At 72.1% G+C, this 230686-nt stretch carries 183 protein-coding genes, 1 tRNA gene, 3 pseudogenes and 1 riboswitch (1 of these 188 running past the window's edge); of the genes and pseudogenes, 103 read left to right on the plus strand and 84 right to left on the minus strand.

Going from position 1 to position 230686, the window contains the following annotated elements:
* Positions 1-13 precede the first annotated feature (13 nt).
* Positions 14-1486, plus strand: coding sequence for a family 43 glycosylhydrolase (locus tag ACN27G_RS07450; RefSeq protein WP_421492043.1), 1473 nt, complete (start codon positions 14-16; stop codon positions 1484-1486).
* A 238-nt stretch (positions 1487-1724) separates the two neighbouring features.
* Positions 1725-3110, plus strand: coding sequence for an FAD-dependent oxidoreductase (locus tag ACN27G_RS07455; protein ID WP_421492044.1), 1386 nt, complete (start codon positions 1725-1727; stop codon positions 3108-3110).
* Positions 3111-3161: 51 nt separating this feature from the next.
* On the opposite strand, the gene ACN27G_RS07460 is transcribed toward ACN27G_RS07455, so the two are convergent.
* Positions 3162-3752: a TetR/AcrR family transcriptional regulator C-terminal domain-containing protein gene (locus tag ACN27G_RS07460; protein WP_421492045.1), complete on the minus strand. Its 591-nt coding sequence runs from the start codon at positions 3750-3752 to the stop codon at positions 3162-3164.
* Between the two features lie 70 nt (positions 3753-3822).
* Between ACN27G_RS07460 and ACN27G_RS07465 the strand changes: the two genes are divergently transcribed.
* The gene (locus tag ACN27G_RS07465; RefSeq protein WP_421492046.1) at positions 3823-5058 is read left to right on the plus strand and encodes a beta-ketoacyl-[acyl-carrier-protein] synthase family protein; all 1236 of its coding nucleotides are present in this window, start codon (positions 3823-3825) and stop codon (positions 5056-5058) included.
* A gap of 111 nt (positions 5059-5169) precedes the next feature.
* Here ACN27G_RS07465 and ACN27G_RS07470 read toward each other — a convergent pair whose 3' ends face one another.
* A complete protein-coding gene (locus ACN27G_RS07470; RefSeq protein ID WP_421492047.1) occupies positions 5170-6168 on the minus strand; it encodes an SEC-C metal-binding domain-containing protein in 999 nt (332 codons plus the stop codon).
* A gap of 203 nt (positions 6169-6371) precedes the next feature.
* Between ACN27G_RS07470 and ACN27G_RS07475 the strand changes: the two genes are divergently transcribed.
* The 3 genes from ACN27G_RS07475 (at position 6372) to ACN27G_RS07485 (ending at position 14374) form a co-directional block, all read left to right on the plus strand.
* The gene (locus ACN27G_RS07475) at positions 6372-9659 is read left to right on the plus strand and encodes a family 78 glycoside hydrolase catalytic domain (protein WP_421492048.1); all 3288 of its coding nucleotides are present in this window, start codon (positions 6372-6374) and stop codon (positions 9657-9659) included.
* Between the two features lie 119 nt (positions 9660-9778).
* Positions 9779-12670, plus strand: coding sequence for a family 78 glycoside hydrolase catalytic domain (locus ACN27G_RS07480; RefSeq protein ID WP_421492049.1), 2892 nt, complete (start codon positions 9779-9781; stop codon positions 12668-12670).
* 144 nt (positions 12671-12814) lie between these two features.
* Positions 12815-14374 carry an MFS transporter gene (locus ACN27G_RS07485; protein ID WP_421492050.1) on the plus strand — a complete coding sequence of 520 codons (1560 nt, stop codon included), beginning with the start codon at positions 12815-12817 and terminating at the stop codon, positions 14372-14374.
* Between the two features lie 338 nt (positions 14375-14712).
* Here the strand turns inward: ACN27G_RS07485 and ACN27G_RS07490 are convergent, their stop codons facing one another.
* Entirely contained in the window at positions 14713-15783 is a 1071-nt protein-coding gene (locus tag ACN27G_RS07490; RefSeq protein ID WP_421492051.1) for a TetR/AcrR family transcriptional regulator, read from the minus strand.
* A gap of 164 nt (positions 15784-15947) precedes the next feature.
* Between ACN27G_RS07490 and ACN27G_RS07495 the strand changes: the two genes are divergently transcribed.
* The 5 genes from ACN27G_RS07495 (at position 15948) to rhaS (ending at position 22620) form a co-directional block, all read left to right on the plus strand.
* A complete protein-coding gene (locus tag ACN27G_RS07495) occupies positions 15948-17153 on the plus strand; it encodes a cytochrome P450 family protein (RefSeq protein WP_421492052.1) in 1206 nt (401 codons plus the stop codon).
* A gap of 677 nt (positions 17154-17830) precedes the next feature.
* Positions 17831-19405 (plus strand): sugar ABC transporter ATP-binding protein, encoded by a 1575-nt coding sequence (locus ACN27G_RS07500; RefSeq protein ID WP_421492053.1) that lies wholly within the window; start codon positions 17831-17833, stop codon positions 19403-19405.
* Positions 19402-20466: an ABC transporter permease gene (locus ACN27G_RS07505; RefSeq protein WP_421492054.1), complete on the plus strand. Its 1065-nt coding sequence runs from the start codon at positions 19402-19404 to the stop codon at positions 20464-20466. Before ACN27G_RS07500 ends, ACN27G_RS07505 begins: the two co-directional genes overlap by 4 nt.
* A complete protein-coding gene (locus ACN27G_RS07510) occupies positions 20456-21484 on the plus strand; it encodes an ABC transporter permease (RefSeq protein ID WP_421492055.1) in 1029 nt (342 codons plus the stop codon). Before ACN27G_RS07505 ends, ACN27G_RS07510 begins: the two co-directional genes overlap by 11 nt.
* A gap of 74 nt (positions 21485-21558) precedes the next feature.
* Positions 21559-22620: a rhamnose ABC transporter substrate-binding protein gene (gene rhaS, locus ACN27G_RS07515; RefSeq protein WP_421492056.1), complete on the plus strand. Its 1062-nt coding sequence runs from the start codon at positions 21559-21561 to the stop codon at positions 22618-22620.
* A gap of 230 nt (positions 22621-22850) precedes the next feature.
* Here the strand turns inward: rhaS and ACN27G_RS07520 are convergent, their stop codons facing one another.
* The gene (locus ACN27G_RS07520) at positions 22851-24167 is read right to left on the minus strand and encodes an aldehyde dehydrogenase family protein (RefSeq protein ID WP_421492057.1); all 1317 of its coding nucleotides are present in this window, start codon (positions 24165-24167) and stop codon (positions 22851-22853) included.
* 190 nt (positions 24168-24357) lie between these two features.
* On the opposite strand from ACN27G_RS07520, the gene ACN27G_RS07525 reads away from it, so the two are divergent.
* A complete protein-coding gene (locus ACN27G_RS07525; RefSeq protein WP_421492058.1) occupies positions 24358-25203 on the plus strand; it encodes a hypothetical protein in 846 nt (281 codons plus the stop codon).
* A 63-nt stretch (positions 25204-25266) separates the two neighbouring features.
* Here the strand turns inward: ACN27G_RS07525 and ACN27G_RS07530 are convergent, their stop codons facing one another.
* Positions 25267-25803, minus strand: a complete 537-nt coding sequence (locus ACN27G_RS07530; RefSeq protein WP_421492059.1) for a hypothetical protein — start codon at positions 25801-25803, stop codon at positions 25267-25269.
* 175 nt (positions 25804-25978) lie between these two features.
* Between ACN27G_RS07530 and ACN27G_RS07535 the strand changes: the two genes are divergently transcribed.
* On the plus strand, positions 25979-26527 hold the full coding sequence (locus ACN27G_RS07535; RefSeq protein WP_421492060.1) for an RNA polymerase sigma factor: 549 nt from the start codon (positions 25979-25981) through the stop codon (positions 26525-26527).
* Between the two features lie 468 nt (positions 26528-26995).
* Positions 26996-27205 (plus strand): hypothetical protein, encoded by a 210-nt coding sequence (locus tag ACN27G_RS07540; RefSeq protein ID WP_421492061.1) that lies wholly within the window; start codon positions 26996-26998, stop codon positions 27203-27205.
* Between the two features lie 29 nt (positions 27206-27234).
* On the opposite strand, the gene ACN27G_RS07545 is transcribed toward ACN27G_RS07540, so the two are convergent.
* The 3 genes from ACN27G_RS07545 to ACN27G_RS07555 all read right to left on the minus strand — a co-directional run bounded on the left by ACN27G_RS07545 (position 27235) and on the right by ACN27G_RS07555 (position 30679).
* Positions 27235-28737 carry a serine/threonine-protein kinase gene (locus ACN27G_RS07545; RefSeq protein ID WP_421492062.1) on the minus strand — a complete coding sequence of 501 codons (1503 nt, stop codon included), beginning with the start codon at positions 28735-28737 and terminating at the stop codon, positions 27235-27237.
* A gap of 179 nt (positions 28738-28916) precedes the next feature.
* Positions 28917-29501: a hypothetical protein gene (locus tag ACN27G_RS07550; protein WP_421492063.1), complete on the minus strand. Its 585-nt coding sequence runs from the start codon at positions 29499-29501 to the stop codon at positions 28917-28919.
* 125 nt (positions 29502-29626) lie between these two features.
* The gene (locus ACN27G_RS07555; protein WP_421492064.1) at positions 29627-30679 is read right to left on the minus strand and encodes an LLM class flavin-dependent oxidoreductase; all 1053 of its coding nucleotides are present in this window, start codon (positions 30677-30679) and stop codon (positions 29627-29629) included.
* Between the two features lie 371 nt (positions 30680-31050).
* Between ACN27G_RS07555 and ACN27G_RS07560 the strand changes: the two genes are divergently transcribed.
* Entirely contained in the window at positions 31051-32316 is a 1266-nt protein-coding gene (locus ACN27G_RS07560) for a hypothetical protein (protein WP_421492065.1), read from the plus strand.
* Positions 32317-32407: 91 nt separating this feature from the next.
* Here ACN27G_RS07560 and ACN27G_RS07565 read toward each other — a convergent pair whose 3' ends face one another.
* The 8 genes from ACN27G_RS07565 to ACN27G_RS07600 all read right to left on the minus strand — a co-directional run bounded on the left by ACN27G_RS07565 (position 32408) and on the right by ACN27G_RS07600 (position 42027).
* Positions 32408-35029, minus strand: coding sequence for an NPCBM/NEW2 domain-containing protein (locus ACN27G_RS07565; protein WP_421492066.1), 2622 nt, complete (start codon positions 35027-35029; stop codon positions 32408-32410).
* Positions 35030-35239: 210 nt separating this feature from the next.
* Positions 35240-36451, minus strand: a complete 1212-nt coding sequence (locus ACN27G_RS07570; protein ID WP_421492067.1) for a low temperature requirement protein A — start codon at positions 36449-36451, stop codon at positions 35240-35242.
* Between the two features lie 32 nt (positions 36452-36483).
* On the minus strand, positions 36484-37056 hold the full coding sequence (locus ACN27G_RS07575; protein WP_421492068.1) for a gluconokinase: 573 nt from the start codon (positions 37054-37056) through the stop codon (positions 36484-36486).
* Entirely contained in the window at positions 37046-38275 is a 1230-nt protein-coding gene (manD, locus tag ACN27G_RS07580; RefSeq protein WP_421492069.1) for a D-mannonate dehydratase ManD, read from the minus strand. Before manD ends, ACN27G_RS07575 begins: the two co-directional genes overlap by 11 nt.
* 450 nt (positions 38276-38725) lie before the next feature.
* Positions 38726-39061 carry a CBU_0592 family membrane protein gene (locus ACN27G_RS07585; RefSeq protein WP_421492070.1) on the minus strand — a complete coding sequence of 112 codons (336 nt, stop codon included), beginning with the start codon at positions 39059-39061 and terminating at the stop codon, positions 38726-38728.
* A gap of 138 nt (positions 39062-39199) precedes the next feature.
* Positions 39200-40360 carry a magnesium and cobalt transport protein CorA gene (locus tag ACN27G_RS07590; protein WP_421492071.1) on the minus strand — a complete coding sequence of 387 codons (1161 nt, stop codon included), beginning with the start codon at positions 40358-40360 and terminating at the stop codon, positions 39200-39202.
* A gap of 301 nt (positions 40361-40661) precedes the next feature.
* Entirely contained in the window at positions 40662-40937 is a 276-nt protein-coding gene (locus ACN27G_RS07595; RefSeq protein WP_421492072.1) for a ubiquitin-like small modifier protein 1, read from the minus strand.
* A 4-nt stretch (positions 40938-40941) separates the two neighbouring features.
* The gene (locus ACN27G_RS07600) at positions 40942-42027 is read right to left on the minus strand and encodes a WD40/YVTN/BNR-like repeat-containing protein (RefSeq protein WP_421492073.1); all 1086 of its coding nucleotides are present in this window, start codon (positions 42025-42027) and stop codon (positions 40942-40944) included.
* A gap of 181 nt (positions 42028-42208) precedes the next feature.
* Here ACN27G_RS07600 and ACN27G_RS07605 point away from each other — a divergent pair, with 181 nt between their 5' ends.
* The 3 genes from ACN27G_RS07605 (at position 42209) to ACN27G_RS07615 (ending at position 46152) form a co-directional block, all read left to right on the plus strand.
* The gene (locus ACN27G_RS07605) at positions 42209-43801 is read left to right on the plus strand and encodes a glycosyltransferase 87 family protein (protein ID WP_421492074.1); all 1593 of its coding nucleotides are present in this window, start codon (positions 42209-42211) and stop codon (positions 43799-43801) included.
* A gap of 134 nt (positions 43802-43935) precedes the next feature.
* Complete coding sequence (locus ACN27G_RS07610) at positions 43936-45690, plus strand: sulfatase (protein ID WP_421492075.1); 1755 nt, start codon at positions 43936-43938, stop codon at positions 45688-45690.
* A gap of 84 nt (positions 45691-45774) precedes the next feature.
* Entirely contained in the window at positions 45775-46152 is a 378-nt protein-coding gene (locus ACN27G_RS07615; RefSeq protein ID WP_421492076.1) for a VOC family protein, read from the plus strand.
* Positions 46153-46174: 22 nt separating this feature from the next.
* On the opposite strand, the gene ACN27G_RS07620 is transcribed toward ACN27G_RS07615, so the two are convergent.
* On the minus strand, positions 46175-46639 hold the full coding sequence (locus ACN27G_RS07620) for a PPOX class F420-dependent oxidoreductase (RefSeq protein ID WP_421492077.1): 465 nt from the start codon (positions 46637-46639) through the stop codon (positions 46175-46177).
* Positions 46640-46833: 194 nt separating this feature from the next.
* Here ACN27G_RS07620 and ACN27G_RS07625 point away from each other — a divergent pair, with 194 nt between their 5' ends.
* Both ACN27G_RS07625 and ACN27G_RS07630 read left to right on the plus strand, forming a co-directional pair.
* A complete protein-coding gene (locus ACN27G_RS07625; RefSeq protein WP_421492078.1) occupies positions 46834-48087 on the plus strand; it encodes an FAD-dependent oxidoreductase in 1254 nt (417 codons plus the stop codon).
* Positions 48088-48229: 142 nt separating this feature from the next.
* Positions 48230-48907 (plus strand): hypothetical protein, encoded by a 678-nt coding sequence (locus ACN27G_RS07630; protein WP_421492079.1) that lies wholly within the window; start codon positions 48230-48232, stop codon positions 48905-48907.
* Between the two features lie 53 nt (positions 48908-48960).
* Here the strand turns inward: ACN27G_RS07630 and ACN27G_RS07635 are convergent, their stop codons facing one another.
* On the minus strand, positions 48961-51402 hold the full coding sequence (locus tag ACN27G_RS07635) for an ATP-binding protein (protein WP_421492080.1): 2442 nt from the start codon (positions 51400-51402) through the stop codon (positions 48961-48963).
* A gap of 244 nt (positions 51403-51646) precedes the next feature.
* Here ACN27G_RS07635 and ACN27G_RS07640 point away from each other — a divergent pair, with 244 nt between their 5' ends.
* The 4 genes from ACN27G_RS07640 (at position 51647) to ACN27G_RS07655 (ending at position 58986) form a co-directional block, all read left to right on the plus strand.
* Entirely contained in the window at positions 51647-52438 is a 792-nt protein-coding gene (locus ACN27G_RS07640; RefSeq protein ID WP_421492081.1) for a hypothetical protein, read from the plus strand.
* A 123-nt stretch (positions 52439-52561) separates the two neighbouring features.
* On the plus strand, positions 52562-53524 hold the full coding sequence (locus tag ACN27G_RS07645) for an ADP-ribosylglycohydrolase family protein (RefSeq protein WP_421492082.1): 963 nt from the start codon (positions 52562-52564) through the stop codon (positions 53522-53524).
* Between the two features lie 368 nt (positions 53525-53892).
* The gene (fxsT, locus tag ACN27G_RS07650) at positions 53893-57306 is read left to right on the plus strand and encodes an FxSxx-COOH system tetratricopeptide repeat protein (RefSeq protein WP_421492083.1); all 3414 of its coding nucleotides are present in this window, start codon (positions 53893-53895) and stop codon (positions 57304-57306) included.
* Between the two features lie 456 nt (positions 57307-57762).
* The gene (locus ACN27G_RS07655) at positions 57763-58986 is read left to right on the plus strand and encodes an effector-associated domain 2-containing protein (RefSeq protein ID WP_421492084.1); all 1224 of its coding nucleotides are present in this window, start codon (positions 57763-57765) and stop codon (positions 58984-58986) included.
* On the opposite strand, the gene ACN27G_RS07660 is transcribed toward ACN27G_RS07655, so the two are convergent.
* Both ACN27G_RS07660 and ACN27G_RS07665 read right to left on the minus strand, forming a co-directional pair.
* On the minus strand, positions 58975-60906 hold the full coding sequence (locus ACN27G_RS07660; RefSeq protein ID WP_421492085.1) for an HEXXH motif domain-containing protein: 1932 nt from the start codon (positions 60904-60906) through the stop codon (positions 58975-58977). The genes ACN27G_RS07655 and ACN27G_RS07660 overlap by 12 nt on opposite strands.
* A 94-nt stretch (positions 60907-61000) precedes the next feature.
* On the minus strand, positions 61001-64615 hold the full coding sequence (locus ACN27G_RS07665) for a discoidin domain-containing protein (protein WP_421492086.1): 3615 nt from the start codon (positions 64613-64615) through the stop codon (positions 61001-61003).
* A gap of 811 nt (positions 64616-65426) precedes the next feature.
* Between ACN27G_RS07665 and ACN27G_RS07670 the strand changes: the two genes are divergently transcribed.
* Positions 65427-66044, plus strand: coding sequence for a disulfide bond formation protein DsbA (locus ACN27G_RS07670; RefSeq protein ID WP_421497264.1), 618 nt, complete (start codon positions 65427-65429; stop codon positions 66042-66044).
* A gap of 12 nt (positions 66045-66056) precedes the next feature.
* Here ACN27G_RS07670 and ACN27G_RS07675 read toward each other — a convergent pair whose 3' ends face one another.
* The 6 genes from ACN27G_RS07675 to ACN27G_RS07700 all read right to left on the minus strand — a co-directional run bounded on the left by ACN27G_RS07675 (position 66057) and on the right by ACN27G_RS07700 (position 74207).
* Positions 66057-66488: a hypothetical protein gene (locus tag ACN27G_RS07675; protein WP_421492087.1), complete on the minus strand. Its 432-nt coding sequence runs from the start codon at positions 66486-66488 to the stop codon at positions 66057-66059.
* A 38-nt stretch (positions 66489-66526) separates the two neighbouring features.
* The gene (locus ACN27G_RS07680; RefSeq protein WP_421492088.1) at positions 66527-67927 is read right to left on the minus strand and encodes a DUF6745 domain-containing protein; all 1401 of its coding nucleotides are present in this window, start codon (positions 67925-67927) and stop codon (positions 66527-66529) included.
* Between the two features lie 766 nt (positions 67928-68693).
* Positions 68694-71039: a phosphoketolase family protein gene (locus tag ACN27G_RS07685; protein ID WP_421497265.1), complete on the minus strand. Its 2346-nt coding sequence runs from the start codon at positions 71037-71039 to the stop codon at positions 68694-68696.
* A 3-nt stretch (positions 71040-71042) separates the two neighbouring features.
* A complete protein-coding gene (locus ACN27G_RS07690) occupies positions 71043-71888 on the minus strand; it encodes a universal stress protein (protein ID WP_421492089.1) in 846 nt (281 codons plus the stop codon).
* Positions 71889-72031: 143 nt separating this feature from the next.
* Positions 72032-72919, minus strand: coding sequence for a PP2C family protein-serine/threonine phosphatase (locus ACN27G_RS07695; RefSeq protein ID WP_421492090.1), 888 nt, complete (start codon positions 72917-72919; stop codon positions 72032-72034).
* A 145-nt stretch (positions 72920-73064) separates the two neighbouring features.
* Complete coding sequence (locus tag ACN27G_RS07700; RefSeq protein WP_421492091.1) at positions 73065-74207, minus strand: epoxide hydrolase family protein; 1143 nt, start codon at positions 74205-74207, stop codon at positions 73065-73067.
* Between the two features lie 60 nt (positions 74208-74267).
* Here ACN27G_RS07700 and ACN27G_RS07705 point away from each other — a divergent pair, with 60 nt between their 5' ends.
* The 4 genes from ACN27G_RS07705 (at position 74268) to ACN27G_RS07720 (ending at position 76946) form a co-directional block, all read left to right on the plus strand.
* Positions 74268-74816, plus strand: coding sequence for a CGNR zinc finger domain-containing protein (locus ACN27G_RS07705; RefSeq protein ID WP_421492092.1), 549 nt, complete (start codon positions 74268-74270; stop codon positions 74814-74816).
* Between the two features lie 68 nt (positions 74817-74884).
* Positions 74885-75376, plus strand: a complete 492-nt coding sequence (locus ACN27G_RS07710; RefSeq protein ID WP_421492093.1) for a nucleotidyltransferase domain-containing protein — start codon at positions 74885-74887, stop codon at positions 75374-75376.
* Between the two features lie 99 nt (positions 75377-75475).
* Entirely contained in the window at positions 75476-76702 is a 1227-nt protein-coding gene (locus ACN27G_RS07715) for an ISAs1 family transposase (protein ID WP_421491150.1), read from the plus strand.
* Between the two features lie 13 nt (positions 76703-76715).
* The gene (locus tag ACN27G_RS07720; protein WP_421490718.1) at positions 76716-76946 is read left to right on the plus strand and encodes a hypothetical protein; all 231 of its coding nucleotides are present in this window, start codon (positions 76716-76718) and stop codon (positions 76944-76946) included.
* 548 nt (positions 76947-77494) lie between these two features.
* Here the strand turns inward: ACN27G_RS07720 and ACN27G_RS07725 are convergent.
* The 6 genes from ACN27G_RS07725 to ACN27G_RS07750 form a co-directional block, all read right to left on the minus strand.
* On the minus strand, positions 77495-77836 hold the full coding sequence (locus ACN27G_RS07725) for a hypothetical protein (protein WP_421490717.1): 342 nt from the start codon (positions 77834-77836) through the stop codon (positions 77495-77497).
* 50 nt (positions 77837-77886) lie between these two features.
* Complete coding sequence (locus ACN27G_RS07730) at positions 77887-78219, minus strand: hypothetical protein (RefSeq protein ID WP_130463598.1); 333 nt, start codon at positions 78217-78219, stop codon at positions 77887-77889.
* A gap of 404 nt (positions 78220-78623) precedes the next feature.
* On the minus strand, positions 78624-79640 hold the full coding sequence (locus ACN27G_RS07735; RefSeq protein WP_421490716.1) for a TniQ family protein: 1017 nt from the start codon (positions 79638-79640) through the stop codon (positions 78624-78626).
* A gap of 2 nt (positions 79641-79642) precedes the next feature.
* Positions 79643-80731: an ATP-binding protein gene (locus ACN27G_RS07740; RefSeq protein ID WP_421490715.1), complete on the minus strand. Its 1089-nt coding sequence runs from the start codon at positions 80729-80731 to the stop codon at positions 79643-79645.
* Positions 80728-82788, minus strand: a complete 2061-nt coding sequence (locus ACN27G_RS07745; RefSeq protein WP_421490714.1) for a Mu transposase C-terminal domain-containing protein — start codon at positions 82786-82788, stop codon at positions 80728-80730. The genes ACN27G_RS07740 and ACN27G_RS07745 overlap by 4 nt, the downstream gene beginning before the upstream one ends.
* The gene (locus tag ACN27G_RS07750) at positions 82785-83492 is read right to left on the minus strand and encodes a TnsA-like heteromeric transposase endonuclease subunit (RefSeq protein WP_421490713.1); all 708 of its coding nucleotides are present in this window, start codon (positions 83490-83492) and stop codon (positions 82785-82787) included. The genes ACN27G_RS07745 and ACN27G_RS07750 overlap by 4 nt, the downstream gene beginning before the upstream one ends.
* A gap of 250 nt (positions 83493-83742) precedes the next feature.
* Between ACN27G_RS07750 and ACN27G_RS07755 the strand changes: the two genes are divergently transcribed.
* Complete coding sequence (locus tag ACN27G_RS07755) at positions 83743-83979, plus strand: helix-turn-helix domain-containing protein (protein WP_421492094.1); 237 nt, start codon at positions 83743-83745, stop codon at positions 83977-83979.
* Positions 83979-84563, plus strand: a complete 585-nt coding sequence (locus ACN27G_RS07760; RefSeq protein ID WP_421492095.1) for a Clp protease N-terminal domain-containing protein — start codon at positions 83979-83981, stop codon at positions 84561-84563. Before ACN27G_RS07755 ends, ACN27G_RS07760 begins: the two co-directional genes overlap by 1 nt.
* Before the next feature lie 94 nt (positions 84564-84657).
* Here the strand turns inward: ACN27G_RS07760 and ACN27G_RS07765 are convergent, their stop codons facing one another.
* Positions 84658-85170: a DinB family protein gene (locus ACN27G_RS07765; RefSeq protein WP_421492096.1), complete on the minus strand. Its 513-nt coding sequence runs from the start codon at positions 85168-85170 to the stop codon at positions 84658-84660.
* A 188-nt stretch (positions 85171-85358) separates the two neighbouring features.
* On the opposite strand from ACN27G_RS07765, the gene ACN27G_RS07770 reads away from it, so the two are divergent.
* The 4 genes from ACN27G_RS07770 to ACN27G_RS07785 all read left to right on the plus strand — a co-directional run bounded on the left by ACN27G_RS07770 (position 85359) and on the right by ACN27G_RS07785 (position 90289).
* Positions 85359-86348: a diacylglycerol/lipid kinase family protein gene (locus ACN27G_RS07770; protein ID WP_421497266.1), complete on the plus strand. Its 990-nt coding sequence runs from the start codon at positions 85359-85361 to the stop codon at positions 86346-86348.
* Between the two features lie 350 nt (positions 86349-86698).
* Positions 86699-87823, plus strand: a complete 1125-nt coding sequence (locus ACN27G_RS07775; protein ID WP_421492097.1) for a YihY/virulence factor BrkB family protein — start codon at positions 86699-86701, stop codon at positions 87821-87823.
* A 59-nt stretch (positions 87824-87882) separates the two neighbouring features.
* Positions 87883-89394, plus strand: a complete 1512-nt coding sequence (locus ACN27G_RS07780) for a phosphatase PAP2 family protein (RefSeq protein ID WP_421492098.1) — start codon at positions 87883-87885, stop codon at positions 89392-89394.
* 37 nt (positions 89395-89431) lie between these two features.
* Positions 89432-90289: an endonuclease/exonuclease/phosphatase family protein gene (locus ACN27G_RS07785; protein WP_421492099.1), complete on the plus strand. Its 858-nt coding sequence runs from the start codon at positions 89432-89434 to the stop codon at positions 90287-90289.
* 11 nt (positions 90290-90300) lie between these two features.
* Here ACN27G_RS07785 and ACN27G_RS07790 read toward each other — a convergent pair whose 3' ends face one another.
* From ACN27G_RS07790 to ACN27G_RS07800, 3 genes are all read right to left on the minus strand, one after another.
* Positions 90301-90948: a response regulator gene (locus tag ACN27G_RS07790; protein ID WP_421492100.1), complete on the minus strand. Its 648-nt coding sequence runs from the start codon at positions 90946-90948 to the stop codon at positions 90301-90303.
* A 109-nt stretch (positions 90949-91057) separates the two neighbouring features.
* Complete coding sequence (locus tag ACN27G_RS07795; RefSeq protein ID WP_421492101.1) at positions 91058-93352, minus strand: histidine kinase; 2295 nt, start codon at positions 93350-93352, stop codon at positions 91058-91060.
* Between the two features lie 27 nt (positions 93353-93379).
* Positions 93380-93877, minus strand: coding sequence for a hypothetical protein (locus ACN27G_RS07800; RefSeq protein ID WP_421492102.1), 498 nt, complete (start codon positions 93875-93877; stop codon positions 93380-93382).
* Between the two features lie 306 nt (positions 93878-94183).
* On the opposite strand from ACN27G_RS07800, the gene ACN27G_RS07805 reads away from it, so the two are divergent.
* The gene (locus tag ACN27G_RS07805) at positions 94184-98041 is read left to right on the plus strand and encodes a protein kinase domain-containing protein (RefSeq protein ID WP_421492103.1); all 3858 of its coding nucleotides are present in this window, start codon (positions 94184-94186) and stop codon (positions 98039-98041) included.
* A 101-nt stretch (positions 98042-98142) separates the two neighbouring features.
* On the opposite strand, the gene ACN27G_RS07810 is transcribed toward ACN27G_RS07805, so the two are convergent.
* From ACN27G_RS07810 to ACN27G_RS07820, 3 genes are all read right to left on the minus strand, one after another.
* Positions 98143-101415: a BTAD domain-containing putative transcriptional regulator gene (locus tag ACN27G_RS07810; protein WP_421492104.1), complete on the minus strand. Its 3273-nt coding sequence runs from the start codon at positions 101413-101415 to the stop codon at positions 98143-98145.
* Between the two features lie 198 nt (positions 101416-101613).
* Complete coding sequence (locus tag ACN27G_RS07815; RefSeq protein WP_421492105.1) at positions 101614-101736, minus strand: hypothetical protein; 123 nt, start codon at positions 101734-101736, stop codon at positions 101614-101616.
* Positions 101737-101741: 5 nt separating this feature from the next.
* Positions 101742-102704 (minus strand): TIGR03557 family F420-dependent LLM class oxidoreductase, encoded by a 963-nt coding sequence (locus ACN27G_RS07820; protein ID WP_421492106.1) that lies wholly within the window; start codon positions 102702-102704, stop codon positions 101742-101744.
* Between the two features lie 253 nt (positions 102705-102957).
* Between ACN27G_RS07820 and ACN27G_RS07825 the strand changes: the two genes are divergently transcribed.
* Together ACN27G_RS07825 and ACN27G_RS07830 are read left to right on the plus strand one after the other, a co-directional pair.
* Positions 102958-104442: a M1 family metallopeptidase gene (locus tag ACN27G_RS07825; protein ID WP_421492107.1), complete on the plus strand. Its 1485-nt coding sequence runs from the start codon at positions 102958-102960 to the stop codon at positions 104440-104442.
* 192 nt (positions 104443-104634) lie between these two features.
* The gene (locus ACN27G_RS07830; RefSeq protein WP_421490711.1) at positions 104635-106068 is read left to right on the plus strand and encodes a cellulase family glycosylhydrolase; all 1434 of its coding nucleotides are present in this window, start codon (positions 104635-104637) and stop codon (positions 106066-106068) included.
* 129 nt (positions 106069-106197) lie between these two features.
* Here the strand turns inward: ACN27G_RS07830 and ACN27G_RS07835 are convergent, their stop codons facing one another.
* Positions 106198-107088 (minus strand): LLM class flavin-dependent oxidoreductase, encoded by an 891-nt coding sequence (locus ACN27G_RS07835; RefSeq protein WP_421490710.1) that lies wholly within the window; start codon positions 107086-107088, stop codon positions 106198-106200.
* 201 nt (positions 107089-107289) lie between these two features.
* Between ACN27G_RS07835 and ACN27G_RS07840 the strand changes: the two genes are divergently transcribed.
* A complete protein-coding gene (locus ACN27G_RS07840; RefSeq protein WP_421490709.1) occupies positions 107290-108228 on the plus strand; it encodes a sporulation protein in 939 nt (312 codons plus the stop codon).
* A gap of 172 nt (positions 108229-108400) precedes the next feature.
* Here the strand turns inward: ACN27G_RS07840 and ACN27G_RS07845 are convergent, their stop codons facing one another.
* Positions 108401-108790 (minus strand): hypothetical protein, encoded by a 390-nt coding sequence (locus tag ACN27G_RS07845; protein ID WP_421490708.1) that lies wholly within the window; start codon positions 108788-108790, stop codon positions 108401-108403.
* Between the two features lie 408 nt (positions 108791-109198).
* On the opposite strand from ACN27G_RS07845, the gene ACN27G_RS07850 reads away from it, so the two are divergent.
* On the plus strand, positions 109199-109600 hold the full coding sequence (locus ACN27G_RS07850) for a hypothetical protein (RefSeq protein ID WP_421490721.1): 402 nt from the start codon (positions 109199-109201) through the stop codon (positions 109598-109600).
* 21 nt (positions 109601-109621) lie between these two features.
* Here ACN27G_RS07850 and ACN27G_RS07855 read toward each other — a convergent pair whose 3' ends face one another.
* Together ACN27G_RS07855 and ACN27G_RS07860 are read right to left on the minus strand one after the other, a co-directional pair.
* The gene (locus tag ACN27G_RS07855) at positions 109622-111838 is read right to left on the minus strand and encodes a HelD family protein (RefSeq protein ID WP_421490720.1); all 2217 of its coding nucleotides are present in this window, start codon (positions 111836-111838) and stop codon (positions 109622-109624) included.
* A gap of 454 nt (positions 111839-112292) precedes the next feature.
* A complete protein-coding gene (locus tag ACN27G_RS07860) occupies positions 112293-113384 on the minus strand; it encodes a LolA family protein (protein WP_421492108.1) in 1092 nt (363 codons plus the stop codon).
* Positions 113385-113500: 116 nt separating this feature from the next.
* Here ACN27G_RS07860 and ACN27G_RS07865 point away from each other — a divergent pair, with 116 nt between their 5' ends.
* Both ACN27G_RS07865 and ACN27G_RS07870 read left to right on the plus strand, forming a co-directional pair.
* Positions 113501-114157, plus strand: coding sequence for a response regulator transcription factor (locus ACN27G_RS07865; RefSeq protein ID WP_421492109.1), 657 nt, complete (start codon positions 113501-113503; stop codon positions 114155-114157).
* A complete protein-coding gene (locus ACN27G_RS07870) occupies positions 114154-115875 on the plus strand; it encodes a sensor histidine kinase (protein WP_421492110.1) in 1722 nt (573 codons plus the stop codon). Before ACN27G_RS07865 ends, ACN27G_RS07870 begins: the two co-directional genes overlap by 4 nt.
* Here the strand turns inward: ACN27G_RS07870 and ACN27G_RS07875 are convergent.
* Entirely contained in the window at positions 115800-117797 is a 1998-nt protein-coding gene (locus ACN27G_RS07875) for a tetratricopeptide repeat protein (protein ID WP_421492111.1), read from the minus strand. The two genes, ACN27G_RS07870 and ACN27G_RS07875, sit on opposite strands and share 76 nt — an antisense overlap.
* A 99-nt stretch (positions 117798-117896) precedes the next feature.
* Here ACN27G_RS07875 and ACN27G_RS07880 point away from each other — a divergent pair, with 99 nt between their 5' ends.
* Complete coding sequence (locus ACN27G_RS07880) at positions 117897-118418, plus strand: VOC family protein (RefSeq protein ID WP_421492112.1); 522 nt, start codon at positions 117897-117899, stop codon at positions 118416-118418.
* Positions 118419-118524: 106 nt separating this feature from the next.
* Entirely contained in the window at positions 118525-119556 is a 1032-nt protein-coding gene (locus ACN27G_RS07885) for a hypothetical protein (protein ID WP_421492113.1), read from the plus strand.
* 87 nt (positions 119557-119643) lie between these two features.
* Here ACN27G_RS07885 and ACN27G_RS07890 read toward each other — a convergent pair whose 3' ends face one another.
* Together ACN27G_RS07890 and ACN27G_RS07895 are read right to left on the minus strand one after the other, a co-directional pair.
* Positions 119644-119823: a DUF4236 domain-containing protein gene (locus ACN27G_RS07890; protein ID WP_421492114.1), complete on the minus strand. Its 180-nt coding sequence runs from the start codon at positions 119821-119823 to the stop codon at positions 119644-119646.
* Positions 119824-120011: 188 nt separating this feature from the next.
* Positions 120012-121169, minus strand: a complete 1158-nt coding sequence (locus ACN27G_RS07895; RefSeq protein WP_421492115.1) for a helix-turn-helix domain-containing protein — start codon at positions 121167-121169, stop codon at positions 120012-120014.
* A gap of 213 nt (positions 121170-121382) precedes the next feature.
* Between ACN27G_RS07895 and ACN27G_RS07900 the strand changes: the two genes are divergently transcribed.
* Positions 121383-123554: a glycoside hydrolase family 44 protein gene (locus ACN27G_RS07900; protein ID WP_421492116.1), complete on the plus strand. Its 2172-nt coding sequence runs from the start codon at positions 121383-121385 to the stop codon at positions 123552-123554.
* Positions 123555-123763: 209 nt separating this feature from the next.
* Positions 123764-124540 carry an SDR family oxidoreductase gene (locus ACN27G_RS07905; RefSeq protein WP_421492117.1) on the plus strand — a complete coding sequence of 259 codons (777 nt, stop codon included), beginning with the start codon at positions 123764-123766 and terminating at the stop codon, positions 124538-124540.
* Positions 124541-124669: 129 nt separating this feature from the next.
* On the opposite strand, the gene ACN27G_RS07910 is transcribed toward ACN27G_RS07905, so the two are convergent.
* Positions 124670-125101, minus strand: coding sequence for an SsgA family sporulation/cell division regulator (locus ACN27G_RS07910; RefSeq protein ID WP_101365276.1), 432 nt, complete (start codon positions 125099-125101; stop codon positions 124670-124672).
* A gap of 296 nt (positions 125102-125397) precedes the next feature.
* Here ACN27G_RS07910 and ACN27G_RS07915 point away from each other — a divergent pair, with 296 nt between their 5' ends.
* Together ACN27G_RS07915 and ACN27G_RS07920 are read left to right on the plus strand one after the other, a co-directional pair.
* Entirely contained in the window at positions 125398-125994 is a 597-nt protein-coding gene (locus ACN27G_RS07915) for a TIGR02611 family protein (protein WP_421492118.1), read from the plus strand.
* Positions 125995-126044: 50 nt separating this feature from the next.
* Positions 126045-126119 (plus strand) — tRNA-Val (locus ACN27G_RS07920).
* A gap of 211 nt (positions 126120-126330) precedes the next feature.
* Here the strand turns inward: ACN27G_RS07920 and ACN27G_RS07925 are convergent.
* A complete protein-coding gene (locus tag ACN27G_RS07925; RefSeq protein ID WP_421492119.1) occupies positions 126331-127080 on the minus strand; it encodes a hypothetical protein in 750 nt (249 codons plus the stop codon).
* A 431-nt stretch (positions 127081-127511) separates the two neighbouring features.
* On the opposite strand from ACN27G_RS07925, the gene ACN27G_RS07930 reads away from it, so the two are divergent.
* Both ACN27G_RS07930 and ACN27G_RS07935 read left to right on the plus strand, forming a co-directional pair.
* Complete coding sequence (locus ACN27G_RS07930; protein WP_421492120.1) at positions 127512-128027, plus strand: GbsR/MarR family transcriptional regulator; 516 nt, start codon at positions 127512-127514, stop codon at positions 128025-128027.
* A gap of 5 nt (positions 128028-128032) precedes the next feature.
* On the plus strand, positions 128033-128929 hold the full coding sequence (locus tag ACN27G_RS07935; RefSeq protein ID WP_421497267.1) for a class I SAM-dependent methyltransferase: 897 nt from the start codon (positions 128033-128035) through the stop codon (positions 128927-128929).
* Positions 128930-129309: 380 nt separating this feature from the next.
* Here ACN27G_RS07935 and ACN27G_RS07940 read toward each other — a convergent pair whose 3' ends face one another.
* Together ACN27G_RS07940 and ACN27G_RS07945 are read right to left on the minus strand one after the other, a co-directional pair.
* Positions 129310-129993, minus strand: coding sequence for a hypothetical protein (locus tag ACN27G_RS07940; protein WP_421492121.1), 684 nt, complete (start codon positions 129991-129993; stop codon positions 129310-129312).
* A gap of 37 nt (positions 129994-130030) precedes the next feature.
* Positions 130031-131572: a DUF4389 domain-containing protein gene (locus tag ACN27G_RS07945; protein WP_421492122.1), complete on the minus strand. Its 1542-nt coding sequence runs from the start codon at positions 131570-131572 to the stop codon at positions 130031-130033.
* 450 nt (positions 131573-132022) lie between these two features.
* Between ACN27G_RS07945 and ACN27G_RS07950 the strand changes: the two genes are divergently transcribed.
* A complete protein-coding gene (locus tag ACN27G_RS07950; RefSeq protein WP_421492123.1) occupies positions 132023-132664 on the plus strand; it encodes a class I SAM-dependent methyltransferase in 642 nt (213 codons plus the stop codon).
* 31 nt (positions 132665-132695) lie between these two features.
* Here the strand turns inward: ACN27G_RS07950 and ACN27G_RS07955 are convergent, their stop codons facing one another.
* The 3 genes from ACN27G_RS07955 to ACN27G_RS07965 form a co-directional block, all read right to left on the minus strand.
* Positions 132696-133196, minus strand: a complete 501-nt coding sequence (locus ACN27G_RS07955) for a hypothetical protein (RefSeq protein WP_421492124.1) — start codon at positions 133194-133196, stop codon at positions 132696-132698.
* The gene (locus tag ACN27G_RS07960; protein WP_421492125.1) at positions 133193-134032 is read right to left on the minus strand and encodes a LuxR C-terminal-related transcriptional regulator; all 840 of its coding nucleotides are present in this window, start codon (positions 134030-134032) and stop codon (positions 133193-133195) included. The genes ACN27G_RS07955 and ACN27G_RS07960 overlap by 4 nt, the downstream gene beginning before the upstream one ends.
* Before the next feature lie 409 nt (positions 134033-134441).
* Positions 134442-135158 carry a GntR family transcriptional regulator gene (locus tag ACN27G_RS07965; RefSeq protein WP_421492126.1) on the minus strand — a complete coding sequence of 239 codons (717 nt, stop codon included), beginning with the start codon at positions 135156-135158 and terminating at the stop codon, positions 134442-134444.
* A gap of 168 nt (positions 135159-135326) precedes the next feature.
* Here ACN27G_RS07965 and ACN27G_RS07970 point away from each other — a divergent pair, with 168 nt between their 5' ends.
* The 21 genes from ACN27G_RS07970 to ACN27G_RS08070 all read left to right on the plus strand — a co-directional run bounded on the left by ACN27G_RS07970 (position 135327) and on the right by ACN27G_RS08070 (position 168815).
* Positions 135327-136169 (plus strand): alpha/beta fold hydrolase, encoded by an 843-nt coding sequence (locus ACN27G_RS07970; RefSeq protein ID WP_421492127.1) that lies wholly within the window; start codon positions 135327-135329, stop codon positions 136167-136169.
* 141 nt (positions 136170-136310) lie between these two features.
* Positions 136311-139544 carry a type 2 lanthipeptide synthetase LanM family protein gene (locus tag ACN27G_RS07975; protein ID WP_421492128.1) on the plus strand — a complete coding sequence of 1078 codons (3234 nt, stop codon included), beginning with the start codon at positions 136311-136313 and terminating at the stop codon, positions 139542-139544.
* A 69-nt stretch (positions 139545-139613) separates the two neighbouring features.
* Positions 139614-139889: a hypothetical protein gene (locus ACN27G_RS07980; protein ID WP_421492129.1), complete on the plus strand. Its 276-nt coding sequence runs from the start codon at positions 139614-139616 to the stop codon at positions 139887-139889.
* 84 nt (positions 139890-139973) lie between these two features.
* The gene (locus tag ACN27G_RS07985; protein WP_421492130.1) at positions 139974-142886 is read left to right on the plus strand and encodes an ATP-binding protein; all 2913 of its coding nucleotides are present in this window, start codon (positions 139974-139976) and stop codon (positions 142884-142886) included.
* A 166-nt stretch (positions 142887-143052) separates the two neighbouring features.
* The gene (locus ACN27G_RS07990) at positions 143053-143193 is read left to right on the plus strand and encodes a hypothetical protein (RefSeq protein ID WP_421492131.1); all 141 of its coding nucleotides are present in this window, start codon (positions 143053-143055) and stop codon (positions 143191-143193) included.
* Positions 143194-143413: 220 nt separating this feature from the next.
* Complete coding sequence (locus ACN27G_RS07995) at positions 143414-145459, plus strand: BTAD domain-containing putative transcriptional regulator (RefSeq protein WP_421492132.1); 2046 nt, start codon at positions 143414-143416, stop codon at positions 145457-145459.
* Between the two features lie 150 nt (positions 145460-145609).
* The gene (locus ACN27G_RS08000; RefSeq protein ID WP_421492133.1) at positions 145610-145756 is read left to right on the plus strand and encodes a hypothetical protein; all 147 of its coding nucleotides are present in this window, start codon (positions 145610-145612) and stop codon (positions 145754-145756) included.
* A gap of 280 nt (positions 145757-146036) precedes the next feature.
* Positions 146037-147422, plus strand: a complete 1386-nt coding sequence (locus ACN27G_RS08005) for an MFS transporter (protein WP_421492134.1) — start codon at positions 146037-146039, stop codon at positions 147420-147422.
* 10 nt (positions 147423-147432) lie between these two features.
* On the plus strand, positions 147433-149988 hold the full coding sequence (lanKC, locus tag ACN27G_RS08010) for a class III lanthionine synthetase LanKC (protein WP_421492135.1): 2556 nt from the start codon (positions 147433-147435) through the stop codon (positions 149986-149988).
* Between the two features lie 51 nt (positions 149989-150039).
* A complete protein-coding gene (locus tag ACN27G_RS08015; protein ID WP_421492136.1) occupies positions 150040-151281 on the plus strand; it encodes a radical SAM protein in 1242 nt (413 codons plus the stop codon).
* Positions 151281-151958 carry an iron-containing redox enzyme family protein gene (locus tag ACN27G_RS08020; RefSeq protein WP_421492137.1) on the plus strand — a complete coding sequence of 226 codons (678 nt, stop codon included), beginning with the start codon at positions 151281-151283 and terminating at the stop codon, positions 151956-151958. Before ACN27G_RS08015 ends, ACN27G_RS08020 begins: the two co-directional genes overlap by 1 nt.
* Complete coding sequence (locus ACN27G_RS08025; RefSeq protein WP_421492138.1) at positions 151955-152155, plus strand: aroma-sacti cluster domain-containing protein; 201 nt, start codon at positions 151955-151957, stop codon at positions 152153-152155. Before ACN27G_RS08020 ends, ACN27G_RS08025 begins: the two co-directional genes overlap by 4 nt.
* 42 nt (positions 152156-152197) lie before the next feature.
* The gene (locus ACN27G_RS08030) at positions 152198-155419 is read left to right on the plus strand and encodes an adenylate/guanylate cyclase domain-containing protein (protein WP_421492139.1); all 3222 of its coding nucleotides are present in this window, start codon (positions 152198-152200) and stop codon (positions 155417-155419) included.
* Positions 155420-155433: 14 nt separating this feature from the next.
* Entirely contained in the window at positions 155434-156294 is an 861-nt protein-coding gene (locus ACN27G_RS08035; protein ID WP_421492140.1) for a S8 family peptidase, read from the plus strand.
* On the plus strand, positions 156287-156901 hold the full coding sequence (locus ACN27G_RS08040; RefSeq protein WP_421492141.1) for a GAF domain-containing protein: 615 nt from the start codon (positions 156287-156289) through the stop codon (positions 156899-156901). Before ACN27G_RS08035 ends, ACN27G_RS08040 begins: the two co-directional genes overlap by 8 nt.
* A gap of 196 nt (positions 156902-157097) precedes the next feature.
* Positions 157098-158117: an SDR family oxidoreductase gene (locus ACN27G_RS08045; RefSeq protein ID WP_421497268.1), complete on the plus strand. Its 1020-nt coding sequence runs from the start codon at positions 157098-157100 to the stop codon at positions 158115-158117.
* Positions 158118-158336: 219 nt separating this feature from the next.
* Positions 158337-160457, plus strand: a complete 2121-nt coding sequence (locus tag ACN27G_RS08050; protein WP_421497269.1) for a DNA gyrase/topoisomerase IV subunit B — start codon at positions 158337-158339, stop codon at positions 160455-160457.
* A 77-nt stretch (positions 160458-160534) separates the two neighbouring features.
* A complete protein-coding gene (locus ACN27G_RS08055) occupies positions 160535-163060 on the plus strand; it encodes a DNA gyrase/topoisomerase IV subunit A (RefSeq protein WP_421492142.1) in 2526 nt (841 codons plus the stop codon).
* A gap of 282 nt (positions 163061-163342) precedes the next feature.
* Positions 163343-165859, plus strand: coding sequence for an alkaline phosphatase D family protein (locus tag ACN27G_RS08060; protein ID WP_421492143.1), 2517 nt, complete (start codon positions 163343-163345; stop codon positions 165857-165859).
* Positions 165860-166047: 188 nt separating this feature from the next.
* Positions 166048-167736: an SLC13 family permease gene (locus ACN27G_RS08065; RefSeq protein WP_421492144.1), complete on the plus strand. Its 1689-nt coding sequence runs from the start codon at positions 166048-166050 to the stop codon at positions 167734-167736.
* 26 nt (positions 167737-167762) lie between these two features.
* On the plus strand, positions 167763-168815 hold the full coding sequence (locus ACN27G_RS08070) for a tartrate dehydrogenase (protein ID WP_421497270.1): 1053 nt from the start codon (positions 167763-167765) through the stop codon (positions 168813-168815).
* 335 nt (positions 168816-169150) lie between these two features.
* On the opposite strand, the gene ACN27G_RS08075 is transcribed toward ACN27G_RS08070, so the two are convergent.
* Positions 169151-169438 carry a flavin reductase gene (locus ACN27G_RS08075; RefSeq protein WP_421492145.1) on the minus strand — a complete coding sequence of 96 codons (288 nt, stop codon included), beginning with the start codon at positions 169436-169438 and terminating at the stop codon, positions 169151-169153.
* A 3-nt stretch (positions 169439-169441) separates the two neighbouring features.
* Positions 169442-169798: a hypothetical protein gene (locus tag ACN27G_RS08080; RefSeq protein ID WP_421492146.1), complete on the minus strand. Its 357-nt coding sequence runs from the start codon at positions 169796-169798 to the stop codon at positions 169442-169444.
* Positions 169799-170069: 271 nt separating this feature from the next.
* On the opposite strand from ACN27G_RS08080, the gene ACN27G_RS08085 reads away from it, so the two are divergent.
* Positions 170070-170858 (plus strand): helix-turn-helix domain-containing protein, encoded by a 789-nt coding sequence (locus ACN27G_RS08085; protein WP_421492147.1) that lies wholly within the window; start codon positions 170070-170072, stop codon positions 170856-170858.
* Positions 170845-171036 carry a DUF397 domain-containing protein gene (locus ACN27G_RS08090; RefSeq protein ID WP_421492148.1) on the plus strand — a complete coding sequence of 64 codons (192 nt, stop codon included), beginning with the start codon at positions 170845-170847 and terminating at the stop codon, positions 171034-171036. The genes ACN27G_RS08085 and ACN27G_RS08090 overlap by 14 nt, the downstream gene beginning before the upstream one ends.
* Before the next feature lie 152 nt (positions 171037-171188).
* On the opposite strand, the gene ACN27G_RS08095 is transcribed toward ACN27G_RS08090, so the two are convergent.
* Entirely contained in the window at positions 171189-171671 is a 483-nt protein-coding gene (locus tag ACN27G_RS08095) for an aminoacyl-tRNA deacylase (RefSeq protein ID WP_421492149.1), read from the minus strand.
* 196 nt (positions 171672-171867) lie between these two features.
* Between ACN27G_RS08095 and ACN27G_RS08100 the strand changes: the two genes are divergently transcribed.
* Complete coding sequence (locus ACN27G_RS08100; protein WP_421492150.1) at positions 171868-173469, plus strand: flavin monoamine oxidase family protein; 1602 nt, start codon at positions 171868-171870, stop codon at positions 173467-173469.
* 22 nt (positions 173470-173491) lie between these two features.
* Here ACN27G_RS08100 and mdlC read toward each other — a convergent pair whose 3' ends face one another.
* On the minus strand, positions 173492-175096 hold the full coding sequence (mdlC, locus tag ACN27G_RS08105; protein ID WP_421492151.1) for a benzoylformate decarboxylase: 1605 nt from the start codon (positions 175094-175096) through the stop codon (positions 173492-173494).
* Positions 175097-175353: 257 nt separating this feature from the next.
* Positions 175354-175495, plus strand: a riboswitch (cyclic di-AMP (ydaO/yuaA leader).
* A gap of 482 nt (positions 175496-175977) precedes the next feature.
* On the opposite strand from mdlC, the gene ACN27G_RS08110 reads away from it, so the two are divergent.
* On the plus strand, positions 175978-176892 hold the full coding sequence (locus ACN27G_RS08110) for a C39 family peptidase (RefSeq protein ID WP_421492152.1): 915 nt from the start codon (positions 175978-175980) through the stop codon (positions 176890-176892).
* Positions 176893-177033: 141 nt separating this feature from the next.
* Here the strand turns inward: ACN27G_RS08110 and ACN27G_RS08115 are convergent, their stop codons facing one another.
* The 6 genes from ACN27G_RS08115 to ACN27G_RS08140 form a co-directional block, all read right to left on the minus strand.
* Positions 177034-177621, minus strand: a complete 588-nt coding sequence (locus tag ACN27G_RS08115) for a hypothetical protein (protein WP_421492153.1) — start codon at positions 177619-177621, stop codon at positions 177034-177036.
* Positions 177622-177760: 139 nt separating this feature from the next.
* A complete protein-coding gene (locus tag ACN27G_RS08120; RefSeq protein ID WP_421492154.1) occupies positions 177761-178534 on the minus strand; it encodes a GNAT family N-acetyltransferase in 774 nt (257 codons plus the stop codon).
* A gap of 61 nt (positions 178535-178595) precedes the next feature.
* Positions 178596-180296, minus strand: a complete 1701-nt coding sequence (locus ACN27G_RS08125; protein ID WP_421492155.1) for a CDP-glycerol glycerophosphotransferase family protein — start codon at positions 180294-180296, stop codon at positions 178596-178598.
* Positions 180269-181825, minus strand: coding sequence for an SDR family NAD(P)-dependent oxidoreductase (locus ACN27G_RS08130; protein ID WP_421492156.1), 1557 nt, complete (start codon positions 181823-181825; stop codon positions 180269-180271). The genes ACN27G_RS08125 and ACN27G_RS08130 overlap by 28 nt, the downstream gene beginning before the upstream one ends.
* 167 nt (positions 181826-181992) lie before the next feature.
* Positions 181993-182805: an ABC transporter ATP-binding protein gene (locus tag ACN27G_RS08135; RefSeq protein ID WP_421497271.1), complete on the minus strand. Its 813-nt coding sequence runs from the start codon at positions 182803-182805 to the stop codon at positions 181993-181995.
* 4 nt (positions 182806-182809) lie between these two features.
* On the minus strand, positions 182810-183706 hold the full coding sequence (locus tag ACN27G_RS08140) for an ABC transporter permease (protein ID WP_421492157.1): 897 nt from the start codon (positions 183704-183706) through the stop codon (positions 182810-182812).
* Between the two features lie 154 nt (positions 183707-183860).
* Here ACN27G_RS08140 and ACN27G_RS08145 point away from each other — a divergent pair, with 154 nt between their 5' ends.
* The 5 genes from ACN27G_RS08145 (at position 183861) to ACN27G_RS08165 (ending at position 190215) form a co-directional block, all read left to right on the plus strand.
* A complete protein-coding gene (locus ACN27G_RS08145) occupies positions 183861-184595 on the plus strand; it encodes a TetR/AcrR family transcriptional regulator (RefSeq protein ID WP_421492158.1) in 735 nt (244 codons plus the stop codon).
* A gap of 178 nt (positions 184596-184773) precedes the next feature.
* Positions 184774-185883, plus strand: coding sequence for a DegT/DnrJ/EryC1/StrS family aminotransferase (locus tag ACN27G_RS08150; protein WP_421492159.1), 1110 nt, complete (start codon positions 184774-184776; stop codon positions 185881-185883).
* A gap of 11 nt (positions 185884-185894) precedes the next feature.
* Positions 185895-186923: a Gfo/Idh/MocA family protein gene (locus ACN27G_RS08155; protein ID WP_421492160.1), complete on the plus strand. Its 1029-nt coding sequence runs from the start codon at positions 185895-185897 to the stop codon at positions 186921-186923.
* A 25-nt stretch (positions 186924-186948) separates the two neighbouring features.
* Positions 186949-188562, plus strand: a complete 1614-nt coding sequence (locus ACN27G_RS08160) for a glycosyltransferase family 4 protein (protein ID WP_421492161.1) — start codon at positions 186949-186951, stop codon at positions 188560-188562.
* 126 nt (positions 188563-188688) lie between these two features.
* On the plus strand, positions 188689-190215 hold the full coding sequence (locus ACN27G_RS08165) for a N,N-dimethylformamidase beta subunit family domain-containing protein (RefSeq protein ID WP_421492162.1): 1527 nt from the start codon (positions 188689-188691) through the stop codon (positions 190213-190215).
* 48 nt (positions 190216-190263) lie between these two features.
* Here ACN27G_RS08165 and ACN27G_RS08170 read toward each other — a convergent pair whose 3' ends face one another.
* From ACN27G_RS08170 to wecB, 3 genes are all read right to left on the minus strand, one after another.
* On the minus strand, positions 190264-192399 hold the full coding sequence (locus ACN27G_RS08170) for a glycosyltransferase family 1 protein (RefSeq protein WP_421492163.1): 2136 nt from the start codon (positions 192397-192399) through the stop codon (positions 190264-190266).
* A gap of 5 nt (positions 192400-192404) precedes the next feature.
* On the minus strand, positions 192405-193850 hold the full coding sequence (locus tag ACN27G_RS08175) for a glycosyltransferase (protein ID WP_421492164.1): 1446 nt from the start codon (positions 193848-193850) through the stop codon (positions 192405-192407).
* Between the two features lie 109 nt (positions 193851-193959).
* Positions 193960-195048, minus strand: a complete 1089-nt coding sequence (wecB, locus tag ACN27G_RS08180; protein ID WP_421492165.1) for a non-hydrolyzing UDP-N-acetylglucosamine 2-epimerase — start codon at positions 195046-195048, stop codon at positions 193960-193962.
* A 427-nt stretch (positions 195049-195475) separates the two neighbouring features.
* On the opposite strand from wecB, the gene ACN27G_RS08185 reads away from it, so the two are divergent.
* From ACN27G_RS08185 to ACN27G_RS08195, 3 genes are all read left to right on the plus strand, one after another.
* Complete coding sequence (locus ACN27G_RS08185; RefSeq protein ID WP_421492166.1) at positions 195476-197188, plus strand: glycosyltransferase; 1713 nt, start codon at positions 195476-195478, stop codon at positions 197186-197188.
* Positions 197189-197279: 91 nt separating this feature from the next.
* On the plus strand, positions 197280-198830 hold the full coding sequence (locus ACN27G_RS08190) for a glycosyltransferase (RefSeq protein WP_421492167.1): 1551 nt from the start codon (positions 197280-197282) through the stop codon (positions 198828-198830).
* A 166-nt stretch (positions 198831-198996) separates the two neighbouring features.
* On the plus strand, positions 198997-200253 hold the full coding sequence (locus tag ACN27G_RS08195; protein WP_421492168.1) for a nucleotide sugar dehydrogenase: 1257 nt from the start codon (positions 198997-198999) through the stop codon (positions 200251-200253).
* A gap of 15 nt (positions 200254-200268) precedes the next feature.
* On the opposite strand, the gene ACN27G_RS08200 is transcribed toward ACN27G_RS08195, so the two are convergent.
* On the minus strand, positions 200269-201417 hold the full coding sequence (locus ACN27G_RS08200) for a hypothetical protein (protein WP_421492169.1): 1149 nt from the start codon (positions 201415-201417) through the stop codon (positions 200269-200271).
* 325 nt (positions 201418-201742) lie between these two features.
* Between ACN27G_RS08200 and ACN27G_RS08205 the strand changes: the two genes are divergently transcribed.
* Genes ACN27G_RS08205 through ACN27G_RS08215 form a run of 3 tightly spaced genes read left to right on the plus strand, consistent with a single transcriptional unit; the run spans position 201743 to position 206222 of the window.
* Positions 201743-203359: a glycosyltransferase family 4 protein gene (locus ACN27G_RS08205; RefSeq protein ID WP_421497272.1), complete on the plus strand. Its 1617-nt coding sequence runs from the start codon at positions 201743-201745 to the stop codon at positions 203357-203359.
* Positions 203356-204933 (plus strand): glycosyltransferase family 2 protein, encoded by a 1578-nt coding sequence (locus ACN27G_RS08210; protein ID WP_421492170.1) that lies wholly within the window; start codon positions 203356-203358, stop codon positions 204931-204933. The genes ACN27G_RS08205 and ACN27G_RS08210 overlap by 4 nt, the downstream gene beginning before the upstream one ends.
* A 5-nt stretch (positions 204934-204938) precedes the next feature.
* Positions 204939-206222, plus strand: coding sequence for a nucleotide sugar dehydrogenase (locus ACN27G_RS08215; protein WP_421492171.1), 1284 nt, complete (start codon positions 204939-204941; stop codon positions 206220-206222).
* Positions 206223-206297: 75 nt separating this feature from the next.
* Here the strand turns inward: ACN27G_RS08215 and ACN27G_RS08220 are convergent, their stop codons facing one another.
* Both ACN27G_RS08220 and ACN27G_RS08225 read right to left on the minus strand, forming a co-directional pair.
* Positions 206298-206867: an acyltransferase gene (locus ACN27G_RS08220; protein WP_421492172.1), complete on the minus strand. Its 570-nt coding sequence runs from the start codon at positions 206865-206867 to the stop codon at positions 206298-206300.
* A gap of 34 nt (positions 206868-206901) precedes the next feature.
* On the minus strand, positions 206902-208551 hold the full coding sequence (locus ACN27G_RS08225) for a hypothetical protein (protein WP_421492173.1): 1650 nt from the start codon (positions 208549-208551) through the stop codon (positions 206902-206904).
* A gap of 180 nt (positions 208552-208731) precedes the next feature.
* On the opposite strand from ACN27G_RS08225, the gene ACN27G_RS08230 reads away from it, so the two are divergent.
* A complete protein-coding gene (locus tag ACN27G_RS08230; RefSeq protein ID WP_421492174.1) occupies positions 208732-209787 on the plus strand; it encodes an App1 family protein in 1056 nt (351 codons plus the stop codon).
* A gap of 73 nt (positions 209788-209860) precedes the next feature.
* Here ACN27G_RS08230 and ACN27G_RS08235 read toward each other — a convergent pair whose 3' ends face one another.
* Positions 209861-210238 (minus strand): ArsR/SmtB family transcription factor, encoded by a 378-nt coding sequence (locus tag ACN27G_RS08235; RefSeq protein ID WP_421492175.1) that lies wholly within the window; start codon positions 210236-210238, stop codon positions 209861-209863.
* Between the two features lie 96 nt (positions 210239-210334).
* Here ACN27G_RS08235 and ACN27G_RS08240 point away from each other — a divergent pair, with 96 nt between their 5' ends.
* Entirely contained in the window at positions 210335-211186 is an 852-nt protein-coding gene (locus tag ACN27G_RS08240; RefSeq protein WP_421492176.1) for a PhzF family phenazine biosynthesis protein, read from the plus strand.
* 133 nt (positions 211187-211319) lie between these two features.
* Here ACN27G_RS08240 and ACN27G_RS08245 read toward each other — a convergent pair whose 3' ends face one another.
* Positions 211320-211496: a DUF3072 domain-containing protein gene (locus ACN27G_RS08245; protein WP_421492177.1), complete on the minus strand. Its 177-nt coding sequence runs from the start codon at positions 211494-211496 to the stop codon at positions 211320-211322.
* A pseudogene (locus tag ACN27G_RS08250) lies at positions 211462-211572 on the minus strand (hypothetical protein); the annotation flags it as partial. The gene ACN27G_RS08245 and the pseudogene ACN27G_RS08250, both read right to left, overlap by 35 nt.
* Here ACN27G_RS08250 and ACN27G_RS08255 point away from each other — a divergent pair.
* Positions 211523-212032, plus strand: a complete 510-nt coding sequence (locus tag ACN27G_RS08255) for a PQQ-dependent sugar dehydrogenase (protein ID WP_421492178.1) — start codon at positions 211523-211525, stop codon at positions 212030-212032. The pseudogene ACN27G_RS08250 and the gene ACN27G_RS08255 sit on opposite strands and share 50 nt — an antisense overlap.
* 38 nt (positions 212033-212070) lie before the next feature.
* The gene (locus ACN27G_RS08260) at positions 212071-212661 is read left to right on the plus strand and encodes a DinB family protein (RefSeq protein ID WP_421492179.1); all 591 of its coding nucleotides are present in this window, start codon (positions 212071-212073) and stop codon (positions 212659-212661) included.
* A gap of 66 nt (positions 212662-212727) precedes the next feature.
* Here ACN27G_RS08260 and ACN27G_RS08265 read toward each other — a convergent pair whose 3' ends face one another.
* Positions 212728-213225, minus strand: coding sequence for a DinB family protein (locus ACN27G_RS08265; protein ID WP_421492180.1), 498 nt, complete (start codon positions 213223-213225; stop codon positions 212728-212730).
* A 41-nt stretch (positions 213226-213266) separates the two neighbouring features.
* Here ACN27G_RS08265 and ACN27G_RS08270 point away from each other — a divergent pair, with 41 nt between their 5' ends.
* A complete protein-coding gene (locus ACN27G_RS08270) occupies positions 213267-213692 on the plus strand; it encodes a VOC family protein (RefSeq protein ID WP_421492181.1) in 426 nt (141 codons plus the stop codon).
* 62 nt (positions 213693-213754) lie between these two features.
* On the plus strand, positions 213755-213907 hold the full coding sequence (locus tag ACN27G_RS08275) for a histidine phosphatase family protein (RefSeq protein ID WP_421497273.1): 153 nt from the start codon (positions 213755-213757) through the stop codon (positions 213905-213907).
* Between the two features lie 64 nt (positions 213908-213971).
* Here ACN27G_RS08275 and ACN27G_RS08280 read toward each other — a convergent pair.
* Positions 213972-214085 (minus strand): annotated as a pseudogene (locus ACN27G_RS08280) (hypothetical protein); the annotation flags it as partial.
* 135 nt (positions 214086-214220) lie between these two features.
* Complete coding sequence (locus ACN27G_RS08285) at positions 214221-214541, minus strand: hypothetical protein (protein ID WP_421492182.1); 321 nt, start codon at positions 214539-214541, stop codon at positions 214221-214223.
* On the opposite strand from ACN27G_RS08285, the gene ACN27G_RS08290 reads away from it, so the two are divergent.
* Together ACN27G_RS08290 and ACN27G_RS08295 are read left to right on the plus strand one after the other, a co-directional pair.
* Positions 214531-214701: a hypothetical protein gene (locus ACN27G_RS08290; RefSeq protein WP_421492183.1), complete on the plus strand. Its 171-nt coding sequence runs from the start codon at positions 214531-214533 to the stop codon at positions 214699-214701. The two genes, ACN27G_RS08285 and ACN27G_RS08290, sit on opposite strands and share 11 nt — an antisense overlap.
* A 302-nt stretch (positions 214702-215003) precedes the next feature.
* The gene (locus ACN27G_RS08295) at positions 215004-215717 is read left to right on the plus strand and encodes a hypothetical protein (RefSeq protein ID WP_421492184.1); all 714 of its coding nucleotides are present in this window, start codon (positions 215004-215006) and stop codon (positions 215715-215717) included.
* On the opposite strand, the gene ACN27G_RS08300 is transcribed toward ACN27G_RS08295, so the two are convergent.
* Complete coding sequence (locus ACN27G_RS08300; RefSeq protein ID WP_421492185.1) at positions 215650-216216, minus strand: hypothetical protein; 567 nt, start codon at positions 216214-216216, stop codon at positions 215650-215652. The genes ACN27G_RS08295 and ACN27G_RS08300 overlap by 68 nt on opposite strands.
* Positions 216217-216401: 185 nt before the next feature.
* Here ACN27G_RS08300 and ACN27G_RS08305 point away from each other — a divergent pair, with 185 nt between their 5' ends.
* On the plus strand, positions 216402-217547 hold the full coding sequence (locus ACN27G_RS08305; RefSeq protein WP_421492186.1) for an IS701 family transposase: 1146 nt from the start codon (positions 216402-216404) through the stop codon (positions 217545-217547).
* Positions 217548-217801: 254 nt separating this feature from the next.
* Here the strand turns inward: ACN27G_RS08305 and ACN27G_RS08310 are convergent, their stop codons facing one another.
* From ACN27G_RS08310 to ACN27G_RS08320, 3 genes are all read right to left on the minus strand, one after another.
* Positions 217802-218992, minus strand: a complete 1191-nt coding sequence (locus ACN27G_RS08310; protein ID WP_421492187.1) for an ISAs1 family transposase — start codon at positions 218990-218992, stop codon at positions 217802-217804.
* 373 nt (positions 218993-219365) lie between these two features.
* Positions 219366-219692: a hypothetical protein gene (locus ACN27G_RS08315; RefSeq protein WP_421492188.1), complete on the minus strand. Its 327-nt coding sequence runs from the start codon at positions 219690-219692 to the stop codon at positions 219366-219368.
* A 182-nt stretch (positions 219693-219874) separates the two neighbouring features.
* Positions 219875-220345: an ester cyclase gene (locus tag ACN27G_RS08320; RefSeq protein ID WP_421492189.1), complete on the minus strand. Its 471-nt coding sequence runs from the start codon at positions 220343-220345 to the stop codon at positions 219875-219877.
* 176 nt (positions 220346-220521) lie between these two features.
* On the opposite strand from ACN27G_RS08320, the gene ACN27G_RS08325 reads away from it, so the two are divergent.
* Positions 220522-221148 carry a TetR/AcrR family transcriptional regulator gene (locus ACN27G_RS08325; RefSeq protein ID WP_421492190.1) on the plus strand — a complete coding sequence of 209 codons (627 nt, stop codon included), beginning with the start codon at positions 220522-220524 and terminating at the stop codon, positions 221146-221148.
* A gap of 199 nt (positions 221149-221347) precedes the next feature.
* Here ACN27G_RS08325 and ACN27G_RS08330 read toward each other — a convergent pair whose 3' ends face one another.
* Positions 221348-222178 carry an endonuclease/exonuclease/phosphatase family protein gene (locus ACN27G_RS08330; protein WP_421492191.1) on the minus strand — a complete coding sequence of 277 codons (831 nt, stop codon included), beginning with the start codon at positions 222176-222178 and terminating at the stop codon, positions 221348-221350.
* A 647-nt stretch (positions 222179-222825) separates the two neighbouring features.
* On the opposite strand from ACN27G_RS08330, the gene ACN27G_RS08335 reads away from it, so the two are divergent.
* From ACN27G_RS08335 to ACN27G_RS08360, 6 genes are read left to right on the plus strand one after another with little or no spacing between them, the layout of a single operon-like run.
* On the plus strand, positions 222826-223992 hold the full coding sequence (locus ACN27G_RS08335; RefSeq protein ID WP_421492192.1) for a glycosyltransferase: 1167 nt from the start codon (positions 222826-222828) through the stop codon (positions 223990-223992).
* Positions 223989-225308 (plus strand): aromatic ring-hydroxylating oxygenase subunit alpha, encoded by a 1320-nt coding sequence (locus tag ACN27G_RS08340; RefSeq protein WP_421492193.1) that lies wholly within the window; start codon positions 223989-223991, stop codon positions 225306-225308. Before ACN27G_RS08335 ends, ACN27G_RS08340 begins: the two co-directional genes overlap by 4 nt.
* Positions 225305-225817 (plus strand): aromatic-ring-hydroxylating dioxygenase subunit beta, encoded by a 513-nt coding sequence (locus ACN27G_RS08345; RefSeq protein WP_421492194.1) that lies wholly within the window; start codon positions 225305-225307, stop codon positions 225815-225817. Before ACN27G_RS08340 ends, ACN27G_RS08345 begins: the two co-directional genes overlap by 4 nt.
* Positions 225814-227058 (plus strand): MFS transporter, encoded by a 1245-nt coding sequence (locus ACN27G_RS08350; protein WP_421492195.1) that lies wholly within the window; start codon positions 225814-225816, stop codon positions 227056-227058. Before ACN27G_RS08345 ends, ACN27G_RS08350 begins: the two co-directional genes overlap by 4 nt.
* Entirely contained in the window at positions 227055-227447 is a 393-nt protein-coding gene (locus tag ACN27G_RS08355) for a carboxymuconolactone decarboxylase family protein (protein ID WP_421492196.1), read from the plus strand. Before ACN27G_RS08350 ends, ACN27G_RS08355 begins: the two co-directional genes overlap by 4 nt.
* Positions 227437-227970, plus strand: a complete 534-nt coding sequence (locus ACN27G_RS08360; RefSeq protein ID WP_421492197.1) for a hypothetical protein — start codon at positions 227437-227439, stop codon at positions 227968-227970. Before ACN27G_RS08355 ends, ACN27G_RS08360 begins: the two co-directional genes overlap by 11 nt.
* Here ACN27G_RS08360 and ACN27G_RS08365 read toward each other — a convergent pair.
* The 4 genes and pseudogenes from ACN27G_RS08365 to ACN27G_RS08380 all read right to left on the minus strand — a co-directional run.
* Positions 227913-228569 (minus strand): flavodoxin family protein, encoded by a 657-nt coding sequence (locus ACN27G_RS08365; protein ID WP_421492198.1) that lies wholly within the window; start codon positions 228567-228569, stop codon positions 227913-227915. The genes ACN27G_RS08360 and ACN27G_RS08365 overlap by 58 nt on opposite strands.
* Positions 228570-228715: 146 nt before the next feature.
* Positions 228716-228847 (minus strand): annotated as a pseudogene (locus ACN27G_RS08370) (PEP-utilizing enzyme); the annotation flags it as partial.
* 3 nt (positions 228848-228850) lie between these two features.
* Positions 228851-229303: a DUF5980 family protein gene (locus tag ACN27G_RS08375; protein ID WP_421492199.1), complete on the minus strand. Its 453-nt coding sequence runs from the start codon at positions 229301-229303 to the stop codon at positions 228851-228853.
* A gap of 260 nt (positions 229304-229563) precedes the next feature.
* A protein-coding gene (locus tag ACN27G_RS08380) for an ATP-binding protein (protein WP_421492200.1) crosses the window boundary here: on the minus strand, positions 229564-230686 show its final stretch. 1499 nt of this gene lie beyond the right edge of the window; 1123 of the gene's 2622 nt are visible here — the last part of the coding sequence; the start codon falls outside the window, past its right edge; its stop codon occupies positions 229564-229566.

Consider the following 230686-nt stretch of genomic DNA (forward strand, 5'->3'; position numbering starts at 1 on the left):
AAGGTTGCTGGTCATGACGCCGAAGTGCCGCAGCGGATCTCCGCGACGACGGACGGCGACGCCGTTGCTCGTCGTGCTGGCGATGGTGCTGGCGCTGCTCGCCGGGGTGCCGGTCGGTACGCCGGCCGCCGCCGCCCCGGCGGTGAACTACACCAACCCGCTGGCCAACCAGCGCGCCGACCCGCACATCTTCAAGCACACCGACGGCTACTACTACTTCACCGCGACCGTCCCGCAGTACGACCGGATCGTGCTCCGCCGCGCCACCACCCTGCAGGGGCTGGCCAGCGCCGCCGAGACGACGATCTGGCGCCGGCACACCAGCGGGGAGATGGCGGCGCACATCTGGGCGCCTGAGATCCACTTCATCAACGGCCGCTGGTACGTCTACTTCGCCGCCGGCCGCTCCGACGACGTCTGGCGGATCCGGATGTACGTGCTGGAGAACGCCGGCGCCAACCCGCTGACCGGCTCGTGGACCGAACGCGGCCGGATCAGCACCCCCTGGGACACCTTCTCGCTGGACGCCTCCACCTTCGTCGCCAACGGCGTCCGCTATCTGGTCTGGGCGCAGTCCGAGCCGGGGACCAACACCAACTCCAATCTCTACCTCGCCCGGATGGGTGCCAACCCGTGGCAGATCACCGGCACCGTGACCCGGCTGACGGTGCCGACGTACGACTGGGAGACCCGGGGTTACCGGGTGGCCGAGGGGCCGGCGGTGATCCAGCGCAACGGCCGGATCTTCCTGACGTACTCGGCCAGCGCCACCGACGCCAACTACTGCGTGGGCCTGCTGACCGCGTCGGCGGGCGCGAACCTGCTCTCCGCCTCCGCCTGGACCAAGAGTTCCACCCCGGTTTTCGCCAGCAACGCGGCGACCAGCCAGTACGGCCCCGGGCACAACTCCTTCACCGTCTCCGAGGACGGCCAGAGCGACATCCTCGTCTACCACGACCGAAGCTACCGGGACATCAACGGCGACCCGCTGAACGACCCCAACCGGCGTACCCGGATCCAGAAGGTGTACTGGAACGCCGACGGCACCCCCAACTTCGGCATTCCGGTGCCGGACGGCGCCACTCCGGTCCGGCTCCGCCCGCAGGATCTCGGCAGTTCCTACCTGCGGCACTACGACTACCGGGCGCGGGTCGAGGCGAACGTGTCGCCGCTGGCCGACTCGCAGTTCCGGATCGTCTCCGGTCTCGCCGGCTCCGGCTCGGTGTCGCTCGAGTCGACGAACTTCCCCGGCTACTACCTCCGGCACCGCAACTACGAGGTCTTCGTGGAGCGTGACGACGGCTCGGCGCAGTTCCGCGCGGACGCGAGCTTCACCCGCCGGGCCGGCCTGGCCAGCAGCTCCGGGATCTCGCTGGAGGCGGGGAACTTCGCCGGCAGGTACCTCCGGCACCGGTCCGGGCTGGTCTACGTCGAGCCGGTGAGCAGCAGCGCCGAACAGGCATCCGCCACCTTCCACCTGGAATGACGTCCGTGCGCCCCCGGCGAGGCTCCGTCCACCTCGCGAGCGGTCGCAGATGCGCCGTAGCGGCGGCGCGGGTCCGCCGTAGCGGTGACCCGAGTGCGCCGTAGCGGCGGCGCGGGTCCGCCGTCGAGGTCCGCCGACGAGGTTGCGCACCGTGCCGGAGAGTCGTGATGCCGACTCTCCGGCACGTCGTCGTTGAGGGTTTGCGCTGGTGAGGGCCGATCTCGGTAAGGATGGAGGTATGTCATCGCCGCTGTCAAAGCCCCGTTCCGCCGTGGTCATCGGTGGGAGCTTCGCCGGTCTCTGCATCGCGCGTACCCTCGCCGACCATGTCGAGCAGGTGACCGTACTCGACCGGGACCGCTTTCCGGACGGACCGCGACTGCGTACCGGCATCCCCCAGGCGCGGCACCTGCATGTGTTGATCACCTCCGGGCAGCGGGCCCTGGACCGGCTCTTCCCCGGCCTGATGGCCGAGTTGTACGACCGGGGTGCCGTCCCGGTCGCCGCGCCGACCGACCTGCTGTCGCTGAGTCCGAATGGGTGGCGGGAGCGCTTCCCGGCCACCCACACCCTGGTCGGCGCGAGCCGGGAACTGCTGGACTGGACCATTCGGCAGCGACTGTCGTCGGATCCCCGGATCAGGTTCCTCGCCGCTCGGGAGGTGGTCGGGCTGCTCCCCGGCGACGACGGTGCGTCGATCGTCGGGGTGGAGTTCCGGGTCCGCAACGGCGGGTCCGGGACCCTCCGGTGCGTCGCCGACCTGGTCGTCGACGCCAGTGGACGGGGCTCCCGTACGCCGGACTGGCTGGCGGCGCTCGGCTACGGGCGCCCGGAGGAGACCCGGATCGACGCCGGGCTCGGCTATGCGAGCCGGCGGTACCGGTTGGCTCCGGGCGTCGCCGACGGCTGGAAGAACATCATGGTGATGCCGAAGCCGCCGCGGATCACCCGCGCCGGTGTGCTCTATCCGATCGAGAATGGCCGCTGGATGGTCACCCTCGGCGGCTTCGGCGCCGAGACGCCGCCCACCGACGAGGCGGGCTTCCTGGAGTTCACCCGGAGCCTGCGCAGTCCGTTGATCTACGAGGCGATCCGGGACGCCGAGCCGGACGGGCCGATCCACGGCTTCCGGCGGACCGCCAACCACCGGCGGCACTACGAGACGATGCCGCGCTGGCCGGAGGGTTTCCTGGTGGTCGGGGACGCGGCCTGCGCCTTCAACCCCGTCTACGGCCAGGGCATGAGTGTCGCCGCGCAGACCGCGGTGGTGCTCCGCGACCATCTCCGGACCCACCGGGGGCGGTTCGGGCGGGCCGCCCAGGTCGCCGTGGCCGGGTGCAGTGCCACCGCCTGGACCATCGCCACCGGCACGGACCTGCGCTTCACCGCCGCCGGTACGGTCCGGCCGGGGCGCCGTGGCCGGCTCTCGCACTGGTACTTCGACCGGGCCTCCGACGTGGCCGACCGGGACCCGTACGTGTTGCGGGTGCTGACCGACGTGCAGCACCTCGTCCGGCCGCCGGCGGCCCTGGCGCACCCGAGGGTGGCGCTGCGGGTGCTCCGTGGCCCGACGCGCCCGCCACTGTCGGCCCCGCCGGTAACTCCGCTGTCGTCACGCCGGTAGCCCCCGCTGCCGGCCCCACCGGTCAATTCGGATCGCGGCCCAGCCCACCGGTCAATTCGGATCGGTCGGTGCGCGGACGGTGAGCACGCCGGCCAGGTCGATGTCGTCGGCGCGACCGTCGAAACCGGACTCCGAGATCAACCGGGCACCGAGGACGGTGCTCCAGAACGTGCGGGCCTCCACGTCGGCAGGGCGGTCGATCACCCAGCCGTGTCGGTCGAGGATCGCGGCGAGGTAGCTCTGTGCCTTGCGGAAGAGCACCGCGAGGCTCTGCTCGGCCACCGGCCGCAGCTCGCGGCGACGCCGGGTGATCGACATCGCCTGCACCGCGATGGGCACCGCCGGCAGCGTCAGCGCGCTGCGGGCCAGCGCCGTACGGAACGCCGCCGGGGTGTGCCGGCGCTGGCCGACCGGCTCCAACCGCTCGGCGTCCCGGAGCAGCAGCATGAAGGCGGCGTGCACGAACAGGCCGTCCTTGGAGCCGAAATAGTAGGTGATCTGGTGCGGGTGGGCCGAGGCGGCGGCGGCGATCTCGGCCACGCTGACGGCGTCGAAGCCGCGCTCGGCGAAGAGGGCGGCGGCATGTTCGAGGATCTGCGCGCGGGTACGCCGGCCACGGGCCCTGGGCGGCTCGGTGGACATCTCATAGTTGTATGCGATACAACTTGCGGAGGACAAGGGGACGCACCGCGGACACGACGAGGAGATCAGCATGAGCGGCCGGGACGTCGTCGTCACCGGACTCGGCGCCACCACCCCGCTCGGCGGGGATGTCGACGCTCTCTGGCAGGGGATGCTCGCCGGCCGCTCCGGCGTACGCCGCGTCGACGACATGATGGCCTCCTTCCCACACACCGAGGATCTGCCGACGAAGATCGCCGCCCCGATGGCCGTCCCGCCGGACTCGGCGCTGCCCCGGGTGCAGGCCCGCCGGATGGACCGCTGCCAGCAGGCCGCGCTGGTCGCCGCGCAGCAGGCGTGGTCCGACGCGGGCGGGCCGGAGGTCGATCCGTCGCGCCTCGCCGTGGTGATCGGCACCGGAATCGGCGGCGTCTCGACGCTGCTGGCCCAGGACGACCTGCTGGAGCAGAAAGGACCCGCCCGGATCTCCCCGCTCACCGTGCCGATGCTGATGCCGAACGGCCCGGCGGCCTGGGTCAGCCTGGAGTACGAGGCCCGGGCCGGCGTCTACACCACGGTCTCCGCCTGCGCCTCGGGCGCCGAGGCCCTGGCACTGGCCGTCCGGCTGATCCGCTCCGGCGAGGCCGACGTCGTGATCGCCGGTGGCGCGGAGGCGGCCATCGCGCCGCTGACCATCGCCGGCTTCGCCCAGGCGCGCACGCTGTCGAAGCGCAACGACGAGCCGGAACGGGCCTCCCGCCCCTTCGACGTCGACCGGGACGGCTTCGTGCTCGGCGAGGGGGCCGGGGTGATGATCCTGGAGCGGGCGGATTTCGCGGCGGCGCGGGGCGCGCGGCTGATCGGGCGGCTGGCCGGCTACGGCATCACCGCCGACGCCCACCACATCACCGGTCCGGACCCGAGCGGCGCCGGACAGATCCGGGCGATCCGGAACGCCGTGGCCGACGCCGGGCTGGAACCGGCCGACATCGGGCACGTCAACTGCCACGCCACGTCCACCGTGGTCGGCGACGTCGGCGAGGCGAGCGCGATCCGGCAGGCGCTCGGTGCCGAGGTCGTGCTGACCGCGCCGAAGTCCAGCCTCGGTCACCTGGTCGGCGCGGCCGGCGCGGTGGAGGGCATCCTCACGCTGCTCTCGGTCACCAACGGCGTCATCCCGCCCACCCTGAACCTCGACCACAAGGCCCCGGAGGTGGAGTTGGACGTCGTCAGCGGCGCGCCACGTGAGCAGCGGATGGAAGCGGCGCTCTGCAACTCGTTCGGCTTCGGCGGGCAGAACGTCTCGCTGCTCTTCACCGCCAACTGACCCGCCCGCCCGCCGGCCCGGCCGGAGGTGCTGTGCTGGCCCCGGCCGCTTCCCGGTGCTCGGCGGGCCCGTCCCACACCGGTCGGTCGTGCAGCACCGAACGGGCCGCCGTCACCCTCGGGCACGCGGCAGGCAGCACTTCTTGTACTTGAGGCCCGACCCGCACCAGCATGCCTCGTTCCGCTCCGGCGGCCAGGGGAGCTGCGCCCCTCGTCCGGCCAGCTCGGCCGCGTAGCCGGCCCTGGCCGACGTCCCGGCGGGATCCGCACCGGTCCGTTCGGCGTGCCCGGCCAGCCCCTCGAGCCCGCCGCGCAGCGGGCCGATCCCGACCCGGCCCGAGTCCGCCAACCGGACCAGTTCCCGCTGGATCCGGGCCCGATGCTCGTCCCAGTCCCGCCCGTACGCCTCGACCGAGCCGGGCCAGCGCGCCAGCAGCGCCCCGAACTCCCCGCGGGGCAGGAAGAGCCGCTCCACCGGCTCCGGCTCGGTCGTCGTGGTGGCGGTGCGGAACAGTTCGTTCTCCAGCCGGTCGGCCAGGTTGTCGTTCTGGTCGTGCGGCAGGGCGAGCTCGCGGCGTACCCGGTGTCGCTGTTGCAGCAGGAAGAAGAGCAGTCCGGCCGCCTCCCGCGCGGTCGGCTCGGCGGTGCGGCCGCGGAGTGCGGTCTCCACCGCCTCGGTGAGCCACTGCTCGGCGAGGTCGGTCCGGCCACCGGCCTCCAGCGCGGCGCTGAGGTAGGCGGCGGCGTCCGGCTGCGAGTCGAGCAGCGGGCGCAGCGCGGTGAGTTCGGCGAGCGCCTCGTCGGACCGGCCGGTGCGGAACAGGATCCGCGCGTGCAGGGCCCGGGCGAAACCGGCGTCCGGCTCGGTGCTCTCCGCGTACGCCCGCACGGCGCGGTCCGCGTACCGCAGCGCGGCGTCGAGCCTCGCCCTGGTCTCGGCGATCTCGGCGGCCAGGGTCAGCGCCCGGCCGGTGTCCGCCGGGTCGGCGAGCCGCCCCTGCTCGACGGCTTCGGCCAGCTCGGCGGCGATGCCCAGCGGGTCGGCCGTGCCGAGTGCGGACTGCCGCAGCTCGGTCAGATCTGCGCTGGTGAGAACGTCTTTCGTCGGCACGGCTTCACGGTACTGCGGCGAACCGGCCCGACCGGCCCGCTCCGGAAGTAACCCGCCTCACGTGGCTCCTGCGACCGGCCGCGCCGGAGCGCCGCAACGGCACGGCTGCCGGGGAGCCTGGCCGGATCCGGCCAGTCCGGCGTCTTCCGCTGGAGCGGCCGGCGGCGTTAACCTGCCTGAAACGATTCAGGCAGGAGGGCAGGGTGTACCAGCCCAGCGCCGACCAGAGCCCTGACCAGAGCGCCGAGCGCGGCGCTGCACCGACCTCGGGGGTGTCGCGCCGAGGGCTGCTCGGCACCGGCGGGGCCCTCGCCGTCGGCACCACCGTCTCCGGAACAACGCTCGGCGCCACCGTCGCGTCCGGAGCCGCACCCGGTGCCGCCGTCACCACCGCCGCCGGAGCCACCGGTCCCACCGGCCCGTCCGCCCCGACGGGGCTGCTGACCTCCCTGTTGGACGATCCACTCGGGATCGACGACGACCGTCCCCGGCTGAGCTGGATCGTGCCGGCGCTCGGCCGCGCGCCCCGGCAGTACGCCTACCAGGTGCAGGTCGCGCACGCGGCGCCGGAACTGTCCCGCCGGGGCGGGGTGGTCTGGGACAGCGGCCGGGTCGTCACCGCCGACTCCACCGCCGTGCCGTACGCCGGCCCCGCGCTGCGTCCCGGATCGGTCTACCACTGGCGGGTGCGTACCTGGGCGGACCCGGGACGGGTCTCGGCGTGGTCCGCGCCGCAGCGGGTGGTCACCGCCGCCGGGGACACCTGGGCCGCCGAGCCGATCTGGGCCCCCGACGGCACGCTCCGACTCGGCGACGGCATCTTCGAGGTCTCGGTCACCATCACCTCGGTCGCCGCCAGCCTCTGGTTCCGGGCCCAGGACACCGCCAACAACTACCTCTGGCAGCTCCGGGCCGGCACGCCCGGCGTGCTCCGTACGCACGTGCAGCGCAACGGCGGCTACACCGTGCTGGCGGACAGGCCGCTGCCCGAGCCCGTACCGGTGGGGACCCCGCTGCGGCTGCGGGTCGACCTCGCCGGCCCCACCATCCGGACCTACCTCGGGGACGTGCTCGTCGACACCACCGTGGACGGTACGTACACCGCCGGCAGCATCGGATTCCGTAACGGCAGCACCGAGGCGCAGCGGTTCCACTCCGCCACCTTCACCGACCCGGCCGGCGTGGTGCTGGTCGACGAGGACTTTTCGACCGGACCGGGGGTGTTCGCACCCGGCGGCGGCACCGTCAGCGACGGCGACCTGCTCCTCGACCGGGGCCGGTCGGTGCTGGCGACGCTCGGCGAGAGCAACGACTGGGCGCTGCTGCGTACCGAGGTGGTGCTGCCGGCAAAGCCGGTCGCCGCCGGCTACGTCCACGCGACCGGTCAGTCGCCCGAGCCGGCCCGGCAGTACGTCTACCAGCTCCGGGTCAACGACGAGTTCGCCGGTGTCGGCCCGGTCCGGGCGATGGCGGGGGAGGCCCGCTACGCCACCCACGACGTGACCCGGCTGCTGCGGCCCGGCCGCCGCAACGCGCTCGCCGCGCTCTGCTACTCCGCCCGGGAGCGCGGCTTTCTCGCCCAGCTCGTCGTGGTCTACGCCGACGGCACCCGGCAGGTCTTCGGCACCGGCGAGGGCTGGCGCGCCCGCCGGGCCGGGCCGTGGCGACCACCGGCGGGCTTCACCGGCGGCGGCTACTACCATGCGCCGCAGGAACATCTCGACGCCCGGCGGGAGCCGGTCGGCTGGACCCGGGCCGGCTTCGACGACTCCGGCTGGCAGCCGGCGGTCGCCGCCCCGCTGGCCCGACCGCTGGAGCCGGCCCGGGTCGGCAACCTCGGATACCGATACCGGCGCCCGGTCGAGGTGCACCGGCTCGAACCGGGGCGCTGGCTCTTCGACCTGGGCCGGGAGGTGGTCGGCGGGCTCCGGCTCTCCGTCGCCGGCACCGCCGGGCAGACCGTCGAGGTCCGGCTCGGCGAGGAACGCACCGAGGCCGGTGCCCGGTACGAGCTGCGGGCCGGACAGACCTATCGGGAGGTCTGGACCCTGCGGGACGGCTGGCAGCGGCTCGAACACTGGGGCTACCGGGCGTTCCGCTGGGTCGAGCTGGTCGCCGACCCGGCGCTGGAGCTGTCCCGGGCGGTCGAGGCGGCCGTGCTGACCCTGCCCTGGCGGAACGGGGACGCGGCGTTCGAAAGCTCCGACCCCGATCTGGACCGGGTCTGGGCGATGTGCCGGTACTCGATCGAGGCGACCCGGCAGGACCTCTACCAGGACACCCCGACCCGGGAACGCGGCCCGTACGAGGGCGACGCGATCGTCAACCAGCTCTCCGAGTACGCCACCCAGCGGTCGTACGCGCTGGCCCGGTACTCCACCTCCTACCTGGCCCGGCGTCCCACCTGGCCGGCCGAATACCGGTTGCAGACCGTGCTCACCGCCTGGCAGGACTACCTGGCCACCGGTGACCCGTCGCAGCTGGCCGCCGACTACGACCTCTTCGTCGACCGGCAGCTCGACGAGGCGCTGAACCCGGCCGGCCTGGTGGAGAAGGACCCGGGGAGTTCCAGCCAGCCCAACGCCGACCTGGTCGACTGGCCGGCGAGCAACCGCGACGGGTACGTCTTCACCAGGGTCAACACCGTGGTCAACGCCTGGCAGTACGCCGCCTTCGAGACGCTGGGCCGGATCGCCGGGGTCCTCGACCGTCCCGCCGACCGGCAGCGCTACGCCGAGCTGGCCGCCCGGCTGCGGGCCGCGCTCAACGCCCAGCTGCTCGACCCGGACGTCGGCGCCTACCGGGACGGGATCGGCACCGACCACCGGGCGCAGCACGCCACCGCGTTCCCGCTCGCGCTCGGCGTCGCGGAGGAGCGGCACGTCCGGGCGCTGGGGGAGTGGCTGGCCGCCGGTGGCATGCGGGTCAGCGTCTACGGCGCGCAGTTCCTGCTGGAGGCGCTCTACCGGGCCGGCCTGGCCGATGCCGCCCACGCGCTGCTGACCAGCCGGGAGCGGTCCTCCTGGCTGCACATGATCGACGACCTCGGCGCGACGATCGTGATGGAGGCGTGGGACCCGTCGATCAAGCCGAACACCACCTTCTCGCACGCCTGGGGCTCGGCGCCGGCCAACATCGTGCCCCGGTTCGTCGCCGGGGTACGACCGCTCGCCCCCGGCGCCCGCGAGCTGCTCGTCGCCCCACAGCCCGGCCCGCTGCGCTGGCTGCGCGCGACCGTTCCGACGGTACGCGGACCGGTCCGGGTGCGGCTCGACCGGCGCCCCGGTAGACCACATCTGGCCGTCACGCTGCCGCCGAACGTGGCCGGGCGGATCGAGCTCGACCTCGCCGGGTTCGGCGTCACCGACGCCCGGCGGCTGCGGGTGCGCTCCGACGGGCGGGCACCGGAGCGGGAGGTGGCCGCCGGCCGGCTCGTGCTCACCCGGGTCGAGCCCGGCACGACCGTACTCACCTGGCCGGACCGGCGCTGACCAACTCACCCGGCCGGACCGGCGCCGATCGACTCACCCGGCCGACCGGCGCCGATCGGTCGCCGCCCGGCACACCCGCGACGGTCCCACCACCCTCCACCACCACGAAGGAGCTCCACATGGCACGACGACGACACGCCCGGCTGGGCGTCGCCCTGCTGGTCACCGCCGCACTCCTGCCGGGAAGTGTGCTCGCCGGTGCGCCGGCGGCGACGGCGACCCGGGGACCCGGGCCGGGCGCGCCGGGCGGGGGATCCGGGCCGGGCGCGCCGGGCGGGGGATCCGGGCCGGGCGCGCCGGGCGGGGGATCCGGGCCGGGCGCGCCGGGCGGGGGGCATGCGCCGGACGCGCCGACCGGGCTGACGGTGGACGACCGGGCACGGCCGCTGAACGTCGAGGGGCCGCCCCGGTTCGGCTGGCTGCCCCGGGATCGCGACCCGGGCGAGGTGCAGACCGCATACCGGTTGACGGTCTCGACCGCCGGCGGCAGGCACGTCTGGGACTCCGGCAAGGTCCGCTCCGCCGCGCAGTCCTACGTGCCGTACGCCGGCCCCGCGCTGGCGTCCGGTGCGGCGTACCGGTGGACCGTCCGGACCTGGGACCGGAGCGACCGGAGCTCGCCGCCGGCCGGCGGCAGCTTCGAGACCGGCATCTCCGACGCCGAGTGGGAGGGGGCGAGCTGGATCCGCCGGGTCACCGGGGACGCCGACGACTACACGCTGGCCCGCACCGAGGTGTCGATCGGGCGCAGCCGGGTGGTCCGCGCCCGCGCCTACACCGCCGCCGACCACACCTACGAGCTCCACCTGAACGGCCGGCGGGCCGACCGGGGCACCTCGTTCGGCTACCCCGGCGAGGACTACTACCAGGCCGCCGACGTCACCGACCTGGTCAGGGCGGGCAGGCCGCTGGCGATCGGCATCCGCTACCACTGGTACGGCAGCGGCCAGGGCCGCCCCGCCGGTGCTCCCGGCATACTGATGAAGCTGGTGGTCGAGCACGCCGACGGCACCCGGCGGGTCGTCGTCACCGACGGGTCGTGGCGGGTCGCCCGGGACGGACTCTTCCCGGCCGGCTCCGGCCGGCGCAACGGCGAGGGCGACCGGATCGAGCGCCAGGACGCCCGCGCCGGGATCGTCGGCTGGAGCACGCCCGGGTACGACGACTCGACCGCGCCGTGGGCACCGGCGGTGGTCGTCGGGGCGCACCCGACGGTGGAACACCCGCGCCTGATCGGCCAGGAGACCCGGCTCGCCGAGCGGACCGTCGCACCGGTCGCGCTGACCACCGCCGCCGACGGCACGGTGGTCGCCGACTTCGGCGTCGTCGTCCCGGCCCGCCCGGCGGTACGGTTCGACGCCGGTGTCGCCGGCCGGACCGTCCCGATCCGGGCCGGCTACAACCTGAACCCGACCACCGGCCGGGTCGAGACCTCCACCCTGCTCTCCCAGGGCACCGACATGAGCTTCCCCTACACCCAGAAGGAGGGCAGGCAGGAGTTCCGGGCCTTCACCCACCTCGGCTTCCGCTACCTGGAGATCCCGGACGCGGGCGAGCGGATCGACCGGCGCGACGTCTCGGCGGTGCTGGTGCACACCGACACCCCGACCGGCCGGGAGGCCAGCTTCCGCAGCTCCGACCGCACTCTGGACAGGGTGTGGGAGATGCTGAAGCGGTCGGCGATCTATTCGGTGCAGGAGGCGTTCGTCGACACGCCGACCCGGGAGAAGGGCCAGTTCCTCGGCGACGCGGCCGACATCTCGTACGCCACCATGGGCGGCTTCGCCGAGCGCGACGCCACCCAGCAGGCGATCCGGGAGTTCCTCCGCTCGGCGGAGCGCTTCTGGAGCACGGGCGACGACCTGGGGCGCTACAACGCGGTCTATCCGAACGGCGACGGCAAGCGGGACATCCCCGACTACTCGTTGATGTTCGTGGACTGGGTCTGGCGCTACTACTCCGAGACCGGGGACGCCGGGCTGCTCGCCGAGGCGTACCCGTCGATCCGGAACACCGCCGACTACGTGCTGCGGCACATCCCGGCCGACGGTCCGACCGCCGGCCTGGTGACCCGGCTCTCCGGCGGCAGCGGCGCCTACCAGTACGGCATCGTGGACTGGCCGGAGCCGGGCCGGTTCGGCTACGACATGAGCGCCGCCGCCCGGACCACCATCAACGCCCAGGGCGTGGACGTGCTGCGTACCGCGGCCGAGACGGCGGAGGCACTGGGCCGGCCGGCCGGGGAGGCGGCCGGTTACCGGGCCCGGGCGCAGGCGCTGGTCGAGACGATGAACGCCACGCTGCGCCGCCCCGACGGCGTCTACGTCGACGGCCTCTCCGCCACCGGCGAGCAGAGCACGCACGCGGGCCAGCACAGCACCTCGTACGCGATCGCGCACGGGGTGGCGCCGGAGGCCGACCATCGGGCGCTGGCCGGATACCTGGCGTCGCTCGGCATGAGGCAGGGGCCGATGACGGCGCACTGGCTGCTCGCCGCGCTCGGTGCGGCGGGCCGGACGGACGCCGTGCTCGACCTGCTGACCGACCCGGACGATCTGGGCTGGGCGAACATCCTCGCCCAGGGCGGCACCTTCACCTGGGAGGCGTGGACCCTCGACCCGGGCACCAATTTCAGCCAGTCGCACGGCTGGGGCGCGCAGGCGCTTGTCGACGTCCAGGAGACCCTGCTCGGGGTCCGCACCGCGACCCCGGGTGCCGGTCGGGTCGACGTCGTGCCCCCGGCGAGCGGCCTGGCGTACGCCGCCGGGACGGTGCACACCCAGCGGGGTCCGGTGGCCGTGCAGTGGCGGCGCAGCGGCGCCGGGCTGCGGGTGGAGCTGGACGTGCCGGTCAACGTGACGGCCCGGGTCGCGCTGCCGGTGGCGCCGGGCAGGGCGTACCGGGCGTCGGGGCCGAGCCGGGCGACCTTCGTCGGCATCGAGGACGGCCGGGCGATCTTCGAGGTCGGCTCCGGCCGGTCGAGCTTCGTCCCGACCGGGCGGAGTCACTGATCGACTCCTGCCGTCGTGGCCCGGCCCCGCCTCGTGTGCGGTCGGGCCACCGTGGTGTGCGGGTCGGCCTGCCGGGCCGGAGTGTCGCACCTGACCCGTAAATTCCTGGACGTCAACCTCGCGTGAGATCCTAGGGTCAGGTCCATGAGCACAATCCGGGGAGACCGGAAGACCTTCTACCAGTTGCTGGTCAACACCCTGCTGGTGTCGGTGATCAACTTCACCGTCTGGTTCGCGATCACCTTCTACGTCTACCTCCAGACCCGCTCGGTCTTCGCCACCGGCGTGGTCTCCGGGATCTTCCTGGTGCTGACGGCGCTGACCGGCATCTGGTTCGGCAGCCTGGTCGACCACCATTCCAAGAAGACGATGATGCAGGCGTCGGCGGCCGTGTCGCTGACGCTCTACGCGGTGGCGCTGGTCGTCTACCGGGTCACCCCGGAAGAGTCGTTCACCGACCCGGCGAGCGTCCCGCTCTGGGTGATGATCGTCCTGCTGATGTTCGGGGTGATCGCGGGCAACATCCGGACGATCGCGCTGCCGACCCTGGTCACCGTGCTGATCGAGGAGGAGACCAGGGACCGGGCCAACGGGCTGGTCGGCACCACATCGGGGGTCACCTTCCTGGTGACGTCGGTGATCAGCGGTGTCCTGGTGGCGATCGGCGGGATGCTCTGGGTGCTGGTCCTGGCCCTGGTGGTGCTGGCCGTCGCCCTGGCGCACCTGGCCCTCGTGCCGGTGCCACACCGTCCGGCGGCACCGGCCGTCGGGGCGACGCCCGCCGCCCCCGCACCGGTCGCCGCCGCGTCAGCACTGACCGGTGAGTCTTCGCTGACCGGGGAGCCGCCGCGCGCCACGGGTCCGGCGGTCGACGCCGAGCCGGCCGTGCCGGCGAAGCGCACGGTGGACCTGCGGGGCACCATCCGGGTGATCCGCGAGGTGCCGGGACTGACCGCCCTGATCCTCTTCTCGACCTTCAACAACTTCCTCGGCGGCATCTTCATGGCGCTGATGGATGCCTACGGGCTGTCGCTGGTCTCGGTGCAGACCTGGGGCCTGCTCTGGGGGCTGTTGAGCACGGGCTTCATCGTCGGCGGGCTGCTCATCGCCCGGACCGGTCTGAGCAGTAACCCTGTCCGGCTGCTGTTGCTTGTCAACATGGTGCTCTGGACCGTCACGCTGCTCTTCCCGCTACAGTCCTCGATCGTCCTGCTCACCGCCGGGATGTACGTCTACATGCTGGTCGTGCCGTACGCGGAGGCCGCCGAGCAGACGATCCTGCAGAAGGTGGTGCCGTACGAGCGGCAGGGCCGGGTCTTCGGCTTCGCGCAGAGCGTCGAGCAGGCGGCCTCGCCACTGACCGCCTTCCTGATCTCCCCGATCGCGCAGTTCTTCTTCATCCCGTTCATGACGGACGGGGCGGGTGCCCGGCTGATCGGCGGCTGGTTCGGCACCGGCGCCGACCGCGGGCTCGCACTGGTCTTCGTGCTGACCGGCATCGTCGGCATGATCGCCACCGCGCTGGCGCTGCGCAGCCGCCCCTACCGGCGGCTGAGCCGGCGGTACGCGGCGGGATCGCCGGACACCCCGGATCATCCGGACGCGGGCTCGGATTCACACGCGGCCTCGGATCCGGACACGGCCTCGGATCCGGATCCGGGCTCGGGCTCGGGGGAGCTGAGCCCGTCCGGCGCGGCCCGGTAGCGCGCCGCGCGTCGGGACCGTGCGCCGGAGTCGAGCGTCGGGACCGTGCGCCGGAGTCGAGCGTCGGGACCGTGCGCCGGAGTCGAGCGTCGGGACCGTGCGCCGGAGTCGAGCGTCGGGACCGTGCGCCGGAGTCGAGCGTCGGGACCGTGCGCCGGAGTCGAGCGTCGGGACCGTGCGCCGGGGCCGAACGCCGGGGCCGGACGTGGCCTGCGGACGATGCTGCGGTTCCGCCGGACCGTGCGAGCCGACCACTCCGCCACACAGGCCGACCACCGGCGACCGTCCGGAAGATGGACCGGTGTCCGTGGCGGTGGTGTAGGAGCTCCGACACCTGATCAGCCGACGGCGACCGCGTGGCAGGCGCCATAGCCGTCGGCCCTGGCGACGATCCGGCCGGCCTCGACGCGTACGGCACTCTCGGTGGCGTCGCTGCACGCCGCCACCCCGGCGGTCGCGGCGAGGGAACCCGACTCGTCGTACACGACCTGGAGGCGGGGCCAGGCGGCCGCCGGGACAGCGGCGCGGAGACAGCCGCGCAGCTCGGTGAGGGTGAGTCGGGCCAGCGGGCCGAGTTCGCCGGGCTCGCCGGTGACCAGGACGACGGTCACCCCGGCGCCGGCGGGTGCGGCCCGGCGTGCCTCCTCCACGGCGGTCAGCCGGTGCAGGCCGAGGATCGCGACGACACCGTCGCCGCCCAACTCTGCCGGTTCGTTCCGGAGGATGTCGGTGGCGGGCGGCGCGGCCCAGGACTCGTCGGCCGGGCGCGCGGGGGAGACGTAGGGCAGGTGCGGCGGCGCCCATTCGTCGTCGAGATCCAGTTCGGCGAGCTCTTCGCAGGCACGGACGATCGCGAACGGCTCGCCGAAACCCGGCGCGGCGGCGGCGAGCTGGCTCGCGCCGTGCAGGGTCGTCAGGGCGGTCTCGGCGGCCCGGACCATCCGGGCGGCCGGTGGCCGGCCCGACGGCAGTCGCTCAAGCGCCAGGCCGAGCACGATCGCGCTCAGCCCGGCGAGTTGGGCGTACGGGCGGCTGGTCCGCTCGTCGGCCAGGATCTCGGGAAGGAGGTCGCGGCCGAGCCGGGACGCGCTGCGTCGGTCCTCCGTCGCCAGTGGAAGCCGGGCCAGCCAGGCCCGCGCGACGTCGGCCAGCACCCCGCCGGCCGTGCGGGCGGTCGGTGGGTACGCCGGCTCCTCCGCCGCCTCGGCGGCCTGGGCCAGCACGGCGAAGTAGAGGGCCCGCTTGCTCGGAAAGTTGGAGTAGACGGCACCCCGGGTCAGGTCTGCGCGCTCGGCGATCTGGTCGATCTTGGCGTTCCGGAAGCCGCGTTCGGTGAACTCGGCGCGGGCTGCGGCCAGCACTCGGCCGCGGTTCTGCTCCTGCATCTCCACCCTGTTGCGCCGGGCCATCGTTCCGTCGTCACCCTTACCTCGTCAGCCGTGCCGTGCCGTGTCGCCGTCGTCGCCACCGTCTTCGTCCCCGGTCGGGCGTTGCCCGAGCGGCTCCGGCAGGATACCGTCAGCATCCAGATGATATGAACATCTGACTTGAACATCTGAATCGAGGATAGAGCATGCCAGAGATTCCGGAGATCCACCTCGCCGACTCCGCCACGCTCGCCGACCCGTTCACCGCCTACGGGAGGGCGCGGGAGTGCGCTCCGCTTGCCCGCCTGATCGTCCCCGGGCTCGGGACCATGTGGGCCGTGACGAGGTACGCCGAGGCGAAGGCGCTGCTCACCGATCGCCGGTTCGAGTTGACCGCGTCGAGCTATCTGCAGCTCCAGGTGCCGGAGCACTGCCTGAAATTCCTGCGCACCATGCAGGAGATGGAGGGAGCCGAGCACGCCCGGTTGCGCCGGCTTGTCTCGCCCGCGTTCACGGCGCGGCGGGCCGCCGAGTTCCGGCCGAGAATCGACGTCATCGTCGACAGGCTGCTCGACGAGGTGACCCGGGAGAGCGACGGAGGCGTGCTCGACCTGCTGCGCGGTTTCGCCGGGCCGCTGCCGATGGAGGTGATCTGCGAACTGGTCGGCATCCCGCCGGAGGACCGCGGAAGGTGGCGCGGGTATGGTGCCGCGGTCGCGGCCGGCCACGGCCCGGACTTCGTCGCGGCCATCCCGGCGATCGTGGGTGATGCCGCGGCCGCGGTCGCCAAGCGGACCGGGCAACCGGGCGACGACCTGCTCTCCGAGCTGATCGGCATTCGGGCCGAGGACTCGGACCGGCTCAGCGACACGGAACTGGTCACCCTGGTCTGGCATCTCGTTCTCACCGGACAGACCCCGACGGTCCTGGTCGCCAATGCCGTCGAGGCGCTGCTCCGGCACCCCGACCAGCTCGCGACGCTGCGTGCCGACCCGGGTCTGCTGCCGGACGCCGTCGAGGAGTTGACCCGCTGGTGCGGCCCGCAACTGCTGACCCTGCCGCGCTACGCCCGCGAGGATGCGGAAATTGCCGGTGTGCCGATCGGCAGGGGCGAACCGGTCACCGCGGCGCTGGCCGCCGTCAACCGGGATCCCCGGGTGTTCACCGAGCCGGACCGCCTCGACCTGCGTCGCCCGCCGGGGCAGCCGACACACCTCGGCTACGGGCACGGGCCGCACTTCTGCCTCGGGGCGGCGCTGGCCCGGGTGCAGACCGAGATCGCGCTCGGCGCCGTGCTGCGCCGGTTTCCCGTACTGGCACTGACCGATGGCGGGGCGCGACGCGCACCGGACCCGGGTGCCTGGCGGCTTGCCGAACTGCGGCTGACGCTGCCGGCCCGCCCGGACTCCTGACCCGTTTCCACATGCGCCCGCTTCCCACACCGCTGCTTGCGCGGACCGACCATCACAGGCAGGCCTCCGGCTCCGCGACCTGTACACCAGAGGCGTAACCAAGCACTGATAACGCCTCTGGTGTACAGGTGAGTGGGAGAGGGCCGCCGAGATGGGAGCGGCGGGGTGGGTGCGGTGGGGGTGCGGTGGGGGTGCGGTGCGGTGCGGTGGGGGGTGGGTGCGGTGGGGGTGCGGTGCGGTGGGGGTGCGGTGGGGTGGGGGGTGCGGTGCGGTGGGGGTGGTGGGCGGGGGGTTGCGGATGCGGGAAGGCGGGACCGGGTGCGTGCGTCGTCGTCCTCTGTTCGGGGTCGCGTCGACTGAATCGTGTCAACGGACGCCGCCCGGGTCGGGCGGCGGAGGGTGGCCGGGTGCGGGGGGTCGGCGGCGCTTCGGCGTGTGTCGCGACCGGATGGCCGGGGCGGGACGTAAGTGGGATGGATCCGGTCCGGGTGACCACGGGCGGAAGAGCCCTGCCCAGAGCGGGTTTGTGACTAGGAAAGGGCTTACTGGGGGGTAACGATTCGGTAACCGCCGCGAAACTCTTGACCGGCCCGGAAGGCTGCCTCTAGCGTCTTCACCACACCTTCTGAAACGTTTCACGAGTGGGGGACCCGATGCCGGAGCGCGCGGACCAGGGTGTGGCACGACTGGTCCTGGCCGGCGTACGGAAGTCGTTCGGGGCGGTGCACGCACTTGTCGACGGGCGCCTCGACCTGCGGGCCGGCGAGGTGCACGCACTGGTCGGAGAGAACGGCGCGGGCAAGTCCACCCTGGTGAAGATCCTGGCCGGCGTGCACGCCCCGGACACCGGAGTGCTCACGATGGACGGCGCGCCGCTGATCCTGAACGGACCGGCCGACGCCAGGGCGGCCGGAATCGCCGTCATCTACCAGGAACCCACGCTCTTCCCGGACCTGTCGGTGGCGGAGAACATCTTCATGGGCCGGCAACCGCTGCGCGGCCTGCGCCGGATCGACAGCACATCGATGCGTCGGCGCACGGCGGAACTCTTCGCGCGGCTCGGCGTACCGCTGGATCCGGACCGACCGGCGCGCGGGCTCTCCATCGCCGACCAGCAGCTCGTGGAGATCGCCAAGGCGCTTTCCTTCGAGGCCCGGGTGCTGGTGATGGACGAGCCCACGGCGGCGCTCTCCGGCGTGGAGGTGGAGCGGCTCTTCGCGGTCGTCCGGTCGCTGCGCGAGGCCGGCGCGGCGATCCTGTTCATCTCGCACCGGTTCGACGAGGTCTTCGCGCTCAGCCAGCGGGTCACCGTGATGCGGGACGGTCGCTGGGTCTCCACCGATCCGACCGACGACCTGGACGTGGCCCAGGTCGTACGCCGGATGGTCGGCCGGGAGGTGGCACAGCTCTATCCGAAGCAGGAGACCGAGACCGGTGAGGTGATCCTCCGGGTGCGCGGCCTGACCCGGCGCGGCGTCTTCGCCGACGTCGGCTTCGAGGTGCGCCGGGGCGAGATCGTGGCCCTCGCCGGCCTGGTCGGAGCCGGTCGCAGCGAGGTGGTCCGGGCCGTCTTCGGCATCGACCCGTACGACGAGGGCGAGGTGCTGGTCGACGGCGTACGGCTGCCCGGGCGCCGGCCGGCGGCGGCGATGGCGGCCGGCGTGGCGCTGGTGCCGGAGGACCGCCGCCAGCAGGGGCTGGTGATGGAGCTGTCGATCGAGCGGAACGCCACGCTGACCCGGCGCTGGCCGCTGGCCCGGTTCGGCCTGCTCGGCCCGGGCGCGGAACGCAGCGCCGCGCAGACCTGGACCGAGCGGTTGCGGGTGAAGGCGGCGCGGCTCGCCGACCCCGTCTCCACGCTCTCCGGCGGCAACCAGCAGAAGGTGGTGCTGGCGAAGTGGCTCTCCACCACCCCCAAGGTGCTGATCGTCGACGAACCGACGCGGGGGATCGACGTCGGCACCAAGGCCGAGGTGCACCGGTTGATGTCGCAGCTCGCCGCCGACGGCGTCGCGGTCCTGATGGTCTCCAGCGAGCTGCCCGAGGTGCTGGGTATGGCCGACCGGGTGCTGGTGATGCACGAGGGGCGGCTGGTCAGCGAGATCTCCCGGAGCGCGGCGACCGAGGAGTCCGTCATGCTCGCCGCGACCGGTGCCGCCGCTGGCGGTGCCGCGGGGGTCGGTGCCGCCGCTGGCAGTGTTGACGGGGTCGGTGCCACCGGAGTCGGCGGCGGCCAGGGAGGACAGTTGTGACGACCACGATCCGTCCGGAGTCGGCGTCGGATGCGGACGCCGGGGCCGGGGCCTCGGGCGGCAGGGCCGGGACCAGGCTCGGCCACCGGCTCTTCGTGGCCCGTGAGGTCGGAATCGGGCTGGCGCTGCTCCTGCTGATCGGGATCACCACGGCGGTGAACCCCCGTTTCCTCTCCGGACAGGGCCGGCGGGATCTGCTGCTCGGCGCGACCATCCTGGTGGTGCTGGCGGTCGGCCAGGCCATTGTGATCATCACCCGCAACGTCGACCTCTCGGTCGGCTCGGTACTCGGGCTGGCCGCCTTCGCCACCGGGAAGCTCTTCCTGGCCATGCCGGACGCGCCGATCGCGCTGGCGATCCTGGCCGGCATCGGGGTCGGCCTGCTCTGCGGCGCGGTGAACGGGGCGCTGATCGCGGTGGCCCGGGTGCCGGCCCTGGTGGTCACCCTCGGCACCCTCTACGTCTTCCGGGGCATCGACTACTCCTGGGCGGCCGGCCAGCAGATCAACGCCGCCGACATGCCCGACGGCTTCAAGAGCATGGGCAGCGCCGACCTGCTCGGTTTCCCGCTGCTCGCCCTCTTCGCGCTCGCCGTGCTGCTGGTCGCCGGCTTCTACCTGCGGTCGTACCGCAGCGGCCGGGAACTGTACGCGATCGGTTCCGACCCGGCGGCGGCCCGGCTCTCCGGCATCCCGGTGGGTCGGCGGGTCTTCGGGGCCCTGGTCGTCAGCGGTGGGCTGGCCGGCCTGGCCGGGGTGCTCTACGCGGCCCGGTTCGGCACCCTCGACGCCGCCGCCGGCAGCGGGATCGAGCTCAGCGTGGTCGCCGCGGTGGTGGTCGGCGGAGTCGCGATCTTCGGCGGCAGCGGTTCGGTCTACGGGGCGGCGCTCGGCGCCGTCCTGCTGAGCACCATCGGCAGCGCCCTGCCGGTGCTCCGGGTCAACCCCTTCTGGCAGCAGGCGGTCGTCGGGGCCCTGATCCTGGCCGCGATCGGATTGGACCGGGCACTCGCCGCGCGGGTGGCCCGACGGCTACGAGGAAGGAGGGCCCGTGGCGCCTGAGAGGACGGGCCGGCCGGCCCGCTGGCTTTCCGCCTTCGGCACCTGGGACGTCCTGGTCGTCGTCGTGCTGGTCCTGGTCGTGGTCGGGGCGTCGGCGCTCGTCGAGGGGTTCGCCACCGCCCGGTTCTGGGGCTTCCTGCTGCTGGACATCGTCCCGATCGCGCTGATCGCCCTGCCGATGACACTGATAGTGATCACGGGGGAGATCGACCTGTCGGTGGCGAGCATGCTCGGCCTCTCCAGCGCCGTGCTGGGCCAGCTCTGGGTGACCGGGGTGCCGCTGGCCCTGGCCGTACCGCTGGTGGTGCTGCTCGGTGCCGTGCTGGGCGCGGTGAACGGGCTCTTCGTCGCCGGGTTCGGCCTGCCGTCGCTGGCGGTGACGATCGGCACCCTCGCGCTCTACCGGGGCCTCGCCTACGTGGTGCTCGGCGACCGGGCGGTCGCGGACTTCCCGATCGGCTGGACAGGCAACTCGATCGAGGCGCTGCCCGGCACGACGGTGCCCTGGGTGGTGGTGCCGCTCGCCGTCCTCGCGATCGGGTTCGGGGTGCTGCTGCACGCCACCCCGGTCGGGCGGGGCCTCTACGCGATGGGCAACAACGAGCAGGCGGCGACCTTCGCCGGCATCGCGGTGGCCCGGACCAAATTCTGGCTGTACGTCGGCACCGGCGCGATCGCCGCCCTCGCCGGCGTCTTCTGGACCATGCGGTACGCCAGCGCCCGCGCCGACAACGGGAGCGGGCTCGAACTGGCGGTGGTGGCGGCGGTGCTGCTCGGCGGCGTCTCCATCTTCGGCGGGCGGGGGACGCTTGTCGGCGTGCTGGCCGGCGTACTGCTGCTGACCACCCTGCGCAACGCCCTGCAACTGGCCGACGTGCCGGCCGACACCCTGACCGTGGTCACCGGAACCCTGCTGATCGTCTCCGTCGTCGGGCCGAACGCGGCCGGCATGCTCCGGGCGCGGATGCGCCGCCGACGACCCACCGCACCGCCGGTGGCGGGCGCCGAAGGCGCCTGACCACTTTCCAACCCTGTAACCACCCCTTTTCACCGGCCCGAATGTGGGCAGCGCGATGTGAGGAAGGACCGGTCATGACCGTTCTGCGATCCAGAGGCGTACGGATGGGCGCCGCCGTGGCGACCCTGGCGGCGTTGGTGCTCGCCGCCGGCTGTGCGAGTGACGACGACGGCACCCCGTCCGGCGGTTCGTCCGCCGGTGGCGGCGACTCGATCAAGGAGGGGTTGAGCGTCGCCTTCCTGCCCAAGCAGGTGAACAACCCGTACTTCACCGTCTCCGACAACGGCGGCAAGGCGGCGGTGGAGGAGTTCAAGGGCGAGTACAAGGAGGTCGGCCCCTCGGAGGCGAGCGCCTCCTCACAGGTCAGCTACCTCAACACACTGACCCAGCAGGGCAGTGACGTCATCGTCGTGTCGGCGAACGACCCGAACGCGATCTGCGGGGCGGTCAACCAGGCGCGGCAGGGCGGTGCCAAGGTGGTCACCTTCGACTCCGACACCAACCCGGACTGCCGGGACCTCTTCGTCAACCAGGTGACCGGGCAGGGCATCGCGGAGAACCAGGTCAAGCTGATCTCGGAGGCGATCGGCGGTCAGGGCAAGATCGCGGTCCTCTCGGCGACCGCGAACGCGACCAACCAGAACGCCTGGATCGAGCTGATGAAGACCGAGCTGCAGAAGCCGGAGTACAGCGGGATCGAGCTGGTCGCCACCGTCTACGGCGACGACAAGGACGAGAAGTCGTTCCAGGAGACCCAGGGGCTGCTCTCCGCACACCCCGACCTGAAGGGGATCATCTCGCCGACCACCGTCGGCGTCGCCGCGGCGGCCCGGTACCTCTCCGGATCGCAGTACAAGGGCAAGGTGGCGCTGACCGGCCTGGGCACCCCGAACCAGATGCGGGAGTTCGTCAAGAACGGCACGGTGCAGAGCTTCGCGCTGTGGAACCCGGCCGACCTCGGCTACCTGGCCGCGTACGCCGGGGCCGCCCTCGCCTCCGGCATGATCACCGGCAAGGAGGGTGAGACCTTCACCGCCGGCAAGCTGGGTGAGTACACGATCGGCGCCGACGGCGTCGTGGTGCTCGGCCCGCCGACCGTCTTCGACGCGGGCAACATCGACCAGTTCGACTTCTAGCCCCTCTCCCCGGCGCCGCCGGCCGTCGGTCCGCGGCGCCGGGGGCCGACGGCGTCGGGGCGGGACACTCCGTGGTGAGGAAGGGACCGTACCGACCGCGCACCGGGATCGGCTGGACGACGAGGAACTGGACGGAGCGGAGCTGGCCCTGCTACGCCTGCTCGCCAGGGGACTGCTCTGAGGCCGACCGCTCGTCCGGGCCGAGACCGGTCAGCCGGGCAGGCGTCGGGTCAGCCCGGCAGGGCGCCGGGCTGGTCGGCCGGGGTGACCACGTACTGCCGCAGGTAGAGATCCTGGAAGGTGACCGGCCCACGCGGACCCGGCACGTGGTCCACGTTGATCCCGGTCTCCGGCACCCCGTGCAGCTTGAAGCCGTCCAGGAGACGGGTGGAGGCGTTCCAGAAGACTCCGGTGCCGACAGCGGTGGCGATGAACCGCTCGGCGGCGACCCGGTCCTCCGTGACGACCGTCGCGGCGAGTCCCGAGGTCTCGGTGTTGGCGATCGCCACCGCCTCGGCCAGGTCGGCCACCTCGGCGATGGTCACGGTCGCCTCACGGCCGCTGTCCAGCGCCCACTCGTAGCCGACCGGATGGTCGTAGGGCGGGAGCGAGGCGCGCACGCCCAGCTCGACCATTGCCGACTCGAAGCGCGGCACCGCCTCCCCGGCGACGTCCCGGTGGACCAGCAGCAGGTTGACCCGGTTGCAGACGCCGAGCCGGTCCAGGCCGGCGACGAGTAGCCGGGTCGCCAGCGCCAGGTCGGCGGCGGCATCGACGTAGAGGACCCCGCCGCCGTCGGCGTGTGCGAGCGTACGCACGCCGTGTCGGGCCGCCTCGGCGCCCAACGAGCGGGTGGCGTCACCACTGCCCCTGAGGATGACCAGCGGAATGAGGTCGGTCTGCCGGACCAGGGCGACCGCGCTGGCCCGGCTCGCGTCCGGCAGCAGTTGGATCACGTCCGGATCGAGGCCGACGTCGCGCAGCCCGGGGACGATGGCGTGCCGGTGGAGGGCCTCGGCCGAATTGAGCGCGGCAGAGCCGGTACGCAGCACTCCGGCGTTGCGGGACTTCACCAGCTGGGAGGCGACGTCGACGGTCACGTTCGGGCGGGCCTCGAAGTTCGCCCCGATCACGCCGACCGGCCGGCGCCGCTCGGAGAGGAGCAGCCCGCCCGGCAGCGGCCGCAGCGGCGTCTCCCGGGCCGGGAACGGCGCCTCGGCGAGCAGCCGGAGCTGGTCGGCCATGCCCTTCAGTCGTGCCGTGTCCAGGCGGAGCCGGTCCTGGAGGGCCGGGCTCATCCCGGCGGCGCCGGCCGCCTCGACGTCCCGCTGGTTGGCGGCGAGGATCCGGCTCTCGGCGGCGACCAGGTGCTCGGCCATCGCCCGCAGCGCGGCGTCGACGACCTGGTCGGGGGCCTCGGCCAGTCCGGCCGATGCCGCCCGGGCCCGCCGGCCACACTCGGCGACCAGTGCCTGGACCCGGTCGTCTGCCTGGACCCGGTCGTCCGCACCACCCGGTGCCTCGCCGGTCGCTTCGCTCGACACCATCGTCCGGTCCCCTTCGCCGTCCTCGTCCGCCGCCACGCGCTCCGTGCGCTGATGACAGCCACCGAGTCTGACACGTTTGTTCAACGAGAGAGCAATGGTGTCCGCTATTCAGGACCCACCCGCCCGGCCCCGGCCGGCCGGTCCAAGCCCTGCGGGGGTACAAGATCGGCGTACGGATAGGGTCCCCGCCATGTCGAAGAACCTGGTGCGGGTCGTCTTCATCGACGCCGACACCGGAGCGCGGATCGGCCGTACCGAGTTACCCCTCGGGCAACTGCCGGAGTCGTTCCAGCCGGCGACCACCCTGGAACTGGCCGACGCCACCTGGGCCGTCGAACGGGCCGAGCCGCCGACGGCGGCCCAGTTCGCCGCGACCGGCACCCTCACCCTGACGCTGCGCCGCATCGAGTCCGTTCCGGCCGACGACATCCTGTACTCGCTGCCGACGCTCTGCGCCACCCTGCCGGCGGTTGCCGCCGCACCGGCCGGCGCCGACCGCCTCGAACTGCACGAGGACGACTGGCGGCAGGTGGAACTGGTCAGCGCCGACCTCGGCGACGAGGTCCATGCGGAGTTGCGGACGGTACGCCGGAGCTTCGAGGAGCACGCCCGACGTGACGGGCAGGGCCGGATCCACGGGTTCCAGGGCATCCACGTCCGGACCCGCCCGGTCCGGCCGCTGTCCAGGCCGGTCTCCCGGAACCGGCTGTTGAACCTGCTGCCGCCGGACGTCCGCGACCTCGGCGGGATCGGCTTCCGCGGCCAGCGGGGGATCGTGCCCAGTTCCTTCGCGGTGGCGGTGGGCCGGGTGCGGCTCTACGGCCTCGCCGACGGCGACTCGGTCGCCGTGCTGGCCGTGAAGGCCGAACCCGACCCGGCGCCGCAGCCGGCGCCGCAGCCGGGTCTGGTCAGCGGGCTGGAGCGGGCGATGCAGGAGGCCGACCTGCTGCTCGTCGACTGGTGCCGGGTCGCCGTGGTGGGACCGGGATCGGTCGGTGACTACCTGGCGGCGGTCGGCGCCACCGGCCGGGAGTGAGCCGTCGGCCGGGAGTGGGCCGTCGGCCGGGAGTGGGCCGTCGGCCGGGAGTGGGTGGTCCGGTCAGCTCCACCGTGACACCCCGGCCGGACCGTCGGATGCGGCGTCGGGCGGAAGGGTGCCGGGCGCGGAGCCGGTAGCGCCGGATCCGGCCGGTCGGTGCACGGTGACGTCCCGGGCCCGACGGGCCCATGGCCGTACCCGGGCGGTGACCACGTCGCCGAGGCGACAGCGGCCGGCGATCTCCTCGGGCAGCACCCAGGCGCGGGTCCGGCCCGACCGGCCGTCGTCGATCACCAGGTGGTGGTTCACCGGTACGTAGGTCCGGCCGCTTCCCTCCACCACCCTGCGCTGCCAGAGATGGCCCCGCGCGGCGAGGTCGAGCAGGGCGGCCCGGGCGGCGTCCGGGGTGAACCGCCACCGGTTGGCGAGCAGGCCGACCACGGCGGGTGACTCCGGACCGGGCGGATCCGCCGTCGGCGCACCCGGCGTGATCCTCGCCGGACGGGTGGCGAGCCGGGCGATCCAGTAGGTGGCGATCCAGACGGCGAGGCCGACCGCCGGCAGACCGGCCTCGACCGCCAGGTCGGCGGCGCTCACGGGTATCACCCTTCCGTTCCGGACGGACCTGCGGGCAGCTGGCGGTCGCCACGTTGATGTTGCGAGATGGCGTCGAGGCGGCCCATCATCCGTCCGGCCGGACCGGCTTCCGGTTCCTCGCCGCGACCGGACCGAGCAGATCCGACGCTGGACGCGGCTACCTAGACTCGGCTTCGTGTCCCCCGGAGTCACCGACCTCGACGCGCTGGCCCGGGCCGCCGCCGACGGTGACCGGGATGCCCTGGACCGCCTTCTCGTCGCGGTACGCCCTGACGTGTTGCGGATGTCCGCGCGCTTCCTGCCGAACCGGGAAGATGCCGAGGAGGCGTGCCAGGACACCCTGCTCGCGGTTGCCAGGGGGATAACCAGGTTCGACGGCCGGTCGGCGTTCCGGACCTGGTTGCACCGGGTCACCGCCAACCGCGCCCGTTCGACGTACGCGGCACTGCGCCGGCGGTTCGAGGCCGAGGCACGCCACGAGCCGATGCCGGAACTACCCGATCCACGCCGTACCAGCGTGGTCGCCGGAACCCGGTTGGACCTGCTCGACGCGCTGGACGCGATCGGCCCCGAACTCGCCGAGTCGGTCGCGCTGCGAGACGTCCTGGGCCTGTCCTACCGGGAGATCTCGGTGCTGTTGGACCTTCCCGAGGGCACCGTCAAGTCGCGGCTCCACCAGGGGCGGCGGCAGTTGCGCGAGCGGCTCACCGAGACAGGGGCGTGACAGGTGCGCCGCCCGCCGTGGTGCCGCCTGTCGATGCGCCGCCCGCTGACCCGGCGAGCCCTCCGAGCAGAATTCTCCGGTGCGACCGGCCCGGTTCCGGGCCCCGGCGGGTCCGTCCGTGGTGGCCGCCGCACCGGGCCGGGCGTGCTGGGCCTGCTCGTGGCCCCGATGCTGGTGGTGGCCGGATGCGGTCCGCCGCCGGTCGCGCCACTGCCCGGAGAGTGGCCGAGCCGTACGCCTCCCGGCAGCGCCACCGGTGGCCCGGCGGCCGGCGGCCCGTCGACCGGTGTTCCGTCCCGGGCGGATGCCGGGCGACCCGCGGCCAGTCCTGCCGGCGTTCCGCCCGCAACCGGCACACCCCGCCGTCCCCGTGGCAGTACGCCGCCCCGGACCTCTCCCACCGTCGAACTCTCCCCGGCCTGCCTCCCGGCCGTCATCTACACAGTGGACGGCTCGGACAGTGCGGCCATGCCCAGGGCACTCTGTCTGACGGTGGCCGCGATCCTGCGGGTGCAGAACGTCGGGCCGGGAACCGTGACGGCGGTACCGGCGGAGAAGGTCGCCCGGCACTGGGAGGGTGGCGTGGTCGACTGCCGGATGCTGAGCCCGGGCACCGTCACGGTCGAGGTGGCAGGCGAGCAGGGCAGCCACACGATCACCGTGCTGGTGGTCGAGTGACCGGCGGGTTGACCGCGACGGTGGGCGCGTCAGGGGCGCAGCCGTACTCCGGCAAGTAGCGTGTCGACGAAGTCCGTCGATGCGTCCGCCGGGGGCGCGACCTGCACGTACACCAGGCCGGCCCCGCCCGGGGCGATCCCGGCGGCCTCGACGATCACCGGTTTGCCGGTGCGGCAGGCGGTGAACCCGGCGACGTACCAGTCGACGGTGCCACGCCGGACGCTCCGCACCGGCGCCGCGACGCACCCGGCGTGCGGATGCTCGGCGACGTACCCGGCCGGATCGTGCCGCTCGGCCAGGCTGTGCGACAGCCCGACGAAGGCCCCGGGCACCCCGGGATCCGTCGGCCAGCGTTCCGGGTCCGGCGACATCACCAGCGCCGGCTCCAGGGCGCCGTCCGGACCACGCTGGCCGATCCAGCCCGACCCCGTGGCACGCCAGCCCTCGGGTAGGGCGACGGTGATCCGGCCGCTCGAGTCCGTGCCGATCCGGCTGTGCCGATCCGGCCAGCCCGGGCCGAGCGTGACGAACGCCACCCCCGCGAGCGCGGCGGCCCCCAGCGACACGGCGACTCCGCGCAGTACGAGGGCTCTGCGCGGGACAGCGCCCCTGCGCGGTACGGCGGTTCTCCACACCGCGACGGCCCGGAGCGGCCGGTGCTGGTGCGGGTGTGTCGTGCGGCGGTCCGTCGGTGCGGCCGATCCGCCGCCGGTCGCCAGGTCGAGTGCGGCGGCGAAGGCGCTCGCGTCCGGATAGCGCTCCGCCGGTGACGGTGCCGTCGCCCGGCGGAGCACGCCCGCGACCGCCGGAGGTACGCCGGCCCGCAGCGGCGGCGGCACCGGGGCATCGGCGGTCTCCACCGGATCGCGGACGCAGAGCAGCGTCGCGCCGAGGCGGCCGAGCCCGAACACGTCGGTCCGGGCGTCGACGAGCGCAGCCGGGGAGTCCTGCTCGGGAGCCATGTATCCGGGAGTACCGGCCCGGGCGGTCAGCCCCGAGGCCGCCGCGAGCGCCTTGGCGAGCCCGAGGTCGGCGATCAGGACCGACTCGGCAGGTCCGGCCGGACCGGAGCCGGCACCGGCCGGTGCGCCGCCGGGCGGTACCGGCCGGAACAGCACGTTGCCCGGGGTCAGATCCCGGTGCACGACGCCGCTCGCGTGCAGCACGCCCACCCCGGCGGCGATCTCGCGCAGTACCCGGAGAGCCTGCGCGACCGGCATCGGGCCGGCGGCGAGGCGGTCCCGCAGGCTCCCTCCCTCCGCCCAGGCCATCACCAGGTACGGCCGGCCGTCCGCCAACTCGCCGACCGAGTGGATCCGGACGAGACGTTCGTGGTCGAGTCGCCACAGCAGGCGGCCCTCGTCCAGGAAGCGTTCCCGGACCCGCAGGTCGTGAGACCAGTTCTCGGCCAGCACCTTGATCGCCACCCGGACGTCGAGGGCCGGGTGGTGCGCCAGCCAGACGGTCGCGAACGAACCGAAGCCCAGCAGCCGCTCGACCTGGTAGGGCCCGATCCGCCGGGGCGGATTCACGGGACCGTCCGGTGGCGGTCGCGGGTCACCAGGCGAGAACCGCTGGTCACCCGGCCAGGATAACGCCGGACTTCCAGCCGAGTGGACCGCTCGGATGCGGTCGGGACGGTCGGGGGCGGACAGCGGTGTACCGCCGCGACGCTCCACATCCGAGCGGCTCCGGGCTCATCGGGCCGGCGTCAGCACTGGTCGTCACCGCCGATGAAGGAGGCGAGCACCCGATCCCGCTCACCGCTGGAAACCTGGTGCACGTACTCGCTGGAGAAGCCCTCGAAGAAGGCGATGATCCGGTCGCCGCCGCCCGGCACCACGTACGCGCGCAACGTCCACTTGCCGTACTCGACGGCGCCGCGCGGGCCGTACCGCCTCTCCAGCTCGGCCAGCGTCATCCCGACCCGTCCACCGGAGCGGCTCCGGATCGCCGGATCGGTGGTGATGACCTGCACCAGACGGTTGCCCTCGAACGTGAAGAGCAGGCTGCCGGCGTACCGGCCGGTGGCCCCCGCGTAGTAGTAACCGGCGCAGGTCTGCGCCTCCTCGACGTTGGTCACCAGGCCCGCGGCGACCAGTCCGGTCCGGGTCGAGATCCCGATCCGGTAGGGGCCGATGCCGTCGGCGGTGAGCACGGGCCGGGTCACGGCCGCTCGGGCCGGCCCGGTCGTGGGTGCCGCGGCGGCCCCGGTCGGCACGACCGGGACGAGGACGAGGAGTCCGGCGAGCAGGAGACCCGGGCCGGCAACGCGACGTCGTGTTGATCTGTGCATGGTGGACCTCCGGTCTGACTGGTGTTGTCATCCGGTTGGTCCCTGCGGCGGCATGATTTGTTCGGCCCGTCGCTGCCGGAAACCCGACAGGCGGCACCATGGGACGCGAGGGCGGCGCCCCGGTGTCAGGGGGTCGTGGTGGTCTCCGCCGCGAGCAGTTCCCGGACCCGGGGGACCACGTCGGTGGCGTACCGCTCGATCGTCTCCAGCAGGTGTTCGTGTGGCAGGGTGCCGGCCGAGTACTTCAGGTCGATGCGTTGCACCCCGAGGACCCGGACCGTGCGGGCGACCTTGCGGGCGACGGTCTCGGCCGAGCCGACGTGCCAGGCCCCGTTGGAGATGTCGTTGTCGAAGCGCTGCCGGGTCATCGGCGGCCAGCCGCGCTCGGCGCCGATCCGGTTGAGCATTGCCCGGGCGTGCGGCCAGAGCAGGTCGGCCGCCTCCTGGTCGGTGTCGGCCACGAAGCCGGGCACGTGCACCGCCACCGGCAGCGGTTCCCGGTTGAACTCGGCGAGGGCGCGCTGGTAGAGCTGGACGTACGGGGCGAACCGGGCCGGTTCTCCGCCGATCACGGCCAGCACCAGCGGGAAGCCGAGCCGGGCGGCCCGGACCACCGACTCCGGGCTTCCGCCGACGCCGATCCAGGTGCGGATCCCGCCGGAGCCGGTCTTCGGATAGACGTGCTGCTTGGTCAGGGGCGCCCGCACCGTGCCCTGCCAGGTGACCGCGTCCTCGGTGAGCAGTTCCGCCATCAGCTCGGCCTTCTCCTCGAAGAGCCGGTCGTAGTCGGCCAGGTTGTAGCCGAAGAGCGGGAACGACTCGGTGAACGAGCCGCGACCGAGGATGATCTCGGCGCGGCCCCGGGCCAGGGCGTCCAGGGTGGCGAACCGCTCGTAGACGCGTACCGGATCGTCGGAGCTCAGCACGGTGACCGCCGTGCCGAGCCGGATCCGCTCGGTCCGGGCGGCGATCGCGGCCAGCACGATCTCCGGGGACGAGACCGCGTAGTCGTCCCGGTGGTGTTCGCCGAGCCCGAAGGCGTCGATGCCGAGCCGGTCGGCCAGCACGGCCTCCTCGACCAGGTTGCGGATCACCTGGGCGTACGGCACCTTGTCGCCGTCGGGGCCGACGGTGACGTCGCCGAAGCTGTCCAGACCGAACTCCACGGCGGTCGCCATCTCGTCCTCCTTCACCGGTCGCCGGTCGGGTCAGTCCGACCGGCTCTCCGGGCCGTGCAACGGCGATGCGGACGACCGCATTCCCGCCTGGGGGCGTGCGAAACGCGACCTACGGCCGTGACGTCGGCCATGGTGACCGCAGCACCGCCAGGGCGAAGCCGTCCCAACCAACCCCCGGAGCCCGCCGTCTGCAGCACCAGTCGAACGACGCGGCCCAGCGGTCCGGCACGCCGCACGCCGGCACGCCGGAAGTGCGCGGCGAGGACGTCGGCCGGGATCGGTGCCATTCGTTGACCCCTGGTCGGCTGCGTGATCAAATTCGCGGACGCACGAACGTCGATATTCCGAACCACACATCCTGGGGGTCGAAGATGTACCGGTTCCGTCGACCCGCGCTCGCCGCGGCGCTGGCGCTCAGCCTCGCCTCGGCCGGCACGCTCGCGGGCATCGCCACCGCTCCGGGTACGGCCACGGCGGCGCTGCCGACCGCCGCGGTCGCGCTCGGGGACAGTTTCGTCAGCGGGGAGGGAGCCGGCGGCTACCAGCCCGTGGTGGACGTGGGCGGCACCGCGCAGGGCTTCCCCGGCTGGTCCGCGCCGAACAGCAACGCGTTCTTCTGCCACCGGTCGGCGAACGCCTCGCTGCACCGGGCGAGCCTGCCCGGCATCCAGGCCCGGTTCAACCTGGCCTGTTCCGGCGGGCAGCCCTACGACATCGCCAACGCCTCGGCCGGCCGGACCAAGGGGCGGACGGTCGCCGCGCAGCTCGACCAGCTCCGGGCGGTGGCGCAGACCCACGACATCGACCTGGTGCTGCTCGGGCTCGGCTCCAACAACAGCTCGTTCACCTTCGGCGACGTCGCCTCCGACTGCGCCAACCGGTTCATCGCGGACGCCTGGACCGGCTGGTGGGAGTTCTGGGCCTACCTCGGCGGCCCGGTCGAGCAGGCGCCCTGTGCCGGCAACGACCTCGGCACGCCGGCCGAGTTCGCGGCGGCGACCGCCGAGACCACCGCCGCGGTACGGCAACTGCTCACCACCCTCGACCAGGTCGACGCGGACGGGCAGCACCGGATCGTCTTCCAGGACTACACCAACCCGCTTCCGTTCGACTTCGAGGCCCGGTTCCACGAGGAGGACAACCGCGACGACAGCCGGGACAAGTTCCGGGCGCTGGGCGCCGAGCGGTACGCGGCCGGCTGCCCGGTGCACCGCGCCAGCCTGGCCGCCGGTCACCTCTTCTCCACCGGACTCGGCACCCTGGTCCAGTCGGTGCACGGCACCATGCGCGGCGAGTTCCCCGGCGACGACCTGGTCTATCTGAACGTGCAGCGCGCGTTCGACGGCGCCCGGCTCTGCGAGACCGGCTCCAGCCCGACCGGTGCGCTGGCCACCCCGATCCGGTTGCAGGACGGGCCGACCGGTGTCCCGGTGACCAGCCTCTCCGGCTACGACAAGATCGCCATCCAGCGGATCGCCAACGCCTGTGTCACGTACTTCCAGACCTGCCAGGAGTCGTGGCACCCGAATGCCGCCGGGCACGCGGTGCTCGGGCAGTGCCTCAGCGGCGCGGCGGTCACCCCGAACCGGGCGGTCGCCTGCGTACGCTCCGGCAGTGGAGCGATCACCGTGAGCTGAACCACCTCCGCCCACACCACGGGTCGAGTCCGCACCGGCGTCGGGATCCCGGTGCGGACTCGACCTTCCCACGGTCGGTCCTGCCGGGCCGTTACTCGGGATACTCCGCCCGGACGTTGTCCACGTGCACCTCACCGCCGCCGTTGAGGAAGATCCAGACCGCCCGTACCTGGGAGAGGTCCAGGGTCACCCCGGTCGGACAGCTCAGGTCCGACACCTCCTCGGTGACGGTCCGGCTGGCGTTCGGGTTGATCCAGGTCCAGAGCCCGCCCTGGCACCAGGCGAAGTCGGGGCCGACCTGTACGGCGATCTCGCCGACCGTGCCGATCCCGCCGGCCCGTACGTCGAAGCGCAGCCGGTCCGCCCCGGTCAGGTCCAGCGGTTCGGCGAAGGTCCGGCCGAACCAGTTTCCGTCCTTCGGGGTCGATACGGTCAGCCCGTAGCGTCCCTCGGTGTGGAAGGTGCCGGACTGCGCCACGGTGCCGCCGGAGCCCGGGTTGGCGACGGTGAACTCCTCGGTGCCGGACTCGAACGAGTAGATGGTGCGCTCCGTGGGCAGTACCGGATCGTCCGGCCCGGCGTCGCCGCAGCTCAGGATCGGCGCGGCCCAGTCGGCGTGCGCGGCGGCGCCGCCGTCGCCGCCGGTGGTGACCAGGCGTAGCCAGAGCGCCCCGGTCAGGTCGGCGGTCAGGGTGACCGGGGCCGAGCCCGGGCTGACCGGGCCGCTGCTCGCCACCGCCGTGTCGTCGACGTAGACGGTGAAGGTGACCGGTGCCGTACCGCTGCTCGACTCGTCGTCGATCCCGACGTCGGTGACCAGCCGGGTGCAGGCGCCGCCGAGCAGGTAGACGAGTTCGCTGGGTGCGGTGGTGCCGAGTCCCCGGGGGTAGACGCGGCCACCGATGCTGATCAGGTTGCCGTCGTTGTCGGCGCCGCCGCCGTTGCTCTGGTCCGTCTCCACCGGACCCTCGCGGTTGCCGGTGCTGACCGGAGCGATCGTGCTCAGGTGGCGCCGGCCCGGCCCGGGTGGGGTGATCACCACCGAGACGACCGTGCTCGCCGTGCTGGTCGTACGCTGCCGCGGGCCCCATCGGTAGTCGGCGGTGACGACGATCGGATAGCGACCGGCGGGCGTCCGCTCGGGCACCCGGACCGTCCAGGTGGTCTCCAGCGTGGCGTTGCTGCCCAGGCTGCGCCGCCGGGTGTCGCCGGTGGCGTCGACCGTCCAGCCCTCGGGGGCCGAGACCGTGACCCGCACGTCGCGCAGGGCGCCGACGCCCCGGTTGGTGACCGTGCCGACCAGGGTGCCGTCGCCGAGCCCGTCGGGGATCAGGTTGCCGAGCGTGCCGCCGACGGCGACCTGGGGAGGCACCGCCGCCGGGTCGGCCAGCGGTCGTACCCGGTAGACCACCGTGCCGTGCGCCGGCACGCCGGCCGAGATCACCGACCTCGCCTGGGTGACCTGCCCGGTCCAGACGTCCCGCAGCCGGTACGCCCCTGCCCGGCGCAGCCCGGTCTCCCGGACCGGGACGCTGACCGTGGCCAACGCGTCGGTCGAGTTGTAGAGCGCGATCGCCCGGTCGCCGCCGGCCAGCGGCTTGTCCAGCACCATCAGCCCGTCCTGGTCGGAGACGACGGCGCCCTGCACGCCGAGCCGGTCCTGGTCGATCGCGATGACCTCCCGGTTGCCGAGGATCGCCAGCGTCTCGGGGGTGGCGGTGCGCAGGTCGGTGCCGATCAGCAGCGGCGCCGCCATCATCGCCCACATGCTCATGTGGGTGCGGTACTCGACACCGGTCATACCGCCGTTGCCGATCTCCAGCATGTCCGGGTCGTTCCAGTTGCCCGGCCCGGCGTACGGGGCCAGCGGTGCGTTCTGCGCGATGATCGATCGGAGGCTGGCCCAGTTGTCGCTGATGTCACCGGTCGTCCGCCACAGGTCTCCGACGTCGGCGGCCCAGGTCCAGGGCTGGGACTGGCCCCACTCGCAGATGGCGTAGACGATCGGTCGCCCGGTGGCGTCGAGCGCCTCGCGCATCGCGGTGTAGCGCCGGACGAAGTCCTGCTGCGACCCGTCGCCCTGGTTGTTGCAGTTGTCGTATTTCAGGTAGTCGACGCCCCAGTCGGCCCAGGTCTGGGCGTCGACCAGCTCGTGCCCGAGGCTGCCGGGGTATCCGGCGCAGGTGGCGGTGCCGGCGTCGCCGTAGATGCCCAGCTTCAGGCCCCTGCCGTGCACGTGGTCGGCGAGGCCGGCGATCCCGTTCGGGAACTTCACCGGGTCCGGCACCAGCCGGCCGTCCGGACCGCGTTCACGCAGCGACCAGCAGTCGTCGATGTTGACGTACTCGTAGCCGGCGTCGGCGAGCCCGGAGGAGACGAGGATGTCCGCCGTCTCCTTGATCAGGGTCTCGTTGACGTCGCAGCCGAAGGCGTTCCAGTTGTTGAAGCCCATCGGCGGGGTGGGGGCGAGCGTCCGGAGCGCGGATCCGGTCGCCGTGGCGGCGATCGGACGCTCGGGTGCGGTGGCGGCGATCGGACGCTCGGGTGCGGGTGCGGGTGCGGGTGCGGGTGCGGCGGCGTGCGGCTGTTTCGGCGCCGGTGCGGCCGGGGCGGCGCCGGCGTGCGCGGCGCCGGTTGTGGTGGCGGTGGCGGAGATCAGCAGGGACGGGATCAGGGCCAGGACGGCCAGGGTTCGGGACCTGGCTGCGTGCATCGCACAGCACCTCCGGAGGCGGCGACCGCCGACCGGGCGGTCGCGTCGGGAAAGTGGTGTGGACTGACGGCCGCCAGGGGCACGGGTGGTGTCCCGGACGGTGGCCGTCGGTGCGCGCGACTCTGGGCCCGTACCGTGGTGGATCCACAATGCGCCAAACGGTAAGCGCTTTCTCGGATGCCCGTCAATAACGTTCGCCAGTAACGCTCGTCAATATTTTCGCTCGCGCCTGCCGAGCGTACGGGCGGTGTCCGAGACGGCCACCCCGAGCAGGACCGAGACGGTGTAGCCGGCCAGGGCCATCGGGGGGAGCGACAGGAAGGCCGGCGCCGCGCCGACCAGCAGCACCAGCCAGCCCAGGCGGGCCCAGGCGATCCGGCCGAAGACCTGGTATGCGAAGACGATGCGGCCGAGCAGAAAGAGGGTCGGCCCGCCGATGACCACGGCGACCAGGCCGAACCCGGCCCGGGCACGGGAATGGCTGACCAGCATCTCGAAACCGGCAGCGCTGGAGACGATCCCGGCCACCATGACCAGATGGGTGTACGGCGCCCAGCGGGTCGCCCGGGCCGGCCGCTCGCTGATCGCCACCTGCAGGAGCGAGCCCGCCCGTTGCACGTAGATCTGCCAGAACAGCAGCATGGTGACGAACGCCAGCAGCAGCATCCCCATCCGGGTGACGGTGAGGTCGCTCCGGTTGATGAGCAGCAGCGGCACCAGGATGATGTCGCCGAGCGCGAGGATCACGAACTGCTGGTAACGCTCGCCGAGATGCACGCTGGCCTTCTCGTACTGGTGCAGGGGCACCCGGCCGAGCCGGGGAGTCGGATACCGCAGCGCGGCGGCGACGTAGTCGATCAGCAGGGCGACGCCCCAGAGCACGATCCTGGCCGAGTTCGGCAGGAACGCGCCGGCCAGCCAGAGCGCCCCGGAGAGGGTGAACCAGCAGAGGATCCTGGCCGCCCGGATCTGGGCCTGATGACCCCGGAGGAGCGCGACCAGCACGACGCCGCGTACCACGTGGATGGCGGTGTACATCCCGGCGAAGACCCAGCCGAGCGATGCGAAGGCGAGCGGGATCGTCGCCGTCATCACGATACTGCCGAGCATCCCCCAGGCCACGATGACCTGGATCTTGGGTTCGTCCGGGTTGTAGAAGTCGGTGAGCAGGGCGGTGATCGACCAGATCCACCAGACCGCCATCAGCAACACCAGCACCCGCGCCGCCCCGGTCCAGGTCGCCTGCTGGGCGAGCCGCGTGGAGAGGAGCGCCAGCGCCGCGACGTAGACCACGTCGAACAGCAGTTCGAGCAGGGTCGCCCGGGTCGGTGCGTCCGGGTGGCGCAACAGCCTGCGGGTCTCGTCGCTCGGCATCGAGCTGCCACGCCGCCACTCGCCGTTCGCCCCGCTGCCTTCGCCCACCCATATCCGAACGATCGGCGGGCGGGTAGGACTTAGTCCGCGACGATCCGGTTCAGGTCGAGGCCGTCGACCGCGGCGGTGACCAGATCCTCCGGGGTCGCGGCGACGTCGAGGGTGAGGACGTGCTCGTCCGCCCCCGGTGGTTCGAGGGTGGCGAGCTGCGAGTCGAGCAGGCTGGCCGGCATGTAGTGCCCGGTCCGCCGCGACATCCGTTCCCGGATCACCTCGGCCGACCCGTGCAGGAACACGAACTCGACGCTCGGCGGCCCCTGCCGGAGCACGTCCCGGTAGGAGCGCTTCAGCGCCGAGCAGGCCAGGACGGTGGAGACTCCCTCGGCGGCCCGGCCGGCCATCCAGCTCGCCAGCTCGCGCAGCCAGGGCCAGCGGTGTGCGTCCTCCAGCGGCACCCCGTCGCGCATCAGCGCCACGTTCGACTCCGGATGGAACTCGTCCGCCTCGGCGAAGAGCAGCCCGGTCGCCGCGCTGATCCCGACGGCGACGGTGGTCTTGCCCGATCCCGAGACCCCCATCACCACCACGTGCCGGGTCGCCGTGCCGGGGACCGGAACGTCCCCGGACGACCCGGTGCCGGCCTCACCAGTCATGGACGGTGCCGTCCTGCAACCGGTTGAACGGCAGGTACGCCGGCTGGTACGGGAACCGGGCCGCCGCCTCCTCGTCCAGCTCGACGCCGAGCCCCGGCCGCTCACCCGGGTGCAGGTAGCCGTCGGTGAAGGTGAAGGACTGTCGGAACACCTCGTCGGTCAGCGGACCGTGCCGCATGTACTCCTGGATGCCGAAGTTGTGGATCGCCAGGTCCAGGTGGAGCGCGGCGGCCATCCCGACCGGGGAGATGTCGGTCGGCCCGTGTATCCCGGACTTGATCTGGTACTGCGCGGCGAAGTCGAGCAGCTTGCGCATCGCGGTGATCCCGCCGGTGTGCGTGACGGCGGAGCGCACGTAGTCGATGAGCTGCTCGCGGATCAGCGTCTGGTAGTCCCAGACGGTGTTGAAGACCTCGCCGATCGCCAGCGGGGTGATGGTGTGCCGCCGGACCAGCCGCAGCGCCTCCTGGTTCTCCGCCGGGGTGCAGTCCTCCAGCCAGAACAGGTCGTACGGCTCCAGCGCCTTGCCCAGCCTGGCTGCCTGGATCGGGGTCATCCGGTGGTGCCCGTCGTGCAGCAGCGGCAGTTCGGGGCCGAACTCGCCCCGTACGGCCTCGAAGACGGTCGGCAGGTGCCGCAGGTAGGAGCGGGTGTCCCAGTCCTCCTCGGCGGGGAGCGGGGCGCGCTGTGCCGGCTCGTAGTCGTAGCGCGTGCCGCCCGCGCTCGGCTGGGTGGCGACGCCGTAGACCGCGTCGATTCCCGGGACCGAGGTCTGCACCCGGATCGACCGGAAGCCGAGCTCGAGGTGGTGCCGGATCGAGTCGAAGAGCTCGGGGACGTCCCGGCCGGAGGCGTGCCCGTACGCCATGATGCCGGTCCGGGACGCGCCGCCGAGGAGCTGGTAGAGCGGCATCCCGGCGGCCTTCGCCTTGATGTCCCAGAGCGCGACGTCGACGGCGGCGATCGCGGCCATGGTGACCGGCCCACGCCGCCAGTACGCCGACCGGTAGAGGAACTGCCAGGTGTCCTCGATCCGGTGCGGGTCCCGCCCGATCAACAGTGGCACGACGTGGTCGGCCAGGTAGGAGGCGACGGAGAGCTCGCGTCCGTTGAGGGTGCCGTCGCCGAGCCCGGTGATCCCCTCGTCGGTGGTGATCTTGAGCGTGACGAAGTTGCGGTCCGGACTGGTGACGTTCACGTCGGCGGCGACGATCTTCACGACTTGCCTTTCTGCGCTGCAGTGCAGGGTCACGCGGGAGGTTCGGCCAGCGCGAGCGGCCCGAGCGGGCAGTGCGGCGCGAGCTGTACGTCGTACACCTCGGCCGGTGCGGCGATTTTACGGACCCCGGTGATCCGCCGACATGCACCGGGGTCCGGTTGGTTGGGCGGGCGACCCGACTATCACCTGAGGCCGCACGATCCGCACGGGCAGGCGCCGCAACTGCACGCCGACGTGGCCCGGGCGATCCAGCGGCACGATGCCGCGAAAGCAGCGCCGGATCGGCCGGAGCCCTTCCCGGCCGCCGGAACGGTCGGAGCCCGCTCCGCCCGCCGGAAGGGTCGGCCCGACGGGCGGGACGGCCTCCTTCGGCCCTCGTGCCGCCTTCAGCCCATCGTGCCGCCTCGGCGGGTTTGCGGGCAGCCGGGTCGCGGCGGCGTTCCCGGGGTCTCACGGGTGTAAACCGGTGCCTTCCGCCTCGTGCCCGTGCCGCCGTTCCCGGCCGTGCCGCCGTTCCCGGCCGTGCCGCCGTTCCCGGCCGTGCCGCCGTTCCCGGCCGTGCCGCCGGGCCAGCGACACGGTGGAGATGACCGCCCAGCTCGCCTCCAGCAGCAGGAAGCCCCACGACCGGTGCAGCAGCGCGATCGCCGCCAGTACGGCCGAACCGGCGACGTTCATCAGCAGATAGCGGGCGGAGTGCGGGGAGAATCGGCGGGTCTGGGCGGCGGCGAAGGCCGAGAGGACCAGCAGCGAACCGACGATCTCGATCAGGTCGACAGGTGTCATGATCTCTGCGCGCCGTCTTTGCGGGGCCGGGTACGGCAGCGCTCTCGTCCGGGGCGGTCGCGGAGGGGCGCCGCCTGACAATCGAGGATAGCCGGCCGGCGCCGGGTGCTCCCCGCCCGGTCCGGGCCCTGGACCAGGTCAGAGCCAGTCGCGGCGCTTGAAGACCACGAAGAGCGTGGTGCAGACCACCAGCATCAGGAAGAGCGCGAACGGATAGCCGAAGACCCAGTGCAGCTCGGGTATGTGGTCGAAGTTCATCCCGTACACCGTGCCGATCACGGTCGGTGCGAAGAGGATCGCGGCCCAGGCGGAGATCCGCTTGATCTCCTCGTTCTGGGTGTAGCTGGCCACGGTGAGGTTCTTGACCTCCTCGTTCTGCGACTGCGAGACCAGCGTGGCGTTCAAAGTGAGGATGTCCGCCAGGATCTGCCGGAACTCGCTCACCCGCTCGGAGGCGGTGGTCGCGTGGTCGGCCACGTCGCCCAGGTAACGCCGCAGCTCCTCGTCGGTGCCGTACTTCTCGAAGCCGGCGGTGAGCCCCTGGAGGATGTCCAGCAGCGGCCGGGTGGCCCGCTGGAACTCGATCACCTCCCGGGAGAGCTCGTAGATCCGGCGGCTCACCCGGGGATCGCCGCCGAAGACCTCGGTCTCAATTTCGTCGATGTCGTTCTGCAGCCCGCCGACCACCGGGGCGTACCCGTCCACGACGCTGTCCAGGATCGCGTAGAGCACCGCCTCCGGGCCGCGCCGCAGCAGGTCGGGGTCGTTCTCCATCCGGCGCCGTACGGCGGTCAGGTCGGGTGCCTGGCCGTGCCGTACGGTCAGCACGAAGTTCGCCCCGACGAAGACGTGCACCTCACCGAAGTCCACCTCTTCGGCCTCGTCCAGGTAGCGGGCCGCCCGGAGCACCACGAAGAGGGTGTCGCCGTAGCGTTCGAGCTTGGGGCGCTGGTGCGCGACGATGGCGTCCTCGATCGCCAGCTCGTGCAGCCCGAACTCCTCGGCCACGGTGAGCAGCTGCGCCTCGGTCGGGCGGTACAGCCCGATCCAGGCCATCGTCCCGGGCTGCTCCCGCAGCCGTTGACAGGTCTCCGCGAGGTTCGGCGGGCCGTCGATCCGGTGCCCGTCCCGGTAGATCGCGGAGGTGACGACGCTCTCCTCCACCGGCGCGGGCCCGCTGCCGGGCTCGCCCGCCCGGGGATCCATCGACAACTCGGGCGGCGACTGCGGATACCGGTCCTGGGAGCGGCGCAGGGCCCGCTTCGCCGGACGCAGGGCACGCGAACGCCAGTCGGACACGGGCAGCCTCCACAGCGACGACGACATGCGACAGGTGCGGGGGACCGACACGTGCGGGAACCCCACGGAAGAGTGGATCACGTCCCGGTCCACCACCTGCCCGGGCCGCCGTCCCGTCCCACGCCCGCCCCTGGCGAGGACGACAGCGGCAGGCGGAGGACGACAGAGCCCTCGGCCGAGGGACGGCGGAGCACCGGCCGACGGCACGGGAACGTCGACCAACCCCACGGTAGGCGGAGCGGCGGGCGTTCGCACCCCGAGTCGCGGACAACGCTCGGTCCGGCCCGGGTGGTGCGGGTGGTCAGCCGCCGGCGACGGAGGGGATGACCTGGACCTCCGCCCGGTCGCGTACGGCGGTGTCGAGGCCGCCGGTCTGCCGGCAGTCCTCGCCGTCGACGTAGACGTTGACGTATCGCCGCAGCTCGCCCTGCTCGTCCCGGATCCGCCGGGCCAACCGGGGCCACCGGGTGGAGACCTCGTCGAGCACGGCCCGCAGCGTGCCCGCCGCTCCGACGTCCAACCGGCCGGCACCGGACGTCTCGGCCCGCAGCGCGGCGGGCACCAGGAGGGTGACCACCGGCTCAGACCCGCGCGGCGCGGACGCAGAGCACGTCGGGCAGGTGGGCGGTGACCAGCGACCAGGAGTCCCCGTCGTCACGACTGGCGTAGACCTCGCCCGAGCGGGTGCCGAAATAGACGCCGGCCGGCTCGGCGTCGTCGACGCACATCGCGTCGCGCAGCACCGCCGGATAGAAGGGCCCGGTCGGCAGCCCGGCGCTCAGCGGCTGCCAGGTGTCGCCAGCGTCGGTCGAGCGGAAGACCCGGCAGCGCCGGTCCACCGGGAAGCGCTCCGCGTCCGCGACCAGCGGGAAGGTGTAGACGGTGCCGCCGCGGTGCGGATGGGCGACGATCGGGAAGCCGAAGTCGCTCGGCAGGCCGTCGGCGATCGACTGCCAGCTCACCCCGCCGTCCTTGGAGCGGTAGACGCCGTGGTGGTTCTGCGCGTAGAGCTGGTCGGGATCGGCCGCGTCGCGGGCGATCTTGTGCACGCACTGTCCGAACTCGGGCCACTGGTCGGGCTGGAAGTAGGCGCGGATGCCGGTGTTCTGCGGCTGCCAACTCGCGCCGGCGTCGCCGCTGCGGTAGACCCCGCCGGTCGACATGGCGACCAGGATCTGCGCCGGATCGTCCGGGTGCGGCAGCACGCTGTGGATCGCCTGCCCGCCGAACCCGGCACCCCACTGCCCGCGGTGCGGGTGGTCCCAGAGCGACCGGACCAACTCGTAGCGGATGCCGCCGTCGACCGACCGGAACAGGGCGGACGGCTGGCTGCCCGCGTAGACCACGTCGGGCTCGGCGGCCGGGCCGGGGGCGAGTTGCCAGACCCGCTCCAGGCTCGCCCCGGCGCCGGCCGGGAAGGCGACCGGCGGCTCCGCCGGCTCCTGCCAGGAGACGCCGAGATCGTCGCTGGTGGCGACGCTGGGGCCGAAGTGCGAGCTGGTCACTCCGGCGAGCAGCCGGGGCGTCGACCGCCGCCTGTCGACGGCGACCGCGTAGACCCCGGTCATCGGAAAGTGTGGGCCGCCGACCTGCCAACTCCTGCGTCCGTCGCTGCTGGTGGCGAGGAAGAGGCCCTTGGCGGTGCCGATCGCCAACAAGGCTGTCATGATCATCTCTCCGGTGGGCAGAGGTGTGCCGTCGTCGTCCGGCGGCCAGTATGCCGAGGGGCACCGACAGAAGCCGCCCGACCGGGGCCGGTGACAGCGCAGTGGTGGGGGAATTGTCGGCCGGAGCGGCCGGCTCGCCCGACTGTCCCGTCTCGCGCGATGCGCGATCTAGACTCACGCCGTGCGCGATCGAGGGGTGGCAGCGGCAGTCTGGATCGTCTTCGGCGTCATCGCGGTCGTCTCGTCGGTGCTCGTCTGGCACCGGCCCGACTGGGATCGCCTGTCGGACCTGCACATCTACCACGGGGCCGTCCGCCACCTCCATGCCGGCCAACCGCTCTACGACTTCGTCGCCGAGAACGGCGGGCCGTTCACGTACCCGCCCTTCGCCGCCCTGGTCCTCTCGCCGATCGGGCTGCTGCCCGAGGGCGTCGTCCAACTGTGCTGGCTCGTCCTGACCTGTGCGGCGATCGCCGCCATCGCGGTCGCGGCGGGTCGCGCCGTACCGCCGACCCGCCACCCGCGACCGGTCGTGGCGGCGGCGATCGCCTGCGCGCTGATGATCTCCGCGCCGGCGCAGAGCAACCTCCGCTTCGGTCAGGTCAGCGTCTTCATCGTGCTGCTGGCCCTGGTCGACGGGATGGGGCTCACCCCGGCCCGGTACCGGGGCGTGCTGGTCGGGGTCGCCGCCGCGATCAAGCTGACCCCGCTGCTGTTCGTGCTCTTCTTCCTGGTCTCCGGCCGCTGGCGGGACGCCGGCCGGGCCGTCGCCACCTTCGTCGCCTGCGGCCTGGTCGGCGCGGTCGTGCTACCGGCGGAGAGCTGGACCTTCTGGACCGGGACCTTCCTCAACACCTCCCGGATCGGCAACCTCGCCTCGCTGGGCAACCAGTCCCTGCACGGCATGCTGCTGCGGGCCGGTGTCGCCGGAGAGACCTTTCCGCTGCTCTGGGCCGGCCTCGTGCTGGTCGTCTGCGGCATAGCGCTGCTGCGCGCGCGGCAGATGGCGCTCTCCGGGCAGTGGGCACACGCGGCCGTGCTGGTCGGCTGCGCCACGGTGGCCGCCTCCCCGGTCTCCTGGACACACCACCAGATCTGGCCGGTGCTGGCCGCGATGCTCCTGATCGGGGCGTACGGGGTGGCCCGCCGGGTGGCCGGTGTCGCGCTGCTGGTCGTGATGGTGCTGTCGCTGGGGGCACTGCTCAGCCAGGTCTCGATGACGCCGGGACTCCAGTTCCTCTTCGAGAACTCCCGCGCCCTCGCCACCATCACGGTCTGCCTGGCCGGGGTCGGCGGGGTCACGGTCGCGACGGTCGCCGCCGGTCGGCGTACGCCGGCAGCCCGGGGCTGGCTGCGGGTGGCCGGCGCGGCGGTGGGCGCGGTCGCCTTCTTCGCCGTACAGCCGCTGCCGGCGGGGGCCGATCCCACCTTCAAGGCGTACTCGATGGCCGACGTGCACAACCCGCGCTACTTCTTCGTCTGCCGCAGCATGGCGGAGTGCGCGGCGTACGGCGCGGGCGCGCCCATCACCTTCGGGGTCACCGCCGAGAAGACCAAGGTACGGGTGAACGGGGTGACCGACGCCCGGGTGGCCCGGCTGGAGTACCAGTCGGCGCCGGGTGGTGCCGGCCGGAGCATCCCGCTGCTGGAGGTCTATCCGGGGCAGTGGCTCTTCTCGTTCCGCTCCGCCAACCTGGCGCACGGGCGGCTGACCGCGTACGGCCCGGACGGCCACCCGATCGCCGTCTACCGCGAGGAACTCGCCGTCCGGTGAGGTCGGGTTCGGGTCAGCCGGGTCTGTTACCGTGGCCCGCGGCTCACGACGGTGGCGTGGGCCGGTCATCCAGTGGCGAGCGGGCGTCACCGACTTCGCAGGGAAGGGCTTTTCGGTTGTCGGTTTTCACGCGCTTGCGGCGGCCGTCGGGTGACGCTCCGTCGACCACGGACTCCGCGTCGACCACGGACTCCGCGTCGACCACGGACTCCGCGTCGACCACGGACTCCGCGTCGACCTCCACCGACCCGGAGGCCGCAGCCTCGGCGCCGGACGGCGGCGGCCGGCGTGGCCGGGTCCGGAGCGTCGCGGCCTGGCTGACCAGCGTCCTGGCGCTGCTGCTGATCGCCTTCGCCCTGCTCGCGCCCAACCAGCTCAGCCTCTTCACCCCGTGGGCGTTCCTGCGGCTGCCGGTCGAGGCGCTCTTCGTGGTCGCGCTGGTGCTCGTCCTGCCGGCCTGGGGGCGTCGGGCCGTGGCCGTGCCGGTCGGGTTGCTCCTCGGCCTGCTGGCCATCGTGAAGGTCATCGACATGGGGTTCTTCGCGGTGCTGGCCCGGCCCTTCAACCCGGTCTTCGACTGGATCTCGTTCGAGGCCGGCACGGATTTTGTCGAGGAGTCGTACGGCCGGACCGGCGCCGTCGTCGCGGTGGTCGTGGCCGCGCTGCTCGCCGTGGGGCTGCTCGTGCTGATGACACTCGCCGTGCTGCGCCTGACCCGGCTGGTGGTCCGGCACCGCCGGGCGGCCACGCACACCGTCGCGGTGCTCGGGGCCGCCTGTGTCGTCTGCGCGGTCCTCGGGGTGCAGGTCGTGCCGGAGGTGCCGGTCAGCACCCTGACCTACGAGCGGGTGCAGCAGGTGCGCGCGGCCCTGCGTGACCACGAGGTCTTCGCCGCCGAGGCCCGGATCGACGCGTTCCGCGACGTCCCGGGCGAGCAGTTGCTGACCGGCCTGCGCGGCAGGGACGTGGTCGTCGCCTTCGTCGAGAGCTACGGCCGGTCCGCGGTGGACGACCCCTTCTTCGCCCCGCAGGTCGGCGCCACCCTCGACGACGGCTACACCCGGCTCCGCGCGGCCGGCTACGCGGCCCGCAGCGGCTGGCTCACCTCACCGACCACCGGCGGCGGGAGCTGGCTGGCCCACGCCACCCTGCTCTCCGGCCTCTGGATCGACAACCAGTTCCGCTACACCCATCTCGTCGCCACCGACCGGATGACCCTCAACCGCGCCTTCCAGCGGGCCGACTGGCGGACGGTCGGGGTGATGCCGGGCGTCACCCAGAGCTGGCCGGAGGGGAACTTCTTCGGCTACGACGAGGTGCACGCCTCGAAGGAGCTCGGCTACCGTGGCCCGCAGTTCAGTTGGGCCCAGATGCCGGACCAGTACACGCTCTCCATCTTCGAGCAGCGCGAGCACGCCGGGGAGGACCACCCGCCGGTGATGGCGACGATCCCGCTGGTGTCCAGCCACGCACCCTGGAACCCGCTGCCGGAGCTCGTCGACTGGGAGGAGCTGGGCGACGGGTCGATCTTCGGCCCGATGGCCCGCACCGGTGACTCGCCGGGCGACGGTTGGCAGGACAACACCTGGGTGCGTACCCAGTACGGGCGTGCCGTCCAGTACTCGTTGAACAGCATCGTCTCCTACCTGGAGCGGTACGGCGACGACCGGATGGTCTTCGTCTACCTCGGCGACCACCAGCCCGCGCCGCTGGTCACGGGTGAGAACGCCAGCCACGACGTCCCGATCACCATCGTCGCCGGGGACCCGGCCGTGCTGGACCGGATCTCCGGCTGGGGCTGGCAGGAGGGCCTGAAGCCCGGCCCGCAGACCCCGGTCTGGCGGATGAGCGACTTCCGGGACCGTTTTCTGACCGCCTTCGGGTCGTAGCGTTCCCGACCGCCTTCGGGTCGTAGCGGTCCTCGGGCCGTAGCGATCGTCTCGACAGGTCGACATCGTCTGGAGGACCGGCACATGCCCGACAGCCCCGCGCTGACGCTGACCACCGTCAACCTGAGCGCGTCCGACCCGGGAGCGCTCGCCCGCTTCTACGAGCGCCTGCTCGGCTGGCCGATCATCGAGGAGGAGCCGGACTGGGTGGTGCTGCGCAACCCGTCGGGCGGGGTGGGGCTGGCCGTGCAGACCGAGCCGGGATACGCCCGGCCGAGCTGGCCGGCCCGCCCCGGCGACCAGCAGATGATGGTGCACCTGGAGATCCGGGTCGACGACCTGGCGAGCGCCGCCGCGCATGCCGTGGCGTGTGGCGCCACCCGCGCCGAGTACCAGCCGCAGGACGACGTCCTCGTGCATCTCGACCCGGACGGCCACCCCTTCTGCCTCTACCTCGGCTAGTCTGCCGGCCGCACGTCCGCCGTCAGTCGGCGAGGCGGGCGGGGAAGCCGCCGGTGGCCACCGGACCCCAGCTGTCGATCGTGACCCGGATCAGCGACTTGCCCTGCTGGCGCATGGCCTCGCGGTACTCGTCCCAGTCCGGGTGTTCGCCGGAGATGCAGCGGAAGTATTCGACAAGCGGCTCCAGCGCGGCCGGCAGGTCGAGCACCTCGGCGGTGCCGTCGAGGTGGACCCACGGACCGTTCCAGTCGTCGGAGAGGACACAGACCGACACCCGGGGGTCCCGTCGGGCGTTGGTGGCCTTCGCCCGCTCGGGATAGGTCGAGATGACGATCCGGCCGTCGGCGTCGACTCCGCAGGTGACCGGAGAGGACTGCGGCCGGCCGTCCGGACGGGTGGTGATCAGGACGGCGCGGTGCCGGGCACGGAGGAAGTCGAGGAGTTCGGCCCGGTCGACCCGGTTGTTCGTGGCGATGGTGCGACTCATTGCCCGTTTCTATCAGCGTCGCCCGGTGCGGGGCATCGGCGGGGGTGTGGGCGGAAGCGGGCGCGGTGCGGACGGTTGCGGTCGTCGCCGCCCCGCGAGTACGGTGGAAACATAATTCACCGCTTGTTGAAATCGCGTGTCGCCACATGCCCGTCACCGGAAATGCCCGTCCCTTCTGAAGTCAGGTGGTCACGGTGCCCGAACGCACGACCTGTGTCGTCATCGGCGGCGGGCCGGCCGGGATGGTCGTCGGCCTGCTGCTCGCCCGCGCCGGCGTCGACGTGACGGTCCTGGAGAAACACGGCGACTTCCTCCGTGACTTCCGGGGCGACACCGTCCATCCGTCCACCCTGCGACTCCTGGACGAGTTGGGTCTGGGGGAGCGGTTCGCCGCCCTGCCGCAGAGCCGGCTGGACGAGGTCGCCTTCCCGCTGCCCGACGGCCGGCAGATCGTCATCGCCGACTTCCGCCGGCTGAAGGTCCGCCATCCGTACATCGCGATGGTGCCGCAGTGGGATCTGCTCAACCTGCTCGCCGAGGCGGGGGCCGACGAGCCCACCTTCACGCTGCGGATGCGGGCCGAGGTGACCGAGCTGATCCGGGCGGAGGGCCGGGTCCGGGGCGTGCGTTACCGGACGGCGGACGGCACGACGGCCGAGCTGCACGCCGACCTGACCGTGGCCTGCGACGGCCGCTGGTCGCTCGCCCGGGACCAGGCCGAGCTGCCGGTGCGGGAGTTTCCGGTGCCGATCGACGCCTGGTGGTTCCGGCTGCCGCGCGAGCCGGACGACGAGCCGGCCGGCCTCACCCCCCGGGCCGCCCAGGGCCGGTTCGCGGTGGTCATCCCCCGGGAGGGCTACCTCCAGATCGCCTACATCGCCCGGAAGGGCGTCGACGCACGGCTGCGGGCCGAGGGGGTCGAGCAGTTCCGGCGGAACGTCGCCGAGCTGGCGCCCGACTTCGCCGGCCGGGTCGACGCGATCGCCTCGATGGACGAGGTCAAGCATCTCGACGTACGCCTGAACCGGCTCGACCGCTGGCACGCCGCCGGGCTGCTCTGTCTCGGCGACGCGGCGCACGCGATGTCTCCGGTCGGCGGGGTCGGGATCAACCTCGCCATCCAGGACGCGGTCGCCGCCGCGACGCTGCTCGCCGAGCCGCTCCGGCGCGGCGCGGTCACCGAGGCCGACCTGGCCGCCGTCCGCTCCCGACGGCTGCTGCCGACCATCCTGGTGCAGCGGTTGCAGCACTTCCTGCACCGGAACCTGGTCGCCCCGATCGTCGAGGGGCGGCGGGCCGGGCCGCCCCGGCCGGTGCTGGCCGTGCTACGGCGCATTCCGGCCGTCTCGCTCGGCCCGGCCTACCTGATCGGCGTCGGCGTGCGCCCCGAGCACGCGCCACCGTTCGCCCGGCGGCCCCCGACGGCCATGAACGGCGGGGACGAGTAGCCCGACGGCCGTGGGCGGCGGGGACGAGTAGCCCGACGGCCGTGGGCGGCGGGGACGAGTAGCCCGACCGGTGTGGACTTGTCCCACTTTCCGGTCTGGATTTGGCGCCATCGAGCGATGGCACTACGGTCAAGGCCGGCTGATGCCGCGAAATGGGGCCAACACGACCGACGGGATCACCGTGACACTCCTCAACCTCCGGCGTACCCGATCCGGCCTCGCACTCGCGGTGGCCTGCGCGATGCTCCTGCCGCTCTCGGCCGGCTGCGCGGGTCGTGGCGTCGACCATCCACAGTGGGCTGATGGCGTTCCGGCCACCGATGCCTCGTCGGACCTGCCCACCCCGACCGAAGCGACCCCGACACCGACCCCCACGCCCGAGCCCACGGTGGCCCGCACCACCCGGCCGCCGACCAGGGCCGCGCCGACCCGCCGCGCCCGCACCATCGCCGACCGGACGACGGTGACGGCGCGGGTGAGTGGCGGCTTCGGCCAGTCGCAGAACTTCAGCGGCCTGCACCAGGAGGGCTGTGGCAACCCCAGTTTCGGGCTGGTGCAGATCGGGGTGGGCGCGGGCGACAACGTCTCGTCGGTGTCGTTCCGCTATCAGGTGAACACCCCGGTGCGCTTCAACGGCAGTGGCTCCGCCCGGAGCATCGGCAACGGTGGGGAGAGCTGGCTGGCCATGCTGGGACCGTTCCGGGCCGAGCCCCGCAACGCGGCGGGCGGCACCATCGCCGTCACCGCGACGGCGACGTTCGAGGACGGCTCGACCCGGACGGCCCGGACCAGCACCCCACTCAAGGCCTGCCGGCGCTGATCCTCGACCGGCCTCCCACACGCGGGCCGCCGGGGGTGGTCCCGGGAGCCGTGTCAGCTCGACACCCTTGTCGCGGTGTCCACCGCCAAATCCGGGCGGAGCCGGGCGCGCACCTGGTCGGCGTCGGGATGCCCGAGGTGGTGGAGGATGTCCAGCGTCTCCTCCCAGGCGCTACGGGCCGCCCCGCCGTCTCCGGCCGCCGCGTAGGTGTCGCCGAGCCGGGTCAGCGTCCCCGCCTCGTAGTAGTGGTCACCGCGCCGGCGGAACAGATCCAGCGCCCGCAGGTAGCAGTCGACGGCACGCCGGTGTTCGCCGAGACGGTGGTAGGCGTAGCCGAGGGTGTCCCAGGCATCGGCGGCGCCCTGCGGGTTCCCGGCCTCGTCGTGCCGGTCGAGCGCCTGCTCGCCGTACTCGATGGCTCTGCGGTACTGCCCGATCTGGGTGTGCTTCCAGGCGGTGTTGTTCAGGGCCAGCGCCTGCCCGACCCGGTGTCCGGCGGCCCGGTACAGGTGCAGCGCGCGCCGGTCGTGGTCGAGTGCCTCGCCGTAGCTGCCCAGCCGGACCAGCAGGCTGCCCAGGCCGAGGTGGATGGCGGCGCTTCCGGCCCGGTCACCCAGGCCGGCGAAGTGTTCGAGCGCCTGGTGCAGGTGGGCCAGCGCCTCGTCGTGCCGGCCCAGCATCGCGCAGGCGAGACCGAGATGGTGATGCAGGTGCGCCTGGCCCGGCAGGTCGGCCTGCCGGCGGGCGGCGACCAGCCCGGTGCGGAGGCTGGTCAGCCAGTCGTACCAGTGTCCGCGACGCTGGAGGAAGTCCGACACGCTCCAGGCGAGCTGCCAGGTGTGGTGGCCGAGGCCGGCGTCGGCGGCACAGCGGACGGCATCGGTCAGCACGGCGTGCTCCGCGGCGAGCCAGGCGAGCGCCGCCGGGATCCCGGCCGGGGCGTCGACGACCGCTCCGGTACCGGCCGGCACCAGGTCGACCGGCCCGCGGTGCGGGTACAACAGCCGGACGGCCGCGTACGCGGTGTGCAGGTAGTGGTCGAGCAGGCGTCGTACGGCGTCGTCGCGTTCGACGGCCGGTTCCACCTGCTGGGCGAGTTCGGCGGCGTAGGCGCGCAACAGGTCGTGCAGCGCGTACCGGCCCGGTGCCGGTGTGCCCACCATGTGCCGCTGGTGGAGCTCGGCGAGGGCCAGGCTCGCCTGCCGGACGGGGATGCCGGCGAGGCTCGCCGCCGCGACGGTGCTGATCTCCCGCCCGACGGGCAGCCCGAGCAGCCGGAACAACCGGCCGGCCGGCGGGCTGAGGGTCCGGTACGACCAGGAGAAGACCGCCCGCAGATCCTCGTCCGGTTCGCCGCTGTCCAGCAGGTCCAACCTGCTGGCGGCCCGGTGCAGCTGGGCGGCGATCCGGTCGAGCGGCACCGCCGGCTGCGTCACCGCGTGCGCGGCCACGATGGAGAGCGCGAGTGGCAACCGGTCGCACGCGGCGACGATCTTCTCCGCCGCACCCGGCGCGGCCGCGACCCGCTCCGCTCCGACGCGGCCGGCGAGCAGGTCCCGCGACTCGGTCCCGGAGAGCAGCCCCAACGTGATCGGGTGGGCCTGCTCGGTCGCGACCAGGCTGGTGAGCCGGTTGCGGCTGGTGACCACGACGAGGCAGCCCGGCGCGCCGGGCAGTAGCGGGCGCACCTGGTCCGCGTCACGGGCGTTGTCCAGCACGACGAGGAGCCGCCGGCCCGCCACCAGGCTGCGGAAGAGCGCGATCTGGCTGGTCAGCCTCGCCGGCACGTGCTGCGCCGGAACGTCGAAGGCGTCCAGGAAGCCGCCGACCGCCTCGGCGGGGTCCATCGCCGGGGCCGCCGGGTCGAAGCCGCGCAGGTTGACGTACAACTGCCCGTCGGGGAAACGGTCGGCTACCCGGTGCGCCCAGGCGACCGCCAGGGTCGTCTTGCCGACCCCCGCCGTGCCGTCGATGATCGCGATCACGGTCGTGGCCCCGGGCGCCGTCGAGAGGTCCGTCAGGCTCGTCAGCGCCCGCAGTTCGGCCGACCGGCCGGCGAGGTTCCGTACCGCCGGCGGCAGTTGCCGGGGCACCACTGCCGGGCCACGCCCGGGCGGGCCGGGCGGGGCGACGCCCGCCCGGCCCGGTGCAGGCGTCGCGGCACGCCCGCCGGCCCGCCGCTGCTCCTGCCGGAAGGCGTGCTCCAACACGGTGTAGCGCGGCCGCCAGAACTCCTCCACGCCCATCCGCAGCGACAGGTTCGACAGCGTGCCATGCTCCCGGGCGTACGTCTGGATGCAGTCGATCAGGCTCCGCACCACGTCCCAGGCCGGCGGCTGCCGGATCCGTCCGTTCAGGATCGCACCCACCTGGCTCTTGCCGAGGCGCACCTGCGCACCGAGGGTACGCAGGCCGGGGCCGCCCGCCTGCTGCCAGGTCAGCCGCAGATCGGCACAGAGCTCCTGCAGCATCGCCCGGGACACGTCCCCCTGCACCAGCTTCTCCCTCCCCGCACCGGCTTCCCCTCCCCGCACCGGCGGTCCGCCGATCCGGTCCGCCGCCGTCCGCCGGCGAAGAGCGCTGTCCGGCGCTGTCCGGTGCGGCGGCCGAGGCCGGCGCCGACGACCAGCACGGTCCGGCGCCCCCGCCGGATCTGTCCGTCATGGAACACCGTGGATACCCGGGCGGACAAGGGTGTTGGTGCCCAGGCTGGGCACCGGTGGAGAGACAGGAGGTCCGATGCGGAAGAAACTGCTGCGGGTGGTGGCCGCCGCGCTCATGGCGATCGTCGTCACGTTGCCCGGAGGCGCCCGTCCGGCGCAGGCGTTCAACCCGGCCGTTATCGCGCAGTATCTGGAACTGGCGAGCAAGGCGTACTCGCTGATCAAGGACGTCCTCGGCGGCGGTGGATCCGACGAGGCGATCAAGGACGCGGTCCGCCAGATCCTCGCCGCGATCGAGGCGTCCAAGACCCAGATCCTGTCGCACATCGACGCGATCGCCACCGCCGACGCGCGGGCCTGCGCCCGGCACCACGTCATCGAGTTCGCCGACATCGAGCGCTTCAGCCCCGAGACGCTGCAAGGGTGGGCACAGGACGCCACCGGCTGCGTGACCAGGATCGACAGCCTGATCGAGGTGGTCGGCGACAAGGCGCAGGCGGACCTGCTCGGCCTGGCGCTCAACACGGCCGGTCCGATCGCCCTGGCGGCCCGGGCCAGGGCCGGATTCAGCACCGACGGGCTGCTCGGCACGCTGCGGCACGCCAACGGCACCGTCATACCGAAGCTCGAACCGCAGTGCACGTTCACCCCGCTCTGGGGCGACGCGTCACCGGGCTGGGGACCGGTCGAGGTGAACGTGCGATGCACCTCGTACCCCGGCGCCAGCACTACCGGCTTCATCATCGTCCAGGGACAACGGGGCAGACCGCTCTCGATCCCCTACAGCGCGTACGCCCACATCGTGGACGTGGCGAGCAACCAGACCAGCCGGGCGGTGGCACTCACCGTCCTGCCGCTGCTCCAGTAGCGGCGACCCCCTGACCCATCCACGACGGGTCCGCCGCCTGCCGGGCGGCGGACCCGTCGCCCTCCGGACCGGTTCCGGGCGCGGCCGTGGCCGGGCCGTGCCGGGTGGGGCATGATCGAGGCGATGTCCTTCGTCCTGCACGAGCCGGCCCGGCTCGACCTCTGCTACGACAGCCTGCACGGGCTCTCCGTCGGTGACGCGCTCGGTGCCCAGTTCTTCATGGTCGGCCGGTCGCTCGACGAGCTGGTGGCGGGTCGGCCGCCGGCCGGCCCGTGGGAGTGGACCGACGACACCCACATGGCGTGCTCGGTGGTTGCCGAACTCGGCGCGCACGGCGAGATCGGGCAGGACCGGCTCGCCGCCGCGTTCGCGGAGCGCTGCGAACCGTACCGGGGCTACGGGGCGGGTGCGGTGGTGATCCTGCACGAGATCCGGGACGGCGTGCCGTGGCGGGACGCGGCCGGGGCCGCGTTCGGCGGAGAGGGCTCCTGCGGCAACGGCGCCGCGATGCGGGTCGCTCCGCTCGGTGCCTACCACGCCGATCGGCCGCGCCACGCCGCCGAGCAGGCGATCCGGTCCGCCGAGGTGACGCACGCCCACCCCGAGGGGATCGCCGGGGCGATCCTGGTCGCGGTCGCCGCCGCGTACGCGGCACAGGCCCGGCTCGACGGGGTACGCCCCTCCGCCCGCACCCTCGTCGACCGGCTGGAGCCGTATCTGGTGGACGGGCAGGTGCGCCGGGGGGTCGAGCGGGCCCGCCGGATGCTCACCGGCACGGGGGTGAGCGTCGCGGAGGCGGCGTACGAACTGGGCAACGGTTCCCGGGTGACCGCCCAGGACACCGTCCCGTTCGCGCTCTGGGTCGCCGCTACCCGGCTGGCCGACTATCCGGCCGCGATCACCGCCTGCGTGTCCGTCGGTGGGGACGTCGACACCACCGGGGCGATCGTCGGCGGCGTGGTCGGTGCGTACACCGGGCTCGGTGACCGGCCCGACGTGGCCGGCGTGCCGGCGGCATGGCTGGCCGCCCGCGAGCCGTTGCCGGACTGGGCCGGACGGGCGGCGGAGCCGGCCGGCGAGCCCTGACCGGGCCCGGTTGTCCAAAGCAGCCATGTTTGGGATCGGCCTGTCCAGCGGGGAAGGCGCGCGTCACGTATGGCGTCTGCGCCAGGGCACGAGCAGCCGTAGTACGGGCCGTTCCGAGACCTGGGCGAGCGGCGGGAGCGAGTCGAATCCGTAACCAGAGGCTGGCCTCGTCTTTTGTGGCCTGGTTCAGTTCGAGCGGGTGGTGCTGGCGGCGATCTCTGGACCTTTGCATGCCCTACCCCTAAGCTCCATGCCACAGGAGGTGCGTGCACATACTCGATGCGCTCGGTCAATTGCCCTGGACCTTTGCGTCGGTGCATCATGGGCTATCCGGTCCGGCTGTTCCGAGCAGTTGATGGGGGAAGAGCGTGGCTCAGGGTGCGATCAAGAAGGATCCGGCAACGGAGCTGCGAGGTGCCCTGGTAGCCGCGCTGATCGACGTGCAATTCATGAATGCGCTTCCCGACCGGCGGTTACTCATAAATCTTGTCAGGCGCGACGTCACCTACTTCCCGGACATCGAGGAACGCCCCGACGCTCGGCTGCATGTGGTCGACATCGTGTTGGCCTGCCTGGGCAATCGAGGCGGCCTCCGAGCTTTGGTGACCGCGCTGTCGACCATGGCTCCCGATGCCCCCGCCACGAAACGCGTCATCCAGTTGATCGAATCGGCTGCGTTGCTGAATCTGTTGTCGGACAGCGATGTCAAACGCGTGCACGACTTGCTGCGCAGGGCGGAGGAGGGGCGTGCCGAGACGGGCTGGTGGCGTCCGGCTCTGGACCCCTCCCTCCTGCAACTGCCGGAGACGGTCAGCAGCCTACCGGTGGCATTCGACTACCTCGCCGGCCAGTCGCACGGGCAGCAACGTGTGCCGACGGCCCTGCTTCTGGTCAATGACGTCGCGGTGCAGCTCGACGGTCCGATCGCGGTAGAGTTGTCGAGCTGGGCCGAGGGACAGGCCGAACGGCTGGAAGTGCTCGACGAATTCCACCTGCTCCGGCAACCGTTCGACGGCCATGCCGAGTCGGATGGGCCGGTAGCATCATACGCTGCGGCGCCGGCCGGTCTGTCGCCGTCGCACTGCGAGGACGAGGCTGTCGAGACCGCAGCGGGACTCCTTGATACGGGCAATATTGATACAATCCGCACGAACAGTCCGGACGAATCGGTCGGGCTGGCACAGATTGGATCGACCGACGTCGCCGACCTGTCCGTGTCATTCGAGAGCGACGTGAGCCTACTGCGAGGAGATCCGATGCCTCCCGTCGCCCCGACACAGCGGGCCACAGTCCAGCTCCCGCAGGTCTGGGGCGACGTGCCACAACGGAATCCCAACTTCACCGGCCGGAAGGCTCTGCTCGAACATCTGCACGATGAGTTGCAGACGTCGCGTGAGACTGCGGTGCTGCCGCAGGCACTGCACGGTATGGGTGGCGTAGGTAAGTCACAGGTCGCCATCGAATACGTGCATCAGCACAGCGGTGATTACGATCTGATCTGGTGGGTCCCCTCCGAACAGGAGGGCCAGATTCTCGCGTCTCTCACCAAACTCGCGCAGCGACTGGATCTCGACGTGAGTCCTGAGGCGAACAGCGCGGTGCCCGCCGTACGTGAGGCGTTGAGTACTGGTCAGGTGCCGTACGAGAGATGGCTGCTCGTCTTCGACAACGCGGAGACGCCGAACGAGGTGCAGCGATACTTCCCCACGGGTGGGGCGGGAAAGATCCTCGTCACCTCTCGCGACCTTGACTGGGCGCGGGTGAGCCGGGCGATCGAGGTCGACGTGTTCACCCGCGAGGAGAGTCAGGCGTTTCTGCGGAGGCGTAACCCTGAGTTGTCGGACGCCGACGCGGACCGGCTCGCGGAGGCGCTTGGAGATCTGCCACTCGCCATCGAGCAGGCCGCGGCCTGGCGGGCGGCGACCGGAATGCCGGTGGACGACTACCTCGCGCTGCTCAAGGAGAAGCGCCTCGAGTTGCTTGACGCTTCCCCATCACCCGACTACAAGCGGTCCGTCGCGGCGGCCTGGAAACTGTCACTGGAAAAGCTGAACGACGTCAACGAAGGCGCATTCCAGCTTCTGCAGGTATGTGCGTTCTTCGCCCCCGAGCCGATCTCACGCGACCTCTTCGCGGGCTCACCGACAGCTCCCATCACGTCCGCGCTCGACGCAACCCTGAGTGACAAGTTTCGGCTCAGCCGGGCGATCCGCGACATCCACCGCTACGCACTCGCCAAGATCGATCATAGCCGGAACACGTTGCAGATTCACCGGCTGATTCAGGCCGTACTGGTCGGTGGCATGGACGACGACGAGAGGCAACTAATGCGCCGGGGTGCGCACACGCTGCTGGCGAACGGCAACCCCAACAATCCGAGCCGTCGTGATCAATGGCAGAACTATCAAGCAATTCGGCCACACATCACTGTTTCCAGAGCCGTGGAGTCGAGTGATCCGCGAGTCCAGGAGCTCGTCTTCGGTCTGGTGCAGTTCCTCTACCACTGGGGCGATCACGCCGGCAGTGAGCAGTTGGCCGAAGAAGCGCACGGGTTGTGGAAGCGTAATCGCGGTGAGACGGACCCGGAGACACTCCGGCTGGCCAAGTGGCTCGGCTGGATGCGTTGGATCAACGGGAAATATCACGAGGCGCGAGATCTGAACCGGCGCAATCTCGAGTTGTATCGCCAGACGCTTGGCGACGAAGACGAGGGCACCATCGACGCCATGTACATGGTGTCGATCGACCTCCGGACCAGCGGAGAGTTCGTCAAGGCCAGAGAGCTGGACGAGCGAGCGCTCTCGGTCGCCCGTCGGGAGTTCGGCGAGGACGACCCGGCGACGCTCGTCTGTGCGAACAGCCTCGCCGTGAGTTTGCGGCTCACCGGCGAGTTCAAGCGCGCCGCCGAGGTCGACAGGGACACCGCAGATCGCAGGGCGACCGTCCTGGGGCCGGACGACGAAGCTACCCTGAACACTCTCAACGGACTGTTTATCGACATGCGTGAGTCGGGGGCGTACCTCGAGGCTCGTCGGCGGCAGGAGGGGCTGTACTCCAGACACCTGGCCGTGTTTGGTCCGGACGCTCCGGCCACGCTCCGCGCCGCCCGTACGCTGGCGGTGGCCCGTCGCAAGGCTGGCGACCATTCCCGCGCACGCACGCTCGCCGAGGAGACTCTCGAGAAGTATCGCCGCCGTTACGACGACGATTACCCGGACACCATTGCGACGGCGGTGAACTATGCCATCGATCTGCGACACGCGGGCGATCTGACCCCCGCCCTCGAGTTGGGTGAGGTAACCCTGCAGCGTTATAACCGGATGTTCGGTGCACGCCACTCCTACACACTTTCCGCCCAGACGAACCTTGCAATCGTGCTACGCCTGCAAGGCGAGGTCGAGGCCGCGTACCAACAGAACAGAGAGGCATTGGAGCTGCTTCGGGTCACGCTGGGAAATGACCATCCGGTCACGTTGACGTGTGCCACGAACCTCGCCAGCGACATTTACGCCCTCGGTGGCGCGCAAGAGGCCTACGAATGCGACACGGACACCCTCGCCAGGTCCGAACGGGTCCTCGGGGTCGAACATCCATCCACCCTCGCCTGCAGTGTCAACCTGGCGTTGGACCTGCGCGCGTTGGCGCGGGCCGCTGAGGCGGACAAGATCCTTGCCGATACCATGGCCAGGCTCAGGCGGGGGTTGGGTGAGCGTCACCCTGCGACCCTAAATGGAATTCAGAGTGTGCGGGCCGACTGCGACGTCGATCCCATGCCGTTGTGACAGATCGGGGCCCCGTCGGACCTGGTGATCCACACCCTTCTGGCCAGTTTCTGCCGGAAGGAGCGAGGCCGAGGGGTGCCGATTAGTCCACCCGCCCGGGAGGACCGCTGCCACCGATGTTGCTGCGCGGGCGCTCGACCTGCCGCATTACCCGTCGGAGCGGGCCCGCGAGTAGCTCCTTCTCATATCCAGCCAATGCGGCGAGGGAGCCATCGCCGAGGTCGACCAGTTCCGTCTCGATGTCGGGGGTGAGGGATTTATCCACTCGCCGTTCCTTCCTTCTGACAGAGGCCGCATGATCGCCAGTTGGCTGGGGTAGCGGTCGTCGGTGGCGGGAGCTGATCACCTCGGCCGGGCGGTTTCATCAGTTTCCCACATGCCGGGTCCACGCCAGTCGCCGCAGGCGCCCTGTTTTTTTGGAGGATCCGGTGGGATGCTGGTTTTGGAGGCCGCCTCATGTCGAGATCTTCTGACCCGCCCGGCGACGTCGGTGTCGGCATAGTGACGGCGTTACCCCTGGAATGCGCCGCGGTGCGGCTGATGGTCAACGGGCTGGATGATCTTGAAGTGCCCGGCGACCTCAACCACTATCGGGTCGGAACGCTGCCCAGTAGGGATTCCGAACACCCGCACCGAGTTGTCGTCGCCGTTCAGGCCGAGGACGGCACCCGTAACGCGGCGGCGATCTGTACCGACATGGCCCGTAGCTTCCCCGGCCTCGCGGTGTTCGTGATGTGCGGAATAGCCGGTGGCGTGCCGGCGCCCCATCAACCCGATCGACACGTGCGACTCGGCGATGTCGTGGTGGCAACCAGGGGCGTGGTCGACTACGACCACGTCCGGACCGTCGATGGCGCCGAAACGGTCCGTCGGCCGGTACAGCGCCCGTCAACGACATTGCTGCGAGCGGACCGGGAGTTGCAGATCAAGGAGTTGACCGGCGAACAGCCATTGCGCGGACTGCTGGACAGGACGGAGATTCGCGGATCGATGTTCAGCCGGCCTGGCCGGAGCGCCGGTCGAGGTTCTCCCGACATACCGGTTGACCCGCACCTGGACACGGCCGGAGGAAGGACGGACGGGTCACCTCGGGTGCACCGTGGCGCGATTGGTAGCGCCGATCGGCTACTGCGCGACGCGGCTCGCCGGGACGCCTTGGCGCTGAAGCATTCGATCCGGGCGGTCGAGATGGAGGGCTCGGGAATCGCGGTCGCTGCCGACCTGAACGAGCGGCAGTGGTTCATGGTTCGTGGCGTGGCCGACCACTGTGACGATCGGACGAAGACCGACGCCTGGCATCCGTACGCGGCACTTGTTGCCGCGGCGTACGTCCGGGCACTGCTTTCCGAGGCGTTGCCGTTCGGCGCGCAGCGCCATCATCGGGGCGGCTGGACGCCGACCGACCTCCAGTTGATCGTCGACGCTCTGCTGGAGGTTCCTGCCATCCGCGACGACTACCAGCGACGAGCCATCATCGCCCTCTTGCCGGCGCACATTCGGAACGCGGTGCCCGACAGCGTGCGCGGCCGACTGCATGTGATCGGGATCGTGCAAACCTGTGAGTACTTCCCGGACGGTCGGAGCGCACTCCTCGACGCGCTCCGGCTGACCCTCGGGCCGGACGACCCGGAGTTCCAGCGGGTCGGTTCGGTCGTGTTGCGTCACTGGTCAGGCCGTTAGCGTCGCAGTGGCATGTTCCATCCATGCGGTCAGATCGATCGGATCCGGTGCGGCTCCCGCTTCGACGGCCTCAAGGTACACGGCGCGGACGAGTTCCGGATGGCGTAGCAGGACGGAGCCGGGGCCGACGCCGAGGTCGGTGAGGCCGAGCCCGGCCCAGGCCCGCAGGTCGTCGGCGTCCGCCGCGATCCGGGTCCGGTAGCCGTCTCGGGCACGGGCGTCGTCGCCCTGCAGGAGCGCGACATCTGCCTCGGACAGCCCACAGGCACGGAGTCGGGGACCGAGCGTGAGCGAATCACCTGCGACGTACCGCCGGGCCAGCGCAAGCAATCCCTGCGACCAGCGGACCTGTTTGTGCGGGATGAGATCTGGTCGGTAGGAGTCGACATGGATGACGCGATCGTCCGACCACGCCCGCGCCAGCCGTCGGACGTCGTCACGTGACGGATGCAGATGACGAATCCGCCACCCTGCGCGATGATCGGCGGCGACGAGCTCGGCAGCCCGCACGGCTCGTGCGGGCAATGGTTCGCCCAGCCAGGGCTCGATCCGGTTGATCAGACCCCGGAGGAGCCGCTCTCCCCAGGGCGTCAGGCCGCCGGACTGCCGGGCGCCAACCAGCGCCTCGCGTACCTGCGCACGTGCGTAGGCGTACTCCAGGTCGGCGATCTGTCGCTCCGTACCGAGACAGTTCAGCCGTCGGGCGCGCCAGAACCTCGTAATGCCAACAAACGCGTAGACACCCTGCAGCAGGCCGCTCAGCGGCCGTGGGTCGTCGCGCCAGGGCGCGTAACATGTCTGGTCGTCCGGCTCGTGGCTGAGGGCGAGCAGATGCATGAGGCCGCCGAGTTTGATGTGCTGGAATTCGTGGACCAGCGAGACGGCGAGGGCCAACTCATCCGGTGGTGTCGATACCAGGACGAGGCCGAACGCCTCACCGGTCGACGCGCTACGCGTCTCGGCGTGGTCGTCTCCGGGCAGCGGCACGACGGAGACCAGACCGGCGGCGATCGCTTCGACGTCTTCCCGGTGCTGCGTGCAGAGGATCCGCCAGGCACCGGCCAGGAGATCCGACCAACGCGCGACGGCCGTAGCATCGAGCCGATCCGGCGCGACCGGGTCGGCGAGTTCGCGGTACGGGTCGATGTCGTCGAGCACGATGCGCAGTCCGGGATCGGAGCCTATCGTCAGCCGCCGCAGGTTCCACCATCCAGGGATGGCCTCCTCGATCGCGGAGACCCGGACAGTCGGCCCCTCGCCGCGGGCACCGATCCGGATGGTGCCGTCGGCGCATTCCGCCACCACCTGGCCCCAACCGGTCCGCTCGGAAAGTACCGCCATCCCGAGCGAGGGCAGCATCACGCGACCGGTGCGCACCGGAAGCCGGGTACGCCAGTGCAGGCCGGCTCGGGCGGCGGCCACCAGCGCCACCGAGTGCAGCGCGCCGAAGTCGATCCAGATCGGCGCTTGCGTCTCCGCGCCGCCCCGATGGCGGCGCAGCGCGTACGCGGCCCAGTTGCCGATCTGCGGCTGCAGTAGCAACTCGGTGAGCTCGGCCGGCGCTGCCTGTTCGGCACGGACCAGCACCTCCAGGGCGGTGTCGGCCGTCGGTAACGGACCCAGCAGCCGCGGCTCGGCGCGGGCCGCCTCGACGACCGCGTGCAACAGGAGAAGGCGTCGGCTGCGCTGGGTCTGCCACAGTTGCCGGACCAGGTCGGGTCCGCCGCCGCCGGCGCAGAGCGCGTCGAGATGTCTGCGGGACAGGCGATGGTGCGGGAGGCTCGGTTGCGGCTCGACAGGATCCACCACTGACTCGCTCCTCGCTTCGTCCTGCGTAGACAGCGCTGTCACGTCCATGGCCCGTGCAGGAGACTGTACCGCCGTCACCAGTGGGGCGGTACATCGAGCATCGACGATCAAATAGTGGCCTGGTGGAACTTCGGCAACGTCTCACCGAAGGGAGTGTGGGGTGCTCCGGAGGCGGTTGCTCCCGGAACACCCCACACCGCTCGGACTATGGGTTGACGGTGATGGTGAAGGTGGACGTGGTGTTGCGGATGTTCTGGTAGTTGTTGCTCATCCGCAGGTTGTTGAAGGTCGCCGACCCACGCGCCGGGCCCTGACCCGCCTCGGGCATCTCGTTGGCCCAGATGCCGAAGCCGGACCTGGCGTCGTACGCGTCACCGCTGCGCTGCGCACCGGTGATCGAGACGTTGGTGAATATCGTGTCGGTGACCGGGAACTGCGGCTGACCGCCAACATAGTTGGTCTGGAACATGATGCCGTGATAGGTCGGGTCGACGATGTCGACGTCACTGACCCGGATCCCGCGCATCTCCTTCGACGCGGAGAAGACCCATATTCCGGGGAATGTCTGCGCGCCCCAGAAGTGGCCGCCGGACCGGACGATCGAGGCGTTCTCCACCCGGGTCAGGCCCGGCCCGAACCCGACGAACGGATAGCCGAAGTCGAGCGAGCTGATGGTGATCCCGGAGTAGACGAGCTGGTCGGCGATGTACATGTTGCGGAAGACGTTGTCCTGCCCGCCGTAGACCGCGACGCCCGCGGCCCGCCAGGTCAGCGTCGCCGTCAGGTTCTCGAAGACGTTGCCGGTGTTGGCCCCGCCGCCCGAGTCGGTCGCCGAGAAGAGTGCGAAGGCGTCGTCGCCGTTGCCGCGTCCCTCGACGTTGCTGACCAGGTTGTTGGTGCTGCCGTTTGTCATGTTCACCGCGTCGGCGAAGGTGTTCCGGATCCGCGAGTTCTTGATCGTGATGTTGCTGACGTGCACACCCCAGAACATGCAGACGGTGTGCTCGACCCACACGTTGTCGAAGGTCAGGTTGGAGACGTTCATCAGCTCGCCCCAGACCTTGCCGGGACCGTCGATCCGCTCGACGTAGTTGCCGAAGAAGGCGAGGTGCTCGAAGGTCGAGCCGTTCGCCGAACTCTCCACCTGGAAGCCGGCGTTGGTGTTCGAGCCGGTCTGCGGGGTCTGGAAGCGGGTGTACCACATGCCCGCGCCGACCACCCGGACCGCCTTGCCGTAGACGTTGAACTTGTTCGACGTGCTGTAGGTGCCGGGCGGCAGGTAGACGCCGATCAGGGTGCCGGTGGTGTCCATCCGGACCCGGTCCAGGGCGTTCTGCACGTCCTGGTGACCAGTGCCGGCCGGCGTGGTGTAGCGGGCCGGGTCCGGGTTCGCCCTCGGCGAGACCTGCTCCAGGTTGATGAAGTCGATCGCGTACGTGGTGTTGTTGGCCGGGTCCTTCTGGAGCCGGATCCGGCTGCCGGCCGGGACCGACGAGTTGAGCATCACGTTCGCCTCGTCGTAGATGTGCCGGGGGCCGCCGGAGCCGGGCGAGTTGTTCGGGCTCGCCTCGGCGCCGTAGAGCCAGGCGTACCGGCTGGTCAGGTCGATCGCCTTGTGGAAGCTGCCGTTGACGTAGATGTTCAGCGACGAGCTGGCCCCGCCGCCACCGGGGGCGTCCGGCATCGAGAAGCGGGTCACCAGGGTGTTGGTCGGGGCCCGGGTGGTCCACTCGACGTAGGCGCCGTTGCCGTTCAGCGTCACCGCGCGTCGGCCGGACGCCTCGCCGGCGAGGTCGCCGACGGTCCGGTTCGGCCCGACGATCGCCGCGCCGCCGCCGAGTACGCCGTCCTCGGCCTCGTACATCTCGTACGGCATGTTGGCGCCGCGCCCGACGAAGAACGGGGTGTCGCTGATGTTGTTCTCCTGTTTCACCGGCAGCTCGTTGCCGTCGGCGGCGAGCACGGTCCGGACGGTGTAGCGGCCGTTCGCCGCGGTCCAGGTGCCGAGGTTGACCGGTGCGGTGCCGGCCCCGGCCGCGATGGTGCCGGAGTAGGAGCCGGTCAGGGTCCGCACCGCCGTGCCGCTGGCGTTGAGCACGGTCAGCGTGATCCCGTGCGCGCCACCGGCCGAGGCGGTGGTGCCCTGGTTGCGGATCGCCACCGAGAAGGTGACGGTCTGGCCGTTGGCCGGGGTGCTCGGCGACCAGCTCGGCGTCGCCACCAGGTCCGAGCTGGCGACGGGGGAGACCGTCAGCGCGGACGGGTTGGTGAAGCTGTTGTTGGTCTCGCTCTGCTCGACCACCGTGTTGGACTCGTCGACCCTGGCGGTCAACTGGTACGTGCCGGCGTTGCGTGCTCCGGCGTTCGCGGTGACCGTACTGCTGGCGTCGGCGGCGAGCCCGCCGACGGCGGCGGTGCCGACGAGCGTCGTACCCAGGTAGAAGTTGACGTTCGTGGCGCCCGACGCGGCGGTGCCGGCGTTGCGGACCGTGGCCGAGACGGTGATCGCGGTGGTCTCGACCGGGTTGGCCGGGCTCCAGGTGGCGGCGGTGACGGTCAGGTCCGGGTTCGGTGCCGGCACCCCGAAGACCTGGAACTCGGCGACCTGGCCGGCCGGGGCTCCGCTGTTGGCGGTGATGGCGAGCCGGACGTCGGCGACGTTGCCGCTGACCGGGATGGTGACGCTGTTGCCGCTGGCCGGGTCGAAGGTGTAGGAGGTCGCCGCCGCGAGGGAGGTGAAGGACGAGCCGCTCTGCTCGCGGCCGAGCACCTGGATGGTCTGGCTGCGCGGGCCCCAGACCGGGTCCGGGTTCAGCCGCACCACCACCGAGCTGACCGTCGCGTTCGCACCGAGCTGCACGGTGAGCACGCTCGGGTACGCCCCGCCGGCCCCCTCCCAGTACGTCGCCACGTTGTCGTCGTTGGCGTTGGTGGCGACGAAGGTGTGCACGGTCGACGAGGCGGTGATCGGCTTGCCGACCGCCAGGTTGGTGCCGGCCGGCGGGTTGCCGGTGCCGGTGCGGGTCACGGTGTTGCTGTTCCCCGACACGTTCCCGGCGGCGTCCCGGGCCCGCACGTGGTAGGAGACCGTCGCGCTGGCCGGCTGGTTGTCGGTGTACGTCAACACGTTGCCGACGTTGGCCCGCAGCGCGCCGTTGGCGTAGACGTCGTAGCCCACGACCCCGACGTTGTCGCTGGCGGCGTTCCAGGTCAGTCGGATCTGCCCGCTCGCCGGCTGGGTGTAGGCCAGGTTGGTCGGCGCGGTCGGGGCCTGGGTGTCCGGGCCGCCGGTCGGGCCGTGCACCTCCAGCTCGGAGAGCTGGCCGGCCGGCCAGCCCGTGTTGGCGGTGATGTGCAGCCGCAGGTATCGGGTGGTGGTGGCCGGCAGGTTGACGGTGACGGTGTTGCCGCTGGCCGGGTTGAAGGTGTAGCCGGCGGCGGCGACGAGGGTGCTGAAGCTCGTGCCGTTGCTGCTGTTCTGCACGGAGAGGGTCTGGGTCCGGGTGCCCCAGCCGGTGGGGAGCTTGAGCACGAGCCGGTTCACGGCGACGGCCGAGCCCAGGTCGGCTTGGATCCACTGTGGAAATGCGTTGTTCGCGCTCTCCCAGTAGCTGGCCTGGTTGCCGTCGCCCGCGTTGCCCACCGGATACTCCGGATGCGAGCTGCTGGCGCTCAGGCTGGCGGCGACCGCGATCTGGGGCGCGGGCCCGTCGTCCGGGCGGGCGGCGGCCGGGGTCGGGAAGAGCGATCCGGCGGCCACGAGTAGCCCGGTGGCGAGCGTCGCCGCGACCAGGCGCGGTAGTGGTGGTAGCTGTCTCATCTGCGGTGTCCTTGGCGCTCGTCGGAACCGACTTGGAGGTGTTGCGAGCGGCCGGGCCTGGTCGGCGGCTGACCCGGCTGCCGCCCGCCGCCGAAGGCGAGCGGTGGCGCCGTCCGTCCGCCCGCCCACCGCCGCCGCGACCCCGCCGAGGGCCGATCCCCGAGGCAGCCGGGGAAGGAGCACAGAGAACGCCGGTCCAGAAATTCCGGGAACCAGGAAGCTATCTAGCAACTGATCACCGGAAACTTGCGTGGTGTCGTCGTAATGTTGCAGACATGCTACGTCGCCGTCAACACCTGCCGCCCGATCAGTCTGGGTCGATGCGGGTGGACGGGCGAGATTTATCCGGACCGATCGTTATTTGCGTAGAGCGGCGCGCGCGGCGAAGGGTGGGCCAGCCCTCTCGGGGGCGTCCCTGCCGGCGGCGGCACCGGCAGAGTGGTGGTGATCAACCACGGCATGGGGGTTTCGTGCGGTACGGACTGCTGGGCCAGAGTGGACCGCGGGTTTCCGAGCGCCGCCATCGTCGAGATCGCGCAGCCCTCGACGGCTCCGATCAGCGACACGCGACCGGCCCTGCCTGACCGCCCGCACCCTGCTCCCGCTGGACTACGTGGCGGACCCGGTCGGGCTGGCGGTCTACCTCGCCGGGCTGATGCAGGAGGCAATGGCCGACCTGCACCGGCTCCATCCGCATCCCGGCCCCGATCCGAAGGCGATGCATCAGCGGTTCCTGGGCTGGGCGGCACCCCGGCTGCGAATCGCCCGGGACCGCCTCCGACTAGGCTCGGAGGAGACGGGGGAGGAGCCGATGGCGGCGGAGACGACGATCGCGGACTTCTGGTTCGACCCCTCCTGCCCGTACACCTGGACCACCTCGCGCTGGCTGCTGGAGGTGGCGAAGGTCCGCCCGGTCGAGCCGCGCTGGCACCTGATGAGCCTGTCGCTGCTCAACGAGGGACGGGACGACGATCCGGAGGGCGACCCCGAGGGCTACCTCTGGGTGCCGGTGCGGATCTGCGCGGCGGTGCGCCAGCAGCACGGCCCGGAGGCGATGGCCCGGCTCTACACGGCGATGTGGACCACCGCCCGGGGCGGCGGCGACTGGCTGGGCGACCTGCACGCCGCGCTGGCCGCCGCCGACCTGCCGGCCGAGCTGGTCGAGGCCGGCACCTCCTCGGCGTACGACGACGTGGTGCGCGCCTCGGACGCCGAGGCGATCGGGCTGGTCGGTGAGCACGTCGGCACCCCGATCATCGCGGCGACCGGCGTCGACGGTGCCCGGATCGCCTTCTCCGGTCCGGTGATCTCCCGCATCCTCACTGGTGAACCGGCCGGCCGGCTCTGGGACGGCGCGATCCTGGTGGCCGGTGTCCCGGGCTTCCACGAGTTGAAGGGGCGCCCGCACGCCGAGCCGCAGCTCCGCTGACCGAAGCGATCGTCAGTCGACGACGAGGCGGATCCTGGGCGCGTCGGGAGTCAGTTCACGTTTGCGGTTGATCCGATACCGGCCGGGTCCGATACCGTTGGCGCCGTGCTCGTCGGTATGGATGAGCTGTGCGCTCTGTCCGGCCGGCACCTCCAGGTAGCCGATGGTCAGGCCCGGCCGAGAGGCGGGAGCGAAGCGCACGCCGGCCGAGTCGAATCCACGGTGTAACCAGTGGGTGTTGCCGGTCGCCTCGCCTCTGACGACTTGGATGCCGTCGGCGGGAACCGGCCGCCAGGAGAGGCCCGGTTCGAGGTCGTGCAGCGGGATCACCATGAGGTCGCCCTGGGCCTGCGGGCCGGAGAGGATGGGCACTTCGGCGTCGGCGACCAGGTGGTCGGGGACACTGGCACCGACCATCGCCAGCGCGGTGCGATAGGTGTGCATCAGGCTCTCTCTCCTGCTCGCAGGGGTGTCGTCGTGATTCAGGTGCGGCGTCGCATCCTGCGGTAGACGTCCGGGTCGCAGCCGTACTGCCAGGCGGCGGCCTCGACCGGATCGTCGAACGTGGCAGGGACGGTTTCGGCGTAGCGCGGCAGGGCTCCGGAGCGATCCGGGCTGCCGTTGGTCATGAGCAGTACCCGGATGTTGCCGAACTGGCTGCGTGGGTCGTCGTAGAGGGCGAGTTCGTGCGGGTGGTTGCCCGGGTCCGGAGCGGTGGCCACCAGCCGCCACCCGGCCTCGTCGATGTAGGTCGCCCACCCTTTGCGTTCGATCGCGGCGCGACGGACCTCGGTGTTGGGGTGTCGGTGGATGGTCTCCACGTCCCGGCCGGATTCGACGAGGTCGGCGGGTACCCGGGTGCCGTGCCAGAAGTACAGTGCGTATCCGTCACGCCAGCGCACGGCCGGGCCGTCGGAGCGGTGCAGCCGAATCGCGGCGGTCGGTCCCGACGCGCCGACCGATTCCGCGTGTATCTCGACCGGCGGCTCGCTGATCACGACGAACCGGCGGTGTGGCCACCAGGACCACGCACGTCCCGCCGCCGCGACCCCGGACATCGTCGCCAACCGCCGCGCCCCCAGCCAGCCCGAGCCATGTTCGGCCAGCCACGACGCGTACCCCACCAGCAGGGTCCCGCGATCGAACGGATCAACCGCGAAGCGGAGCTGGGCTTCCTGGAAAGCCTGCCGGCGGGCCGGCGACGGGTCTGCCCCGGCCGAGGTCAGCTCCGCGATCACGGCCTCGTCCATACCGCCGATCGAGGCAACCTGGTCGGCGATCTGCCGGTCGAAGGCGTCACGCCAGGCGGCGGCATCCGCACAACTCGGTCGGCGGTCACGGCCGTCACTGTCGACGTTGCCGCGGATGGCCGCGTCGACAGCCGAATCGAACCGGCTGGCCAGGGTCGCCGCATCCTCCACGACGTCCCCGCTCCAATGCCGGTGAAGGCGAAGCGGAAGTCCCAGGTAGCCGAGCCGGCGCACCACAGCGGGGCTGGTCCAGACGGCCGACACGGCCGCACCGATGCGATCCCAGGCTCGGTCCACGACTGTCGGCCTGCCGTTCCAGTCGACCGGTTTCCAGAGCGCACCGCCGACCGCCGTGCCCAGCACCGGCCATCCGACGGCGAGGACGATCACCGTGGCCCGCATCTCGCCGGATGACGCCGGTCCGTCGGCGACCAGCGAGCCGACACTGATGCCGAACGCACCGAGCAGCGGAATGCGGAAGAAGTCGAACCAGAACCCGTCGCGGTCGGGATCGGGATCGGGATCGAGGTAGCAGATCAGGGTGTAGAACGCGGCGGCGAGTTCGGCGGCCAGGAGGCCGTACCACTGACCGTGCGTCGGCGGCCCACCCGGCACGAACCAACACACAGCCACCAATCCCGCCCCGAAGACTGCGGTGGCCAATGCCAACCCGAGGCCCCGGACGACGCCAGGCGTCAACATTTGTACGATTTTCAGAAACCTGGCCCGCATCAGGGCGGTCACCCCGGTGAACCCACACGCGAGGACCGCGGCGAGACGCGAGCCGGCCAGGGGGGAGGAGACCCACAGCACCCGGCCATGCCAGCGCAGGCCGGCTGCCGCGTAGCAGCGGCGGATGCCGTCGACGACAGCTTCCCGATCGGAATCGGTGAGTGGCGTGTTGTCCGGGCCGCGAGCAGCCCACGCCTCCCGGAAACGCAGCAGATCTTTCCGCTGGTCTCCAGGCTGTGGGAGTGCTGACGTCGGCGTACCGTCCACATCTGTCAGTATCCACAGGCCCGCCACGCCAGCCGCGGACCCGCCGGGTCGATGGCACCGGTCCGGCTCAGAACAGCAGACCGAACAGGCCGGCCACGACCAGGTACATCGACATCGGTAGCGCCATCACCAGCAGCACGGCTGATCTGACCACGGCCCACCGGATGTCGGCGCGCCCCCGGTGCCGGTCGTCTTCCGGATTGAGGCCGGCGGAGTGGAGGACGTGCGGCGGTGCACGAAGATCCGCTCCTGGGCGTCCCGGGCCAGTACGAAGGCGGCGCGGTGCCGCAGCCTGCGCGCGTACGCCTCGGTGCGCGGCGGGCGGTACCCGCTCGGCACGGTGCCGCCGGAGCCCAGGTCGACATCAGGTACGTCGCCAGGGACCGCCGGTGCGGCGTTCTCAGCCCGACCAGCGCCACTCGGCGACCATCGGGTGGTCCTCGCCGTACCGTCGGGTGTGGTCGCGGCACTCCTGCCGGGCGTCGGTCATCGCCTGCCGCAGGTGCGCCGCCCGGACGGCCAGCCCCGGCACCCGGTCGATCACGTCCATGACCAGGTGGAACCGGTCGAGGTCGTTCAGCATGACCATGTCGAACGGCGTCGTCGTGGTGCCCTCCTCCTGATAACCCCGCACGTGCAGGTCGGCGTGGTTCGCGCGGCGGTAGGTGAGGCGGTGGATCAGCGACGGATAGCCGTGGTAGGCGAAGATCACCGGCCGGTCCCGGGCGAAGACGGTGTCGAACTCGTGGTCGGTCAGCCCGTGCGGGTGGACGCTGGCGGGTTGCAGCCGCATCAGGTCGACGACGTTTACCACCCGGACCCTGAGCTCGGGCAGGTGCCGGCGGAGCAGGTCGGCGGCGGCGAGCGTCTCCAGCGTCGGCACGTCGCCGGCACAGCCGAGCACCACGTCGGGTTCGGTGCCGTCGTCCGTGCTGGCCCAGTCCCAGATCCCCAGGCCGCGCCGGCAGTGCAGGTCGGCCTGGTCGATCGAGAGCCAGTTCGGGGCGGGCTGCTTGCCGGCGACGACGACGTTGACGTAGTGCCGGCTGCGCAGGCAGTGGTCCATGGTGCAGAGCAGGGTGTTGCCGTCCGGCGGCAGGTAGACCCGGACGATCTCCGCCTTCTTGTTGGCGACGTGGTCGATGAAGCCCGGGTCCTGGTGCGAGAAGCCGTTGTGGTCCTGCCGCCAGACATGGCTGGAGAGCAGGTAGTTGAGCGAGGCGACCGGGCGGCGCCACGGGATGCCCCGGGTCACCTTGAGCCACTTGGCGTGCTGGTTCACCATCGAGTCGACGATGTGGATGAACGCCTCGTAGCTGGTGAAGACGCCGTGCCGGCCGGTCAGCAGGTAGCCCTCCAGCCAGCCCTGGCAGAGGTGTTCGGAGAGCACCTCCATGACCCGGCCGCCGGGGGAGAGGTGTTCGTCGCCGGGCTCGGTCCGGCCGAGGAAGGTCCGGTCGGTGGCCTCGAAGACCGCCGAGAGCCCGTTCGAGTCCACCTCGTCCGGGCCGAAGAGCCGGAACCGGTCCGGGTTGGCCGCGATCACGTCCCGGAGCCAGCCGCCCAGGGTCCTGGTCGCCCCGCCCTGCGGGCTGCCGGGCCGCTCCACCGGCACGGCATGGTCGCGGACGTCGGGCAGGACCAGGTCGCGGAGCATGACGCCGCCGTTGGTGTGCGGGTTGGCGCTCATCCGCCGGTCGCCGCGCGGCGCCAGCCCGGCCAGGGACGCGACCGGCGCGCCGGTCGCGTCGAAGAGCTCCTCCGGCCGGTACGACCGCAGCCAGCGCTCCAACTGCGCCAGGTGACCGGGGTCGGAGCGTACCTCCGCCAGCGGAACCTGGTGCGCGCGGAAGGTCCCGGCGACCCGCTCGCCGTCGACCTCGTCCGGGCCGGTCCAGCCCTTCGGGGTGCGCAGCACCAGCACCGGCCAGCGTGGCCGCTCGACCGGCGCGCCGCGCCGGGCCCGGCGCTGGATCTCGGTGATCTCGTCGAGCGCCCGGTCCAGGGTGGTCGCCAGCTCCCGGTGTATCCGGGCGGGCTCCTCCCCGGCCACCAGATACGGCTGGTAGCCGTAGCCGCGCAGCATGGCGAGGAGGTCGTCCTGCGGCATCCGGGCCAGCACGGTCGGGTTGGCGATCTTGTAGCCGTTGAGGTGCAGGATCGGCAGCACCGCGCCGTCCCGGGACGGATCGAGGAAGGCGTTGGAGAGCCAGCTCGCCGCCAGCGGGCCGGTCTCCGCCTCGCCGTCGCCGATCACGCAGGCCACCAGCAGGTCGGGGTTGTCGAACGCGGCACCGTGGGCGTGCGCGAGCGCGTAGCCCAGCTCGCCGCCCTCGTGGATCGAGCCCGGCACCTCCGCCGCGACGTGACTCGGCATCCCGCCCGGGAAGGAGAACTGCCGGAACAGCCGCGTCATCCCGGCCTCGTCCCGGCCCACCGACGGGTACAACTCGGTGAAGGTCCCCTCCAGCCAGGTGTTCGCGATGATGGCCGGGGCGCCGTGTCCGGGCCCGGTCACCAGCATCGCGTCCAGGTCGCGGGCCATGATCAGCCGGTTCAGGTGTACGTAGACCAGGTTCAGCCCCGGGTCCGTCCCCCAGTGCCCGAGTAGCCGGGGCTTGACGTGCTCCGGCGCCAGCGGCTCGCGCAGCAGCGGGTTGGCCAGCAGGTAGATCTGCCCGGCGCTGAGATAGTTGGCCGCGCGCCAGTAGGCGTCGATCCGGCCCAGTTCCTCGTCGGTCGGTATGGTTCACTCCTGCACGTAGAGGCCGTGCGCGCCGCGTACCACGATCACCGGGGTCGGGGCGTGGTAGAGCATCGCCTGGCTCACCGCGCCGAGCATGCCGCGCCACGGCTCGTCGCCACGGGCGCTGACCACCACGAGCTCGGCCCGGCGCGTCTCCTGCACCAGCGCGGACTCGGGGTCGCCGAGCCGCACCTGCTGGTCGACCCGGACCGACGGGTACTTCCGCTGCCACGGCGCCACCGCCTCGGCCAGCTGCTCGACGATCTCGGGTGGCGGGCCGCCGGTCGCGCCGTCCGGATCGCAGACCTGCACCACGACCAGGTCGGTCCGGTGCCGGGAGGCGGTGTCGAAGGCGTAGTCGAGGGCGGTCAGCGAGCTGGCCGAGCCGTCCACTCCGACCAGTACCGGGCCGCTGGAGGGGGGCGTCTCCCGGGCCACCAGCACGCTGCACCCGGCGCGGGCGGCGAGCTGCACGGAGGTGGCTTCGGAGTCGGCCGGTACGTCGGGATCCAGGGCCAGCCCGCCGTCGCCGATCACCAGCAGCGCGGCCGAACCCGACTCACGGAGCAGGGTGGTGATCACCGGTCCCTCGATGAGTGCCGTGCTGACCTTGATCTCGGGCTGGACGCGTCTGGCGGTGCCGAGGGCCCGCTCCAGCAACTCCTCGGCGGGCCGGCGCGGCTCCTCCGGCATCGGTTCCGACGGGTTCGCCGCCCAGTTGAAGGCGTGCACGATGCGCAGCGCGCGGGTGTGCAGGGCCGCTTCCCGGGCCGCCAGTCGGACGGCGCTCAGGCTGAGCCGGGAGTCGTCGACCCCGACCACGACCAGTGCACCGGACGGGGCGTTCACCGCCGCCCCGCGGTCACCTCGGCCACCGGCCCGGCACCGGACGGCTGGCGTATCCTCCGCACCTACCGAGCGTAACCGGGCATCGCGGTGCAGGTGACCGGAACGGGGTAGTCCGGTACGGCGGCCGCACAGTGGATGGTCGGTCAGCGCCCGACCCGGAGTACGACGACCGTGGCGTTGTCCCGGCCGCCCGCGACGAGCGTGTCGGCGAGGATTCCCCGGACCATCTCCGCGAGCCCGGCGCCCGTGCCGAGGCGGCCTGCCAGCCGCTGGTAGTCGAGTTGCTCGGCGACCCCGTCCGTGCAGAGGCAGTAGACGTCGCCCGGGCGGAGCGTGACGTGCAGCAGGTCCGGCTCGGGCATGCCCGGGTGACCCACGTAGCGGGTGAGCTGGTAGCGGGCGGCGGCCGCCTCCGGGGAGTCCGCCGGATACCAGCCGTAGACGGCGCCGAGCCAGGCGGCGGTGTGGTCGACGGTGAGCAGTTCGAGCAGGCCGTCCCGGAGCCGGTAGGCGCGCGAGTCGCCGATCTGCACGATCCAGGCGGGAAGCGGGGCGGCGGGCTCCCCCGACCGGACCGGCGCGTCGCTGCCGGATGGCGACCGGGCGATCGGTGCGCCGTGCCGGGCCCCCGCTTGCGGTGCCGGTGGGGTGGCGACCAGGCCGGTGAAGGTGCAGCCGGTCAGTTCGTGCAGGTCGGCGGCTGCCGTCCGGACCGCGAGTTGGGTCTCGGCCATCGCCGCGCGAAGCTGCTCGGGCCCGATGTCGGGGGCTGCGGCCCGTACCCCGGCGACCATCGTCTCCATCGCGGTGCCGCCGGCGATGCTGCTGCCGCGCCCCTCGCCCATCCCGTCGGCCACCGCGACGAAGGGCAGCACCGGATCGAGGTGCAGCACGTCGAAGTTGGCCGAGTAGCGCTTTCCCACCCGGCTGCCGCCGGCGGCCTCCAGGCGATGGCCGGCGAGCGGATAGCTACGGACGACGTCGCCCTCGGCGGGCATCCGGTCCGGACCCGTCACAGGGCTACGGTGCATGGCGGCGACGTTAGCAGGGTTTAGCTACCGACCTGGGCGGTATATGCGAATCACCGCAAAACGGCGCTCTCGTCCCGAATCCCTACCTTCGACGCCGCCCACTCCGGAGCAGTCCGGCACGCGCAGCGCAGGTCGCGTCTTGCCGTCAACGCAGGTCGCGGAAAAAGGCGGTGATGTCGGTGGCGAGCAGTTCCGGTTCCTCGTGTGCGGCGAAGTGGCCGCCGCGGGGCATCGGGGTGTAGCGGGTGAGCCGGTAGGTGCGCTCCACCCAGCGGCGCGGTGGGCGTGTCAGGTCGTGCGGGAAGACGGCGATGCCGGTCGGCACCTCCACCCGCCGCCAGGAGTCCCGGCCGAAGCGGTGATACTCGGCGTAGGGCCGGAACGAGGTGGCGATCGTGTTGGTGAACCAGTAGATGCTGGCCTGGGTGAGGATCTCGTCGTCGGTGAACGCGGCGGACAGGTCGCCGCCGCAGTCGCTCCACGCCCGGTATTTCTCGACGATCCAGGCGAGCAGGCCGGCCGGGGAGTCGCTGAGCCCGTGGGCGAGCGTAGCGGGTCTGGTCTGCTGCTGGTGCTCGTAGCCGCCCTCCTCCGCGTGCCACTGTGCCAGCTGTGCGAGGTGGGCCCGCTCGTCGTCGCCGAGTGGTTCGTCCGGGGCGACCGGTGGGTTCATCGCGGCCAGCAGGTGCAGGCCAACCACACTCTCCGGGTGCGCGGCGGCCAGCCGGCTGCTCACTCCGGCGCCGAGATCACCGCCGTGCGCGCCGTATCGCTGGTATCCGAGGATGTCGTGCATCAGCGTGTGCCACAGCTCGTGGGTGGGCGGCTCGGCGGGCCATCCTGGTCGGGGTTCGGAGAAGGCGAATCCGGGCAGCGACGGGATCACGACGTCGAAGGAGTCAGCCGGGTCGCCGCCGTACCGGCTGGGGTTGGCCAGCCGGTCGCCGAGCCGGGTCAGCTCCAGGAAGGTGCTGGGCCAGCCGTGGGTGAGCAGGATCGGCATCGGCCGGCCGCCTTCGCCGCGTAGCCGTACCAGGTGTATCCGGGCGCCGCCGACCGGCACGGTGAACTGTGGCACGGCATTGACGGCGGCCTCCTGGATGCGCCAGTCGAAGCGGTCGGCCCAGTAGCGCAACAGCCGGGCCATGGTTTCCGGCTCGGTGCCGGCCGTCCAGCCCGGTGCCGGGATCGGCGTGGGCCATCGGGTGTGGCGCAGTCGCCGTCGCAGGTCCTCCAGTTCTGGCTCGCTGACGTGCAGGGTGAAGGGTTCCAGCTCGGTTCTAGACACCAGTGAACGTTAACAGTGGTGTCGCCGATGTCAACACCGGCTTGTGGATATGGTGGTGTCGTGACAGAGCGCCAGCAGGTGTCCGAGGAGATGCGCGTGATCGAGGAGTTCCTGAACACCGTCGATGAGCGCACGTTCCGCCGGCACGGCACCGCGCACGCCGGCGGCGACCGGCTCGTCTCACCCGCCGCGCTCTCGGAGTGGCTGTCCGGACACGGCCTGCTGCCGTCCGGCACGCGGCTGGGTTCGGCCGAGTTGGTCGAGGCCGTGCGGTTACGTACCGCGCTGCGCCGGTTCCTGCTGTCGGCGGCGCCGGAACGCGGGACCGCGGCGGTCTTCGCCGATTTTCCGCTACATCTCGTCCCGGGAGCGGAGGGGGCGCTCCGGCTGGCCGCGACAGGCACGGCCGGGTTGGCGCCGATCGTCGAGGCCGTCGCCGCCGCCGTGGTGGACGGCTCGTGGGCCCGGTTGCGGATCTGCGCTGCGCCCGACTGCCGTTGGGTCTTCTACGACCTCTCCCGTGGTGGCGGCGGGCGCTGGTGCTCGATGGCGGTCTGCGGTAACCGCGCCAAGACCCGCAGCTACCGGCAGCGGCAACGGACGACCTGAATGTGGTGGCTGGCGCGATCCGCGTAATTGGATTGCGCCGGACGAGGATGCGGGCCAAGGCTTACACGATGGTTGATCGGTCTGTTCCGGAAGCGGCGGTCCCGGTGCCGGAGCCTGTCAGGTTCGTGTGCGACCTGCTCATCGGTTTCGGCTCTCCGTGGTTCCTCTGCGGTGGGTGGGCCGTCGATGCCAGGCTCGGGCGGCAGACGCGCGATCATTGGGATGTCGACATTGCCGTGCTTCATCGTGACCAGCGCGCCATCTTCGAACACTTTCCGGGCTGGGCACTGGTTGGGCACGATCGGCACGTGCCGGACGACACCGCCGAGCCGTGGAACGGTCGACACCTTGACCTGCCTGCCCATGTTCATGTCCCGAAGCTCGGAAGCCCGCTTGCGACCTCGACGGCGGTGACCCACCCGGACTTCGAGTTCGAGTTCCTGCTCAACGAGGGCTCCGACGGCCACTGCGTTCTCAATCGTGAGCTGGACGTCGCCGTCCCGCTGGACCGCTGCATCCGACCGTCTTCCTGGGGCGCACGGCCGTTTCATGATCGATAGTGGCGTTGAGTGACGATGCCCGCGTTGGCGTGTCGGATATGGACGAAGCTCCGTTGAGTCCAGGTCTTTCCACAGATCTGGTTCAAACGGAGCTTCGTCGTGCCGCAGTCTGCCACCCTCATCGCCGATCCGTCGCCCGTGCCGCTGCCCGAGGACGTCTCGTTCACGCCTTCGTGTCACGGTCTGCTCGATCTGCTGCTCGCCGTCGGCGACGGCCGGTCCGACCAGGGCCGTGATCATCCGGTCGCGGTCGTGCTCGCGCTGGTCGCGGCGGCCACGGTCGCCGGCCTGAAGGGCTACACCGCTATCAGCGGCTGGGTCGCCGACGTGCCTGCTGAGATCCTCGACAGCCTGTATACGCGGGTCGAAGCCCGCCCCGGTGCACGACCGTCACGCTCGACACTGTGGCGGGTATGCACCGACACCGACGGCGATGTCCTGGACGCGGTGATCGCCGAATGGACCACCGCCCAGCGCACCGGCACCGGCACCGGCACCGGCGAACAGGATTCCACCAGCAGCGATACACCGGCACAGATCCGTCTGGACGGCAAGACCGTACGCGGCGCCGTCGACGCCGACGGCGAGCAACTGCATCTGCTGTCCGCCCTGGCCGGATCGCCCGGCCCGGACCCGGCCGCCGTCATCATCGCCCAGGCCCCGACCGACGGCGCCAAGACCCGCGAACCAGAGACCGCCCGCGCCTTGCTGGAGACCCTCGATTTGCGCGACGCGACCGTCACCGCCGACGCCCTGCATACCGTCAAGGCCACCGCCGAGCTCATCCACCAGCAAGGCGGCCACTTCGTGCTACCGGTCAAAGAGAACCGGCCCGCGCTGTTCGATGCTCTCAACGTCCTGCCCTGGGCCGACACGCCGATCGGTTACGAGAGCACGGAAACGGGGCACGGCCGTACCACCCGCCGCACCATCCGGGTCCTGCCCGCCCCGCCCGGCCTGCCGTTCCCCCACGTCAGCCAGGTCTGGCTTATCGAACGCTACGTCACCACCGGCGACGGCAAGCAGTCCGCCGCCGCGCAACTCGGTGTCACCAGCCACCCCGCCGAGGCCGCCGGCCCGACCGAGATCGCCGCGTTCAACCGCGGCCAGTGGACCATCGAATCCCTGCACTTCATCCGCGATACCTGCTACCGCGAGGACCACTCCCGCGTGCGCACCCGCTCCGGCCCACGCGTCCTCGCCTCGCTACGCAACCTCGCCATCAACGCCCTACGCCTGGCCGGCCGCACTGATATCACCGAAGCCACCCGCTGGGCCAACCGCGACATGACCAGGCCATTCACCATCCTCGGCCTCACCGGATGATGTTGAAACGGCCGTGTCCTGGGGCGTGCCCACGGCCGCCGCAGAGGTTGTCCTGTTCTTCAAGGCCGGCGGAGATCTGAGCGTCAGGGATATGCGGACAACGGAAAGGCTGTTCCGGGATCGCGACGAGCAGGACTTCTTCGCCCTCCTGCCCACGCTTTCCGAAGGTCAGTGCTTGTGGCTGCGAGAGTCACTCGGGAAGATCCGGCCCGAGCATCCGTGGCTGGTTCACCTCGACTCCTGAGACTGGTACGCGCCCGGGTGAATCAGTCTCGACGGGCAGGATTGGTGGATCTTGGTGCCCCGAGTCGGCGTGGGCGTAGCAGCCGGTGGCGTTCATGCCGGGCAGACCAGGCGGTCCCGTCGTCCGCGCAGACCAGTGTAGGTTCTCAGCGAAGGTGATCCGGGGCAGCGCGCTGACCAGCAGCGGATCAGATTTGGTGAGAAGCGCTACGGTGTCTTCTTCTCACCGAAACTGATCTCTTTGCTACGTAGCCGCCGGTTGGTTTGTGGGCGGACAGGCGGTCGGCAACGCCTGCCAGTGCTGCGAGGTATGACGCCATAACCGCATCGACGGGTAGCCTGAAACGTAGCGTCCACGAGGGCTTCGAGAGCGGGGGTGACGATGGACTTCCCCACGCTGCTGAGATCCGCCTTTGGCCTGTTGATACCCGCTGCACTGCTGCTGGCGGCGTTATGGGCGTTTGGTGCGATCCGGCGCAGGCTTACCGCGAGGCGGAACCGACAGACCAGGGGCGGTGGACTCGACTGAGCCCACCGCCCCTGGATCCGTCAACGCTGGGCGTCGATCAGCCCCTGACGTGCGACAACAGCTGCGTCAGTGGTGATGAGTAGCCCGACATCCGACCAGATTACGAGCGGTACGTAGCCCAAGGCTTCGGCGAGCTTGTTGATCCAGGCGAGGCAATCCTCGATCGACTGCGTCGAGACGGCTAGATCAGTGGCGATCGTGTGGGTGGCAACCGGCTGGCCGGCCCGCTCGGCGAGATAGCGCACGAGGCCCTGGCCGTTGCTGTCGACCTTGCGGAGCAAGGCGCGAGCGTCGAACGCGACGTCGGGCCTGCCCGTGATCCACTCACGGGTCGGGTCGTTGGCGGGGTTCTCGTCGATCATCACCACTCCAGGGCTACCCATGCCTCCACGGCGGTGGCCGCTGCCGGCGGTTAGGCGGTGCAGGTGTCGGTCGCGCGACCGATGTAGGCATCATCCGAGTTGTAGTAGGCGGTCACCCACAACATGAAGGTACCGCTGAGCAGACTTGCATGGTCCCCGGTCGGAGTGCTCCATGATCCGCTCGACGACGCGTAGGGCCAGTTCTCGGTGGTCTTCCACCACTGGCCGTTGATGAACAGGTCGCGGTAGATGTGCAACTGCCTGTTGGGTTGGGCGTCCACGCCCCACCCCTTGTCCTGAACGTACCTCGTCGGAAGGATGTGGCAGGCGATGTCGGCGTAGACGATGGGGGCGAGTGCCTGTGGCTGGCTTGCCTTGGCCATGGCGAGTCTCGCAAGGGCTCCGCGCTCGTCCGTCCGGAAGAGATCGGGCGACAGCGAGGAAGCTGCCGACACTCCGCTGGGCCGAGCTGCGGCTGGTGAGGCTGCGGCGGCCAGGAGGGTGGCGACGATAAGTAAGATCGCGCTTCCCTGGTGCCCAACGCGTCGGATCACTCTCTGCACTTGTGGGCCTCCTTACTGTGGCATCAGTTCGGCCCGATGCTTCCAATGGGGAACCGGCAGACGGAACCCAAAAGTCGCATCCACGACTGTAGATATACGAAGAGTTTCCAAATTTGCCCAACTCGCCTGGGGCGAACGGAATCACGCACCCATGGCGGGAGGGCGTGACGTCGCCGTCAACCAGCAAGATGAACATCGTTTGTGACTGGTGGTGCCGTGGTTACTTAGCGGGCGCCCTGGTTGGGTGACCGGGTTGAGCCTTGGGCCAGGGTTCGGTAGATCGTTCGGTCTGGTTCGTTGATGTTGCGCCAGAACCAGGCGGGCATGTCCGTTGTGCCGGCCCAGCGAGACAGCGGGTGGGCGGGGCGGAGCAATTGCTCGGGCGCCGGGTGTTCGAGGCAGCGCGCGGCGGCGAGGAGGAACTGCATGGCTGAGGGGGCGTCGCGGTCCCCGCTTGGGGTGAGCAGCAGTTCGGGGATCGAGGTGAACAGGCCGGTGAGCGCGACGATTTCCGGGTATCGGATGACAGTGTCGGGAACGTCCGGGAGGTGCTCGGCTCGGGCGCTCCAGCGGGCACTGATCTGCTCTGGCTTGTCCCTGTAAAATCCGGCCCGGCCTCGTCCCCAGAAGCGAGTGATGCCGGCGGCTGCGGCGAACGCCTCGCCGATGGTGTCTCGGTGGCGGCGGCGAAGGATCTTGTAGCGGTGCGCAGCGGTGACGATCTCGGGTGTCGCCCCGAGGGGCTGTTCGTTGCCACGGTCGGACCGGTAGTGGTAGGGCACCAACGTGCGGCGGTGCTGGATGCAGACGGGTGGCTGGCCCGGTTCGAGCTGGATGATGGACGGGACGCGGATTCCGCGGCGGGCCGTGCAGTGGGAGCAGGGGCGTAGCAGGGTGGGATCGGTGCCGCCCAGCGGTATCCAGTCGCGCAGCGGCTCCGGCCCCGGTCTTTTGAGAGTGCGGGTGGAGATGGCGGCCAGCAGGACGGTTTCGGGATAGCCGCTGAGGATGGCCAGCCGCGCGAGCGCCGGCCGGTTGAGCGCGAGGTCGTGCGTGTGGAACGGGCCGATGTGACCGGCGTGGTCGGTGGCGATGTGGCGGATCAGCAGAGGGCGGTCGACGCGGTTGGCGTTGGCGAGCCGTCGCAGGTAGGAGATCATGAGTTCGCGCGGCATCGGCCGGACTCGGATCGGCAACGGGCGCAGGCGGCGTTGCCAGTAGGGGTCGCGCGGGTCGAGCACGGTCAGGCGGCTCCGCTGCCGGCCGTGTGTGCGGGCGTCCGGCGTGGCCGGGCCGCTGAAGCGGTGGCACCCGGCCGGGGATGTTCGGCGGCGTGGTCGAGGACGACCCGGTCCAGGGCGGCCTTGGTGATGCGTTCGGTGCCGTCGAAGATGGCCTCGATTGCGGCGTCGCGGATCAGGTGGGACAAGCTGCCGATCATGCCGCTGGTTCGTTCGTGCAGGTAGCCGGCGAGACGTAGCAGCGAACCGGTGCGGTGCTGGTGCAGGCGTAGCGCGTGTTCGAGGGCGCTGACCAGCGCGGCCCACTGCTCGCGCTGGGTGCGGGTGCCGTAGGCGAACGCCGTGGTGGCGATCGAGGCGAAACGGCCGGCGATCTGCCGGCCACGGACGCCAGAGAATAGACCGGCGTGTTCGACGTCGATGCCGGCGTAGACGAACGTGGCCGGGAGCCGCTCGGCCAGGTATTTGAGCTGGTCGGAGGCTTCCGCGCCGACCCGGGTGGCCAGGTTGAGGTTGTGTATCTCGTCGACGAGCACGAGGTCGGTGCCGAGCTGGGAGAGCACGTCGCAGACGGCGTTGGTGATGTTGACCTGGTTGAGGTTGCGGGGCAGGGGCAGGCCGAGGAACCGGGCGAACTCGGCGGCGAGGACCTTCGGAGTGGCAGCTGGCGGGACGGTGACGTAGACGACCGGCAGGAACGGGCCGGGCGCGGTGCGCCGACGCCGGGCCAGCAGTTCGTGGTGCTTGCCGAGCTGCTTGATAGCGGTGCTCTTGCCGGTGCCGGAGTCGCCGGTGACGACCAAGCCCCGCCGTGCGGTGTCGGTGCCGCGGTTGAGCAACACGAGTCGCCGGCCGGTGTTGACGATCTGGTCAACGGTCGGGGTGGCCACGATGATGAGCCGGGCGTGGTGGGCGATACGGGCATCGTCGTAGGCGTCCCGCTCGGCCGGGGTGAGTGCGGCCAGCCGGGCAGCCGCCAGCACCTCCATCCGGGAAGGCTGCTGCTCGATGAACGCCGCCCAGCCTTCCTTCGTGGTGGGCGGTTCGTGGGCCGGCGGATCGACCAGGTCTGCCGCCGGGGTGCGGGTCACCGGTAGCGCCGTTCGTCGCCGGGCTCGAACACCCCGAACGGGATCACCTTCGCCAGCGGCACGTCCCGGTCCTCCTCTTCGACGTCGGCAGGTTCTTCCGGGTCGGCCAGCGGGGTGGACGGGATCGGCCGGGACGCGGCGCGGGTCCGGGCGGCCACCCGCTGATGGCGGGCGTCGCCGCCGGGGCCGGCGCCGGCCCGGGTGAGGAGGTCGTCCAGGGCGCGGGCAACGGCGGTCTCGTCGGTGTCGTCGCCACCGCGGCCGGCGACGATCTGCCGGGCGGCCCGCCAGGTGAAGTCGGCGAACGGCTGCCCGACCATCGGCAGGTGGGTCCAGGCGGCCGTGATCCAGCCGCCGCCCTGGTGATCCCGGACGAATACGTGCGACAGGTCGTAGGGGTCGTAGTGGACCTCCCACAGCTTGCCCTTGCCGACCACGCCAGAGGACTCGTGCCGGTAACGGCCCAGATCAGGACTGTCGTAGTGTCGGTAGTCGATCTGGATGCCGTGATCGCCGATGGTGCGCCACGCGACCGGCAGCAGCTCCAGGTAGTCGGTGCCGGTCAGCGGCAGGGTGACGTACCCGGCCGCCGCGATCGCGGCGGCGAACATCTCGTTGGGCGACAGCACCCGGCCACCGGCATCCGGGTCACGTAGTCCCTCGTGCGGGCGGGGCTGCCACCCAGCGACGATCCACTCGTCGAGTAACTCCTGAAGCTGGGGCAGTGACCACACCGCCTCGGTGGCCGCCGCCGTGCCCCGCCGAGTGACGTTCGGCCCGACGTAGCCGGCCACGTGCTGGCAGAACAGGGTGCGGATCGAGCCGAACGTGCGCTCGACGTGGCCCTTGTCGGTCGGGGTGCCCGGCCGGGCCGGCTCGACGGAGATCCCGAGCCGGGCGCAGGCCCGCACGAACGTCTCGGAGACGAACACCGCACCTCGATCGGTGACGATGGTCTCCGGGACGATGACCGGCCGGGCGGCGGCGTGCTCCAGCCGCGCGTCCAGGTCCAGCAGCCGCCGGTGGGGGATGCGCGAGCGGGCCATCGCCAGCGCGTCCGCCCAGCCGGGCCGCATCGGCTCCGGGACCAACATCTTGGCCAGCAGCAGCGCCGCGTCGACGGCCTTGGTGCCCTTCGGGCGCAGCACCGCCGCGCAGATCGAGCGAGTCGCGACGTCCAGCACGACGGTCAACTCCACCCGGCCGGTCACCCCGTCGTCCAGCAGCGCCATCACGTCCAGCGGGGACGTGTCGATCTGCACCAACTCGCCTGGGCGGACCGCGACGGCGCGGGTGAACGGCCGCGCTGGCCGATTCGCCAGGCTGCGGCGGGTGGTCGCCTCGCCGAAGGTATGCCGGCCGGCATCCATCACGGCGACCAGGCGGTAGAACGTCGCCGTCGACGGCATCGGCACCACACCTGACCCGTGCTCGACGGCCAGCAAATGTTCCACCCGGCGCCGCAGCCGTGACCGGGTGCCGGTCGACTCCCCGGTCTCGGCCGCCATCACAGCCTCAACCGCCGCGACCACCCGGTCGTCGACCCGACCGTAGGAGGACGCCGGGCGGGTGGCCCGGTGGTCGACCAGGCCCCACAGGCCTTCGGACCGGTAGCGCAGCCGCATCCGCTTGACCGTGACCGCGCTGGTCGGCTGCCCCGCCGCGGTCAGCTCGGCCGCCTTGGCCGCCTCCCGCTCCGCCAACGTGTACCGGGCCGGGTCGTAGGGCTCGCGCGGCCGGACACCTGCCGGCGCGTCCGGCGGCAACCCGGTCTGCACCTCCACGACGTGCCGCTCCCACTGTCGGGCACGCTCCAGCACCGTCGCCGGCAGCGCGTCGACCAGCCCGACCGGATCCAGCCGGGCCGGCGCCGGACCGGCTTCCAACAGCTCGAAGCCCGGCGACGCCAGCACATGTGCCAACAGCAACACCTGGGCATCGCCGACCTCATCGACCAGGCGTACCCGCACACCCTGCAAGCCGCCGACCGTCCACGATCGACCGTCAAACTGCAACCGGTCGCCGACCCCCAGCACCGCCCGCCCGGCGCCGCTCACCGGGCCGCCGCCGACACAATCGACAGCTCCGACAGCGGCACCGCAAGATCGGTACTCAGCCGGCCGCACCACAGCAGGTGGAACACCGTCGGCAGACTGGCCAGCGGGTCACCCAACCGTGCCGCGCCGTCCATCAACGGCGTCGGCTCCGCGAACACCGCCGGAGCGGCAGCGGCGACCGCCGGGCGCAGGCAGCGCGGATACCGATACCCGGCCAGCCATCGGACGTTCGCCATCACCACCGGATCCGGCTCGTGCACCAGCCGATACTCCCAACCAGCCTCGGCGCAGGCCCGGCCGGTCGTCTCGAACGCCGCCGCGTCACGCGGGCGTACCCGCGCGGCCGGGCGGACATCGATCACCACACCGGTGCCGTCGACCAGCCGTACGAAGAAGTCCGGCGCGTGCGAGCGCCGCCGGCCCGCGTGGTCCCACGACAGCCAGAATGGCTGCGACGCCATCGCCACCACCGAGGGGTCGAAGTCCAGGAGCGTCAGATGATCCCGCTCCAACCACGACTCGAAGCCCACATGCCCGCCGATCGTCGCCGCCCACCACAGGCCCGTGTTGTTGCGCTGCCCCCGATACGCGGGGAACGACCGAACCGGCGGCACCAACTCGAACGCCACCCCGGCCACCGCGCCCAGGTCCTCCCGCTGCTCCCGCCCGTCCGGGCCGACGTACCCGACCACAAACCCGGACAACGAGGCAGGCGCCGAACCCCGCAGAGCCACCAGACCGCCCAAACCCGACCGCCTCCCCTGATCCAGATCCGCCCAAAGGCTAGCGACGACCCGGACGGCCGCACGCAGCCGGGCGGATCAAGTTCCGTGAGAACGGATCAGATACGGATCAGATCCAGTGAGAACGGATCAACTTTCGTGAGAACCCACAGCCACCATCTCGTTGTCAACTGGAGTTGACAAGAGCATGCTGTCAACCTATGTTGACAGCATGAGTCAGGCAACGGATCTGGCGGCGGCGGCCGGTAGCACCGACCCGCGGGTCGGGCTGCGCGCGGTGGTGGCGTTGCGCCGGTTGTTGGAGCGCCTGGAGGTCGTCCAGGTCGACAACGCCCGGCGGCAGGGCTGGTCATGGCAGGAGATCGCCGACGCACTCGAGGTCAGCAGGCAGGGAGTCCACAAGAAGCACGCCGGCCGGGCGTCGGCGCGTACCCAGGGAGGGCAGTGATGTTCGAGCGGTTCACGGTGCAGGCCCGGGAGGTGGTCCGTGGGGCGGTGGCGGCACGGGAGCGGCTGGGACACCGCACGGTCGGCACCGAGCACCTGCTGTTCGCCCTGGTCGACGAGAAGACGAGCTCGGTCGCCGGGCTGCTCCACGAGGCCGGCGTGAACACCGATCGGGTGGCCGAGGCGATCGACCGGAAGGTCGGGCGCGGCACCGAGGAGCTCGGCGACCGCGACGCGGAGGCGCTCCTGTCGATCGGCATCGACCTGGCGGCGGTCCGGTCCAAGCTCGAGGAGTCGTTCGGCGAGGGTGCGCTGGAGGGGCCGCCGTCGCGGCCGTCCCGGCGCTGGCCCTTCCGCGGCTGGGAACTCTCCAACCGCTTCTCCGCGCGGGCGAAGAAGGTGCTGGAGTTGGCCCTGCGCGAGGCGGTCAACCTGCGGCACCGGGAGATCGGCGCCGAGCACATCCTGCTCGGCCTGATCCGGGAGGGCGACGGGCTGGCCGCGCTGGTGCTGACCGAGGCCGGGGTGGACCTCGTCGAGCTGCGCCGCCGGACCCTGCGCTCCTTCCGCGACAGGGCGGCCTGAGACACCGGTCGGCTCGGGGCGGGATCCCGCCGGTGAGGGCTCAGCCTGTCGGTGGGGCTCAGCCTGTCGGTGGGGCTCAGTCGGTAGGTGAGGCTCAGTCGGCTGGCCGGGCGGCGTCGAGCTGCTCGCGGAGGATGTCGGCGTGCCCGGCGTGCCGGGCGGTCTCCTCGATCATGTGGGCGTAGATCCAGCGCAGCGATACCCCGCCCAGCCGGGGATGCGGCACCGAGTCGTCGAGGGCCGACCGGGCGGCGACGCGGCGCGACTCCTCGCACGCCTCGGCGTACTCGGTGAGCAGCCGCTCGACGGTGTCGTCGGGGCCGAGGGCCCAGCTCGGGTCGCCGCCGTCGACCCAACCGGCGATGTCGGCGGGCTCCCGCGACGCCAGCCGGCGCTGGAACCAGCTCCGCTCCACCGCCGACAGGTGCTTGAGCAGCCCGCCGAGGGTGGTCAGCGACGGCACCAGCCGGCGTCGGGCACCCTCCTCCGACACCCCGGCGATCCTCTCGGCGACCTCCCGCCGCTGGCAGTCGAGGAACGCCTCCCACACCGCCCGCTCGCCGCCGGTGGAGACCGCTTCCTCGGGTGCCAACGGCGGATCGACCATGTGACTGTCGGGCCCTTCTCGGCTGCGGGTCGGGGAGGTTCACTGTAGTGGCCGCCGGCGGCCGGTCGCCGGTCTGCGCCGAATGCGTCGCCGGTCTGCGCGACACGTCACGTCCGTCCGGCTCGCCGCCGGCGGCAAGCTGCTGCACACTGGCGGCCGTGAAGGCGCGAGAGGGACGTACCCAGGGTGTGACGGCCGTGCACCGGACGGGCGGTGCCGGCGGTCCGCGGTCGGCGGTGGTGGTCAACCCGGCCAAGCAGCCCGACCTCGACGGGCTGCGCCGGACCGTCACCGAGGTGCTGGCCGCGGCGGGCTGGCCGGAACCGGAGTGGTTCACCACGACGGTGGACGATCCGGGCCAGGGCCAGGCGCGGGCGGCGATCGCGGCCGGCGCCGAGGTGATCTTCGTCTGCGGCGGCGACGGCACCGTGATGTCCTGCGTCGGTGCCCTGGTCGACACCGACGTGGCGATGGCCATCCTCCCCTCGGGCACCGGCAACCTGCTCGCCGCCAATCTGGGACTCTCCGACGACCTGGTCGCCGGCATCGAGGTCGCCGTGGAACGGGGCCGGCGACGCATCGACGTCGGCACCTGCGGCGACCAGTGCTTCGTGGTGATGGCCGGGATGGGCTTCGACGCCCAGATGCTCTCCGACACCTCCGAGACGACGAAGGCCCGGGTCGGCTGGCCGGCATACGTGATGGGGGCGCTGCGGCACCTGCGGGACCGGCCGATGCGGGTGTCGATCCGGATCGACGACGACCCGCCCCTGCGGCGCCGGGCCCGGACGGTCCTGGTGGCCAACGTCGGGCGCCTGCAGGGTGGCGTACGGCTGCTCGCCGACGCCGAGCCGGACGATGGCTGTCTGGATGTCGCGGTGCTCACGCCACGGACCCTCAACCACTGGCTCTCCCTCGGCTGGGCGGTGCTGCGAGGCCGTCGGCGGGTGCCCAGGATGGAGGTGCTGCGCGGCCGGCGCGTGATCATCACCAGCAACCGGGCCCAACCACGCGAACTGGACGGCGACCTCATTTCCCCCGGCCGCTCGCTGAAGGTGTCGGTACGCCCGCAGGCGCTCTGGCTCTGCGTACCGCAGCCGCAGACCGAACCCGACCTGTCGGTGGACGCCGACGCGGCAGGGGAGCGGGGCGAGCGCCGGGTCGAGGAAGCACGGTGAGTGCGAGGAGTGAGCCGGGGTTGCGAGCCCCGCAGTCACGAACTGGGGCGGCACGGTGAGTGCGAGGAGTGAGCCGGGGTTGCGAGCCCCGCAGTCACGAACTGGGGCGGCACGGTGAGTGCGAGGAGTGAGCCGGGGTTGCGAGCCCCGCAGTCACGAACTGGGGCGGCACGGTGAGTGCGAGGAGTGAGCCGGGGTTGCGAGCCCCGCAGTCACGAACTGGGGCGGCACGGTGAGTGCGAGGAGTGAGCCGGGGTTGCGAGCCCCGCAGTCACGAACTGGGGCGGCACGGTGAGTGCGAGGAGTGAGCCGGGGTTGCGAGCCCCGCAGTCACGAACTGGGGAAGTACCGTGAGCAGTACCCGGCTGGTCCCCGAGACGCGGTGCATGGCGGACGAGGAGCTCTCCGCCGACGACGCCTGGCACGCCCTGCGCCGGTACGGCGGCTGGCACCTGGTCCGGGACGCCTTCATCCGGTTCCGGTACGGCGACGCGTTCAGCCACGCCCGGGCGCTCGCCCTGCAGCTCTGCCTGGCCGTGGTGCCGTTCCTGATCGCGCTGGCCGGTCTGATCAGCGACCTCGGGGCGGACGAGGGCGGCCTGGTGGTCGCCGACACGGTGATCGCGCTGACGCCGGGCGCCAGCGACGGGGTGGTCACGGAGCTGCTGGTCGACTCGGAGCAGACCGAGGACGCCGGTGAGCTGGCGCTGGCCCTCGGCCTGCTCACCGGGCTGGTCGCGCTGACGACGACGATGGCCCAGGTGGAACGCGGGGCCAACCGGATCTACGGTGTGGAGCGGGACCGGCCGGCGTTCGCGAAGTACGTCCGCGCCGCCGTGCTGGCGCTCACCGCCGGGGCGCCGGCGCTGGCCGGCTTCTTCATCCTGGTCGGCGGCGGCGAGCTGGGTCGCTCGATGGAGCGGCACTACGACTGGTGGGGGCCGTCGGCTCACCTCGCCTGGGACCTGGTCCGGTGGCCGCTGAGCCTCGGGCTGACCGTCTTCGCCGTGGCGGTGCTGTTCCGGCACGCGCCGCGCCGCCGGCAACCCGGCCTGTCCTGGCTGCTGTTCGGGGCAGGATTCAGCATCGCGCTGTGGTGGCTCGCGAGCGTGCTGCTCGCCGGCTACGTCTCCTACAGCGACGCGTTCGGCGCCACCTACGGCGCGCTGACCGGGATGATGGCCCTGCTGCTCTGGGCCAACCTCACCGGGATCGCGCTCTTCGGCGGCCTCGCCTTCGCCGCCCAGTTGGAGGCGCTGCGCCTCGGCGACCACGAGCCGGCCGAGCCGGACCGGTGGGATTCCGACCGTGACCGGGCCGGGCCGGACGGGCGGGACCCCGACCGCATGCCGGGGCGGGACGAGATGACCGACGTCGATCCGGCGGCGGAGCTCGGCCGGACCGTGCCCGCGCCCTGGCCGGTCGGCGAGCGGGTGACCGGTGCCGTCGGCGCGGGGGAGCCGCACGACGCCTGACGGGTGTAGGCCCTCCGCACGGCGGGTACCGGGCTGGCCAGGACGAAGGGAGTTCTGGCGTGGCCACGGTCAGCGAGGTCTTGCGGCGCCCCATCGGACACTTCGCCGAGCGGAGCCTGGCCGGCTGGGCCCTGGTCACCGGCGCCGGCGTCGGGTTCGGCGTGCTGTTGCTGCTGGTCCGCCTCCGTTGGGAGCCGCTGCACACCGTCGACCACGAGACGGCGGCCTGGTTCAACCGGGTGGTCTCGGCAAACGGCGACCTGGTCACCGTGCTCCGGGCGGTCAGCTCGCTCGGCGGTCGGCCGATCATGTTCTGGCTGGTCACCATCGCCGTGGTGGGCCTGCTGATCCGCCGGCAGGGCCGGCTCGCCGTCTTTCTCATCGTCGCCGGCGTCGGCGCCCTGCTGCTCGACCCCTCGCTCAAGGAACTGGTGGGCCGGCTCCGCCCGGTGGTCGACATCCCGGTCGCCTCGGCACCCGGCAACAGCTTCCCGAGCGGGCACGCGCTGGGGTCGATCGTCGCCTACGGCGCACTGCTGCTGGTCTTCCTGCCCGCGATGCGGCCCCGCTGGCACCGGCTGGCCGTCGCCGTCGTGATCGCGGTCGTGCTGGCGGTCGGGCTGACCCGGATCGCGCTGGGCGTGCACTACGTCTCGGACGTCGTCGCCGGCTGGCTGCTCGGGCTCGCCTGGCTGGGCGTCACCGCGTACGCCTTCCGGCTGTGGCGCCGCGAGCGGGGCCGCCCGGTCCGGCCGCTCGCCGCCGGTCTGGAGCCGGAGGCGGGACGGGAGATCGCACCGGCACCGGCCGAGGAACACGTGCTGCCGCACCCCCGGGCGGCCGTCGCCGAGGTGCTCACCGGCTGGGTGCTGGTCTTCGGGTCGCTGTACGCCTTCGGCATGCTGGTCAGCTACCACGTCGACGGCACGTTCGTCGAGACGCTCGACCGGGAGGTGCCGGCATGGTTCGCCGCGCACCGCACCGACACGCTCGACCAGGTCAGTCATCTCGCCAGCATGGCCGGCAACACCCACGCGATCCTGCTGGTCTCGCTCGTCTTCTGCCCGCTGGCCCTGGCCTTCTGGCGGCGCTGGCGACCGGTGCTCTTCGTCGCCCTGGCCATGTTCGGCGAGCTGAGTCTCTTCCTCGCGTCGGCGCACGCGGTGGGCCGGCCCCGTCCCGAGGTCCCGCACCTCGACGGCCCGCTGCCGACCTCGTCCTTCCCCTCCGGGCACATCGCGGCGACCATGTGTCTCTGGGTGGCGATCGCCCTACTGGTGATGCCGCGTACCGACCGCTGGTGGCGCTGGCTGACCGTGGCGCTCGCCGTCGTCATGCCGCTGGTCGTCGCCACCTCCCGGATCTACCGCGGGATGCACCATCCCAGTGACTTCGTCGGGGCCATGCTGCTCACCGCGCTCTGGATCGGCCTGCTCTGGCTGGTGGTACGCCCCAACGAGGAGTTGACCGAGCGCACCGGGGAAACCGCCCCCGCCGACCGCCACCCGCGGGCTCCGGCCGAGCTGTCCGACCTCGACGACGAGCTGGTCCGGACGGTCCGGCGGGACTGACCCGTCGATGCGGAACGGGGGCCGTGGCATGCGGGCGATGACGTACAACATCAAGAACGGCGGGTGGGACGGCGCCGATCCGGCCCGGCTCGACCGGCTGCTCCGGGTCGTCGCCGAGCAGCGGCCGGACGTGCTGGCCTTGCAGGAACTCCGGGGCTTCCGCCGGGACCGCCGCCGGCTGGACGAGGTCGCGCGGCGGCTCGGGATGCGGGCCCATCTGGCCGGAGGGTGGTTCGGGCAGCCGGTGGCGATCCTGGTGCGGCCGCCGGTCGAGGTCGAGACGGCGGCACCGGTCCGCCGGCCGTTCCACCACGGGGCGCAGCGGGTCGTGCTCGGGACCGATCGGGGGCCGCTGACCGTGCTGGGCACGCACCTGCATCCGTACTCCGGGCGGCGCCGGCTGCGCGAGGCCGGCTGGCTGGTCGGCGCGGCCGGCCGGGGCGGGCCGGACCGCAGGCGGCTGCCGGACCGGCTGGTGCTGCTGATGGGCGACCTGAACTCGCTCGATCCGGGCGGCCGGCACGCCGAGCGGGTCGCCCGGCTGCCAGCGGCGTACCGGGGCAGGCACCTGCTGCCGGACGGCAGGACGGTGGACACCCGGGCGATCGCCGCGCTGCACCGGGCGGGATTCGTGGACCTGTTCCGGTCGGTGGGGGAGGGCGGTTCGGGAGCCGGGGAGCGGGCGGCGGGACAGCCGGGTGGCGAGCCACCGAAGACCGTGCCGACCAGCGGCGGTGGTGGGGTGGAGTTCACCGACATGCGGCTCGACTACCTCTTCGGCACGCCGCCGCTCGCCCGGCTGGCCCACGAACCGAGGGTGGTCACCGGAGGAGCGGCGGAGACGGCGTCGGACCACTACCCGCTGGTCGCCGACCTCGATCTGCGGCCGCGGTGACCGGCTGCCTCTCAGGTGCCGAGCCCGACGTCGCGGGCGAGCAGGGCCGCCTGCACCCGGTCCGCGACGCCGAGCTTCGCGAAGATCGCGGAGAGCTGGTTGCGTACGGTTTTCTCGCTGAGCCCGAAGTGCCGGGCGATCTTCGCGTTGGTGTCGCCGAAGGCGAGCCGGCCGAGGATGTCCCGCTCCCTGGAGGTGAGCTGGTTGAACGGGGCGGGCAGCTCGGCCGGGCCGCGGTTGAGCGCGGTGAGCACCGACGGGCCGATCCCCGGCCCGAGCACCACACCACCCTGGGCGACGGTACGCAGGGCGTCGATGACGGCGTCCGGGTCGGTGTCCTTCAACACGTAGCCGCGGGCTCCGGCCCGCAGTGCCCGGGCCACGATCTCCTCGTCGTTCGCCATCGTCAGCATCAGCACCTTGGTCTCCGGGCGCGAGTGGATGATGCGTGCGGTGGCGTCGACGCCGTCACCGTCCGGCAGCGTCACGTCCATCGCGATCACCTCGATCCGCTCGCCGACCGCGGTGCTGACCGCCTCGGCACAGGTGGCGGCCTCGAAGACCTCACTCACCCAGGGCTCGCCCTCCAGCATGGTGCGCAGCCCACGACGCACCACCGGGTGGTCGTCGACGATGAGGATCCGTCCACCGTGCACCATGCTCGTCGCCGCCTCTGCACGAACGCCGCGTTCTCCGGCGATGGCAGCGGCTCCGGCAGAGAGCTGGAACCACGCGACCGCCCGTCCATCGCGGGTTCAGCCTAGCGGGCTAGCCGACCCGGTCCGCGCCGCTGTCCGGTGTCGGGCGGTCGACGGTCGGCGAGGTGCTGCCGGCGGGCCGTGTCACTCCGCCGTGCGGCTGTGTCACTCCGCCGTGCGGCTGTGTCACCCTGCCACGCGGCTGTGGCAGCTCCGACTCCGGGTCGGCTCCGGCGGATCGGTGGGCCACCCCCCAGCGGCCGTCCGGGCCGCCGGAGTTGGAATCGGTCCCCGTGTCGCCGCCCGTGCGGTCGGCGGCGGGACGCTCCGTGCCGGGTGGGTCGGTGACCGCCCGGTCGAGAGTAGCCGGACGGTCGTGCGGTGGGGTGCCGGTCGCCGGGTCGGGCGTGGCCGGCTGGAACGGCAGACGCACCCGGATGGACGTACCGTGCGGATCCGTCGGGGTGATGTCGAATTCGCCGCCGAGTTCGGTGGCACGCTCCCGCATCGAGTCGAGGCCGACGCCGCCCGGCCGGCGCGGGCCGAGGCCCACGCCGTCGTCGATGATCTCCACCGTCATCGCCCGGTCCCGGCGCACCTTCACCTGGCAGGTGCTGGCCTGCGAGTGCCGCGTCACGTTGTTCAGCGCCTCCGCGACGATCCGGTACGCCGCCACCTCGATCGCCGCCGGTAGCCCCTGGAGGTTGCCGTCCACCTGCAACCGGACCGACAGGTTCTGGCTGTCGAACCGGGTGCACTCGTTGCGCAGTGCCGCGGCGAGTCCGCGGTCGAGCGCCGGTGGCCGGAGCTGGTCGACGAGCTGGCGCACCTCGGCGGTGCAGGTCTGCAGGTCCGCCGCGAGCGCGTCGAGGATGCGGAGGGTCCGGGGCTGGCCGGCGACCAGCTTGTGCGCCGCCCGGACCTGCATGGCCATGCCGGCCAGGGTCGGACCGAGACCGTCGTGCAGGTCGCGACGGAGTCGCCGGCGTTCCTCCTCGCGTGCGGTGATCAGCCGCTCCCGGGACTCCTGGAGGTCGTGGATGAGCCGCACGGCGTCGGCGGCCACCGCCGCGTGCAGCGCCAGGTCGTTCAGCAGACGCCGCTCGACCGGGGTGAACCGGCTCGTCACGCTCCGGTTCGCCACCAGCAGCCGGCCGACCCGTTCCCCCCGGGTGACCATGTCGAACGCCTCGACGGGGGTGCTCGCGGTGCCGTGCGCGGCGAGCACCCGGGGTCCCTCCCGCCCCTCGACCTCGACCGCCACGTGTGGCACCCGCAGCGACCGGGCGATGGTGCCGGTCAGCAGCGGCAGCACCGCGCCCGGCTCGACGGTGCGGCCGAGCAGGTCGCCGAGGCGCGCTATCACCTGGTACGGGTCGTCCCGGTCGCCGTAGAGCAGCCGGTTGACCCCCCGCTGCACCCGACCCCGGGCCGGTTCGAAGGCGACCGCGATCAGCCCGGTCGCCACCAGCGAGGCGTTCGAGGTGCTGCCCGACATCACCAGGTCACGCAGCAGGGCGATGAGCCCGACGAAGGCGGCGATGACCAGCAGGCTCATCACCAGCCAGACGATGGTGCGGTTGATGACCTGGTCCAGCCCGTAGAGCCGGTAGCGCAGCACGGCGACGGCCATCCCGACCGGCAGGGCCACCACCACGATCACCCAGGCACCCGTGAGGTCGATGGTGTCGAGCACCAGTCCGAGCAGCAGCAGGATCCCGGCCGCGAGCAGGCAGGCCAACTGGGCGCGGCTCTCACCGTCGGAGCGGCGCCAGCGCAGGATCAGCGAGACGAGCACGCCGACCAGGCCGACCAGGGTGACCCCGATGGCGAGTATCGCGACCAGGACGAGCGTCCGGGCTCGCGGGGTCGGCGCCGGCTCCGCGGCGCTGACCAGACTGTAGGGGTCGTCGAGGGCGGCGATCGCGTAGGCGAGGGCGGCGACGGCGGTGGCGGTGATGATCAGCACGGCGAGCGGTCGCCATCGCCGGGACGGCAGCCTCCCGTCCGGAAACACCAGCAGGGCAAGGATGATCAGTCCGTACGCCGGCCACCAGGCCCACTGGCTCAGCCACGCCATGGGCAGCCAGTTCGCCCAGCTCGCCGCGAGCAGGCCCACGCTCGCCGCCCCCCCGGCGGCGAGCATGAGCCGACCCACGAGGTGCCCCGGCACCCCGACCAGGATGAGGCTGCCCATGGCGGTGAACCCGACGGCGATAACTGCCGCCATTCCGGTTAGTACGACCGTCGAGTTGCCTGCGTTGACGACCTGTCCGGTCACCATCAGCGCGGCGACAACCACCGCCGTGGCCAGTACGCCGATGCGGCGTACTGACCATCGGCTGGTGCGTTCGGTGGATTCCACCCTTTGACCCCTGCCCGATCGAGCTTGTCAGTGTGTCCAGCCGGCGGCGTGCAGCGAGTTGTGGAACCAGCTGCCCGGCGTCATCAGCCTGATGCCGCCCGAGGGCGCGTCGCCCCCCGGGAAGTGCGCGGCGTCGTCGGCCAGGGTGCCACCGCCGAGCTGCGGCAGCGACTCGATCGCCGCTTCCGGAGTCAGCCCGGAGTCGGCGACGATCTCCGGGTGCCGGCGGATGTAGTCGCCGACATGCTGGACGACAGCCTGCAGCCGCCCCTGGATCAGCTCGGGCTCGGGATCGTCGAGCGTGGGTACCAATCCCTCCAGTTCCCAGGCGTGGCTGAACACCGGAGCGAGCCGGCGGCCCGCCTTGTCGAAGAACTCCAGGCCGCCCTGAGCCTTGGCGCCGATGTCCTTCTCGCCCAGCATCTCGGCCACACTGCCGTAGGCGTGCGCGAAGCTGTTGTCGCTGGCGATGACGATCGGTTCGATCTCCGTACCCGGAACCGGGCGAATCGGCTTAGCGGTCATGACACTCCCCTCGTAATCCAATCTCGACGGTTCAGGCGCTGGTGGCGACGGTTTCCTCCCGCAGCCTAGGCCCGGTCTTCGACGGGGCGCGGGATCCTCCGTCGGCAACGCATCATGTCCCGTCCGGCGTCCCGGAAGCCCGGGACCGGTGTCCCAGTCCACTCGGGAAAATCCGTCACGTCTGCCTACGGTCCGGTACCCGACCGGATTCCGGACGGCTACCCGACCGGCGGAGGAGGTTCGGCGTCTGTTCCGGGTCGGCGGAGCGTCCGCCCGCGTGCCCTGCGGGCGCTCGATATCCGCTCGATGCCCGGACGATACGCCGTGGCGGCACTCTCGTCGGCGGTGCCGGTCGCCACTCACCACGGCCGGCAGTTCACCAACCGCCAGATGGGGAGACGCATGACGCCCGAGTCATCGGTCATCGCGAGCCGGACCTCCGGCCGCGTCGTGCCGCCGCGCGGGCAGTTCCATGTCCCGGCGGCCGACGCGGCGCGCTCCGGGCGGCGCGAGCCGGCCGACCTCGTCACTCCCCTGCTGGACCGGCTCTGCCTCGCGGGCTGGACCGTCCGGCAGCGGGGCGGACGCACCCTGGTCGCCCCGGCGGTGCCGGTCAACCGGGTGCAGGGGTGGAAGCTGCACGTGTCGGCAACGCCACGGAACGCGGCGGAGGTCCTTGCCGCCTGCGTGCCGGTACTGGTCGAGACCACTACCGCGTTCGGCTTCGTCGCCACCGCGGCGGGCCTCGCGGCACTGAACGGCCCACGGGCGTCGCGGGCAGGGTCCGGGAAGTTCCTGACCGGGTACCCGGCGAGCGACGAGATGTTCCGGGAGCTGGCGAAGCGGCTCGACGAGGCGACGGTGGGGATGGTGGGGCCGGCCGTCCTCTCGGACCGGCCGTACCGGTTGGGCGGGGTGGTGCATTACCGGTACGGCGCCTTCTCCGGCATCGGGGTGCTGGACAACGACGGGCGGTACCGGCGTTGTCTGGTCGATCCGGACGGCCACCTGGTCGAGGACCGGTGCGAGCCGGGGGCCCCGCCCCCGGCCTGGGTCGAACCACCGTTCGGCCCGCTGCCGGAGCGGTCGGAGCCGGCGCAGTTCATGGCGGCGGTCGGTCCGACCGGACTGAGCGGACTGAGCGGACTGAGCGGACTGAGCGGGCTGAGCGGGCTGAGCGGGCTGAGCGGACTGAGCGTGGGGAGCGGTCTGGGCGGGCTGAGCGGTCCAGGCGGGCTGAGTGGCTCCGGTGGGGTGGCCGTGCCCGATGGGGTGACCCTGCATGGCGGGGTGGCCATGCGTGGTGGGGTGACCGTGCCAGGTCGGTCGGTCGCGCCGATGCAGGTCTTGGGGACGTCCGCCGCCGATCCGGTCGCCGGGTCGACGGGGACGGCCGGGTCCGCGGGGGGCGGACCGGGGGGCCCGGCCGGGCCGGGGGGACCTGATCGGCCGGGGGGCTCGGCCGATCCAGGGGGCCCGGCCGGGTCGGGGGGACCTGCGGGACCGGGGGGTACCGCAGGTTCGAGGGGCCGGGTGGGATCGGGGGGTACGGCCGGGTCGGGGGGCCTGGCAGGTCCGGCGGGGGCGGTCGGGTCAACGGGGGCGGTCGGGTCGACAGTGTCGTGGGGGCCTGTCGACCCGACCGGACCCGCCGGGGTCCTGATCGGTGGCAGGTACGCGGTGAGCGGTGCCATCCGGCAGGCGAACAAGGGCGGCGTCTACCGGGCACGTGACCTGCGTACCGGCGTCGCGGTGCTGATCAAGGAGGCGCGACCGTACGTCGGCGCCGACGCCCATGACCGGGATGTTCGCGACCTGCTCGGGCACGAGGCACGGGTGCTGCGGCACCTGCTTCCGCTCGGCGTCACGCCCCGGCCGTTGCGCGAGTTCGTACACGGTGACCACCGGTTCCTCGTCGAGGAACTGCTGCCGGGCCGTCCACTCCACGCCGATGCCCCCGCCCCGGACCCCGTGACGGCCGGTCGCGATCGACCGGCCTGGTACGACATTCTGGACCGGCTGGCCCGACTGCTCCGGTCGGTACATTCCGTCGGGGTGGTGCTCCGGGACCTGGCGCCGGAGAACGTGCTGCTGTTGCCGGACGGGGAACTCCGGCTGGTCGACCTGGAGCTGGCGGCGCTGCGCACCGGTGGACCGGACGACTGGTCCTGTCTCGACATCCGGTGTTCCGGCTCGGCCGGGTTCGTCGCTCCCGAGCAGTGGCGGGACGTGCCGCCGGATCCGACGGCCGACCTGTTCAGCCTCGGCGTGGTGGCGCTGTGGCTGGCCGGACGGGTCTCTCCGGCCGGCCTCGAAGGGCCGCCGGTACGGCCACCGGAGGAGTGGGTGGGTGAACTGCTGGAACCGTTCCTCGGTGGACTGCCCGTGCCGGCGCCGTTGCACCGGATCGCCACCGGTCTGCTGCGTTCGGAGCCGGCCGCCCGGATCGGCCTGGACGAGGTGATCACGCTCTGCGCCGAGGCGTCCCGCCAGGCGAGCGCGTCCCGCCAGGCGAGCGCGTCTGGACAGGTGGGCGGGTCTGGACAGGTGGGCGCGTCTGGACAGGTGGGCGCGTCTGGACAGGATGCGGCACAGGGCACCGACTCCGACCCCGGGACCGGCGGCGGCCGAGGTGACTCCGACTCCGGGCCCGGGCCGGTGGCCCCTCCGGAGGCGCGGGCACTGCCGGAGCCGGCCTGGCGAGGGCTGGTCGAGGAGCTCGTGGCCCGGCTCGGTGCGGCACCCGAGCCGGGCCACGCCTTCGCGCCTGGCGGCCGGCCCGATGCCGGCGCGGTCCGCCGTACGCCCCTGATCGGCAACGGCCGGTATGCCCGGCACGGCCGTGTTGGCCGCCAGCCGTACCGGCCGATCTGGCGGCCGACCGGGCCGGACCGGCAGGTTGATCCCGACCGTGACTGCGCCGGCGTCGCCCGCTCGGTAGGGGCGCTGACCCGCCTGCTGGTAGCCGAGAAGCAGCTCGATGTCGCCGCCGCGGCGACCGGCCGCCGGCCCGGGCGCCCCGGCGGAACGGCACGGGTGCTGGAAGTCCTGCTGGACCGGCTGCTGTACTCCGTCGACCGGGACCAGCAGCGGCTGCCCGGACTCTCCGCCGGCTGCGCCGCAGCCGTCTGGGCGCTCTGTGACGCCGGGCGGCTGCTCGGCCGGCCGTACCTCCTGGACCGGGCCGTGGAGCTGGCACTCCGGTTGCCGGTGCGCTGGCCGGACCCGGGGCTCGGGCACGGTGTCGCGGGCCTCGGCACCGGGCTGTTGCACCTGTGGCAGCAGACCTACCTACCGGCGCTGCGGGACAGGGTGACGGCGGCCGCCGGGCACCTGCTCGACACCGTCGACCCGGGCGGCGAGATGCTGTGGACGGTCGATCCCTCGTTCGAGTCCGTACGCGCCGGTCAGCGCTCGTACGACCTCGGGCACGGCACCGCCGGGATCGGTGGGTTCCTGCTCGCCGCCGGACAGTTGCTCGGCCGGAGGGATCTGACCGCCGCCGCCGTACGCTGCGCGGAGACCCTCCTGGACGCGGCCCGGTACGTCGACGACGCCGCTCGCTGGCCACACCCGCGCTCCGACGCCGCGCCGCAGTGGCCAGCCCGCTCGGACGACCCGGCCGGGATCGGCTCCTTCCTCTGCCGCGCGTACCTGCACACCGGCGACGTCCGGTACCGGGATGCCGCGGTGGCTGCGGCCCGGACGGTGACTCGCGGCGGGTGGAGCCGGTACAGCGGCCCCGGTCCGGCGGACGAGGTCTGGCGGGACGGATACGGGCCCGGTGACGGCGCGGGACCGGCCGGTGACGGCGAGTTTCTGCTCGACCTCGTCCGCGCCACCGGCGACCCCAGGTACGCCGGCTGGGCCGAGGCGGTCGCCGCGAGGTACTGGGCGACCGGTGGGGCCGGCACGAGCACCTCGGCGACGGTGCTGTCCCGGTCGATGCTCACGGGCGGGCGGTGGGCCCGGTCGGAACCGTCGTGGGACGGCCCGGAACCGTCGTGGGACGGGTCGGCACCGTCGTTCACCGGTGTTCCCGATCCGGCCGGGCAACTGGCGTTCCTGGTCCGGCTGCGCGTCGGTGGCCCCCGGCTCTTCCACCCCGATCCGGAGCGCCTGCCGGTCCAGCCGGGTGCCGGTCCGGGCGGCCGGTCGCTGTAGACCGATTCCCGGGACTGGACTGAACCCATCCAGGCCCGAACCGCCACTCAGGAGCTACGACACGCACGAACCTGCTGGTGGTCGTCGGGAAGGTCGTTCGGTTACGGCGGCTGCCGGGCTGCTGAGAGGACCTCCGCTGGTTGTCCGGCCGTCAGGGCCTGCGGTCCCAGAGCCTGCGGTCCGAGAGCCTGCGGTCCGAGAGCCTGTGCTCCCAGGGCACGGGGTCCCAGGGCCTGCGGTGCTCGCGGGGCCGGCACAGGGCGCGGCGTGGGATGGCCGCCACCCGTCCGGCGCGCTGGCGCCTCCGGCTGGTCGCTGGGACAGCGACTCGGAACCACGCGCGGTGCGACGCCGATCCGCCGGACGATGCCCCGCAGGGTCCCTCCCATCCTCGGCGGCGCGGACCCGTCGGTCCCGCGCCGGGCAACGTCGCGCTCACCGGGCGGATTGGTGCGGGCCCCGGCGGCCGGCGCGGGCCGTGCACCCGCCAGTTCCAGAGGCGTCCCGGTCGAGGCGGCCGTCCGGGCTGGCGCGGCGCAGGTCCCGGCTGGCTCGATGCGCGCCCCGACCGGCTCGGTGCGCAGGTTGGCCGGATTGGCCGGGGCCGCCGCCGGACCGCCGCTCCGGGGCTGGCCGGCCAGCCACCCGACCGTCGCACAGGCCGCGGCCCGGTCCGGATCGTCCAGCTCGTCGAAGAGCCGCCGGGCGTTACGGGCCGCCGTCCAGGCAGCCGCCGTCTCGGCCCCGGAGAGCAGCAGGAGGGCGTTGCTGAGCGAGAGCAGAGCCTGCGGGAGTCCGGCGCCGCTCCGGCCGTGGCCGGCGGCGCCACGGCCGGTGGCCGACCGGTCGGGCACGGCCGCGCGCCCGTGTTCGAGGGCACGCTGCCACAGTTCGACCAGCCCACGCAGGTACAGGAAGTTCGTCGGCGCCACGGCGAGCCGCCAGGCCAGTTCGGTGTCGCCGACCCGGGCGGCCTGGCCGGCGGCACCGACCACCAGGTGCCGTTCGGCGGTGAGCCAACCGAGCGGGTCCGCGTCGACGGCGTGCAGGACGTCGGTGTCCGGCCCGTACCCCGGCGGCAGGCCGAGTGCGCCCGCCGGAAAGAGCTGTTCGGGCAGTTGCCTGTCGGCCCGCAGCGCCAGGTCGAGCAGCCACCAGTACGCCCGCCGGTGCGCGGTCGCCCGCAGCGGCGGCGGATCGTCGGAGTCGACCCGCTCCCGCGCGTAGAGCCGGACCAGCTCGGGCACCCGGTATCGGGGCAGTCCGGTGCGGCGGTCCGGCACGGGATGCACGAGTCCGGCCTCCACCAGGTCGGCGAGGGCCCGTTCGGCGATGCTCCGGTCGCTGTCCAGCAGCGGGACGGCCAGCCAGCCGGGGAACTCGGCCACCGGCAGCGTGCCGACACGCCGGAGCAGGGTCGCCGGAGCAGGGTTGAGCCCCAGGTACGTGTGAAGCAGCCCTCGCCGTACGTCCCGATCGCCGTCGGCGAGCCGGTCCAGCCGGTGCACCCCGTCGGACAGCCGCTCGACGGTCTGTGCCAGCGACCGGTCCGCTCCTGTCGCGAGCCGGTTTCCGGCGACCCGGATCGCCAGCGGGAGCCGGTCGCAGAGCTGCACCACCCGGTGCGCGGCCGGAAGGTCGCCGGCCACCCCTTCGGGCGCGATGGCGTCCAGCAGCCGTACCGCCGGCTCGACCGGCAACACGTCGAGCGCGACCAGGTGGGCGCCGTCCAGACCGGCGAGCGGACGCCGCGCGGTGACCAACGCCGCCGAGGCTGCTCCGGTGGGCAGCAGCGGTCGTACCTGGGCTGCCTCGACCGCACCGTCGAGCAGCACCAGGAGCCGCCGTCCCGCCACCATCGACCGGTACAGGTCGCGCCGCTCGGTGCGCCCGCTCGGAACCGCTCCCTCGGCTACCCCGAGGGCGGTCAGAAAGGCACCGAGCACGTCGTGCGGATCCACCGGTACCCCGTCTCCGGCGACGAGGTCGGCGTAGAGGCAGCCGTCCGGATGAGTCCTGTCGAGGTCCCGGCCGGCCCGGATCGCCAGCGTGGTCTTGCCGATTCCGGGCCGACCGTGCACGACCACCACGGCCGGCCCGGACCGGTCGGCGTCGCTGTCGAGGAGGCACCGGATCCGGGACAGTTCCGGCTCCCGCCCGACGAAGTCCGCTACCGCGGGCGGCAGTTGCCGGGGCGTCGCCGGAAGATCCGTGGCCGGTTGCGCGGCCGTGGTGTCCTGGCCGCTCGGGCGACGGCGGGCCGGGCCACCCGGTTGCCCACCGGGGCGCCGGGGAATCCCGCCCGGTCGGCGCTGCGGCCGGCCCGCCATCCGACGGCGGGCGGGTGGGCCGCCCGGTCGCCGCCCCGGCCGATTCGACTCGGCGCCTCCGGAACGCGGCTCCGCGTCTGCGGGCCGGGGCTCGGCGCCTCCGGGACGCGGCTCGGCGTGTGCCGGTCGGGGCTCGGCACCTCCGGGCTGCGATCCGGCATCTCCCGGCTGCGATCCGGCGCCGTCCGGCCGGGATTCGGTGTCATCCGCGCGGTGGCGGAGCGTCACCGTCGGTGGGTGGACTGCCGCCGGTGCGTCGAGTGCTGCCGGTGCGTCGAGCGCTGCCGCCGGTGCGTCGAGCGCCGGATCGCGGTTGAGGATCCGGCGGTGCAGCGCAGCGAGCCTCGGACCCGGCTCGATGCCGACCTCGTCGGCCAACCGCTGCCGGAAGCCCTGGTAGCTCGCCAGCGCCTCGGTCACCCGACCGCACCGGTAGAGCGCGAGCACCAGCCTCTCGCGGAACCGCTCGTTGAACGGGTCGCCGCTGATCAGCCCTACCAGTTCGGTGACCAGGTCGGCGTGCCGGCCGAGGGCGAGTTCCAGGTCGATGCAGCGGGCCTGGATCGCGGCCCGCCGCTCGGCGAGCAGGGTCGCGGCCGTCCCGACCAGCCCCTCGCCCATTCCGGCCAGCGCGGGTCCCCGCCACAGCCCGAGCGCGGACCTGAACGACGCGACGGCTTCGGCGGGCCGGCCGGCGGCGACCGCCCGCTCCGCCTCGACGACGTGCTGTTCGAACAGGAGCGCGTCGACCTCGCCGGCCGTCACGACGAGCCGGTAGCCGGCCGTCTCGGTGAACACCACCGGCCGGGGCGCACCGGCCCGGAGGAGCAGTCGACGCAGCTGGGACACGACGATGGAGAGCTGTGAGCGGGCCGTCGACGGGGCGTGCCAGCCCCACACCGCCTCGATCAGGCGGTCGGTCGGCACCGTCCGGTTCGCCTCCAGGAGCAGGGTCGCGAGCAGGGTCGACACCCGCGCGCTCCGGATCCGAAGTGGAGCACCGGCAACCTCGACCGACAGGGGACCCAGGATCTCGAACCGCATACTCGTCTCCGTCGCGTCGCCGCGCGACAGCCGTACGACTGCCTGAGGCCGAGCCTGGTCGAGCCGCCGGGGCGGAGCCAGGGACAGCTGACCCGGGCGGCCGGGAGGATCGCCCGAAACGCCGGGCGACCGCCGGCAGCGCCGGGCGACGGAACGGGCCCGGGGTGCGGAACGGCTCACGGACGGCCGGGTTGACGCTCAGCGGAAGGCCAGGTTGACCAGTACGGTCAGCGCGATCGAGCCGAGTATCGAGATCAGGATCATCAGCAGGCAGCCCGGCCCACCGCCGAGCGGGCGGACGTCGACCCGACCGATCCGCATCGTGATCAGAGCTCGCGGAGCCGGGGGAGCAGTTCGCGTTCGGCCCAGTCCAGGAACACCGGCTGGCTGTCGACTCCGACCTGTATGACCGCCACGTCGGTGAAGCCGGCGTCGACGTACTTCTGGAACGCCGCGACGTGTGCCTCCAGGTCCGGTCCACAGGGCACGGTCTGCTCGATGTCCTCGGGTCGGACGGTCTCGGTGGCGCTGACGAAGGACTCCGGGCCGGGCAGTTCCGCCTTGACCGACCAGTTCAGGGTGGCCCACCGCCACTGGTCGTGCACCGTCTTGCGGCAGTCGTCCGCGTCCGGGCCGTAGCAGATCGCCGCCTGTCCGTACCGCGGCTTGCCGGCGCCGCCGCGCTCGTCGTACATCTTGACCACGCTCGCGTCCGGGTTGTCGACGACGAGCGCGTCGGCGTACTCGGTGACGAGGTCGACCGAGTGCGGCCCGGAGGCCGCCAGGGCGATCGGGACCGGCGTGGCCGGCCGGTCCCAGAGGTACGCCTCGGGCACCTCGAAGTGGTTGCCCGAGTAGGAGAGGTTGTCCCCGTCGAGCAGTGGGCGGATGATCTGCAGTGCCTCCTCCAGCATCTCGTGTCGCTGGTGGACGTAGGGCCAGGCACCCACGACGTGCTCGTTGAGATTCTCCCCGGCCCCGAGCGAGAGGGTGAACCGGCCGTCGGACATGACCCCGATCGTCGCCGCCTTCTGCGCCACCACGGCCGGGTGGTAGCGGCGGATGGGGCAGGTCACAAAGGTCATCAACTTCACCCGCGAGGTGGCGTGGGCGACCGCGCCAAGCACCGACCAGGCGTACGGCGAGTGGCCCTGCGAGGCCAGCCAGGGGTAGTAGTGGTCGGAGATGACCAGATAGTCGAAGCCGGCCTGCTCTGCGCGGATCGCCTGGTCGACCAGTTCCTTGGGTCCGGTCTGTTCACACATCAGCGTGTAGCCCACCCCGACCATGCCGACCTCCTCCGTCGTCCGGTTTCCGTTGTCTACCCCGCCTGGCGACCCTCAACCCGGTCCCCAATACAGTGATGTCCTTGACTATCTGTCAACTGTGGCGGTAGGTTCTCTTAACCGGTTAAGGATCACCGGTGTTTCATCCTTGTGGTGGGGATGACGGCGCCCGTGGCGGTCGTTCACGCGCTGCCCGGGCGTCGCCCTCCGTCCGGTCCTTCCGCCCGGGTCGGCGGCCGTATTACCGTGACCGACCATGGCGATCTCTCGACGGCTCGGCGCCGTACTCGTGGCGGCGACCGTCACGGTCACCATCGGTGCGGCTCCCGCGACGGCCGGCACCGGCCGGGCGCAGGATCCGACCGGTGCCGGCGGCCACGGCGGTGTCGGAGGTGGCGGCGCGGGTCACGGGGGTGTCGGCGGGGGTCACGGGGGTGCCGGCGCGCCCGGCGCACCGGGCGTCGGTGACGGTTACTTCCCGGCCGCCGGCAACGGCGGCTACGACGCCCTCCACTACGGTCTCGAGATCCGGTACGAGCCGACCACCCGGGCCTTCGCCGGGGTCGCCACGATCAGTGCCCGGGCCACCGACCGGCTCTCCCGGTTCAACCTGGACCTGCGCGGCTTCGAGGTGCGCTCGGTGACCGTCGACGGGCGTCCCGCACGCTACGACCGGGACGGCCAGGAGTTGCGGATCACACCGAGGTACGGCCTGCGCCGGGGCGAGCGGTTCACGGTGGTGGTCCGGTACGACGGCACCACCGGCCGGCCGACCGACATCGAGGGCGCCCTCTACGGCTGGGTCTCCACCCCGGACGGCTCGTTCGTGGCGAACGAGCCGGAGGGCGCCTCCACCTGGTACCCGGTCAACGACCACCCCACCGACAAGGCCAGCTACGACTTCCGGATCACGGTGCCGGCCGGCAGGACGGCGGTCGCCAACGGCGAACTGGTGGGCCGGTGGACCAGTCGCGGCTGGACGACCTTCGCCTGGCGGGCCCGCGACCCGATGGCCAGCTACCTCTCGACCGCCTCGGTCGGCGACTACGACCTGCGCCGCAGCACCGGGCCGCGCGGCCTGCCCATCATCGACGCCGTCGACCGGGACCTCGGCCCGGAGGCCGCCGACGGGCTGGCCCGGACGGCCGAGATGATCGAGTACTTCACCGAGCTCTTCGGCCGCTACCCGTTCACGTCCTACGGCGCGATCGTCGACGACGACACCGACGCCGGCTACGCCCTGGAAACGCAGACCCGGCCGATCTACTCCGGTCCACCCCGCGAGTCCACCGTGGCGCACGAGCTCGCCCACCAGTGGTACGGCAACAGCGTCAGTCCGGTGCGCTGGCAGGAGATCTGGCTGAACGAGGGCTTCGCCAGCTACGCCGAGTGGCTGTGGGAGGAGCACACCGGCGGGCGTACCGCGCAGGCGCGGTTCGACACGAACTACGCCCGGCCGGAGACGGCCGGCTTCTGGAACCCGCCGCCGGGTGACCCGGGGGCCGACAACCTCTTCGCCGGCTCGGTCTACATCAAGGGTGCGATGACGCTGCACGCGCTGCGTACGACGATCGGCGACCGGGCGTTCTTCACCCTGCTCCGCACCTGGTACGCGGCGAACCGCGACGACACGGCGAGCACGGCCGACTTCGTCCGGCTCGCCGAGAAGATCAGCCGGCGCCAACTCGACGCGTTCTTCCGGACCTGGCTCTACACGCCGGGCAAGCCGGCCGCCTGGTGACGGCGCGTGAGTGGTCCCCGCCGGGGTCGGTGCCGGGGGTGGGGCCGGAGGAGACTACTTAACCGGTTGCGTTGGCCGATCCATCGGCCTACCCTGATCCGTGCGTCCCAGGGAGTCGGGCGGTAACCGTCGGGCTGCGGTCACCGATCCCTTGCTTCTGCCCCCGTTCGGGGCTTCTCCCTGAGGTAGGTCATGAGAAGACGAATCTACGCCGCCGGATCGGCGCTGCTCGCGCTGCTGGTCTCCGCCGTCGTCACGCTCGTCGTGGCAGCTTCGCCGGCCCAGGCGGCCGCCGGGTTCACGGTCAGCGGCGGGCGGCTGCTCGACGCCAACGGCAACCAGTTCATCATGCGCGGCGTCAGCCACCCGCACGCCTGGTACGCCAGCCAAACCGGTTCATTCGCGAACATCAAGTCACTCGGCGCCAACACGGTGCGGGTGGTGCTGAGCAGTGGCGCCCGGTGGACCCAGAACAGCGCCAGCGACGTCGCCAACGTCATCTCGCTCTGCAAGGCGAACCGGCTGATCTGCGTCCTGGAGGTGCACGACACCACCGGGTACGGCGAAGAGGGTGCCGCGATCACCCTGGACCAGGCGGTGAGCTACTGGATCAGCATCCAGGGCGCGCTGACCGGCCAGGAGAACTACGTCATCCTCAACATCGGCAACGAGCCGTTCGGCAACAACGAGAGCGTCAGCGCCACCTGGCCGGCGGCGACCCGCAATGCGATCACCCGGCTGCGCAACGCCGGCTTCGACCACACCATCATGGTCGACGCGCCGATGTGGGGCCAGGACTGGCGCTTCATCATGCGGGACAACGCGCAGTCGGTCTTCAACTCCGACCCGGACCGGAACACGGTCTTCTCGATCCACATGTACGGCGTCTTCGACACCGCCGCCGAGATCACCGACTACCTCGGCCGGTTCCGCAGCGCCAACCTGCCGATCGTGGTGGGCGAGTTCGGCCACGACCACTCGGACGGCAACCCGGACGAGGACACCATCATGTCGTACACCCAGCAGAACGGGATCGGCTACATCGGCTGGTCGTGGAGTGGCAACGGCGGTGGCGTCGAGTACCTCGACATGGTGACCAACTTCAACGTCAACCAGCTCACCTCCTGGGGGCAGCGGATCTTCAACGGCGCCAACGGGATCCGCCAGACCGCCCGGGAGGCGACCGTCTACGGCGGAGTGAACCCGCCGACGACGCGGCCCCCGACGACTCCGCCGACGACGCGGCCCCCGACGACTCCGCCGACGACGCGGCCCCCGACCACCCCGCCGACGACCCGGCCGCCGACGACTCCGCCGCCCGGCGCCCGGGGCTGCACCGCCAGCTACGCCGTCAGCGGCCAGTGGCAGGGCGGCTTCCAGGGTGAGGTCCGGGTCACCGCCGGCAGCGCGGCGATCAGCGGCTGGACCGTGACCTGGAGCTACGCCAACGGGCAGCAGATCAACCAGGCATGGAACGCCACGGTCAGCAGCAGCGGGTCGAACGTGACCGCCCGGAACGTCTCCTACAACGGCAACCTCGGTGCCGGAGCCAGCACGGCGTTCGGGTTCCTCGGAACGTGGAACGGCACCAACAGCTCCCCGGCACTGACCTGCACCGGCAGTTGACCCCGGCAACCGTGCCGGCCGGCTGACTCCCGCCACACCGGCAGGCCGGACCTGCGCCCGGTGGCCGGGCCCGCCCACGCGGGTCCGGCCGCCGGGCTCCGGACGATCAGACGCCGTCCTGCCGCGGAATCAGACGCCGTCCTGCCGCAGCCGGGGCAGCAGCTCGGTGGCGACCTCCGCGAGCACCGCCTCGCTGCCGGCGTACCAGCTCGACTCGCGCGGCCAGTGCGTCACGACATCGGTGAAGCCGAGCGCGGCGGCGCGGGCGACGGCCTCGGCGAAGTACTCGACGCTGGAGAGCGAGAAGACCGGCGCGGAGTCGAGCGAGAGATAGCGGTCGAGGGTGCCGGGATCGCGGCCCTCGGCGGAGAGGGCCTTGTCCATCCGGGCCGCCAGCCCGGCCACCGAGCGCCACCACGCGTCGAGGTCGTCGCCGTCCGGGATGCCGGTGGTCACCCAACCGCGGCCGTACCGGGCGGCGAGCCGCAGCGAACGTGGCCCGTTCGCGGCGACCACGAACGGCACCCGGGGTGCCTGCACGCAGCCCGGGGTGCTCCGGGCGTCGACCGCCGCGTAGTGGTCCCCGCGCCAGGTGACGCGCTCCTGCCGGAGCAGCAGGTCCAGCAGCTCGGTGAACTCGGTGAACCGGTCCGCCCGTCGCCGGGGCGACAGCGCCTCGCCGCCGAGGACGGCCGAGTCGAACCCGGCCCCGCCGGCGCCGATCCCGAGCAGCACCCGGCCGGCCGTGACATCGTCCAGCGCGGTGATCTGGCGGGCGAAGTGCACCGGATGCCGGAAGTTGGGCGACGCGACGAGGGTGCCCAACCTGATCCGCGAGGTGACCATCCCGGCCGCGGTCAGGGTCCCCATCGCGTCGAACCACGGGCCGTCGACGAGGTCCCGCCACCCCAGGTGGTCGTAGGTCCAGGCGTGGTCGAACCCCCACTCCTCCGCCTGCCGCCACCGGCGCTCGGCCTCGGACCAGCGGCGGTCGGGAAGGATGACGATGCCGATGCGCATGATCGTCAGCCTAGTCCGGCAGATCACCCCGGCGCCGGGGCAGCGCCGCAGCGGCGCGGATCACCCGAATCGGTGACGGGCCAATGCTCTCAGCCACCTCACAGCTACGGTTAATAGGGTCACCGGAGTGGCGTGCGGATCCATCGTGGAAGATGCACGCCGGACACCACGGCAACGTCCGCCGTAAACAGGAGTATCTCTATGGTCTTCAAGAAGATGTTGAGCGCCCTCGGCGTCGGCGGTCCGAGCGTCGACACCGTGCTGGCCAATCCGAACACCCGGCCCGGCCTGGTGCTCGACGGGCAGGTCAATCTGCGCGGCGGAGATGCGGCGGCCGACATCGAGCAGGTCACCGTCGCGCTGGTCACCCGGGTCGAGATGGAGGGTGGTGACAGCGAGTACGCCGGCACCATGGAGTTCTACCGGCTGCCGGTGAGCGGTGCGATGCGGCTGGAAGCCAAGCAGGAGCTCACGATCCCGTTCCAGCTCCCGGTCCCCTGGGAGACCCCGATCACCGACGTCTACGGTCAGCGCCTGCGCGGGATGACGATGGGCCTGCGTACCGAGCTGGCGGTGGCCCGGGCGGTGGACAAGGGCGACCTGGACGCCATCGCCGTGCACCCGCTGCCGGTGCACGAGAAGATCCTGGAGGCGTTCGCCCAGCTCGGCTTCCAGTTCAAGAGCGCGGACCTGGAACGCGGGCACATCTACGGCGTGCAGCAGACGCTGCCGTTCTACCAGGAGATCGAGTTCTACGCGGCCCCGCAGTACGCGCACGCGATCCGCGAGGTCGAACTCACCTTCGTCACCAACCAGCACGGCGTGGACGTCATCATCGAGTGCGACAAGCGCGGCGGGATGTTCAGCGGCGGGCACGACACGGTCGGCCGGTACACGGCCGAGCACGTCGGCGTCGAGCAGGTCGACTGGCGGCAGCGGGTCGAGGGCTGGCTGGCGCAGACGGTGGAGAGCTACGGCCGGTACGCCGCGCAGCACCACGGGCACCCCGGCAAGCAGGGGCACCACGGCGGGCACGGCATGGGTGGCATGGTCGCCGGTGCCGCGCTCGGGCTGGCCGGGGGCATGATCGCCGGCGAGATGCTGGAGGACGCCTTCGAGGGCGACTTCGGCGAGGAGTGAGCCTCGGGGAAGGCGAGGCACGTCCCCGCGGCCACGCCCGTCCCGGCGGAGACGACAGAGAAGGGTCGCGGTCCCCGCCGCTTCCGGCGGGGACCGCGACCCCCGTGGCAAGGTCACCACTGCTCTGGACCTCGACCGGGCCCTGCTCCGGGGCGGGCGCGGCCGAGCGTCGTCACCGTCTTCCGTGTCGCCAGGCGTTGCCCAGCTTCGCCAGACCACGGCTACCCAGGTAGGCGATGGTCATCAGGGTGATGAAGAACCAGGCCTGCTGTGCCCGGAACGGGTCGACGCCGGCGGCGTCCCTACCGACCAGGTCCGCGGCCAGCAGCGTGAAGCCGACCGCCGCCAGATAGATGTAGAACTCGGTGCTCAGCCAGGCGGGCTTGGTCTCGTTACCGGGATTCCGCCGTACCGGCTCGTCCATCCGGCGCTGCATCTCCGCCAACGTCTGCTGTATCTGCTGGTTGGAGATGTTCTGGGCACCCATCTCCCGGGTCGGTGCCGACTGCATGTCCGTCACCTGCTGGCCCATCGGCTGCCTGGACGGGGTCTGCGTACTCATCTTTTCCTCCTCGGATTCGATGAGATCTCTTCCGACCGCCCCCGGTCACGGCGCGCTGCCGCACCGGCGGCACCCGCTGGCTACCCGACCCGATGACCCACAAACGCCGCCCCCACGACCCTCGCCGCGCCTGCCACGACCCGCAGTCGTGCGCGACGGAGACGTCGTCACCTGTACGTCAGAGGCGTTATGTCGGCGGGATAACGCCTCTGACGTACAGGTGACCGGTCGCAAGCGGATGGGCGGCGTCGGATGGGCGCGCAGGCGGGGCAGCTTGACAGCGCCGTAGCAGGAGGGGCCGGGGCGCGGTCGGATTCCCTGCCGGCATCCGGGGTGCGGCCGGTGGTGTTTGCCGACCCGGGCACCGGGGACACCCCGGACGACGACGAGTCGGGCGAGGTGATGGACGTGCGCGCCGAGGACGGACGGCGGAAGTCGGCACGGCGGACCGAGGACCGGATCGGGCCCGGGAAGTACGGTCCCGGCGCGGTCGACGAGGTCACCCTGCCGGTGGACGAGGGGCGCGAGGCGCACGAACGCGACATCGAGGACCCGGCGGACCGGGCGCGGGACGCGGACGTGCTGCGGGACGGTGGCCCGACCCGGAACCGGGGGGTGAGCACCACCACCGGAACCGGACGGCGCGCCGGCCCGGCGAACGCACGCCGGCAACCCCGCCGGCCGGGCGGAAAGGTCGCACCGACCACCACCGGGGACGCGACCACCGGCGGGATCAACCCGTCGGCCGCGGGGTCGACAAGTGACGCGTCCGGACAGGCACGCCAGATAGGCAACTTCACCGACACGTAGCGCCGCCCGCGACCCCGCTCGTCAGTCGGTGCGGAGGATGCCCAACCGTTGGGTGGCGCGGGTGAGCGCGACGTAGAGGTCGTTGCGCCCGCGCGGTGACTCCGCGACGATCCGGTCCGGATCGACCACCAGCACCGAGTCGAACTCCAGCCCCTTCGCCTGGGCGACGGTCAGCAGCACCACCGGGCTCTCCAGCGCCGGGTCGTCGCCGAGTGCCACCTCGGGCTCCGCCTCGGTGGCCGCCCGGCCCAGCTCGTCGACGAGCCCGGCCGGCACGATCACGCCGAGCCGGCCGGCGCCGACCGCCGCGGCCCCGCCGCGGATCGCCTCGACGAGCCGCCCGGCCAGCTCACCGGTGCCGACCCGCAGGTCCCACGGCTGGACGCCGGTGTCGCGTACGGCGCGGGGCGGGGTGAGCATCGGGTCGATCTCCGCCAGCACCTTGGCGGCGACCGCCAGGATCTCCGACGGCGTACGGTAGCTCACCGTCAACTCCTCCAGCCGCCACCGCTCGCCGACGTACGGCTCCAGCACCGGCGACCAGGAGGAGGCGCCGGCCAGCGACCCGGTCTGGGCCACGTCCCCGACGATGGTCATCGACCGGCTGGGGCAGCGGCGCATCAGCAGCCGCCACGCCATCGGGGAGAGCTCCTGCGCCTCGTCCACGATCACATGCCCGAAGGCCCAGCTCCGGTCCGCCGCCGCCCGCTCGGCCGTGGTCAACTGCTCCCCGTCGGCCTGCCGCTCGGCCAGCCGGTCGGCGACGAGCAGGTCGGTGACGCGCAGGAACTCGTCCTCCTCGTCCTCGAAGTCGACCGACCTGGAACCGGCGGCGATCTCGAGGACGCCCTCGGCGTACTCGATCTCGGCCCGGCGCTGCCGTTCGGCGCGGGCCTGCGCCGCACGGTCGTCCTCACCGAGCAGTTCCGCCGCCTCGTCCAGCAGCGGTATGTCGGCCGGGCTCCAGCCGCCGCGCGGCTCGCGCCGCAGCGCCGCCCGTTCGGCCGCACCGAGATTCGTCGCCGCGACCGCGAGCCGCCGCTCGGAGGCGAAGAGCCCGGCCACCACCTGCTGCGGGGTGAGCACCGGCCAGAGCCAGTCCAGCACCGCCCGCACCTCCGGCTCGGTCCGCAGCTCGCGCCGGAACTCGGCGAGGTCGGCCTCGTCGAGCAGGTTCTCCCCGCCCAGCGGGTCGGCGCCGAGCCGCTGGGCGAGCTGGTCGGCGAGGGCGTGGACGATCTCGATGTCGAAGAGCGGCCGGGCGAGGTTGTGCGGCCGGCCCGAGCGGCGTACCCGCTCCCGGGCGGCGGCGACGGTGGCGGGCTCCAGCAGCAGGGTGTCCCGCTCGATGTTGATCTCGATCGGCTCGTCCGGCACCCGCTGCCGGTCCCGTACGGCGGCGGCCAGCACCTCGACCATGTCGAGCCGGCCCTTCAGCTCGGCCAGCCCGGCCGGCTCGGAGCGGGTCGCGGTGACCCCCGGGAAGAGTTCACCGGCGGTACGCAGCAGCACGCCGGTCTCGGCGAGCGTCGGCAGCACCTGCGAGATGTAGCGCAGGAACGTCGCGTTCGGACCGACGAGCAGCACACCACGGGTGGAGAGGATCTGCCGGTGCGTGTAGAGCAGGTACGCGGCCCGGTGCAGCGCCACCGCCGTCTTGCCGGTGCCCGGCCCGCCCTGCACCACCAGTACGCCGTCCAGGTCGGCCCGGATCACCTGGTCCTGCTCGGCCTGGATGGTCTGGACGATGTCCGTCATCCGGCCGGTACGGCTGGCGTTGACCGCGGCGAGCAGCGCCGCCTCGCCGGTCAGCCCGCCCTGGTCGCCGGCCTCCCCGGCGTCGCTCAGGTCGAGCACCTCGTCGTCGAGGCCGACCACCTCGCGGTCCCGGGTCCGGATGTGCCGCCGTCGGCGTACGCCGTCCGGCGCGGCGGCGGTGGCGAGATAGAACGGCCGGGCCGCCGGGGTGCGCCAGTCCAGCAGCACCGGCTCGTGTTCGCCGCTGTCGTCGAAGAGGCCGATCCGGCCGACGTAGAACCGGGTGCCGTCGTCGAGGTCGAGCCGGCCGAAGCAGAGGCCCTGCTCCACCGCGCCGAGCCGGTCGACCTGGTCGGCATACATCCGGACCGTGCCGTCGCGTTGCGAGCGTTCCTGCTGGGTGCCGCCGACGTTGCGCAGCGCGTCGCGGAGCCGCCGGCCGGCCTGGGCGCGCAGGTCGTCGAGGCGCCCGTAGAGCATGGAGACGTACCGCTGTTCGCCGGGGATGGCGTCGACCGACTCGCCGAGACTCTGGCGGCGCTCGCCGCCGAGACTCCGGTCGCGCGAAACACCGGATTGTTTTGACAAACCGTCTCCCCATTGCTATTCTCAGCGCAGAACGGCATTTCGCCGTTCTTTTTTGTTTCCCTGAACTGAGAAACGATAGCGCGTTTCCGCGCCGGCAACCATCGGGCGCGCCGCCGCTCAGATCGGTCAGACTCGATTGCGGGGAGATGGGCGGGACGCTGTCGGCTGGGTGACACGAGTCCGGGGTGACACGAGTCCGGGGTGACACGAGTCCGGGGTGACACGAGTCCGGGCGTAATTGTCCGGGGCGACACGGTCGCGTCCGGCCGGGCGTGCCGGCCGGACGCGACGCTCACCCTGCGACCCTGTCCTGCGCCCTGTCAGCCGCGGATCTGGCCGCCACCGTTCATCTGGTGCTCTGCGCGACCTCGTAGAGGCGTTCCGGTGTCACCGGGCCGACCAGTACCCGGCCGTCGTCGGTGAGCAGGGCGGTGAAGAGACTGCCGCTGAGGATCCGGCCCGCACCCCACTCGCCGCTCACCTCGGGCAGGCCGCCCAGCAGGCCGCGTGCCAGATCGGCGCCGGTGTCACCGGTCTCCGGCCCGGGGGTGGCGGCGAGCTGCGGGACCTTCGCCACCAGTACGCTCAGCCATCCGCTGCCGACCACCGTCGGCCGTTCCAGTTCCGCCGGCAGCGCCGGCCGGCCCGCCGGGTGGGAGTCCTCGGCCTCGGTCACCACCGTGCCGGGCGGCGGATTGAAAACGAACTGGGCCGGGTCGGGACGTGCGAAGTCGACCTGGGTGAACGCCACCTCGAAGGCCGGCTTGCTGGTGCTCCGGGGCACCACCTGGAAGCGCAGCGGCACGTGCTCGGCGGCGTCGATCGCGATGGTGATCTGGCCCACCAGCGAGGCCGATTCGCGGGGTTCGAGCACCAGCTCGTACGCGTCCCGGCCGGCGACCGTGGCGGAGCGGCCGACGCTGACCCGGGTACTCGGCGCGACCGCCGCCAGGGCCTGCTCGGCGGCCTCCTGCGGCGTCGTCGGGAGCTGACCGGTCGGACGGGACGAGCCGTCCAGCGTGCGGTGCTCGGCCTGCTCCGCCTGGCTGTCCCAGACCCAGACATCTCTGCCGTTGCGGATGACGTCGGTCTCACCGAGGGTGCCGAGCAGCGCGACCCGGGTCTGGTCCGGGCCGGCGTGCCAGACCCGCAGCGTGTGCGTGCCCGAGACCAGCGAGGCGAGTTCGGCGTTGCCCTGGCCGCCGAGCCCCGGCAGGCTCGGCAGCCCGAGATCGGCCCGCTTGATCACGGTGCCGGAGAGGCCGTCCAGGTGGGCGGTCTGCAGGTCGACGAGGAGCTGGGCGGCGCTGCGCTCGGGCAGGTTCGGCGCGGCGGCCGAGGCAAAGGTGCCGATCGCCGCACCCCCGCCCAGAATCGCCAGGGCGGCCCCACTCGGGACCAGCCACCGCAACGCGGGCCGGGTCTGGAAGATAGACATGTTCGTACCTCCTGGCATCCATCCTGCGCCCCACCCACTGTGAAACCCCTGAGAAGTGCTGTGGGCTCACTCAGCCGGGTGTGGTTGCGGGCGGTGGGGGATGGCACGCTTGTCCGGTGCGGTTGCTGGTGGTGGAGGACGAGGCACGGCTGGCCACGGCCCTGCAGCGCGGCCTGCGGGCCGAGGGGTTCGTCGTCGACGTGGCCGGCACCGGCCCGGAAGGGCTCGACCTGGCCCGACACGGCGGATACGACGCGATGATCCTGGACGTGATGCTGCCCGGACTCTCCGGCTACCGCGTGGTACGCCAGCTGCGGGCCGAACGGCACTGGCTGCCCGTCCTGATGCTCTCCGCCAAGGACGGCGAGTACGACCAGGCCGACGGACTGGACTGCGGTGCCGACGACTACCTGACCAAACCCTTTTCGTACGTGGTGCTGCTGGCCCGGCTGCGCGCCCTGCTCCGTCGCGGGGCGCCGCGCCGGCCGGTGGTGCTGGTCGCCGGCGACCTGAGCCTCGATCCGGCCCGCCGCCGGGTGACCAGGGACGGTGCGGAGATCGAGTTGACCGCGCGGGAGTACGCCCTGCTGGAGTACCTGCTGCGCCGGGTCGGCGAGGTGGTCTCCAAGACGGAGCTGCTGGACCACGTCTGGGACGCCTCCCTGCAGACCGCGCCGAACGCCGTCGAGGTCTATGTCGGCTACCTGCGCCGCAAGATCGGTCGGGATCGGCTGGAGACGGTCCGGGGAGCCGGCTACCGGCTGGTGACATGAACCGCCCGGCGCGGCGACCCCGGCGGCTCAGCCGGTCCGGGCGGCGCGGCTGGCCGTTCGACCGGTTCTGGCCGTTCGACCGGTTCTGGCCGTTCGACCGGTTCTGGCGGCGCGGCCGGTTCTGGCGACTCGGCTGGCGGCGACCGTGGCTGACGCTGAGCCTGCGCGCCCGGCTCACCATCATCAGCGCGGCGGGTCTCGCGGTCGGGCTCGCCGTCGGCGGGCTGGTGCTGATCGTCGCGCTCGGCTACGCGTTGCAGCGCACCGTGGACACCGAGGCGCTGAAGACCGCCGAGGCGGTGGCCCGGCTGGCCGGCCAGAACGCGCTGCCGGATCCGCTGCCGGTGGCCGGCGGCCAGGTACGGGTCCAGGTGCTCGACCGGCAGGGCCGGATCCGCGCCGCCTCGATCGACGCCGACCGGCTGGTCCCGATGCTCTACCCCGACGAGCTGCGGCAGTTCCGGGCGGGGGAGCGGGACCGCTTCTACCTGCCCGGACGGCGCCTCGGCCTGGACGGCCCGATCCGGGTCGTCGCGGTGCCCGCCGGCCCGGCCGTCGACCCGCAGACGGTGCTGGTGGCCAAGTCCACCGCCGACGTGCGGCACAGCGTGACCGTGGTCCGTACCATCCTGCTGATCAGCTTTCCGCTGCTGCTGGTCGCGCTGGCCGCGGTCGCCTGGCGGGTGATCGGCGCCGCCCTGCGCCCGGTGGAGACGCTCCGGGCCGGTGCCGAGGAGATCACCGGCGGAGCCCGACCGGGGAGGTTGCCGCTGCCCGCCTCGCACGACGAGATCCACCGGTTGGCGGTGACCCTCAACGGAATGCTGGCCCGGCTGGAGTCGGCCCGGGTCCGGCAGCGCGCGTTCGTCGCCGACGCCGCGCACGAGTTGCGCAGCCCGCTGGCCAACCTGCGGACCCAGCTCGAGGTGGCGCAGCGGCTCGGTCCGGCGACCGACTGGCCGGCAGTCGCCGAGGACCTGCTGGCCGACACCTTTCGGCTCGGCCGGCTCGTCGACGACCTGCTGCTGCTCGCCCGCCTGGACGAGGCGGGCGCCCGGCCGCCCCGGGCAGCCGAACCGGTCGAGCTGGGAGAGTTGCTGGTCGAGGTCGCCGAGCGGTTTCCGTCGCCGCTGCTGCGGCTGGTGCCACCCGGAGAGCCGCGCTGGGTCCGGGCCGAGCCGGACGCGCTGGCCCGGATCCTGGGCAACCTGCTCGACAACGCGCTCCGGCACGCCAACGGCGAAGTGGTGCTGGCGTCCGCCCACACCGGCGACACGGTGCTGCCGGCCGCGCACGCCGGCAGCGACGTGGTGCCGGCGGCAGCACCGGGCGGGTCGACCGACGTGTCGACCGACGTGTCGACCGGCGTGTCGACCGGCGGGGCGCGGCACACCGCTGGGGCGTACCACCTGGTGACCGTGACCGACGACGGGCCGGGCATCCCGGCCGCGGAGCGGGACCGGGTCTTCGACCGGTTCACCCGGCTCGACGACGCGCGGACCCGGGACGCGGGCGGCGCCGGCCTCGGCCTGGCCATCGTCCGGGAACTGGTACGCCGCCAGGGCGGCACGGTGACCCTCGGCGACGCCGGCCCGGGGCTGAGGGTCGAGGTGCGCCTGCCGGCCGCCGGGCATCCGCCCGTTCAGCGGGCGGCAGGCGACCCGCCGGGCCGGTCGGTACAGACCGGCTCGGCCTCGCCGACCACCTCCGGCGAGTAGACGACCGCGACGGAGAAACAGAAGTCGCCCCGCTCGTCCAGCCCGTAGACGACGTATCCGGTGGAGCCCGCCGGCAGCTCCTGGAACGGCCGAAGCTGCTGGCCGGCCCGCCCGCCCGCCAGCACCACCGGGCCGGGCGCGCCGGTCGGATAGCGCCAGCCCAGCGTCACACTGCTGCGGTTGTCGTCCAGGGTCACCGAGCCGGGTGGGGTGCCGGGGGAGGCGGGCGGCGGGGTGGCCGGAGCGGCGGCCGGGGCACTGGTCGGCGGCCCGGGTGCCGGCGGCGCAGGCTCGTCGTCGTCACCGCTCAGCCCGAAGCCCAGCGCCACCACGGCCGTGCCGAGCAGGACCAACACCACCAGCCCGGCGACGACGAACAGCGGGTTCCAGCGGGCGGCCGGCCGGGGACGGTGGATCCGTACCGGCAACCGGGACGACCGGGGCTCGGGCAGGTTCCGGGCCTGCGCCGATCCGCCGGCACCTGCGGCGAGGGCGACGGTCCCGCTCCCGGTGTCGGTCCCGCTCCCACTCCGGGCACCCGGAGGTTCCTGGTGCACCCGCTCGGCGAGTGGGGCGGATCCGGTCCGGGTCTCCGGTCGCCACCGCTCCGCGGCCAGGGCGGCGCTCCGCGCTCCGGCTCCGGCGGCCTCCTCGCCGTCCGGGCTGCGCCGGGCCACGTCCGGCGGCCACCAGCCGTGCTCCGGGTCGTTGTCCGGGCCGGTGCCAGGACCGTCGTCGGTTCGGGCGCCGGGCGGACCGGAGGCGGATTCCAGCCGCCACCGATCCGTCGCCGTCCGGGGTGGCGGGACCGCCGGGCCGGCCGGGGCCGGGGTGGCCCAGCGGGGCGGCGGCTCGACCAGTGGCGCGGGAGGCAGCCGGGGCGGCGGCACCTGCGGAGCGTCCGTACCACCCACGGTCGACCGGGGCGGTGGCGGTGGGCGGCGCAGCGGTGGCGGCTCGTCGCGCGGTGGCAGCTCGATGTCCGGCGGATGTTCCGCACCATACGGGGAGCCGCCCAGCGAACCGTCGGCATACCGCTCGTGAAGCTGCGGCTCGTGGAACTCCGGCTCGTGGAACTCCGGCTCGTGGAGCTGCGGCTCGTGGAGCTGCGGCTCGTGGAGCTGCGGTGGTGGCTCGGGCCAACGGGGCGGCGGCTCGTGCTGGTGGGGCGGCGGCTCGTGCTCGTGGGATGGCGGCTCGTCGTACGGCGGCTCCGGTCCGGCGTCGGTGCAGACGTGGTCGGGATCGGCCGTGGCCCGGGCGAGCGTACCGACCTGGGCCGCCAGTGGATGGTGGGCCGACAGGTGCTCCCGGCACAGCTCCTCGGCCAGGGCCAGGTGCTCGTGCGCCCGGGTGAAGAGTCCACAGTCGCGCTCCATCGCACCGAGCCGGGCGAGCATCCGGATCCCGCCGGGATGCCCGTCGCCGTAGACCTCCCGGTGCAACTCCCAGGCGTCCTCGAGGCGGTTGCGGGCCAGCGTGCATTCGCCCTGCGCGTACTCGACGGTGGCCAGGTCGGCGTGTGCGGCGAGCACCCGCAGCGATTCCGGGCCGTCCGTCGCGGTGAGTTCGATGATCACGTCTCGGTAGAGCCGGGCGGCCCGGGCATGACTGCCGACCCGGTGCAGTACGGCGGCGAGGGTGGCGGCGCTGGCCACCGTACGCGCGTCGGCCGGGCCGAACAGCCGGGTGCTCGCCGAGTAGGCGAACGCCGCCCAGCCCCGGGCCGCATGCGGATCGCCGAGCGAGACGAGCACCCGGGCCTGGAGGCCGGCCGCCTCGGTCAGTTCCTCGGAGGCGTGCCCGGGGCTCGGGTCGGCACCGTCCAGTGGCGGACCCAGCAGATTCCGGGCCCCGGTCAGGTCACCGGCTGCCACGAGCGCGTTCGCCTGCCGGATGAGTTCACCGAAGCCGGAAGCCACGCCCCATCGTGCTCGCCCGGCGACGTTAAGTACAAGAGGGCAGGTGGCGGCAGTTTGGTCATGATGTCGGGCGTCCGGGGCCGCGGTTACCGTGGAGAGATGGCGATCCACCGGCTCAACCACGCCGTACTCTTCGTCCGCGATCTCGCCCGCAGCGTCGCGTTCTACCGCGACGTCCTCGGCTTCCGCCGGGTCGAGATGACGCCGGAGGGGTTCGACGGCGCCGCCTTCCTCCAGGCTCCCGGCTCCACCAACGACCACGACCTCGGGCTCTTCGAGGTCGGTGCCGCCGCCGGGCCCTCCGGCGCCGGGCGGACCACTGTCGGCCTCTACCACCTCGCCTGGGAGGTGGACACCCTCGACGAGCTGGCGGCCGTCGCCGACCGGCTCGCCGAGGCGGGCGCGCTGGCGGGCAGCTCCGATCACGGCAGCACGAAGAGCCTCTACGGCCGGGACCCGGACGGACTGGAGTTCGAGGTGGTCTGGCTGGTCCCGGCGGACCGCCTCGACGAGCAGACCCTGGCGGCGCGCCGGCGGATCTCCCGGTTGGATCTCGACCGCGAGAAGCGGCGGTACGGCGGGCAGACCCGTGGCGGGGTCGGCGTCTCCGTCCCGTCCTGAGCCGTCCAGTCGACGCCGTCCGACCGGCCGGAGTGGTTGGCCGGGCCGTCGTATTGGTGTGATCGTCGAGGTGACAGGGGTGGGCCGGGCAGGATACAACCGTTGCATGTCCGGGGATCCGATCGGCGTCGTCAAGCGGGAACTGCTGGTACGCCAGCTCGACTCCTGGGCGCCGGCCGCGCTGCACCGTTCCCGCCGGGCGACCTTCGTCCAGGCGTACGCCGGGGACGACGGCGGTGCGGTGGAGGCCGCGCTGCGGGTCTTCGCGGACTTCGCCGACCTGCTGCGCGGGCGCCGGATGACCGCGCTGAGCATCGGTCGGCTCGACGACGGGAGTCTTGCGGCCCGGCACGCGACCGTCGAGTCGGAGCTACCCGCCGGGCTGACCGCACACCTGATGCCGGGCGGTGTCGATCGGTTGCCGGTGGCGCTCAAGGCGGCCGGTGCGGCCGGCGCCCCGATCTTCACCTATCTGGACGGCGCGGGCGGTGTGGTGCCGGACGGCGGTGCGGTGCCGGACGGCGGAAACGGTGCGGCGCCAGAGGGCTCGGGCAACACAGGACCGGAGGGCGGCTCGGACGGCGGGGTGCCGGGTCGTGCCGTCCTGGCGGCGGTGGCCGCTGGCCGCCCCGGCGAGCTGCTGCTGGCGCTCGACCCGCCGGCCTGGTCCGGAGCGGACCTCCGGCGCCGGCTGACCGAGGCCGGACTGCCGCTGGTCACCGAGGTGGAACTGGTCACTGACGCTCCAGCCCGGTCCGAGGTGCTGACCCGGTCCGAGGTGCTGGTCTTTGCCACCGCCGCCGGGAAGCGGCTGGACGCCTTCAAGAACGCGCTCTGGGCGGTGGACGAATACGCCGGGGTGCGCTATCGGGACCCCGGCGACCCGGAGGGACACCTGCTGGACATCTCACTGAGTCCGCACCCGGGGCCGCTGCGGCGGGAGATCCTGGCCCGGCTGGCGACCGTCGGCGCCGCCTCCGTCACCGAGCTACGGCAGTTCACCGCCGAACGGACGGTCTATCGCCCTGCGGACACCAACCGGGTGCTCACCGCGCTGCTCGCCGCCGGACTGGTGAGCCGGGATCCGGAGGCGGGTCGGCTCGGCGGCGACGTCACCATCACCGCCACGCCGTCCTGACGAGGCGTCACAGGGACGTCGTCCCGAGGGCGCGTAACAGGGACACCGACCGGTCCGCCGGCATCCCCGTCCCGCGCCACCGTTGCCTCACCGACGGGACTTGTCCTGCTTCCAGGACAGCGGGCCGGGCAGGTCGACCCGGTGGGCACGGGCCCGCGAGTTCCACGACCAGCGACCGATCTTGATGCTCCAGGAGGAGAATCCGTTCTCGGTGAAGTTGAGGATCAACGGGCCGAACTTCTTACGCTTACGGAAAATCAGACCCACGGCCCCGCTCCCTTCGAGACAAGTGCTTGCTTCCGGGGGTGGCGACGAGATTCCCCGTACGCACGTTCGGCAAACGCCTTCCGCAGACGCCGACCCTCCGCACCGGACAGTCCGGCGTGGTAAGTGCGTGCCCTGCCGAGCGGATGCCGGCGGTCCGGATGCCGGAGGGGCGGAGTTCTGTGTGGCCGTCAGGTGCCCGGTGGGGTGGTCGGCGCCGGGGCGGCCCGGTCGGCCCGGTCGGCCCCGGACGGCCGGGGCTGGTCGGTCAGGCCGGCCCGGAAGGCGCCCGGGCTGTGCCCGACCTCCCGGTGGAAGAACCGGCCGAAGTTCGTCGGCTCCGGAAAGCCGAGCCGCCGGCCGACGTCGGCCACCGAGAGGTCGGTCGCGGCGAGCAGCCGCCGGGCTTCCAGGGCCACCCGGTCGTCGATGACCTGTTTGGCGCTGCGCCCGGTCGCGGCGAGACAGGCTCGGGTCAGGGTACGTACCGAGCACGCCAGCCGATCGGCGTAGTCCTCGACCCGCCGGGTCTGTCCGTACGAGCGCTCGACCTCGTGCCGCAGCCGCCAGAAGGTGCCGGTCGGGTCGACGCCGTCAGGAGAGGGGGCCGGCAGCGTCCCGCCGGATGGGGCGGGTCGGGACGGTGCCGGGCCCGTCGGCGCGGCCCCGCTCCCGCTCCCGTCGCCCCGGTGCGGGCCCGGGTGCTCCGGTTGCGGGCCCGAATGACCTGCCTGTGCGGGCGGGTGATCTGGCCGGGAGCCTGGGTGGGCTGGCTGTGGGGCCGGGTGGGCTGGCCGGGAGCCTGGGTGGGCTGGCTGTGGGGCCGGGCCGGGGCCGGGCGGATCGCGGGGCAGCAGGGCGAGCCGGAGCAGCAGGACGGCGAGCTGGTGCCGGAGCAGGTCGGCGGCGAGGGTGCCGCTGTGGTGGCGCTGGCAGTCCACCACGAGCTGGCTGACCTCGCTTATCACCGCGTCCTCGTCCTCGCCGGCGAGCTGCCAGTATCCGGCCGTGTACGGGGGCGTGGGCGGCGTGAGCCCGAGCTCGTCCATGGTCTCCGGGCTCCAGGAGACCATGATGGCGTCGAGCCCGCCCTGCCCGCCGTGCCGGACGACCTGACCGGGCTGGACCCAGAGCAGCGACCCCGGCCGGCACGGATATGTGCTGAAGTCGACCTCCTGCGCACCATGTCCGACGGTGACCAGGATGAGTAGATGTCGATCGACCAGCGACGGCCCGCGGTGAACCGGATCGAGCACGTGGTCGCGCAGGGTGGAGGTGCGGATGCCGGCCCAGTCGGGCCGGGACCGCACCTCACCCGGGTCGTGGGGGAGCTGACCGAATCGGACCATCACCTGCGACGTTAGCCGCCGGCGGCCGGCTGTGCACCCCCTGGGCAGCAGAGATTGACCAATGTCGTTGACCATGTGGCCGGCCGGTCGGTAACCTGACCCCGGTCCGGGCCACGACCACCACGCGCGGCACGAGCGACGGGTCCACGCGGAACGATCCCGCCGCGTCCGCCCTGAGGGCAGGACAAGCCAATGAAGGTCCGGAGATCTCGCATGCGTCGCAGAAGAAGCCTGCCGTCCGTCGCCGCCAACGTACTGCTCGTGGTCGCCGCCGGGGGAGTGGTCCTCGCCGCTCCCGCCCCGGCACTCGCCGCGCCGGGGCCGGCCCTCGAGGTGGACCTGACCGCCGACCGGCATCCGATCAGCCCGCACATCTACGGGATGAACGTCACCGACGAGGCCCTGGCGGAGGAACTGGCCCTGCCGGTACGCCGCTGGGGTGGCAACGCGACCACCCGATACCACTACCGCTACGACACCACCAACCGCGCCTCGGACTGGTTCTTCGAGAACATCGCGGAGGCCAACGACAATCCCGAGGCGCTGCCGGACGGATCGTCCACCGACCGCTTCGTCGAGCAGGACCGGCGTACCGGCACCGACACCGTGCTCACGGTGCCGCTGATCGGGTGGGCGCCGAAGGCGCGGGACGGCTCCTGCGGGTTCTCGGTCGCCAGGTACGGCCCGCAGGAGCGTACCGACGAGTGGCGACCCGACTGCGGCAACGGGATCCGGCCCGACGGCACCCTCGTGACCGGCAACGACCCGCACGACACAAGCGTCGAGGTCGGCCCCGAGTACGTCCGGGAGTGGCTGGGTCACCTCACCGAAAAGTACGGCACGGCGGCCGAGGGCGGGGTGCGGTTCTACAACCTGGACAACGAGCCGGACATCTGGCACGCCACCCACCGGGACGTGCACCCGGCCGGGGCGGGTGCGGCGGAACTGCGCGACCAGGCGTACGCGATCGGCGCGGCGATCAAGGAGGTCGACCCCACGGCGGCGACGCTCGGCCCGGTCGGCTGGGGCTGGACCTCGTGGGACTACTCCGGACTGGACCAGGAGGTCTGCGGGCGTACCGGGTGCTGGGCCGACCCGCCGGACCGGCCGGCCCGGAACGGCCTGCCCTTCACCACCTGGTACCTCCAGCAGATGCGCGACTACGAGGCGGAGCACGGGCAGCGGGTGCTCGACTATTTCGACATGCACTTCTATCCGCAGGCTTCGGGGGTCGCGTTCGGCAGCGGCGACGCCCCGACCACCAACGCGCTGCGGCTGCGCTCCACACGGGCGCTCTGGGACCCCACCTACACGGACGAGAGCTGGATCAACACGCAGGTGCGGCTGGTGCCGAGGATGAGGGAGCTGGTGGCCGCGAACTATCCGGGAACGAGGACGGCGGTCACCGAGTACAACTGGGGGGCGCTGAACCACGTCAACGGCGCGCTGGCCCAGGCGGACATCCTCGGGATCTTCGGTCGGGAGGGGCTTGACCTGGCCACCCTCTGGGCGCCACCGGCCGCGACCGAGCCGGGCGCGTACGCCTTCCGGATGTACCGCAACTACGACGGCGCCGGCGGCCGGTTCGGCGACGTCGGGGTCCGGGCAACCTCCGCCGACCAGGAGAAGCTCTCGGTGTACGCGGCCGAGCGCCGCGCGGACGGCGCGCTCACCGTGATGGTGGTGAACAAGAGCGGCGTCGAGCAGAGCACGTCGCTGGCCCTGCGCGGCCGGTCGGCATCGACAGCGCAGGTCCACCGGTACGGGGCCGGCAACCTCGGTGCGATCGTGCGCGAGGCCGACCAGCCGATTTCGGTGCCGCCGCCGGCAACCGGTGCGCCGGACGGGATCCTCTCGCACACCTACCCCGCCGACTCGGTGACCCTCTTCGTGATCGGCGCGCCGACCACCCCGCCGCCGCTGGCGGTGCTGCACCGCAACCTGGACCGGTGGCCGACCGACCAGCAGATCCGCCCGGCGCTCGTGCTGGACAACCCCGGCCGGGCGCCGGTCGACCTGTCCCGGGTGACGATCCGGTACTGGTTCACCCGGGACGGCGGTCGCGGTGCCGTGCGGGCGGCGTGCGTGCGGGCCGAGATCGGCTGTGCCGGCGTCACCCGGCGGGTGGTGGCGTTGCCGGTGCCCCGGCGCGGGGCGGACGGCTATCTGGAGGTCGGGTTCGCCCGGGACGCCGGGACGGTGCCGGCGGCCGGGAAGACCGGCCCGATCGATTTGCGGCTCACCAAGGCGGATCGGTCCCGATTTCTCGAAGCCGACGACCACAGTTGGCGGCCGGCCGGCCCGGGCTACGAGGCGAGCGGCCGGATCACCGTTTATCTGGACGGCTCCCTGATCGCCGGTACCGAGCCCCGCCGCACAACGTGACGGCCCGACCGGGACCGCCCATTTCCGGCGCGGCACGGCCGGTGGAGTTGTCCGATCGGATGGTTCGGGATTAGGTTACCGGGCAGTACGCGAGTGGGGTCGGTCGGCGCGTGCGACGGCGACGGTGGCGACGGCGACGGTGCGGGAGGCACCGACGGCGGGCGTGCAGGGCACCGGCCGGACCCACGACACGGCCGGAGAGGGTGCGCATGCCAGGTCTGTTCTCGGTCGAGGACAAGGCGGTGCTGGTGACCGGCGGTACCCGGGGGATCGGGTTGATGATCGCCAGGGGATTCGTCGAGGCCGGCGCCCGGGTGATCATCTCGTCGCGGAAGGCGGACGTCTGCGCCGAGGCGGCCGAGCGGCTCTCCGCGGCCGGCCGGTGCGAGGCGATCCCGGCCGACATCTCCACCGCGACCGGTGCGGCGCGGCTCGCCGAGCAGGTCCTGGCCCGGGTGCCGGCGCTGGACGTACTGGTCAACAACGCCGGAGCGACCTGGGGTGCGCCGCTGGAGGCCTATCCGGAGAGCGCCTTCGACAAGCTCTGGGCGGTCAACGTCAAGGCGGTCTTCCAGCTGACCACGGCACTGCTGCCCGCGTTGCGCGATTCGGCGAGCGCTGACGACCCGGCCCGCGTGATCAACATCGGCTCGATCGACGGCATCCGGGTGCCCTGGATGGAGGTCTACGCCTACTCGGCGACCAAGGCGGCGGTGCACATGCTGACCCGGAGCCTCGCCCACCAGCTCGCCCCCGAGCACATCACGGTGAACGCGATCGCGCCCGGCCCGTTCGAGAGCAAGATGATGGCGTTCGCCCTGGACGACCCGGCGACCAGGGCGACGATCGAGCACCAGGTGCCGCTCGGCCGGATCGGCCGGCCCGACGACATGGCCGGAGCGGCGATCTATCTCGCCTCCCGGGCCGGGGCGTATCTCACCGGAGCGGTCATCCCGGTCGACGGCGGGATCACCACGCACGGTTGAGTCCGTGCAGGGTGTGCGGGTACCCACAGGTGTGCAGACGCCGCGCGGACCTCGGCAGGGTCCGCGCGGCGCGGTGGTTCTCGTCCGGTCGGTGCCTCCCGCGATGCGCCGTGACGCGTCGCGGGAAGGTCAGCGGCCGGCCAGCAGTCGGTTGACCGCGGTGTCGACGTCGAGGTGGTCCCCCTCCCGCCCCCGCGGCACCACCACGTACGTCCGGCGCAGGAACCTGACCAGGACGCTACGTGGCACCTCGAACAGTGCGTTACCATCCGGTGACGAGAGCGCGAGCGCGACGAAGTCCCCCCGGGGTGTGGCCCAGGGCCAGACCCGGACGTCGCCGATCCCGGCCGGCTCGTCGAGACCGGTGACGAGCAGCTCCCGCGCGAAGGACCAGCTCACCGCCTCGCCTCCGGCGGATTCCGCATGGAACAGGACATGGACCGCATACGGGTCGGCTGGGTCGTAGCGCAGGCTTGCACGCACGGGCAGAGCCGTGGCGTCAGGTGCAACGAGCCTTAACGACGTCTCGACCTCGACCGTGGTAGGTCGGATGACACTCATGGACGTTCTCCCCCCGGCACCGCTGCGGGACGTATGTGTCCCGCCGTTCCCATCCTCAGCTGCTACTTCATGATTACGCTCCGCCATACGCTGATATCACCCAGTAGTGGGAAGAGGCTTCCTAACTCCCGATCGAAATCGAATCTTTATGTAGGATGTCCAGTTCTGCCCAGGTACTCGAGCCCACCCGACGCCAGGTGGTTCAGTCGTCGACTCACTCCGGTAACGTCCAGTCGTCCTGTTGAGTGACGGGCCGGGCCACACTGGGAGTTGAAATGGCTACGAATCCATCCTCAATGGAGAAACCAGCTCCGCCGAGCGCGTCGAGGGTGAACGGGGCCGGCGTCGGGGTCCGCCCCGGTGCGACGGGGACGGCGGAGGAGCGGAGGTACGACGTGCCGGACGACGAGCGCGTCATGCGGGGGGACCGGCTCGGACCTGCGACGGAATCGCCGCCGGGCGTGGGTGGCGAGGATCCGCTGGACCCCTTCGTCATGCAGACCCGGCGGCAGCGGATCCGGCGGACCCTGGAGATCATCCGGGCAAACCCCACCGGCCGGATCGCGTTGAAGGTCTTCGTGGCGCTCGCCGGTGCGATCGTCGTCACACTCGGTCTCGCGTTGATCCCACTGCCCGGGCCCGGCTGGCTGATCGTCATCGGTGGATTGGGTATCTGGGCGGTGGAGTTCCACTGGGCCAAACGGCTACTCGGCTTCACCCGTCGGCACGTGCAGAGCTGGGCACGCTGGGTACGCGAGCAGTCTCTCCTGGTGAGATTCGTTCTCGGTTCGGTGGGACTGGTCTTCATCGCGCTGGTGCTCTGGCTGTCGGTCCGGGCCAGCCTCGGCATCGACCTCATCGCCCGCTTCATGACCTACCTCGCGACGCACTGACCCCGAAGATGCGCGGAGTCGGCGCGATCGGGTACAGTCGTCCGCGCTGAGGGCGATTAGCTCAGCGGGAGAGCGCTTCGTTCACACCGAAGAGGTCACTGGTTCGATCCCAGTATCGCCCACCAATAGGCCCTGACCTGGGCAAACGTGAATCGATTGTTGGCAGTGCGCGAACCATGTCGGTCAGACATATGGTGAGCTGGGATTACCCCCTGCTAAGGCGGTCACGATGGCGGCCACCCGGTAACCGGGGCCGCCCGGCTCGTGCGCAGAGATGACGACGAGCTCAATGCGTTGCCGGTCCGGGCGTTGGTGCCACCGGACGTGGCGCGAAGTTCAGGTGCCGGGCGTTCTTGTTGCGGCGGTCGGGGCCGGGACCGACTTCGTTGGTGTCTTGCGGAGACCCAGCAGCAACACTGTGGCCGATGAGAGCAGCACCGCCGGTACGGGCAGATCGCGCGGATCGAACGATGCCACGCCCGCCACGCCCGCTTCCGCGACGAAGATCTTCTGAATGATGTAGTTGAGCTGGTAGACGCCGACGGCAAGGCATGCCGCGGTGCCGAGGGCGTAGCCCCAGGCGGTCCGGCGCCAGAGTTGAACCGCTGCCAGGGCAACCGCGGGAACGAGCAGGGTGAGGTCGAGCGCGTAGGCGAGGTGTACCCGTTGCGATGGCATGGGCAGCACGTCGGACGGTTGTTGTCCGGTGATGGCGAATCGCACCGCCGCCACGCTGTACAGCACCACGATCGCCGCTGCCGGGAGCGCCAGCAGGACGCTGATCCACCGGACCGGCGTGCGGGGTGCGGACCGCTCGTCAACCGAGGTGACGTCGAGGGCTGCCAGTGCCAGCCCGAAGGCGAACACTGACGACACGAATGCGGCCACGTGGAGCAGGAACAGGTCGTTGAACTGCGCGCCGAAAACGTAGTAGGCGAGGTTGTAGATCGAGTAGGCGAGCATCCCTATCCAGGCCAGATGCGCTCGCAACGAGCCGCGTATGGAGCCGATGACGGCAAGGGTGAACGCCGGCATGCCGACGAGCATGGTGGCCAGATCGTTGCCGCGAAAGGCCGCCGCGGCCACCGCCGCTTCAGGATAGAGACCATCGACTAGAAGCCCACTCGTAGCGGCGGCGCCACTCAGGACCAGCACGAGTCCACTCGTCGCCCATGCCAACCGTAGTCCGGTGCGGGCCTTCCCACCGTGGACGTCCAAAGGGTGCGGCCGGCCGCGATCATCGGTCCGGATGTCAGGTACCGACGGGATATCCATGTGAGCCTCCAGGTGACCGCTACGCCCCAGGGTGACGCGAACCGACCGCGGCGATTCGACGGCAACGTAGGCAGGATCGCGAGGAGACAGCCAGGGCCGGGCGGCCCGTTGTCCTAAGGCTGAACAGGCCGCCGTACGGCGGTCGTGCGGGGTTCGGTTCCTCCGCTGGCGAGCCGAGGGGGTAGGCCGTCGTCAGCACTTCGCAGTGGACAGGCCGCATGTTTCAGTCAACAATGAAACCTATGAAACAGCCATCCGGCACTGAAGAGTCCAATCACGATGCCTCAGTCGGACCGTCGGCGGACGTGCTGGAATGGGTCGAACGGCTCGCCAAGTACTGCTCGGACCAAGATGGCGTGCCGTTGATCGCCGGGCGCGTGCTCGGCTGGCTGATGATCTGCGACCCGCCCGAGCAGTCCGCGCAGCAGATCGCGACCGCGATCGGTGCCAGCCGGGCGTCGCTGTCGACGAACCTCCGGCTGCTCAGCTCCGTCGGGTTCGTCCGCGTCCTGACCAAACCGGCAAGCCGGACCGTGTACTACCGCGTCGACGACGACGCCTGGGAGAAAGTCGTCCAGCGGCAGATCGCCTCGCTGGCCTCCCTCGGAAATATCCTGCACGACGGCACCCCCCTTGCCGGTCCATCACCTGATCGCGGTGGACGCCTCGCCGCCGCCAACGAAGTCTTCCGATGGATGCAACAGATCTTCGACAACGCGCCACCGCTGCCCTCATCCACCCGCGCAGCCAAGGAGTAGCGACGATGACAGCACGACCACCTGCAGCACAGACCGCCTTCGGCCCGATGGTCATCGCCGCATGCGAACAGATCCTCCCCGCGGAGCAACGTTTGTTCGACGACCCGGACGCCGTTCGTCTGCTACCACCCAGCCAACGCCTGATCGTCGGCGCCTGCCGGTGGAAACCGGTCTACCAACTGCTCGTCCGGGCCACCGACGTTAAGGCGCAGGGACTCTGGGCCAGCATGCTGTGCCGTAAACGGTATGCCGACGACAAGGTCCGCGATGCCTTGCACGACGGCATCAAACAGTTCGTCTTCCTCGGCGCCGGGCTCGACACCCGGCCTGCCCGCCTCGTGGCACCGACCGGCGCCCGCTCGTTCGAGACCGACCTGCAAGCCAACATCGCCTACAAGCGCCGCCGCCTCATCGAGACCTACGGCCGGCTACCGGCCAACACCACCCTCACCGCCGTCAATCTCGAAACCGACGATCTCACCGCCGCGCTCACCGCGGGCGGATTCGACTGGAACGAACCGGCCATGTTCGTCTGGGAGGCCGTCACCCAGTACCTGACCGAGGAGGCAGTCCGCAAGACACTCGCCTGTCTCACCCCGGCCACGTCCGGGAGCCGGCTCATCTTCACCTACATCCGCCGCGACTTCCTCGACGGCACCGAGGACTACGGCGCCGCACCGGCACGGCGCGAGTTCGTCATCAAACGCCACGTCTGGCACTTCGGGCTGCTCCCCGGCGAGACGCCCGGGCTGCTGCGCGACTACGGCTGGACCGAACACGAACAAGTCGGACCCACCGAGTACGCCGATCGTTACCTCAGCCCCCTCGGACGAGACGTGACCGTGTCGCAGATCGAACGATTCGTGTACGCCGACCGCTCGACCGACGAGGCTCACACCTGAACCGAAACCATCATCATCAATATCTCTGCAAAGGGTTTGGGCCAGGAGGTTGCCGCCTGGCGTTCGTGATCCAGCAGTGGTGGGCGGGCGGCCACGGCCGCAGCGCCGACGATGGGCCGATCGGATCGGCATGGTGGCGCTACGGCGGGCGGCGGCCGCTGAATCGGTCAGGTCGTGCGACGGCGTACCGCCGGTAGCGTGACGATTGGGCCCTGAGCTGCGGGTATGTGGTTCTTATTCTGCCAACTATGGTCCACCGAAACGCGTTTTTTGGGTGGTTTGCACAGGGTGGTGAGTGCACGCCGCCGAGGGTTTCGGGAGCCGTTGCGGGGCCGGCTGGGTCTGGTCACCACCGAGGTCAGCGTACGAGCCGGCAGCTTTCAGGGACCGACAAGCGGCAAGCGGCTGTCCGGCGGGTTCGGTGGCGCTGGCCGGGAAGGCGGTGACCCTGATGGGTCTGGTCCGGGCAGACCACCGATCCCCGGGGGTGTTGGTCGTGACGAGTGCGGCGGCGAGGAGGCATCTGATCTCGGCGTCAGTGTCGAGCGAGCCCGCAGCAGAAAGGCCGTACCGTTCCATCGCGCGAGCAGGGCCTCGCCGGCGGCCTCGACAGCGGCCCGCTCCGGAGCTTCGGTCCGGTCGTGGGTGCGGGCGAGCATCAGCATCTCCGCGGCCGAATTGGAGGCGTTGTACGCCGCCATCTGAAGGAAACCCAGCGTCAGTACCAGTGCAACCGCGGATCGCGACGCCGTCCACAACGGGACCGCCAGGGCCAGGTAGACCAGCAGAACCATGAGGTTGTTGATCAAATAGAGCCCGTCCATCGAGACCAGCCCCAGAAGTGGCGATCGGAGCATGAGCTCAAAGAACTCCGGCGCGGTCTCGGGCGGAGGCCACGCAGCCAGGATGCTGATCTGAACGACGGTGACAGCGACCGAGCCCAGGGCCGCCCACCCGCCAGCGAGCAGGAGGCCGCGCCACCGATACACCTCTCGATCAGGCGCCACGTTCATTCCGCGTGCAGCTTTCCGGGGTTGTGCCACCGGCCGGGCCGGCCGGTTCACCTGGGTCTCCTGCGCGTGCCGACCGGACGGTGGTGTCTCATCGGTGCACCCGCTCCTCATGTCCTGAAGTCGTCCGCTCACCCGTCGGCTGCTCTGGAATGATCGACGGTCCAGGGGGTGGGTCCGGTGTTCTCGGCGGCCCGAACTCGGTGGGTCCTTGGTCCAGCCGGAAGGGCGGGTAGGCGTCGGTCATCAGTGCGATGTAGGCGACAACGCGGTAGACCCAGCGGTTCAGCCCCATGAGGAAGTCAAACAGCGGAGCCGGGTAGCGGCCCGCGAAGAGCAGGATCAGACCGGCGGCCAGCGTCAGCGCGCCGATGAGTCCACCGACGGTGAAGCCGCCCTCGTTCTGGTCGCCGAAGCGCCACGTGCCGGCGATGATGCCGAGCACGATCAGGTGCGGGATCGCCAGCAGCCACGACTTCACCAGCACGAGCCCCCGCGAGAGCCGCTCGGGGTACTCGACATCGAGGTCGGCCGGGTAGTCGGCGTGGTCCAGCGTGAACGGCGGGTAGCGGTCGGTGCCGATCGCGTTGGTGGCGTAGAACTGCACCCGCCACGTCCACCGCAGGATCCCGACGTTGAGGTCGAACAGCCCACGTGGATAGCGGCCGGTGAAGAGGATCGCGAAGAACGCGACCACGGTGAGGGCGACGAACACCAGCCAGAGCAGGGCCAGGATGAGGAAGTGCGGGATCACCAGCACCCACTTGACCAGCCACAACCAACGGCTCAGCCTCGCGTCCTGGTGGCCGGTGACGGTAACCGGGGACGACGGCGGATCGCCGCCGGCCCCGGCGACCAGCGCCCTGTCGGTCGTGGTGCGGGCGTCGGGCCCCGCCGGCCGCCGATCACGCGAGGCGGGCGGTCGGGCGCCGTGGACGACGAGCAACGCGCCGCCGACGATCAGCAGCGTGCCGACGACCCCCAGCGTCCAGGCGAGCGGGACCAGCAGGTCGACGCGGCCCGCGGCGGTCAGGTCGACGGTCAGTCCGGGCGAGCCGTCGACGTTCATCACCACGGCGGTATAGGTGCCGGGCGCCAGGTCCCAGGTGAGTGACTGGGTGCCGGTTCCGCTGGCCTGTGCGGTCCAGAACCTCTGCTCGGTGGGTGGCCCGTCGAGATGTCCGTCGTCACCGTGCCTGGTGATGGTCGCGTGGAACGGGTTGTCAGTGATGTCGCTGATCTGGTCGTACCCGGCTGACCCGAGGTAGCGCTCGACATCGCTGCTCGGCGCGATCCCGACGAACACCTCGGATCCTGTCGAGCGTGCGCTCAGTCGCAGTGTCGCGAGGTTGCGTTCGGCCCACCAGTCCGCTGGTCCGATCTCACCGAAGGCGATCTGTGCGCTGGTCAGTGCGACCGTCGAGGTGGTGAACCGCTCGGTCGGGGCGGCGAAGAAGCCGTCGTCGTCGCGCTGGGTGCCAAGCGCCCAGCCCAGCCCAACTCCGGCCAGCAGGAGCGGGAGCCCGACGAGGGCCAGGACCACACCGAGGACCAGCGGCATCGTACGGCTTCGCGAGGCCGTCGGCCCGGGCCCCTGCGGTGCGGGGTGGGTGGGGTGCAGTGGCTCGGTCATGACACGGGCCTCCTTCCGGTGCGCGCGGCGGTCATGACGGGTTGGCGGCGGCCGTGCACGGCATGACCACGTTGTCGAAGACGACGACGTCCTTGGGACGAGGGCGAAGACCAGGGACGCGGTGAGCATGATCCATCGCGATCGGGTCATCCGGCCGGCCGCCACACCCGGTGCCGGGCCGACGCCCAGGCACGTCGGTGACTGCGTGGTCGGTGCCGGCCCGAGTCAACACCGGGAACCCCTCCTACCTCCTCCCTCCAGGATCCTGCCGAGGTCTCCGCCACACGAGAGTCAGAGGTCAGGGCGCGAGGGGACCTCGGTCTGTTGCTCTCGACCTTCCGTGCCGATGGTCGGAATCAACGGCCCCGCCGCCGGAATTCTGGTGGAGGTCGAGGACGCCAGAAGACAACCCAGCGAACCCGAGGTCCGTGCCGACTGTAGCGTGATCGCATGGGCAAGCCGACCCGCTGGGCGACCGAGACCAAACCGGGGCACTCACAGTGGTATATCGACCGCTTCCGCCGGCTCGCCGCCGAGGGCGTGGATCTGGCTGGCGAGGCGCGGCTGCTGGATGCCCTGGTCCCGCCGGGTGCCCGGATCCTGGACGCCGGTTGTGGCACTGGCCGGGTGGGCGCCGTGCTCGCCGCCCGTGGGCACCAGGTTGTCGGTGTGGATGCCGATCCGGCGCTCGTCGAGGCGGCCCGCGCAGACCATCCCGGATCACGTTGGCTGGTGGGCGATCTTGCGGAGCTGGACCTCGCGGCCCACGGTGAGCCGGTGCCGTTCGACGCGGCGGTGTGCGCGGGCAATGTGATGGCGTTCGTCGCCGCGGGCACCGAGCGGGCGGTGTTGCGCCGGATCGCCGCACACGTCCGCCCGGACGGGGTCGTGGTGGTCGGCTTCGGCACCGGTCGCGGTTACCCGCTGGCCGATTTCGACGCTGACGCGCTTGCGGCCGGGTTGGGCCGGTCACACCGTTTCGCCACCTGGGATCTGCGCCCCTGGCACGACGACGCCGATTTCGCGGTGACCGTGCTGCGCCGGCCGGCCGACACCTCCGGCCTGTCGAACCCACCGACCTCGATCACGTAGACACGCCTGGTTGTCCTACCATCGCGAACTTCTAGCAGTGGCCGCAGACCGGATTGGGAGCACCCTCGGAACGTCGCTGGAGTGGCCGGTCGACCAGCTCGTCGTCGACGTCCGTCGGTCCCGCGAGCATCGGCGATGTCGGGCTCTTCCGGGTGATCTTGACGCATGCGATACGCACCTCGTAGTCCGTGACGACACAGATCCCCAGCTCCGGGAGCCGGTCCACCCGCATCCTGTCGGAGAACGCCGTGCTGTCCCCGTGGGAGTACGTCCGCAGGTCCGCATCGTTCAGGGTCCCGTAGGGCAGGCCCGCGATGAAGGCGGCGTATCCCCACCGTGGCCCGGTGCTGCCCTCCGGCTCGCCGCAGTCCAGATGACCGGTCAACGTCACGTAGTCGCCATCGGTGACCTCCACCTGCGCGATGGCTCCAGAGAAGCACGGAATGCGTTCCCACCCGTCGTCCGCCGCGGCCGGTGAACCGGTGCCGGACAGCGCGACGACCAGGGTGGCGAGCACAGCCAGGAATTTCATCGGTTTCCCCCATCGATGGTGGCGGCGGGTGTGGACGCGCCCGGTGGTGTCGCCACGTTCAGCGCGCCGAGCGCGAGACCCAGCTGGAAGCGGTTGTCGACGCCGAGACGGTCCATCAACGCCCTCAGCGTGTAGGTGAGCGAGCGGGTGGACATGCCGATCTGCTGTGCGGAGGCGGCGTCGGTACAGCCCTGGGCGAGCAGCGCGACGATTGCTCTCTCGCGTGACGTCAACACGATCGCGGGTACTCCGTTCCGGCTCGGGTCCACCGCGTCACTCCAATGACGGGTGAACAGCCTGACGAGCGCATCGACAGCTGTGTGGTCGACGATCTCCCACGTGCCGCGGCCCAGGTCAAGAGGATCGACGGCGAGGAGTGCCACGCGCCGGTCGAAGATCATGAGCTTCTGCGGCAGACGCGCCGCCTCCCGGTACTCGCCGCCGAGCCGGCCGAACTCGATCGCGTGCTGCGCCGAACGGTCGCCGTCCGCAGGCGGACGGCTCAGCGTGCGCATCCGCACGCCACGACGCAGGGCCGCGACATCCAGCGGCGCGCCGACCGCCAGCTCATCCGAGCCGAAAACCTGCTCGGGCTGCATCGACAGGTGCTCGACCCGCTCCAGCGCCGCCAACTCGGCTATGCGCCGACGGCGGGACTCCCGGTCCGGCAGGTGCCTCGCCGAAACCGCGACCCGCTCACACGGCTCAGCATCGCCACCGGCAGCCGCGGCGGCGCGCCGCAACGCCTGGCGCCGCAGGGTCGTCACCACCGCAGCCGCGGGCCGTGCCCGCCAGACCGAGGCGTCCGCGCCGTGCCCCGACGGCTCGCGCTCCACCGTGACACTGCTTACCGCCAGTAGCTCCTCCAACGCGGCCCGCGCCCGCCGCATCCCCAGGCCGAGCTCCGCCGCGACCTCCCCGGCGGCCTGCGGCCCGAAGGTCAGCAGACACCGGTACACCAGATCGGCGTCCGCCGAGACACCCCAACGGACCAGCGCCGGTACGGCCCGACCGATCGCGAGCACCCCCGTCCTCCTGCCTGTCATCTACGACCCTCCCCCGAACCGACAGACCGTGCTACGCAGCGATACAAGCACCGGAGTACGACGATGTCTGCATTCCGCAAGATCGTCCAAGAAATCGTTGCGCGATTCCGCAACCCGCCACCGGCCCATGCGTCCCGGTTGGCAGTCGGTCTTCCAGGTGGAAACGGCGCCCGTCGGCCCCGACGGACGGTCGACAGCCTCACCCGTCTCCGGCGGGGGTGGCGACCGTGGGGTCGAGCCGGGCCGGATCATCGTCGGTGGGCGGGGTTTCGAGCAGCGGGGCGAGGGTCTCCCAGTTGGCCCGGGTGGCGGCCGCCGCGCCTGCCGCGTCGCCGGCCGCGCAGAGCTGGATGATCCGGTCGTGCTGCGCCACCGACTCCCGGCCGCTGAGTGAGGCGAAGCGCAGCCGTTCCAGGCGTCGGAGCACCGGCGTGTACCGCTCGAGGACATCCTGGAGAGCGCCGTTGGCGCAGGCGGTGACGAGCACGCCGTGGAAGTCGTCGTCGGCGGCGATCGCCGCGTCGACGTCGTCGCGGCGCAGGGCGTCGGCGAACCGGGTGTTGGCCTCGCGCATGGCGTCGAGTTCGGCGCCGGAGAGGTTGGGCAGGGCCTCCCGGACGGCGAGTTCGTGCATCACCGCCGTGACGGACCGGGCGTTACGGGCGGCCCGGACGTCCAGTGGGCTGACCATCGTGTAACGGCCCGGCTTCGTCTGGACCAGGCCCGCCTGCTCCAGACGGGCGAGCGCCTCTCGCACCGGCGTCCGGCTGACGCCGAGCCATTCGACCAGGTCCGTGTCGTTGAGCCGTTCGCCGGGTGCGAGCGTGCCGTCGACGATGGCGTCCCGGATCGCCCGGTAGGCGTCCTCGCGCAGGAGTGATCTGGAAACGAGTCCGCGACCCCGTGGCACCGGCATGCAACATGTTGGTCAGGCTGCGGCGCCGGTGTCAAATGCGCGCCCGCGTCGACCCGATGTCTTGACACTAGCGGTACGCGACATGCAATATATTGCATGTCGCGTACCCGTCACTCATCGACAATCGGGTCGGCGGCCCCTCGCTCCTGGATCGGAAGGACATCACCGATGAACATCGAGTCCCTGCGCCGCCCCACGAGGCGGGCGATCGCCCTGGCCGGTGTTACCGCCGGCGTCGCGGCGGTCGCGTTCCTCGCCACCACGGCGGGCGCGGCCACCGGGCAGCGCCCGCCGGGCAGGAAGCCCACGGTCGTACTGGTGCACGGCGCCTTCGCCGACTCGTCGAGCTGGAACGGCGTGGTCAGGCGGCTCAGGCGCGACGGCTACCCGGTCGTCGCCGTCGCCAACCCACTGCGCGGCCTGCGCAGCGACGCCGAATACCTGCGCAGCGTCCTGGACAGCATCGACGGTCCGATCGTGCTCGCCGGCCACTCGTACGGCGGATCGGTGATGAGCGAGGCCGCCGACGGCCACCCGGACGTCAGGGCACTCGTCTACATCGCCAGCTTCAGCCTCGACAAGGGTGAGAGCACCGCCGAGTTGGCCGCCAGGTTCCCGGGCGGCCAACTCGGCCCCGCCCTCAACCCGGTGCCCTTCCCGCTCCCCGGCGGCGACACGGGCACCGATCTCTACATCACGCAGGACGAGTTCCGCAGGGTCTTCGCCGCGGACGTCCCCCGCGACGTCGCCGAGCTGATGGCGGCCACGCAACGACCCATCGCGGCCACCGCGCTCGAGGACCGGGCCACCAGGGCCGCCTGGCGGAGCATCCCGTCGTGGACGATGGTCACCACACAGGATCTCGCCATCCCCGCCGACTCGATGCGCTTCATGGCGAAGCGGGCCGGCTCGTACACCGTGGAGATCGACGCCTCGCACGCGGTCACCGTCTCCGAGCCGGGCGCCGTCGCCGACCTGATCGACAGGGCCGGCCGCACGGTCGCACAATAGGCCCGTCGCCAGGGTGTCCCGCCGGGTGAACACGGCGGAGTGCTCCGCCGGCCGGATCGTCGGGTGACCGTCGGTCCGGCCGGAGAAAACTACGCGGCTTCTACCCATGTTCCGCCGCCTGGTCGATGCCATGCTCGGCGCGTGACAGGAGCGCGGACCACACCGGCCGAAGCGCCGCCACCCACGGCCGACCACTGGTGGGCGGCCGGGCTGGCGCTCGGTGAGCGGCTGGCCGCCGGTGTGCCGGAGCCGGCCGGCGTCCATCCGGACGCCGACGCGCGGGCCGAAGAGTGGCGGCGCGCCTGTGATCGTGCCGGCCCGGGTCATTTCGGGCAGCGGCTGGCGGAGGCCGGGACCGACGAGTCGGGACTCCTGGCACTCCTCGCCGAGGGCGCCGAGGCGCTGGGCCGGCGTACCACGTGTCCGGCATGGGCGGCCTTCGTGACGGAGGCCCTCCGGATCCCGCCGCTCGCGGCGGTCGGCCCCGAGGCTAGCGGGCCGGAGGTCTTCGCAGGTCTGCTGCACCCGTTGGTGGTGGAGGCCCGCCAGCGGCTGGCGCGGCGATCACAGCCGGGCCAGCGATCGGCCGAGCAGCCGGGGGAGCGACCGGCCGAGCAGCCGGCCGAGCGACCGGGGGAGCGACCGGGGGAGCAGCGGTCCACGGCGGGCGTCGACGGGGCGGCGCTGCTCGACGACTTCGCCGTCCGGCTCGGCAGCCGGCTGGCGGCGATCGCCGCGCCCACGCTCGTCACCGAGTTGCGCGCGGCGGCGGCGCGCGGTGAACTCTCCGGCCCGGACGGCCGGGAGCGGTTCGTCGACTTCGTCAGGCGGCTCGCCGCACCTGGTCGGCTGGCGGAGCTGTTCGGCCGGTACCCCGTCCTCGGCCGCCTGCTCGGCCAGGCCGCCGAGCAGGCGGTGCGGCACCAGCACGAGCTGCTCACCCGGTACGCCGCCGACCGGGCGGCGATCGTGGCGCACCTGTTCGGCGGGCGTGATCCGGGGCGGCTGGTCGCAGTCGCCGAGCTCGGCGCCGACCGCCACCGTGGCGGCAGGGCGGTGGCGGCGCTGGTCTTCTCCGGTGGGCAGCGGGTGGTCTACAAGCCCCGGACGGTCGAGGCGCACGTACGCCTGGCAGGGCTGCTCGACTGGCTCAACGGCGCGCTGCCCGGAATCGGCCTGCGGATGCCGGTGGTGCTGGCCCGGGACGGATACGGCTGGGCCGAGTTTCTCGCCCGCACACCGGTCGCCGACCCGGCCGGGCTGGACCGGTTCTACCGCCGGCAGGGTGCACTGCTCGCCGTGCTGCACCTGGTCCGGGCGGTCGACATCCACCACGAGAACGTCGTCGCCTGCGGCGAGCATCCGGTGCTCGTCGACGTGGAGACGATGTTCCACCCGGTGACGCCCGGGGCGCGGCTCGCCGCGGATCCCGCCGCCGAGCGACTGGCGTCCTCGGTGCACCGCACCGGCATGCTGCCGCTGATACTGGTTGGCGCGCACGGCCGGGCCGACATCTCCGGGCTCGGCGGCGACGGTGCCACCCCCGGCGGTGCCGCCTGCTGGGTCGACACCGGCACCGACCGTATGCGCCGGGACCGTCGGCCCGCTCCGCTCGCCGGCCGGGGCAACCGGGCCCGCCTCGACGGGATCGACCGTGATCCGGCCGACCACGAGCCCGCGCTGCTCGCCGGCTTCCGGGCGGCGTACCACGCGATCATGCAGGAGCGGGCGGAGGTCGCCGCGCTGCTGCGCCGCTGCGCCGATGTCGAGACCCGTGTCGTGGTCCGTCCCACCCAGCTCTACCGGACGCTGCTCGGCCGGGCCAGCCGTCCGGCGGTACTGCGGGACGGGCTCGACCGGGACCGTGCGCTGGACGCGCTCCGGCCCGTCGCGGCCGAACTGCCCGGTACGGCCGGACTGGTCCGGCACGAGCTGGCCGAGCTCTGGGCCGGGGACGTACCGCTCTTCACCGGCACACCGAGCGGAACCGCCGTACGGGCCGGGGACGGCACCGCCGTGGAGGGGGTGTTCGACCGCCCGGCGCTGGCCGGTGCGCTGGAACAGCTCGCCGCGATGAGCGACGCGAATCTCCGGGACCAGGAGTGGATCATCTCGGCGACGCTCGCCACCCGCCGGGAGCCCAGCGGTCACCGGGGTGGCCCCGGCGCCGGGGCGCGGGACGCCGCGGCGGAGCCGGCGCGGCTGCTGGCCGGGGCGCGGGGGATCGCGGACCAGCTCGTGGCGGTCTCCGCACGTCGCGGCGACGAGGTGAACTGGCTCGGTCTGGAGCTGGTCGACGAGCGGCAGTGGCTGGTGCTGCCGATGGGTGCGGGCCTGGCCACCGGATACACCGGGGTGGCGCTCTTCCTGGCCGAGCTCTTCGCGCTGACCGGCGTGCAGCGGTACGCCACGACCGCCCGGGCGGCGATCGGCCGGGTCCCGCAGCTGCTCACCGTGCTCTCGGGCAGCGACGCGGCGATCCGCGCGGTGGGCTGCGGCGGCATGACCGGCTTCGCCGGCATCGCGTACGCGCTGGCCCGGCTCGCGAACCGGCTCGGCGACGCGGAGCCGCGCGACTGGACCCGTTCGGCGATCGACCTCGCCGGACGCTCCGTCACCGCCGATGCGGCGCCGGGCGTCTTCTCCGGCCTGGCCGGCTGCCTGGCGGCGATGACGGCGATCCACGAGGAGCTCGACCTGCCCGAGGCGGCCGCCCTGGCGCGACGCTGTGCCGCGCTCCTCGCCGACCGTGCCGAGCAGCCGCTGCCGCATCCGTCCGCCGGGTTCGGCGGCGGTGCCGCCGGGTTCGGCGGCGGTGCCGCCGGGTTCGGCGGCGGTGCCGCCGGGTTCGGCGGCGGTGCCGCCGGGTTCGGCGACGGTGCCGCCGGGGTCGGCTGGGCGCTGGCCCGGTATGCGGGCTCCGCCGGGGCGGGACCGGACGCCGCCCGCTGCGGCCGGCTCGGCACGCGGCTGCTGCTCGCCGCCGCCACCAGCGGCGGCGACGAGTACGGCTGGTGCGCGGGCCGGGCAGGGGTGCAGACGGCCCGGTACGTCACCGGCATCGCGGACGACCCCGCAGCCCTGGACGGCTATGCCGCCCGTCCGGTGCTCCGCGACCTGAGCCTCTGCCACGGCGAGCTGGGGATCCTCGAAGCGCTGGCCGTCCGCCGGGACAGCCAGGCCGCGCGGGTCCGCCGTCGTCGCGCCGGCCAGGTCGCCGGCGCGATGGCCCGCGGTGCCGCCGGGTGCGGCACCCCCGGCGGAGTACCCACGCCCGGACTGCTCGACGGCCTCGCCGGGATCGGATACGGGCTGCTCCGCGCCGGATTTCCCGAACAGGTTCCCTCCGTCCTCCTCCTGGCACCGTCCCGATAGGAAGCCGCTCGACAGCCCGGCAGATCCAGCAGATCAGCAGGTCAAGCAGATTCAGAGAGGGAGAATCCGATGTCCATCGGCAATGTCGAGGAAGTTCCGCACGAGACCGGCGAGGTCGGCGCCTCCGGTGTGGCCGGCGAGTCCGGAAGGCCGGCGGCGACCGGCTGGTCCACGACGGTCCGCACGGTCGCCTTCGGGGCCGGCGCCGCCGCCCTGATCGGCATGGCTTCGGCGTTCGGCCCGGCGGCGGCCACCGTCTTCGCCGACCAGCCCGACGTCGTCCTGGCCAGCCCGTTCTGCAACACCACCTGCTGCGTGGAGGACCCGGAGCCGCCGCAGGGCTGAGCGAAGGATCTGACCGGCTTTCGTAGCGGGTGTGAAACCTTATGTCTATGTATTCATCGGTGGCGTCTCATTAACATCGGAACCGTGTACGCCCGCGCTACGGCTGTAGTGGGCCGGAACGCCGAGCTGGGCGTCATCGACCGCGCGGTGGATGACGCCCGCTCCGGGCGGGGCGGTGCGCTCTTCGTCACCGGAGAGGCGGGGATCGGCAAGTCGCGCCTGGCCGACGCCGCCGTGGAGCGGGGGCTCGCGGTCGACATGTGCGTGCTGCGCGGGCGCGGCAGCGCGATCGGGCCGATCCTGCCCTTCCGCTGCCTCACCGAGCTGCTGCTGTCGCTGCGCCACTCCGGATACCGGGTCGACATCGGCGAGCTCGGGCCGTACCGCCCGATCCTCTCCCGGCTCGTGCCGGACTGGCACGACGGGGCCGCGGTGGGCGGCGCGGGCGACTCCCTGGTCATCATCGCGGAGGCGGTGCTGCGGCTCACCGCTCTGGTCGCCCGCGATCACGGCTGCCTGTTGATCCTCGACGACCTGCACGAGGCGGACGCGGAGAGCCTGGCCGTCTTCGAATACCTGGTCCAGCATCTCGGGCAGCAGTCCGCGCTGCTGGTCGCCGCCTTCCGACCGGACTCCGGTGCGGCCCCGGCACTGGCCCGCTCCTGCGTGCAGCGCCGGCTCGCCACCCTGGTACGGCTCCGCCCGCTCGGCCGGGACGGGCTGCGCGACCTCGCCGGAAGCTGCCTGGAGACGCCGTCCGCCGAGGTGCCGGGATCCGTCGTGGACCTCCTCTGGGCGGGCAGCGCCGGCAACCCGCTGCACGCCGAGGAACTCCTCAACGACCTCTGCGAGAGCGAGGTGCTGCGCCGCACCGAGCAGGGCTGGCAGGTCGGCGGGCCGATGCCGGTCGCGCTGCCGATGACCCTTGCCCCGAGCCTGAGCCACCGGCTCGACCTGCTCTCCGCGCAGGCCCGCGACGTGCTCTCCGCGGCGGCCGTGCTGGGGCACCGCTTTCCGCTGGCGGTGGTGCAGGCGCTCACCGGGCTGGACGACCGCGACCTGCTCGGCCACTTCTCCGGCGGCACCGCCGTGGCCCATCTGGTCGCCCCGGACGAGCAGCAACCCGACTGGTACGCGTTCCACCATCCGCTGCTCGCCGAGTCGTTGGTGGCGATGCTTCCGGCGGCGCGCCGCGCGCAGCTCGCCGGAAAGGCCGCCGACGCGGTCGAGCGGCTGCACCCCGGGCTGCCCGGCGAGTGGTGCCAGCAGGCGGCGACGCTGCGGCTCGGCGCGGGCGACCGGGTGGCGGCCGGCCGGCTCTTCACCGAGGCGGGGCGACGGGCGCTGACCCAGGGGGCGGCCCGGTCGGCGGTCACCCTGCTGGAGCGCGCCCAGGAGGCGCTCGGCGCCGAGGGTGACGTCGACAGCCGCGCGGACGCCCAGGAGGCGCTGCTCTTCGCGTACGTGGAGGCGGGCCAGGTGGAACAGGCGCTCGCCTCGGTCGACGTGCTCGACCGGATCGGTGGCGGCCTCGACCGGCAGCGGCGCGCGCAGTGGCACACCCGGCTCGCCTGGGCGGCGGTGGTCGCCGGCCGCAGCGACGACGCCCGGACCCAGGTCGAGACCGCACGTGCGCTGCTGGGGCCGGAGCCCGACCCGGCGGCCGGCGTACGGGTCGACGCGGTCGAGGCGCACCTGATGCTCGACCGCTCCGACTCCGACTCCGCACACGTCGCCGCCGCCGAAGCACTTGCCCGGCGGGCCGTGACGGTGGCCGAGACCATCCCGCTGCCCGACGTCGCCTGTCAGGTGTGGCAACTGCTCGGCGCGCTCTGCCGGATCCGCGACCCGGAGGAGGGCACGGCCTGCCTGGAGCGGGCACGGGCCATCGCCGTGCGGCACGGGCTGCCGATCGCCGAGGCACACGTGCTGGTCCGGCTCGGCAACGACGAGGCGCTGCACGCCGCGACGCTCGACCGGCTCGGCCAGGCCCGGGAGACCGCCCGGCGGATCGGTGCGGTGACGGTCGGCTACCAGGCCGAGTCGAGCATCGCGCTGCACCTGGTGCTGATGGGCCGGTACGCCGAGGCGCAGCGGCTCATCGATCGGATCCTGCCGGACACGGAGCGGCTCACCCTGCTGGAGACGACACAGTATCTGCTGCTCTCCCGGGCGATGCTCGCCGCGCACCAGGGCCGGCGCCGGGCCATGGAGGCGGCGCTCGGCGAGTTCAAGGTGGCCGGCGGCGACCAGCCGCTGCACACGCCCCGGGTCTACGGCCTCATCCGGGCGTTCTGCGCACTGCTCGAAGAGGACCGCGCGCGGGCGGTGGATGATCTGGAACGCGGCCTCGCGGCCGAGGCGCGCAGCCCCACGATCTTCCCGCTCAGCGGCCGGCACGGTCTCGGCCTGCTGCTGCGGGCCCTCGCCGACGACCTGGACGAGGAGTCCCTGCGCGCCGTCACCGGCACACCGGCGAGCCGGCTGCGGTGGGACCGGCAGTTCTCGCTGCTCGCCGAGGCGGTGCTGGCGGGCCGGGCCGGCCGGGCCGACGCGGCGACTCGGGCGGTGGCCGAGGCGGAACGGCTGGCGGAGCCGTACGAGATGGCCCGTCACCTGGCGCTGCGGCTGGTCGCCGAGGCGGCCCTCGCCGACGGCTGGGGCGCGCCGGTGCGGTGGCTCCGCTCGGCGGAGGAGTACTTCCACGGCGCCGAGGTCACCCCGGTGGCGAGCGCCTGCCGCGCGATGCTGCGCCGGGCGGGTGCCCCGGTCGGCCAGCGCCGCCGTGGCATCGAGCAGATCCCGGCGCCGCTGCGCTCGGCCGGGGTGACAGTGCGGGAGTTCGAGATCCTGCGGCTGCTGCGGGAGCGACTCGGCAACCGGGAGATCGCCGAGCGGCTGCACCTGTCGCCGAGGACGGTCGAGAAACACGTGGCCAGCCTCCTGGTGAAGACCGGGCAGCCGAGCCGGCTCGGGCTCAGCCAGCTCGAACCCTGAACCGCTTCCCGAACGGTGGGGCCGGTGTCCGGAACGGTGGGGGCATGGGGGCGCCGTACCCAGAAAATGCCGCCGCCGTACCCGGGACTCCTACCGTGACGGCAGGCGGCGACCCTGCCGCGACCGGATCTCGGACCGCCGTGGCGGTCCGTGGGAGGAGATCACCATGCCCGAGTACGTCGACCAGACCCCGGAGAACGACATCGACGCCGAGCAGACCGGCTCGGTGCTGGACATGCAGCGGCTCGACGAGGACCGGCCCGAGGTCGAGGCGCACTTCAGCAGCCCGCTCTGCCTGGAGGTCTGAGCCGGGGCAGAGCCCCTGAGCCAGACCCGGCTGACCCGGACCCACGGCTGAGCCGGAGCCGGCGGCGGAATCTGGGTGCGGCTCCGGGATGTCGCGCGGGAGCGTGCCGACGACAGTGAGATGGCGGCGGGTGACCGACCGGGCCCGCCAACCCGGAAGGCGGGTGCCACCTCATGACGACGTTCTCGTACGCCCGGTGCGCGTTCAGGACCCCCGGGCCATGAAGTTCAGGATTCTCGGAACCCTGGAGATCTCCGCCGCCGGCCGGCAGCTCGACTGTGCCGCGTCGAAGCCACGGACCGTGCTCGGCCTGCTGCTGTGCCGGGCCAACCGGATCGTGCCGGTGCCGGTGCTGCGGGAGGCGCTGTGGGACGGCGCGCCCCCGCGTACCGCGCACAAGAACCTCCAGAGCTACGTCTCGGCGCTGCGGGCGCTGCTGGGGACCGGTGGCGTGCAGGTGCTGCACCGCCCGCCCGGATACCTGCTCCGGATCGAGCCGGAGCGGCTGGACGCGCTGCGCTTCACGGACCTCGCCCGGCAGGGGCGGCTCGCCGCCCGCGAGGGAAGGACGTCGGCCGCCGCCGAGCTGCTGGGGCAGGCGATCCGGCTCTGGCGCGGACCGGTGCTGCCGGACCTGGCGCCGGTGCCGGCGATCGCGGCCGAGGCGGCCACGCTGCGCGAGCGCTATCTGGTCGCGTACGAGGACTGGGCGGAGGCGAGCCTGGCGCTCGGGCGGCACGCGGACCTGGTCGACGGGCTCGACGAACTCTGCTGGGAGCACCCGTTCCGGGAACGGCTGCGCCACGCCCAGATGCTCGCCCTCTACCGCGCGGGGCGGCAGACCGAGGCGCTGGCGCAGTTCGACGCGCACCGCCAGGCGCTCGCCCGCGAACTGGGGCTCACCCCGAGCCCGCTGCTGACCCGGCTGCACGAGGCCATCCTGACCGGCGACCCCGGCCTGGCGGTGGAGCCGCCGGGGCGGGCCCGGCCGGTGCCGCCGCGCTGCGCCGTCACCGAGGTGGAGCTCGCCCGGGACGTCGCCGACTTCACCGGGCGGGCCCGGGAGGTGGGCACCCTCCTCGACATCCTCGGCGCGGCCACACCCGCCACCGTCGTCACCGTCTCGGGTGCCGCCGGGGTCGGCAAGACCGCGCTGGCGGTGCACTGCGCGCATCGGCTCGGCGCCCGCTATCCCGACGGGCGTGTGCTGGTACGCCTGCGGGCACCGGACGGCCGTCCGCGTACCGTGGCCGACGTCGTCTCCGAGCTGCTGCACGGCCTCGGCCGGCCGCCGGAGCCGGCGGTGGCGGAGCGGTCGCCGGAGCCGCCGGAGCCGGCGGTGGAACGGCGGCCGCCTGAGCCGGCGGGCGGCGGATCGACGGCTGTCGGCGCGCGATGGTCGTCAGCGGCGGGCGGCGGATCGACGGCGGCGCTGCTGCGCGAGGCGACAGCGGGCCGGCGGGTGCTCTTCGTGTTCGACGACGCGGCCGGGGAGGAGCAGGTCGGGCCCCTGCTCGCCGCAGCCGGGGACGCCGCCGTGCTGATCACCGGCCGGCGCCGCCCGACCGCCCTCGAGTCGGCGGCACACCTGCGGCTGGAGCCGATGACCGTACCCGAGTCGCTGTCGCTGCTGAGCCGGCTGGTGGGGGCGGGGCGGGTGGCGGCCGAGGCCGCGGCGGCGCAGCGGCTGGCCGAGATCTGTGACGGCCTGCCGCTGGCGGTACGGATCGCCGGTGCCAAACTCGCCGCCGTGCCGCACCTGCCGCTGTCCCGGTACGCGGACCGTCTCTCCGACGAGCACCGGGTGCTGGAGCAGCTCCGCGCCGGGGACCGCCAGGTCCGGACCCGCCTCGTGCGGTGGCTGGACGAGGCGGCACCGGACGATCGGGCGGCGCTGCGCCGGCTGGCGGCCTGCGACGGTCCGGAGTTCACGGCTGCCGAGGCGGCCGCCGCGCTCGGCCTCGACGCCGTCCGGACCGAGGTCGTGCTGGAACGGCTCGTCGAGGCACATCTCGTCGAGGCGCACCCTGTGGCTCCGCATCTCCTGGCGGTACCGACGGCGGAGGTGCAGGCGCACGCCGCCGCACCGGCCGACGGGACGGTGGTGGGGGATGGCCTCACCTTCGCCCTGCCCGGCCTGTTGCGGGCGCTGCTGCGCGACGGCGGAGCCCCGCAGGCCACCGGAGCGCTGTCGAGCACCGGAGCCCTGCCGGCCACCGGAGTCCTGCCGGGCACCGGTGCACCGCGCGTCGGTCCGGAGCCGTAAACCCCGATCACGCTGCCGACATACCGGCGCTGTGCCCGACGCCGACCGGCCCTGTACCCGGGCTTCCTACGTTGTTGGCACGCGGCGGATCCAAGGGCCGCGATCGATCCGGGGATCGCCGGGCGGTCCCCCGTAACGGAGGAGTCCATCATGGCCGAGAGCATCAACCCGACCCCCGAGAAGGACGCCGACGCCGAGCAGGTCGACTCGGTGCTGGAGCTGCAGAAGCTCGAGAAGGACGACCCCGAGGTCGAGGCCCACGGCTGCGTCAGCGGCGTGAGCATCTCCGCGCACTGACCCTTCCCGTGGACGGTGCGGCGGGCGTCGCCGCACCTCCTCGACGATCCGACCCCGATCGTCCTGCGGAAGTGCCGCCGCCGTGCCGGACGTGGACCGGTGCCCGTACCCCGGGCCGGTCGACGTCCGCACGCGGCGGCTCCACGGGGCGCGATCGATCCGGGGATCGCCGGGCGGTCCCCGGGACGGAGAAAACCACCATGGTCGAGGAGATCAACCATCCCGGTGGGTGACCGGCGCGGAGCAGGTTCCCGACCCGCGCGGAGCGAAGGAGTCCCAGATGGACGTCCGACTGTCCGGTATCCGCGAGTTCCGGCTGCTGTGGGTCAGCGGCCTGCTCGCCGCGCTGGGCGCACAGATGTCGCTGCTCGCCCTGCCCCTGCTGGTGTTGCGTGAGACCGGCTCCGCGGTCCAGGCGGGCGCCGTCGGCACCGTCTCGGTCGGCGCGCTGCTGGTCACGATGCTCCCCGGCGGCGCGCTGGCCGACGCCACCGAGCGGCTCCGCCTGCTGCGGGCCTGCACCGGAGGCAGCCTGCTCGTCGTCGCGGTGCTGGCGCTGGCCGTCCTCGCCGGCCGGGCACCACTGCCGCTCGTCCTGCTGGTCGCCGGTGCCGGCGCGGTGATCGGGAGTATCACCCTGCCGGCCACGCTCGGGCTGATGCGGGTGGTCGTACCCGAGCACCTGCTCGGCACCGCCTCCGCCCGATTCCAGGCGCGCAGCGCCGTCGCCCGGCTGGTCGGGCCGCTCGCCGGAGGTGCCGTCTTCGCCTGGCATCCGGCGGCGCCGTTCGTGGTGGAGGCGGCGGCGCTGCTCCTGGCCCTCCTCTGCCTCGCCTTCATGCGTACCCGCTCGGCGCCGCCGGCCCGCACCGGGCCGGCCCGGTGGCAGCTCGGCGCCGGGGTGGCGTTCCTCTGGCGGGACACCCACCTGCGTACCGTGCTGCTCGTCTTCGGCCTCGGGATGAACGCGGCCTTCAGCGCCCTCAGCTTCGTCTCGCTGGCGATCGCCTCCGACGGCGGCCACGAGGGGGTCGCCGGCGGGATGGTGGTCTCGCTGACGGCGGCCGGTTCGCTGGCCGGGGCGCTCCTCGCCCCGCTGCTGCACCCCGAGCGGCGGGCGGGCGTCCTGCTCGCCGTCACCTGCTGGGTCTGCACCGCCACCGCCGCGATCCTGATGATCACCCACCCGCCGCTGCTGATCGGTCTGCTCGCGGCGGCCTGCACGGCGGTCGCCGGCATCGGCAGCATCGGCTTCATCACCGCGATGCTGCTGGCCACCCCCGAGGCGATGGTCGGCCGGGTGCAGAGTGCGGCCAGCTTCATCTCCACGCTCGCGCAGCCGCTCGGGCCGGTGGCGGGCGGGGCGCTGCTCGGTGCCTGGGGTGCCAACGCCACCTTCGGAGCCGTCGGCGGGGTCTTCGCCCTCTGCGCGCTGGCTCTCACCGCAGCGGCCGTGTTGCACGCCCGGGTGTCGGTGCCGCATGGCCGGGCGTCCCTGCTGCACACCAGGGCGGACGCGTCGCACGAACACGACGTCCGCCCGGCCACGTCCGCCCCGGCGGGGCGGCCGGTCGGTCCCGCACCGGTCGGTCCCGCACCGGTCGGTCCCGCACCGGTCGGTCCCGCACCGGCCGTGCGGCCGGTATCCGTCCTCGTCGACGACTAGGAGTACCGCCATGCTCTCCGTGCACGACGCCGAGATGTTCTCGCTCAGCGACCCGGACTACTACGAGCTGCCCGAGCGGCTGGCCGACGCGCCGACCCGCTTCGCCCTGGACGGCGCCGTGCTGCCGAAGGGCTGGCGCCGGCACCACTCCGGGTTCTGGACCGAGCTGCACCCCGAGGGCCGGAAGCTGCCGGCGCAGGGCTGGAAGATCCACATCTCGGCGGTGCCGGAGCAGGCGGCGGAGACGCTGGAGATCGTGGCCGGCATCTGCCTGCCCCGCCGGACCACCTTCAAGTTCCTGCGCAGCCGCACCGCGCTCCTCGTCGCGAGCGGCAAGTACATGCCGCGGGGGAGCAGCGGGAAGTTCGTCACCGTCTACCCGGCGGAGGAGGCGGAGCTGGGCGGCCTCCTCGCCGAGCTGACCGCGGCGCTGGACGGGCGCCCCGGCCCGTACATCCTCAGCGACCTGCGGATCGGTCCCGGCCCGGTCTTCGTCCGGTACGGCGCGTTCCGCGACCAGTGGTGCGTACGGCCCGACGGGCGGCGGGTCCGTGCCCTGCGCGACGCGACCGGCGCGCTGGTGCCGGACGAGCGGTCGCCGGTGTTCCGGATGCCCGGCTGGGTCGAGCCGCCGGCGGTGCTCCGCCCGCACCTCGCGAACCGGTCGGCGATCGGCGCGCTCGACCTGCCGTACCGGGTGCGCAAACCGCTCTACTTCACCAACGGCGGCGGCATCTACCTCGTCGAGCACGTCGAGACCGGCCAGCAGGCGGTACTCCGCGAGGCCCGCCCGCACAGCGGGCTGGACGGCACCGGCACCGACGCCGTCGCCCGGCTCCGCCACGAGCACCAGATCCTCACGTCGCTCAACGGCCTGGACTGCGCGCCCCGGGTCTACGGCCTGGCCAGGGTCTGGGAGCACGAGTACCTGATCGAGGAGTACGTCGAGGGACGCGACCTGCTCATGCGGGCCATCACCCGCAACCCGCTGCGGCTGCGTGAGACGACCCGGGAGGAACTCGCCGGCTACCTGAGCTGGGTCGACAAGATCGTGGACGGCGTCTCCCGTGCGCTGGACGTGTTGCACGCCCGGGGCCTCAGCTTCGGCGACCTGCATCCCGGCAACGTCATCGTCCGCCCCGACGACTCCGTGACGCTCGTCGACTTCGAGTACGCGGGCGGGCCCGGCCAGCCCCGGGTCGGCTGTGCGGGATTCGCGGCGCCGGCCCGGGTCGGCGGCCAGGAGGCGGACCGGTTCGCCCTGCGCCGCCTCTGGCTGATGCTGCTGATGCCACTGGTCGAGCTGATCGATCTCGACCCGGGCAAGGAGGCGACGCTGGAGGCGGTCGCCCGGCAGCGTTTCGGGTTCGGCCCGGGAGCCGGGCCGGAGGCGCCGGTCGTGCCGGCCACGCCGGGCGGGCGCAGCCGGGCCAGCGGTGAGCCGGCGGTGCGGGCCCTCTTCGCCGCCCCGGTGCCGGACTGGACCGCGATCCGCGACCAGCTCGTCGCCGGCATCCTGCGCACCGCCACCCCCGAGCGCACCGACCGGCTCTTCCCGGCCGGTCCCGAGGTCTTCGAGGCGCAGGGCGCCGCGGTCGGGCACGGTGCCGCCGGCGTCCTGCTCGCCCTGCACCGCGCCGGTCAGCCGGTCGCGGCCGAGCACCTGGACTGGCTGGTCGCCGCCGCCGAGCGGGCACGCCGCGGCTCCGAGCCACGCCCCGGACTGCTGGACGGGCTCTGCGGCGTGGCGGCCGTCCTGGCCGAGCTGGGGCGCGGCGCCGAGGCACTGGACCTGCTCCAGGACTGCCGCGACGCCGCTCCCGCCCGGGTGCCCGATCTGGCGTCCGGCCGCGCCGGGACGGCACTGACCCGGCTGCACTTCGCCGCGTTGACCGGGGACGGGACGCTCGTCGAGGAGGCCGAACGGACCGCCGGCGAGCTGGACGCGCTGGTACGCGACGGCGCCACCGCCGACGGCCTCGCACTGCCGGCCTCGGCGGGTCTGCTGCACGGGATGAGCGGCGCCGCCCTGCTGCACCTGCGCCTGTACCGGGTCACCGGAGCCGAGCACCACCTGACCGCCTGCCGCCGGGCGCTGGCGCACGAACTCTCGCACTGCGTCCGGTTCGCCGAGGACGGCGGCCGGTACGTCCTCCGGGGCGCCCGCCACCTCCACTACCTCGACGGGGGCAGCGGTGGCATCGCGCTGGTGGCACAGGAATACCTGACCCATCGCGAGGACGCCGAACTCGACGACTTCGTCCGCGCCGTGCGCTGGACCTGCCAGCCCTCGCTGCTCCGGGAACCCGGCCTCTACCAGGGGCGCGCCGGGATGATCGCGATGCTGACCCGGCTCGCCGGCCGGGAGGCGGCCGACGTGCTGCTGCCACAGCTCCGGCTGCTCGGCGTGCACGCCGTACACCGGGACGGCGCCCTGCTGATCCCCGGCGTGCGGCTCCGGCGCTTCTCCGCCGACCTGGCCACCGGCTCGGCCGGGGTCCTGGCGGCGGTGCAGTCCGCACTGGCCGGTGGTGCCTTTCCGCTTCCGGTGCTCTTCGACGACTGACCACCGATCCCCGCCGATCGCCCACTGACCCGCCCCGAGGAGGTGTCGACGATGGAACTCGCCGAGCTGGTCGCGGCTCGCCCGGTGCCCTGCGCCGGCCTCCTGCTGACCGTGACGCCGCGCTGCCCGATGACCTGCGCACACTGCTCGTCCTCGGCGAACATGGACGGCAGGGACCCGGCGGCGGCACACCTGCGCCGGTTCGTCGGGTCGTTCGACTCCCCGACGGCCGGGCCGGCACTCGTCGCCGACGGCACCTTCCCGGTCCGGCCGGAGGTGCTGCTGATGACCGGCGGCGAGCCGATGCTCCGCCCCGCGCTCGTCGCCGAACTGGCCGGGACCGCCCGCCGCGCCGGCACCCGCAGCGCCGTCCTCACCGGGGCCTTCTTCGCCCGCGACGGGCGGCTCCCGGACCGGATCCGCACGGCCGTGCTCGCGGTCGACCACGTGTCGGTCAGCGTCGACGCGTTCCACGAGCGAGAGGTGCCCCGGACCTCGGTGTTCCGGCTGCTGCGGCACCTGCTCGACATCGGTGTGCCGGTCAGCGTGCACGCGGCGGGCAACGGACCCGACGACCCGTATCTGGCCGACCTCGTCGCCGCCACCGCCCGCGCGTTCGCGGACCGGGTGCCGATGCTGGTCAACACGATCCGTCCGATCGGGCGGGCCGCCGGAGCCGTGCCGGCCAACTCTGCCGCGCCGGACCGGCGGGTGCTGCCGTGCTCGATGGCGGCCTGGCCGGTCGTTGCCGGGGACGGCACCGTCGTCGCCTGCTGCAACCAGGACACCGTGGACCGTCGCCCGGTCCCCGCGCACCTGCGCCTCGGGCACGTCGCGGTCGACGACTGGGCCGCCGTCCGGGACCGGGCGCTCGGCTCGCCGGTGCTCCGGATGCTGCGCACCACCGGCCCGCACTATCTGTGGGACGCCCATTCCCCGGCCGCCCCGGACCGGGCCGCCCCGGCCGCCGCCCCGTCCCCGGCCGGGGCGACGCCGGGTGCCGGTGCCGGTGCCGACAGCGGCACCGCGCCGGACCGACCGGGCTACTGCGGGAGCTGCCGGCGGCTCGGCGAGCGGCCCGGCGCGCTCGCCACGGCGGAACGGATCGCCGCCGGCCCGGCCGGGGAACTGCTCGACCGGCGGGCGGCGCGAATGCAGGCGGAGGCCGGGCCGGTCGTCTACCTGCGGCGCCACGCCTGCGCCCGGTACGCCCACCTGATCACGCCGCCCGCCGGCCCTACCCGCGACCGGGCCGGGTCGAGCGGCGGCGGCCAGCGCCGGGAGGTGGCCTGATGATCGGCTCCGCGTTTCGGCTGCGTACCACGTTCGGGCAGGCGATGCCCGCGCTGGAGGCGGCGGCCGCCCAGGTGTGGCAGCTCCCGGGGCTGCGCGAACGCTATCCGGAGTATCTCCGCGCCATGCACGGGGTGATCCGGGCCTCGGTGCCGCTGATGGAACTCGCCGCCCGGCGCTGCGCCGAGCGCCCCGACGACCCGGTCGCCGCGCCGCTGCGCACCTACCTGCTGCGGCACGTCATCGAGGAACGCGGGCACGACGACTGGCTGCTGGACGACCTCGCCGCGCTGGGCCACGCGGTCGGGCCGCTGGCCTCGGCGCCACCACCGCCCGCCGTCGCCCGGCTGGTCGGTGCCCAGTACTACTGGGTCCTCCACCACCATCCGGTCGCCCTGCTCGGCTACATCGCCGTGATGGAGGGGAACGCGCCGCACGTGGGTCTGGTCGCCCGCCTGGTGGAGTCGGCGGGACTGCCCGAGACGGCGCTGCGGACCGTACGCGACCACGCCGCGCTCGACACCGCACACACCCGGGCGGTCTACGACCTGATCGACTCCCTTCCGCTGACCCCCGACCAGACCACCGCGATCGCGGTCAGCGGTCTCTGCACCGCCGAGGGGCTGATGAGGCTCTTCGCACACATCGCACGGACTCGGAAGGACGGTGCCCGGTGACCGCACGACGACAGCCGTTGGAGGTGCTCGCCTCGAACGGCTTCCCGGTCGAGCAGTTGACCCCGGAACAGCGGGAGGTGCTCGACGGCCTCACGGCCGCAGAGGTCGACCTGCTGATCGGCATCAAGAGCCGGCTCGACGAGGTCGGTCCGGACGTCGTCGCGCACAGCGAGATCGCCGGCGCGGCGCTCTTCTGAGCCCGCCGGCGGCACGAGGCACGACGCACGAGGGGAAGCACCATGAACTGCGCCTCCTGCGACGCGGGTACGCCGCCCGACGCGCGCTTCTGCCCGTCCTGCGGTTCCCCGGTCGCGCCGGCCACCCCCGCCGCCGAGCGGAAGCTGGTGACGGTCGTCTTCTGCGACCTCGTCGGCTCCACCGCCCTCTCCGAGGCGCTCGACCCGGAGACGCTGCGCGTGGTGACGCTGCGCTACTTCGCGGCCATGCGGGAGCAGATCGAGCGCTACGGCGGCACCGTGGAGAAGTACATCGGGGACGCGGTGATGGCGGTCTTCGGCGTACCGGTGATGCACGAGGACGACGCGAGCCGGGCCGTCGCCGCCACCCTCGGGATGCGGGAGGCGCTGGCGGCGCTCAACGCCGAGATCGAGCCCGCGCTCGGCGTGCGGCTGCGGGTCAGGATCGGCGTGCACACCGGGCCGGTGGTGGCCGGCACCGAGATCTCCACCCGGCAGGCGCTGGTCTCCGGGCGCGCCGTGAACGTCGCCGCCCGGCTGCAACAGCACGCCGGTGAGGGCGAGATCCTGATCGGACCGCTGACCCGGGCGGCGGTCGGCCGGGCGGCGCAGGTCGAGGCGGTCGGCCCGTTCCAGGTCAAGGGGGTACGCGAGCCGGTCGCCGCCTTCCGGCTCTACGCGCTCGGCGACGACGCGCCCGAGCTGCGGCGCCGGTTCGACGTGCCGTTCGTCGGGCGGGACCGGGAACTCGGCACGCTCGACCGGGTGCTCGACGAGGTCGCGGCGAGCCGTGCGCCACGCCTGGTGACGGTCTACGGGGACCCGGGGATCGGCAAGACCCGGTTGCTGCGGGTCTGGCTGGACCGGGTTGGGCGGCGGGCGGTGCACGGTGCGGGGCGCTGCCGCCCGTACGGCGAGCACGGCAGCCTCGCGCCGCTGGCCGAGGCGGTGCACCAGTTGCTGGCCGGACCGTCGGGGCGTACCGGTGACGCCAGTGCGCTGGCGGTCCTCGACGCCGGCCTGCTCCGCGACGGCACGCCCGGGCACTCCCTCGACGCCACCTGCGCGGCCCTGGCCCAACTGCTGACCGGGCTGGGCCGGGGCCGCCCGGTGGTGCTGGTCCTCGACGACTGTCAGTGGGCCACCGACCCGCTGCTCGACCTGGTCGACCGGCTCGCCGCCGGAACGGCCGGCGCCGTGATCTTCGCCTGCCTGGCCCGGCACGAGCTGCTCGAGCGCCGGCCGGACTGGGCGCGTCGGGCCGACACGGTGCAGCTGGCGGGCCTGAGCGCCGTCGAGGCCGCGGCGGTCTCCGCGACCCTGGCGGAGGTCAGCGCCCACGCCGCACCCGGCACCGCGCGGCTTCCGGAGCTGGCCGGCGGGAACCCGCTCTACCTGGAACAGCTCTTCGCCGCGGCGGCGGAAACCGGCCGGGCACAGCCGGACCCGGCGAACGGCGAGCTGCCGCACACCCTCCAGGCGCTGCTCGGCGCCCGTCTCGACGCGTTGGACCCGGCGGACCGGGCGGCGCTGGAGTCCGCCGCCGTCTGGGGCCGCGAGTTCTCCGCCCGGCAGGTCACCGCGCTGGCCCCGGACGCCGGACCCGCCGGACCGGCCCTGGCCCGCCTGGTGCGGCGCCGGATGGTCGAGATCACGACCCCCGACGACAACCTGCCGGCGACGCACGCTGCCGGCCCGATCGCAGCGTCCGACGGCGGCGGGGTCGCAGCGTCCGACGGCGGCGGGGTCGCAGCGTCCGACGGCGGCGGGTTCGCAGCGTCCGACGGCGGCGGGTTCGCAGCCTCCGACGGTGGCGGGGTCGTGTTCCGGTTCAGCAACGGGCTGATCCGGGACGCCGCCTACCAGGCGATGGCCAAGCGCACCCGGGCCGAGCGGCACCAGGCCGCCGCCGAAGTGCTCGCGGCCGAGCGGGCGCCGGCCGCCGCGGTCGCCGGGCATCTGGAGCGGGCGTACCGGCTCCGCGTCGACCTCGCCCAGACCGGCCCGGCCACCGAGGCGCTCCGCCGCCGCGCCGCCGACCTCCTCGGTGCCGCCGGTGCCGCCGCGCTCACCCGGTCGGACCTCGCCTGGGCCGAGGACCTGCTCGCCCGCGCCCGCGACCTGCTCCGCACCGGTGAGCCGGACCGGGCGGGCGTCCTCCGGCGGCTCGGCGAGGTCCGGCTCGCCGCCGGTGCCGGCGGACCCGGCCGGGAGCTGCTGCGCGAGGTGCTCGCCGGCGACGCCGACCCGGTGGAGGCCGCCCACGCGCGGCTGTCGCTGGCGGTCGCGGACGGTACGCCGGCCGAGGAGACCGCGAGGCTGGCCCGGTCGACGCTGCCGGTCTTCCGGGACGCCGGTGACGAACTGGGCCAGGCACGCGCCCGGATCCGGATGGCGCAGGCGCGGCAGGTGCAGGGCCGGCACGCCGACGCGGTGGCGCTGCTCCGGCTCGGGCTCGGGCACGCGGTCCGCAGCGAGGCGGAGCCCGAGCGGGCCCTCGCGCTCGGCGCCGTCGGGATCTCGCTGTGGCGTGGTCCGACACCGGTACCGGCCGCTGTCCACCGCTGCCGTGCACTGCTGCGCGAGCACGGCGGGCTACGGCCGATGGCCCGGGTGACGCTCAACTGCCCGCTGGCGGTGCTGCTCGCCCTCGACGGCCAGCCCGACGGCGCGCGCGAGTGCCTGGCCGAGGCGGGCCGGCTGGCCCGGGACCTCGGCTACGCCGAGCGCGAGGTGGTGCTGCCGATCTTCGCGGCGGCGGTCGAGGTGGCCGTCGACCGCCGCGCTGACGCGCTCCGCGAGCTGGAACGGGCCGCGGAGGCGGCCCGGCGGCTCGCCGCCGGCCAGCTCGGGGTGATCGCCCGGGAGTCGGCCCGACTCCTGCTCGACCTGGGTCGTCCCGTCGAGGCCGCCGGCCGGCTCGCCGCGATCGACGGAGGCGCGACGCTGCCCCGCGCCGACCGGGCCGACCTCGACGGGCTGCGTGCCCGGCTCGCGGCGGTACGCGGGGCGGACCCGGAGGCGACCGCACTCGCGGCCGGTGCGGTCGCGACGGCCGATGGCACGGACTCGCCGCTCGTGCAGGCGGTCGCCGCGCTCGACCAGGCGGAGACGCTGCGCCTGCTGGGCCGGTCCACGGCCGCCGTCGAGGCCGCCGGACGGGCCCGGCGGCGGTTCGAGGCGAAGGGGTACCGGGCCGGCGCGGACCGGGCGCTGCGGCTGGCCGCCGGGCTCGGCGCCGAACGGGCAGTGCAGGCGCCCTGATGTCGGGAGGAAAGATGGCAGCGACGGTACGGCCCCCGCTCACCTGGTGGCTGGTGGGCAAGCAACCGGCGGAGATCGGGGTGGTCGCCGACGGAGAGCGGGTGACGCCCGACTGGGCGTGGGGCGGCGCCACCGGGCGGGCGGTGCGGGTCTGCGTCGTCGACTCCGGGGTGGAGCCGGACCACCCGCTCGTCGGTCCGGTCGCCAGCGCCATGGCCGTGGTCGAGGACGGCACCGGCGGCTACACCGTCGAGGAGACCTCCGGCGGCGACGCCTGCGGGCACGGCACGGCCTGCGCCGGCATCATCCGCCGGATCGCGCCCGACTGCGAGCTGCACAGCCTGCGGGTCCTGGGCCCGAATGCCACCGGCTCCGGCGCGATGCTGCTCGCCGGGCTGCGGTGGGCGGTGCGGCAGCGCTTCGATGTGATCAACCTGAGCCTCTCGACCACCCGCGCCCGGTTCCTGGAGGAGCTGCGGGCGCTCGCGGACGAGGCGTACTTCCACCGCTCGGTGATCGTCGCCTCGGCGCACAACACCCCGGTCGAGAGCTTTCCCTGGCGGTTCTCCTCGGTCATCTCGGTCGGCAGCCACCTGGAGGACGACCCGGAGCTGTTCCTCTACAACCCCCTGCCGCCGGTCGAGTTCTTCGCGCCCGGGCAGAACATCGAGGTCGCCTGGCTCGGCGGCACGACCATCCGCAGCACCGGCAACAGCTACGCCACCCCGCACATCGCCGGGCGCTGCGCCAACATCCTGTCCAAACACCCCCTGATGACCACGTTCCAGCTGAAGAACGCTCTCTACCTGTCGGCCGCGAACGTCACCGTCCCGGTGAGCGGCGGCAGTGACGACATCGGAGGTAACCATGCATGACACCAGCTACGAAACCGGATCCGCGTCCGCCGTGGACGGGGGTTCCCTTCCGGCGGAGCTGCTCCAGTCGGTGGTGGACGTGGCGCGGGCCATCTTCGGCGCGCAGGCCAGCTCGGTCTTCCTGCTCGACGAGCCGGCCCACGCGCTGGTCTTCCAGGCGGTCTCCGGCCGGGGCGAGGGTTTCCTGGTCGGGCGCCGCTTCCCGGCCTCGGAGGGGATCGCCGGCTGGGTCGTCGCCTCCGGCGACGCCATGGTGGTCAACGACCTGTCGCGCAACGCCACCTTCGCGCGCCAGTTGGCGGAGACGACCCGGTACGTGCCCGACTCGCTGATGGCGGCGCCCCTGGTGCACGGCGGTCGCGTCCTCGGCGTGCTGGAGGTGCTCGACCCGGCGCCGCAGTCCCGGTCCAGCCTGCCGGAGCTGGAACTGCTGTCGCTCTTCGCCCGGCAGGCCGCCGCGGCGCTGCGGGTGGTCATGGAAAGCATGCCCGCCCGGCCGGCCACGCCGCCCGCAGGGCTCGATCCGGCCGGCCGCGAGGCGGCCCTGCACCTGGTGCGCTGTCTCCAGGGCATGCTGGACCAACCGGCGCCCGCCGTCACCGGTTGACCATGTCCGCTGGCCGTCGGTCGGGCCGGGCCCTGGGTCGGGCCGGGCCCTGGGTCGGGCCGGGCCCTGGGGCGGGCTGGTCGCGGGCGGCCGAGATTGTGGCCTGCCGGCTCGGCGGCCATACTGGCAGCCCGCCGGGAGCGGTAGCCCGGGTGCCGGGGCCGCGCAGCCTCGCCGGAGGTCAGGGGGTAACACCATCAGCGCTCGCAGGGTTCTCTTCGTCGGCGGCAGCGGGGTCATCAGCTCCGCCTGCTCCCAGCTCGCCGTCGCGCACGGCATCGACCTGACGGTGCTCAACCGGGGCAGCACCACCCGGCGACCGCTGCCGGCCGGGGTCACCGTGCTGCGCGCCGACATCCGCGATCCGGACGCGGTGAGAACCGCACTCGGCAACCGCGAGTTCGATGCCGTGGTCGACTGGATCGCCTTCACCCCGACACACGTCCGGACCGGAATCGAGCTGTTCCGGGACCGGGCCGGCCAGTACGTCTTCATCAGCTCGGCGTCCGCCTACCAGACCCCGCCGGCCCGGTTGCCGATCGTCGAGTCGACGCCGCTGCGCAACCCGTACTGGCAGTACTCGCGCGACAAGATCGCCTGCGAGGAGCTGCTCGTCCGGGCGTACCGCGAGGACGCCTTTCCGGCCACGATCGTCCGGCCGTCGCACACCTACGACCGCACCCTGGTGCCGTTCGACGGCGGGTGGACCGTGGTCGACCGGATGCGCCGGGGCCGGGAGATCGTCGTGCACGGCGACGGCACATCACTGTGGACACTCACCCACCACAGCGACTTCGCCCGTGGCCTGGTGCCGCTGCTCGGGCATCCCGCCGCCGTCGGGGACACCTTCCACATCACCTCCGACGAGGTGCTCACCTGGAACCAGATCGCCGAGACGCTCGCCGCCGCGGCCGGGGTCCCGGCCCGGATCGTGCACGTGCCCTCGGACGTGATCGCGGCGGCGGATCCGGCGTGGGGTGCCGCGCTCCTCGGCGACAAGGCCCACTCGATGGTCTTCGACAACACCAAGCTGCGCCGGCTGGTGCCGGACTTCGTGGCGACCGTGCCGTTCGCGCGGGGTGCCCGGGAGATCGTCGACTGGTACGACGCCGACCCGGCCCGGCAGCGGGTCGACGCGCGGCTGGACGCGCTGCACGACCGGCTCGTCGAGGCGTACCGGATCCGCGACCTCGCGGCGACCGGCTCGGAAGGCTGACCCCGGGCTGCCCGGCCGCACCAGGGAGCACACCGGCACCGGCGGTACCGGCCGTACCAGCCGTCGCGGCTGTCCGGGCCCGGGTGGCCTCGGGGTGACTCCTGTCGTACCCGGAGGCGACAATCGGGTGATGTTCCTCGCCACGCGGCCCGGTCGGGCCGGGCGCTGCCGGCCCCCGGCGCCGGCAGTGGGTACGCTCGCTACCGGTGTGGGGCCCGCCTGCCCCGGCGCCAGCCCCGCCGACCAGCGGCGCACGACCGGCAACCCTGGGAGTTCACCTCGTTGACTGCACAGCCTGACATCCTGTACGGAGCCGACGACCTCACCCACCTGGAGGGTCTGGACGCGGTCCGCAAGCGCCCCGGCATGTACATCGGCTCCACCGACGGCCGTGGCGTGGGTCACCTGCTCAACGAGATCGTGGACAACTCCACCGACGAGGGTGTCGCCGGTCACGCGACCCGGGTCGAGGTCACCCTGCACGCCGACGGCTCGGTGCAGGTCGACGACGACGGCCGGGGCATCCCGACCGACGTGCACGCCAAGTCGGGGCTCTCCGGCGTCGAGCTGGTGCTGACCCGGCTGCACGCCGGGGGCAAGTTCGGCAACTCCGGCTACAAGACCTCCGGCGGCCTGCACGGGGTCGGCGCCTCGGCGGTCAACGCCCTCTCCCGGCGCTTCGACGTGACGGTCCGCCGGGACGGCAGGGTCCACCAGATGTCGTTCCAGCACGGCGTGCCGGGGACGTTCGACGGCTCCGGCGCCGGGGCCGCCTTCACGCCGCACCCCGGGTTGCGCCTGCTCGGCAAGGTCAAGCGGGGCGAGTCCACCGGCACCTCCATCCGCTACTGGCACGACGCGCGCTACTTCGAGGCCGGCGCCGCGCTCGACGTCGATGCGGTCCGCACCAAGCTGCGGCACACCGCGTTCCTGGTGCCCGGGGTGACCTACGTGCTGCGCGACGCCACCGGCGGGGCGATCAGCGCGGAGACGTTCCACTTCCCGAACGGCCTGGCCGACATGGTCGACTTCCTGGCTCCGGCCGGAGACAAGCCGGTCTCCGGCACGCTGCTGGTCGGCGGGGAGGGCACCTACCGGGAGAACGCCGCCGACGCCAACGGCGTGATGCGGAGCAACGTGGAGCGCCGCGCCGAGGTCGAGGTGGCGTTCCGCTGGGGCACCGGTTACGACCGCACCGTCGAGTGCTTCACCAACACCATCCGCAACGTGCACGGCGGCACCCACCGCAAGGGCTTCGAGCGGGGGGCCACCAGGGCCCTGGTCGACGCGATCCGCAACGCGCGCGGGCTGCTCAAGCCGAAGGAGGACGCGCCGGTCCTGGACGACATCCTGGAGGGCATCACGGCGGTGGTGCACGTCCGGATCCCGGAGCCGCAGTTCACCTCCCAGACCAAGGACGAGCTCTCCACCGCCCCGGTGACCAAGGTGGTGCAGGCCGTCGTCGAGCAGCACATCCGGGCCTGGCTGGAGGATCGTAGGACCCGGGCCGAGGCGCGGACGGTGCTGCAGAAGATCGTCGACGCGGCCCGGGTCCGGCTCACCCAGAAGCAGCAGAAGGACGCCGCCCGGCGCAAGACCGCGCTGGAGGGCGCGGCGATGCCGCCGAAGCTGGTCGACTGCCGCTCGACCGGGGTGGAGCGCAGCGAGCTCTTCATCGTCGAGGGCGACAGCGCGCTCGGCACCGCCCGGCTGGCCCGCTCCAGCGAATACCAGGCGCTGCTGCCGATCCGGGGCAAGATCCTCAACGTCCAGAAGGCCAGCCTCCAGCAGGTGCTGGACAACGTCGAGTGCTCGGCGATCGTCCAGGTGCTCGGTGCCGGCTCGGGGCGTACCTTCGACCTGGGCTCGCTCCGCTACGGCCGCATCCTGATCATGGCGGACGCCGACGTCGACGGCTCGCACATCCGGACCCTGCTGATCACCCTCTTCGCCAAGTACATGCGTCCGGTGATCGAGGCGGGCCGGCTCTACGCGGCGGTGCCGCCGCTGCACAAGGTGAGCACCAAGGGTAAGAACCCGGAGACCCACTACACCTACACCCAGACCGAGATGGAGGCCACGGTCGGCCGGCTGGAGAAGGCGGGCCGGCAGGTGGTCACCCCGATTCCCCGGTTCAAGGGGCTCGGTGAGATGGACGCCGACGAGCTCTGGGAGACCACGATGAACCCGGCCAGCCGGATGGTCCGGCGGATCACCCTGGACGACGTCGAGGCGGCCGAGCAGGTCCTCGAACTGCTGATGGGCGAGAAGGTCGAGCCCCGGAAGAACTGGCTGATCGACTCGGCGAGCCGGGTCGACCAGGAGGCGATCGACGCCTGACCCGCCGGGTGGACCCCAGAAGCGGGTACGACAGCGGCCGGTGCACCGGCCAGCGAGGAAAGTGAGCACGTCACGCCATGGCACGCCGTACGGGCAAGGGACCGAAGGTCGACCTCTCCGCCTTCGACCAGGCGGGGGCCCGGGTCCTCGACAACCCACTGGCCACCGAGGTCGAGGACTCCTACCTGGAGTACGCCTTCTCGGTGATCCACTCCCGCGCGCTCCCGGACGCGCGCGACGGCCTCAAGCCGGTGCACCGACGCATCCTCTACTCCATGAACGAGCAGGGGCACCGGCCCGACCGGGCGCACGTGAAGTCGGCCCGGGTCGTCGGCGACGTGATGGGTAAGTACCATCCGCACGGCGACACGGCGATCTACGACGCGATGGTCCGGTTGGCCCAGGACTTCTCGCTGAACGCCCCACTGATCGACGGGCATGGAAACTTCGGGTCCCCGGACGACGGACCGGCCGCCGCGCGTTACACCGAGGCCCGGATGTCCCGCGAGGCGATGCTGCTCGTCGGCGAGCTGGGCGAGGGGACCATCGACTTCAAGCCCAACTACGACGGCTCGTTGACCGAGCCCTCGGTGCTGCCGGCCGCCTTCCCGAACCTGCTGGTCAACGGCACCTCCGGGATCGCGGTCGGGATGGCCACCAACATGATCCCGCACAACCTCGGCGAGGTGGTCGCGGCGGCCCGCTGGCTGATCGACCACCCCGACGCCGACCTGGACAAGCTGATGGAGTTCGTCCCCGGCCCCGACCTGCCCACCGGCGGCCAACTGCTCGGCCTGGACGAGGTGCGCAAGGCGTACGAGACCGGCCGGGGCGTGGTGCGGATGCGGGCCCGGGTCGAGACCGGCCCGCTGGAGGGGAGCCGGGGGCGGCAGGCGATCACCGTGGTCGAGCTGCCGTACGGGATCGGCGCCGAGAAGATCATCGAGGCGATCACCGACGAGGTACGCGGCAAGCTGATCACCTCCGGCCCGCGCAGGGGGCAACGGCAGGCGGCCCGGCTCCAGGGCATCGCCGACGTCAAGGACCTCACCGACCGGGAGAACGGCACCCGGCTGGTGATCGAGTGCAAGGTCGGGGTCAACCCGCAGGCGCTCCTCGCCGACCTCTACCGGCTCACCCCGATGGAGCAGTCCTTCGGGGTCAACAACCTCGTCCTGGTCGACGGGCAGCCGCAGACCCTCGGGCTCAAGCGCCTGCTGGAGGTCTTCCTGGCGCACCGCTACGAGGTGGTGACCCGGCGTACGACGTTCCGGCGTCGGAAGCGGGTCGACCGGCTGCATCTGGTCGACGGACTGCTGATGGCGCTGCTCGACATCGACGAGGTGGTCCGGCTGATCCGGGCCAGCGAGAACGCGCAGGCCGCCAAGGACGGCCTGATGAGCCAGTTCGGGCTCTCCGAGATCCAGGCCAGCTACATCCTGGACACCCCGCTGCGCCGGCTCACCAAGTTCGACCGGATCGAGCTGGAGGTCGAGCGGGAGCGGCTGCGCGACGAGATCGCCGCGCTGACCGAGATCCTCGACGACGACCGGGTGCTCCGCAGGGTCGTCTCCGACGAGCTGGCCACGGTGGTCGACGAGTTCGCGGTGCGGCGGCGTACCACGCTCATCGACGGGGACCTCAAGGAGGTGCTGGCCGCGTCGGCGCCGGCCGGGCCGCTGGAGGTCGCCGACGACCCGTGCCAGGTGATCCTCTCGGCCACCGGGCTGGTCGCCCGGACCGCCGCCGAGTCCGAGGAGGCCGCCGAGGGGCGGCGGCGCAACGGCCGGACCAAGCACGACGCGGTACGCGCCGTCGTGCACACCACCGCGCGCGGCCAGGTGCTGCTGGTGACCAGCGCCGGGCGGGCGTTCAAGACCGACGTGCTGCCGCTGCCGGTGCTGCCGGAGCAGGCGGGCACGGTCTCGCTCTCCGGCGGCATGTCCAGCACCGAGCTGGTCTCCCTGGAGCCCGGCGAGACGGTGGTCGGGTTGGCGCCGCTCGGCGAGCGCGGTGCCGGGTCGCCGGGCCTGGCGCTCGGCACCCGGCAGGGCGTGGTCAAGGTCTGCGCCCCGGAGTGGCCGGTCCGGGCGGACGAGTTCGAGGTGATCAGCCTGCGCGACGGTGACGAGGTGGTCGGGGCGACGTGGCTCACCGACGGGGCGGAGGCGCTCGCCTTCGTCGCCTCGGACGCCTCGCTGCTGCGCTTCCCGGCGACGCTGGTCCGCCCGCAGGGGGTGAAGGGCGGCGGCATGGCCGGGATCAACCTCGGCTCCGGCGCCGAGGTGGTCTTCTTCGGTGCGATCCGCACCGACGATCCGGAGCAGGGCGAGCCGATGGTGGTCACCTCCACCGGCAGCGGCGTCAAGGTCACCCCGTTCGCGCTCTACCCGGCGAAGGGGCGGGCCACCGGCGGCGTCCGGGCGCAGCGCTTCCTCAAGGGCGAGTCGCGGCTGGTCGTCGCCTGGATCGGGCCGCGACCGGTCGGCATCAGCAAGCGCGGCGAGCCGATGGCGCTGCCCGAGCCCGACCGGCGTCGGGACGGTTCCGGCGTGGCGATCTTCGGCCCGGACACCGTGGGTCACCTGATCGAACGCGGCTGACGATCGAACGCGGCTGACGATCGAACGCGGCGGAGCCGCACCGCCGTCCCGCACCGCCGTCCCGCACCGCCGTCCCGCACCGCCGTCCCGCACCGCCGTCCCTCGACCGACGATCCGCCACCCGTTCGGCTGTCGATGCCCGACCGGCTGACCGGCGATCCGCCATTCGGAGTACCGCCGGGCTTCAACTGGTCTTCAGGAGCCGGGCGGCCGGCCTGTCCACACTGATCGGCGACATCGTCGGTGATCGGGACAGGTGTGGCAACGATGGACGTCAATCCAATGAGCATCAGCAGGCGGCGGTTCCTGACGATCGCGGGCGGCGCCGCCGGGGTCGTGGCGGTGGGACAACTCGTCGCGGAACTGCCCGAGGCGTACGCGGCGGAGCTGGATTCCGCGCCGTTCACCCTCGGGGTCGCCTCCGGCGAACCGGACCACGACAGCGTGGTGCTCTGGACCAGGCTCGCCCCGGACCCGCTGAACGCGGCCGACGGCGGGATGGCACCGGAGCCGGTGCGGGTGCGCTGGGAGGTGGCCCGCGACCCCGACTTCCGGCACCTGGTCCGGGCCGGCGAGGTGACGGCGCTGCCCGAGTCGGCCCACTCGGTGCACGTGGTGGTGCGCCACCTGCTTCCGGACCGCTGGTACTGGTACCGCTTCCGGGTCGGCGAGGCGACCAGCCGCACCGGACGGACCCGGACCATGCCGGCGCCGTACGCGCGGGTCGACCACCTGCGGTTCGCCTTCGCCTCCTGCCAGTCCTGGGCCGGCGGCCCGTACCCGGCCTACCGGGACATGGCCGAGCAGGAGCTGGACTTCGTGGTGCACCTCGGCGACTACATCTACGAGACCACCGACGGCAGCCTGACCGAGTTCCGCCGGCTGCACGCGCTCTACAAGACCTCGCCCGACCTGCGCGCCGCGCACGCCCGGTTTCCGTTCTTCGTCACCTGGGACGACCACGAGGTGCAGAACAACTACGCCGGTCCGGTCGCCGGCTCCGCCGGTGACGGCCGGCCGTTCCTGGAGCGGCGGGCGAACGGCTACCAGGCGTACCACGAGCACCTGCCGCTCCGCCCGGAGCAGCGGCCGGACGGCCCGGACATGGTGCTCTACCGCCGTTTCGACGTCGGCCGGCTGGCCCGGTTCAGCGTGCTCGACACCCGGCAGTACCGCAGCGACCAGGCCCTCGGCGACGGTCGCAAGGAACCGACCGGCGAGGTCTTCGACCCGGCCCGGACGATGACCGGCCCGGAGCAGGAGCAGTGGCTGCTGGACGGGCTGCGGCACTCGACGGCCCGGTGGAACGTCATCGCCCAGCAGACCATCATGGCCGCCTTCGACTACGACCTCGGGCCGGGGCAGATCGTCAACCTGGACCAGTGGGACGGCTACCCGCCGGCCCGGTCCCGGATCCTCGACTTCGTCGCCCGGCACCGGATCGGCAACCCGGTCGTCCTCAGTGGAGACTGGCACACCCACTGGGTGAACGACCTGAAGACCGACTTCGCCGACCCGCGCTCCCGCACCGTCGCCACCGAGTTCGTCGGCACGTCGATCTCGTCGGGCGCGGGCTGGGACGCCGACGTCCGGGCGGGGCTGGCCGCCAACCCGCACGTGAAGTTCTACAACGGCAGCTACCGGGGGTACGTGATCTGCGACGTCACCGAGCGGCGCTGGCGGGCCGACCTGCGGATCGTGCTCGACGCCCGGGACGCCGCCTCGCCGGCGTACACGGTCGCGGCGTTCGAGGTGCGGGACGGGATCCCGGGTGCGCGCCGGATCGACGCCGGGGACGGCATCGTCGGCCGGGTCACCGACCGCGCCACCGGCGACGCGCTGCCGAACGTCGAGGTGGCGGTCTTCCGGGCCGACGGCAGCCGGCTGGTGGCCAGCACCACCGACCCGGCCGGCGAGGTGCTCGCCTTCGCACCGCCCGGCGACTACACGGTGACCGCGAACGGGGTCGGCTACGAGCCGGTCAGCCGGGGCGTCGCCGTCCGGGCCGGCCGGCCGACCCGGCTCGACCTGCGGCTGACCCGGGCGGCGGTCCGGGCCGGCACCGGACGTACCGTCCCCGGGCCGCAGTCCTCGGCCGCCGGCACCGACCTGGTGCTCGGCAACGACCTGGTGGCGATGGCCGTCTCGGCCGGCACCGACGACCCGCAACTGGCCGGGGTGACCGTCGGCAAGCCGCTCGACGTGGCGGCGGTCGGGCACCTCGACCAGCTCGACTGGATCAACCTGCCGTACGCCTCGGCGGCCCAGCCGCGCGGCGGCAACGCCTGGCAGCAGCGCACCGTCCGGTCGACCGGCGTCGAGGTGCTCGACGCGGCCGGGCCGGTGGCGAGCGTACGGGCCACCGGGGTCAGCACGGAGCTGCCGGAGATCGCGGTGGTCACCACGTACAGCGTCCGGCCGGGGGAGCCGTGGGTGATGGTGGAGACCGTCTTCCGCAACGGCGGGGCGGAGCCGCGTACCTTCTGGACCGGTGACGCGCTCGACCACGACGGTGCCGGGCAGCGCAGCGGTGTGCCCGGGCACGGCACCATCACCAGCAGCACCCCGGCCGACTACCCGCCGGCCGCGCCCTGGATCGGGATGACCGGCTCGGACCGGCAGACCTACGGACTCTGTTACACCGAGGCCGGCTTCGTCGCGTACGCCGCCTACAACTGGGTGATGAGCCAGCGGCAGGTGACGCTGGAGCCGGGCGGAACCTTCGTGCTGCGGCGTCGGATGGTCGCGGTCGACAACGGCGGTGCGGCCGACCCGTTCGCGGTGCTCGGGACGGTCTGATTCGCGGTGCTGGGGCTGGTCTGATTCGCGGTGCTGGGGACGGTCTGATTCGCGGTGCTGGGGGTGGTCTGAGCGGTCGGCGACTGTCGACACGGTGCGCCCGAATTCGGCCCTAACCGGCCGGTCCGGTGGGAATGAGGGATAGTTACCCCTGTATCCGGCACCGACGCAGATCGATGGAGGCCGTCGTGACCACCACCAGCGACACCAGCGACGCCAGCGAGCGCAACGACACCAGCGTGCGCACCGACACCAGCGAGGCCAGCGAGCGCGACGACACCGGCGGCGGGCCGGTCAGGACCGATGTGGAGAAGGCGCTGCTCGGCGGGAGCACCTACCGGAGTCTCGGCGAGCAGCGCCTCTCGCCGACCGAGGAGCGGTTCGAGCGGGGCCGCCGGACCACCGGCCTCTGGCTCGCCCCGCTCGTCGCGGTCGTCTTCCTGGCGCTTCCGCTCGACATGCCCGGCAACCAGCAGACCCTCGCCGGGATCCTGCTCGGCGTCATCGTGCTCTGGCTCACCGAGCCGGTGCCGATCCCGATCGGCGGGCTGCTCGGCGTCGCCGCCGTCGTCGTACTCGGGGTGGCGCCCGCCGGCGAGGTGCTCGAACCCTTCGGCTCCTCGACGGTCTTCACCTTCATCGGGGCGTTCATCCTCGCCCAGGCGATGCTCAAGCACGGGCTGGCCCGCCGGTTCGCGTTCCGGATGCTGTCGCTGCCCGGGGTCGGCCGGACCGCCGGCCGGGTCGTCGTCACCTTCGGGCTGATCACCGCCCTGCTCTCCGCCTTCGTCTCCAACACCGCGACCGTGGCGATGCTGCTGCCGACCGCGCTCGGCATCCTCGCGGTGATCGCCAAACTGATGCAGGAACGGGGCATCGCCGCCGCCGACTTCGATCCCACCCGGCTGCGGGTCGGGGTCGCGCTCATGCTGATGCTCGCCTACGGCGCCAGCGTCGGCGGCCTGCTCACCCCGGTCGGCAGCCCGCCGAACCTGATCGGCCGGGACCTGATCGAGGAGGCCACCGGGGAGCGGATCTCCTTCGCCGAGTGGATGGTCGTCGCCGCCCCGATCTGTGCGCTGATGTTCGTCGCGCTCGCCGCGGTGCTGCTGCTGTTGAACCGGCCCGAGATCCGCCGCATCGAGGGTGTCGCCGAGTACGTCGCCAGCGAGCGGGCCGCCCTCGGCCCGCTCTCCCGGGCCGAGCGGAACACCCTGGTCGCCTTCACCGTGACGGTCGTCCTCTGGATCACCCCCGGCGTGGTGGCGCTGATCTGGGGCAGCGACTCCAGTCAGTACGACCTGATCGGCGGGCGGCTCAACGAGGGGATCGTGGCGGTGCTCGGTGCGTCGCTGCTCTTCCTGCTCCCCACCGACTGGCGGAGCCGCGAGTTCACCCTGAACTGGTCCGACGCGGCCCGGATCGACTGGGGCACGGTCCTGCTCTTCGGCACCGGCATCATCTTCGGCGCGCTGCTCAGTGGCAGCGGCCTGGCCGAGACGATCGGCGAGGGCAGCGCCGGCCTGCTCGGCCTGGGCACCGCCTTCGCGATCACCGCCTTCGCCGTGGTGCTGGCGGTGCTCATCTCCGAGACGACCAGCAACACCGCCTCCGCCGCCGTTGTGGTGCCGATCATCATCCCGGTGGCGGTGGCCGCCGGGGTGGATCCGTTCGTGCCGGCGCTGGCGGCGACCTTCGCGGCCTCGTTCGGCTTCATGCTGCCGGTCTCCACACCGCAGAACGCGGTCGTCTACGGCTCGGGCGTCGTGCCGATAACCCGGATGATCCGCTCCGGCTTCTCCTTCGACATCCTCGGTGCGATCCTGATCCTGCTGCTCCTGCCGCTGATGATCGCGCTCGTCGGGCTCGGTGGCTGATGGCGCCCGGAGAGCCCGGTTCGGAGGTGCGGCGGATCGCGGTGATCCCCGGCGACGGCATCGGCGTCGAGGTGACCGGGGCGGCCCGGCAGGTGCTCGACGCGGTGGCCCGGCGGCACGGGCTCCGGCTGGCGTACGAGGAGTACGACTGGTCCTGCCAGCGCTATCTGGCCGAGGGCGCGATGATGCCGCCCGACGGCCTCGACCGGCTGCGGCCGGCCGACGCCATCCTGCTCGGCGCCGTCGGCTGGCCGGGCGTGGCCGACCACGTCTCGCTCTGGGGGCTGCTGATCCCGATCCGCCGCACGTTCCGGCAGTACGTCAACCTGCGGCCGATCCGGGTCTTACCGGGAGTGGAGAGTCCGGTCCGGGGTGCCCGGCCGGGCGAGGTCGATCTCGTCGTGGTCCGGGAGAACGTGGAGGGGGAGTACAGCGAGATCGGTGGCCGGCTGCACCGGGGCGATCCGGCGGAGCTGGCGGTGCAGGAGGCGGTTTTCACCCGGGTCGGGGTGAGCCGGATCGTCGACTACGCCTTCACACTGGCCCGGACCCGCCGCTCGTACGTCACCTCGGCGACGAAGTCGAACGGGATCGTGCACACGATGCCGTTCTGGGACGAGATCGTCGCCGAGCGGGCCGCAGGCTATCCCGACGTGCGGTGGGACGCCGAGCACATCGATGCGCTCGCGGCGAAGCTGGTGCTGCAACCGGAGCGGTTCGACGTGATCGTCGGATCGAACCTCTTCGGGGACATCCTCAGCGACCTCGCCGCGGCGGTGGCCGGCAGCATCGGGATCGCACCCTCGGCCAACCTGGACCCGACCGGGACCTTCCCGTCGATGTTCGAGCCGGTGCACGGCTCGGCGCCGGACATCGCCGGTCAGGGCGTCGCCAACCCGCTCGGCGCGGTCTGGTCGGCGGCGCTGATGCTCGATCATCTGGGTGCGCCGGCTGCGGCGGCCGACGTGGTCGGGGCGATCGAGACCTGCCTGCGCGATTCGGCGACCCGCACCCGGGACCTGGGCGGCACCGCCACAACCCGGGAGGTGGTCGACGCCCTGCTCGACCGACTCCGGTAACGGACACCGGGGAGTTCTCTCCCCCCGGGGCGCTTCCGTATGTCACGACCCTGCCAGCAGGTGCATCACCGGCCCGTCGGCAGCAGCTCCGTGATCCGGTCCTGCAATCCGATCCGCTCCAGGCCCGTCCGGGCTTGACGACTTGTGGTCGTCAGAACGACCACAAGTCGTCAAGATCTCTGACGACACGCCGCACACCTGCATGCCGCGACAGCGAACCGGGGAGGACGAACGGCCCGGGGGCGCTTTCCTGTCGGCTCCGGCTCCCTGGGGGTGGGTGATGAGCGGGGGAGGGGGAGAAGGCCGGTGCGAGGTCTGGGGGTGCCGGAGCGGTGTTAACGGCGGCGGGGAACCCAGTAGAGGATCTGTCCGACGATCGTGGCGGGGTGACGGTCGGGAAGTGCCTCCAGTGCGCGGGCGAGGTGCGCGGCGAGGTACATCGTCAGTCCGACCCGGTTGCCGTTGAAGCTGCGCAGTAGGGCCAGGCGGGCATCGTGGCAGGGCCAGTCGTGTTCGCATACCAGGCAGGCGTACCGGTCTCCGGGGAGGTGCTGGCCGGCGCGGGCCGCCGCCAGCCGTCGCCGTGCGGCGTGCCGCTCCCATCGCGCCCACGGCCCGATCACGGTCTACATCCGTTCGGTGTGTCGGGCGCGGTGCTGCTGGGCCGGGGTCAGGGTGCCCGGCCGGCCGTTGCGCGGCTGCGAGCGGGTGGGTGCGTCCCACCCGGGCCGACGATTCCGGACCTGCGGCGGTGGTGGCGGTGTGGGGTCCGACAGGGCACGGACCTCGGTCGCCTCCTCCTCGGTCAGTTCGATCGAGCGAGGGTTGTCCCAGCAGTCCCGGTGCACCAGCGGCGCGGGTGGCCGACACGGCATCGGTACGCGTTCGATCGCGTCGGGGCACACCCAGCGATGGCCGCACCGGCAGTACCGCCAGAGGCGCCACCACGCCCGACGATGGCGGGGGTTGCGAGTCTGTCTCATGCGTGATGCCTCCCGTCGACAGTTGGCGGACGGGGGCGGTGCCGCTCGGACCTTCGTCTGACCTCAATGCCCAGGCACCGCCCCCGGCTACGGAAGGCCATCCGCCATCGAGGCGGATCTTTGTGGCCACTCCCCGGCGATTGGAAGAGGCCGCTGTGAACGCTTCCGTCCTGCAATCCACCCTGGACCGTGACAGCGCGGTGACGGAAGATGAATGAAGCCAACGCCAGACGGTGCGTCGGCATAACCCGACCACCCGAGGTGATAGTTAGTGAATGATTCTCACCTTTCGCTTCCGGCCCGCATTCGGGAACTGCGCTTGCAGCGGAAGCTGACGCAAGGTCGGCTTGCGGTCGCGGTCGGCGTGTCGAAGTCTCTTGCTCAGCAGTTCGAATCGGGTAAGGCGGTACCGCAGGACGGCACGGCGCAACGCCTGGATGAGTTGTTCGGCACCGGTGGCGAGATCCGGAAGCTGGCCACGGAGGCACGCGAGGACCTGCGCCCATGGCTACGGTCATGGGTCGAACACGAGCGTCGCGCAACGCTTCTGCGCAACTGGGAGCCCTTGGTGATACCGGGGCTGCTGCAACGCGAGTCGTACATGCGCGAGATGTTCGCCGGAGTGCCCGCGAACGAGGGGAGGGTGGATGACCTGGTTGCCACCCGAGCGGCCCGGCAGGCAGCCGTCTTTGAGCGTAAGCCGGCGATGAAGATTTCCTGCATTATCGCAGAGTTCGCGTTGCGTCGTGGTCCCCGAGACGTCATGAAGGATCAGCTCGGCCACCTGGTTGACATGGGTCATCGACCCGCCATCACTGTCCGCGTGCTGCCGGATGACGTCGGCGGGTTGCACGCTGGGCTGGGTGGCCCAATCTCGCTCGCGACCCTGCGGGACGGTAGGCGGATTTCCTACCTTGACGACCAGTTGGAGGGCAAGGTGGCAAGCTCCGCCGAAGACGTGGCAGAGCTAGAGCTATCCTGGGAGTCGATCAACGGTCTGGCGCTGTCGACCGACCAGAGTAGAGATTTCGTCCTGGAGGTACTGAATGAGCACAAGTGAAGCCCCGGCCTGGCGAAAGACCACCCGGTCCGGCGGCAATTCGAACTGTGTAGAAGTCGCCGACAACCTTCCCGGCCGGGTGCTGGTGCGGGACACCAAGGACCGGGACGGCGGAACCCTGGCGTTCCTCCCGGCCGCGTGGCAGGCGTTCGTCACCCTGGCGAAGCAGCACGGCTGACGTGGTCCGCGCCGCAGGGCGTGGAATCCGATCCCACCACCGGAACGAGCGCGGCCAGCGCAGCGCACGTCCGCGCGCGCGGCCGCAAACGACGAAAGGCCCCGGCCCTACTTGGCGGTAGGGTCTGGGGCTGTTGCGCTTCTACAGGGCTTCTAGGGCCCTGGCGGGTCCGGCGGCTCGGGGTCGCTGACGTCGGCGACCGTCCCGGCGAGGGCATCCAGGGCCGCGTCGGCGTCGAGCGCGACGGCGCTGCCGTGCTCGCCGGTGCCCAGCGTGATGCTCCGGCCCCGGATCCGCTCGTCGGCGACGACCGGCCACGCGCCGCGGGAGCCGAACGGGGTGATGGTGCCGCGCTCGTAGCCGGTCGCCGACCGTGCCTCGTCGGCGCCGGGCAGGGAGAGCCGGTTGACGCCGAGCAGTGACCGCAGTTTCGGCCAGGACATGACCCGGTCGCCGGGAACGAGGACGAAGACGTAGTCCTGCTCGGCCCGGCGTACCACGAGGGTCTTCACCACGTCTGGGACCTCGACGCCGAGTGCGTCGGCGGCCTCGGCGACGCTGCGCACCGGGCCGTGCCGGAGCACCCGGTGCGGGATGCCGGCCGAGGCGAGGGCGGCGAGGGCGGTACCGGACATGGCCCCACCGTACCGGTCGGCCGGTGTCGGTCGGGGCTGGAATCCCCTGGTCGTCCACGGTGGTGCCCCCGGCACCCGAAACATATCGGCAATCGTCTCTGTTGGCTCGCCGAAACACACCCTCTACAGACTCGGCCCCAGTGGATCTTCAACAGACGGATCGTGAAATCGGGTCGATCGTCGAAAAGGGGGCGGCATGAACCAGTCCGAGCAGTCCGCGGTCAGCCGGCGCGGTTTCCTGCGCGCGGTCGGGGTCAGCGGTGGTGCGGGCGCGATGCTCGCCACCATGGGTGCGCTCGGGCTCGCCCCGACCGCCGCGTCGGCCGCGCCACCGTTCCGGGCGCCGACCCACTCCGATTTCACCCTGACCGGCCGCCGTCGGGCCCGGGTGGTGGTGCTCGGTGGCGGCGTCGCCGGCCTCGCCACCGCCTACGAGCTGGGCAAGGCGGGCTACGACTGCACGGTGCTGGAGGCGCGTTCCCGGGCCGGCGGCCGGAACCTGACCATCCGGGGTGGTGACGTGGAGACCGATCTCGACGGGCACACCCAGCGGGCCCGCTTCTCCGACGGTGGCTACCTCAACGCCGGGCCGGCCCGGATCGCGCAGTGGATGGTCACCCTGGACTACTGCCGCGAGCTGGGCGTACCGGTCGAGATCTTCACCAACGCCAACGCGGACGCCTGGATCTACAACGAGTCCGCCGGGATGACCGCGCCGGTCCGCTACCGCACCGCCAAGGCGGACGTCTACGGCTACGTCTCCGAACTGCTCGCCAAGGCGACCGACCAGGGGGCCCTGGACGACCGGCTCAGCGCCGACGACAAGCAACGGCTGCTGTCCTTCCTGCAGAGCTACGGCGCGATCGGCGGGCGCACCAGCGGCTGGGCCTACACCGGCACCAGCCGGCGGGGTTTCGCCAGCTATCCCGGCGCCGGCAACGACGGGGGGAGCCTGCTCGGCGCCCCGCCGCCGCTGGCCGACGTCTTCGCCAGCAACGTCGGGCGGTACTTCTCCTTCGAGCTCGGCTACGACCAGGCGATGCTGATGTTCCAGCCGGTCGGCGGGATGGACCAGATCCCCCGGGCCCTGGCCAGGGCGATCGGCGGCCACCGGATCACGCTCGGCGCGGAGGTGACCGGGGTGACCGACCGGGGCGGCCAGGTCGAGGTGACCTACCGGCACGGCGGCCGGGAGCGGATGGTCCGGGCCGACTACTGCGTGGCGACGCTGCCACCGCACCTGATGGCCCGGGTGCCGCACAACCTCGGCGCGGACGTGACGGCGGCGCTCGGCAGCTTCCCGGCCACCGCCTCCGGCAAGATCGGTCTGGAGTACCGGAGCCGCTGGTGGGAGCTTGACCAGCGCATCTACGGCGGCATCACGGAGACCGACCTCGACGTGTCGCACATCTGGTACCCGTCGTACGGCTTCCACGGGCGGCGAGGGGTGATCGTCGGCTACTACAACACCGGGGCGAACGCGCGGGCGTACAGCGCGCTGACTCCGGCCCAGCGGCAGGAGCGGGCGGTCATGCAGGGCGTGAAGATCCACGGCGAGAAGTACCGCAGCGAGCTGGTGACGGCGTACTCGCACGCCTGGGACCGGACCCGTTACCTGGAGGGGGCCTGGACCTCGCCGCCGCACGGCAGCGCCGGCTACGACCTGCTGCTCCGGCCCGCCGGCCGGGTCTACTTCGCCGGTGACTGGCTGAGCCACGAGGTGGCCTGGCAGCACGGCTCGTTCGTCTCGGCCCGCGCGGTGGTCACCGCACTGCACCAGCGGGTGATGGCGCGCTGAGCCGGATCGGCCACCCTCACGGTCAGAGCAGCGGCGCGACGTCCCGGGTGATCGGCACCGCCAGCACGGTCGGGCCCTCCGTGCCGAGTGCCGTCCGGAACGCCGTCCGGAACTCGTCCACCGACTCGACCCGGTGGGCCGTGCAGCCGTAGCCCCGGGCGATGCCGGGGATGTCCAGGCCGGGCAGCTCCAGGCCGGGCACCCCCGGCGCCCGCTCCAGCTCGGCGAAGGCCTTCAACACCCCGTACTCCTGGTTGACCGGCACCACGAAGACGACCGGCAGCCGGTGCTGGGCCGCCGTCCAGAGCGCCTGCGGCGAGTACTGGAACGAGCCGTCCCCGATCACCGCGACCACCGGCCGGTGCTGCCGGGTGTCCCGCTGGGCGAGCGCGATGCCGACCGCCGCCGGCAGCGCGAAGCCGAGGCCGCCGCTGGCCATCTTGAAGTACGACCCCGGCCGGCCGATGGTGAGCTGCCGGTGCAGCGCGCTCAGGTTGGAGGGGGTCTCCGGCACCACGATCCCGTCCGCCGGCCATTCGGCGGCGAGTGCGCCGAAGAGCGTCTCGGGCTTCAGCGGCGTGCCGGCCGCCCCGTCCGGCGCGGCGGGTCGGGGCGGCGGCATCGGCCGGCCGGCCGCCGCCGGCAGCAGCTCGGCAAGGGCGGCGCAGGCCAGCGCCACGTCGCCGACCAGGCTCTCCCCGACCGGTGCGCGGGCCGCCTCGGCCGGGTCGTCGGTGATGTGCAGCAGCCGGGTGCCCTCCGGCAGGTATCCGCGCCGGCCGGGCACGTAGGGGTAGTAGCGGAAGACCGGGGCACCGATCACCAGCACGGTGTCGTGACCGACCAGCTTCTCGGCCAGCGGCCCGATGGCCGGCGGCAGCAGCCCCTGGAACTGCGGGTGGTCCTGCGGGAAGCCGACCCGGTCGGCGAACGGGGGCTGCCAGACCGGCGCCCGGCTCCGCTCGGCGAGGGCGACCGCGTCGGCCCAGCCGCCGGCCCGGTCCACCCCGGAGCCGATCACCAGCATCGGCTGCCGGCTGCCGGCCAGGATCTCGGCGAACCGGGCCAGCGCCGCCGGGTCGGGCGCCACCCGGGTGCTCACCCGGCGTACCTCCGGGGTGCCGTTGGCGGGTTCGTCCCAGTCGTCCAGGGGAAGCGAGAGATACACCGGTCCGGCCGGCGGTTGTACGGCGGTGGCGTGCGCCCGCATGAAAGCCTCGGGAATGTCCTGGGCGCGTAACGGTTCGTGGCTCCATTTGACGTACGGCTCGGGGAGTTGTGTCGGCCGCACATTCGTCAGCATCGGCTCGAAAAGATTCATCGTCCGGGTCTGCTGTCCCGCCGTCACGATCATCGGGGTCTTGTTGTGCCAGGCGGTCACCAGGCTGCCCATCCCGTTTCCGGTGCCGGGCGCGGTGTGCAGGTTGACGTGCACCGGCCGCCCGCTGGACTGGGCGTAGCCGTCCGCCATCGCGACCGCCGAGGCCTCCTGGAGCGCCAGGACGTACGCGAAGTCAGCCGGAAAGTTCTTCAGGAATGGCTCCTCGGTGGAGCCGGGGTTGCCGAAGAGGGTGGTCAGGCCGAGGGAACGGAGCAGGTCGTAGGTTGCTTCGTGCACCGTTGTCATCGAAAGGGGCCTCCTGCGCGTTGTCGTCCCATTCTGGAACCACCCGGCTAAGCCGGTCATTTCCGTCATACCGTACCCGTACATGATCATGCTGGTTTATCTCGACCCCGTTCGGCGGTCCGGCATTCGGTCCCCGGCCGTCCGAATCGCGGTGTCGGTCACTGTTTTCGCTGTTCAGAAGGGTTGGCAACGGCAGAAGGCGGCCAGTAATGTCGGCGAGTCTGGTCCGGCCCCTTCGTCGCCACGCCGGTGACACCGGAACAGACCCGCCGAGTCGTTCGGTAACGAGCCGGGGACCCACAGTTATTCGGGGTGAATCCGCGAGCCTCTGGCCCGCGGTAGGGCGGCCTTCCCGCCCGAATCCGTCAGCTAACCCGGTAGGCGGTGTCGGAAGGAGTACGTGTTCGTGCCGCACCACCCTGGCTCCGGCCCATCCCCCCAGTCAGCTCGCCGCGTCCCAACTCGTCGCGTCGCGGTCCGGCCTCCGGCCACCGCGACCGCTCCGGTCCGCCCGGCCACCGGCCGGCACCGGGCAGCCCTCGACAGGTACCCGATCCTGGCCCGATAGCGGACCGCTCGGGGGCTGTGACGCGGACGTCGTCGACGCGGGCCCGCCGGGGTCGCCGGCCGGATGGCCGGCACGTCCGGAAAGACCCGCGGGCCGGCGGCGGCAGGTCGCGGCGGCGCTGATTCCACCGGTACGCCGACAGCGGCGCTCTCCGCCGGTCGGCACATCGCCGCTCGCGTTGTCGATTGGATCGACGGACCTTTCCTGCGCATTTTGAGCGCAATTTCGCGTCGCATTCCCACCAGCGGACGAAAGCATCGCGTCATTTCTAGCCCCCCGGCGAGGGTGACGTGCATTCCCCTGGAGGACAACGTTGAAGCACGCAATTAACCGGCGGTTCAGGACCGCCGTCTCCGGCCGGCGCAACCGGCTGGCGCTCGCCTCGGCGGCGGTGCTCGCCGCCGCCGCGTCCACTGGCGGCGTTCTGGCGTCGACCGGCTCGGCGGAGGTGTCCGAGCCCTCGACCGTCGCCGTCGCCGAAGTCGGCACCCCGGCATCCGGTGCACCGGGAACCACCGGCGAGCCCGGCGAGCCCGGCACGGCCGGCAGCGCCGCGCCGGGTACCACGGCGCCGGGGACCACGGCGCCGGAGTCCGCGGCGGCGGAGACGACCGCACCGGCGACCCCGGCGCAGCCGGCGAGCCCCGAGCAGACCAGCCCGGCCGTCAAGGCGGCCAAGGCGGCCCCGGCCAGGACGACCGAGCCCCCGGCACCGCCGGAGTCGAAGCTGCTGGACTACGAGTTCCAGGCCCAGATCAACGGCTGGTACTGCGGCCCGGCCGCCACCCGGATCGCGCTTACCGTCCGCGACGAGCGGCCGAGCCAGGATGCGGTCGCCGGCGCCCTCGGCACCACGACGAGCGGCACGAACTCGGCCGAGGACACCACCCGGGTGCTGAACGACCTGATCGGGACGGACTTCTACCGCACCACCGCGATCCCCGGCGGCGCGGCCACCCCGGCCCAGATGGACCGGCTCCAGGCCGACGTGGTGCACGCCGTCACCAGCGGTTACGCCGTGGTGGTCAACATCGCAGGCTCCGCCACCGACCTCGACGGCGGCTGGCACAGCTACCCCGGCGGGCACTACCTGACCGTGGTCGGTTACCGCGACGACGGCCGTACGGTGAAGATCGCCGACCCGGCCATCCCGGGCGCGGACAGCACCTACTGGCTGAGCACCATCGACCTGGCGAACTGGGCGGCCACCCGGGGCTACTCGTCCTGATCCGCCCCGCCGGCAGCCGATGACACGCCGGCCCGCCCCACTTTCCGGACGACCCGTGCCGACCGGAGGTGGGGCGGGCCGGCGTCGTCGTACGCCGGAGCCCGCGCCCCGGAGTTCACGACGTCGGCACCGCCGGGCGGATCACTGGCCCTGCCACACCGCCTGGGCGCCCGAGTCTCCGGTCCGGTAGACGTAGTAGAGCGCGACCCCGGCCGCCGCCAGGGAGAGCACCCCGAGCACCAGGGTCAGCGCCGGCGAGTTGGTGCGGGTCGCCCGGACGGCCGTCCCGGTTCCCCCGCCCCCGGTCCCGCCGTCCGTGCCCGTGCCGCCGTCCGTGCCCGTGCCGCCGTCCGTGCCGCCGGGCGGTGGGGCCGCGGCGGCGCGGGGGCGGACGAAGAGGACCAGCAGCAGGGTCAGCACGCCGAGCGCGATCGTCGCGTAGAGGGTCTCACCGCCGAGCTCCTGGTGCTCGGCCAGCCGGGGGACGTATTCCGGACTGACCCGGTTGCCCGCCTCCAGCCGGGCGAGGAACTCGTCGCCGGAGAGCTTGGCCAGCAGCGCCGCGACCGGGGTGGCGACCGCGAGCAGCGCCGTCACCAGGCGCAGGTGCGGGCGGAGGAACGGGACGAAGGCGTACCCGACGGCGGCCACGGCGAGCAGCGGGATGAAGACCACCGCCGCGTGGACCAGCAGGGGATGGGCGGGAATGCCCATGAACTCCTCGAGCACGGACTCCTCCTCGGCGACGGATCGAATTGTGCGTTTTCGAGAACGTTGACATGGTGCCCGTGGTGCCGACCGTTGACAAGAGCCGGATCGGCGCGAGTCGACGATCGCTCCACAGGGGAGAGAGGTGGCGTGGGCGATGCTACGGTGCCGGCTCGCCGACGACGTACTCGGCGTACTCGGCGACCGGGGTGAAGCCGAGCCGGTCGTAGAGCTTGTATGCGGTGGTGTTCTCCGCGTGCACGTTCAGCGTCACCGTCTCGACCTCGGCCAGCAGCCGCCGGCAGAGCGCCGCCACAAGCGTGCTGGCGACCCCCTGCCCCCGGTGCTCCGGCGCGGTGGTGACGTTGCCGAGCGCCCCGACCCCGTAGCGGGGCGACCAGACGTGCACCCCGGCGGCGGCGACCAGCCCGCCGTCGCGGCGCATCCCGAGATAGTGCCCGGTGCGCAGCATCCGGGGATCGAACCAGTTGCCGGGGTAGGACCGCCGGTAGAAGGCCGTCAGCTCCGCGGTGTCGGCCTCGGTGAGCACCTCGCCGCCGGGCGCCACCCGGGCCAGCCGGTCCGGATCGGTCAGCGCCATCTTCAGGTGCGGGCCGCGCGACCGGACCGGGAACTGCCGGGCCAGCACCTCCGCGCCGCCGGGGGAGAGGTGCGCCTCGAAGTGCCGGGGCAGCAGCGGCAGGAGACCGGTCAGCAGCGCGGCCACCACCTCCGCCGAGCGGTGCAGCGCCAGCAGCACCGGCGTCGGTCCACCGTGGTAGAGCAGCGCCACCGCGTCGTCCAGCCGGTACCAGGTGGTGTGCGGCCAGTAGAAGTCGTCGAGGTCGCCGAGCTCGTACGCGTGCAGGTGGGGATCGCGGCGCAGCAGGCCGGCCAGCTCGTTCCGGTCGTGGCCGGCCCTGATGATCGTCACCGATGCATCATGGCACAGCCCGTGCCGGCGTTCGGAGGGCCGGCCGGGCGGCGGCGCCCGCTCAGCCGACCGGTGCGGGCCGGGGGGACGGGACGGTCGGGGCGGCCCCGGTGCCGTCCAGCTCCCGGCGGGCCTGGTCGAGGAAGCCGTCGGCGTACCGCTGTTCCGGGAAGTCGCCGAGGTAGCGGGTGCGGGTCCGCCAGCGGGTCTCGGCGAGCGGGTCGGTGTCGAGCAGCCGGTCCAGCACGTCGTCCAGGTTGGACAGATCCGAGGTCAGCACGTAGCCGGAACCGGCCAGCGGGAAGCCCTCGACGAACCGCTCCCCCTCGCCGACCCGGTCGGTGACGGCGTACGGCTTGCCGGAGTAGAGATAGTCGGAGATCACCGCCGAGACGTCCGAGACCAGGGCGTCGGAGGCGTTGACGCAGTCGACCAGGCTCATCTTCCGGGCCGCCTCGGCGCCGAAGACGTGCGGCCGCCCGCTGCCCGCCCGGTCCTCGGCGAGCAGCTGCTCGATCCGGGCGAGCTGCCGGGCCGACGCCGGGTTCTGCGACGTGTAGGGGTGGGCCCGCAGGATCACCGTCACGCCCCGGTCCAGCAGCCGCCGGACCAGGGTCTCGCCGACCGGCAGCGAGCAGTGGTCGACGTCGGCGTTGTGCCCGGTCCAGGTCGGGGCGTAGAGCACCACCTTGTCGGCCCGGTCCCGGATCGGCTCCCGGCGCACCTCGATCGCCTCCACCTGCGGGCGGCCGACGATGGCGAACTTCTCGGCGGGGATGGTCACGCCGTTGCGGGCGTACCGGTCGATCGCCGCCTGCCCGGCGACGAAGATCCGGTCGAAGATCGCCGAGACCGGGTTGGCGCTCGTCGCCTTGTCACTGTCGCCGTGGTGCAACTGGATGTGGGTGAGGTGGGTGAAGCGGATGCAGTGGCTGTTCTTGGCGCCGTGGTTGACATAGAAGGCGACCCGCAGGCTCGGCACGATCGCCTCGTCGATCGAGCGCGGTGTCGGGCAGACCACCACCGGCGCGCTGGTGGCGGCGGAGACCGGGCCGAGGAAGTCCGGCTCCCGCAGCAGCACCATGAAGGGGCGGCCGATCCGCTCCAGGTACGGCAGCCACATCATGACCTGGTATTCCGAGCCGGGCGGCGCGGAGAAGTGGAGCAGGAACTCGGGCTGGTGCCGGCGCAGCGCCTGGGTGACCGCGCTCTGCCGGGCCGAGGGGCGGAGCCGGCGCAGCGCGAGTGGCCCGGCCGCGCCGACCGCGGCGGCCGCACCGACCAGCAGGGTGAGGAGCAGGACGGGCCAGGCGGGCAGGCGCAGCGCCGCGCTCGCGGCGAGCAGGACCAGCAGGGCCAGCACCGCCGGGCCGAGCCGGTCGGCGACGAGCAGCGGCGAGGAGCGTACGCCGAGGTTGGCCGCGCGCACCTCAAGCTCGGCGGCGTCCCGCAGTTGCCGCTCGGCCAGGGTCAGCCCGAGCAGTGCGGCCCCGGTGACCGCCAGCGCCAGCCAGTTCCACCGGGCCTCGGGGACCCGGTGGACGTAGCCGACCAGCACCCCGGCGATCAGCAGCACGGGCTCGGCGACGAGGCCGGCCCGGGGGTTGACCCGCCGCTCGACCCAGACCGCGACCGCGCCGGCCACCGCCAGGGCGAGACCGGCCAGCTCCGCCGTTGCCAGGGCGAGGACCAGGAAGGAGAGCACGGCCAGGCCGGCACTGAGACACCGGAGGGTCAGTTTCCTGACCAGGTCGCCACGCATGCGCTTCCTTCCTTCGCCACGCCGCCCGGACCGACCGGCTCGATCTCGGGGCCCGCGATCTCGGCGCCCGGAACGCCGGGGGAGCGGCGGACGTCGACCACCTGACCGGTGAGCCCGGAGAGGAGGACGTCCAGCGAGACCCGGGCCACCGTGTCGGCCGCCAGCAGGGTGTGCACCGGCTCCTCCCCGAACGCCCGGGTCCGCATCGGGGTCGCGGTCCGCTCGGGGTTGACGCAGTTCACCCGTACGCCGAACTCCGACCACTCGTCGCCGAGCGCCTGGGTGAGGTTGACCACGGCGGCCTTGGTGGCGGAGTAGAGGGCGTACCTGGCCCGGCCCCGGGTGTAGGAGCTGGAGGTGTAGAGCAGCAGTTGGCCCCGGGTCTGCCGCAGGTAGGGCAGGGCCTGCCGGGCGATCTCCACCGGGGCGACGAGGTTGACCTGGAGCATCTGCGCGATTGTCGACTCGTCCATCTCGGCCAGCGCACCGGTCCGGAGCATCCCGGCGGTGACCACCACGTGGTCGATCCGGCCGGTCGCCTCGAACGCGGCGCGCAGCGCGGCGGCGACGTCCTCGGCCCGCTCCACGTGGGTGCCGGTGCCGGACCGGCTCACCGGGAAGACCTCCGCGCCGTAGTGCCGGGCGAGCTCGGCCAGCTTCTGCCCGATGCCGTGGCTGCCGCCGAAGACCACCACCGTCCGGCCGCTCAGCTCCTCGGTGTACGCCCGCTCGTCGACCGGCCGGGGCGCCTGGGCGGCGGCGAGCTGGAAGAGCTTGTCCGCCAGGTGCACGTCGACCGGGTGGGTCACCTTGATGTTCTCGTCCGAGCCCTCGATGACCTTGATCGGCACCTCGGGAAGGTAGCGCAGCACCACCCCGCAGTCGTCGGTGGCGCTGAACTCGGTGTCCTCGGCGGCGCGCGCGTACGCGGCCCGGATGGTGCCCGAGCGGAACGCCTGCGGCGTCTGCCCCCGGCGCAGCCGGGCCCGGACCGGGATGTCGGTGATGCAGTCGTCCCCGTCCACCTGGATGATCGTGTCGGCGGAGGGGATCGCCACGTCGACCGCGGCGTGCGTCCAGAGCGCGTTCACGCACTCCCGGACGATCCGCCCGCTCAGCAGCGGCCGGACCGCGTCGTGGAAGAGGATGTTGCAGTCGTCCGGCCCGAGCGCGTCCAGCGCCATCCGGGTGGTGGCGTTGCGGGTGTCACCGCCCTCGATCACCTTGCCGACCTTGCGGAACCCGGCCCTGTCGACGATCTGCTGCGCCTCGTCGAGGAAGCCGGGCGCCATCATCACCAGGATCTCGTCGATCTCGGGCGCGGCCTCGAAGACCGCGATGGTGTGTTCGAGGATCGGCTTGCCGGCGATCTTGAGTAGTTGCTTGGGTATGCCGAGCCCGACCCGGGTGCCGGTGCCGCCGGCCAGCACCACCGCCACGGTCCGCTGGGGTCGCCACACCGCCGGTACGGCGCTCCGGGGCTCCGGTGCCGTCCGACCGTCCGGCCGCGTCGCCGGATTCTGTGCCATTGCCGATCCTCACTGTCTGCGGCCGGTCGCCGCAGTCGTACGCCGAGTCTCCGTCCGCGGCCCGCCCGGAGCCGCGACCCATAGGACCCTAGCCCGGCATCGGCCGGACGCCGAACCCCCAGGTCGACAACCGGCCCTCCGCCGGTCGGTCCGGGTTCGGCTCCGGTTCACTTCCGGTTCATGAACTTCTCGTACTCGGGGACCACCTCGTCGGTCGGCCCGTCCGCGCGGATCACGCCGGACTCCAGCCAGATCGACCGCTCGCAGGTGGAGCGGATCGAGCCGATGCTGTGGCTGACCAGAAAGACCGTGCCGGCGCTGGCGCGCAGCTCGCGGACGCGCTGCTCGCTGCGGCGCCGGAACCGTGCGTCACCGGTGGCGAGCGCCTCGTCGATCAGCAGCACGTCGTGCTTCTTCGCCGCGGCGATGGAGAAGCGCAGCCGGGCGGCCATCCCGGACGAGTACGTCCGCATCGGCAGCGAGCTGAAGTCGCCGCGCTCGTTGATCCCGGAGAACTCGACGATCTCCGGGGTGAGCTGGCGCACCTGGGCCGGGGTCATGCCCATCGCCAGGCACCCCAGCGCCACGTTGCGTTCCCCGGAGAGGTCGTTGAGCAGCGCCGCGTTGACCCCGAGCAGGGAGGGCTGGCCGTGGGTGTAGATCGTCCCCCGGCTGGCCGGCAGCAGCCCGGCGATCGCCCGCAGCAGGGTCGACTTGCCGGAGCCGTTGCTGCCGAGCAGGCCGATCGCCTCACCCTGGTAGGCGGTGAAGGTGACGCCCTTGACCGCGTGCACCTCGCGGACCGTGCCGCTCTTGCGGCCGGTCACCATCCGGCGCAGCGCGGCGACCGGGTTGTTGTTGCCGGAGTTGGCACCGTGCACCCGGTAGATCACGTGGACGTCGTCGACGACGACGGTCGGGATCCGGGGGACCGGCGCCACCGTGGTCGCGCCCGCAGGGGTCCCGGTCCGGGGATCGATCGGCTCAGCCACGGCCGTACTCCTTCTCACCGCGCCAGAAGTAGATGAACCCGAGCAGCCCGACCAGTACCGCCCAGCCGATGCCGAGCGCCCAGGACTGGGTCGCCGATGCGGTCACCGGCGCCGACTCCAGCAGGGCGTGCCGCATCAGCTCGATGTAGACCAGCAGCGGGTTGAGCTGCACCAGGAAGGCGGCCCACTCCGGCAGGTGCTGCTCGAAGTACTCGACGCTGTAGAGCACGCCGGAGGCGTACATCCAGGTGCGCATCACGAACGGGAGGACCTGCCGCATGTCGGTGACCTTCGAGCCGACCCGGGCCAGCGCCATCGCCAGCCCGGCGTTGAAGACCGACTGGAGCAGCACCGCCGGGATCACCAGCAGCCACTGGATGGTCAGCGGCTCGCCGTCGACCAGCACGATGCCGGCGAGCACGACGATGGAGGCGAGCAGGTGCTGGAACTGGGTCAGGGTGATCGCGATCGGCAGGGCGGCCCGGGGGAAGTGCAGTGCCCGGATCAGTCCGAGGTTGCCGCTGATCGCGGTGACCCCGCCGCTCGCCGCGGTCTGGGTGAAGGTGAAGACGAACAGCCCGGTGCAGAGGTAGGCGATGAAGTTCTCGACATCCCTGCTGGTGCCCAGCACCACACCGAAGATCAGGTAGTAGACCGCCGCGTTGGTCAGCGGGGTCAGCACCTGCCAGATGCGCCCCAGTCGCGCGGTGCTGAACGAGGCCACCAGCTTCGCGTTGGCGTAGGCGGTGATGAAGTGCCGGTAGGACCAGAGCTGCCGGGCGTAGGCCGGGAGGGTGGGCCGGGCTCCGGCCACGGTCAGTCCGTACCGGGCGGCCAGTTCTGCCTGGCTGAGCTCTGAATCGGGGTTGGCTACCGCCGTGATGGCCATAGCGTGGGCGCTCCGATCTGTTCGGGCTGTGGGAGTCGCGCGACGTGTCGACCGTGGCTCGAGCGGTGGAACGCCGATGGTCGTCGCTCCGTGGAAAGTAGTCCATAAGTACGTCGGGACGCAACCGTAGCGTCGTCGCGCTATATTGGCCGACGTGGCGACCGACAACCGGCGTGCTCCAGCGGGAGCGGCGGTGCTCCGAGACGAGATCACCGTCGCTATCCGCCAGGCCGTGCTGCAGGAACTCGCCGCGGTCGGCTACGGTCGGCTGTCGATCGAGGCGGTCGCGCGCCGGGCCGGGGTCGGCAAGACGGCGATCTACCGGCGCTGGAACTCCAAGCTCGAACTGGTGCTGGAGATCGTCGGCCGGGTCGCGGGCCAGAGCCTACCGTTACCGGACACCGGGAGCCTAACCGGAGATCTCGACGTGCTGCTGCGGATCGTGGCCCGGGCGCTGCGACACCGGCTGGCCTCGCAGATCGTTCCGGACCTGCTCGCCGAGGCGGCCCGCAACCCGGAGATCGCGGGGACCCTCCAGCAGGCGCTGCGGACGAACCAGCGGGACGTCGGCAGGCAGCTGATCGACCGGGCGGTGGCCCGGGGCGAGCTGCCCACCGGAACGGATCCGGACCTCGCGGTCGACCTGATCGTCGGACCCCTCTACTGGCGGCTCGCCGTCTCCCGTACCGCCCTGCCGGACGCCTACCTGTCCCGGCTGGCCGCGGCGATCGCGGCCGGGCTCGGCGCGGACGTCGCCGTGCCCGAGACGGTGGGCGTGCCGGAGACGGTGGGCGTGCCGGAGACGGTCGGTGCGGCGGAGACGGTCGGAGCGGCGGTGGTCCGGGACGCCCCGGCCGGAGGGAGTGTCGACGCCCCGGTCTCGAGCTGACCGCGCCGCGCGGCGCCACCCACGTCCACCACCCCCGACCACCTGGCGGTCGCGGAGGCCGTGACCCGTAGGGCCCGGCTCCGCCACCGGCCGCGCCCCCCGTACCACTCGATCCACCCACGGAACAACGAGCTAGCATCGCTGCCGATTGCGATGCCTCATCGACAGGAGGATGCCCATGTCTGGGCAGAACGCAGACCTGATACCGCCCGCCAAACCAGTCATCGGAGACGCCGAGGTCGAGGCGGCCGTCCGGGTGCTCCGCAGCGGCCGTGTGGTGCAGGGGCCGGAGGTGGCGGCGTTCGAGGAGGAGTTCTCCGAGCTGGTGGCCGGCCGGCACTGCGTCGCGGTCAACTCGGGCACCTCCGCGCTCCAGCTCAGCCTGCTCGCCCTCGGCCTCGGCCCGGGTGACGAGGTCATCGTGCCGTCGTTCTCCTTCGCGGCCACCGCCAACGCCGTCCGGCTGGTCGGTGCCGAGCCCGTCTTCGCCGACATCGAGGCCACCAGCTTCTGCCTGGACCCGGCCGCGGTCGAGGCGGCCGTCACCCCGCGTACCGCCGCGATCATGCCGGTGCACCTGTACGGCCACCCCGCCGCGATGGACCGGCTGATGCCGATCGCGGAGCGGCACGGCCTGGCCGTCGTCGAGGACGCGGCGCAGGCGCACGGCGCGGCCCTCGGCGGCCAGCCGGTCGGCTCCTTCGGCATCGCCGGTTGCTTCAGCTTCTATCCGACCAAGAACATGCACGCCCTGGAGGGCGGCATGATCTCCACCCCCGACGCGGAGTTCGCCCGCACCCTGCGGCTGCTGCGCAACCAGGGCATGGAGCAGCGGTACGCGAACGAGATCGTCGGGGCCAACATGCGGCTCACCGACGTCGCCGCGGCGATCGGCCGGGTGCAGCTGCGGCAGCTGCCGGAGTGGACCGAGCAGCGCCGGTCGAACGCGAAGTTCCTGGACGCCCGGATCACCGGCGCGGTGACCCCGCCGGTGGCCGACGCGGCCCGGCACGTCTACCACCAGTACACGGTGCGGGTCTCCGGTGACCGGGACGCCGCCCAGCGGCAGCTGCTGGACCGGGGCGTCGGCAACGCGGTCTACTACCCGACCCCGATCCACCGGCTCAAGCCGTACCTGGCCGCGGACGGCAGGCCCGGTCCGTGGGAGCTGCCGGAGACCGAGCGGGCGGCCGCCGAAGTGATCTCGCTGCCGATCCACCCGGCGCTGAGCCAGGGCGACCTGGAGCGGATCGCCGACGCCACGAACAGCCTGGGCGGTGCCCGGTGAGCGGTGGGAACATGTTGCGTGCCGGCCTGATCGGCCTCGGCGCGATGGGGCGCAACCACGCCCGGATCCTCGCCGGCCTGGACGGCGTCGAGCTGGTCGGTGTGGTGGACCCGGCCGGGGACAGCACCGGCATGCTGCGGGCGCCGGTGCTGCCCACCGTCGCCGAGCTGCTCGCACTCGAGATCGATTACGCCGTGGTGGCCTGCCCGACCGCGCTGCACGAGCAGGTCGGCCTGGAGCTGGCGGCGAACGGCGTCTGCGCGCTCATCGAGAAGCCGCTCGCACAGTCGGTGGAGACCGCCACCCGGCTGGTGGAGGCGTTCGAGGCGGCCGGGCTGGTCGCCGGGGTGGGGCACATCGAGCGCTACAACCCCGCGTTGCAGAACCTGCGGACCCGGCTCGAGGCCGGCGAGCTGGGCGAGGTCTTCCAGGTGGTCACCCGCCGCCAGGGTCCCTTCCCGCACCGGATCGCCGACGTCGGGGTCGTGATGGACCTCGCCACCCACGACATCGACCTGACCAGCTGGGTCACCGGCCAGGAATACACCTCGGTCTCGGCCCGTACGGTCTCGCGCAGCGGGCGGCTGCACGAGGACATGGTCGCCGCCGTCGGGCAGCTCGCCGACGGCACCATGGTCAACCACCTGGTCAACTGGCTGAGCCCGCTCAAGGAGCGCTCCACGGTGATCACCGGCGACCGGGGCTGCTTCGTCGCCGACACGCTCACCGCCGACCTCACCTTCTACGCCAACGGTGCCATCGACACCGAGTGGGAGGCGCTGCGCGCGTTCCGGGGCGTCGCCGAGGGGGACATGGTCCGCTACGCGATCCCCAAGCGGGAGCCGCTGCTGGTCGAGCACGAGCGGTTCCGCGACGCGGTCGACGGCAAGGAGAGCAGCATCGTCACCCTGCGCCAGGGTCTCCGTACGGTCCAGGTCGCCGCCGCCCTGCTGGAGTCGGCGACGGACGGCACCACGGTCTCGGTGGCCCCGTCGGTGGCCGACGCTCTGGACAGCGCCGCGAGCGCCGCTTCCGCCTGACGAGCAGATTGCAGGGGGCTTACAGATGGACAACGAGGGCGCCGGGGAGATCCGCACCACGCGCGGTCGCGTGGTGATGCTTGTCGACAATGCCGTGCAGGGCGACTCGCGGGTGCAGAAGGAGGCACGTTCCGCAGCCGAGGCGGGGTGGGACGTCACGCTGCTCGGGATCCTCAGCAACGCGTCGCCGCAGGAGACCTGGACCATCGGCGACGCGACCGTGCGGTTGATCAGGGTGCCCCGGCCGCTGGGACAGCATCCGATGCTGATGCGGCGCTCGCTGCGTCGCCCGCTGGCCTACCGGCCCGGACGTTACGCCGCCCAGCGGGTCAACGCCGTCAAGGCCTGGCAGTGGGAGATCCGGCAGCGGCGGGCGGTGCTGGACGCGGCCCGGCGGGCCGGGGGCAGCCCGCTGCGGCACCTGGCGGGCCGGCTGTGGCTGGTGCCGCTCCGCGCGGTCGCCAAGGCCGTCGGCCTCTGGGCGAGATTTCGCGCCGGCGAGCTGAGCCGGCTCCAGCGGGCCCGGCAGGACCCTGACGCCCCGATCACCCGGATCTCGATGGGGTTCTGGCAGCGGCTCATGGGGCAGCGGAGCTGGCGGCGGCTGGACCCGGGGCTCTGGGACTACGAACTCGCTTTCGGACGGGTCGTCGACTCGCTGAAACCGGACCTCATCCACGCCAACGACTTCCGGATGGTCGGCGTCGGCGTCCGGGCCGCACAGCGTGCCCGGGCCCGGGGACGGGACGTCAAGGTCGTCTGGGACGCGCACGAGTACGTCGCCGGGGTGACCGGCCGGGCCGACAACCCGCGCTGGCTGCCCGCCCAGATCGCGTACACCGCCGAGTACGCCCCGCAGGCGGACGCGGTGGTCACCGTCTCCTCGACCCTCGCCGAGCTGCTCCAGCAGGTGCACCGGCTACCGGAGCGCCCGCAGGTGGTGCTCAACGCGCCGTCCGGTCCGTCCGGAGAGGCTGCCGGGGAGCCGGCGCCCGACCTGCGGACGCTCTGCGGGATCGGGCCGGAGACGCCGGTGCTGGTCTACTGCGGCGGGGTGAACCCGTCCCGGGGTGTCGACCTGATGGTGGACGCGTTGCCGCAGCTGCCCGGCGTGCACGTCGCACTGGTCACCCTCCACCCGAGCGGCAACAACGCCGCCTCGGAGGAGCTGCTGGCCCGTGCGGTGGAGCTCGGCGTCGGCGACCGGGTGCATCTGCTGCCGTACGTGCCGCACTGGCAGGTCTCGGCGTTCCTCGCCACGGCGAACGCCGGTGTCGTGCCGATCCAGCACAAGCCGAACCACGAGCTCGCGCTGATCACCAAATACCTGGAGTACTCGCACGCCCGGTTGCCGATCGTCTGCAGCGACGTCCGCACCATGGCGGAGACGACTCGCTCCACCGGGCAGGGCGAGGTCTTCCGGGCAGGCGACCTGGCCGACTACGTCCGGGCGGTCCGGGCGGTCCTCGCCGACCCGGAGCGCTACCGGGCGGCGTACGACCGGCCGGGGCTGCTCGAGGGTTGGACCTGGGAGGCACAGGCCGAGGTGCTCGACCAGGTGTACCGGCGGCTGCGGCCGGACGTCGCCCCGGCGAAAGTGGCAGAGGAACGGGTGGTGCTCGACCCGGCGATCGTCTGACGCACAGCGCGCGGCGGGCATCGAGCGACTACGATGCGGAGTCGCGCCGTTTCTCCGGAGCGGTTGCGCCGGGCCCGCGCGTGCGCAGCGCCAAACCCACCTCGTACAACAGAAAAGAGGAAATTGATGTCGCCCCTCGGTCGGCGTTCGGCGCTCGGCATGCTGGCGGTCGGACTGCCCGCGAGCGTCCTCGCGCTCTCCGCCTGCCAGGGCTCGCGGGGGGCGAAGGCGACGCCGTCGCTGACAGACCGGGGCGACGTGGTGCGGGGCGAGAACCGGCTCGCCGGCACCGAGACGTGGCGCTCCGCCCGGGGTGGCCTGCGTGACGCCGACGACGACCGGTCGCAGATCCAGGGATACGCCTCGGCGACCAGCGTCGCCGGCGGGGAGACCATCGACTTCCACGTCACCGTGGAGACCCCGCAGAACATCACCATCTCGATCTACCGGCTCGGCTGGTACGACGGGACGGGTGGGCGGCTCGTGTACACCAGCGAGCCGCTGCCCGGCCGGACCCATCCGGTGCCCCTCGCCGACCCGGTGAGCGGGCTGATCGAGTGTGCCTGGCCCGCCACCTGGCGGTTCCCGGTGCCCGCCGACTGGGTTTCCGGTCTCTATCTCGCCACCTTCACCAGCGAGAGCGGCAGGCGTGGCTGCACTCCGTTCGTGGTCCGGGACGACCGGCACCGCGCGGAGCTCTGCGTCGTGCTGCCGTTCCCGACCTACCAGGCCTACAACCAGTGGCCGCTGGACGGGCTGCGGGGCAAGAGTCTCTACTACGGTTTTCCGTCGGCGGGCGGGCCGATCAGCTATGCCGAGCGGGCCGTCCAGGTGTCCTTCGACCGCCCCTACTCAGGGGGTGGCTGGCCGAAGCACTTCGACCGCGACCACGACTTCGTGCAGTGGGTGGAACGGCGTGGCTACGACGTGACGTACGCCTCCACAGTGGACCTTCACAGCGGCCGCATCGTCCCGGAGCGCTACCGCGGCCTGGTCTTCTGCGGCCACGACGAGTACTGGTCGGCCCAGATGCGGCACACCGCGAGCCAGGCGGTGGAACGCGGTGTGAGCCTGGCCTTTCTGTCCGCGAACAACATGTACTGGCAGATCCGGCTGGAGCCGTCCCGCGACGGGCGCGAGCACCGTGTCGTCACCTGCTACAAGACGGCACCGGACCCGGTACAGGGGCTGGGTGGCCGTGGTGCCACCGTAAGGTGGCGGGAACTCGGCGGCCATGGCGAGCACGCCGAGCAAGGGCTGCTCGGCGTGCAGTACAACGGCATCGTCGCGGCCACGAGCCCGCTCGTGGTGAACGCGGCCAACCACTGGTTCTGGGCCGGCTGCAACGTGGTCGACGGCACGGAGTTGCCACGGCTGGTCGGCGGCGAAGCCGACGGCTACGACCCGGAGATGCCGGCACCGCTCGGGGTACGGGCGACCGTCCTCTCCGCGTCGCCGTACCCGTTGCGGACCGGCACGCTCTACCAGCAGAACACCCACCTGTACGAGACATCCCGCGGCGCCGTCGTCTTCGACGCGGGGACGCTGCACTGGACCCTCGGACTGAACCGACGGGGCTTCCGTAACCAGAAGATCCAGACCGCCACCCGGAACCTGCTCGACCGGATAGTCCGGCGGCCACCCTGGACCTGAGCGGAGTGGGGCTCTTCGGCCGCCGGCCCCGCCACCATGGACCCAAGCTCAGCCCACCGGATGTGTGGCCGGGATTCGGAGTAGTTCATCGACGTGCTGCCCGACGGAGCGCCAGTCCCAGGTGGCCAGGGCGTACGCCGCCACGTCCGCACCGCTCGCCCGCCACCGCTCCTCACCGGCCGTCAGGTCACGGATCCGCGCGGCCGCCTGCTGCGGGGTGTAGGCCACCCATTCCGGCGGAACGGCCGTTTGGAGGCCGCCCGGCGAGTCGGCGGGAAGCGCGGTGCCGCGTAGCACCGGCACGGCGCCGCTGGCCGCGCCCTCGACGTGCGCGTGCCGGAACGTCTCCCGCACCTGGCTGCCGAGAATCACACCGATCCCGGTCAACACCTCCGGTACGTCGTCGGGCACCTGCTCGACCCTGCGCACCGCTCCCGAGCGCTCCAGCTCGGACAGGTCGGCCAGCAGTTCCTCGTGGTAGCGCCGGACCAGCATGCCCGGATCCGGGGTCAGTTCGGTGCCGACCAACACCAGCCGGTAGCGTTCGTCGCCCACTCGCAGCTCGCGGAGCACCTCGACGGCCCAGCGGGTGTCGACGGCGTTCACCCCCAGCACACCGAGGGTGAAACGGGCCTGCGGATGCTTCGGGCGCTGGTATCCGCTCAGGTCGAGGGCGTCACCGACGACGGAGAGCACGGGTGCCGCGTCGCCGCTGAGCTGGGGCAGCATCGCGGTTGCCAGCCCCAGCACGGCCGTCGAGGCGACGACCACCTCATCCACTCTGGAGTAATCGGTCAGGCGGGCCCACGAGGTGAGCAGGTCGGCGGGGTGCGGGCGTACGACGATCCGGGTGCCGCCCGGGTCGATCAGCGTGACGGCGGCGGCGGCCTCCGCACCCTCGGCGACGAGGACGTCGGCCCACGCCATCCGGGGTTGGAGCCATTCGTGCATCCGGTTGCCGTATTCGCTGGAGCCGGCGAGCAGGTGGCCGACCTGTGCGGCCGGGTCGGTGCGAACCGTGGTCGGATCCGACTCGTCACCGAGGTCGACGTGCTGAACCTCGACGTCCGGACGGTCGTCGTAGCGTCCGCGGACCGTCCGGTACCTCCGCGCGTCCCCGGCGGCCACCACGAGCAGCCGCAGCGGCCGGTCGGTCGGGGGTGGCGCGGCGTTCCGCGCCCGGCCGCGCGGTGTCGCGAGGACACGTCCGGCGGCGCTCTCCCGCAGCGGTGCCAGGAATTCCGTGGGGTGCTCGACGAGCGGCGAGGAGGGCTGCTCGAAGTGTGCCACCCGGTGGAACAGTAACCGCACCGCTCGGTGCACCGACTGGGCCGCCCGGGCGGTGGCCTTCCGCTTGAGCAGGTCGTCGGCGACGGCCAGCTCGGCGACGACCGCCGCCCGCAGGGCGACCGGGATGCGGCCGATGGCCAGTTCCCAGGTGGCTTCCTTGGTCAACAGGGCGGCGCGGGCGGCGGCATCCTCCATCCGGGCGACGGCGGCGGCCGAGGCGGCGGCGGCCTGCTGTGGGCGTTCCGCCTCGACCGCGCGCTGGTGCACCCGGTAGGCGACACCGCTGCGCACCCGGTCGGGCAGGGCCGGCGCGGCGATCGCCGTACGCCAGAACAGGGCACCGGCACCGCTGCGCATCACGGCCGGCGACATGCCGATTCGGACGACCCGCCGCACCTTGGCCGTCGCGTTCCGCCGCGTGGCCCGGCTGACAATGCCGGCCCGCACCGCCGCCGCGTCCCGGAAACTCCGCTTCGGCCGGGGGGCACCGGCGAGCCTGGCCTGCACCGCCCGGGTGGCCGGGCCGAGCCCGTGGCAGGCGTCGGCGTCGAGTTGCCGCTGCGCCATCTCCCAGACCGCGTAGACGGCGATCATGTCCAGCGAGACCAGCACGTCGGCCTCGCGGACCCAGCGCCGGACCACCTCGTCGTGCCACGACCGGGTCCAGACCGCGCGGGACCCCTCGCCGCCGAGGCCGTGTCGCCGCTGCTCCTCCGGTGTCGTCTCCCGCAGTCCGCGCACCTCGGCGGGGGCCGGGTCGAAGGTGAGCCGGCTCAGGTCGAAGTCGCAGACCAGCCGGACCCGGACACCCTGCCCGCCGAACCGCTCCAGGGCTTCGACCAGCACCGTCTCCTGCCGGGGTGCCGTGCCCGCGACGAGAAGCACGTTGATCATGAGCTTTACCTGCCTCGGATAGCGTCGGTGGGGGTCGGTTGCCCGGTGGTGGCGGCGAGGGCCGGTCCGGTGGCCCCCAGGGCGAGCTCGGCGGCCTCGGCGACGGCGGGGGCGAGCTGCGCGCCCCGGGCGAAGCGCTCGGCGTGCGCCCGAGCCGCCGCGCGCTCGACGTCGGTGGCCTCGACCGCCAGCCGGGCCGCCTCCCGGAAGGCCGCGGCGAGCGTCGCCACGTCCAGGCCGACCGCCCCGGTCCAGAGCGGGTGCCCGGCCAGCACGTTCGCGGCGTCGTGGTCCACCTCGTGGGCCGACATCACCGGGAGCCCGCTGGCCGCGTACTCGTAGACCTTCCCGGAGGTGACGTATTCGCCGCCGACCAGCATCAGGACGAGCGCATCCCACCGCCCGAAGACACCGGCGACCTCGGCCTTCCGCACCGGCCCGCCGAACTCCACGTCGTCCGGGGCCGCCGCGCGCAGCAGCTCGCTGTGCGCGTTCGCCTCGCGCAGCGCGCCCGCACCGATGTGCCCGCGTACCTCGAAGCGGCTGCGGGCGAGCACCGGATCCACCCGGCGCGCCATACGCCAGGCGGTCAGGACCGAGTCGAGCAGCGCGGGAGCAAAGTTGATCGAGCCGAGGTAGCCGAAGGTCAGCCCGCCGTCGGGATCCGCCCGGTGCGGCGCGGCCGGTACGCAGTCGGGGTCGTAGCCGTTGCGCACCACCCTGACCTGGTCGGCGACGACCGGATAGCGGTCCCGGTAGAAGCGGGCGATCGGCTCGTTGACGCACCAGATCGCCCGGGCCTGTTCGAGTACGCGCTTCTCCCACTGGCCTGCCGGGGACTTCTCGGTGAACGCCGTACCGCCGCCGATCACGTCGACCGACCAGCCGTCCCGGAAGTCCACCACGTACGGCACCTGGTGCTCCTGCCAGAGCCGCCACGTCGCGGCGAGGTTGACGTACGGTGCGCAGGTCGTCATCAGCAGGTCGGCGGCGTGTGCCCGGTGTTCCCGGAGTACCGCCTTTTCCAGGGCGAACCGCCAGCCGCCGAAGACCGGCTCCGGGAAGATTCGGAGTTCCTGCTTCCGCTGCCGCTCGATCCACTCCCGGGGGCGCAGCGCGCGCGCCTCCGAGAAGTTGCGGATGTCGGTCTCCAGGTCGGTGCGCATCAGCGGCAGCTCGACCACCCTGATCCGTGGGTCGACACCCTCGGAGAGGCTGTGGTCCAGTCCGTACTCGCGTTCCCACGCCTCCTGGCAGATCGTGATGACGGTGACGTCCCAGCCGATGGCGCAGAACTGGTTGGCGGTCTCCCGCAGACGGTAGGCCGAACTCTTGGCGGCGGGCGGAAACCCGATCGCCAGATAGATCACGTGTGGCCGGTCGCCGCGCCGTGGTCGGGCGCGGATCGCGCGGGTTAGTTGGGAGAGCGAGGAGGGGAGGGGATTTGGCATCCTGCTACTGCCGATCTTCCTTCTGTCGGGGCGGATGGAGAGGCCGTGGCGTCTGGGGCGTGACGCCGGGGTCGGGGGCGTAACTCCCGGGAACCGTCCGGCGGGCCGGTCAGGTCGAGGCGGTGGCGAGGACCTCCACCACGCGCTGCGCCGCCCGCCCGTCACCGTACGGCTCGGTGCGCCCGGCGGTGGGCGCCTCCCGGGTGGCGGTCCGCACCCAGGCGTCCGCCGTCATCGCCCCCGGGTCCGGGACGAGCACGTTCCAGCCGCCGTCGAGCGTCTCCGACCACTCGGTCTCCGGGCGGAGCGTGGTGCAGGCGCGGCCAAGCAGGTAAGACTCCTTCTGCAGGCCACCCGAGTCGGTGACCACGCCGACAGAGCCGAGCACCGCACGCACCATGCCCGCGTAGGACAGCGGCCGGCCGACCCGGATCGCGCCCTGGGCCAGCTTGACGCCGTGCTCGTCCGCCCGGGCCACCAGCCTGGGATGGGCGAGCAGCGCCACCGGCACCGGCAGGGCGGCCAGCGCCTCCACCAGGGTCGCGAGCCGCTTGCCGTCGTCGGTGTTCTCGGCCCGGTGCATCGTGGCGAGCAGGTAGGAGGCACCGGGGTCGATGCCCTCGGGTAGCTCGCCCGGCGGCTGCTGCCCGGCCAGCACCGAGTCGCGGACCCGCAGGCAGACGTCGACCATCACGTCGCCGACCATCCGGGCCCGGGCCGCCAGCCCTTCGGCGGCGAGGTGCCGCATCGCCTCCTCGGTCGGCGCGAGCAGCAGGTCCGCGGCGTGGTCGGTGAGCACCCGGTTGTGCTCCTCCGGCATGGCCCGGTTGAAGGAGCGCAGGCCGGCCTCCAGGTGGGCCACCGGCAGGTGCTGCTTCACGGCGCTGAGCGCACCGGCGAGGGTCGAGTTGGTGTCGCCGTAGACGAGCACCCAGTCCGGCTTCTCGGCGGCGAGCACCGGGTCCAGCGCCGCGAGAGTCCGACCGGTCTGTTCGCCGTGTGTGCCGGAGCCGATGCCGAGGTGCACGTCCGGCTGCGGGATGCCGAGCCCGGAGAAGAACACGTCGGAGAGGTCGGCGTCGTAGTGCTGGCCGGTGTGCACGATGACGTGCCGGTGCTCGGTCTCCGCGAACGCGGCGGCCATCGGGGCCAGCTTCACCAGTTGGGGACGAGCCCCGACGATACTTACGACCTTCACGTGGAAGCACTCCAGGTTGTCGACGAGGGCCGAACGGGCCGGCTACTGCGAAGGATCCGGGTGCGGCCGGCGCTTGGAGTCTAGCCACTTCCCGCGTACGCCCCGGTAAGCGGCAGGATACGCCAGCCCTGCCCGGTACGGGGGTATATCGCACCGTACGCCCGTGTTTACCGCTGGTCCGTGTCGCCGGCCACTGGATCCTCCGAGGGTGCCGGTTGCTGTTTGCCGGTGCTCCGTCCGCTGTGGCAGACTGCGACGCGCTCACCGCCATGGGATCGCCGTGGGAAACGCCAGCATCGCCGTGGGAAACGCCAGCATCGCCGTGGGAAACGCCAGCATCGCCGTGGGAAACGCCAGCATCAGGGAGCCGTGCCGCAATGATCTCCGATCCTCCGTGGGTACGGGCGAACCCTCCCGAGGCCCGGCGATGAGTGGCGGCGGCGGCGTCGCCCGGAAGGTCCGGCGGACGGTCGCCCGCTCGGCAAAGGCCGGACTCGGCTGGACCACCTCGCCGACGCTCCTGCGCTCCCGGGTCGTCTCCGGGCTCTGGGGGGTGGCGCTCGCCAGCCCCGGGCTCCCCGAGGGGACCCGTAGCAGGCTCGCCGGTCACGTCCAGGACAGCCTGCTCCGCGCCGGCCGGACGGAGCAGGCTCTCCGCACCTCCGACGCCGCGCTGCGCCGGATCCGGAACCGCCGGTTCCGGGCCGACCTGCTGATGCGCCAGGTGGGCGCCGAGCTGGAGCACGGCACCCCGCCGCGCCTGCCGGCCGCCGTCTCCGCCGAGCTCGCGGTCGCCGACGGCCTGTTGGCCAAGGGGGACCGCCGGGGGGCGGTGCTCGCCGTGCAGACCGTGCACCGGCAGTTGTTCCACCGTCGGCTCCAGTTCGACCGCATGACGTCGCCGCTCGCCGACGATCCGGCGGGCTTTCTCGCGCAGTGGCACGCCAGCGCCACGGTCCAGGCGCTCTCGGCGCCGCGGGGTCGCAGCGGCGCCCCCGGGCCGGTGCCGACCGACCGGCCGCTGCGACTGCTGATCGCCACCTACGGCAACCACGGCTTCCTCAGCGCCATCCGCCGGCACTTCGAGCAGCGGCCGGACGTCGAGGTGCGCTTCCTGGACCCGGGCGAGGACGGCACGCACGTGCCGCTGCTCAACAACAGCCGGGCGATGATGGAGCACATCCTGGCCGGGCGCTCCAGCTTCGGCGACCGGGTCGAGGAATGGCTCGGGCCGCAGCTGGAGTGGGCCGACGTCGTCTTCGTCGACTGGTGCGCGGCGATGGCGGTGCTCTTCTCGCTGGTGGACCCGGGCTCGACCCGGGTCGTCGTCCGGCTGCACAGCTTCGAGGCGTTCGCGCACTGGCCGCACCTGGTGGACTTCTCCCGGGTGGACGACCTCGTCTTCGTCTCCGACCACCTGCGGGACCTCGCGGTCGCCGCGGTCCCGGCGATGGCCTCGGCCGGCACCCGGCTGCACGTGATCAGCAACGCGATGGACCTGCGGTCGTACCGCCGGCCGAAGAACCCGGACGCCCGCTTCACTCTCGGGGTGGTCGGGATCAAGGCGGTCGCCAAGGACCCGGGCTGGGCGGTACGCGTCCTGCGCCACCTGCGCGCCCACGACGACCGCTACCGGCTCGCCCTGTACGGCCACGACCTCGACGCGGACGCCAGCCCCGACGCCCGGCGCTTCTGGGACGAGCTGCTGGCCGAGATCGCCGACCTGGAGGCGGCCGGCGCGGTGGTCCGGATGGGGCAGACCGAGGACATGCCGGAGGCGTTCCGCGACGTCGGGGTCGTCGTCAGCAGCTCGGTCCGGGAGAGCTTCCACTGCGCCCTGGTGGAGGGGGCGGCCAGCGGCGCCGTGCCGGTGGTCCGGGACTGGCCCTTCTTCGCCGGCCGGTCGGCGAGCGCCCGCAGCCTCTTCCCGCCGGACTGGGTGGTCGACTCGCCGGAGGAGGCCGCCGAGCGGATCCGTTCGCTGACCGCCACCGAGCAGGCGTGGCGCTCGGCCGGTGAGGCCGCCGCGGAGCACGCGATCGCCACCTGGGACTGGGAGATCGTCAAGAACCACTTCGACGACCTCGTGTACGGTATGGCCGTCGCGACGGCGGGCGGCAGCCCCGGCGGCGGGAAATAGCGCGGTAACCCGACCCTTCACAGCGTGGGCATACGAGGTCGTGTCCCGTCCGCACGGCGGGCGATCGACCTCTATGAAGAGGAGAGAACCAATGGTCGCGACGGGGACGAACGAGCCGACGGCGCCCGCCCGCATCGTGATACTCGTCGACAACGGAGTCAACGGCGACTCGCGGGTGCAGAAGACCGCCCGCTCGGCCGCCGACGCCGGCTGGGACGTGATCCTGCTCGGCCGTTCGCCGCACGGCCGGCCGGAGAGCTGGCAACTGGGTGAGGCCACGGTCCAGCTGGTCCGGATGCCCAGCCCGCTGCGGCAGCGGCGTCACGAGTACCGGCGCCGCTGGATCTTCGGTCCGCTCGGCTACCCGCCCACCGGGATCGCCGCGCACCGGGCCCAGGCGGTCCGGGCGTGGCAGGCGGACCTGACCATCAAGCGGGCGCTGCTGGCCACCGCCGAGCCCTCCGCCGGAAAGGCGGTGCGGCGACGGCTGCTCCAGGTGCAGTCGACGGCCGCCAAGGTCGTGAAGAGGTGGGTCTCCTTCCGCTACTGGCAGCACACCAAGGGACTCGGCTACCGCAACCGGCTGCGCAGCCCGTGGGACCGGGCGTACACCTGGTTCTGGCGGCGGGCGATGGGTGACCGGTCGTGGCGCCGGCTGGAGCCGCAGCTCTGGGATTACGAGCTCGCCTACGGTCCCGTCGTCGACCAGCTCAAGCCCGACATCATCTACGCCAACGACTTCCGGATGCTCGGCGTCGGTGCCCGGGCGAAGATCCGGGCCCGCAGCAGGGGCCGGTCGATCAAGCTGATCTGGGACGTGCACGAGTACCTTCCCGGGGTGAAGCCGAGGTCCGACAACGCCCGGTGGATGACGGCGAACATGGCGCACGAGCACGAGTTCTCGCCGTACGCGGACGCGGTCATCACCGTCTCGACCCAGCTCGCCGAGCTGTTGAAGCGGGACCACAAACTGCCGGAGCTGCCGTCGGTCGTGCTGAACACGCCGAACGCGGCCGACGTCGAGTGGGACGCGGACGCCCCGGAGATCCGCAGCGCATGCGGGCTCGGGCCGGACACGCCGCTCTTCGTCTACAGTGGAGCGGCGGCGGCCCACCGGGGGATGGGCGTGATGGTGGAGGCGATGCCCCACCTCCCCGAGGCGCACGTGGCGTTCGTCATCAACGATCCGCAGCTTCCCTACATCAAGAGCCTGGTCGCCCGTGCGACGCAGCTCGGCGCGGCGGACCGGCTGCACATCCTGCCCTACGTCGCGCACTCCCAGGTGGTCGGCTTCCTCTCCTCGGCGACGGCGGGGGTCATCCCGATCCACCACTGGCTCAACCACGAGATCCAGCTCATCACGAAGTTCTTCGAGTACTCGCACGCGCGGCTGCCGATCCTGGTCAGCGATGTCGAGACGATGGCGGCGACGGTCCGGGCGAACGACCAGGGCGAGGTCTTCCGGGTCGACGACGTCGAGGGCTACGTGCGGGCGGCCCGGACGGTGCTCGCCGACCCCGAGCGATACCGCAAGGCGTACGAGTCCATCGACCTGGCGGCCTGGACCTGGGAGGTCCAGGCGGAGGTGCAGGCCGGGCTCTACCGCCGGCTGCTGCCGGAGCGGGCCCCCGCGCCGCGCTGATCGCCGGACCGGTCGGCGCCGGTGACAGCGTGTCGCAGCTCTCCGTCTGCCGCGGATCGTGGCAATTCGGGGCAGACGGATCGTGGGATAGCATTCGCAGGTTGTTGTAGGCGGAGTTCGTTGCAGGCGGAGTCCAGGAGACCCACCCCGGCTTGAGGGACGAGTAATGACAGATGTCGTGATTCTAGGACTTGGCTACGTGGGCCTCCCGCTGGCGCGGGAGGCGGTGCGTTCCGGGGCTTCGGTCCTCGGGTTCGACGTCAGCCCGCGCGTGGTCGACGGACTCAACGCCGGGGCCTCGCACGTCGACGACCTCTCCGACGCCGACATCGCCGAGATGGTCGCGGCCGGGTTCCGGGCCACCACCGACGAGACCGAGATCGCCACGGCGTCGACCGCGTTGATCTGCGTACCGACCCCGCTGGCCGAGGACGGCGGGCCCGACCTGACGGCGGTCGAGTCGGCGGTCGGGGCGGTGGCCCGCAATCTCCGCCCCGGCATGCTGGTGATCCTGGAGTCGACCACCTATCCGGGAACCACCGACGAGATCGTCCGGCCGATCCTGGAGAAGTCCGGCCTCAGGGCCGGGGTCGACTTCCACCTCGCCTTCTCCCCGGAGCGCATCGACCCGGGCAACAAGGAGTTCGGCCCGCGCAACACTCCCAAGGTCGTGGGCGGGCACACCCCGGCCTGCACGGAACGCGCCGCCGAGTTCTACGGCCGCTTCGTGGAACGGGTCGTCCGGACCCGGGGGACGCGGGAGGCGGAGACGGCGAAGCTGCTGGAGAACACGTACCGACACGTCAACATCGCGCTGGTCAACGAGATGGCCCGGTTCTGCCACGAACTCGGCATCGACCTCTGGGACGTGATCAGGGCGGCCAGCAGCAAGCCCTTCGGTTTCCAGCCCTTCTTTCCAGGGCCGGGTGTCGGGGGGCACTGCATCCCCATCGACCCCAACTACCTCAGCCACAACGTGCGGACCCGGCTCGGCTACCCGTTCCGCTTCGTGGAGCTGGCCCAGGAGATCAACGCGACCATGCCGAGCTATGTGGCACGTCGGGCCCAGAACATCCTCAACGACGCCGGCATGGCCACCAACGGCGCCAACATCCTGCTGCTCGGCGTCACCTACAAGCCGGACATCGCCGACCAGCGGGAGTCACCGGCGGTCCCGCTGGCTCGGTTGCTCACCGGGCTCGGCGCCAAGCTGAGCTACCACGACCCGTACGTGACGAACTGGACGGCGTCCGGCGTCGACGTGCGGCGGGTGGAGGACGCGGACACCGCCGTGGCCGAGGCGGATCTCGCCATCCTGGTGCAGAACCACCGGGTCTACGACGCCGACGAGCTCGCCCGGCGGGCCCGGCGGTTCTTCGACACCCGTGGCGTGACCACCGGCGAGGAGTCGTACCGGCTCTGATCCGCCAACGTTGGATCAGGGCGAGTTGGGCCAGAGGACCAGGAGGTAACCGCCGAAGTAGGCCGAGGCCAGCACCAGGGTCGTCACGATGATGCCGGCCCTGGCCCGGCCCGTCCTGGCCAGCCCGACGGCCACCGGCAGCAGCAGCGGAAAGGCGGGCAGCAGGAACCGCGCCTTCGCGTGGTAGTAGCCGGCGGCGGCCAGGGTGTTCGCCAGCAGCAGGGCGCTGAAGAGCACGAGCTGCCACGGCTGCCGGTCCAGCAGGCAGAGCAGCAGGAGCATGACGGCCAGTACGATCACCAGCGTCACCACGTAGTAGTCCAGGGCCGAGGGGCTGAGCAGCAGTCTGGCCCCCCGGCGGACCGTGCTGACGCCGGCGTCGAAGGCCATGTTCCAGCCCTCGCTCTGGATGTGGAACCAGCCGTCCGGGCGCCCGGTGACCCAGCCGACCCAGGCCAGGTAGCCGATCCAGCCGGCCGGGGCGAGCAGCATGGCGGCGACCGGGCGCCAGCCGTCCCGGCGGCGGACCGCCGCGATCAGGGCGGCGAGGCCGACGACCGCGATCAGCGCCGTCGCGGTCGGGCGGGTGAGGCCGGCGAGCAGGCAGAGCACCCCGGCGGTGAGCCACTGCCGGCGCAGCAGGGCGAGCAGCGTCCAGGCCGTGAAGGCGGTGAAGAGCCCCTCCGTGTACGCCATCGACTGCACGATCGCGTGCGGCACCGCACCCCAGACGAGGACGAGCAGCACACCGGTGCGCCGGTCGACGAGATGGTCCCCGATCGCGAAGATCCCCCAGGCGGCGGCGAGCGAGGCGAGCCAGCTGATCGCCAGGGCGGTGCCCCGGTGATCCATCGGGGTGACCGGCTCCAGTGCCGCGATCAGACCCGGATAGAGCGGAAAGAACGCCATGTCGCTCTGTAGCCGTGCGCCCATGTCGTAGCCGTGCTGGGCGATCCCGAGATACCACCCGCCGTCGGCCCTGGCGAGCAGCCGGAACGGCTGCCGGTCCGCCCTGAGGCCCCAGACGACGACGGCCAGGACGCCGAGCAGTTTGACCGCCCCGTAGCCGGCGAGTGCCGGAGCGGCATGCCGGGCTGCCGCGAGGAGTCGACCACCACGTGTGCTGCTCTGTGCCGGTGTGACCTCTGCTGTCAGCGTCGTCAACTTTGTCCCTGTTCAGGCGGAACCGATGGGGGTGAGCGATGGCGGTGAATGGTGCGGGGCCGGGACCCGGCCGGGCAGAGCTGCCCTGCCCTGGGGCGGAACGGCCCTGACCAGAGACGGGGGTGCAGGGTTGATCCAGGTAGGACGCGGGAAGCCTACCAACCGATTCCGGGCACGGGGGGACGGCCGGTGACACGACGCCGGGCTCCGCCGGCCGTTGACGTAGACTCGCCCGCGTTCGCGGCAGGACCGGAAGAGGCGGAGCATGGGCGGAACGGGTTCTGGCGGCACCTCCGGGGCGCGGGGTCAACGCGGTCGCGTGGTGATGCTTGTCGACAACGGCGTGCACGGCGACTCCCGGGTGCAGAAGGTGGCCCGCTCGGCGGCCGAGGCCGGCTGGGCGGTGACGCTGCTCGGCCGCTCGCCGCACGGCGGTGCGGAGCGCTGGCAGCTCGGCCCGGCCGAGGTCCGGCTGCTGCCGATGCCCGACCCGCTGGCCCGGCGCCCGCACGAGTTCCGCCGGGCCTGGCTGCGCTGGCCGCTGGCGTACCCGCCGAGCGGGATCGCCGCGCACCGGGCCCAGTGGGTGAAGGCGTGGCAGACCGACATCCGGCAGCGCGAGGCGGAACTCACCCTGGCCGCCCGGGGTGGGCTCGCCGGACGCTTGCTGGAGCGGCGCCGCCGCCGGCTGCGGGTCGAGCGGAGCGCCGCGCACCTGCTGCGACGCTGGGTCTCGCTGCGCTACTGGATGCTGACCCGGGCCCGCAGGGGTCGCCGGCTGCGCAGCCCCTGGGACCGGCTCTACACCTGGTTCTGGTCGACCGTGCAGGGGGGCAGGGCGTGGCGCCGGCTGGAGCCGGGGCTCTGGGACTACGAGCTGGCCTTCGGGCCGGTCGTCGACGAGCTGGCGCCGGACCTGATCCACGCGCACGACTTCCGCATGATCGGGGTCGGTGCCCGGGCCAAGGTCCGGGCCGCCGTGGCGGGCCGGGAGGTCAAGCTGGTCTGGGACGCCCACGAGTTCCTGCCCGGGGTCCAGCCGTGGCAGGACAACGCCCGCTGGCTGCCGGCACACCGGGCGCACGAGCGGGAGTTCGTCCCGTACGCCGACGCCGCCATCACGGTCTCGCCGACCCTGGCCGAGATGCTGCGCCGGGAGCACGGGCTGGCCGAGCTGCCGGCGGTGCTGCTCAACGCGCCGGACGTGCCCGCGCCCGGTGCCGCCGCTCCGGACGGGGAGGCCGCCCCGGCGGGTGACGGCACGGGTGACGCCGAGCCGGCGCCGGAGCTGCGTGCCCGGTGCGGCCTGGGACCGGAGGTGCCGCTGCTGGTCTACAGCGGGGTGGCCGCAGCCAAGCGCGGCCTCGGCACGATGATCGAGGCCCTGCCGCAGCTCGCCGGGGTGCACGTCGCACTGGTGGTCAACAAGCCCGACGGTCCGTACGTCCAACAGCTGCGCTCCCGGGCCGCCGCGCTCGGCGTCGCGGAGCGGCTGCACGTGCTGCCGTACGTGCCGCACCGGCAGGTGGTGCCCTTCCTGGCCGGCGCCGACGCCGGGGTGATCCCGATCCAGCACTGGCCCAACCACGAGATCGCGCTGATCACGAAGTTCTTCGAGTACTCGCACGCCCGGCTGCCGCTGGTGGTCAGCGACGTGCGCACGATGGCCGAGACGGTCCGCTCCACCGGCCAGGGGGAGGTGTTCCGGGCCGAGGAGGTCGACGACTACGTCCGGGCGGTCCGGGCCGTACTCGCCGACCCGGCGCGCTACCGGGCCGCGTACGACCGTCCGGGGTTGCTCGCGGCCTGGACCTGGCAGGCCCAGGCGGAGGTCCTGGACGCGGTCTACCGGCGGCTGCTGGCCGAGCCGGCGGCGCCGGTCGCGCCGGCGGAACCGCCGGCCGCGTCGCCCCGGCCGGCGATGGAGGCCGCCGCGCGATGAGCCGGGAGCCCGACGTCAGCGTGGTGGTGGCGGTCTACAACACCATGCCCTACCTCACCAGGTGCCTGAACTCGCTTGTGCGACAGACGATCGGCCGGGACCGGCTGGAGGTCGTCGCGGTCGACGACGGCTCCACCGACGGCAGCGGGCGGGAGCTGGACCGGTTCGCCCGGCTCCACCCGGAGACCGTCAAGGTGATCCACCAGGAGAACTCCGGCGGGCCGGCGGTGCCGAGCAACCGGGCCCTGGCGCACGTCACCGGCCGGTACGTCTTCTTCGTCGGCGCCGACGACTACCTGGGACCGGAGGCGCTGGAGCGGCTGGTACGCGCGGCCGACGAGTACGACTCCGACGTGGTCCTCGGCAGGGCGGTCGGGGTGAACAGCCGCAACATCCACCAGGCGATCTTCGCCCGCAACGAGGTGGAGGTCGACCTCTTCGACTCGGCGCTGCCCTGGTCGCTGGCGAACACCAAGCTGTTCCGGCGCGAGTTGATCGAGCGCCACCAGCTCCGCTACCCCGAGGACATGCCGGTCGGCAGCGACCAGCCCTTCACCCTGGAGGCGTGCTTCCGGGCGAAGCGGATCTCGGTGCTCGCGGACTACGACTTCTACCACGCGGTACGCCGGCTCAACGCCCGCAACATCACCTACCGGTCCCGGCACGTGGAGCGGCTCCGCTGCGCCGAGTCGATCATGGATTTCGTGGCCGGCCTGATCGAGCCGGGCGAGCGGCGCGACGCCATCCTGGTCCGGCACTTCACCTGGGAGGTCGCCCGCCTGCTGGAGGACGACTTCCGGGAGCTGGACCGGGCGGTCCAGGAGCAGGTGGTGGCCGGTGTCCGGCAGCTCGCCGAGCGCTATCTCACCGACCGGATCCGGGCCCAGCTCCCGATCGAGTCCCGGCTGCGGATCGGCACCGCCTGGCGGGGCGACGTCGACGACGTGCTCGCGGTCGTCCGGCAGGACGCCGAGCAGGGCGTACCGCCGACGATCGTGGACGGGGAGCGCTGGTACGCCGGCTATCCCGGCTTCCGGGACCCCCGGCTGGAGCTGCCGGACGACTGGTTCGACGTCTCCGGCGCCGCCGCCGACTGGCTCGCCCGGCTGGAGGCGGTCTCCGTCGACTGGGAGACCTGCGCCGACGGTGAACGGGCGCTCACCGTCACCGCCCGCACCCCGCGGCGGGACCTGGCGTCGTTGACCTCCGGCCCGATCGGGATGACCGCCGGCGACGTCACCGGCACCACGCTGGAGACCAGCCGGGACGGCACCGGCAGCACCGTCCGGGCCCAGTTCCGGGTGGGTCTCCTGCTCGGCGGCGCCACCGGGGCCGGCGGGTCGCTGCTTCCCGTACGCTCCCAGTTGACCGCCTTCGGCGGGGTCGGCAGCGCGGCGCTGCGGGCGCCGACCCGGCCCGCCGTGTCACGATTCATGCTCCGCCGGGGGATGCGGTTCTTCGTGCTCACCCCGACAACGAGTCACCGAGGCCAACTCGTGATCGCCATCGCACCTGTCACGCCCCGCCGGGTCCTGGCCCGGCTGCGGCGCAGGCTGCCCCAGGGAGGAAAGTAGTAGGCATGAAAATCTGTGTCGTCGCGCTCGGGAAGATCGGGCTGCCGCTCGCCGTGCAGTTCGCCGACAAGGGGCACACCGTGATCGGTGCCGACGTCTCCGAGCGGGTCGTGAAGCTGGTCAACGACGGTGCCGTGCCGTTCCCGGGCGAGGCGGACCTCGACGTCAAGCTCAAGGAGGCGGTGGCGGCCGGCCGGCTCTCCGCCACCACCGACACCGCCACGGCGGTCGCCGGGTCCGAGGCCGTGGTCGTGGTCGTGCCGCTCTTCGTGGACGCCGAGGGCGTGCCGGACTTCGGCTGGATGGACGACGCGACCCGGTCCATCGCGGCCGGGCTCAAGCCGGGCACCCTGGTCAGCTACGAGACCACGCTGCCGGTCGGCACCACCCGCAACCGCTGGGCGCCGATGCTGGAGGAGGGCTCCGGGCTCACGGTCGGTCGCGACTTCACCCTGGTCTTCAGCCCGGAGCGGGTGCTGACCGGCCGGGTCTTCGCCGACCTGCGCCGCTACCCGAAGCTGGTCGGCGGGGTCGACGAGGCGTCCGCCCGGCGCGGGGTCGAGTTCTACGAGGCGGTGCTGGACTTCGACGAGCGCCCCGACCTGCCCCGCCCGAACGGCGTCTGGGACCTCGGCTCGGCCGAGGCGTCGGAGCTGGCGAAGCTGGCCGAGACGACCTACCGGGACGTCAACATCGGGCTGGCGAACCAGTTCGCGCGCTTCGCCGACAGCGTCGGGGTGGACGTCATCAAGGTGATCGAGGCCTGCAACACCCAGCCGTACAGCCACATCCACTCGCCGGGCATCGCGGTGGGTGGGCACTGCATCCCGATCTACCCCCGGATGTACCTCTGGAACGACCCGGCGGCCACCGTCGTACGGTCGGCCCGGGAGGCGAACGCGGCGATGCCGGAGTACGCCGTCGACCTGCTCGCGGCGGCGGTCGGCGACCTGACCGGGGTCGAGGTGCTGGTGCTCGGTGCCGCCTACCGGGGCGGGGTCAAGGAGACCGCCTTCTCCGGCGTCTTCCCGACCGTGGAGGCGCTGCGCCGCCGGGGCGCCCGGCCCTACGTCTCGGACCCGATGTACTCCCGCGAGGAGCTGACCGCGCTCGGCCTGCCGCCGTACTCCGGCGAGTCGGTCAGCGCGGCGGTGATCCAGGCCGACCACACCGAATACCGCACCCTCGGCTCGGCCGACCTGCCCGGGGTGCAGGTGCTGGTCGACGGGCGTCGGGTGACCGACCCGGCCCGCTGGTCCGGTGTCCGCCGCGTGGTCATCGGCGGCTGAACGCGACACAGGCGACGCGATGCAACGCGACACAGGCTGAGTCCGGCACCCACCGGGCTCAGCCTGCGGCGCGGGTCAGCGGGTCTCGGCGTCGGCCAGGGCCGGCGGGCGTTCCGGGTCCCGCGAGACGATCTCGCCCCGGGCGTCGACCCAGCCCTTCGGCCGGGCCGGGTTGCCGGCCACCAGCTGGTACGGCTTGACGTCCTTCGTCACCACCGAGCCTGCGGCGACCATCGCGTACTCGCCGATCTCAATCCCGCAGACGAGGGTGGCGTTCGCCCCGATCGAGGCGCCCCGGCGCACCATGGTCGGGGTGACCTGCCAGTCCGGATTCTGCGCCCGCGGTCGCAGGTCGTTGGTGAAGACCGCGCAGGGGCCGACGAAGACCTCGTCCTCGATGGTCACACCGTGGTAGACGGAGACGTTGTTCTGGATCTTGACCAGGTTGCCGACGACGACGTTCGCGTCCACGTAGACGTTCCGTCCGATCACGCAGCCCGCACCGATCCGGGCGGTGGAGCGGACGTGGGCGAGATGCCACACCTTGGTGCCGTCGCCGATCCGCGCACCCTCGTCGACCTCGGCCGAGTGGTGCACGAAGACCGTGTCGGGCAGGGCGGAGGGCTCGTTCTTCGCTGAAGTCACGGTTTCGGAGGATACGGGAGGGGAGGGGGCCGGGTCAGCCGGGTGGCCGCAGCGTCGCCGCCGGCAGGTAGATCCGGTGCCGCCCGACCTGGATCTCCCGCGCCGCGACGCCGGAGCCGCGCAGGTGCGCCCGGAGGGCACCCTCCGCGGGCGTGCCCACCTCGAGGACGTACGCCGGCCGCTCGGCCGCACGCACCCGGCGCGGGTACGCGGAATAGCGGTCCTGCCCCGGCCGCAGGTCCGCGCCGAGCACCGCACAGGCGACCCGTTCCCGGGTGACGAAGACCAGCCGGTTGCAGGTCCAGTACTCGGCGTACACGGCGTCGACGCCGGCCCGCTCCAGGGTCCGGGCCAGGTGCCGCTGCTGCCGCTCCTCGGCCCGGATCGTCCCGATCTCGCCGATCAGGTGTGCGGTGGTGCCGACCAGCAGCACCAGCAGCAGGGTGAGCACGGCGCCGGCGAGTATCCCGCCGATCCGCGTCACCGGGCCGGTGGCGAGCCGCCCCGCCCGGCGGGCGAGCAGCCAGAGCGGCCAGAGCACGGCCGGCAGGGAGATCTGCAGGATCGACAGGTAGCGGGCACTGGCCAGCGGCGTGTCGCCGGCGAGGGAACTGCGGGCGTACGCGGCCAGGGTGAGGGCGGCACCGAGCACCAGCGCGAGCCGGGTGGCGTACCCGATCCGGGTGGCCCGGACCGCCTCGCCGGCACCCCCGGTCGGGGCGCTCGCCCCGCCGCCGGGGCGGGCCAGTCCTCGCGCCGCAAGTGTCCCGGCGACGAGCAGCAGGGCCAGGTAGATCCCGCCCCAGGACATCTCCACCGGGTCGCAGCGTTCCGGCCGGCAGAGCCCGGTGGCGAGCGGTACGCCGACGAGCAGCGCACCGTGCAGCCGGGCCTGCCCCGGGGTCGACTCGGCCTCACCGGCGCTGACCTGCCGCAGCACGGAGAGCGAGTCCTGCCCGGCCGGCGCGGTCAGGTTGTCGACGACCAGCGGCGCGACGCCGAGCAGGAAGCCGCCGGCCAGCAGGGCGCCGGCCGGCCCGACCAGCTCCCGCCAGCAGCCCAGCACCAGGACCCCGAAGGCGACGGCGAGGTAGGGCAGGATCAGCCAGTCGTCCCAGACGCAGAGCCCGGCGAGCAGGCCGAAGATGCCGAAACCCCACCGCCGGTGCCGGCTCCGCCGCTGACCGAGGGCGAGGGCGATCAGCAGCAGGCCGAGGACGGCGGGCTTGACCTCGGGACGGCCGCCGACCGCGGTGATCTGGTCCCGGACCACCCGTTCGCCGCCGAGGGCGAGCACCCCGACGGTGAAGGTCGCCAGCCAGGGGGAGTAGAGCCGGCGGGTGAGCCGGTACGCCAGGTAGACGAAGACGGCGTAGAGGAGGAGCAGGGGGATCCGCAGCGGGATCCAGCCGGCGCCGAAGAGCAGGAAGAGCGGCGCGGCGAGATAGCTCTGCACGGTGCCCATGTAGTGCTGGCCGTAGAGGAAGACCGGCAGCTCCTCACCGGCGGCGATGTGCAGCGCGGCGAGCCCGAAGGTGGCCTCGTCGCTGTTCGAACCGGGAACGGTCAGCAGGACCAGCGCCAGCCGGTAGCCGAGGCCGAGCAGGCCGAGCCCGAGCGCGACCGCGCCGGGCCGGTCGAGTGGTCGCACCAGCCGTCCCCCGCGCGGCACCGCCTCCGACACAAGCGCGCCCCCGTCGCCGTCCCGTCTGACGAGTCTTGCACGGCACGCCGCGCCGGGCGTCCGGATCGGCGCAGGTCGTCGACGTCGTACCCGGGGACGGAGGGTCGCAGCCGGCACTTTCCGGCGGGATAGTTGATCTGTCTCGTAGCCGGACCGGATGCTCTGTGGCAGGGTGGCTAGGTGTCGCTGATACCCGCCGGTTCGGCGCCCGCGCCCCGGCTGCACCGAGCGGCCCGGATCGAGGACGCGGTGCACCAGTTCATCGAGCGTCGACTGGGGCAGGGCGGGTGGGATGTCACGATCGTCCCGTACGCCGGTTACGGCGCCCCGGGCTGGGTCCGCGTGCTGGGCAGGGTGCTGCTGACCCGGCTCCAGCGCCGTCCCGGCCGGCGGCCGGAGAAGGTACGCGGCTGGCGCAGCTTCGCCACCCTGCCGGTGCAGCACGCACCGGTGGTGATCGAGGCGGGCGGTCGCCGCCACGAGGCCCGGTCCGACCGGAGCGGCTTCGTCGACCTGGTCGTCGAAACCGATCTGGCGCCCGGCTGGCAGAGCGTGCGGCTCTCCAGCCCCGGCGCCGACCCGGTGGACGCGCCGGTCCGGATCGTCGACCCGGAGCTGAGGATCGGGGTGCTCTCCGACATCGACGACACGGTGATGGTCACCGCACTGCCCCGGCCCCTGCTCGCCGCGTGGAACACCTTCGTGCTGGACGAGCACGCCCGGATGGCGGTCCCGGGCATGGCCGTGCTCTACGAGCGCCTGGTCACCGCGTACCCGGGGGCACCGGTGCTCTACCTCTCCACCGGTGCCTGGAACGTCGCGCCGACCCTGACCCGGTTTCTCTCCCGGCATCTCTATCCGGCCGGCCCGCTGCTGCTGACGAACTGGGGCCCGACCGCCGACAGTTGGTTCCGCAACGGGCGGGAGCACAAGCGGGCCACCCTGGCCCGGCTGGTCCGCGAGTTTCCGGAGATCCGGTGGCTGCTGATCGGTGACGACGGCCAGCACGACCAGGAGATCTACGCCGAGTTCGCGGCGAAGCATCCGGACAACGTGGCGGCGGTGCTGATCCGCCGGCTCTCCCCGACCCAGGCGGTGCTGGCCGGCGGCTTCCCGGCGCCGGTCGACGGTGCCGGCGGCAGCGCCTCAACGGCCGGCCTGCTCGGTGACCGCTGGTTCTGCGCGCCGGACGGCGCCGGCCTGTGGCGCCTGCTCCGCGAGGCGAACCTGGTCTGAGCCGTCCGGCCGGTGGCCGGTGCGCGCAGCCGTCGCGGGCGTCAGGCGCCTCGGCTGTCGGGCGTCGCGGGTGTCAGGCGCCACGGCTGTCGGGCGTCGCGGGGCGACCTGTCGGCCGGTCCGCCCGGCGGCGTTCGCGCCGGCCACGGGCGATCTCGGTGCCCAGCGCGTCCAGCCGCTGGGTCCAGAACCCCCGGTACCGCTCCAGCCACCGGTCGATCTCCTCCAGCGGGGTGGGGTCCACCGCGTAGAGCCGCCGGGTGCCGGCGGCGCGGACGGTGGTGAACCCGTTCTCCCGGAGCACCCGCAGGTGTTGCGAGACGCCCGGCTGGGAGATCCCGAACTCCTTCTGGATCACCGCGCTGACCTCACCGGCCGATCGCTCACCGTCGACGAGCAGCTCCAGGATCCGCCGCCGGACGGGATCGCCGAGAACGTCGAACGCGTGCACGTCGCCATCCTTTCAGCGTTCACTTATACAAGAGGAGTTTAACGCCGGGTGGGGGAGCGGTCCGGTCGACATTACCGGTGCTGCTAGAAAGGTCCGATGCGGCTCCGCCTGATCCAGATCGACGCTTTCGCCGACCGCGTCTTCCAGGGCAACCCGGCGGCGGTGATGCCGCTGCCGGCCTGGCTGCCCGACCCCCTCCTGCAGGCGATCGCCGAGGAGAACAACCTTTCCGAGACCGCGTTCTACGCGGCCGCCCTGCCGGTCGACGCCGCACTGCCACCCGGTGACGACCCCGCCTACCACCTGCGCTGGTTCACTCCCGCCGTCGAGGTCGACCTCTGCGGGCACGCGACGCTGGCCACCGCCGGGCACCTCTTCGACGACGTCCATCCGGACGCCCGGCGGCTGCTGTTCTGGACCCGCAGCGGATGGCTGCCGGTCGGTCGGGCCGACCGGGACGGCGAGCTGGAACTGGACTTCCCGGCCGGCCGGCTCCGGGTCGTGCCCGACGGCGACGGGACCGCCGCCACCGCCGCGACCGCGCTCGCGATCCAACCGGAGCACCGGTTCCAGGACACCGACCTGGTGTACGTCGTCCGGAGCGCCGCCGAGGTCCGGGCCATCGCGCCGGACTTCACCGTCCTGGCCGGACTTCCGGTACGCGGCGCGGTCGTCACCGCACCCGGCGACGGTGACGGGGTCGACTTCGTCTCCCGCTGGTTCGGTGCCGGGGCGGGCGCGTTCGAGGATCCGGTGACCGGTTCCGCGCACAGCCAGATCGCGCCCTACTGGGCCGAGCGGCTGGGCCGGACCCGGTTGACCGCCCGGCAGCTCTCGGCCCGGGGCGGCACCGTGCACTGCGATGTCGACGGCGATCGGGTACGCCTGCGCGGCAGCTACCGCCGCTACCTCGACGGCACCGTCACCCTGCCGGACCCGGGGGAGTAGCCGGCCCGGAACGCTCTGCGTCGCCGGCTGCGGTCCGGTCGGACCTGACTCTGTCGACGGTCGGGCCGGTCCACCCGGGCGCGTGACGGTCGCCGAGGCGTTCCGTCAGATGACACTCCGGTATGGACGGCGCTCACCCGGGGCCGCCCCGGCCGGTCTGCTCCTGTAGCTCGTCGATGAGCTGCGAGACCTCCGCCTTGGTCAGGCCGTCCGGGACGTCTCGGCTGGCCCTGCCGCTGGGCGGCCCGGAGGCGTACCCGGGCGAGCTCGCGACAGGGCAGCGCGTAACTCTCGGACCACGCCCGGGCAAGGTCGGAGTCCATCTGGGCCGCTCCGATGAGTTCCGAGACGGGCTTCTCCGCGCCCTCCCGCTTCAACAGGCGCACGAACGCGCTGGCCTGTGCGATCAGGTCGGCGCGCAGGTCACCGGTGTCGGGAAAGTCCAGCGCGCTGCGGCTCTGGGACGAGGTGAACGTCCTCCGCGCGGGCGCCGACTACGGCTGGCCGGAGACCGAGGGCATCGCCGGGTCCACGGGTGAGGCTCCGATCGCCACGATCCACCCGGACGACGCGAGCCCGTCGGGTGTCGCGTACACCGGGGGGTCGCTCTGGATCGGTGCGCTGGGCGGCCAGCGGCTCTGGCAGCTCCCCGTCGGGGGCGGGGCCGCCACGGCCGACCCCATCGCCCACGTCGCCGGTGAGTACGGCCGGATCCGTACCGTGGAGGTCGCCCCCGACGGATCGCTCGGGATCGTCACGTCGAACACCGACGGCGCCACCTGGGGTGGCACCGACCCACGGGCGGGCGACGACCGGATCCTGCGAGTCGAGGTGAACGAGGGCTGAGCCGGCCGCGCCCCGGGCGGATAAGGAAGACTGCGGGCATGGCTGACCTGGGCGATGCGAAGGCTGCGCTGCAGCACTACCTTCAGGCGACTCGAGGAGACCTGATCTGGAAGCTCGACGGGCTGAGCGAACGCGAGGCCAGGCTGCCCCGCACCGCGACCGGCAACAACCTGCTGGGAGTCGTCAAGCACTGTCTCAATGTCGAGGCCGGCTACTTCGGGACCACCTTCGGGCGCGAGTTTCCGACGCCGGAGGAGCTGGTCCCCATGCAGGCGTTCGAGGAGGACCCGCAGGCAGACTGGTACGCGCGGGAGGACGAGACGAAGGACGGGCTGATCGACCTGTACCGTCGGGTCGGGGTGTTCGCGGACCAGACGATCGAACAGCTACCGCTCGACGCGCCGGGGCGGGTGCCATGGTGGCGGCCGGGCCGACAGGACGTGACACTGCAGAGGATCATCGTCCACGTGATCTGCGACCTCGCTCGTCACGCCGGTCACGCCGACATCATGCGTGAGCAGCATGACATGGCGATCGGTCTCCGGCCGGAGAACACCAACATCCCTGACGACTACGACTGGCCGGCGTACGTCACCAAGCTGACGAAGCTGGCTGACCGCTTCGAATAGCCGCCCGGTCGGCGCCGGACCACTGCCGCTCGTAGGTCTCTCCCAGGCAGCGGAGACGTCCGCGTACTACTCGTTGATGAGCTGCTCCCGAAGAATGTCTGCGTGCCCACAGTGCTCGGCGAGCTCACGCAGCACGTGGAGATACACCCACCGCAGCGGAAGCGGGCCCCGCCGGTGCCCGTGCAGGATGTCGTCCAGACCCAGGGATGACGTCGCACGGCGCGATGCTTCGCAGGCTTCCCGGTGTGCGTGACGGACGCTGGCGATCGTGTCGTCGTCATCGAGGACGAACGACTCCTCCGACGCCGCAGGGATGCCGATCTCCGCGCGCGAACGGCCCGTGACAACCTCGTCGAACCAGACCTTCTCGACGAAAGTCGCATGCTTCACAAGACCCAGCAGCGTGGTCGCGGAGGCCACCAACGATCGGCGCGTCTGTTCCTCTGTCAGCCCGTCCAGGCAGCCGTTGAGCGCGCCGCGGTGCTCGTCGAGGAACGCCTCGAACTGGGCACGGGCTGGCAGTGCGACGACCTGGTCGGCGAAGGTGGGCGGATAGGAAGGCATGGGCAGAGCATTCCAGACCGCCGTCACCCACGAGCAACTGCGTGGCGGACATCGGCACGAGTAACCGGCCGACCTGTCGTTTCGCGCAGGTGCGGCCCCTGGCATGCCACAATCCGGGCATGACGATTCGCCGTGCCGTGCCCGATATCACGACCGCCGACCCGACCGCGAGCAGCGGCTTCTACCAGCTCCTGGGCTTCCGGGAGGAGATGAACCTGGGCTGGGTGGTCAACCTGGTCGCACCGCAGAATCACACGGCGCAGGTCATCCTCATCACCGAGGATGCAGCGGCCCCCGTAAACCCCGACCTCACCGTGGAGGTCGATGACGTCGACGCCGCCTACGAGGCGGTACGCGCGACGGGCGCGAAGATTGTGCACCCGATTACCGACGAGCAGTGGGGTGTCCGGCGCTTCTTCGTCCGCGACCCGGACGGCAAGGTGGTCAACGTCGTCAGCCACCGTTGACGGACCACCAGGGCCAGCAGGCAGTGCCTGGGCCGGTTGGGCTACGTCAGCCGTGACGCGGAATCGGCGACGGATCGGCGGCCGACGCCGTCTACTCCAGTCCGGCGCTGCGTTGCCGCCAGTCGGTGGCGCCGTTCGCCGAGGCAGCCGGGCTCGACGTGGTGACCGTGGCCGAGTTGCACGAGGCCGACGGCTTCCGCGACCCGGTGGCGTGAACGCAGGGTTGCCCTCGGGGTCCTGCATGACGACGTGACCGAGCACGTCGCCGTACCACTCCTCGCGGATCACCGTCGCGCTGGCGGCGACCAACTCGGGGACGTTCTGCCGGATCAGTTGGGCGCGCTCGAGGATATCCCAGGGGCCTGGACCGGCCACCCGGACATCGATATGCATGCGGTCTTTGCTGGACTTGCCCTCGGGCACCTTCAGGAAACCAATGGCGGGGTCCTGTGTTCCTCACCGAGGTCGCTGATGTTCGACCCGCAGGCTTCGAAGATCCGCAGGCCGAGTTGAAATAGAGAGCTATATCTATCGCACAGATGACAGCCCTCGTTCGTCACCATGCGCATTTGACGAAACGCGATCGACCGTCGGCGCCTTGCGGGCCTTTGGAGCCAGGATGAACACAGCGATCCCGAGGGCGATGGTCACCAGTCCCAGGGCGACCTGGACATCGATGGCGGCGGCGAGACCACCGACTGCTGGCCGCATCAGCGCCATCCCGATGTAACTGGCGCCGATCACCCGGGCCTGATTCTTGACTGACCCGCGTCCGGCGGCGCTCAATGCAAGCGGGTGGGCCGGCTGCAAACCGATCCCGGCCAGGGCGAACCCGATGGTGACAACCACGACGGAGCTGGAGAACGTGGCGGCCACCATGCCGGCGATGCCGACCACGGCCGGGGACAGCCCGCCGCTGGCCGACCTCCGTGAGTCGGTCGCCGCGCTCCTGCGCTATCTCGCCGATCGCGTGGAGCCGGAACGAGACATCGAGACTCGCCCCCTTTGAGGATTGCGGCATCGTGCGGCGCTCGCCGATCATCGGCGTCCTACGGATCGCCCGGCCATTCCCGGCGACGGGGGGCCTCACCCGCCGGGCACAGCGGATCGGGTGCCACCGCCTGGCCGTCGCCATCCCGGCCAGCGCCCCGGTGACGGCAGGGACCGTGCGCACCAGCACGTCACCCGGACCTGACCATCGCGTACGACCCATCACCGTGCCGGCTGACGCCCGTCGACCCCGAACGCGGGCCATCGGTGTTTCGGGCTGTCCGAGACCACCGCCGGCCACCTGGCGAGCTGACGGCCGGGGTGCGGATACTGTTCGTACTCTGCCTGATCTGTTGCGGCCTGGCCGGCTACCGGATCGCGATCCGATCACTCGTGCACCGCGTCGGCGTCGCGCCGACCCTCGGGCTTGCCGTCGTCGTACTCGGCCTCGTGGCCGTCGGGCTGATCGGATGGCGGCTGGCCGCAGGTCGTTCGCTGGACCGGTGGTGCGCCCGTAACGGCTGGTCACCTGCTGCCGCACGCGCTGCATGGCCCTGGACACCGCAGCAGACGCCGCCGGGCGCGGTCACCGTACGGTTCGCCGCCGTCAAAACTCTGCGGGGACTGTCGATCACGGTTGGCGAGCTGTCCTGGACCCGTGACGGGCTCGGCGGCAGCGTGGAAAAGCCGAACGGAGACGGTGTCTTCACCGTGGTACGGCTGCCAAAATCATATCCCGCCACCGCTGTGCAGCGCCGCCGGACCGTCGGCCGACGCCGGGCCGGGGAGGACGAGTTCCTCCGGAAGTTCCGGTTCATCGTCGACGAACCGTACTTCGCCCACCAGCTTGCCGATCCCGCGTTGCGCGCCGCCCACCTGACCGGACGCGTCCCCCGATGGGCGATCGTGGGCGACGAGCTCTACACGGTCGTCGCGTCCCGGCTTCCCCTGCGCCCCACTCAAATGGTCAGGGCGACGGAGCAGGCACTGCATCTGTTGCGGTTGCTTGGCATTCGGCCGCCCGACGCGGCTTGACCACGTCCAACAGACTCGATGTAGATCGGTGATCGTGCTGGGCCACCTGCGGTTCGTAGCACGGGCGTCGCACCACAAGCCCGAATGTCCGGTCATGTTCGCGGTGCAGCGCTCGCGCGTCGAACGCGTTCTGTACTTGGCGTACCGTTGCCGCGAGATGGATCCAGACACTTCGGTCTTGGGCCGGGTCGCCTGGATACACCGACCACTCTTGCGAGCGCTGGGTTTCGCTCAAGTCCAAGTACCGGCTCACGGCTGGCGCCGCGCCATTGGGAACACCGAACGTCGCAGGCTGCTGCGCGCATCCGATCACCACCTTGACCCATTCACCGGCCTCGCCGGACGGCCAGGCGACGATCGTCACTCGGTACCAGATCCGGGCGTCGTCCCATGGGAATCCGGACCAATCGCACTCAGCGGGCAGGTCCCCCGTCAGAAGTCGTCGCACCACGCCAACGACGTCGTCGTGCCCGTCCTTCAGGTCCACCGTGCCGCCCATCCAACCCAGGATGCCATCAAGGACCAAGGGAATGCCAGTGGCCGATGTACCTGGTCACGCGACGTCCACTCATCGGCACGATCGCGCTGGACGCCATCCTCGGTCACGTTCTCTGACGCCCGATCGGCGGCTAATACTGCAACCCGGTGTTGCGACTTGAGCTGTGGGTGGCTCGTTGATTGGTCATGCTGGGTGGCGAGGTGTTGGCGGAGTGGCAGTCGGGTCTGGATGATCTATTCGCGGTTGTCGCGGGCCGGTTTTCGCGGGTAGAGCCACGCCGGTTGGCGTTCGCCTACGTTCGTGGGCTGTTGGCCCCGTTGGAGCGGCGTAACGGGTGGACGATCGCGGAGTATGCCGGTCGGCGTTCGCCGAACGCTGTTCAGGAGATGCTGTACAGCCCGTGCTGGAACCCGGACCTGGTCCGTGACGACGTACGTGGTTACCTGGTCGAGCACCTCGGCGACCCCGAGGGTGTGCTGATCGCTGATGACACCGGGTTCGTGAAGAAGGGCAGCCGGTCGGCGGGTGTGCAGCGGCAGTACTCCGGCACCGCGGGCAAGGTCGAGAACTGCCAGATCGGCACGTTCCTGGCCTACGCCTCACGCAGAGGACGGGCGTTGATCGACCGGGAGTTGTACCTGCCGAAGTCATGGACCGACGATCCGGACCGGTGCGCGGGGGCGGCGGTGCCCGACGACGTCGAATTCGCCACGAAACCGCAGCATGCCCGGGCGATGCTGGAGCGTGCCGTCGCCGCGAAGGTGCCGTTTGCCTGGTTCACCGCTGACGAGGCGTTCGGGCAGAACCCCGGTCTGCGGGACTGGCTCGAGGAGCAGGACATCGCGTATGTGATGGCTACCCGCAACGACGACGAGGTCCCGGCCGGGCTGCATACCGTCAGCTCGGTCAAGTACATGATCAGCACCATCCGGGCCGGAGCGTGGCGGCGGATGTCCTGCGGCGACGGCGCCCACGGACCGCGGGTCTACGACTGGGCCTGGACCCCGATCCGCACGCAGTTCACGCACGGCCGCCGCGGCTGGGTGCTGGCCCGCCGCTCGATCAGCACCGGCGAGATCGCCTACTACCGGTGCTTCGGCACTCGTGGGACCCGGCTGCGGGAACTGGTCCGGGTGGCGGGTTCCCGGTGGGCGATCGAGGAGTCGTTCCAGACCGCGAAGAACGAGGTCGGCCTGGACCAATACCAGGTCCGCCGTTACGACGCCTGGTACGCCCACATCACCTTGGCCATAGCTGCTGCCGCGTTCCTGGTCGTGACCCGCGCCAGCGAGGCCGCAAAGGGGGTCCCGACACAGGCGACGGCAAGCTGATCCCGCTGACCAGCAACGAAATCCGTCGCCTGTTCACCAAACTCGTCATGGCCGCGACGCACACGGCTGAACACGTCTGGCGCTGGTCCCGCTTCCGACGCCGCCGCCAGGAACAAGCCCGAGCCTGTCACTACCGCAAACGAGCCGACCCACCGTAAGTAACGACATCGGGTTGCAGTACTAATCAGCACATCGACGTCATGGTGGCGAGCCCCGGCCCGGCACCGCCTTACTCCTCCGTGCGCAGGTCAGGGTCATTGCGTAGTCGGGTAGCTGCTGGTCACGGTGGTGATGAGGTCGTGGGGTCGGCGGTTGGCGCGTCGGGTGGCTCGGGCGATGTTGGTCTCGCCGTTGCCGCGATGGAATCCGATCGCGGTGTTACGCAGGACCGCCGCGACGGCGGGTCCGGTGCCGGTGCGGGCTCGGTGGGAGTCCTCGCCGAAAGTCACATCGCGGACCCAGTGCAGCCGGTTCTCGATATGCCATTCCAGCCGGGCCCATTCCTGCAGGTCAGCAGGCTGGGCGTGGACGGCGGGTAACGATGCCACCAGATAGACCGTCTCCCGCGTTCGCTTGCCAGCCACGGTGCGGGTACGGGTGATCCGGACCGCCTGCTGAGCATGAGGAAAGCCGATGCCGCCGGGAGTCTGCAGGGTCAGCGCCTTGACGGTGCGGGTTTCGTGGCGGCTGTGTCCGGTGTCGCGGTGCTGGTCCCCGACCGGCACCTGCGCCCACGGCAACTGCTTGAGCTGGGCGTACAAGGTCGGCTGGTTGGCCTTGACCGACACGTACAGGTCCCCGCCGGCAGCGGCGACAGCTCGGGCGTGGGCGAGCTGTGTGTGCAGGGCGTCCGCGACGATCACCACCCCGGCCAGGCTGCCCAGCCGTGCCGTGACCTGTTCCAGCAGCGGGGCGAACGCCGGGATTTCGTTCGACTTCGCCGCGACCTGCACCTGCGCCAGGACCACACCGGTCGAGGTGTCGTAGGCCGACAGCAGATGGACCCGTCCCTCGGGCAGAACCGCGCCCCGCAGCACCTTGCCATCAACGGCGATGACCCGCCGCACCGGCGGCGGCGCCGACACCCGCGAGCACAGCCAGTCGGCCAGGACCGCCGTCAACATCTCGGCGTCGACGCGGACCAGCAGCCGCCACACCGTGGTCAGCACCGGTATCCGGCCGGTGAACCCGAGCCGGCCCCACGCCGGCGCATCGAGATCATCAACCCAGTCGACGATCGCGGCGAACGTGCAAGCCCCGGCCATCACCGCGCACACCGCGACCGCGAGCACGCTGGTCAGGGGATAGCGGATCCCTCGCGGGTCACGCGGGTCAGGAACCCGCGCCAGGGCCTCCAGCAGGCCAAACGCCTCATGACCGGCAGCCGTGCTGTCGGACGGGGTAGGGGCGTGCCGGCGGATCACGTCGATCAGCGATGATGACATGCGCGGGTGTGGTCCTTCTCGGTGTCATGTTGTCTCAGCAACTCCATGATCACCGACGGGCCGCACCCGTACCGCATCACCCTCCACACAGGTCACGGCACCGCGTACAGCCAGGTCAGACGCACCTCGATCGACTACGCAAAGACCCTGGTGCGCAGGTGCCTCGGAAGTCGTGATATCGGCCGGCTCGTTCCGGTCGGCGAGTGCGGCCAAGTCCTTTCGGTCGGCCGGACCATCTCCTCTTCGTTGTCGAAAGGCCAGATGTCGTGGCGGTGTCGATGCTGACGTAAACTCCCACGCTTTGCAGCCGGTGGCGAACGTTTCCGCCTCCGGTCAATGGCTGCCGGGGCCTCATCACCGAGGTGCGTGACCCTCAGGCCAGGGGAGATCCGGCGACCGGGTCGAGCAGCAGTTCCTCGACGCTGACGATGTCGCTGACGTCGAAGCCGTGCATATCCGCCGCCAGTTCGGGGCTCGCCAGGTAAGCGGTGGTGACTTCAGCGGGGTCGGTGCCCTTCCGGAACGACAGCAGGGCGATCAAGCGGAGCGCGCCGGCCTGGTGAGCCTGGTGATCGGTCCAGAAGCCGTGCACGGTGACCCCGAACGAGGGCATGCTGGTGAGATGCCGCGGCCAGTGCACGGTGGCGTACTGCTGGAGCGCTTCTGTCGTGCGCAGGGTGTAGATCCTGATCTGATACATGATCGGATTCCGTTCGCGGTGTGGGGTTCAGTTGAGGATGTACAAGCCAGGGTCAGGACAAGCCGTGCCAGGCAGCACTGCCCGCGACAAGCACCACCAAGGTGGCCGCGGCGGTGGCCGCCTTGGTGGTGCGGCCGGCCACCTCGGAGATTCTGTCGCGTGCGCGGCGCCGCGTGGTAGAGCTACGCCCCTGTGGCGGCTGTCCTGGCGGCTTCGATTGCCGATTTGAAGTCGGGGTTGGCTCCGATTTGAGCGAGCAGCACATTGGCCGCGTTGTAACAGTCGAACCTTTCGATCTTTCCGTCACGGAGATACCAGAGATCCGCCGTCGGCACGTCGATCCGGTTACCGGTCGGTGGAATTTCGCCGATCGGGGTCGGGAACACGCCGAGATGCGTTCCCTGAATTCGGAGTTTGACGGCAACGACATCACCGAGCGCATGCACTTCGAGTAGCTCACGGTGGACGTCGGGAAAAACGCTGGCGAAGCCCGTCAGCGCCTGAGGAATCTGGTCCCCGCGGAAGGTTAGCGAATTCGGCACGTCGTTGAACGCCCCGTCCTCGGCGAACAGGGCGCGGAAACCGTCTCCATCGAGGACGTTCCCTTCCGACAGCCGGTATGCCTCGCGAACAACCTCTTCGTTACTTTTCACTTCTGCTCTTCCTTGATGCTTGGTGTCTACAGGAGATGAGTTGCTGCCGTCCGGCAGGAGTCGAGTGACGACGCCGTCTCCCAGGTCGACGGCGCCTCCGTCGTGGTTCCACTGATGCGCGCCCAACCAAGCTAGCAGGTTTTTGACCGTATGGTCAATAACGTAAGCTTGCTCACATGCCTCGTCCCCGCAAGTTCCTCGAGAGCGATGTCGTCAGCAGCGCTAGTGAGGTGTTCGCCGTGTACGGCCTTGCCGCTGCGACACTGGATGACCTTGTGCGGGCGACCGGCCTGGGGAAGCAGAGCTTGTACAACGCGTTCGGCGGGAAGCGGGAGTTGTTTCTCCGGGCGCTCTCCGAGGATCGGGACGAGGCGACGCGCGCCGTCTCGGAAGCGCTCGGACACGATGACGCTTCGCCGTTGGAACGGATTCGTGGTCACATGCTCGTGATGGCAATCGAATTCAGTAGAAGTGATCGGCGGGTCTCGCTCACCACGCGTGCGCTGGTCGAATCGACCGGTGAGGAGGATCTGCTTTCGACGGCCGCGAAGACTGGCATCGAACAGCTCGCCGGTGTCTACGCTCAATGCCTGGAACATGCGCGGGAGAGCGGCGATATCCCGGAGGACGCGAACGTGCAATCACTGGCCGTTTACTTCGTCGCCATCACTCGGGGGATGGAGTTGCTCGGTCGCGCCGGTGTCGGCCGCGGCGTTCTCACCGCGGTCGCACTCGACGCGCTTCGCGTGCTCCACACTCAGCGGATGGACGAGGCCGATGATCGCCCGTTGGCGGGGGAATGACTGCCGACGCCTGGCCACCGTCAAGGCGAGCTCTCTTCAGCAGGTCCGCACACCCGCCTTTCCCGAGAACACTCCGAACAGCTCAAAGCGCGCACGGCGCACTGACATCAGCATGAGCGGAAGGGGCGCCGGCCCCTCCACGACGGGACGGGAGCGGGAACGGGAGCGGGACTCGTAGCCGACGGAGGGGACGAGGGGGTCAGTTCTGGATGGAGAACGTCGCGACGACACCGTTGTGATCGGACCTGGTGCCGCTGACGATGTCGTAGCCGGTCATCCACATGAGCTGATACTCCGGCAGCCGCTTCCAGAAGTAGACGTAGTCGATGTGCCGGTTGCCGTGCGTTCCGGTGCCCTTCTCGCCGTAGAGGTTGAAGGTGGAGCGCAAATTCGGCAGTTCGTTGGCCTCGAAGACCTTCCACGGGAACTTCGCGTACCCGTAGTTTCGGTCGGCGCTGAAGTCGACGTTGAGGTCGCCGCTGACGATGACCTGGCCCTCGTCCTGCTTGTCGACCGCCAGGTCCTTGAGGCCCTGGAACTGCGCCTCGGCGCACCTGGTGCGCGGCAGGTCCTCCGGCCGGCCGGCGGTTTCGATGCTGGCCACCGCGTGGGCGTTGATGTGTGTCACGTTGCGGCCACTGGCCTTGTGCCGGTACTTGACCCAGTTGTTGTACCGCGCGGGCGGCACCTCGCCCGGACCGTTGGTGTCACACACGAAGATCGAGCCCTTGTCGAGTACGTCGAACATGCTCTTCTTGGCGATCAGCGTCTCGCCGGCCTGGTTGGTCCCGCCCGGTGCGTACCACCACCAGCCGTTGTCGGCGGCCCAGCTCTGCAGGAACGCCTTGCGGTTGCCGACCTCGTTGAGCCCGATCAGGTCCGCCCTGGACGCGATGAGGTTCAGGTCGTGGACGAAGTCGGCCTGGCTCAGCCCGTTGTAGATGTTCAGTGTCGCTGCCTTGAAGGTCACGTTCGCCGCGACCGCCGGTGTGGCCGGTAGCAGGGCTGCCACCAGCGCAGCCGCGCCCACGAGAGCGCCCAGGGCACGGGTCGACAAGTGTGTTGTCTTGCGCATCGACTTCCCTTCGCACGAAACCGCCGTCGGTGGCGGCCAGCGCACCCTATCGATTCGAGTCGACGCAGCACCGAACAGCGGGGAACAGGAGATCGACAGGCCCGCGTCGTGTCGACCGGCTCGGTCCGGCGGCCCGCCCTCGACGACGGCGGTGCAGGTCGGGCGACCGACGCGAGTACCGGCGGCCCGCCCGGACGGCGCGACACGGCGACCAGCCTGCTCGGGCTGACCGGCATATCACCATCGCTGCAGCCGTACGCCACAACAGCCGAAAACCCAGACCGGGCCACTCCAATTATTCGGACTCGCCTTAAAGGGCTCAAATGACAACCTTACCGGAGCACGGTCGACGTTGGGTCCAGCAGAGTGGTGGTGGTCGACAGCGGTGAGGCATTGACATTGATTGCAGATCCCGGCAGGCTTTGCGAAACTGCCTGCGGCAGGTGGTGCACCCGGTTGTTTCGAGATTGTTCCGAGTAGCGTCGATTGATGTGTCCCCTCAACGATGACGGGGAATGCGTAGAGCCTCGTAGCAGTACGTGGACGTCGATGGTCCCTTTTGCCTGCCGGTCGTCGCCATCTTTCGATGGATCGGAGATCTGATGCGCGTTGCCCTGCTCACCACGACCCAGCACGGTCACCTGAACCCGTATGTTCCGGTGGTCAATGCGCTCCAGAGTGCCGGCGGTGAGGTTGCGCTGCTGCTGTTGTCCGCCGACGGTGGCTCGCTCGACGAGCAGCGTCGCCAGGCCCTGGGCAAGGCGGAGGTCCACCCGGTCGGCCAGGTCGAGATGGCGCCGTGGAGCGACGACCCGGCGAAGATCGGACCGATGCTCCGGTCGTCGCCGGTGGCGGACCAGACGGCCGATGCGCTCCGTGCGACGGAGCCGGATTTCGTGCTTGTCGACTCGCTGCCGGTCACGGCCTCGGCCATGGTCGGCGCGGAGGCGTCCGGCGTGCCGTACGGGATGATCTGGGCGAACCTGGGTGGGGTATGCCCCCGCGAGCATCGACGGGGTCGCTGGCCGTACGACGAGCAGGTCGGCGACTATCTGACCAGTCACGGGGTGTCGTGGTCGACCCGGACCCATTCGGCGCGTTCGCCGATTCTCAATGTGATGCCGACGATTCCCGCACTCGTCGGCGAGGACGCGGTCACCGACGACGGTGTGCGGTTGGTCGGGTTGCCGGGCGCGGCGGGGATCCGCGGCGACGAGGTCTCCTTCTCGGGCCTGGACCGGATCGACCCCGACCGCCCGCTGGTGTACGTCTCCTTCGGCACGATCTTCTACCGGCGGCCGGAGCTGCTGCGCACGGTGATCATGGGGGCGGCGGCGACCGGTGCACAGGTGATCGCCGCGGTGGGGGATCTCGCCGAGGAACTCGCGCTTCCCGACGAGGTGCTCACCGCCCCGTATCTGCCGCAGCGTGAGGTGCTCGAGCGCGCCGACGTCTTCGTCACCCACGGCGGATACAACTCCGTGGCGGAGTCGATCCGGGCGGCGACACCGATGCTGGTGATCCCGCTGGCCGTGGACCAGCCCATCCAGGCGTACTTCGTGGGCAGTGCGGGTTTCGGGACGGCGTTGGAGCCGGCCGGCGTCACCGGAGAGGCGGTAGCGGGCGCGGTCGCCGATCTGCTCGATCCCGCCCGGGGCTACCGGGCCCGGTTGCGCGCCGCGCAGCCGGAGTGCGGCGATGCTGCCGCGCAGGCGGCCGAGCTGGTCATCGGCACGGTCGAGACGCTACAGCGGCAGGGGGAGCAGTGACGATCGAACTGCAGCGGCCGGTGGGCGACCGGATCGTGGTCGATGATCTCGAACGCCTCTCGTTCCGGGTGGACCGCCGCGCCTACACCGACGACGACATCGCCGCCCGGGAGATGACCCGGATCTTCGATCGCTGCTGGTTGTACGTCGGGCACGAATCGGAGGTGCCGGGGCCGGGCTCCTACGTGGCACGCGACGTCGGCGGCCGCCCGGTGGTCATGGCGCGCGGGTCCGACGGGGTGATCCGGGTGTTCGCGAACAGCTGCACCCACCGCGGGGCTCTGCTCTGCTCGCAGCCGGCCGGGCAGGCCAGATCGTTCCGGTGCCCCTACCACGACTGGACCTTCTCCAACCAGGGCGACCTGGTCGGCGTCCCGATCCCGGACGGCTACGGGCCGGGCTTCCGCAAGGCGGACTTCGGCCTGGCGCGGCACCGCAGTGACAGTTACCGCGGCTTCGTGTTCGTCACCTTCGATCCGGAGCAGCCGCGCACCCTGACCGGCTACCTGGCCGGCGCGACGGAGTACCTCGATCTGATCGACGACCAGTCCGAGGTCGGGATGGAGGTGATCCAGGGTGCGCAACTCCACGGGGCGCGGGCCAACTGGAAGCTCATGATGGAGAACAGCGTCGACATCTACCACTTCCGGGCGCTGCACAAGCGGTACGTCGGCTACATGGAGTCGCTGGGGTCGGTGCCACCACGACGGCGGGGCGGCTTCGGCCGCGCCCTCGGGCTGGGGCACGGGGCCAACGAGCTGCCACCGGCGGCGGCCCGCCCGCTCGCCTACTGGACGCCGATGTTCAGTGCCGAGGTCCGGCCGCGGATCGAGGCGACGGCCGCACGGTTCGTCGACCGGTTCGGTGCCGAACGTGCCGAACGGATCACCGGCACGAATCGCGCGTTGCTGATCTTCCCCAACCTGATGATCATCGACGCGATCGCGATCACGATCCGCAAGATCGACCCGGTCGGCGCCGGCCAGATGGCCATCACCTCGGTCGCCCTGGCCCCCAGGGACGAGGATCCGGACATCCGGGAGCTGCGCAAGAGCCACTATCTGACGTTCCTCGGCCCCGCCGGCTTCGCCACACCCGACGACATCGAGATCATCGAGTCGTGCCAGCGGGGCTACCTCAACCGCACGGTCCGCTACTCGGACCTGTCCCGCGGCATGCACAAGGAGGTCCCGGAGACCACCGACGAGCTTCCCGCCCGCGAGTTCTGGCGGCAGTGGGACCGGCTGATGCACGGCGACGACGGCCACCTCGAGGTCGATCACCGGGCCGGGCCGCACGGGGCAGGGCCACGATGACCATCGAGCTGACGGTCGACGACGAGGCCCAGGTGCGGTTGTGGCATCGGGTGAGCCAGTTCCTCTTCCGCGAGGCGCGGCTGCTCGACGAGTGGCGCCTGCTCGAGTGGTACGACGAGATGCTGACCGACGACATCCGCTACTCGGTGCCGGCCACCGATGTCCGCGGCGAGCCGGCCGACGCGCTCGGGCTCATCGACGACGACGCCGCCCGGCTACGCCAGCGGATCGAGCAACTCCTGGCCGGTGAGGTGTGGTGCGAGAACCCCCGATCGCGGACGAATCGCATGATCGGCAACGTGGAGATCCTGACCGACCGGGGCACGCACCTCGACGTGGCGGCGAAGCTCGTCGTGCACCGGTTCGGGCACGGGCGCTCCGACGCCTACGTCGGAAAGTGCCGGTTCGAGCTGGTCGCCGAGGGCGGGTCGTTCCGGATCCGGCGGCGGGTCGTGGTGCTCGACCACGAGACGTTGTACGAGCACGGAAAGCTCAGCATCATCCTGTGAGCCGGACAGTGACGGCGGCCGGCCCCGGCAGCGCCCCACCCGTTGCCGTCGCCGGGCCGCGTCTCCCGCGCGAGGTCTACGTCCTCAGTGTCGTCGGTGGCTGCGTCATGCTGGGCCTGGGGCTGGTGCTGCCGGTGCTCCCGGTGTACGCGGCGACGTTCGGGGCCGGGCCCACCCAGATCGGAGCGCTCGTCGCCCTGTTCGCGTTGATGCGGCTGGCCGCCAGCCCGTTCTGCGGGCGGCTCGGAGTCCGTTTCGGGGAGCGGCGGGTCCTCGTCGCCGGCCTGCTGCTCTGTGCGGTCTCCTCGGCCCTGACCGCGTTCGCCGGCTCCTACGGGCAACTGCTCGTGTTCCGCGGCCTGGGCGGCGTCGGCTCGGTGCTCTTCTCGGTCTCGGCACTGGCGACACTCCTGGCGATCGCGCCGGCCGACCAGCGGGGCCGGGCCAGCGCCGTGTTCGAAGCAGGCTTCCTGCTCGGCGGGATCTGCGGACCGGCACTGGGCGGGCTCCTCGCGCTCGTCGCGCTGTCCGCGCCGTTCGTGGCGTACGCGGTGCTGTTGCTGGCTGCCGCGGTGCTGACCCTGGCGGTGCTCCGCACCCGCCGAACCGCCGGCGCGGAGCCCGGCCGTGACGTGGTCCGGCTGCCGGTCCTGCTGCGGGACCGGCGCTACCTGGTGGCCTGCCTCGCCGCGTTGGCGCAGGGATGGGTCCTGTTCGGGCTACGCAGCGCACTGGTACCCACGGTGGTGGTGGCGTGGCGGCACGACGTGACGTGGGTCGGGTGGGCGTTCACGATATCCGCGGTCGTCCAGGCGCTGCTGATCATGCCGGCCGGCCGGGTTGTCGATCGGGCCGGCCGCCGGCCCGCCATGATCGCCGGCACCGGTGTGGCCGCAACGGCGATCACCGCCCTGGTGTTCGTGGACAGTTACGCCTGGCTCGTCGTCCTGCTCAGTGTGTACGCGGCGGGATCGGCGCTGCTCAACGCCGCACCGGCCGCACTGGTCGGTGACGTCGTCGCCGGCCGGGCCGGCAGCGGTGTCGCCGTCTTCTCGATGTGCACCGACGTCGGCGCCGTGGTCGGACCGGTCGTCGTCGGGCTCGTCGCCGAGCGGGTGGGTGTGCCGGCCGCCTTCGGCAGCGGCGCCGCGCTGCTGGTCGTCGCCTTCGTGGCGTCGTGGACGTTGACAACTGTTCGGCCAAGACAACTGTTCGGCCAAGACGAAGGAGTCGATCGATGAATCAGCCCGCTGCCCGACGTGAGCGGGGTGAGGCCATGTTCAAGCAGGTCTTCGGCCGCGAACCGCGCCCGGGTTCCTACCCGGAGTTCCTGCAGATCACGGTCGACCACCTGTTCGGTGAGATCTGGAGCCGTCCGCACCTGAGTGTCGAGGAGCGCGAACTGGTCGCGCTGACCGCGGTCACACTGGCGCGGACCGATTGGGAGTTGCGCGGCCACATCGGTGCCGCCCTGCACCTCGGGATGTCGCGAGAGAAGATCGTCGAGGTCATCATCCAGCTCGCCTACTACGGTGGCTGGCCGGTCGCCAACAACGGGCTGCGCGTCGCCCAGGAGGTCTTCGCCGAGCTGGACCGCGGCACCGGGAGGGACGCGGACCATGACCGGTGAACCGTCCCCCCTCGACCCGGCCGACAAGGTCGACCTGTGGCGTCAGCGGTTCTTCGAGGCCCAGGCCGCCGCGGAGGAGTTCATCCTGGGAGAGCACGGCGAAGAGGGCCTGGCCGCGTGGATCGAGGCGAACTCCCGCATCACCGCGCAGCTCCTGCGGGCGCAACGGCCCGCCGAGGTCTCCGCCACCGATCACTTCATGACCCGGCTGCAGCGTCAGCTGCTGCTCTACGACTCGGCGGTGACGAGCGAGCCCCGGCCCTCGGGCACCGTCCTGCGCAACCCCGACTGTGGGATCCTCCGGTACCGCAGACGAGCCGCCCGCGCCGGCGTCGTACTGACGTTCTCGTCGCCGTGCCCGTACTGCCAGGAACTCAACACCGCCATCGCCGCCCGCTACGTGGAACCGGAGGTCACGGTGTCGTGCGAACAGGCGGGGGACGGGTGCACCTGGCGCGCGGAATCTCATGCTCCGGGAGAGGACGCGGCCGGGTCACCGCAGCGCGGGCGAGCCGGTGACTGAACCAACGGCAGTGCCCTGCCGTCGTCGGCCTGCGACCGGCTGCCGTCGAGCGTCATGCCGAGTTGCCGGCCCACGGCCACACACAGGTCGAGCGCCGCGGTGCGGGTCAGGTCCTGGTGATCGTTCTGGGTGAAGCACGCGGACGCCACGTTCCTGTTCCGTAGCCGCAGGTACCACGGGAACAACGCGCCCAGTGCGGGCTCGGTCAGCATCGTGCGCGAATGCACGATCGTCCCCACCAGCAGGTTGCCGAACGGGCGTTGCCCGGCGTTCATGAAGCTCTTCAGGCGTTCCTGGAAGATCTTCAGCACCGCGGGCACGTTCCCCGCGTACACCGGCATGGCGAGCAGCATCGCCCGCGCGCCCCCGGCCAGCTCGACGACGTGCGCGAAGTCGTCGTCGAGCGTGCACCGGCCCACCGCCGGATCAAGGCAGGTGTCCTCGCCCTCGCACATCGCGATGCGATGGTCGATCAACCGGATCCGCTGGATCTCCGCGTCGCCGACCTCCCGGACGACGCCGGTGACCGCCGCCTCGAGCAGCGCGTCGGTCAGCGACGGAAGACGCTTCTGCGTGCAGGACAGCGCAACGATCTTCATCGGATGGTCCTCCCCTGTCCGCCCGGCGCCGCCCAGGGCCGGCCACTGACGAAGCCCCCGTGGCCGCACACCGAGGCAGCCTCAACCTACCTGCGATCGAGCACCGTCGAAACGGGAGCCGGCCGAGCCGGGCCGCCGACATCCGGTCAGGGGAGGATCTCGACGTACCCGTCGGTGCCGTGCACGCGGATCCGCTGCCCGTCGGCGATCAGCCGGGTGCCGTCCACGACGCCGACGACGGCCGGCGAGCCGTACTCCCGTGCGATCACCGCGCCGTGCGCTCAGGCGCAGCCCCAACGCTCCTGGACTTTGATCGTGACCGGGACGCTCTGCGTCACCACCCCGTCCGACGCCGTCAGCTCCGGCTGGTAGACCCCGAACGGTAGCGGCGGCAGCGTCATCGCGATCAGGTTGAGCGCGGTGCGGCCGTTGCTCGAACCGGGTGGGATCGGCACGTGCGGCAGGCTCGTGGTCGTGCCGGCGGGCAGGTTCCGGGCACCGACCTCGATGGGCGTCGCCCACTCCCCGTCGATGGTGATCCAGAAGTACGTCCACCAGGACTCGCCCGCCGGAATGCAGATGCGCTGTCCGACGCCGGTCAGTTGCCACGTGGTGGGCGCCGTGCCGGTGTCCGTCGCGGCGGCGGCGGCCGGCTGGCTGGCGGCCAGCGCCAGCATCACCGCGGTGACCAGCCCGAGCACCAGCCGGGCGAGGCCGGGGATCGATCGGAACATCGAAGAGACCTCCCAGAAACTCGTTCGACAGGCGGCCACCACCAATTTCGGCATTGCCGCCGGTCAATCGCCGCCCTTGAGTACGGCAGCGTACGTCGCTGTTCTCAGAACTACTTTGAGGATCCGGTGGTCGCCGTGGTGGCCGTACGGGCCACCCTGGACGGACGGGCCGGGCCGCAGGACCTCCTCGGACTGACCGACATCGACTGAACGGCGGATCCGCCAGCATCGGTGGGACGGCTGCCGGCCGCGATGGGCAGCTACGGTTCGCCCCGCACCTGCGGGTCAACCAGCTTCCCGGCCCGCTCCGCGAGGATCCGGAACCCGGTCCGGCGGGCCTCGGCAAGCGCGAGGTGCGCGTACTCGCGGGCCTTCTCCCGCTGGCCGAGACCGTGCCAGGCGGCGGAGAGACCGATCAGCGCCTCGATCCGCGGAAAGGGGTCGCGGCTGGCACCGGTCTGTTCGAGAGTCAGCTCGTGGTGCGTCACCGCGTCCCGCTCCTGACCGAGGTGGTGGTAGACGGCGGCGAGCGTGTTCAACGCGTCGGCCTCGATCCGGACGTCGCCGAGCAGGCGGGCCTGGGCGACCGCCGTACGTGCCAGATCCAGCGCCTGTCGGGACTGACCGCGGTCGCGGTACACCTCGGCCAGGTCGCGCAGGGTGTACGCCTCCGCACCACGGTCGCCGACCTGCCGGTTCAGCGTCAGGGCGAGGCTGAGGTGGTCCAGTGCCTCGTCGAGCCGGCCGGCGGCGTGGCAGATCTCGCCGAGGGTGTCGAGCGCCGCCGCCTCGGCCTGGCGTGATCCGGTCTGCCGCCGCAGCGTCAGCGCCCGGGTGGCCGACTCGAGTGCCTCGGGAAAACGGGCGAGGTACCAGTACGTCCGGGCGAGGTGGTCGAGGGTGAGCGCCTCGCCGTCGAGCGAACCCACCCGGCGGTACAGCGTCAACGTGCGACCGTAGACCTCGGCGGCCCGCTCCAGCTCACCGGCGTCGCGGTACACCGTGGCGAGAATGCCGAAGGCGGTGGCCTGCCCCTGCTCCCATCCGGCGCGTTCGGCGAGGGCGAGGGCATCCGTGCAGTGCTCGATCGCTTCGGCGTACCGCCGTCGGCGGTGGTCGATGTTGCTCAGGCTGAGCAGCGTCATGGCGCGGGCGCGCGGGTCACCGTCGGCCTCGGCGGCGCGCCACGCGTCGGTCGTGGCGCGGACCAGGTCGACGGTCTGCATGCGCAGCCAGAAGTAGCTGCGCAGCGTGTCGGCCAGCAGCCAGGCGACCGGCCGGGGACCATGGTCGGCGGCGTACGCGATGGCGGCTACCAGGTTGCCCCGTTCGGCGTCGAGCCAGGCCAATGCCGCCGCGTCGTCGTGGAAGTCGGGTACCGGG

The organism is Plantactinospora sp. WMMB334, assembly GCF_049179095.1.
In the GTDB taxonomy this organism is placed as follows: Bacteria; Actinomycetota; Actinomycetes; order Mycobacteriales; family Micromonosporaceae; genus Plantactinospora.

Bases quoted from the DNA above. Each gene is read 5' to 3' on its own strand.
- ACN27G_RS07455 (WP_421492044.1), top strand. From the start codon at position 1,725: ATGTCATCGCCGCTGTCAAAGCCCCGTTCCGCCGTGGTCATCGGTGGG.
- ACN27G_RS07675 (WP_421492087.1), bottom strand. From the start codon at position 66,488: ATGCACACCTATCGCACCGCGCTGGCGATGGTCGGTGCCAGTGTCCCC.
- ACN27G_RS07815 (WP_421492105.1), bottom strand. From the start codon at position 101,736: ATGCGGATCGGTCGGGTCGACGTCCGCCCGCTCGGCGGTGGGCCGGGC.
- ACN27G_RS07870 (WP_421492110.1), top strand. From the start codon at position 114,154: ATGAACCGCCCGGCGCGGCGACCCCGGCGGCTCAGCCGGTCCGGGCGG.
- ACN27G_RS07620 (WP_421492077.1), bottom strand. From the start codon at position 46,639: ATGAGTCGCACCATCGCCACGAACAACCGGGTCGACCGGGCCGAACTC.
- ACN27G_RS07995 (WP_421492132.1), top strand. From the start codon at position 143,414: ATGAAGTTCAGGATTCTCGGAACCCTGGAGATCTCCGCCGCCGGCCGG.
- ACN27G_RS08175 (WP_421492164.1), bottom strand. From the start codon at position 193,850: ATGCCAAATCCCCTCCCCTCCTCGCTCTCCCAACTAACCCGCGCGATC.
- ACN27G_RS07645 (WP_421492082.1), top strand. From the start codon at position 52,562: ATGTCCTTCGTCCTGCACGAGCCGGCCCGGCTCGACCTCTGCTACGAC.
- ACN27G_RS07790 (WP_421492100.1), bottom strand. From the start codon at position 90,948: ATGGTGCACGGTGGACGGATCCTCATCGTCGACGACCACCCGGTGGTG.
- ACN27G_RS08265 (WP_421492180.1), bottom strand. From the start codon at position 213,225: ATGCCTTCCTATCCGCCCACCTTCGCCGACCAGGTCGTCGCACTGCCA.
- ACN27G_RS07615 (WP_421492076.1), top strand. From the start codon at position 45,775: ATGCCCGACAGCCCCGCGCTGACGCTGACCACCGTCAACCTGAGCGCG.
- ACN27G_RS07665 (WP_421492086.1), bottom strand. From the start codon at position 64,615: ATGAGACAGCTACCACCACTACCGCGCCTGGTCGCGGCGACGCTCGCC.
- ACN27G_RS07550 (WP_421492063.1), bottom strand. From the start codon at position 29,501: ATGCACAGATCAACACGACGTCGCGTTGCCGGCCCGGGTCTCCTGCTC.
- ACN27G_RS07555 (WP_421492064.1), bottom strand. From the start codon at position 30,679: ATGGCGACCGCCGTGGAGTTCGGTCTGGACAGCTTCGGCGACGTCACC.
- ACN27G_RS07480 (WP_421492049.1), top strand. From the start codon at position 9,779: ATGGCACGACGACGACACGCCCGGCTGGGCGTCGCCCTGCTGGTCACC.
- ACN27G_RS07760 (WP_421492095.1), top strand. From the start codon at position 83,979: ATGTTCGAGCGGTTCACGGTGCAGGCCCGGGAGGTGGTCCGTGGGGCG.
- ACN27G_RS08300 (WP_421492185.1), bottom strand. From the start codon at position 216,216: ATGGGCGGCACGGTGGACCTGAAGGACGGGCACGACGACGTCGTTGGC.
- mdlC (WP_421492151.1), bottom strand. From the start codon at position 175,096: ATGACAACGGTGCACGAAGCAACCTACGACCTGCTCCGTTCCCTCGGC.
- ACN27G_RS07860 (WP_421492108.1), bottom strand. From the start codon at position 113,384: ATGTCTATCTTCCAGACCCGGCCCGCGTTGCGGTGGCTGGTCCCGAGT.
- ACN27G_RS07805 (WP_421492103.1), top strand. From the start codon at position 94,184: ATGCCCGGACGATACGCCGTGGCGGCACTCTCGTCGGCGGTGCCGGTC.
- ACN27G_RS07845 (WP_421490708.1), bottom strand. From the start codon at position 108,790: ATGAGTACGCAGACCCCGTCCAGGCAGCCGATGGGCCAGCAGGTGACG.
- ACN27G_RS07730 (WP_130463598.1), bottom strand. From the start codon at position 78,219: ATGGCCAAGGCAAGCCAGCCACAGGCACTCGCCCCCATCGTCTACGCC.
- ACN27G_RS07970 (WP_421492127.1), top strand. From the start codon at position 135,327: ATGAACATCGAGTCCCTGCGCCGCCCCACGAGGCGGGCGATCGCCCTG.
- ACN27G_RS07950 (WP_421492123.1), top strand. From the start codon at position 132,023: ATGGGCAAGCCGACCCGCTGGGCGACCGAGACCAAACCGGGGCACTCA.
- ACN27G_RS08190 (WP_421492167.1), top strand. From the start codon at position 197,280: ATGGTCGCGACGGGGACGAACGAGCCGACGGCGCCCGCCCGCATCGTG.
- ACN27G_RS08090 (WP_421492148.1), top strand. From the start codon at position 170,845: ATGAGCACAAGTGAAGCCCCGGCCTGGCGAAAGACCACCCGGTCCGGC.
- ACN27G_RS08015 (WP_421492136.1), top strand. From the start codon at position 150,040: ATGGAACTCGCCGAGCTGGTCGCGGCTCGCCCGGTGCCCTGCGCCGGC.
- ACN27G_RS08335 (WP_421492192.1), top strand. From the start codon at position 222,826: ATGCGCGTTGCCCTGCTCACCACGACCCAGCACGGTCACCTGAACCCG.
- ACN27G_RS07830 (WP_421490711.1), top strand. From the start codon at position 104,635: ATGAGAAGACGAATCTACGCCGCCGGATCGGCGCTGCTCGCGCTGCTG.
- ACN27G_RS07725 (WP_421490717.1), bottom strand. From the start codon at position 77,836: ATGATCGACGAGAACCCCGCCAACGACCCGACCCGTGAGTGGATCACG.
- ACN27G_RS07710 (WP_421492093.1), top strand. From the start codon at position 74,885: ATGGTTGATCGGTCTGTTCCGGAAGCGGCGGTCCCGGTGCCGGAGCCT.
- ACN27G_RS08325 (WP_421492190.1), top strand. From the start codon at position 220,522: ATGCCTCGTCCCCGCAAGTTCCTCGAGAGCGATGTCGTCAGCAGCGCT.
- ACN27G_RS08310 (WP_421492187.1), bottom strand. From the start codon at position 218,992: ATGTCATCATCGCTGATCGACGTGATCCGCCGGCACGCCCCTACCCCG.
- ACN27G_RS08185 (WP_421492166.1), top strand. From the start codon at position 195,476: ATGAGTGGCGGCGGCGGCGTCGCCCGGAAGGTCCGGCGGACGGTCGCC.
- ACN27G_RS07585 (WP_421492070.1), bottom strand. From the start codon at position 39,061: ATGACACCTGTCGACCTGATCGAGATCGTCGGTTCGCTGCTGGTCCTC.
- lanKC (WP_421492135.1), top strand. From the start codon at position 147,433: ATGCTCTCCGTGCACGACGCCGAGATGTTCTCGCTCAGCGACCCGGAC.
- ACN27G_RS08160 (WP_421492161.1), top strand. From the start codon at position 186,949: ATGGACAACGAGGGCGCCGGGGAGATCCGCACCACGCGCGGTCGCGTG.
- ACN27G_RS07495 (WP_421492052.1), top strand. From the start codon at position 15,948: ATGCCAGAGATTCCGGAGATCCACCTCGCCGACTCCGCCACGCTCGCC.
- ACN27G_RS07955 (WP_421492124.1), bottom strand. From the start codon at position 133,196: ATGAAATTCCTGGCTGTGCTCGCCACCCTGGTCGTCGCGCTGTCCGGC.
- ACN27G_RS07945 (WP_421492122.1), bottom strand. From the start codon at position 131,572: ATGACCGAGCCACTGCACCCCACCCACCCCGCACCGCAGGGGCCCGGG.
- ACN27G_RS07820 (WP_421492106.1), bottom strand. From the start codon at position 102,704: ATGGTCGGGGTGGGCTACACGCTGATGTGTGAACAGACCGGACCCAAG.
- ACN27G_RS07630 (WP_421492079.1), top strand. From the start codon at position 48,230: ATGCCGCGAAATGGGGCCAACACGACCGACGGGATCACCGTGACACTC.
- ACN27G_RS08035 (WP_421492140.1), top strand. From the start codon at position 155,434: ATGGCAGCGACGGTACGGCCCCCGCTCACCTGGTGGCTGGTGGGCAAG.
- ACN27G_RS07990 (WP_421492131.1), top strand. From the start codon at position 143,053: ATGCCCGAGTACGTCGACCAGACCCCGGAGAACGACATCGACGCCGAG.
- ACN27G_RS08040 (WP_421492141.1), top strand. From the start codon at position 156,287: ATGCATGACACCAGCTACGAAACCGGATCCGCGTCCGCCGTGGACGGG.
- ACN27G_RS07560 (WP_421492065.1), top strand. From the start codon at position 31,051: ATGTACCGGTTCCGTCGACCCGCGCTCGCCGCGGCGCTGGCGCTCAGC.
- ACN27G_RS07980 (WP_421492129.1), top strand. From the start codon at position 139,614: ATGTCCATCGGCAATGTCGAGGAAGTTCCGCACGAGACCGGCGAGGTC.
- ACN27G_RS07450 (WP_421492043.1), top strand. From the start codon at position 14: ATGACGCCGAAGTGCCGCAGCGGATCTCCGCGACGACGGACGGCGACG.
- ACN27G_RS08170 (WP_421492163.1), bottom strand. From the start codon at position 192,399: ATGATCAACGTGCTTCTCGTCGCGGGCACGGCACCCCGGCAGGAGACG.
- ACN27G_RS08030 (WP_421492139.1), top strand. From the start codon at position 152,198: ATGAACTGCGCCTCCTGCGACGCGGGTACGCCGCCCGACGCGCGCTTC.
- ACN27G_RS07895 (WP_421492115.1), bottom strand. From the start codon at position 121,169: ATGGTCCGATTCGGTCAGCTCCCCCACGACCCGGGTGAGGTGCGGTCC.
- ACN27G_RS08305 (WP_421492186.1), top strand. From the start codon at position 216,402: ATGCTGGGTGGCGAGGTGTTGGCGGAGTGGCAGTCGGGTCTGGATGAT.
- ACN27G_RS07655 (WP_421492084.1), top strand. From the start codon at position 57,763: ATGTCGAGATCTTCTGACCCGCCCGGCGACGTCGGTGTCGGCATAGTG.
- ACN27G_RS08140 (WP_421492157.1), bottom strand. From the start codon at position 183,706: ATGGCCATCACGGCGGTAGCCAACCCCGATTCAGAGCTCAGCCAGGCA.
- ACN27G_RS08215 (WP_421492171.1), top strand. From the start codon at position 204,939: ATGAAAATCTGTGTCGTCGCGCTCGGGAAGATCGGGCTGCCGCTCGCC.
- ACN27G_RS08060 (WP_421492143.1), top strand. From the start codon at position 163,343: ATGAGCATCAGCAGGCGGCGGTTCCTGACGATCGCGGGCGGCGCCGCC.
- ACN27G_RS07460 (WP_421492045.1), bottom strand. From the start codon at position 3,752: ATGTCCACCGAGCCGCCCAGGGCCCGTGGCCGGCGTACCCGCGCGCAG.
- ACN27G_RS08100 (WP_421492150.1), top strand. From the start codon at position 171,868: ATGAACCAGTCCGAGCAGTCCGCGGTCAGCCGGCGCGGTTTCCTGCGC.
- ACN27G_RS07885 (WP_421492113.1), top strand. From the start codon at position 118,525: ATGTCCGGGGATCCGATCGGCGTCGTCAAGCGGGAACTGCTGGTACGC.
- ACN27G_RS08365 (WP_421492198.1), bottom strand. From the start codon at position 228,569: ATGAAGATCGTTGCGCTGTCCTGCACGCAGAAGCGTCTTCCGTCGCTG.
- ACN27G_RS08195 (WP_421492168.1), top strand. From the start codon at position 198,997: ATGACAGATGTCGTGATTCTAGGACTTGGCTACGTGGGCCTCCCGCTG.
- ACN27G_RS08345 (WP_421492194.1), top strand. From the start codon at position 225,305: ATGACCATCGAGCTGACGGTCGACGACGAGGCCCAGGTGCGGTTGTGG.
- ACN27G_RS07840 (WP_421490709.1), top strand. From the start codon at position 107,290: ATGGTCTTCAAGAAGATGTTGAGCGCCCTCGGCGTCGGCGGTCCGAGC.
- ACN27G_RS08315 (WP_421492188.1), bottom strand. From the start codon at position 219,692: ATGTATCAGATCAGGATCTACACCCTGCGCACGACAGAAGCGCTCCAG.
- ACN27G_RS07485 (WP_421492050.1), top strand. From the start codon at position 12,815: ATGAGCACAATCCGGGGAGACCGGAAGACCTTCTACCAGTTGCTGGTC.
- ACN27G_RS07490 (WP_421492051.1), bottom strand. From the start codon at position 15,783: ATGGCCCGGCGCAACAGGGTGGAGATGCAGGAGCAGAACCGCGGCCGA.
- ACN27G_RS07540 (WP_421492061.1), top strand. From the start codon at position 26,996: ATGCCCAGGGCACTCTGTCTGACGGTGGCCGCGATCCTGCGGGTGCAG.
- ACN27G_RS07915 (WP_421492118.1), top strand. From the start codon at position 125,398: ATGGAGAAACCAGCTCCGCCGAGCGCGTCGAGGGTGAACGGGGCCGGC.
- ACN27G_RS07575 (WP_421492068.1), bottom strand. From the start codon at position 37,056: ATGACTGGTGAGGCCGGCACCGGGTCGTCCGGGGACGTTCCGGTCCCC.
- ACN27G_RS07965 (WP_421492126.1), bottom strand. From the start codon at position 135,158: ATGCCGGTGCCACGGGGTCGCGGACTCGTTTCCAGATCACTCCTGCGC.
- ACN27G_RS08005 (WP_421492134.1), top strand. From the start codon at position 146,037: ATGGACGTCCGACTGTCCGGTATCCGCGAGTTCCGGCTGCTGTGGGTC.
- ACN27G_RS07640 (WP_421492081.1), top strand. From the start codon at position 51,647: ATGCGGAAGAAACTGCTGCGGGTGGTGGCCGCCGCGCTCATGGCGATC.
- ACN27G_RS07525 (WP_421492058.1), top strand. From the start codon at position 24,358: ATGTCGAAGAACCTGGTGCGGGTCGTCTTCATCGACGCCGACACCGGA.
- ACN27G_RS07520 (WP_421492057.1), bottom strand. From the start codon at position 24,167: ATGGTGTCGAGCGAAGCGACCGGCGAGGCACCGGGTGGTGCGGACGAC.
- ACN27G_RS07600 (WP_421492073.1), bottom strand. From the start codon at position 42,027: ATGACAGCCTTGTTGGCGATCGGCACCGCCAAGGGCCTCTTCCTCGCC.
- ACN27G_RS08020 (WP_421492137.1), top strand. From the start codon at position 151,281: ATGATCGGCTCCGCGTTTCGGCTGCGTACCACGTTCGGGCAGGCGATG.
- ACN27G_RS07695 (WP_421492090.1), bottom strand. From the start codon at position 72,919: ATGCACCGTAGCCCTGTGACGGGTCCGGACCGGATGCCCGCCGAGGGC.
- ACN27G_RS08125 (WP_421492155.1), bottom strand. From the start codon at position 180,296: ATGCGTGGCGACCTGGTCAGGAAACTGACCCTCCGGTGTCTCAGTGCC.
- ACN27G_RS07810 (WP_421492104.1), bottom strand. From the start codon at position 101,415: ATGCGGTTCGAGATCCTGGGTCCCCTGTCGGTCGAGGTTGCCGGTGCT.
- ACN27G_RS07800 (WP_421492102.1), bottom strand. From the start codon at position 93,877: ATGACCGCTAAGCCGATTCGCCCGGTTCCGGGTACGGAGATCGAACCG.
- ACN27G_RS07755 (WP_421492094.1), top strand. From the start codon at position 83,743: ATGAGTCAGGCAACGGATCTGGCGGCGGCGGCCGGTAGCACCGACCCG.
- ACN27G_RS07785 (WP_421492099.1), top strand. From the start codon at position 89,432: ATGACGTACAACATCAAGAACGGCGGGTGGGACGGCGCCGATCCGGCC.
- ACN27G_RS08080 (WP_421492146.1), bottom strand. From the start codon at position 169,798: ATGAGACAGACTCGCAACCCCCGCCATCGTCGGGCGTGGTGGCGCCTC.
- ACN27G_RS08255 (WP_421492178.1), top strand. From the start codon at position 211,523: ATGAGTTCCGAGACGGGCTTCTCCGCGCCCTCCCGCTTCAACAGGCGC.
- ACN27G_RS07905 (WP_421492117.1), top strand. From the start codon at position 123,764: ATGCCAGGTCTGTTCTCGGTCGAGGACAAGGCGGTGCTGGTGACCGGC.
- ACN27G_RS08205 (WP_421497272.1), top strand. From the start codon at position 201,743: ATGCTTGTCGACAACGGCGTGCACGGCGACTCCCGGGTGCAGAAGGTG.
- ACN27G_RS08165 (WP_421492162.1), top strand. From the start codon at position 188,689: ATGTCGCCCCTCGGTCGGCGTTCGGCGCTCGGCATGCTGGCGGTCGGA.
- ACN27G_RS07935 (WP_421497267.1), top strand. From the start codon at position 128,033: ATGACAGCACGACCACCTGCAGCACAGACCGCCTTCGGCCCGATGGTC.
- ACN27G_RS07910 (WP_101365276.1), bottom strand. From the start codon at position 125,101: ATGAGTGTCATCCGACCTACCACGGTCGAGGTCGAGACGTCGTTAAGG.
- rhaS (WP_421492056.1), top strand. From the start codon at position 21,559: ATGACCGTTCTGCGATCCAGAGGCGTACGGATGGGCGCCGCCGTGGCG.
- ACN27G_RS07565 (WP_421492066.1), bottom strand. From the start codon at position 35,029: ATGCACGCAGCCAGGTCCCGAACCCTGGCCGTCCTGGCCCTGATCCCG.
- ACN27G_RS08210 (WP_421492170.1), top strand. From the start codon at position 203,356: ATGAGCCGGGAGCCCGACGTCAGCGTGGTGGTGGCGGTCTACAACACC.
- ACN27G_RS08260 (WP_421492179.1), top strand. From the start codon at position 212,071: ATGGCTGACCTGGGCGATGCGAAGGCTGCGCTGCAGCACTACCTTCAG.
- ACN27G_RS08055 (WP_421492142.1), top strand. From the start codon at position 160,535: ATGGCACGCCGTACGGGCAAGGGACCGAAGGTCGACCTCTCCGCCTTC.
- ACN27G_RS08375 (WP_421492199.1), bottom strand. From the start codon at position 229,303: ATGTTCCGATCGATCCCCGGCCTCGCCCGGCTGGTGCTCGGGCTGGTC.
- ACN27G_RS08150 (WP_421492159.1), top strand. From the start codon at position 184,774: ATGTCTGGGCAGAACGCAGACCTGATACCGCCCGCCAAACCAGTCATC.
- ACN27G_RS08155 (WP_421492160.1), top strand. From the start codon at position 185,895: ATGTTGCGTGCCGGCCTGATCGGCCTCGGCGCGATGGGGCGCAACCAC.
- ACN27G_RS07930 (WP_421492120.1), top strand. From the start codon at position 127,512: ATGAAACAGCCATCCGGCACTGAAGAGTCCAATCACGATGCCTCAGTC.
- ACN27G_RS07900 (WP_421492116.1), top strand. From the start codon at position 121,383: ATGCGTCGCAGAAGAAGCCTGCCGTCCGTCGCCGCCAACGTACTGCTC.
- ACN27G_RS08240 (WP_421492176.1), top strand. From the start codon at position 210,335: ATGCGGCTCCGCCTGATCCAGATCGACGCTTTCGCCGACCGCGTCTTC.
- ACN27G_RS08355 (WP_421492196.1), top strand. From the start codon at position 227,055: ATGAATCAGCCCGCTGCCCGACGTGAGCGGGGTGAGGCCATGTTCAAG.
- ACN27G_RS07465 (WP_421492046.1), top strand. From the start codon at position 3,823: ATGAGCGGCCGGGACGTCGTCGTCACCGGACTCGGCGCCACCACCCCG.
- ACN27G_RS07825 (WP_421492107.1), top strand. From the start codon at position 102,958: ATGGCGATCTCTCGACGGCTCGGCGCCGTACTCGTGGCGGCGACCGTC.
- ACN27G_RS07670 (WP_421497264.1), top strand. From the start codon at position 65,427: ATGGCGGCGGAGACGACGATCGCGGACTTCTGGTTCGACCCCTCCTGC.
- ACN27G_RS07880 (WP_421492112.1), top strand. From the start codon at position 117,897: ATGGCGATCCACCGGCTCAACCACGCCGTACTCTTCGTCCGCGATCTC.
- ACN27G_RS08095 (WP_421492149.1), bottom strand. From the start codon at position 171,671: ATGTCCGGTACCGCCCTCGCCGCCCTCGCCTCGGCCGGCATCCCGCAC.
- ACN27G_RS07765 (WP_421492096.1), bottom strand. From the start codon at position 85,170: ATGGTCGATCCGCCGTTGGCACCCGAGGAAGCGGTCTCCACCGGCGGC.
- ACN27G_RS08130 (WP_421492156.1), bottom strand. From the start codon at position 181,825: ATGGCACAGAATCCGGCGACGCGGCCGGACGGTCGGACGGCACCGGAG.
- ACN27G_RS07855 (WP_421490720.1), bottom strand. From the start codon at position 111,838: ATGCTCTACGGGCGCCTCGACGACCTGCGCGCCCAGGCCGGCCGGCGG.
- ACN27G_RS08360 (WP_421492197.1), top strand. From the start codon at position 227,437: ATGACCGGTGAACCGTCCCCCCTCGACCCGGCCGACAAGGTCGACCTG.
- ACN27G_RS08000 (WP_421492133.1), top strand. From the start codon at position 145,610: ATGGCCGAGAGCATCAACCCGACCCCCGAGAAGGACGCCGACGCCGAG.
- ACN27G_RS07835 (WP_421490710.1), bottom strand. From the start codon at position 107,088: ATGCGCATCGGCATCGTCATCCTTCCCGACCGCCGCTGGTCCGAGGCC.